Annotated in this window: 224 protein-coding genes, 3 tRNA genes, 1 pseudogene and 1 riboswitch (2 of these 229 only partly in view); of the genes and pseudogenes, 112 read left to right on the top strand and 116 right to left on the bottom strand. The window is 65.0% G+C overall.

Annotation, left to right across the window (positions count from 1 at the left end; genetic code table 11):
- Positions 1-172: the end of a response regulator transcription factor gene (locus X268_RS04115; protein WP_128923738.1), read on the top strand. It extends 200 nt beyond the left edge of the window; only the last 172 of its 372 coding nucleotides appear in the window; the start codon falls outside the window, past its left edge; the stop codon is at positions 170-172.
- On the opposite strand, the gene X268_RS04110 is transcribed toward X268_RS04115, so the two are convergent.
- From X268_RS04110 to X268_RS04095, 4 genes are all read right to left on the bottom strand, one after another.
- Entirely contained in the window at positions 167-1,237 is a 1,071-nt protein-coding gene (locus X268_RS04110; RefSeq protein ID WP_128923737.1) for a sensor histidine kinase, read from the bottom strand. The two genes, X268_RS04115 and X268_RS04110, sit on opposite strands and share 6 nt — an antisense overlap.
- On the bottom strand, positions 1,224-1,916 hold the full coding sequence (locus X268_RS04105) for a response regulator transcription factor (protein ID WP_128923736.1): 693 nt from the start codon (positions 1,914-1,916) through the stop codon (positions 1,224-1,226). The genes X268_RS04110 and X268_RS04105 overlap by 14 nt, the downstream gene beginning before the upstream one ends.
- Positions 1,917-2,016: 100 nt before the next feature.
- Entirely contained in the window at positions 2,017-2,442 is a 426-nt protein-coding gene (locus tag X268_RS04100; protein WP_128923735.1) for a hypothetical protein, read from the bottom strand.
- Between the two features lie 171 nt (positions 2,443-2,613).
- Positions 2,614-4,956 (bottom strand): Tex family protein, encoded by a 2,343-nt coding sequence (locus X268_RS04095; protein ID WP_128923734.1) that lies wholly within the window; start codon positions 4,954-4,956, stop codon positions 2,614-2,616.
- Positions 4,957-5,272: 316 nt separating this feature from the next.
- Between X268_RS04095 and atzD the strand changes: the two genes are divergently transcribed.
- Together atzD and X268_RS04085 are read left to right on the top strand one after the other, a co-directional pair.
- Positions 5,273-6,382, top strand: a complete 1,110-nt coding sequence (gene atzD, locus X268_RS04090) for a cyanuric acid amidohydrolase (RefSeq protein ID WP_128923733.1) — start codon at positions 5,273-5,275, stop codon at positions 6,380-6,382.
- A gap of 127 nt (positions 6,383-6,509) precedes the next feature.
- Complete coding sequence (locus X268_RS04085; protein WP_164937514.1) at positions 6,510-7,985, top strand: amidase; 1,476 nt, start codon at positions 6,510-6,512, stop codon at positions 7,983-7,985.
- 120 nt (positions 7,986-8,105) lie between these two features.
- Here X268_RS04085 and X268_RS04080 read toward each other — a convergent pair whose 3' ends face one another.
- Together X268_RS04080 and X268_RS04075 are read right to left on the bottom strand one after the other, a co-directional pair.
- A complete protein-coding gene (locus X268_RS04080) occupies positions 8,106-9,332 on the bottom strand; it encodes an LON peptidase substrate-binding domain-containing protein (RefSeq protein WP_128923732.1) in 1,227 nt (408 codons plus the stop codon).
- 184 nt (positions 9,333-9,516) lie between these two features.
- Positions 9,517-9,837, bottom strand: coding sequence for a hypothetical protein (locus tag X268_RS04075; RefSeq protein ID WP_128923731.1), 321 nt, complete (start codon positions 9,835-9,837; stop codon positions 9,517-9,519).
- Positions 9,838-9,969: 132 nt separating this feature from the next.
- Between X268_RS04075 and X268_RS04070 the strand changes: the two genes are divergently transcribed.
- Together X268_RS04070 and X268_RS04065 are read left to right on the top strand one after the other, a co-directional pair.
- A complete protein-coding gene (locus X268_RS04070) occupies positions 9,970-10,878 on the top strand; it encodes a PaaI family thioesterase (protein ID WP_164937513.1) in 909 nt (302 codons plus the stop codon).
- A gap of 94 nt (positions 10,879-10,972) precedes the next feature.
- Positions 10,973-11,338 carry a hypothetical protein gene (locus X268_RS04065; protein ID WP_245477771.1) on the top strand — a complete coding sequence of 122 codons (366 nt, stop codon included), beginning with the start codon at positions 10,973-10,975 and terminating at the stop codon, positions 11,336-11,338.
- 76 nt (positions 11,339-11,414) lie between these two features.
- Here X268_RS04065 and poxB read toward each other — a convergent pair whose 3' ends face one another.
- The 3 genes from poxB to X268_RS04050 form a co-directional block, all read right to left on the bottom strand.
- Entirely contained in the window at positions 11,415-13,151 is a 1,737-nt protein-coding gene (poxB, locus tag X268_RS04060) for a ubiquinone-dependent pyruvate dehydrogenase (protein ID WP_128923729.1), read from the bottom strand.
- Positions 13,152-13,259: 108 nt separating this feature from the next.
- Positions 13,260-13,892, bottom strand: coding sequence for a 2-dehydro-3-deoxy-6-phosphogalactonate aldolase (locus X268_RS04055; RefSeq protein WP_128923728.1), 633 nt, complete (start codon positions 13,890-13,892; stop codon positions 13,260-13,262).
- Between the two features lie 13 nt (positions 13,893-13,905).
- Complete coding sequence (locus tag X268_RS04050; RefSeq protein WP_128923727.1) at positions 13,906-14,820, bottom strand: 2-dehydro-3-deoxygalactonokinase; 915 nt, start codon at positions 14,818-14,820, stop codon at positions 13,906-13,908.
- A 237-nt stretch (positions 14,821-15,057) separates the two neighbouring features.
- Between X268_RS04050 and X268_RS04045 the strand changes: the two genes are divergently transcribed.
- Complete coding sequence (locus X268_RS04045; RefSeq protein WP_128923726.1) at positions 15,058-16,155, top strand: LLM class flavin-dependent oxidoreductase; 1,098 nt, start codon at positions 15,058-15,060, stop codon at positions 16,153-16,155.
- A gap of 57 nt (positions 16,156-16,212) precedes the next feature.
- Positions 16,213-16,767, top strand: a complete 555-nt coding sequence (locus X268_RS04040) for a flavin reductase family protein (protein ID WP_128923725.1) — start codon at positions 16,213-16,215, stop codon at positions 16,765-16,767.
- A 136-nt stretch (positions 16,768-16,903) separates the two neighbouring features.
- On the opposite strand, the gene X268_RS04035 is transcribed toward X268_RS04040, so the two are convergent.
- The 5 genes from X268_RS04035 to X268_RS04015 all read right to left on the bottom strand — a co-directional run bounded on the left by X268_RS04035 (position 16,904) and on the right by X268_RS04015 (position 25,599).
- Entirely contained in the window at positions 16,904-18,757 is a 1,854-nt protein-coding gene (locus tag X268_RS04035; protein WP_164937512.1) for a sigma-54-dependent Fis family transcriptional regulator, read from the bottom strand.
- Between the two features lie 227 nt (positions 18,758-18,984).
- The gene (locus X268_RS04030) at positions 18,985-22,290 is read right to left on the bottom strand and encodes an acetyl-CoA carboxylase family protein (RefSeq protein WP_164937511.1); all 3,306 of its coding nucleotides are present in this window, start codon (positions 22,288-22,290) and stop codon (positions 18,985-18,987) included.
- 12 nt (positions 22,291-22,302) lie between these two features.
- Positions 22,303-24,024: an AMP-binding protein gene (locus X268_RS04025; protein ID WP_128923722.1), complete on the bottom strand. Its 1,722-nt coding sequence runs from the start codon at positions 24,022-24,024 to the stop codon at positions 22,303-22,305.
- Positions 24,025-24,170: 146 nt separating this feature from the next.
- Complete coding sequence (locus tag X268_RS04020) at positions 24,171-24,827, bottom strand: aspartate/glutamate racemase family protein (protein WP_128923721.1); 657 nt, start codon at positions 24,825-24,827, stop codon at positions 24,171-24,173.
- A 1-nt stretch (position 24,828) separates the two neighbouring features.
- The gene (locus X268_RS04015) at positions 24,829-25,599 is read right to left on the bottom strand and encodes a GntR family transcriptional regulator (RefSeq protein WP_128923720.1); all 771 of its coding nucleotides are present in this window, start codon (positions 25,597-25,599) and stop codon (positions 24,829-24,831) included.
- A gap of 212 nt (positions 25,600-25,811) precedes the next feature.
- On the opposite strand from X268_RS04015, the gene X268_RS04010 reads away from it, so the two are divergent.
- From X268_RS04010 to X268_RS03990, 5 genes are read left to right on the top strand one after another with little or no spacing between them, the layout of a single operon-like run.
- Complete coding sequence (locus X268_RS04010; protein WP_128923719.1) at positions 25,812-26,921, top strand: ABC transporter ATP-binding protein; 1,110 nt, start codon at positions 25,812-25,814, stop codon at positions 26,919-26,921.
- Between the two features lies 1 nt (position 26,922).
- Positions 26,923-27,972: an extracellular solute-binding protein gene (locus tag X268_RS04005; RefSeq protein ID WP_128923718.1), complete on the top strand. Its 1,050-nt coding sequence runs from the start codon at positions 26,923-26,925 to the stop codon at positions 27,970-27,972.
- Positions 27,973-28,830: an ABC transporter permease gene (locus X268_RS04000; RefSeq protein ID WP_128923717.1), complete on the top strand. Its 858-nt coding sequence runs from the start codon at positions 27,973-27,975 to the stop codon at positions 28,828-28,830.
- Positions 28,820-29,629: an ABC transporter permease gene (locus X268_RS03995; protein WP_128923716.1), complete on the top strand. Its 810-nt coding sequence runs from the start codon at positions 28,820-28,822 to the stop codon at positions 29,627-29,629. Before X268_RS04000 ends, X268_RS03995 begins: the two co-directional genes overlap by 11 nt.
- A gap of 2 nt (positions 29,630-29,631) precedes the next feature.
- Positions 29,632-30,543, top strand: a complete 912-nt coding sequence (locus X268_RS03990; protein WP_128923715.1) for a polysaccharide deacetylase family protein — start codon at positions 29,632-29,634, stop codon at positions 30,541-30,543.
- Here X268_RS03990 and X268_RS03985 read toward each other — a convergent pair.
- Positions 30,540-30,764 carry a hypothetical protein gene (locus X268_RS03985; protein WP_128923714.1) on the bottom strand — a complete coding sequence of 75 codons (225 nt, stop codon included), beginning with the start codon at positions 30,762-30,764 and terminating at the stop codon, positions 30,540-30,542. The genes X268_RS03990 and X268_RS03985 overlap by 4 nt on opposite strands.
- Before the next feature lie 136 nt (positions 30,765-30,900).
- On the opposite strand from X268_RS03985, the gene X268_RS03980 reads away from it, so the two are divergent.
- Entirely contained in the window at positions 30,901-31,374 is a 474-nt protein-coding gene (locus X268_RS03980; RefSeq protein ID WP_245477769.1) for a hypothetical protein, read from the top strand.
- Between the two features lie 11 nt (positions 31,375-31,385).
- The gene (locus tag X268_RS03975; protein ID WP_128923712.1) at positions 31,386-31,859 is read left to right on the top strand and encodes a hypothetical protein; all 474 of its coding nucleotides are present in this window, start codon (positions 31,386-31,388) and stop codon (positions 31,857-31,859) included.
- Positions 31,860-31,963: 104 nt separating this feature from the next.
- Here the strand turns inward: X268_RS03975 and X268_RS03970 are convergent, their stop codons facing one another.
- On the bottom strand, positions 31,964-32,563 hold the full coding sequence (locus tag X268_RS03970; protein ID WP_128923711.1) for a TetR/AcrR family transcriptional regulator: 600 nt from the start codon (positions 32,561-32,563) through the stop codon (positions 31,964-31,966).
- A gap of 171 nt (positions 32,564-32,734) precedes the next feature.
- Here X268_RS03970 and X268_RS03960 point away from each other — a divergent pair, with 171 nt between their 5' ends.
- From X268_RS03960 to X268_RS03950, 3 genes are all read left to right on the top strand, one after another.
- Positions 32,735-33,112, top strand: coding sequence for a tautomerase family protein (locus tag X268_RS03960; protein ID WP_128923710.1), 378 nt, complete (start codon positions 32,735-32,737; stop codon positions 33,110-33,112).
- 100 nt (positions 33,113-33,212) lie between these two features.
- Positions 33,213-33,584 (top strand): hypothetical protein, encoded by a 372-nt coding sequence (locus tag X268_RS03955; protein ID WP_164937510.1) that lies wholly within the window; start codon positions 33,213-33,215, stop codon positions 33,582-33,584.
- Complete coding sequence (locus X268_RS03950) at positions 33,581-33,976, top strand: GFA family protein (protein WP_128923709.1); 396 nt, start codon at positions 33,581-33,583, stop codon at positions 33,974-33,976. Before X268_RS03955 ends, X268_RS03950 begins: the two co-directional genes overlap by 4 nt.
- 33 nt (positions 33,977-34,009) lie before the next feature.
- On the opposite strand, the gene X268_RS03945 is transcribed toward X268_RS03950, so the two are convergent.
- Together X268_RS03945 and X268_RS03940 are read right to left on the bottom strand one after the other, a co-directional pair.
- Positions 34,010-34,939, bottom strand: a complete 930-nt coding sequence (locus X268_RS03945) for a CobW family GTP-binding protein (protein WP_128923708.1) — start codon at positions 34,937-34,939, stop codon at positions 34,010-34,012.
- A gap of 3 nt (positions 34,940-34,942) precedes the next feature.
- Complete coding sequence (locus X268_RS03940; protein WP_128923707.1) at positions 34,943-36,433, bottom strand: amidohydrolase family protein; 1,491 nt, start codon at positions 36,431-36,433, stop codon at positions 34,943-34,945.
- Between the two features lie 923 nt (positions 36,434-37,356).
- On the opposite strand from X268_RS03940, the gene X268_RS03930 reads away from it, so the two are divergent.
- Together X268_RS03930 and X268_RS03925 are read left to right on the top strand one after the other, a co-directional pair.
- Entirely contained in the window at positions 37,357-37,791 is a 435-nt protein-coding gene (locus X268_RS03930) for a hypothetical protein (protein WP_128923706.1), read from the top strand.
- Positions 37,792-37,918: 127 nt separating this feature from the next.
- Positions 37,919-38,941 carry an alpha/beta hydrolase gene (locus tag X268_RS03925; protein WP_128923705.1) on the top strand — a complete coding sequence of 341 codons (1,023 nt, stop codon included), beginning with the start codon at positions 37,919-37,921 and terminating at the stop codon, positions 38,939-38,941.
- 299 nt (positions 38,942-39,240) lie between these two features.
- Here X268_RS03925 and X268_RS03920 read toward each other — a convergent pair whose 3' ends face one another.
- The 4 genes from X268_RS03920 to X268_RS03905 all read right to left on the bottom strand — a co-directional run bounded on the left by X268_RS03920 (position 39,241) and on the right by X268_RS03905 (position 42,513).
- Positions 39,241-40,179, bottom strand: a complete 939-nt coding sequence (locus X268_RS03920) for a hypothetical protein (protein ID WP_128923704.1) — start codon at positions 40,177-40,179, stop codon at positions 39,241-39,243.
- 5 nt (positions 40,180-40,184) lie between these two features.
- Positions 40,185-41,663: an MBOAT family O-acyltransferase gene (locus tag X268_RS03915; protein WP_128923703.1), complete on the bottom strand. Its 1,479-nt coding sequence runs from the start codon at positions 41,661-41,663 to the stop codon at positions 40,185-40,187.
- Positions 41,664-42,036: 373 nt separating this feature from the next.
- Positions 42,037-42,111: transfer RNA gene (locus tag X268_RS03910), tRNA-Glu, on the bottom strand.
- A gap of 57 nt (positions 42,112-42,168) precedes the next feature.
- Positions 42,169-42,513, bottom strand: a complete 345-nt coding sequence (locus tag X268_RS03905) for a hypothetical protein (protein ID WP_128923702.1) — start codon at positions 42,511-42,513, stop codon at positions 42,169-42,171.
- On the opposite strand from X268_RS03905, the gene X268_RS03900 reads away from it, so the two are divergent.
- Together X268_RS03900 and rpoH are read left to right on the top strand one after the other, a co-directional pair.
- A complete protein-coding gene (locus X268_RS03900) occupies positions 42,512-43,519 on the top strand; it encodes an RluA family pseudouridine synthase (protein ID WP_128923701.1) in 1,008 nt (335 codons plus the stop codon). The genes X268_RS03905 and X268_RS03900 overlap by 2 nt on opposite strands.
- A 219-nt stretch (positions 43,520-43,738) precedes the next feature.
- On the top strand, positions 43,739-44,638 hold the full coding sequence (gene rpoH / locus X268_RS03895) for an RNA polymerase sigma factor RpoH (protein ID WP_128923700.1): 900 nt from the start codon (positions 43,739-43,741) through the stop codon (positions 44,636-44,638).
- A 321-nt stretch (positions 44,639-44,959) separates the two neighbouring features.
- Here rpoH and X268_RS03890 read toward each other — a convergent pair whose 3' ends face one another.
- The 4 genes from X268_RS03890 to X268_RS03875 form a co-directional block, all read right to left on the bottom strand.
- A complete protein-coding gene (locus X268_RS03890) occupies positions 44,960-45,586 on the bottom strand; it encodes a peptidoglycan recognition protein family protein (RefSeq protein WP_128923699.1) in 627 nt (208 codons plus the stop codon).
- A gap of 36 nt (positions 45,587-45,622) precedes the next feature.
- Positions 45,623-46,840, bottom strand: a complete 1,218-nt coding sequence (locus X268_RS03885) for a GGDEF domain-containing protein (protein WP_128923698.1) — start codon at positions 46,838-46,840, stop codon at positions 45,623-45,625.
- 579 nt (positions 46,841-47,419) lie between these two features.
- On the bottom strand, positions 47,420-48,031 hold the full coding sequence (locus X268_RS03880) for a LysE family translocator (RefSeq protein WP_128923697.1): 612 nt from the start codon (positions 48,029-48,031) through the stop codon (positions 47,420-47,422).
- Positions 48,032-48,094: 63 nt separating this feature from the next.
- Positions 48,095-48,469, bottom strand: a complete 375-nt coding sequence (locus tag X268_RS03875; protein WP_128923696.1) for a response regulator — start codon at positions 48,467-48,469, stop codon at positions 48,095-48,097.
- 121 nt (positions 48,470-48,590) lie between these two features.
- Here X268_RS03875 and X268_RS03870 point away from each other — a divergent pair, with 121 nt between their 5' ends.
- Positions 48,591-49,427 carry an SDR family NAD(P)-dependent oxidoreductase gene (locus tag X268_RS03870; RefSeq protein ID WP_128923695.1) on the top strand — a complete coding sequence of 279 codons (837 nt, stop codon included), beginning with the start codon at positions 48,591-48,593 and terminating at the stop codon, positions 49,425-49,427.
- Between the two features lie 168 nt (positions 49,428-49,595).
- Here X268_RS03870 and X268_RS03865 read toward each other — a convergent pair whose 3' ends face one another.
- Positions 49,596-50,402: a lytic murein transglycosylase gene (locus X268_RS03865; RefSeq protein WP_128923694.1), complete on the bottom strand. Its 807-nt coding sequence runs from the start codon at positions 50,400-50,402 to the stop codon at positions 49,596-49,598.
- A gap of 160 nt (positions 50,403-50,562) precedes the next feature.
- Between X268_RS03865 and X268_RS03860 the strand changes: the two genes are divergently transcribed.
- The 3 genes from X268_RS03860 to X268_RS03850 all read left to right on the top strand — a co-directional run bounded on the left by X268_RS03860 (position 50,563) and on the right by X268_RS03850 (position 52,780).
- Entirely contained in the window at positions 50,563-51,072 is a 510-nt protein-coding gene (locus X268_RS03860; protein WP_128923693.1) for a hypothetical protein, read from the top strand.
- Between the two features lie 293 nt (positions 51,073-51,365).
- Positions 51,366-51,707, top strand: a complete 342-nt coding sequence (locus tag X268_RS03855; protein ID WP_128923692.1) for a hypothetical protein — start codon at positions 51,366-51,368, stop codon at positions 51,705-51,707.
- Positions 51,708-52,543: 836 nt separating this feature from the next.
- Complete coding sequence (locus X268_RS03850) at positions 52,544-52,780, top strand: hypothetical protein (protein ID WP_128923691.1); 237 nt, start codon at positions 52,544-52,546, stop codon at positions 52,778-52,780.
- Between the two features lie 153 nt (positions 52,781-52,933).
- On the opposite strand, the gene rpoD is transcribed toward X268_RS03850, so the two are convergent.
- Together rpoD and dnaG are read right to left on the bottom strand one after the other, a co-directional pair.
- Positions 52,934-55,075 carry an RNA polymerase sigma factor RpoD gene (rpoD, locus tag X268_RS03845; protein WP_128923690.1) on the bottom strand — a complete coding sequence of 714 codons (2,142 nt, stop codon included), beginning with the start codon at positions 55,073-55,075 and terminating at the stop codon, positions 52,934-52,936.
- A gap of 379 nt (positions 55,076-55,454) precedes the next feature.
- Positions 55,455-57,470 carry a DNA primase gene (gene dnaG, locus X268_RS03840; RefSeq protein WP_128923689.1) on the bottom strand — a complete coding sequence of 672 codons (2,016 nt, stop codon included), beginning with the start codon at positions 57,468-57,470 and terminating at the stop codon, positions 55,455-55,457.
- 256 nt (positions 57,471-57,726) lie between these two features.
- On the opposite strand from dnaG, the gene X268_RS03830 reads away from it, so the two are divergent.
- Positions 57,727-58,290: a chlorite dismutase family protein gene (locus X268_RS03830; RefSeq protein ID WP_128923688.1), complete on the top strand. Its 564-nt coding sequence runs from the start codon at positions 57,727-57,729 to the stop codon at positions 58,288-58,290.
- Between the two features lie 56 nt (positions 58,291-58,346).
- Here the strand turns inward: X268_RS03830 and X268_RS03825 are convergent, their stop codons facing one another.
- Complete coding sequence (locus X268_RS03825; protein WP_128923687.1) at positions 58,347-58,745, bottom strand: gamma-glutamylcyclotransferase family protein; 399 nt, start codon at positions 58,743-58,745, stop codon at positions 58,347-58,349.
- Positions 58,746-58,820: 75 nt separating this feature from the next.
- On the opposite strand from X268_RS03825, the gene X268_RS03820 reads away from it, so the two are divergent.
- A complete protein-coding gene (locus tag X268_RS03820; protein WP_128923686.1) occupies positions 58,821-59,624 on the top strand; it encodes an N-formylglutamate amidohydrolase in 804 nt (267 codons plus the stop codon).
- Between the two features lie 3 nt (positions 59,625-59,627).
- On the opposite strand, the gene X268_RS03815 is transcribed toward X268_RS03820, so the two are convergent.
- Complete coding sequence (locus X268_RS03815; RefSeq protein ID WP_208764421.1) at positions 59,628-60,248, bottom strand: LysE family translocator; 621 nt, start codon at positions 60,246-60,248, stop codon at positions 59,628-59,630.
- A gap of 67 nt (positions 60,249-60,315) precedes the next feature.
- Positions 60,316-61,764, bottom strand: coding sequence for an LVIVD repeat-containing protein (locus X268_RS03810; protein ID WP_128923685.1), 1,449 nt, complete (start codon positions 61,762-61,764; stop codon positions 60,316-60,318).
- A 115-nt stretch (positions 61,765-61,879) separates the two neighbouring features.
- On the opposite strand from X268_RS03810, the gene X268_RS03805 reads away from it, so the two are divergent.
- Genes X268_RS03805 through X268_RS03795 form a run of 3 tightly spaced genes read left to right on the top strand, consistent with a single transcriptional unit; the run spans position 61,880 to position 63,166 of the window.
- Positions 61,880-62,194 carry an ArsR/SmtB family transcription factor gene (locus tag X268_RS03805; protein WP_128923684.1) on the top strand — a complete coding sequence of 105 codons (315 nt, stop codon included), beginning with the start codon at positions 61,880-61,882 and terminating at the stop codon, positions 62,192-62,194.
- Positions 62,187-62,657: an SRPBCC family protein gene (locus X268_RS03800; RefSeq protein WP_128923683.1), complete on the top strand. Its 471-nt coding sequence runs from the start codon at positions 62,187-62,189 to the stop codon at positions 62,655-62,657. The genes X268_RS03805 and X268_RS03800 overlap by 8 nt, the downstream gene beginning before the upstream one ends.
- A complete protein-coding gene (locus tag X268_RS03795; RefSeq protein WP_128923682.1) occupies positions 62,654-63,166 on the top strand; it encodes an SRPBCC family protein in 513 nt (170 codons plus the stop codon). Before X268_RS03800 ends, X268_RS03795 begins: the two co-directional genes overlap by 4 nt.
- A 107-nt stretch (positions 63,167-63,273) precedes the next feature.
- Here the strand turns inward: X268_RS03795 and X268_RS03790 are convergent, their stop codons facing one another.
- The gene (locus X268_RS03790) at positions 63,274-64,044 is read right to left on the bottom strand and encodes a DUF2189 domain-containing protein (protein WP_128923681.1); all 771 of its coding nucleotides are present in this window, start codon (positions 64,042-64,044) and stop codon (positions 63,274-63,276) included.
- A gap of 245 nt (positions 64,045-64,289) precedes the next feature.
- Here X268_RS03790 and X268_RS03785 point away from each other — a divergent pair, with 245 nt between their 5' ends.
- Positions 64,290-66,518, top strand: a complete 2,229-nt coding sequence (locus tag X268_RS03785) for an ATP-binding protein (RefSeq protein ID WP_128923680.1) — start codon at positions 64,290-64,292, stop codon at positions 66,516-66,518.
- 122 nt (positions 66,519-66,640) lie between these two features.
- Here X268_RS03785 and X268_RS03780 read toward each other — a convergent pair whose 3' ends face one another.
- The 4 genes from X268_RS03780 to X268_RS03765 all read right to left on the bottom strand — a co-directional run bounded on the left by X268_RS03780 (position 66,641) and on the right by X268_RS03765 (position 70,868).
- Positions 66,641-68,251, bottom strand: a complete 1,611-nt coding sequence (locus X268_RS03780; RefSeq protein ID WP_128923679.1) for an acyl-CoA synthetase — start codon at positions 68,249-68,251, stop codon at positions 66,641-66,643.
- A gap of 143 nt (positions 68,252-68,394) precedes the next feature.
- Positions 68,395-69,534 carry an epoxide hydrolase family protein gene (locus X268_RS03775; RefSeq protein WP_128923678.1) on the bottom strand — a complete coding sequence of 380 codons (1,140 nt, stop codon included), beginning with the start codon at positions 69,532-69,534 and terminating at the stop codon, positions 68,395-68,397.
- Between the two features lie 116 nt (positions 69,535-69,650).
- Positions 69,651-70,106: a GatB/YqeY domain-containing protein gene (locus X268_RS03770; RefSeq protein ID WP_128923677.1), complete on the bottom strand. Its 456-nt coding sequence runs from the start codon at positions 70,104-70,106 to the stop codon at positions 69,651-69,653.
- Between the two features lie 51 nt (positions 70,107-70,157).
- The gene (locus X268_RS03765) at positions 70,158-70,868 is read right to left on the bottom strand and encodes an alpha/beta fold hydrolase (protein ID WP_128923676.1); all 711 of its coding nucleotides are present in this window, start codon (positions 70,866-70,868) and stop codon (positions 70,158-70,160) included.
- 146 nt (positions 70,869-71,014) lie between these two features.
- Here X268_RS03765 and carA point away from each other — a divergent pair, with 146 nt between their 5' ends.
- Entirely contained in the window at positions 71,015-72,205 is a 1,191-nt protein-coding gene (gene carA, locus X268_RS03760) for a glutamine-hydrolyzing carbamoyl-phosphate synthase small subunit (RefSeq protein WP_128923675.1), read from the top strand.
- 38 nt (positions 72,206-72,243) lie between these two features.
- Here the strand turns inward: carA and X268_RS03755 are convergent, their stop codons facing one another.
- A complete protein-coding gene (locus X268_RS03755; protein ID WP_128923674.1) occupies positions 72,244-72,459 on the bottom strand; it encodes a hypothetical protein in 216 nt (71 codons plus the stop codon).
- Between the two features lie 143 nt (positions 72,460-72,602).
- On the opposite strand from X268_RS03755, the gene X268_RS03750 reads away from it, so the two are divergent.
- Positions 72,603-73,124, top strand: coding sequence for a cupin domain-containing protein (locus X268_RS03750; protein ID WP_128923673.1), 522 nt, complete (start codon positions 72,603-72,605; stop codon positions 73,122-73,124).
- Between the two features lie 120 nt (positions 73,125-73,244).
- On the opposite strand, the gene X268_RS03745 is transcribed toward X268_RS03750, so the two are convergent.
- Complete coding sequence (locus tag X268_RS03745; protein ID WP_128923672.1) at positions 73,245-73,769, bottom strand: Dps family protein; 525 nt, start codon at positions 73,767-73,769, stop codon at positions 73,245-73,247.
- A 114-nt stretch (positions 73,770-73,883) separates the two neighbouring features.
- On the opposite strand from X268_RS03745, the gene X268_RS03740 reads away from it, so the two are divergent.
- Both X268_RS03740 and X268_RS39205 read left to right on the top strand, forming a co-directional pair.
- Positions 73,884-74,585, top strand: coding sequence for a class I SAM-dependent methyltransferase (locus X268_RS03740; protein WP_128923671.1), 702 nt, complete (start codon positions 73,884-73,886; stop codon positions 74,583-74,585).
- Between the two features lie 54 nt (positions 74,586-74,639).
- Positions 74,640-74,715: transfer RNA gene (locus tag X268_RS39205), tRNA-OTHER, on the top strand.
- A 121-nt stretch (positions 74,716-74,836) separates the two neighbouring features.
- Here X268_RS39205 and X268_RS03735 read toward each other — a convergent pair.
- Complete coding sequence (locus X268_RS03735; RefSeq protein WP_128923670.1) at positions 74,837-75,208, bottom strand: ArsR/SmtB family transcription factor; 372 nt, start codon at positions 75,206-75,208, stop codon at positions 74,837-74,839.
- Between the two features lie 109 nt (positions 75,209-75,317).
- Here X268_RS03735 and X268_RS03730 point away from each other — a divergent pair, with 109 nt between their 5' ends.
- The 3 genes from X268_RS03730 to greA all read left to right on the top strand — a co-directional run bounded on the left by X268_RS03730 (position 75,318) and on the right by greA (position 80,787).
- Positions 75,318-76,487, top strand: coding sequence for an MFS transporter (locus X268_RS03730; RefSeq protein WP_128923669.1), 1,170 nt, complete (start codon positions 75,318-75,320; stop codon positions 76,485-76,487).
- Positions 76,488-76,639: 152 nt separating this feature from the next.
- The gene (gene carB, locus X268_RS03725) at positions 76,640-80,104 is read left to right on the top strand and encodes a carbamoyl-phosphate synthase large subunit (RefSeq protein ID WP_128923668.1); all 3,465 of its coding nucleotides are present in this window, start codon (positions 76,640-76,642) and stop codon (positions 80,102-80,104) included.
- A gap of 209 nt (positions 80,105-80,313) precedes the next feature.
- Complete coding sequence (gene greA / locus X268_RS03720) at positions 80,314-80,787, top strand: transcription elongation factor GreA (protein WP_018643807.1); 474 nt, start codon at positions 80,314-80,316, stop codon at positions 80,785-80,787.
- 118 nt (positions 80,788-80,905) lie between these two features.
- Here greA and X268_RS03715 read toward each other — a convergent pair whose 3' ends face one another.
- Positions 80,906-81,385: an Lrp/AsnC family transcriptional regulator gene (locus tag X268_RS03715; RefSeq protein ID WP_008135853.1), complete on the bottom strand. Its 480-nt coding sequence runs from the start codon at positions 81,383-81,385 to the stop codon at positions 80,906-80,908.
- A 265-nt stretch (positions 81,386-81,650) separates the two neighbouring features.
- Here X268_RS03715 and trxB point away from each other — a divergent pair, with 265 nt between their 5' ends.
- The 5 genes from trxB to X268_RS03695 all read left to right on the top strand — a co-directional run bounded on the left by trxB (position 81,651) and on the right by X268_RS03695 (position 85,550).
- Entirely contained in the window at positions 81,651-82,616 is a 966-nt protein-coding gene (gene trxB / locus X268_RS03710; RefSeq protein ID WP_128923667.1) for a thioredoxin-disulfide reductase, read from the top strand.
- 5 nt (positions 82,617-82,621) lie between these two features.
- Positions 82,622-83,545 (top strand): LysR family transcriptional regulator, encoded by a 924-nt coding sequence (locus X268_RS03705; protein WP_027575284.1) that lies wholly within the window; start codon positions 82,622-82,624, stop codon positions 83,543-83,545.
- A 447-nt stretch (positions 83,546-83,992) separates the two neighbouring features.
- A complete protein-coding gene (locus X268_RS03700) occupies positions 83,993-84,901 on the top strand; it encodes a 4-hydroxy-tetrahydrodipicolinate synthase family protein (RefSeq protein WP_128923666.1) in 909 nt (302 codons plus the stop codon).
- 204 nt (positions 84,902-85,105) lie between these two features.
- Positions 85,106-85,252: a hypothetical protein gene (locus tag X268_RS39200; RefSeq protein WP_164937509.1), complete on the top strand. Its 147-nt coding sequence runs from the start codon at positions 85,106-85,108 to the stop codon at positions 85,250-85,252.
- 133 nt (positions 85,253-85,385) lie between these two features.
- Positions 85,386-85,550 carry a hypothetical protein gene (locus X268_RS03695; protein ID WP_164937428.1) on the top strand — a complete coding sequence of 55 codons (165 nt, stop codon included), beginning with the start codon at positions 85,386-85,388 and terminating at the stop codon, positions 85,548-85,550.
- Positions 85,551-85,626: 76 nt separating this feature from the next.
- Here X268_RS03695 and X268_RS03690 read toward each other — a convergent pair whose 3' ends face one another.
- Together X268_RS03690 and X268_RS03685 are read right to left on the bottom strand one after the other, a co-directional pair.
- Entirely contained in the window at positions 85,627-86,304 is a 678-nt protein-coding gene (locus tag X268_RS03690; RefSeq protein WP_025032179.1) for a ParA family protein, read from the bottom strand.
- Between the two features lie 344 nt (positions 86,305-86,648).
- Positions 86,649-86,990, bottom strand: a complete 342-nt coding sequence (locus X268_RS03685) for a hypothetical protein (protein ID WP_128923664.1) — start codon at positions 86,988-86,990, stop codon at positions 86,649-86,651.
- A gap of 352 nt (positions 86,991-87,342) precedes the next feature.
- Between X268_RS03685 and X268_RS03680 the strand changes: the two genes are divergently transcribed.
- The 3 genes from X268_RS03680 to X268_RS03670 are packed head-to-tail and all read left to right on the top strand — an operon-like array spanning position 87,343 to position 90,386.
- Entirely contained in the window at positions 87,343-88,509 is a 1,167-nt protein-coding gene (locus X268_RS03680) for a CaiB/BaiF CoA transferase family protein (protein WP_128923663.1), read from the top strand.
- A gap of 2 nt (positions 88,510-88,511) precedes the next feature.
- On the top strand, positions 88,512-89,435 hold the full coding sequence (locus X268_RS03675; RefSeq protein WP_128923662.1) for an HpcH/HpaI aldolase/citrate lyase family protein: 924 nt from the start codon (positions 88,512-88,514) through the stop codon (positions 89,433-89,435).
- Positions 89,436-89,441: 6 nt separating this feature from the next.
- On the top strand, positions 89,442-90,386 hold the full coding sequence (locus X268_RS03670) for an AEC family transporter (RefSeq protein WP_128923661.1): 945 nt from the start codon (positions 89,442-89,444) through the stop codon (positions 90,384-90,386).
- A gap of 79 nt (positions 90,387-90,465) precedes the next feature.
- Here X268_RS03670 and X268_RS40520 read toward each other — a convergent pair whose 3' ends face one another.
- Both X268_RS40520 and X268_RS03665 read right to left on the bottom strand, forming a co-directional pair.
- On the bottom strand, positions 90,466-90,600 hold the full coding sequence (locus X268_RS40520; protein ID WP_256456200.1) for a hypothetical protein: 135 nt from the start codon (positions 90,598-90,600) through the stop codon (positions 90,466-90,468).
- A gap of 292 nt (positions 90,601-90,892) precedes the next feature.
- Positions 90,893-92,140, bottom strand: a complete 1,248-nt coding sequence (locus tag X268_RS03665; RefSeq protein ID WP_245477767.1) for a vanadium-dependent haloperoxidase — start codon at positions 92,138-92,140, stop codon at positions 90,893-90,895.
- 460 nt (positions 92,141-92,600) lie between these two features.
- Here X268_RS03665 and X268_RS03660 point away from each other — a divergent pair, with 460 nt between their 5' ends.
- Entirely contained in the window at positions 92,601-93,671 is a 1,071-nt protein-coding gene (locus tag X268_RS03660) for a hypothetical protein (protein ID WP_128923659.1), read from the top strand.
- A 215-nt stretch (positions 93,672-93,886) separates the two neighbouring features.
- On the opposite strand, the gene X268_RS03655 is transcribed toward X268_RS03660, so the two are convergent.
- The 5 genes from X268_RS03655 to X268_RS03635 all read right to left on the bottom strand — a co-directional run bounded on the left by X268_RS03655 (position 93,887) and on the right by X268_RS03635 (position 97,415).
- On the bottom strand, positions 93,887-94,183 hold the full coding sequence (locus tag X268_RS03655) for a hypothetical protein (protein ID WP_128923658.1): 297 nt from the start codon (positions 94,181-94,183) through the stop codon (positions 93,887-93,889).
- Positions 94,184-94,398: 215 nt separating this feature from the next.
- Positions 94,399-94,632 carry a hypothetical protein gene (locus X268_RS03650; RefSeq protein WP_128923657.1) on the bottom strand — a complete coding sequence of 78 codons (234 nt, stop codon included), beginning with the start codon at positions 94,630-94,632 and terminating at the stop codon, positions 94,399-94,401.
- 894 nt (positions 94,633-95,526) lie between these two features.
- Complete coding sequence (locus tag X268_RS03645) at positions 95,527-96,177, bottom strand: hypothetical protein (RefSeq protein ID WP_128923656.1); 651 nt, start codon at positions 96,175-96,177, stop codon at positions 95,527-95,529.
- Between the two features lie 397 nt (positions 96,178-96,574).
- A tRNA-His gene (locus tag X268_RS03640) sits at positions 96,575-96,651 on the bottom strand.
- Positions 96,652-96,980: 329 nt separating this feature from the next.
- On the bottom strand, positions 96,981-97,415 hold the full coding sequence (locus tag X268_RS03635; protein ID WP_128923655.1) for a phasin: 435 nt from the start codon (positions 97,413-97,415) through the stop codon (positions 96,981-96,983).
- A 653-nt stretch (positions 97,416-98,068) separates the two neighbouring features.
- Between X268_RS03635 and X268_RS03630 the strand changes: the two genes are divergently transcribed.
- On the top strand, positions 98,069-101,422 hold the full coding sequence (locus tag X268_RS03630; RefSeq protein WP_128923654.1) for a PAS domain-containing sensor histidine kinase: 3,354 nt from the start codon (positions 98,069-98,071) through the stop codon (positions 101,420-101,422).
- A 133-nt stretch (positions 101,423-101,555) separates the two neighbouring features.
- Here X268_RS03630 and X268_RS03625 read toward each other — a convergent pair whose 3' ends face one another.
- From X268_RS03625 to X268_RS39195, 12 genes are all read right to left on the bottom strand, one after another.
- Positions 101,556-103,529, bottom strand: coding sequence for a methyl-accepting chemotaxis protein (locus tag X268_RS03625; RefSeq protein ID WP_128923653.1), 1,974 nt, complete (start codon positions 103,527-103,529; stop codon positions 101,556-101,558).
- A gap of 201 nt (positions 103,530-103,730) precedes the next feature.
- Entirely contained in the window at positions 103,731-104,903 is a 1,173-nt protein-coding gene (locus X268_RS03620; protein WP_128923652.1) for a thiolase family protein, read from the bottom strand.
- Positions 104,904-105,103: 200 nt separating this feature from the next.
- On the bottom strand, positions 105,104-106,693 hold the full coding sequence (serA, locus tag X268_RS03615; RefSeq protein ID WP_128923651.1) for a phosphoglycerate dehydrogenase: 1,590 nt from the start codon (positions 106,691-106,693) through the stop codon (positions 105,104-105,106).
- 170 nt (positions 106,694-106,863) lie between these two features.
- Positions 106,864-108,036, bottom strand: a complete 1,173-nt coding sequence (locus X268_RS03610) for a phosphoserine transaminase (RefSeq protein ID WP_128923650.1) — start codon at positions 108,034-108,036, stop codon at positions 106,864-106,866.
- 79 nt (positions 108,037-108,115) lie between these two features.
- Positions 108,116-108,322, bottom strand: coding sequence for a hypothetical protein (locus X268_RS03605; protein ID WP_128923649.1), 207 nt, complete (start codon positions 108,320-108,322; stop codon positions 108,116-108,118).
- A 158-nt stretch (positions 108,323-108,480) separates the two neighbouring features.
- A complete protein-coding gene (locus X268_RS03600) occupies positions 108,481-108,945 on the bottom strand; it encodes a GNAT family N-acetyltransferase (RefSeq protein ID WP_128923648.1) in 465 nt (154 codons plus the stop codon).
- A gap of 15 nt (positions 108,946-108,960) precedes the next feature.
- Positions 108,961-109,551, bottom strand: coding sequence for a glutathione S-transferase family protein (locus X268_RS03595; RefSeq protein ID WP_128923647.1), 591 nt, complete (start codon positions 109,549-109,551; stop codon positions 108,961-108,963).
- A 73-nt stretch (positions 109,552-109,624) separates the two neighbouring features.
- On the bottom strand, positions 109,625-110,452 hold the full coding sequence (locus tag X268_RS03590) for an outer membrane protein (protein ID WP_208764420.1): 828 nt from the start codon (positions 110,450-110,452) through the stop codon (positions 109,625-109,627).
- 168 nt (positions 110,453-110,620) lie between these two features.
- Complete coding sequence (locus X268_RS03585; RefSeq protein ID WP_245477765.1) at positions 110,621-111,469, bottom strand: outer membrane protein; 849 nt, start codon at positions 111,467-111,469, stop codon at positions 110,621-110,623.
- A 228-nt stretch (positions 111,470-111,697) separates the two neighbouring features.
- Positions 111,698-112,948, bottom strand: coding sequence for an MFS transporter (locus X268_RS03580; RefSeq protein ID WP_164937508.1), 1,251 nt, complete (start codon positions 112,946-112,948; stop codon positions 111,698-111,700).
- Positions 112,949-113,089: 141 nt separating this feature from the next.
- Positions 113,090-114,433: a phosphoglucosamine mutase gene (gene glmM / locus X268_RS03575; RefSeq protein ID WP_128923646.1), complete on the bottom strand. Its 1,344-nt coding sequence runs from the start codon at positions 114,431-114,433 to the stop codon at positions 113,090-113,092.
- Between the two features lie 222 nt (positions 114,434-114,655).
- Complete coding sequence (locus tag X268_RS39195) at positions 114,656-114,823, bottom strand: hypothetical protein (protein WP_164937507.1); 168 nt, start codon at positions 114,821-114,823, stop codon at positions 114,656-114,658.
- 102 nt (positions 114,824-114,925) lie between these two features.
- Here X268_RS39195 and X268_RS03570 point away from each other — a divergent pair, with 102 nt between their 5' ends.
- Positions 114,926-116,062, top strand: coding sequence for an alpha-hydroxy acid oxidase (locus X268_RS03570; RefSeq protein WP_128923645.1), 1,137 nt, complete (start codon positions 114,926-114,928; stop codon positions 116,060-116,062).
- Positions 116,063-116,085: 23 nt separating this feature from the next.
- On the opposite strand, the gene X268_RS03565 is transcribed toward X268_RS03570, so the two are convergent.
- The 7 genes from X268_RS03565 to X268_RS03535 all read right to left on the bottom strand — a co-directional run bounded on the left by X268_RS03565 (position 116,086) and on the right by X268_RS03535 (position 124,268).
- Complete coding sequence (locus X268_RS03565) at positions 116,086-116,712, bottom strand: hypothetical protein (protein WP_128923644.1); 627 nt, start codon at positions 116,710-116,712, stop codon at positions 116,086-116,088.
- Between the two features lie 57 nt (positions 116,713-116,769).
- Positions 116,770-117,609 carry a shikimate dehydrogenase gene (locus X268_RS03560; RefSeq protein WP_128923643.1) on the bottom strand — a complete coding sequence of 280 codons (840 nt, stop codon included), beginning with the start codon at positions 117,607-117,609 and terminating at the stop codon, positions 116,770-116,772.
- Between the two features lie 100 nt (positions 117,610-117,709).
- A complete protein-coding gene (locus tag X268_RS03555; RefSeq protein WP_128923642.1) occupies positions 117,710-119,452 on the bottom strand; it encodes a SulP family inorganic anion transporter in 1,743 nt (580 codons plus the stop codon).
- Between the two features lie 112 nt (positions 119,453-119,564).
- A complete protein-coding gene (locus X268_RS03550; RefSeq protein WP_128923641.1) occupies positions 119,565-119,837 on the bottom strand; it encodes a helix-turn-helix domain-containing protein in 273 nt (90 codons plus the stop codon).
- A 326-nt stretch (positions 119,838-120,163) separates the two neighbouring features.
- Positions 120,164-122,212 carry an elongation factor G gene (locus X268_RS03545; RefSeq protein WP_128923640.1) on the bottom strand — a complete coding sequence of 683 codons (2,049 nt, stop codon included), beginning with the start codon at positions 122,210-122,212 and terminating at the stop codon, positions 120,164-120,166.
- Between the two features lie 202 nt (positions 122,213-122,414).
- Entirely contained in the window at positions 122,415-122,897 is a 483-nt protein-coding gene (locus X268_RS03540) for a DUF992 domain-containing protein (RefSeq protein ID WP_128923639.1), read from the bottom strand.
- A gap of 168 nt (positions 122,898-123,065) precedes the next feature.
- Entirely contained in the window at positions 123,066-124,268 is a 1,203-nt protein-coding gene (locus X268_RS03535) for a pyridoxal phosphate-dependent aminotransferase (protein WP_128923638.1), read from the bottom strand.
- 585 nt (positions 124,269-124,853) lie between these two features.
- Here X268_RS03535 and X268_RS03525 point away from each other — a divergent pair.
- The 6 genes from X268_RS03525 to X268_RS03505 all read left to right on the top strand — a co-directional run bounded on the left by X268_RS03525 (position 124,854) and on the right by X268_RS03505 (position 128,733).
- Positions 124,854-125,504, top strand: coding sequence for a glutathione S-transferase family protein (locus tag X268_RS03525; protein WP_128923637.1), 651 nt, complete (start codon positions 124,854-124,856; stop codon positions 125,502-125,504).
- Positions 125,505-125,663: 159 nt separating this feature from the next.
- Positions 125,664-125,840 (top strand): hypothetical protein, encoded by a 177-nt coding sequence (locus X268_RS39190; RefSeq protein ID WP_164937506.1) that lies wholly within the window; start codon positions 125,664-125,666, stop codon positions 125,838-125,840.
- Between the two features lie 73 nt (positions 125,841-125,913).
- Entirely contained in the window at positions 125,914-126,072 is a 159-nt protein-coding gene (locus X268_RS03520; protein WP_164936508.1) for a hypothetical protein, read from the top strand.
- 128 nt (positions 126,073-126,200) lie between these two features.
- On the top strand, positions 126,201-127,010 hold the full coding sequence (locus X268_RS03515) for a PAS-domain containing protein (RefSeq protein WP_128923636.1): 810 nt from the start codon (positions 126,201-126,203) through the stop codon (positions 127,008-127,010).
- Between the two features lie 72 nt (positions 127,011-127,082).
- Positions 127,083-127,538 (top strand): GNAT family N-acetyltransferase, encoded by a 456-nt coding sequence (locus tag X268_RS03510; protein ID WP_128923635.1) that lies wholly within the window; start codon positions 127,083-127,085, stop codon positions 127,536-127,538.
- Between the two features lie 253 nt (positions 127,539-127,791).
- Entirely contained in the window at positions 127,792-128,733 is a 942-nt protein-coding gene (locus X268_RS03505; RefSeq protein WP_128923634.1) for an aldo/keto reductase, read from the top strand.
- A gap of 19 nt (positions 128,734-128,752) precedes the next feature.
- On the opposite strand, the gene hmuQ is transcribed toward X268_RS03505, so the two are convergent.
- From hmuQ to X268_RS03490, 3 genes are all read right to left on the bottom strand, one after another.
- Complete coding sequence (gene hmuQ / locus X268_RS03500) at positions 128,753-129,076, bottom strand: heme-degrading protein HmuQ (RefSeq protein ID WP_128923633.1); 324 nt, start codon at positions 129,074-129,076, stop codon at positions 128,753-128,755.
- Positions 129,077-129,164: 88 nt separating this feature from the next.
- A complete protein-coding gene (locus X268_RS03495; RefSeq protein ID WP_128923632.1) occupies positions 129,165-130,379 on the bottom strand; it encodes a DUF1501 domain-containing protein in 1,215 nt (404 codons plus the stop codon).
- A gap of 2 nt (positions 130,380-130,381) precedes the next feature.
- Positions 130,382-131,929: a DUF1800 domain-containing protein gene (locus X268_RS03490; RefSeq protein WP_128923631.1), complete on the bottom strand. Its 1,548-nt coding sequence runs from the start codon at positions 131,927-131,929 to the stop codon at positions 130,382-130,384.
- A 114-nt stretch (positions 131,930-132,043) separates the two neighbouring features.
- Here X268_RS03490 and X268_RS39940 point away from each other — a divergent pair, with 114 nt between their 5' ends.
- Positions 132,044-132,262: a hypothetical protein gene (locus tag X268_RS39940; RefSeq protein WP_128923630.1), complete on the top strand. Its 219-nt coding sequence runs from the start codon at positions 132,044-132,046 to the stop codon at positions 132,260-132,262.
- Positions 132,263-132,277: 15 nt separating this feature from the next.
- On the opposite strand, the gene X268_RS03480 is transcribed toward X268_RS39940, so the two are convergent.
- The 3 genes from X268_RS03480 to X268_RS03470 form a co-directional block, all read right to left on the bottom strand.
- On the bottom strand, positions 132,278-132,976 hold the full coding sequence (locus X268_RS03480) for a glutathione S-transferase family protein (protein WP_164937505.1): 699 nt from the start codon (positions 132,974-132,976) through the stop codon (positions 132,278-132,280).
- Between the two features lie 266 nt (positions 132,977-133,242).
- On the bottom strand, positions 133,243-133,473 hold the full coding sequence (locus tag X268_RS03475; protein WP_128923628.1) for a hypothetical protein: 231 nt from the start codon (positions 133,471-133,473) through the stop codon (positions 133,243-133,245).
- A complete protein-coding gene (locus X268_RS03470; protein WP_128923627.1) occupies positions 133,470-134,249 on the bottom strand; it encodes a sulfite exporter TauE/SafE family protein in 780 nt (259 codons plus the stop codon). The genes X268_RS03475 and X268_RS03470 overlap by 4 nt, the downstream gene beginning before the upstream one ends.
- A 179-nt stretch (positions 134,250-134,428) precedes the next feature.
- Between X268_RS03470 and X268_RS03465 the strand changes: the two genes are divergently transcribed.
- The 4 genes from X268_RS03465 (at position 134,429) to uvrB (ending at position 139,016) form a co-directional block, all read left to right on the top strand.
- Positions 134,429-135,343 (top strand): LysR substrate-binding domain-containing protein, encoded by a 915-nt coding sequence (locus X268_RS03465; RefSeq protein WP_128929137.1) that lies wholly within the window; start codon positions 134,429-134,431, stop codon positions 135,341-135,343.
- Positions 135,344-135,513: 170 nt separating this feature from the next.
- Positions 135,514-135,738 (top strand): hypothetical protein, encoded by a 225-nt coding sequence (locus tag X268_RS03460; RefSeq protein ID WP_018318312.1) that lies wholly within the window; start codon positions 135,514-135,516, stop codon positions 135,736-135,738.
- Positions 135,739-135,791: 53 nt separating this feature from the next.
- Positions 135,792-136,022 carry a hypothetical protein gene (locus tag X268_RS03455; protein ID WP_128923626.1) on the top strand — a complete coding sequence of 77 codons (231 nt, stop codon included), beginning with the start codon at positions 135,792-135,794 and terminating at the stop codon, positions 136,020-136,022.
- A gap of 93 nt (positions 136,023-136,115) precedes the next feature.
- Positions 136,116-139,016 (top strand): excinuclease ABC subunit UvrB, encoded by a 2,901-nt coding sequence (gene uvrB / locus X268_RS03450; protein WP_128923625.1) that lies wholly within the window; start codon positions 136,116-136,118, stop codon positions 139,014-139,016.
- 118 nt (positions 139,017-139,134) lie between these two features.
- Here uvrB and X268_RS03445 read toward each other — a convergent pair whose 3' ends face one another.
- Positions 139,135-139,368, bottom strand: coding sequence for a hypothetical protein (locus X268_RS03445; RefSeq protein ID WP_128923624.1), 234 nt, complete (start codon positions 139,366-139,368; stop codon positions 139,135-139,137).
- A 281-nt stretch (positions 139,369-139,649) separates the two neighbouring features.
- Here X268_RS03445 and X268_RS03440 point away from each other — a divergent pair, with 281 nt between their 5' ends.
- A complete protein-coding gene (locus X268_RS03440; RefSeq protein ID WP_128923623.1) occupies positions 139,650-140,102 on the top strand; it encodes a nuclear transport factor 2 family protein in 453 nt (150 codons plus the stop codon).
- A gap of 37 nt (positions 140,103-140,139) precedes the next feature.
- On the opposite strand, the gene X268_RS03435 is transcribed toward X268_RS03440, so the two are convergent.
- The gene (locus tag X268_RS03435; RefSeq protein WP_245477926.1) at positions 140,140-140,673 is read right to left on the bottom strand and encodes a hypothetical protein; all 534 of its coding nucleotides are present in this window, start codon (positions 140,671-140,673) and stop codon (positions 140,140-140,142) included.
- A gap of 338 nt (positions 140,674-141,011) precedes the next feature.
- Between X268_RS03435 and X268_RS03430 the strand changes: the two genes are divergently transcribed.
- From X268_RS03430 to X268_RS39185, 5 genes are all read left to right on the top strand, one after another.
- Positions 141,012-143,057, top strand: coding sequence for a YadA family autotransporter adhesin (locus tag X268_RS03430; RefSeq protein ID WP_128923622.1), 2,046 nt, complete (start codon positions 141,012-141,014; stop codon positions 143,055-143,057).
- Between the two features lie 221 nt (positions 143,058-143,278).
- On the top strand, positions 143,279-143,719 hold the full coding sequence (locus X268_RS03425) for a nuclear transport factor 2 family protein (RefSeq protein WP_128923621.1): 441 nt from the start codon (positions 143,279-143,281) through the stop codon (positions 143,717-143,719).
- Positions 143,720-144,090: 371 nt separating this feature from the next.
- Complete coding sequence (locus X268_RS03420; protein WP_128923620.1) at positions 144,091-145,002, top strand: hypothetical protein; 912 nt, start codon at positions 144,091-144,093, stop codon at positions 145,000-145,002.
- A gap of 238 nt (positions 145,003-145,240) precedes the next feature.
- The gene (locus tag X268_RS03415) at positions 145,241-145,663 is read left to right on the top strand and encodes a hypothetical protein (protein WP_128923619.1); all 423 of its coding nucleotides are present in this window, start codon (positions 145,241-145,243) and stop codon (positions 145,661-145,663) included.
- Positions 145,664-145,896: 233 nt separating this feature from the next.
- Complete coding sequence (locus X268_RS39185) at positions 145,897-146,034, top strand: hypothetical protein (RefSeq protein ID WP_164937504.1); 138 nt, start codon at positions 145,897-145,899, stop codon at positions 146,032-146,034.
- 35 nt (positions 146,035-146,069) lie between these two features.
- Here the strand turns inward: X268_RS39185 and X268_RS39180 are convergent, their stop codons facing one another.
- From X268_RS39180 to X268_RS03405, 3 genes are all read right to left on the bottom strand, one after another.
- The gene (locus X268_RS39180; protein WP_027545961.1) at positions 146,070-146,216 is read right to left on the bottom strand and encodes a hypothetical protein; all 147 of its coding nucleotides are present in this window, start codon (positions 146,214-146,216) and stop codon (positions 146,070-146,072) included.
- Between the two features lie 198 nt (positions 146,217-146,414).
- On the bottom strand, positions 146,415-146,894 hold the full coding sequence (locus X268_RS03410; protein ID WP_128923618.1) for a MaoC family dehydratase: 480 nt from the start codon (positions 146,892-146,894) through the stop codon (positions 146,415-146,417).
- On the bottom strand, positions 146,894-147,346 hold the full coding sequence (locus X268_RS03405; protein ID WP_128923617.1) for a MaoC family dehydratase: 453 nt from the start codon (positions 147,344-147,346) through the stop codon (positions 146,894-146,896). Before X268_RS03405 ends, X268_RS03410 begins: the two co-directional genes overlap by 1 nt.
- Positions 147,347-147,574: 228 nt before the next feature.
- Here X268_RS03405 and X268_RS03400 point away from each other — a divergent pair, with 228 nt between their 5' ends.
- Positions 147,575-147,871, top strand: coding sequence for a DUF4282 domain-containing protein (locus X268_RS03400; RefSeq protein ID WP_128923616.1), 297 nt, complete (start codon positions 147,575-147,577; stop codon positions 147,869-147,871).
- A gap of 135 nt (positions 147,872-148,006) precedes the next feature.
- Here the strand turns inward: X268_RS03400 and ychF are convergent, their stop codons facing one another.
- From ychF to X268_RS03380, 4 genes are all read right to left on the bottom strand, one after another.
- Positions 148,007-149,104, bottom strand: a complete 1,098-nt coding sequence (ychF, locus tag X268_RS03395) for a redox-regulated ATPase YchF (RefSeq protein ID WP_128923615.1) — start codon at positions 149,102-149,104, stop codon at positions 148,007-148,009.
- Positions 149,105-149,227: 123 nt separating this feature from the next.
- Positions 149,228-149,833 (bottom strand): aminoacyl-tRNA hydrolase, encoded by a 606-nt coding sequence (gene pth, locus X268_RS03390; protein WP_128923614.1) that lies wholly within the window; start codon positions 149,831-149,833, stop codon positions 149,228-149,230.
- 61 nt (positions 149,834-149,894) lie between these two features.
- Positions 149,895-150,611 (bottom strand): 50S ribosomal protein L25/general stress protein Ctc, encoded by a 717-nt coding sequence (locus tag X268_RS03385; protein ID WP_028134400.1) that lies wholly within the window; start codon positions 150,609-150,611, stop codon positions 149,895-149,897.
- A gap of 323 nt (positions 150,612-150,934) precedes the next feature.
- Positions 150,935-151,186, bottom strand: coding sequence for an accessory factor UbiK family protein (locus X268_RS03380; RefSeq protein WP_128923613.1), 252 nt, complete (start codon positions 151,184-151,186; stop codon positions 150,935-150,937).
- A gap of 197 nt (positions 151,187-151,383) precedes the next feature.
- On the opposite strand from X268_RS03380, the gene lgt reads away from it, so the two are divergent.
- The 5 genes from lgt to X268_RS03355 all read left to right on the top strand — a co-directional run bounded on the left by lgt (position 151,384) and on the right by X268_RS03355 (position 156,019).
- On the top strand, positions 151,384-152,229 hold the full coding sequence (gene lgt / locus X268_RS03375) for a prolipoprotein diacylglyceryl transferase (protein WP_128923612.1): 846 nt from the start codon (positions 151,384-151,386) through the stop codon (positions 152,227-152,229).
- A gap of 21 nt (positions 152,230-152,250) precedes the next feature.
- The gene (locus tag X268_RS03370) at positions 152,251-153,366 is read left to right on the top strand and encodes a class I SAM-dependent methyltransferase (RefSeq protein WP_128923611.1); all 1,116 of its coding nucleotides are present in this window, start codon (positions 152,251-152,253) and stop codon (positions 153,364-153,366) included.
- A complete protein-coding gene (gene pgeF / locus X268_RS03365; RefSeq protein ID WP_128923610.1) occupies positions 153,366-154,133 on the top strand; it encodes a peptidoglycan editing factor PgeF in 768 nt (255 codons plus the stop codon). The genes X268_RS03370 and pgeF overlap by 1 nt, the downstream gene beginning before the upstream one ends.
- A 110-nt stretch (positions 154,134-154,243) precedes the next feature.
- A complete protein-coding gene (locus X268_RS03360) occupies positions 154,244-154,873 on the top strand; it encodes a hypothetical protein (protein ID WP_128923609.1) in 630 nt (209 codons plus the stop codon).
- Positions 154,874-155,065: 192 nt separating this feature from the next.
- Complete coding sequence (locus tag X268_RS03355; RefSeq protein WP_164937503.1) at positions 155,066-156,019, top strand: ribose-phosphate pyrophosphokinase; 954 nt, start codon at positions 155,066-155,068, stop codon at positions 156,017-156,019.
- A 119-nt stretch (positions 156,020-156,138) separates the two neighbouring features.
- On the opposite strand, the pseudogene X268_RS03350 reads toward X268_RS03355, so the two are convergent.
- Positions 156,139-156,690, bottom strand: a pseudogene (locus X268_RS03350) (6,7-dimethyl-8-ribityllumazine synthase); the annotation flags it as partial.
- Between the two features lie 77 nt (positions 156,691-156,767).
- A riboswitch (FMN riboswitch) is annotated at positions 156,768-156,926 on the bottom strand.
- Between the two features lie 432 nt (positions 156,927-157,358).
- Between X268_RS03350 and X268_RS03345 the strand changes: the two are divergent.
- Together X268_RS03345 and proC are read left to right on the top strand one after the other, a co-directional pair.
- Positions 157,359-157,859 (top strand): type III secretion system chaperone family protein, encoded by a 501-nt coding sequence (locus X268_RS03345; RefSeq protein ID WP_128923607.1) that lies wholly within the window; start codon positions 157,359-157,361, stop codon positions 157,857-157,859.
- Between the two features lie 206 nt (positions 157,860-158,065).
- Positions 158,066-158,890, top strand: a complete 825-nt coding sequence (gene proC, locus X268_RS03340) for a pyrroline-5-carboxylate reductase (RefSeq protein ID WP_128923606.1) — start codon at positions 158,066-158,068, stop codon at positions 158,888-158,890.
- A gap of 27 nt (positions 158,891-158,917) precedes the next feature.
- On the opposite strand, the gene X268_RS03335 is transcribed toward proC, so the two are convergent.
- The 4 genes from X268_RS03335 to X268_RS03320 all read right to left on the bottom strand — a co-directional run bounded on the left by X268_RS03335 (position 158,918) and on the right by X268_RS03320 (position 162,631).
- The gene (locus tag X268_RS03335; RefSeq protein ID WP_128923605.1) at positions 158,918-159,310 is read right to left on the bottom strand and encodes a thioesterase family protein; all 393 of its coding nucleotides are present in this window, start codon (positions 159,308-159,310) and stop codon (positions 158,918-158,920) included.
- A 171-nt stretch (positions 159,311-159,481) separates the two neighbouring features.
- Positions 159,482-159,736, bottom strand: coding sequence for a tautomerase family protein (locus tag X268_RS03330; protein WP_283818283.1), 255 nt, complete (start codon positions 159,734-159,736; stop codon positions 159,482-159,484).
- Positions 159,737-159,803: 67 nt separating this feature from the next.
- Complete coding sequence (hisS, locus tag X268_RS03325) at positions 159,804-161,324, bottom strand: histidine--tRNA ligase (RefSeq protein WP_128923604.1); 1,521 nt, start codon at positions 161,322-161,324, stop codon at positions 159,804-159,806.
- A 224-nt stretch (positions 161,325-161,548) separates the two neighbouring features.
- Positions 161,549-162,631, bottom strand: a complete 1,083-nt coding sequence (locus X268_RS03320; protein WP_128923603.1) for a branched-chain amino acid aminotransferase — start codon at positions 162,629-162,631, stop codon at positions 161,549-161,551.
- A gap of 337 nt (positions 162,632-162,968) precedes the next feature.
- Here X268_RS03320 and X268_RS03315 point away from each other — a divergent pair, with 337 nt between their 5' ends.
- Genes X268_RS03315 through X268_RS03305 form a run of 3 tightly spaced genes read left to right on the top strand, consistent with a single transcriptional unit; the run spans position 162,969 to position 165,643 of the window.
- On the top strand, positions 162,969-163,511 hold the full coding sequence (locus X268_RS03315; protein WP_208764419.1) for a MarR family winged helix-turn-helix transcriptional regulator: 543 nt from the start codon (positions 162,969-162,971) through the stop codon (positions 163,509-163,511).
- Positions 163,508-164,239, top strand: a complete 732-nt coding sequence (locus X268_RS03310) for a response regulator (protein ID WP_128923601.1) — start codon at positions 163,508-163,510, stop codon at positions 164,237-164,239. The genes X268_RS03315 and X268_RS03310 overlap by 4 nt, the downstream gene beginning before the upstream one ends.
- A gap of 15 nt (positions 164,240-164,254) precedes the next feature.
- Positions 164,255-165,643 carry an ATP-binding protein gene (locus tag X268_RS03305; RefSeq protein WP_128923600.1) on the top strand — a complete coding sequence of 463 codons (1,389 nt, stop codon included), beginning with the start codon at positions 164,255-164,257 and terminating at the stop codon, positions 165,641-165,643.
- Positions 165,644-165,701: 58 nt separating this feature from the next.
- Here X268_RS03305 and X268_RS03300 read toward each other — a convergent pair whose 3' ends face one another.
- Positions 165,702-166,232, bottom strand: coding sequence for a DUF3617 domain-containing protein (locus tag X268_RS03300; protein ID WP_128923599.1), 531 nt, complete (start codon positions 166,230-166,232; stop codon positions 165,702-165,704).
- 42 nt (positions 166,233-166,274) lie between these two features.
- The gene (locus tag X268_RS03295) at positions 166,275-166,574 is read right to left on the bottom strand and encodes a hypothetical protein (protein WP_128923598.1); all 300 of its coding nucleotides are present in this window, start codon (positions 166,572-166,574) and stop codon (positions 166,275-166,277) included.
- 185 nt (positions 166,575-166,759) lie between these two features.
- Between X268_RS03295 and X268_RS03290 the strand changes: the two genes are divergently transcribed.
- The 4 genes from X268_RS03290 (at position 166,760) to X268_RS03275 (ending at position 169,534) form a co-directional block, all read left to right on the top strand.
- A complete protein-coding gene (locus X268_RS03290) occupies positions 166,760-167,221 on the top strand; it encodes a hypothetical protein (RefSeq protein WP_128923597.1) in 462 nt (153 codons plus the stop codon).
- 118 nt (positions 167,222-167,339) lie between these two features.
- Positions 167,340-168,044, top strand: a complete 705-nt coding sequence (locus X268_RS03285; RefSeq protein ID WP_128923596.1) for a ribonuclease T2 family protein — start codon at positions 167,340-167,342, stop codon at positions 168,042-168,044.
- 148 nt (positions 168,045-168,192) lie between these two features.
- Positions 168,193-169,053, top strand: coding sequence for a 23S rRNA (adenine(2030)-N(6))-methyltransferase RlmJ (locus X268_RS03280; RefSeq protein WP_128923595.1), 861 nt, complete (start codon positions 168,193-168,195; stop codon positions 169,051-169,053).
- Positions 169,054-169,318: 265 nt separating this feature from the next.
- Complete coding sequence (locus tag X268_RS03275; RefSeq protein ID WP_008544396.1) at positions 169,319-169,534, top strand: cold-shock protein; 216 nt, start codon at positions 169,319-169,321, stop codon at positions 169,532-169,534.
- 112 nt (positions 169,535-169,646) lie between these two features.
- Here the strand turns inward: X268_RS03275 and X268_RS03270 are convergent, their stop codons facing one another.
- Positions 169,647-170,270 carry an outer membrane protein gene (locus X268_RS03270; protein WP_164937502.1) on the bottom strand — a complete coding sequence of 208 codons (624 nt, stop codon included), beginning with the start codon at positions 170,268-170,270 and terminating at the stop codon, positions 169,647-169,649.
- Between the two features lie 250 nt (positions 170,271-170,520).
- Here X268_RS03270 and uvrC point away from each other — a divergent pair, with 250 nt between their 5' ends.
- The 9 genes from uvrC (at position 170,521) to X268_RS03225 (ending at position 179,282) form a co-directional block, all read left to right on the top strand.
- Positions 170,521-172,563 carry an excinuclease ABC subunit UvrC gene (gene uvrC, locus X268_RS03265; RefSeq protein WP_128923594.1) on the top strand — a complete coding sequence of 681 codons (2,043 nt, stop codon included), beginning with the start codon at positions 170,521-170,523 and terminating at the stop codon, positions 172,561-172,563.
- A 97-nt stretch (positions 172,564-172,660) separates the two neighbouring features.
- Entirely contained in the window at positions 172,661-173,278 is a 618-nt protein-coding gene (gene pgsA / locus X268_RS03260) for a CDP-diacylglycerol--glycerol-3-phosphate 3-phosphatidyltransferase (protein WP_128923593.1), read from the top strand.
- A complete protein-coding gene (gene moaD / locus X268_RS03255) occupies positions 173,275-173,526 on the top strand; it encodes a molybdopterin converting factor subunit 1 (RefSeq protein ID WP_128923592.1) in 252 nt (83 codons plus the stop codon). The genes pgsA and moaD overlap by 4 nt, the downstream gene beginning before the upstream one ends.
- A gap of 3 nt (positions 173,527-173,529) precedes the next feature.
- Entirely contained in the window at positions 173,530-174,012 is a 483-nt protein-coding gene (locus tag X268_RS03250; RefSeq protein ID WP_128923591.1) for a molybdenum cofactor biosynthesis protein MoaE, read from the top strand.
- A complete protein-coding gene (gene prmB, locus X268_RS03245; protein ID WP_128923590.1) occupies positions 174,012-174,971 on the top strand; it encodes a 50S ribosomal protein L3 N(5)-glutamine methyltransferase in 960 nt (319 codons plus the stop codon). Before X268_RS03250 ends, prmB begins: the two co-directional genes overlap by 1 nt.
- Before the next feature lie 90 nt (positions 174,972-175,061).
- A complete protein-coding gene (locus X268_RS03240) occupies positions 175,062-175,649 on the top strand; it encodes a phage holin family protein (RefSeq protein WP_128923589.1) in 588 nt (195 codons plus the stop codon).
- Positions 175,650-176,780: a YihY/virulence factor BrkB family protein gene (locus X268_RS03235; RefSeq protein WP_128923588.1), complete on the top strand. Its 1,131-nt coding sequence runs from the start codon at positions 175,650-175,652 to the stop codon at positions 176,778-176,780. It begins immediately after the preceding gene.
- 147 nt (positions 176,781-176,927) lie between these two features.
- A complete protein-coding gene (locus X268_RS03230; protein ID WP_128923587.1) occupies positions 176,928-178,412 on the top strand; it encodes an EAL domain-containing protein in 1,485 nt (494 codons plus the stop codon).
- Between the two features lie 15 nt (positions 178,413-178,427).
- Positions 178,428-179,282: a TIGR01459 family HAD-type hydrolase gene (locus X268_RS03225; RefSeq protein WP_128923586.1), complete on the top strand. Its 855-nt coding sequence runs from the start codon at positions 178,428-178,430 to the stop codon at positions 179,280-179,282.
- A 155-nt stretch (positions 179,283-179,437) separates the two neighbouring features.
- On the opposite strand, the gene X268_RS03220 is transcribed toward X268_RS03225, so the two are convergent.
- Entirely contained in the window at positions 179,438-179,833 is a 396-nt protein-coding gene (locus X268_RS03220) for a response regulator (protein WP_008567674.1), read from the bottom strand.
- 228 nt (positions 179,834-180,061) lie between these two features.
- On the opposite strand from X268_RS03220, the gene X268_RS03215 reads away from it, so the two are divergent.
- From X268_RS03215 to arfB, 7 genes are all read left to right on the top strand, one after another.
- A complete protein-coding gene (locus X268_RS03215; RefSeq protein WP_128923585.1) occupies positions 180,062-181,033 on the top strand; it encodes a bifunctional riboflavin kinase/FAD synthetase in 972 nt (323 codons plus the stop codon).
- A 232-nt stretch (positions 181,034-181,265) separates the two neighbouring features.
- The gene (ileS, locus tag X268_RS03210; RefSeq protein WP_128923584.1) at positions 181,266-184,274 is read left to right on the top strand and encodes an isoleucine--tRNA ligase; all 3,009 of its coding nucleotides are present in this window, start codon (positions 181,266-181,268) and stop codon (positions 184,272-184,274) included.
- A gap of 10 nt (positions 184,275-184,284) precedes the next feature.
- A complete protein-coding gene (gene lspA / locus X268_RS03205; RefSeq protein WP_128923583.1) occupies positions 184,285-184,779 on the top strand; it encodes a signal peptidase II in 495 nt (164 codons plus the stop codon).
- A 95-nt stretch (positions 184,780-184,874) separates the two neighbouring features.
- Complete coding sequence (locus X268_RS03200; RefSeq protein ID WP_128923582.1) at positions 184,875-185,600, top strand: hypothetical protein; 726 nt, start codon at positions 184,875-184,877, stop codon at positions 185,598-185,600.
- A 181-nt stretch (positions 185,601-185,781) separates the two neighbouring features.
- The gene (locus X268_RS03195) at positions 185,782-187,176 is read left to right on the top strand and encodes a M16 family metallopeptidase (protein ID WP_430648258.1); all 1,395 of its coding nucleotides are present in this window, start codon (positions 185,782-185,784) and stop codon (positions 187,174-187,176) included.
- On the top strand, positions 187,173-188,537 hold the full coding sequence (locus X268_RS03190) for a M16 family metallopeptidase (protein WP_164937501.1): 1,365 nt from the start codon (positions 187,173-187,175) through the stop codon (positions 188,535-188,537). Before X268_RS03195 ends, X268_RS03190 begins: the two co-directional genes overlap by 4 nt.
- Before the next feature lie 129 nt (positions 188,538-188,666).
- Positions 188,667-189,083, top strand: coding sequence for an alternative ribosome rescue aminoacyl-tRNA hydrolase ArfB (arfB, locus tag X268_RS03185; RefSeq protein WP_128923579.1), 417 nt, complete (start codon positions 188,667-188,669; stop codon positions 189,081-189,083).
- Between the two features lie 264 nt (positions 189,084-189,347).
- Here arfB and X268_RS03180 read toward each other — a convergent pair whose 3' ends face one another.
- A complete protein-coding gene (locus X268_RS03180; protein WP_128923578.1) occupies positions 189,348-189,656 on the bottom strand; it encodes a hypothetical protein in 309 nt (102 codons plus the stop codon).
- 421 nt (positions 189,657-190,077) lie between these two features.
- Here X268_RS03180 and X268_RS03175 point away from each other — a divergent pair, with 421 nt between their 5' ends.
- From X268_RS03175 to X268_RS03165, 3 genes are read left to right on the top strand one after another with little or no spacing between them, the layout of a single operon-like run.
- A complete protein-coding gene (locus tag X268_RS03175; protein WP_128923577.1) occupies positions 190,078-190,473 on the top strand; it encodes a VOC family protein in 396 nt (131 codons plus the stop codon).
- Positions 190,474-190,508: 35 nt separating this feature from the next.
- Complete coding sequence (locus X268_RS03170; RefSeq protein WP_128923576.1) at positions 190,509-191,057, top strand: gluconate 2-dehydrogenase subunit 3 family protein; 549 nt, start codon at positions 190,509-190,511, stop codon at positions 191,055-191,057.
- 30 nt (positions 191,058-191,087) lie between these two features.
- Positions 191,088-192,656 (top strand): GMC family oxidoreductase, encoded by a 1,569-nt coding sequence (locus X268_RS03165; protein WP_128923575.1) that lies wholly within the window; start codon positions 191,088-191,090, stop codon positions 192,654-192,656.
- A gap of 139 nt (positions 192,657-192,795) precedes the next feature.
- Here the strand turns inward: X268_RS03165 and X268_RS03160 are convergent, their stop codons facing one another.
- A complete protein-coding gene (locus tag X268_RS03160; protein ID WP_128923574.1) occupies positions 192,796-193,113 on the bottom strand; it encodes a ribbon-helix-helix domain-containing protein in 318 nt (105 codons plus the stop codon).
- A 241-nt stretch (positions 193,114-193,354) separates the two neighbouring features.
- On the opposite strand from X268_RS03160, the gene mutL reads away from it, so the two are divergent.
- Positions 193,355-195,169 carry a DNA mismatch repair endonuclease MutL gene (mutL, locus tag X268_RS03155; protein ID WP_128923573.1) on the top strand — a complete coding sequence of 605 codons (1,815 nt, stop codon included), beginning with the start codon at positions 193,355-193,357 and terminating at the stop codon, positions 195,167-195,169.
- Positions 195,170-195,186: 17 nt separating this feature from the next.
- Here mutL and rsmD read toward each other — a convergent pair whose 3' ends face one another.
- Both rsmD and X268_RS03145 read right to left on the bottom strand, forming a co-directional pair.
- Positions 195,187-195,741 (bottom strand): 16S rRNA (guanine(966)-N(2))-methyltransferase RsmD, encoded by a 555-nt coding sequence (gene rsmD / locus X268_RS03150; protein WP_128923572.1) that lies wholly within the window; start codon positions 195,739-195,741, stop codon positions 195,187-195,189.
- 1 nt (position 195,742) lies between these two features.
- Positions 195,743-197,785, bottom strand: a complete 2,043-nt coding sequence (locus tag X268_RS03145) for a pseudouridine synthase (protein ID WP_164937500.1) — start codon at positions 197,783-197,785, stop codon at positions 195,743-195,745.
- A gap of 118 nt (positions 197,786-197,903) precedes the next feature.
- Here X268_RS03145 and X268_RS03140 point away from each other — a divergent pair, with 118 nt between their 5' ends.
- On the top strand, positions 197,904-198,362 hold the full coding sequence (locus X268_RS03140; protein ID WP_128929133.1) for a nucleoside deaminase: 459 nt from the start codon (positions 197,904-197,906) through the stop codon (positions 198,360-198,362).
- Here the strand turns inward: X268_RS03140 and X268_RS03135 are convergent.
- Together X268_RS03135 and purD are read right to left on the bottom strand one after the other, a co-directional pair.
- Complete coding sequence (locus X268_RS03135; protein ID WP_128923571.1) at positions 198,359-199,264, bottom strand: alpha/beta fold hydrolase; 906 nt, start codon at positions 199,262-199,264, stop codon at positions 198,359-198,361. The two genes, X268_RS03140 and X268_RS03135, sit on opposite strands and share 4 nt — an antisense overlap.
- Before the next feature lie 221 nt (positions 199,265-199,485).
- Positions 199,486-200,769, bottom strand: a complete 1,284-nt coding sequence (gene purD, locus X268_RS03130) for a phosphoribosylamine--glycine ligase (RefSeq protein WP_128923570.1) — start codon at positions 200,767-200,769, stop codon at positions 199,486-199,488.
- A 195-nt stretch (positions 200,770-200,964) separates the two neighbouring features.
- Here purD and X268_RS03125 point away from each other — a divergent pair, with 195 nt between their 5' ends.
- Positions 200,965-201,912: a hypothetical protein gene (locus tag X268_RS03125; protein ID WP_128923569.1), complete on the top strand. Its 948-nt coding sequence runs from the start codon at positions 200,965-200,967 to the stop codon at positions 201,910-201,912.
- A gap of 307 nt (positions 201,913-202,219) precedes the next feature.
- Here the strand turns inward: X268_RS03125 and X268_RS03120 are convergent, their stop codons facing one another.
- Entirely contained in the window at positions 202,220-202,501 is a 282-nt protein-coding gene (locus X268_RS03120; RefSeq protein ID WP_128929132.1) for a transcriptional regulator, read from the bottom strand.
- A gap of 101 nt (positions 202,502-202,602) precedes the next feature.
- On the opposite strand from X268_RS03120, the gene X268_RS03115 reads away from it, so the two are divergent.
- The gene (locus X268_RS03115) at positions 202,603-203,370 is read left to right on the top strand and encodes an IclR family transcriptional regulator (protein WP_128923568.1); all 768 of its coding nucleotides are present in this window, start codon (positions 202,603-202,605) and stop codon (positions 203,368-203,370) included.
- Positions 203,371-203,642: 272 nt separating this feature from the next.
- Here X268_RS03115 and X268_RS03110 read toward each other — a convergent pair whose 3' ends face one another.
- From X268_RS03110 to X268_RS03095, 4 genes are all read right to left on the bottom strand, one after another.
- Positions 203,643-203,831 carry a hypothetical protein gene (locus tag X268_RS03110; protein ID WP_128923567.1) on the bottom strand — a complete coding sequence of 63 codons (189 nt, stop codon included), beginning with the start codon at positions 203,829-203,831 and terminating at the stop codon, positions 203,643-203,645.
- Between the two features lie 368 nt (positions 203,832-204,199).
- The gene (locus X268_RS03105) at positions 204,200-204,958 is read right to left on the bottom strand and encodes an SDR family NAD(P)-dependent oxidoreductase (protein WP_128923566.1); all 759 of its coding nucleotides are present in this window, start codon (positions 204,956-204,958) and stop codon (positions 204,200-204,202) included.
- Positions 204,955-206,130: an ABC transporter substrate-binding protein gene (locus X268_RS03100; protein ID WP_128929131.1), complete on the bottom strand. Its 1,176-nt coding sequence runs from the start codon at positions 206,128-206,130 to the stop codon at positions 204,955-204,957. Before X268_RS03100 ends, X268_RS03105 begins: the two co-directional genes overlap by 4 nt.
- A gap of 150 nt (positions 206,131-206,280) precedes the next feature.
- Complete coding sequence (locus tag X268_RS03095; RefSeq protein ID WP_208764418.1) at positions 206,281-207,084, bottom strand: acetoacetate decarboxylase family protein; 804 nt, start codon at positions 207,082-207,084, stop codon at positions 206,281-206,283.
- Between the two features lie 172 nt (positions 207,085-207,256).
- Here X268_RS03095 and xseA point away from each other — a divergent pair, with 172 nt between their 5' ends.
- Positions 207,257-208,879, top strand: a complete 1,623-nt coding sequence (gene xseA, locus X268_RS03090) for an exodeoxyribonuclease VII large subunit (protein WP_128923565.1) — start codon at positions 207,257-207,259, stop codon at positions 208,877-208,879.
- A 191-nt stretch (positions 208,880-209,070) separates the two neighbouring features.
- Here xseA and X268_RS03085 read toward each other — a convergent pair whose 3' ends face one another.
- Positions 209,071-209,217: a hypothetical protein gene (locus X268_RS03085; protein WP_164937499.1), complete on the bottom strand. Its 147-nt coding sequence runs from the start codon at positions 209,215-209,217 to the stop codon at positions 209,071-209,073.
- 85 nt (positions 209,218-209,302) lie between these two features.
- Complete coding sequence (locus X268_RS03080) at positions 209,303-210,127, bottom strand: dienelactone hydrolase family protein (RefSeq protein WP_164937498.1); 825 nt, start codon at positions 210,125-210,127, stop codon at positions 209,303-209,305.
- A 176-nt stretch (positions 210,128-210,303) separates the two neighbouring features.
- Here X268_RS03080 and X268_RS03075 point away from each other — a divergent pair, with 176 nt between their 5' ends.
- Entirely contained in the window at positions 210,304-210,528 is a 225-nt protein-coding gene (locus tag X268_RS03075; protein WP_035716452.1) for a DUF2093 domain-containing protein, read from the top strand.
- 118 nt (positions 210,529-210,646) lie between these two features.
- Here the strand turns inward: X268_RS03075 and X268_RS03070 are convergent, their stop codons facing one another.
- Complete coding sequence (locus X268_RS03070; RefSeq protein WP_128923562.1) at positions 210,647-210,949, bottom strand: hypothetical protein; 303 nt, start codon at positions 210,947-210,949, stop codon at positions 210,647-210,649.
- Positions 210,950-211,110: 161 nt separating this feature from the next.
- On the opposite strand from X268_RS03070, the gene X268_RS03065 reads away from it, so the two are divergent.
- From X268_RS03065 to X268_RS03055, 3 genes are read left to right on the top strand one after another with little or no spacing between them, the layout of a single operon-like run.
- A complete protein-coding gene (locus X268_RS03065) occupies positions 211,111-212,433 on the top strand; it encodes a pilus assembly protein TadG-related protein (protein ID WP_128923561.1) in 1,323 nt (440 codons plus the stop codon).
- Positions 212,434-212,483: 50 nt separating this feature from the next.
- Positions 212,484-212,948, top strand: a complete 465-nt coding sequence (locus X268_RS03060) for a TadE/TadG family type IV pilus assembly protein (RefSeq protein WP_128923560.1) — start codon at positions 212,484-212,486, stop codon at positions 212,946-212,948.
- Positions 212,945-213,322: a TadE/TadG family type IV pilus assembly protein gene (locus X268_RS03055; protein ID WP_245477762.1), complete on the top strand. Its 378-nt coding sequence runs from the start codon at positions 212,945-212,947 to the stop codon at positions 213,320-213,322. The genes X268_RS03060 and X268_RS03055 overlap by 4 nt, the downstream gene beginning before the upstream one ends.
- Before the next feature lie 854 nt (positions 213,323-214,176).
- Here X268_RS03055 and X268_RS03045 read toward each other — a convergent pair.
- From X268_RS03045 to X268_RS03015, 7 genes are all read right to left on the bottom strand, one after another.
- Positions 214,177-214,512 (bottom strand): GYD domain-containing protein, encoded by a 336-nt coding sequence (locus X268_RS03045; RefSeq protein ID WP_128923558.1) that lies wholly within the window; start codon positions 214,510-214,512, stop codon positions 214,177-214,179.
- A 276-nt stretch (positions 214,513-214,788) separates the two neighbouring features.
- Complete coding sequence (gene lpxK / locus X268_RS03040; RefSeq protein WP_128923557.1) at positions 214,789-215,805, bottom strand: tetraacyldisaccharide 4'-kinase; 1,017 nt, start codon at positions 215,803-215,805, stop codon at positions 214,789-214,791.
- Positions 215,798-217,144 (bottom strand): 3-deoxy-D-manno-octulosonic acid transferase, encoded by a 1,347-nt coding sequence (locus X268_RS03035; RefSeq protein ID WP_128923556.1) that lies wholly within the window; start codon positions 217,142-217,144, stop codon positions 215,798-215,800. The genes lpxK and X268_RS03035 overlap by 8 nt, the downstream gene beginning before the upstream one ends.
- Entirely contained in the window at positions 217,107-217,820 is a 714-nt protein-coding gene (locus X268_RS03030; RefSeq protein ID WP_128923555.1) for a lysophospholipid acyltransferase family protein, read from the bottom strand. Before X268_RS03030 ends, X268_RS03035 begins: the two co-directional genes overlap by 38 nt.
- A complete protein-coding gene (locus tag X268_RS03025; RefSeq protein WP_018648410.1) occupies positions 217,817-218,059 on the bottom strand; it encodes a DUF4170 domain-containing protein in 243 nt (80 codons plus the stop codon). The genes X268_RS03030 and X268_RS03025 overlap by 4 nt, the downstream gene beginning before the upstream one ends.
- A gap of 61 nt (positions 218,060-218,120) precedes the next feature.
- Positions 218,121-218,930, bottom strand: coding sequence for a 3'(2'),5'-bisphosphate nucleotidase CysQ (locus X268_RS03020; RefSeq protein WP_128923554.1), 810 nt, complete (start codon positions 218,928-218,930; stop codon positions 218,121-218,123).
- Entirely contained in the window at positions 218,917-220,281 is a 1,365-nt protein-coding gene (locus tag X268_RS03015) for a TldD/PmbA family protein (RefSeq protein ID WP_208764417.1), read from the bottom strand. Before X268_RS03015 ends, X268_RS03020 begins: the two co-directional genes overlap by 14 nt.
- A 308-nt stretch (positions 220,282-220,589) precedes the next feature.
- Between X268_RS03015 and X268_RS03010 the strand changes: the two genes are divergently transcribed.
- Positions 220,590-221,108: a DUF6101 family protein gene (locus X268_RS03010; RefSeq protein ID WP_128923552.1), complete on the top strand. Its 519-nt coding sequence runs from the start codon at positions 220,590-220,592 to the stop codon at positions 221,106-221,108.
- 106 nt (positions 221,109-221,214) lie between these two features.
- Here the strand turns inward: X268_RS03010 and ubiA are convergent, their stop codons facing one another.
- Both ubiA and X268_RS03000 read right to left on the bottom strand, forming a co-directional pair.
- The gene (gene ubiA / locus X268_RS03005) at positions 221,215-222,171 is read right to left on the bottom strand and encodes a 4-hydroxybenzoate octaprenyltransferase (RefSeq protein WP_128923551.1); all 957 of its coding nucleotides are present in this window, start codon (positions 222,169-222,171) and stop codon (positions 221,215-221,217) included.
- Between the two features lie 141 nt (positions 222,172-222,312).
- Positions 222,313-222,975, bottom strand: coding sequence for a hypothetical protein (locus tag X268_RS03000; protein WP_128923550.1), 663 nt, complete (start codon positions 222,973-222,975; stop codon positions 222,313-222,315).
- 211 nt (positions 222,976-223,186) lie between these two features.
- On the opposite strand from X268_RS03000, the gene X268_RS02995 reads away from it, so the two are divergent.
- Positions 223,187-223,972 (top strand): 16S rRNA (uracil(1498)-N(3))-methyltransferase, encoded by a 786-nt coding sequence (locus tag X268_RS02995; protein ID WP_128923549.1) that lies wholly within the window; start codon positions 223,187-223,189, stop codon positions 223,970-223,972.
- Positions 223,973-224,070: 98 nt separating this feature from the next.
- Positions 224,071-224,852, top strand: the 5' portion of a protein-coding gene (locus X268_RS02990; RefSeq protein ID WP_128923548.1) for an ATP phosphoribosyltransferase regulatory subunit. 370 nt of this gene lie beyond the right edge of the window; the window shows 782 of its 1,152 coding nt (coding positions 1-782); the start codon lies at positions 224,071-224,073; its stop codon lies beyond the right edge, outside the window.

The following is a 224,852-nucleotide window of genomic DNA, read 5'->3' as shown; positions in this document are numbered from 1 at the left end:
CGTGCTGGCGCTGATGGCCGAGGGCGCCTCCAACAAGATGATCGCGCGGCGGCTCGGCATCTCCGTGCACACCGTCAAATTCCATGTCGGCTCGCTGCTCGACAAACTGGACGCCACCGGCCGCACCGATGCGGTGGCGCATGCGGCGCGCCGCGGCGTCATCGAGCTATGACGTCGCGGGGAAGCTGAGCTCGACCGTCAGCCCCGGCGCGTTGTCACGCAACACGATCTCGGCGCCATGGAGGCGCGCGACCGCGGCGACGAGACTGAGGCCGAGTCCGTTGCCCGGCGTGTAACGGCTCTGCTCGAGCCGGTAAAAGCGCTTGAAGACGTGATCCTGCTGGTCGGCCGGAATGCCCGGACCATCATCGGCGATGGCGATCACCGCGCCGCCATCAATGCTGCGGCACGTCACGGTCACCTGCCCGCCTTTGCGACCGTGCTTGATCGAATTGTCGACGAGGTTGGCGATGGCATCGAACAGCAGGTCGCGATCGCCGGTGACCGCTACCCGGCGGTCTCCGGCAAGGCTGAGCCTTGTCGCAACCTGCTCGGCGGCGGCATCGTAGAGCTCGACCACCTCGCCGGCGATCTCGGCGAGGTCGAGCGCGCGGAAGGCGCCGGTGCGGGCGCGGGTCTCGATCTCGGAGATCCGGGTGATGGACGCGAACATGCCGAGCACGGCGTCGAGATCGGCGATGGTGTCGCCGATCAGCGCGGCATCGGCCTCGCTGTTGCGCTCGTGGTGATAGGCCTTTTCCAGCCGGCCGCGCATGCGCGTCAATGGCGTGCGCAGATCATGGGCGACGTTGTCGCTGACCTGCTTGACCTCGCCCATCAGCGTCTCGATGCGATCGAGCATCTGGTTGAGGTTTTCGGCAACACGGTCCCACTCGTCGTTGCTGCCGCGCAAGGGGATCCGCCGGTCGAGGCCGGAGAGCATGATGGCACGGCTGGTGGCATTGATCTCCTCGATCCGCCCCACCGTACGCCGCGTCACCAGCACGGCCGCAAGGCCGGCGAGCACGAGCAGCAGTCCGGCAACGGCGGCCATCGCGAACTCGATCGTGCCGATGAAACCGTCGTGATCGACGGCGGCGCCGAGCCGGCTCTCCACATAGGCCAGCGTTCCGAAATAGACATAGGCCATGATCGTCGCGACGATCAGCCCGAATGCCGCGATCGCGATCAGCGCCAGACGGAAGGTCGAGGAGCGGAGCGTCTTAGCCAGGAGCACGGAGGCAATATCCGATGCCGCGGATGGTGTGGATCAGCGGATAGGCCTGGGCATCATCGACCTTGCGGCGCACGCGCCCGACATAGACGTCGATGATGTTGGTGGAGGGATCAAAATGCAGGTCCCAGACATGCTGGAGCAGCATGGCACGGGAAATGACCCTGCCCTCGTTGCGCGCGAGATACTCAAGCAGCTGGAACTCGCGCGGCAGCAGCGAAATCTTGCGGCCGCGGCGGAACGCAGCCCGCTCGATCAGGTCGATGGCGAGATCGCCGACCCGCAGCAACGTCTCCTTGGCGATGGTCTCACTGCGGCGGCCGAGCGCCTCGAGTCGCGCCAGCAATTCGGTGAAGGAGAACGGCTTGACGAGATAGTCGTCGCCGCCGGCGCGCAGGCCGCGCACGCGGTCATCGACCTCGCCCAGTGCAGAAATGATCAGGAACGGCGCGGCGACGCCGTCGTCGCGCAATTGCCGCATCACGCTGATGCCGTCGATATCGGGCAGCATCCGATCGATCGTGATCACGGCATAATCGCGCGCGGCGCCGTGGCTCAGGGCTTCGCGCCCCGTTGCTGCAAGATCGACGTCGTAGCCGGAGGTCGTCAATTCCTCGACGAGCTGGCCTGCGGTTTCCGGATCGTCCTCGACGACCAGGATGCGACGGTGACCTCCGGTCATGCAAAACTCCGCGCGACGATCGCCACCAGACTATCCCGTTCCGGGGCTGGACGGAACCGCCCGGTGGCGACCGCGACAATGGTGCGGAACGGCGATGCGACTACCAATAGTCTCCGCACACATTGACCCATTGCCACCCATAGGGCGTCAAGCTCCGGCGCCAGCAGCCGTCGTCGTAGCCGGCGTAGAAATAGGGCGCGCCGAAGACGGCGAAACGGCCGAAATGGTGGTGATGATGGAAGCCGTGGTGGCCGTGCCAGCCTGCGCCGGCGAAGCGCGGCCCGATCGCCGCATGCGCGAAGCGGGCCCCGCCGAAGGCCGGCCCGCCGACGTGAGCGAAGTGTGCACCGCCCATACCGCCGGCCCGCATGCCGCCAAATCCGCCAGCGTGCATGCCGCCGCCGAAATGACCGCCACCGCCAAAGCCACCATGGCCGCCACCGCCGCGCGCAAGCGCCGGTGGCGCGACCGCCATCATGGCTGCGATCACGGTCGCCGTGAGGCCTTTGAGAAGCCTGTTGTTCATCGGAACGTCCTCCTTGCAGCGCGACGGTCTCCGTGCCGCGCGAGGAGGATCAGATGAGAGCAAGGAACCGGCAGCTTCAACTTACAAACGCGCCAGATTCTGACGCGGGTGTTAAGGAAGCCATGGTCTGTGACCCTCTCTCCCTGTTCTTACGGGGAGAGAGATTGAGTCTCACACCCGCTTGCCGCCGCTCTTCTCCGCCGCGCGGCGCAGCGCCTCAGCGAGGGCGCCGCCGCCACCGGAAGACGACTCCTGCTTGCGCGGCGCCGATGAGGTCATGCGCGACGGGTTGCGCTGATTGTTGTCGCGCTGCATGCCGGGGGCGTCCTTCTTAGGCCCGACCTCGTCGTCGAGGCGCAGCGTCAGCGAGATGCGCTTGCGCGCGACCTCGAAGTCCAGCACCTTGACCTTGACGATGTCGCCGGGCTTCACCACCTCGCGCGGATCCTTGATGTAGGTCTTGGACATCGCCGAGATGTGCACGAGACCGTCCTGGTGCACGCCGATGTCGACGAAGGCGCCGAAGGCGGCGACGTTGGTCACGGTGCCCTCGAGGATCATGCCCTTCTTGAGGTCCTTGATCTCCTCGACGCCCTCCTTGAACACCGCGGCCTTGAACGCCGGACGCGGGTCGCGGCCGGGCTTTTCCAATTCCTTCAAGATGTCGGTGACGGTCGGCAGGCCGAAAGTCTCGTCGACGAAATCCTTCGGCTTCAAGGTGCGCACGATCTCGCTAGAGCCGATCAGCGCCTTGATGTCGCTCTTGGTCGCCGCCAGGATGCGGCGCACGACCGGATAGGCTTCCGGATGTACGCCCGAGGCATCGAGCGGATCTTCGCCGCCGAGAATGCGCAAGAAGCCTGCGCACTGCTCGAACGCCTTCGGCCCGAGCCGCGGCACGTCCTTGAGCGCCTTGCGCGACTTGAACGGGCCGTTGGCGTCGCGGTGCGCCACGATGCTCTGCGCTAGACCCGAACCGACGCCCGAGACGCGGGCGAGCAGCGGCGCCGAGGCGGTGTTGACGTCGACGCCGACGGCGTTCACGCAGTCCTCGACCACGGCATCGAGCGATTTCGCCAGCTTGGCCTGGCCTAGATCGTGCTGATACTGGCCGACGCCGATCGCCTTGGGCTCGATCTTGACGAGCTCGGCGAGCGGATCCTGGAGCCGCCGCGCGATCGAGACCGCACCGCGCAGGGTGACGTCGAGGCCCGGCAGCTCTTCCGAGGCGAAGGCGGAGGCCGAATAAACCGACGCGCCGGCTTCGGACACCACGATCTTGGACATCTTCAGCTCGGCGAGGCCCTTGACCAGCTCGGTCGCGAGCTTGTCGGTCTCGCGCGAGGCGGTGCCGTTGCCGATCGCGATCAGCTCGACCTTGTGCTTCATCGCGAGCCGGCCGAGCGTCGCCAGTGACTCGTTCCATTGCCGCTGCGGCTCGTGCGGATAGATCGCAGTGGTGTCGACCACCTTGCCGGTCGCATCGACCACCGCGACCTTGACGCCGGTGCGGTAGCCGGGGTCGAGCCCCATGGTGACGCGGGTGCCCGCGGGCGCGGCCAACAGGAGATCGCGCAAGTTGGAGGCGAACACGCGCACGGCCTCGGTCTCGGCCGAGTTCCACAGCCGCATGCGCAGATCGATGTTGAGATGCACCTGGATCTTGGTGCGCCAGGCCCAGCGCACGGTGTCGATCAGCCAGCGGTCGCCGGCGCGCTTGAGGTCGGCAATGCCGAACCGCTTCATGATCTTGAGCTCATAGGCGCTCGGCACGCCCGGCGGCGGCGCTTCCGCCTCGGCCTGAATTTGCAGATCGAGGATCTCTTCCTTCTCGCCGCGGAACATCGCGAGGATGCGGTGCGAGGGCAGCTTGGTCAGCGGCTCGGAGAAATCGAAATAATCGGCGAATTTCTCGCCCTCGGTCTTCTTGCCGTCGCGCACCTTGGAGGCCATGCGCGCATTGGTCCACATCTCCTCGCGCAAGGCGCCGATCAGGTCGGCATCCTCGTCGAAGCGTTCGACCAGGATGGCGCGGGCACCGTCGAGCGCGGCGGCGGCGTCAGCGACGCCCTTCTCGGCGTTGATGAAGCCTTCCGCCACGACCTTCGGATCGTTGCCGGGCCCGGCGAGCAACTGGTTGGCCAGCGGCTCAAGGCCGGCTTCCTTGGCGATCTCCGCCTTGGTGCGGCGCTTCGGCTTGAACGGCAGATAGATGTCCTCCAGGCGCGCCTTGCTGTCGGCGGCCATGATCGAGGCTTCGAGCGCGGCATCGAGCTTGCCCTGCTCGCGGACCGATTCGAGGATGGCCTTGCGGCGGTCCTCGAGTTCGCGCAGGTAGACCAGGCGCTCCTCCAGAGTGCGCAATTGCGCGTCGTCGAGCGCACCGGTCGCTTCCTTGCGGTAGCGCGCGATGAAGGGAACCGTGGCGCCGCCGTCGAGCAGCGTCACCGCCGCCTCGACCTGCTCGGCCCGAACCCCAAGCTCCTGCGCAATTTTCTGGTTGATATTTGCCACGCGAGAATCCCTCTATCCTAGCACGCGGGCGCGGGGGCGAACCACCGGCCGCGGGACGCCGCTTATGGACCAACCCAGGTTGATTCATCAAGGTGCGGGGCGCAACCGTCGACAGAGGATTTTTTTGCTGAACCGATGCGATCTCGCCACATTCGTGGAGCCGGTGGCTGTTCACGATACGAAGACTTTATCGTCTTCTCGTCCTGGCTTTCGCCAGGACGACGCCGGGAATGGCGCAGATGGCCTGGGTATCTTGACAGCCGCCCCATTACCCAGGCTGGTTGCACTGCCGGACCGCCGAACCAAGGGACCACTCATGCGTACGACATCGGTCGGCGTCTTCAAGGTCGTCACCACGGGCCCCGGCGACGTCTCCGGCCTCATGACCATGATCGGCTCCGGCGCGATCGATCCCGAGTCGATCCTCGCCATTCTCGGCAAGACCGAGGGCAATGGCGGCGTCAACGATTTTACCCGCGAGTACGCGGTGGCCGCGCTGTGCACGGCGCTGGCACCCAAGCTCGGCCTGTCGCCAGAGGCAGTCGAGCAACGCATCGCCTTCGTGATGTCCGGCGGCACCGAGGGCGTGCTCAGCCCGCACATCACGGTGTTCACGCGCCGGCTCGATGTCGATCCGGTGGATCGCTCCGGCAAGCGCCTCGGCATCGGCATGGCGCACACGCGGGACTTCCTGCCCGAGGAGCTCGGCCGCTCCGCGCAGGTCACCGAGACGGCCAAGGCCGTGCAAGCCGCGATGGCGGATGCCGGCATCACTGATCCCACGGATGTCCATTTTGTGCAGATCAAGTGCCCGCTGCTGACCAGCGAGCGTGTCGCGGCGGCAAACGCGCGCGGCAACAAGACGGCGACGACGAACGCTTACAGCTCGATGGCCTATTCGCGCGGGGCTTCCGCGCTGGGCGTTGCGGTCGCGCTCGGCGAGATCGGCTCCGATGTCCGCGACGAGGATGTGCTGCGACGCCACGATCTTTTCTCCAGGGTGGCCTCGACCTCGTCCGGGATCGAGCTGATGCATAATGTGGTCATCGTGCTCGGCAATTCGGCCTCGTCAGCGAGCGAGTTCGTGATCGGGCATGCCGTCATGGAGGATGCCATCGACGCCGCGGCGGTGATATCGGCATTGAGCAGCGTGGGGCTTGGCGTGGCCCCGCAGAGCATCGCGGGCCACGAGCTCGTCAACATCTTCGCCAAGGCGGAGGCTTCGCCTGATGGCAGCGTGCGCGGCTTCCGCCACACTATGCTCGAAGACACCGACATCAGCTCGACACGCCACGCCCGCGCAGCGGTCGGCGGCCTGATCGCGGGCCTTGCCGGTACCGGCGCGGTCTACGTGTCCGGTGGCGCCGAGCATCAGGGACCGGCCGGCGGCGGCCCGGTTGCAGTGATCGCGCGACTGTCGGATTGATAGGGCCGGCACCCCGAATCCTCCGACCCCTCCGCCCGGTGCAACCCTGCCCCTCGCGCCGGCTCAGTTGATTCAGGCGGTCCCTTGCGAAAAAGGTGGCGCCACTATCTGAGGGGATTTTGATTTCATGACCTTGCCGATGAGCTGGAATGAATGGGCGCAGCACGACGGCGTCGCGCTGGCGGGGCGTGTCCGCAAGGGCGAGCTGACGGCGAAGGAGCTGGCGCGCCAGGCTGCCGCGGGCGTTGCCAAGGTCAATCCGGCGCTGTCGGGCGTGGTCGAGCTATTCGAGGACGTGATCGCCGATCCCGCCAAGGACGGCGCCAATCTCGCAGGTCCCTTTGCCGGCCTGCCTTTCCTGATGAAGGATCTCGGGCCGACCATGAAGGGCCGGCTGCAGGAGATGGGCTCATTGCTGATGCGCGGCAATCGCGCCGCGGCCGATACGTTCCTCACCGGCAAATTCCGGCAGGCGGGGCTCAATTTGATCGGACGCACCACCACACCGGAGTTCGGCGTGTGCTCTTCGGCCGACAATCCCGCCGTCTATGTCACGCGCAATCCCTGGAATACCGACTACACCACCTGCGGCTCGTCGGCGGGCAGCGCCGCGATGGTTGCCGCCGGCGTGGTGCCGATCGCGCATGCGACCGACGGCGGCGGCTCGATCCGCATTCCCGCCGGCGTCAACGGCAATATCGGCCTGAAGGTCTCGCGCGGCGTGTTCTCGCTCGCTCCCCACATGTCCGACCTCACCGGTCTCGTCTCGATTCAGGGCTGCCAGTCGCGCAGCGTGCGCGACACCGCCGCCTTCGTCGATCACGCGCGCGGGCCTGCGCCCGGCGAGTTCATGCCGTTCTGGACCACCGCGCAGCCCTATTCCGAGATGATCAAGCGGGATCCGTCGAAGCTGCGCATCGCGTTGTCCCACACCTGGGGCAACTACACCGCGGCGCCCGAGATCGCAGCCGAGCTGGAGAAGGCCGGACGCTTGCTCGAAGGCCTCGGCCATCACGTCGACTATGCGCTGCCGGAGATCGACCTTCCCGCCGCATTCGAGGCGCAGACCACCTGCTACATCTCGAATTTCGCGGTGGTGATCTCCAACATGCTCGCCGCGCGCGGACTGGAGAAGCCGCCGGAGGGCCTGATCGAGCCCATGAACATCCGCATCTGGGAAGCCGGCCGCCACACCAGCTTCGCCGAGCGGGCGAAGATGCAGGGCGTGTTCAACACGACCTCGCGCGGCTTCGGTGCATTCTTCGAGCAGTGGGACGTCATCCTGACGCCGATCACGGCACTGCCGACGCCGAAGGTCGGCACCAGGGAATATCTCACCATCTCCGACAATCCCGACGTGCGCGACTGGTTCGAGAATCTCTGGCGCTTCTTCGCCTTCACGCCGCTCGCCAATCTCTGCGGCATGCCCGCGGTCTCGATGCCGATGGCAGCGCAAGACCACGGCCTGCCGCTCGGCATCCAGGCCATCGCCAAGCAGGCCAATGACGGCCTGTTGCTGCAGCTCGCCGCCCAGATCGAGCGCGCGCTCGACGGCAAGTGGAACGGCGGCAAGACCGCGAAGGTGCATGTGACCAAGGCGTGAGCTGCCGCCGCGTCCTGCTCTAAAGCGCGATGAGATTTAGATGAATCGTCATCGCGCTTTAGGTTGTTGTTTGCGCATGATCTTTCCGGAAAACGGCTTCGCACTTTTCCGGATCATGCTCTAGCCCTTGTCCTTGGCACTCGCTTTCGCGATGGCCTTGTCCACGCGCCAGCGTGATACGTCCTGCTCGGCGAGGAAGCGCACCGCGGGACTTCGTGTCTCCGGAAACAGAGCGACGAGTGCATTGGCGCCGGTCACCGCGGGATTGCCGACCTCCTGGGCAAGCAGCGCGCCCCGACGATCGACGCGCTGGAATGCAGCGGTCGGCACTGCGGTGCCGGTCTCGACCACGATGTGAGCGAGCTCCTTATCGAGATAGTCGGTCAGGCTCTGCCTGAGCGTGCCGAGATCGGCCTTGCAGGCCTGCAGGACAGGCGCGGCATCGCCGTCTTCGGTCAACGCCAGCAGAAGGTGCTCCAGCGTCGCAAACTGATGGCGGCGCCGGTCGGCAAGATCAAGCGCCCGGCGGCGCGTGGCGACATAGGCCGGAGCGAACGGGCGGGACGAGGCGTCAAGCAACGCGTCGATCTTCTCCAGCCGCTTCATGGGATCTAGGATGGCCAGCAACTCGTACTTGTCCTTGACCGAGAGCTTCATCCGCGTCGCTATCGTATCGGCGATATGTCCGATGTCGGACGTCCGATCAAAGAACGACCAGACGTCCGGCATCAGCAGACCGTGGGCCGCCGCGTAATCCTCGAAGCGCTGGATGGTTCGGCGGACCAGGTCAGGCGCCTCCGCAGGCGGGCTCTCGGGCAGTTCGAAAGCCTCGGACCGGTAACCGTCATTCGTCGCCGCGAAGCTGCGAAGCCCGACGCGGCGGAGTCCGCGGGTCAGGACCCTGATCGAGCCGTCGGAGAGCCGTTCGAGCTCGACCAATTGAGCGAGCAGACCAACCTCGTGGACGTCGGCAAATTGCGGCTCATCGACGGCCGCATCGCGCTGGATCGCGCAGACCATCTGGCGTGCGCCCTCGAACGCATGGTTGAGCGCCAGCACCGTATTCTCGCGCCCGACGAACAGCGGAAAGCTTGCGTTTGGAAACGGTACGAAATCGCGCAACGGCACCGCCGGATAGACCGCGGTCGAGCTTTTGAGCCTTGCGATCGGCACCGGCGTGTCGCGACGCCCGGTCTGAAGCATTGCCGACAATGTATTCCAGTCGGCAACGCCCAGCATCCTCGACACCAGTTCGAGGCTTTCGCTGTGACTGATGGTGACGGCCTTGGTGATCAGGGATTCGCGCAGGGTCTGCGCCATAGCCTTGGCATCGCGAAAATCGCGCATCGGTTCTTCCTCTGCATGAGCGATCCAGATGTATCAGGCGGTTGCGTTGCTGACCCGGACGCTCGGGCAAAGGGGAGGCCGATGAAGGCTCGATACGTTCACCATTCCACGGAGGGTGCAACCGGCAGGTCGTATCAACCTGCACGGAAGGTGGCGCAAAGATAAATCGCTGTCAATTGCGATCTCAGTTCTTCACGACCGGGATCTCCTCGGCGACCGGCTGCTTCTGGCCCTGCTGGTACATCGCCAGCGCCTTGTCGAGGGCTTCACGCAGCGCCAGCGCCGCGGCCACGCTGCAACGCAGGTGCGCGGTCTGGACCACGTCAACCCTGACGGCGGCACCGACCGGCATCAACAGGTTCGCGGCAAGCTCGATCTGGATCGCGCCGTTGTGATGACCGAAGCAGGACGCGCCGTCGAAATAGATGATCGGCGCACGCTCCGAGCTGGAGCTCGAAATGATGACAGGCCCCTGGTTGGTGGCGGGCGTTTCGGGGTCGGCCATGGGCGCTCCTTGCAGTTCGTCGACGAACAAGCGCCTACCATCGGCGCTTCGGCGCGCCCTGTCGAGGCCAAACCGCCCCCGGGGCCCATTCGGGGTTTTGCGCGAGGCCCGACACTGGTCTAGAACCTGGCCATGAGTACCACACCGACCACGCTTGCCTTCGAGGAACTCGCCGAGGCGATCAAGGGACGCCGTTCCGACTACGGCCATATCAGCGGGCTCCAGCTCGATCGCTTCGCGCCCGCCGAGGCCTGGTCGAGCCTACCCTACCGGCCCGTCTTCGTCGGCGACACCGAGACCGGCGTGCTGCATGGCGGTGTCGTCACCGCGATGCTGGACGAGAGCTGCGGCATGGCGGTGCAACTTGCGCTCGACGGCACGCGCGCGATCGCGACCCTCGACCTGCGCATCGACTACCAGAAGCCGGCAACGCCCGGCCTCGACATCAAGGCGCATTCGGTCTGCTACCGCACCACGCGCTCGATCGCCTTCGTGCGCTCCACCGCCTATCAGGAGTCCGAGGACGATCCGGTCGCAACCGCGACCGCCTGCTTCATGATCGGCGCCAACCGCACCAACATGCTGGCCGACCGCAGGATGGATGCGCTGGGCATCCCGACGCTGGAGGCGCCGGAGGATCCGGACGGGCCGTTCGCCCGCAGCCCGTTCGCGCGCTGGCTCGGCATCCGCGTCAACGACGACGGCACGCTGACGATGCCGTTCTCGCCGAAGATCATCGGCAACCCGATCCTGCCTGCGATCCATGGCGGCATGACCGGAGCCTTCCTCGAGACCACGGCGATCGTCGGGGTGGCGCGCGAGCTCGGCATCGCCGCGCCGCCAAAGCCGATCGGCCTCACCGTCAACTATTTGCGTTCCGGCCGCGCGCTCGACACGTTTGCCGACGTCTCGATCGTGAAGCAGGGCCGGCGCATCGTCGCATTCGAGGCGCGCGCCTGGCAGGACGATGCTACGAGGCCGATCGCCACCGCCTTCGGTCATTTCATGCTGCGCCCGGCGCCGGGAAGCGACGAGGAATAAGCTCATTTTGACTTGACGGCCACAGCTCCGGCCACAACGATAGCCCGTCCCCGCGAGAGGTATTGGATTTCGGCATCCGCTCGACATCATCGCCATGTTCGCCGCACTCTGGCTGCTGGCCTCGATGATGCTCGACGCGTTGACGCCGAAGGAGCTGACCGCGATCATGATCGGCGTCGCGATCGGGCCCGCGATCGTCATCACCGCCGTGTTCTACTATCTCCGCTGCCCGCGAACGGACTTTGCGGTGATGTTCGCGGCGCTCTGGCTGATCTCGGACATCGCCATCGCCTTCATCTCGCCGAAGGAGTTGCCGCACTTCTTGATCGTGCTCGGCTTCGTGCCGGCCCTGCTGATCGGCAGCGTGCTGCACTGGCAAGCTCTCACCTCTCCCCCGCGGGGACAGGTCGGATTGCGCAGCAATCCGGATGAGGGGCCGCAGCACCCGGCGAGACCTTGACCCCTCATCCGGATCGCATTTTCAATGCGATCCGACCTCTCCCTTTGGGAGAGGTGACCGCCGCGCCCAGCTGATATCACCGCGGCAGCAGGTTCGTCTTCGCGAGGTCCAGCACCTCGTCGCCGCGGCCGTTCATCACTGCGCGCAAGACCCAGAGGCTGAAGCCCTTGACCTGCTCGGCGGTGATGGTCGGCGGCATCGACAGCTCCTGCTTGGCGGTGACGACGTCGAGCAGCGCCGGCCCGTCATGCGCGAGCATCTCCTTCACCGCACCGGGAAGCTCGCCGGGATCCTCGACACGTCTGGCAAAGATGCCCATCGCGCGCGCCATCGCGGCAAAATCGGGGTTCTCCAGGTCGACATTGGTGTCGACGAAGCCCGCGGCCTTCATCTCCAGCGCGACGAAGCCGAGCACGCCGTTATTGAAGACGACCACCTTCACCGGCAGCTTCTCTTGCGTCAGCGTGATCAGGTCACCCATCAGCATGGTGAAGCCGCCGTCGCCGGATAGCGAGATGACCTGGCGGCCGGGCTGGGCAGCCTGCGCACCGATCGCCTGCGGCATGGCGTTCGCCATCGAGCCGTGCACGAAGGAGCCGATCAGGCGACGGCGGCCGTTCATGTCGAGATAGCGCGCGGCCCACACCGTGGGCGTGCCGACGTCGGCGGTGAACACCGCGTCGGCGGAGGCATGGTCGCTGATCACCTTGGCGAGATATTGCGGATGGATCGGCTTTCTTCCCCGCGTGCCCTTCGCAAGCGAGTCCAGCCCCTCTCGCGCCTTCTTGTAATGCGCGACGGCGCCGTCGAGATGCTTGCGCTGCGTCTTCGATTTCAGCAGCGGCAGCAGCGCCTCGATGGTGAGCTTGACGTCGCCGACGAGGCCGAGATCGATCCTGCACCGCCGTCCGAGGTTTTCGGGGCGGATGTCGATCTGCGCGACCTTCGCGTCGGTTGGGAAGAACTGCTTGTAAGGAAAATCGGTGCCGAGCATCACCAGCGCGTCGCAGGCATGCATGGCCGCGTAGCCTGAGGAGAAGCCGATGAAGCCGGTCATGCCAACGTCGTAGGGGTTGTCGTATTCGACATGCTCTTTGCCGCCGAGCGCGTGCACGATCGGGCTCTTCAGCGTCTCGGCAAGCTGCATCAAGGGCGCATGCGCGCCGGCGCAGCCGCGGCCGCAGAACAGGGTGATGCGCTCGGCACCGTTGAGGAGATCGGCCAGCGCCTTCAGCTCGTCCGCCTGCGGCACCACCTGCGGCGGAGACAGCGCAAGCCCGCGCGACGTCGTCAGCGCGCGCTTGGGCGCAGCGCGAAAGGCAATGTCGCCGGGCATGGCGACGACGGCGACACCGCGCAGGCCCACCGCCGCGCGGATCGCATTCTCCAGCACGAACGGAAGCTGGCTTTCATCGGCGACCAGCTCGCAATAATGGCTGCATTCGCGGAACAGGTTCTGCGGATGCGTCTCCTGAAAATAGCCGCCGCCGATTTCGGACGAGGGGATCTGCGCCGCGATCGCCAGCACGGGAACGCGGCTGCGATGCGCGTCGAACAGGCCATTGATCAGATGCAGATTGCCGGGGCCGCAGGAGCCCGCGCACACCGCCAGGTTCCCGGTCATCTCGGCTTCGCCGGCCGCCGCAAAGGCTGCGACCTCCTCGTGGCGGACATGGACCCATTCGATCGTGCCGCGGCGGCGCAGCGCCTCGGTCAGGGCGTTCAGGCTGTCGCCGACGATGCCGTAAATGCGCTTGACGCCGGCCTGTTCGAGCGTTGCCACGAACAGATCGGCCACGTTGTTGATCGCCATGTCGGTCTCCTGCTGCCCCGGTCACACTGCGCGATGTATCGGCATCAGCATCGCGGCAATATGAGGCACAATAAGCGATGTCAGGATCACGGCTAGTTTATTAGCGGTTCAGCCTTTCGCAATTGCCCGATCATAAGCCATGATTGTCGCTTTCGCGCGCGCCGCCACGTCGGCCGCACTCATTCCGGGCTTGTAGAGGCTGGAGCCGAGCCCGAACGCGATCACCCCGCCCTTGATGTATTCGGCAAAATTCTGGTCGGAAACGCCGCCGACGGCGGCTATCATCGCGCCTGCCGGCAGCACGGCGCGGATCGCGGCGATGCCGGAGACACCGAGCACGCTTGCCGGAAAGAATTTCAGGCCCGATGCGCCCGACCGCGCGGCCAGCAGCGCCTCGGTCGGCGAGAACACGCCGGGCAACGTCACCATGCCATGCTGATGCGCGCGCGCCAGCACCTCGGTGTCGACATTCGGAGAGACCATGAGCCTGCCGCCGACGTCGCTGAGACGATCGACATCCGCAGCGGCCAGCACCGTGCCGGCGCCGATCAGCACGCCAGCGGGCGCGAGCTTCACGGCCGTTGCAATGGAGCGGAACGGATCGGGCGAGTTCAAGGGAATCTCGATCGCGGTCATGCCGGCTTCGATCAGCACGCCGACAATGGCCTCGGTCTCCTCCGGCTTGACGCCGCGCAGGATCGCGACCAGCGGACGCTGCATCGACGGAAAGGGAGTGCTCATCTCAAGAGTCCTTCTATTTCGTCCAGATCGCGGCAGCCGCCATCGACAGGCCGCGTCGAACGGCTTCATCCGCATCGACCGGCTGCACGGTGATCGACAGGCCATCGAAGGCCAGTCGGTACAGCGTCGCAAGCCGGCCTGATGCAATCAGCGTGACACCTTCTTTCGGCACTGCGCCGGAAAGCCCCGCCGCCAGCTCGGCACCGATCAACGTGCCCGACAGCGTCTCGCGCGCCGCGGCGGGCGTGCCGCCGAACAGCAGCTGACGCGAGCGTGCCGTGAACAGGAGATTGGCGGCGAAGGCCGGCGCTTCAAAGGCAGCTTTCACCGCGACCTTGAAGCTCGCGACATCCTCGGCCTCATCGGCGCCCGCGACCGCGAGCGACAAGATGGTCTCGCGGCAGACCACGCTGAACAGCTCGCCGGTCATGAAGGTGGAGAAACGTTCCACGACGCCGTCCTTCACCCGCACCCATTTCGAATGCGTGCCGGGCATGCAGACCAGCGCATCGCCCGCCGCAGTGAGGCCGAGCGCGCCGAGCAGCTGTGTCTCCTCGCCGCGCATCACGTCCGGCGCGCTTTTATCGCGCTGCGCAATGCCCGGCAGGATGCGAATGTCGCGCGCTTCGCCGGGGACGCGCACGGCCTGTTTCAGGATCGCCGACAGCTGTGCAGGCGTGTCGACATAGCCGGCCTCGACCCAGCCGGTCTTCGCGCCCGCCATGCCGCAGACCAGAACCGGGAGATGATCCGGCGCCTCGATCGCCGCAAGATGCGCTTGCAGCACGGCGGGAAAGCCGGCCTTGGCGGCGGCGAGCATGCCTTCGCCGCTGCGGCGCTCGGCCAGCACCGCACCGGCCCGATCGACCAGCCAGAGCCGAAAGCTGCTGGTGCCCCAGTCCACCGCGACATAAGCCGGTTCGGTCATGCGAAACTATCCTCGTCTCACGGCCAAGACGCCGTCTCGCGACAATGAGACGACCCCTTCTCGGATCTTGGTCGAGATACCGGCAATTGCGCGGGCAAACCAGCCCTTTCTCTCCGATTTGAGCCTTCGTCGCGCTGGCACACCCTTGCTGAACCGCTGGCACAGCGCTTGCTCAAGCAGCCCTACTCACATCCGTGAACCGCGCAACAAGACGCGTCAATTGTGGAGAGGAAACCCATGGAGATTGGCTATTTCACGATGCCTTCGCATCCGCCGGAGTGCGGCCTGAAGGAAGGAAACGACTGGGACCTGCAGGTCATGCGCTGGCTCGACGAGCTCGGCTACCAGGAGGCCTGGGTCGGCGAGCACCATACCGCGCCCTGGGAACCCAATCCGACGCCGGATCTCTTGATCGCGCAGGCGTTGATGCAGACCAAGAAGCTTCGCATCGGGCCGGGCGGCTTCCTCTTGCCCTATCACCACCCGGCCGAGCTCGCCAACCGCGTCGCGATGCTGGACCATCTCTCCGAGGGCCGGCTCAATTTCGGCGTCGCCGCGAGCGGCCTGCCGAGCGACTGGGCGATGTTCAACGTCGACGGCATGAGCGGGCAGAACCGCGACATGACGCGCGAAGCGCTGGAGATCATCCTGAAGCTGTGGACCGAGCCTGCGCCCTTCACCCACAAGGGCAAGTTCTGGACGGTGAGCAAGCCGGACACGATGTTCGACTTCCTCAAGCCCCACATCAAGCCGCTGCAGGCGCCGCATCCGCCGATCGGCGTCGCTGGTCTGTCCAAGAACTCGGACACGCTGAAGCTCGCGGGCGAGCGCGGCTTCATCCCGATGAGCCTCAACCTCAACCCGGCCTATGTCTCGAGCCATTGGGACTCCGTCGAGGTCGGGGCGGCCAAGACCGGCCGCAAGCCGAACCGGCAGGACTGGCGTCTCGTGCGCGAGGTGTTCGTCGCCGACACCGATGAGGAGGCGTGGCGGCTCTCGACCGGCGACATGATGGGCCGGATGATGAGCGAGTACTTCCTGCCGCTGCTCGGCCATTTCGGCTTCAAGGATTATCTCAAGCACGCGCCCGATGTGCCCGACAGCGACGTCACGGTCGAATATTGCGCCAAGCGGAACTGGATCGTCGGCTCGCCCGCAACCGTCGCCGAGAAGATCGAGAAGATCTACGATGAGGTCGGCGGCTTCGGCGTGCTCCTGGTGTTCGGCTTCGACTACAAGCACAAGGCGGAAGCCTGGCACCATTCGCTCTCGCTGCTGAAGAACGAGGTGATGCCGCGCCTGGCGCATCTCGGCTCCGCGAAGAAGGCGGCTTGACCGCCAGCGGGTGCGGCGCAAACTTTCCGCACCCGCATCTATTTCGGAGACATCGACGTGACGGTCGACGCCAAGGATTTCAAGCAGGCGATGCGCCAATGCGCCGGTGCCGTGGCGCTGGTGACGGTCGGGGCCGAGCAGGGCAAGCGCACCGGGCTGACGGTGACCTCGGCCTGCTCGCTGTCGGACTCGCCGCCCTCGCTCATCGTCTGCGTCAACCGCAACGCCAGCGCTCATGCGCGCATCCGCGAGGAAGGCGCGTTTGCGATCAACTTCCTGCACGAGGATCACGCGCTGCTCGCGCTCACCTTCAGCGGCCAGAAGGGTATCAACGGCGACGACCGCTTTGCGTTCGGCCAGTGGACGCGCGGGGCGACGGGCGCCCCGGTGCTGACCGATGCGGTCGCGGCATTCGATTGCGTGCTCGCGCAGGAGTTCGAGACCACGACGCATTCAATCTTCGTCGGCGAGGTCCGCAGCGCCTCGCATTCCGCCGCCGCCACGCCGTTGGTGTACTTGCGCAGCAATTTCCACACGCCGCGCGAGATCCGCGAGAACATGACGATTGGCGACCTCGATGCCCGGCATCTGAGCTGGACGGATTTTTCGTAAGGGTTCTCCCCGCGAACGCAGTATCGTAGGGTGAGCAAAGCGAAGCGTGCCCACGTCCTGACTATTTGGTGAGATGACGTGGGCACGGCGCAAGTGCGCCTTTGCCCACCCTACGATTCCGGCCTCGCGGAGAATGCTACTGCGCCGTCTCGATCTTCATGGCCTTGATCTTGCGATACAGCGTCGCACGGCTGAGCTTGAGCGCGCGTGCGGCTTCGTTGACGCGGCCGCCATGCTTGCGCAGGGCCTCCACGATCGTGGCACGCTCGGCTGCTTCGAGGTCGGGCTCGGTCCGCCCGCCGAACGGCGGCAGGTCGAGATCGGCATCCGTGATGACGCCGTTCTCCGCGGTGCAACCGGCGAGCCGCAGCACGTGGCGAAGCTGGCGCATATTGCCGGGATAGGGATAGGCCGACAACAGCGACCAGGCCTGCTCTGAAAGCCTGCAGCCCGGGGCTTCCTCGCGCGCGATCTGGCGGATGATATCGTCGCGGTCGGCCCGCTCGCGCAGGGCTGGCAGCCGCACCGCAATGCCGCGCAGACGGAAATAGAGATCGGCGCGGAAGGCGCCCTCCTCCGCCATGCGGCCGAGGTCGCGGTGGGTGGCGCTGATCAGGCGGATGTCGACCGCCACGGGCTTGAGCGCGCCGAGCGGCCAGACCTCGCGGTTTTCCAGAACGCGCAACAGGCGCGTCTGCAGCGCGATCGGCATGTCGCCGATCTCGTCCAGGAACAGCGTGCCGCCATGGGCCTGCACGATCAGGCCCTTCGAGCCGTCGCGGCGCGCGCCGGTGAAGGCGCCGGCCTCATAGCCGAACAATTCGGCGTCGATCAGGCTCTCGGGCATCGCCGCGCAGTTCAGCGCGACATAATTGCTGCGCGCCCGGTTGCTCGCTGCATGAATGGCGCGCGCGAACACGTCCTTGCCAACGCCGGTCTCGCCCTGCAGCAGCACCGGCAGATCGCGATCGATAACGGCCCGGAGCCGCTTCACGCTTTTGACCATCCCGGGATCGCGGCCGGCGAGCCGGTGCAGCGCATCGAAACGGTCGACGGGTACATCACGGCGCGGCGCATGCGACCTTGCACGCATCGGCGGGGCAACATGGCCGCGGCCCAGCGGACTGCCGTCGGCGCGCCGCAGCTCGACCATCTCGTCCGCACCGCGCGCGGCGTGATGATCGAACCTGATGTAGCGCGACAGGTCGATGCCAGAAGCGATCAGGCCATCGGTGAGGTCGAGCAGCGCACGCGCAGAGCGGCAGGGGCCGACGATGCGGCGGTCGTCGTCATAGGCGATCAGGCCGCTGCCGCCGTCGCCGGGCACGGTCGCGATCCAGGCGTTGCGGAAATGGCCGCGGAAGATCGCGCCCTCCATCCGCCGCGTCGCCTCCATCGTCACTGCGAGCGCAAGCTGGTGCGCCGCACGCTCCAGATCCTCGCGGCAGGAGGTGATGTTCACCGCACCTGCAAGACGTCCAGCCTGGTCGAACAGCGGCGCCACGGCGCAGGAGAACATGTGCCATTGCGCGCGAAAATGCTCGTCACGATGCACCAGGATCGGCTTCTCTTCGGCGAGCGCAGTGCCGAGCCCGTTGGTGCCCTCGAAGGTCTCGGCGAAGTTCGAGCCGGTGTAGATCTTCCAGTCCAGAAACATCCTTGCGTCGGCTTCCCCCGGCAGTCGACTGAACAGCATGGTTGCGTTCGCGTCAGCAAGATTGACGCAATAGCCGGCCTCACGCAGCACCCGCGCCAGGTTTTCGAGCTCCGGCGTCGCAAGCCGGATCAACTGCTCCATCGGCTCGGCGACATGCCGGATTTCGGCTTCGGTCAGCGTCTGCGGCGGTCCCCAGCGGGCGGGATCGAGCTTGTGGTTGATCAGGGAGCGCCGCCAGGAATTGGCAATTCGCGAAGAGGCATCCACGTCGGCCACATGATTGGCGACCGACAAGACACGGGCGACATGGTTCGAGGCCGAAAGGCTGGCCATCGCGGACGTCTCCACCCTGTATTATTGTGCAAAGTCTGGCACCACAGGCGGGGATGTCAATCGGGAACAGGGAGCGGGGACTCGGTGTGCTGCCTCTTCTCGTCATTCCGGGGCGATGCGAAGCATCGAACTATGGTGCGCAATTGCGCACCTGAGAAGCCCGGGATTCCGGGTTCGCGCTTACGCGCGCCCCGGAATGACGTCACATTGCTATTGCTGCACTGCGCTCACCACGTGTCGATGCACGGCCGCTTCTTCCCGGTTCTGGCCGGCGGCTTCGGCACCGAACGGAGCCCGGCCATGATCCAGCGCCGCGTTTCGGCGGGGGCGATGACGTTGTCGATCTCGAACACCGAGGCGATCGAGACCGCCTTGCCGTTGGCATAGAGCTCGGCGACCTTGTTGCGGTAGTAGGTCTCGCGCTCCTCGGGGTCGGCGATCGCCTCCATCTCCTTGCGGAAGCCAAGGCGGACATAGCCTTCGAGCCCCATGCCGCCGAACTCGCCGGTCGGCCAGGCCGCGGTGAAGAACGAGGCGTGAAAGCCGCCGCCGATCATCGACTGCGCACCGAGGCCATAGCCCTTGCGCAGCACGATGCCGAACAGCGGCACGGTGAGGCTGGCGCCGGTCACGAACATGCGGGAGACATGGCGCACGATTGCGGTCTTCTCGGCTTCCGGGCCGACCATGAAGCCGGGCGTGTCGCAGAGCGAGACGATCGGCAGATCGAAGGCGTCGCAGAGCTGGAGGAAGCGCGCGGCCTTGTCGCCGGCATCGGCATCGATGGCGCCGCCGAGATGGCGCGGATTGTTGGCGATCAGGCCGAACGGCTTGCCTTCGATGCGGATCAGCGCGGTGATCATGCCAACGCCGTAGTCGCGGCGCAGCTCCAGCGCGCTGTCCTTGTCGGCGACGAGGTCGATCACGCTGCGGATGTCGTAGACGCGCAACCGGTTCTCGGGGATGGCGCGGCGCAGCAGGCGTTGGTCGGCGGCCTCCCAATCCGTCACCGCGCCCTGGAAATAGGACAGATACTTCTGCGCAACCCTCGTCGCCTCCTCCTCATCCTCGACCAGGATATCGATGACGCCGTTCGGCGACTGGAACGAAACCGGGCCGACCTCGGCCGGATGATAGACCCCGAGGCCGCCGCCCTCGATCATGGCGGGACCGCCCATGCCGATCGAAGCGTTCTTGGTCGCGATGATGACATCGCAGCAGCCGAGCATCGCGGCGTTGCCGGCAAAGCAATAGCCGGAGACGACGCCCACCACCGGCACGAGGCCGGAGAGCCTTGCGAACTGCACGAAGGACGGGCCGTCGAGGCCGGTCATGCCGAGCCGGTCGGTGTCGCCAGGCCGGCCGCCGCCACCTTCGGCATAGAACACCAGCGGCACGCGCCAGTCTTCCGCCAGCGTCAGCATGCGGTCGATCTTCTTGTGATTCATGTGGCCCTGCGTGCCCGCGAGCACGGTGTAGTCATAGGCCACGACGATGCAGCGCGCGCCCTCGGGCCCGAACTTCTCGGCGTTCACCGTGGCGACGCCCATGACGAGGCCGTCGGCCGGCGTGTTCTTGATGAGGTCGTCGAGCTTGCGCCGGCGTCGCTGCGCCGCGATCGCAAGGCTGCCGTACTCCATGAAGGAGCCGTCGTCGACGAGCTGGGCGACGTTCTCGCGCGCGGTGCGCTGGTTGGTGTTGCGGCGCCGCTCGACCGAGGCCGGGCGGTTTTCGTCGAGCGTGTTGGCCTGGCGTGCGATCAGCTCGGCGAGGTCGGGGCGGATGTGGTCAAGATCGATATCCACTTCCTGCGCCGCGCTATCGGCCGCAACGTCGAGCGGTTCGAGATACATGATCGCTTCGCCATGCAGCAGCGTGTCGCCGTCGCCTGCGACGAGTTTTGTCACCCGTCCGCCCTGCTCGGCCATCACGAGATGCTCCATCTTCATGGACTCGATCACGGCAAGCTGCTGGCCCGGGCGTACGATCTCGCCTTCCTTCACCTGGATGGTGACGATGGTTCCCTGCAGGGGCGCCGCAACCATTACCGTGCCTTCCGGCACGACCTGTGCGACATGCCCTTCCGTGCCGTGCGCGCTGCCCCGCTCCGTCGCGGCAAAATAGAGCGGCTTTGCCGCGCCATCGGCGGCATCGACGAGCTTTGCGATATTGCGGTCGATGAAGTCGGTCGCGATGCGGTTGGTCCTGAAATCGGGATGCGCGAGCACCGCCTGAAGGAAGGCGATGTTGGTGACGACGCCGTCGATCCGGAATTCGCGCAAGGCGCGCGAGGCCTTGGCGACGACGTCGTGCCAGGCCTCGCCCGGCGTATGCACGATCACCTTGGCCAGCAGCGAGTCGAAGGCGGCGCTGGTCTTGTAGCCGGCATAGCCAAAACTATCGACCCGAACGCCGGGGCCCGACGGCGGCTCGAACACGGCGAGCACGCCGCCGGTCGGATGCGTTGCGCCCGTCTCGTCCAGCGTCTCCATGTTGACGCGAAGCTGCATGGCATGGCCGCGCGGTTTCGGGATCGAGCCCTGCGCAAGACCCAGCGAAGCCAGCGTGCTGCCTGCGGCGACCGCGAGCTGGGCGCGGACGAGGTCGACACCGAGCACCTCTTCGGTCACGGTGTGCTCGACCTGGAGCCGCGGGTTGGCCTCGATGAAGGCGAAGCTGTCCTCGGCGGTGCCGTCGACCAGGAACTCGAATGTGCCGAGATTGTCGTAAGAGGCGGCCGTCGCAAGCTGCTTTGCCGCATCGATGATGCGGCCGCGCAAGGGATCGCTCAGGGACGGGCTCGGCGCGACCTCGACCAGCTTCTGATGCCGGCGCTGGATGGTGCATTCGCGTTCCCAGAGATGAGAGATCGCGCCATGCTTGTCGCCGATGATCTGCACCTCGATATGGCGCGCCTGCCGGATCAGCCGCTCGGCATAGACGCCATCGAAGCCGAAGGCCGCCGTGGCCTCGGACTGGCAGCGCGCATAGGCCTCCGCAAGATCGCCCGCGTTCTCCACCACGCGCATGCCGCGCCCGCCGCCGCCGGCAATCGCCTTGATCACGATCGCCGCATTGCTGCCGAGCGAAGCGAAGAACGCCGCAATCTCCTCCAGCGAGGAAGGCCCGCTGGTGCCGGCGATGATCGGAACGGCGCAGCGTTTTGCCAATTGCCGCGCCGCGACCTTGTCGCCAAACAATTCGAGCGCGGCCGGTTTGGGCCCGACGAAGGCAATGCCTGCATCGGCGCAGGCCTTGGCGAATGCCGCGTTCTCGCTGAGGAAACCGTAGCCGGGATGCACGGCATCACAGCCCGCGCTGTTCGCCGCCTTCACCACCGCATCGATATCGAGATAGGCCCGGGCGCCGCGACCGGGGATTTCGACCGCCTCGTCGGCCACACGCACGTGCAGCGACAGCGCATCGTCGGCGGGATGGATCGCAACGGTCGCAATGCCGGCGTCGGCCGCCGCGCGCGCGATACGGATGGCGATCTCGCCGCGATTGGCGATCAGGAGCTTTTTGAACGACATCGTCTCTCTCATTCAGACAGCAGCAGGACAATTTGGGTCGAGGTCCTGCTTCTTCACCTTGCCCGTCGCCGTCAGCGGCAGGGCCTCGATAATGCGCACGTCCGGAACCTTGTAGATGGCCATGCGCTCGGCGCACCAGGCGCGCAGATCCTCCGCGGAGATGGTGCCGACCGCCTCCGGCTTGAGCTGGATATAGGCCACCGGCACCTGGCCCTTGTCCGGATCGTCGCGCCCGACCACGCCGGAGCCCAGCACCTTCGGGTGCTGGCCGAGCAGCGCCTCGATCTCCGGCGGAAACACGCTCATGCCCTTGACCTTCAGCATCTCCTTTCGGCGGCCGAGGAAGTGCAGGAAGCCGTCCTTGTCGATGGTGCCGATATCGCCGGTGCGCAGCCAGCCGTCGATCAGCGACTCCGCGGTCGCCTCCGGCTTGTTCCAGTAGCTCTTGAGCAGCGAGGGCGTGCGCACGCGGATCTCGCCTTCCGCGCCGAGCGGCAATAGCGCGCCGGTCTCGAAATCGGTGATCTTGAACTCGGCGCCGGGCACCGGCAGGCCGACGAAGATCGGCTGATTGTTGAGATCGAAATCGTCGTCCTGGAAGCCTGATGTGAACGTGTTGGAGGTGTGGGTCTCGGTCATGCCCCACGCTGCCTCCATCAGGATCGTGCCGGTCAGATCCTTCCAGCGCTTGCGATAATCGGCGTTGAGCTTCTTGACGAAGGAGACGACACGCACCTGCTGCAGGGACGACAGATCGAAGTCGCGCCAGCGCGGATGGTCCATCAGCTCGACTGCGCCGTCGACCGGCATCGCTGTGATGGTGACCTTGTACTTGTCGATCGCCGCCATCGCGCCGACGGCATCCCAGCGCGCGAGCAGCACCAGCGTCGCGCCGGAGAACAGCGGGAAGATCAGGCCAAAGTTCTCGCCCGCGATCCAGAACTCGGGAAAGAACGACAGGAACACGCTGCTCTCGTCCGACAGCACCGAGATGCCGTAATTGGCAGCAGCGGTGTAGACCATGTCGCGATGGGTATGGACGCAGCCCTTGGGCATGCCGGTGGTGCCGCCGGTGTAGTTGAGTGCGGCGACGTCATCGAGCCCGGGCGGTGGCAGCGGCATAGGTGCGGACATTGCCGCGAGCGCGGGCAACAGATCGGTCGCGTCCGGCACTGCGACGCGCGGCATGCGGATCGAGTCCGGCGCGGGAAATGCCGGCGCAGCAGGAACGACGTCGGCAAAGCTGGTGACGATGATCTCGCGCAGGCGCGCCTCGCCGCGGACCTGCTCGACGACGGGCATGAGCTGGTCGAGCGCGACGATCACCTCGGCCTGGGTGTCGTTGAGTTCGTAAGACAGCTCGAACGCGCGCGACAACGGGCTGACCGGGACGTGGATCGCGCCGAGCTTCAAGATGCCGAAGAACACGACGTGGAATTGCGGGCAGTTCGGCAGGAACACCGCGACGCGGTCGCCCTTGCCTACGCCCTTGGCCGCCAGCAGCGCCGCAAAGCGGTCGCTCTGCCGGTCGAGATCCGCATAGGTCGTGACGTGGCCGTAAAAGATCACCGCGGGACGCTCGGGACTGCGTTTCGCCCAGGCGCGCAGATATTCCGTCAAGGGAACTTCGCCGTGCAGATAGTTCGGCGACCGCGGCATGCCTTTCGGCCAGGCCCTGTCCCACAGGCCACGCAAGGTTGCGAGGTAGTCCTTCTCGTCGAGGCCCGCGTTCATGACGTCCTTCCCGTGCTGCGTTTCTTAGCGCGAGGCACGCCCATGCCGTCACGCGACCTCGTTACACGTCGAGCACGGCAGAGTTCATGTCAAGGAAAACAGTTTTCCGCATCACGGTCGATGCCGCGACGCGGAAAAATCAGACGTTATGCTGAAACGAGGCGAATGATCCGCCGCACGGCCGACGGGATCGGCGTGATGACCGGCACGGTGAACATCGGCTGAAGCTCGCGTGCCGCTTCACCTAGCGGCCCACCGCCGATGATCACCGCCTCCGCCTCGTCCTGCGCAATGCAGGTCTCGACCGCGGCGGCAAGAGCGGCGCGCAGCCGTGCGGGATCGTGCATGAGCTCATGCGGATCTCCGCCGGCAACGCGCGTGCCGGTGTAGAGCGATCGCAACCCCAGCGCATCAGGCAATGCATCGATCTTCGCTTTCAGCAGCGGCGTCGTAGTCGCCACGCCGAACCGGCGACCGTCCTCGGCAGCTTCCAGCATCGCGGATTCGCCGATGCCGATGGCAGGCAGCTTCATCGCGGCCTTGATCCCGGCGAGACCGGGATCGCCAAATGCCGATACGATGATGCCGTCGCACTCACAGCTGTTGACCCGCGCGATCTCCTCGACCTCCGGCGCAGATGCTTCCAGCGCATCCGCCGAGACGATCATCCCGGGCGCACGCGTCGCGGTGGCCCCGACAATGTCGAAACCATCGGCGGCAACGGACCTCGCAATCACCACCATCATGGCTGTGGTCGCCTCATTGCTGTTCGGATTGATCAGGAGGATGCGCCGGCCGCCCATGCTATGCGCCGGCCCGCACTCGCGCGCCGATCTCCTTGAAGATCGCGGTCAATTCGTCGACCTCGTCCTCGCCCTCCGTCGGCCGGATCCGTTGCTCCATCTCCTCGATGTGATGACGCATGGCGAGGATCGCGCCGGCCTTGTCGCGCGCGAGGATCAGTGCGCCGATGTCGGGATGTGCATCAGGCGAGCAATCCGGCTCGCCCGGCTGCTCGAAGGTCGCGATCGCCAGCGACGTCCGCAGCATCAGCTCGCGCGACATCTCCAGCAGCACGCGGTTGCCCGCGAGCTTGGCGACCAGGATGTGGAATTCCGCCGTCAGCGACAGCGAGGCCCAACGGTCGTTGCGATCGTGACGCGCCTCGCGCTCCATATGCGCCTTCAGCTCGGCCCTGCCGGCTTTGTCCAGCCGGTCGATTGCGGCGCTCACGGCTGCGGTCTCGATGATGCGGCGCGCGGCAAAGATATCCTGCGCCTCCTCCCAGCTCGGCCGATACACGAAGGCGCCGCGGTTGGGGATCTGCATCACCACCTTGCGCGAAGCGAGATGGGACAGCGCCTGGCGGATGTGAATCCGCGTGGTGCCGAACGCAGAGGCGAGCTTGTCCTCGCCGAGCTTGGCCCCCGGCTTGAGCCGCTTCTGGCTGATCGCGGTCAAAATGCCCTGCACCACCGGATCGTCGTCGATACTGCGCGGATCGACGGCCTCCGGCTCCCTGTGTTTTGGCTCGGAGCGGTTCGGCCTGCGCTTGAGGGGACGGATTCGCTTCATGTCTCGCTTTTACAGCATTCCGACAAACCGCCGCAGCCCATTTTTTATACAAATCTGCCGCCAAAATGTTCACAATATATTTGATATATTGGCGCCAATTTTCGGCACCAATATGTTTAACAAGCTGTCCAACGCCTTAGCGAGCAGACTGCGCTGGCACGGCGATTGCTACCCCTCCTTGCGCAGGACATCGCGAAGGACGGAGCTGGGCGTTGGGTGACGTGCGTGGACATTCGCTCGATCTGAAAGGCATCGGCCACGCCTTCGGCGCGACGGTTGCGCTGGACGAGATCAATCTCGCCGTCGCGGCCGGCGAGCTGATCGCGCTGCTCGGGCCTTCCGGCTGCGGCAAGACCACGATGCTGCAGATCATCGCGGGCTTCCTGCGTCCATCCAGGGGCGAAGTCCGCTTCGATGGCGCGCGGGTCGAGCACATCCCCGCCAATCGCCGCCGCATCGGCGTGGTGTTCCAGAACTATGCGCTGTTCCCGCATCTGAGCGTATTCGAGAACGTCGCCTACGGATTGCGCGCACGCAAGCGGCCGAACGCCGAGGTCGCGGCGAAGGTCGAGCAGATGCTCGGCCTCGCCCAGATGGCGGCGTTCGTGCGGAGGCTGCCCGGAGAACTCTCAGGCGGACAACAGCAGCGCGTGGCGCTGGCGCGCGCGCTTGCGATCGATCCGGGCCTCGTCCTGCTCGATGAGCCGTTCTCCGCGCTCGACAAGAATCTGCGCCTGGACATGCAGATCGAGATCAAGAGCCTGCTGAAGACCTTTGGCGTCACCTCCATCATCGTCACGCACGATCAGGAGGAGGCGCTGTCGATGGCCGACCGCATCGTCGTCCTCAACAAGGGGCGCGTCGAGCAGATCGACAGCCCGGATGCGCTCTACGACCGCCCGGCGAGCCTGTTCATCTCGAGCTTCATCGGCCACACCAATCTGCTTCGCGGTACCGTCACGGACACCGACCGCGTGCAGCTGGACGCCGGGCCCGAGATCGATCTCGGCCGTTCGGTTCAGCGCAGGCGCGGCACGCCGGTGACGCTCTCCGTCCGGCCTGAAAACATGGCGTTCGGCGCCGAACGGCCCGGCGCCATCCCCGTCACGATCCGCGCCACCGTGCCGCTTGGCGCCGTCAGCGTCACCGAGGGTGTCACCGCGAGCGGTGAGGCCGTGAAGATCAGCCAGGCGCGCGCCGCCGGCATCGCGAAGGCACAAGCCGGAGAGACGGCCTGGCTCGCAATCTCCGATGTCTCGCGCGTCAGCATTTTCAGCACGCCGGTCGACGGCGTTTCCAAGCATCAGCAAAGGAGTGTTTGACATGAGCCTATCCCGGAGATCGCTGCTCACCTCGGGTTCGGCCGTGCTTGCGGCGGCAAGCCTCGGATGGCCGACATCATCGCGCGCCGCCACTTCGATCGTGGCCACGACCTATCCGGGGAGCTTCGACGAAGCCTTCCGCTCGGTGGTCGGGCCGGCCTTCAAGAAGACCAGCGACAGCGGTGTCACCTTCACGCCGCTGCTGGGCGTCGACCAGATCGGCAAGATCCAGGCCTCGCGCAACGCCCCGCCGTTCGACGTGGTGCTGTTCGACGAGGGCCCGCTGATCCCGGCGATCGCGAGCGGCGTGCTGGAGAAATTCCCGGTCGAGCAGTCGAAATCGTTTGCCGACATTCCCAGCGCGTTCCGTCATCCGGACGGTTACGCGCCTGTCATCACCTGTCAGCTGATCGGCATCGCCTACAACCCGAAGAAGATCACGACGCCGCCGACCTCGTGGGAGGATCTGTGGAAGCCGGAATACAAGGGCCGCGTCGGCATCACCGGGCTCGGCTCCAGCCTCGGCACCGCCTTCATGGTTGAGATCGCCAAGCTGAACGGCGGCTCCGAGACCAATATCGAGCCGGCCTTCGAGGCAATGAAGAAGCTGCTGCCGAATGTCGGGGCGATCGCCGCGTCGCCCGGCGCGCTGGCGGCGTTGTTCCAGCAGGGCGAGATCGATATCGCCTTCAATTTCTGGAACAACGTTGCGCTGCTCGCCGCCAAGGGCGTCGACATCGCTTTCGCCAAGCCGAAATCCGGTGCCGTCGTGATCCGCACCAGCGCGCAGATCGTCAAGAACAACCAGGATCCGAAGGCGGTGCTCGACTATCTCGACACGGTGATGTCGGTCGAGACGCAGAAGGGGATCGAGGCCGCTCCCTGGGTGATGATGCCGACCAATGGCAAGGTGGCGCTGACCGGCGCGAATCTCAGCGTCGCCAAGAGCGTGGACGACCTCGTCGCCAACAATGTGCTGCTCGATTGGACCAAGTTCCAGCCGCTGCGCGGCGAATGGATCACCCGCTTCAGCAAGGAAGTGAAGATCTGAATGACGCCGGCAAGCACGAGCACATCGAGACAGATGCTGCCAGTGGTTCCGCTGGCGGCGCTGTTCTTCGCAGCCTTCGTGCTGCCGCTGATTGCGCTTGTTGTGATCAGCCTGTTCCGCACCCCCCAATTCGCGGAATTGTCGCTGGCGCAATATCTCCGATTCTTCTCCGATCCCTTCAGCCTCAAGGTACTGACGGACACGCTGTGGCTGGGGGCGGAGGTCGCACTGGCGACGCTGATCCTCGCCTACCCGCTCGCACTAGTTTATGTCGCGAGCGGCCCGTTCATGCGCACCCTGATCACCTTCCTGATCATGCTGCCGCTCTTGACCAGCACGGTGGTGCGAACCTTTGCCTGGATCGTCATCCTCGGTCGCGACGGCATCGTCAATTCGGCCATGCTGTCGCTGGGGCTCTGGCAGGCCCCGGCCCGCCTGCTTTACTCCTGGGAGGGCATGGTTCTGGCGCTGACGCAGATCCAGCTTCCCCTGATGGCGCTGCCTGTCATCAACAGCCTGCTGCGGCTCGACGGCAATCTGACGCGCGCGGCAGAGGGGCTGGGCGCGAGCCGCGCCCGCATCTTCATCACCGTCATCCTGCCGCTGACGCTGCCGGGCGCCATCGCCGGCTGGCTGCTCGTATTCGCTGCCGCTGCGACCGCCTTCATCACCCAGACATTGGTCGGCGGTGGGCGCATCATTTTGATGCCGTCCTATATCTACCAGCAGGCCGTCGGCGTGCAGGACTGGCCGTTCTCGGCCGCTCTGTCGCTGACCTTCACGCTGGCAGTGACCGGCATCGTGTTTGCCATCGGTGCACTGTCCCGCCGCTACGTACGAGGCGTCGATGCAGCGTAGTCTCGTTGACCGGATCTACTCCACCGTCGTCGGTACAATCACCAGCTTCGGCATGCTGTTGCTGCTGGCGCCGACGCTGGTCGTACTGATGATTTCCTTCACTGGCGGCATCACGCTGAAATTCCCACCACCAAGCTGGTCGCTGCGCTGGTATGTCGAGCTGCTGCAGTCGCAGGAGATCATCGAGCCGGCGCTGACCAGCCTCAAGGTCGCAGCCATCGCGACGATCCTCTCGGCCGTGCTCGGCGGCGCAGCCGCGCTGGGGCTTGCGCGAAGCAAGTTGAAGATCGCGCGTGTGCTGGATGCGTTGTTCATGTCGCCGATGGTGCTGCCCGCCATGGCCTTCGGCCTGTCGCTGCTGCTGGTTTTCAACCTGCTCGGCATTCGCCTGTCGGCGGCGACGCTGGTCCTCGGCCACACCATCATCTGCGTGCCCTTCGTGATCCGGATGGTCGGCGCCTCGGTGCAGCAACTCAATCCGGTGCTGATCACCTGCTCGCTCAGCCTCGGCGCCAGCCGCTGGTACACTTTCCGCCGGGTCACGCTGCCGCTGATCCGCCGCGGCATCGTCGCGAGTTGCTTCGTTGCGTTCCTGACCTCGTTCGACAATGTTCCGGTGTCACTGTTCCTGGCCGATGCGCGCACCGAGGTGCTGCCGATCAAGCTCTGGGCCATTCTCGAAGGCAGCCTCGACGTGCGCGTCGCCGCCGTCTCCGGCGTCATCGTGCTGCTGACTCTGGCCGGCCTCGTTTGCGCCGAAATCTTCGGCGGTGTCAGCCGCCAGATCGGGAGCCGCTGACCATGCCAATCGAGCGCAATCTTCGCGGATATGGAAGGGCGCGACCCGATATCGTCTGGCCCAACGGCGCCCGCGTTGCGGTGTCGCTGGTGGTGAATTTCGAGGAGGGCGCCGAGCTCGCGATCGAGCAGGGCGATGCGGAGACGGAGCGCTACGGCGAGGTGGCCTCGACATCACCGCCGGGCGTGCGCGATCTCGTGCAGGAGCAGGTGTTCGACTACGGCATGCGCGCCGGCCTGTGGCGTTTCCTCGATGCTTTCGCTGAGGCCGACGTCCGTTCGACCTTCATGATGTGCGGTCGCGCCGTCGAGCGCGTGCCGGGCCTTGCCCGCACCGTGGTCGAGGCTGGACACGAGCCGGCGGTGCATGGCTGGCGCTGGCTGCCGCACGCGCTCTATGGCGATGCCGAAACCGAGCGTCGCGAAATCGAGAAGACGCGCGACGTCATCGCCCGTGCGACCGGCCTCACGCCGATCGGCTTCATGTCACGCGGCAGCCAGAGCGTCTGGACACGCGATCTCCTGACCAAGCTCGGCTTTGCCTACGATTCCAACGCACTCGACGACGATCTGCCGTATTGGAGCCGGTCGCCACAGGGATCGATGCTGGTCCTGCCCTACGGCTTCGACACCAATGACATGAAGTTCTTCCACCCGAACGGATTCGTGCAACCGGAGGATTTTTCGAACTACGTCAGCGCCGCGCTTGCGACGCTGGTCGAGGAGGCCGAGCGCGGCCGATCCTCGATGCTGTCGGTCGGCTTTCACCTGCGCATCTGCGGCCGGCCCGCGCGCTTCCGTGCCGTGCGCGCGATTCTCGCCGAGCTGGCGCAACTGGAGGGCCGGGTCTGGGTCGCAACGCGCGCCGACATCGCGAAACATTTTCGCGACGTCGCAGAGAAGAAGTCGCGCTAGGCCGCGCGGATGCTCCTGATGTTGCCGATCACCTGATTGGTCTCAGTCTGGATCGCAGTGATCGGCGCACCGATTTCGTCGGCTGCCTGCGCCGTCTGGCTCGCCGCCTCCGTGGCATCCGAGGCAACATGATACGGTTCGAAGGATTCAAGATTGGATTCGTTCGAAGTATTCTTGCGGGGCTTGCCAGCCCAGCAGCGGCGCGGGTTTTGCGAGTGCATTCTAGAAGACCTCGATATCGCGCGTGGGAGCGTTGACTTGGGAGACGCTCTAGCAGAACGATCGGCACAGATCAGAGGCGGCGTGCGCGCCGCAGACGCCAGAGGCTCCATGCATCAATCGACACATCAGGGATCGTTGGACCTGCCGGCGCTGAGCGCCGCCGAACGGCTCTTCATCTGGGGATTCCGCGCCAAGGCGCGCAGCGGCGGCGCGGTTCCGACTGCAGCCGATATCCAGGAAGTGTACGACCATTTCCGCGTGGGCGATGCCGTGCCCTCCCTGGAATCGATCATCGAGATCTTCGCCTGCACGGCCCATACGGCCATCGAGGTGCACTGCCCGACCTGCCCGCGCATGTCGGACAGCGAGCAGGGAATTCTGCACGCCATCGCCGCGGCGCAACAGGATCGCATCGATGTCGCGCGCGAGCGGTTCGAGAGCTGGCTGCCGCCGGTCGGCGCCGATTGGGCGCTCGCGCCCGTGCGGGGGGTGGCGACGATCTTCCGCATGGCGGGGCTCATCCTGCCAAACCGGCAGGGACGGTCCTTCGACCATGACCGGACCAAGGCGATGAAGAGCTGGCTGGTCGGAAGCCCGACGTTGCACTGACGAGGCCGTTCATGCCACCGGATATTTGCGGTTCTGTGGCGGCGCCGGACGCCGGTCAGCCGCGGCTCTGTCCGCTCCAGGCCGCGCTCGCGGCGCGCCCATGCGTCGACAGCTATGATGATTTCTGCCGCGTCGCGCTGTCACTGTTCCGCTTCATCGGGGCAGCCTATACGACCGGCGCGTCCGATTGCTGGGAGGCGGCCTATCGCTTCGCCGACGAGGCGCCGGGCATCTCCGACAGTCCGCTGCTGGTGGCGCGTGCCGCCGCGCTCGTCAGAATCCTGCGCAGCGGCCGGCCCTGCGAGCTGTGCTTCATGCCGCCGTCCTGCCGACGCCTGTCGAAGGACGAGGCCGGATTGATGCAATTGCTGACGGTCGCGCGCCGCAAGCAGCCGGGCGACCTCGAATCCATCGTCGGCCAGCTCGTCGGATCCGGCAAGGAAGATGCGGCGACACGGGCGGTCAACGCGCTCGCATTGTGCTGACACCTAAAGCGCGATGCGATTAGGATGAATCGTCATCGCGCTTCAGGTTGTTGTTTAAGCATGATCTTTTCGGAAAACCGCTGCTCGCTTTTCCGGATCATGCTTTAGCCGCCTTTCCTGCCGAGCACGAGATCGATCGTGTGCGCGGCGATCTTGCGCAATTGCGGCTCCTCGCCGAAGGCACGTTCGAGCACGGCGAGACCGCGCGTCACGGTGATGATGTGCAGCGCTGCGGCCGCGGGATTGCCTTTGAACTCGCCACGCTCCGCGCCTTCCGACAACGTGTCCTGAACCAGTGCGGTAATGCGCGAGATGAGGTCCGCAAAGGCCTGGCGCGCTTCTTCATCGAGCCCGTCGCCTTCGGCGGCGCCGAGCTCCATCAAGCCGCGCGTGGTCGGACAGCCGCGCGGCGGCGTGCCGGAGCGGAAATTGGTGATGGTCAGATCGAAGAACCCGGTGAGGCGCTTTCGCAAGCTTCCCGTACCGAGCGCCTTTTGCAGGGCAAGCAGATACTCGCCCGCATAGCGTTCATAGGCCTGAAGGAACAGCGCCTCCTTGCTGCCGAAGGCATTATAGAGGCTGCCGCGCTGGACCCCGGCGTCGCGCGCGATGTCGGACAGCGAGGTGCCGCGCACGCCCTTGCGCCAGAACTGGTCGAACGCGACACGCAGGACCTCGTCGTGATCGAATTCGCGCGGTCTCACATCCGCCTCCTCCAAAGTATTTGACACGGTGTCAATAACATGCTTTCTAGACATCGTGTCAAAAACTGACCGGGATTGATAGCCCGTTTCGTCATCCATTTCGTCAACCGGCCGCGCCGGCGGCGTCCGCATTCGCCTCGCCGGTCAGGCCCGCATGCAAAGGGACGCGCGATGCCCCTCCTCCACATCTCGATGCGCGCCGGCAAGCCGCAAGCCTACCGGCAGGCGATTCTCGACGGTCTCTACCGCGCCATGCGCGAGGCGCTGAACGTGCCGGAGAACGACGCGTTCATGGCCATCACCGAGCATGAGCCGGCCAATTTCCGCTGCGGCAATGCTTACGGCGTCGAGCGCAGCGACGACGCCGTGCTGATCCAGATCACTGTGTTCGCCTCGCGCACCCCTGAGCAGAAGAAAGCGCTGTATCGCCGGATCGCGGACCTTCTCGGCGAAAGTCCCGGCATCCGCCCCGAGGACGTGTTCGTGAATGTGCTCGATGCCCCCAAGGAGAACTGGTCCGTCGGTCACGGCATCGCGCAGTTCGCGTGAGCCTGGCGGATGTGCCGATCCCCTCTTGAGAATTTTCGGCCGGAAGGGTCTGATAGGCTGCGGAGCAAACCTCCAGAGAGCTGAGCTCAGGACGAACGGCATGACCATGTCGGTCGAGCAATTGTGGAGCCTGCCGGAAACGGCGCTGGTTGGCGCCTATGCGGAGGCGCGACGGCGCTATGCGGAAAAAAAGTTCGAGCGCGACACCCAGCGGGCGCGGCTCGAATGGATGCGCGCGAAGCTGTTCGTCAATAGCCAGGGCAACGTGACCGAACGCAAGATGGCGGTCGACGTTTCCGAGGAGCTGGCGCGCAAGGGCCAGGAGGTGCGCGAGATGACGCGCGATCTCGACATGCTGAAGATCGAGGTGGACGTGATCGACACTCCGGCTCCGCGGCGCGCACGGGGCGCCACCGGTCCACGTGGAAGAAGCCGCAGACAAGCACGCAGAGCCGGAGGGGGAGTGAGATGACGGCATTCCGCGGAAGCTGCCTGTGCGGCGAGGTCGCGTTCGAGGTCGAGGGCCCGTTCGAGCGCTTCCTCAACTGCCATTGCTCGCGCTGCCGCAAGGCGACCGGGACTGCGCATTCCTGCGAGGTGATCGTGAAGGCGGGGGCGCTGCACTGGCTGCGCGGCGAAGCTTCCGTCGCGCGCTTCGACCTGCCCGGCGCGCGCAGCTTTGCGACCGCTTTCTGCAAGACCTGCGGCAGCCCGATGCCGCACCTCACGCGCAGCGGAGGCGAGGCGATCATCCATGCCGGCGCGTTCGACGAGCCGCTGCAGGCGAGACCAGACCAGCATGTGCACTGGGCATCACGTGCGGAGTGGTACGCGCATGGCGATGCGCTGCCGGTGGAAGATTGAGGCGCTGCCCGATTTGGCCGGATAGGCCTTGCGCTACTCGCCCGCAACGCACGCTTCCATGATGCCGTCGAGCTCCGCTTTCGAGAGCACTCCGAGCTCGGCGATGAAGACGATCCGGGCGCGCGGCACGTCCGGTGTCGACGCTTCGCCCGGGGCCAGCGTGGCGCGGCCGGCGGCGAATTGAAACACCATCTGGCGGCCGGGCTGCTCGACCGTCTCGAACAGGCCTTTTGCGCGCGCAAGTTTTGGCGCAAGTCGGCCGATCGCCTGCTGCAGGCGCGGCAGCGAGAGCGGGCGGTCCGACGTCCAGCTCAGCGTTTCGAAGCGCTCCTCTGCGGGACGTTTCGGTCCCGGTGCGCGCGGCGCGGGCGCGCGATCGACATGTGCGGGGAACAGCAGGGCAGGCGGAATCTCGCCGTGTGTCGCATCGATCACCACGGCAGGGACGCGCTGTGCGCGAATGGCAGCGCGCATCCGCGCGCCCGCGCCTGCGTCCGCCAGATCCAGCTTGGTCAGCGCCACGATATCGGCGACCCGCAATTGCGAACGCTGGAGAGTATCCTCCAGCGCGGCCGGCGGCGTGGCTGCGTCCATCACGCAAAGCACCGTCTCCAGCTGCGCCTCGCGCAGGATCACGGGATCCATCAGATTGCGGACGATGTCGGCGGGATCGGCGACGCCGCTGGTCTCGATGACGATGTATTCGGGCTTCGGATCGCGCCGCAGCAGCGTCGAGAGCGTGCGCAGGAGATCGCCTTCGAGCGAGCAGCAGATGCAGCCATTGGCGAGGCTCACCACGCCGTCGCTCGCGCCCGCGATCAGCTCCGCATCGATGTTGATGGCGCCGAAATCGTTGACCACGGCGGCGATGCGCCGTCCCTCTGCATGCGCCAGCAGATGGTTCACGACCGTGGTCTTGCCCGCCCCCAGAAAGCCCGTGACCAGGAGAATGGGGACCGGCATGAGTCAGCTCTCGACGACGGGACGGCGCACCGGCTTGCCCGGCCGCGCCGTCACATCGAGCACGCCGTCGCTGATCAGCGGCTGGCCGCTGACCACGAGATGCCGGACGCCCTCCGACGGACGGTTCATCGCCGTGAAGGTGGCGCGATCGGAAAGTTTTTCGTAGTCGAACACGACGATGTCGGCATCGGCGTCCTTGGCGAGCCGTCCCTTGGCGCGCATCGCCGGCGTGCTCTGCGACAGGATCTCCGCCGGGATCAGCGCGCATTTGCGCACGCCTTCCAGCAGCGACACGGTCTTGCGCTCGCGCACCCATTCACGGATGAACTTCGTGAAGCAGCCGGCCGAGCGCGGATGCGAGGTGGCGTCGTCCGGCAGCGGCCAGGCATCACCGGTGTAGGTCTTGCCGTCCGACGTCGTCCACGGCATCGCATCGGAGGCGATGGCGCCGCCGGGATACAGCACCGACATGTCGAGCAGGTCGCGGTGATGCGCGTTGTTCTCGGTGTCGAGGATATGCCATAGCACCAGCGAGGACGGCTCCTCGGCCTGGGCCTTCAAGAGCTCCTCGCGGTCGTGAAAGCGATAGCCGTCGGTGACGCGCTGCACGGAATCATATCCGGTGCCGTTGCGCTCGACGAATTCGGGGTCGCTGAAGAAGGCGGCGGCCAGCACGGTGGAGCCGGTGCCGTAAGGATAAGCTTCCACCGTGATCGGCAGTCCCTGCGCTTGCGCTTTCGCGATCAGCACGCGGCAGCGCTCGACATCGGTCTTGCTCGACGAGTTGAAATGGCAGATGTGCATGTGCGCACCGGTGGCGCCGGCATAGCCGATCAGGCGGATATAGGCTTCCACCGCGCTTTCGGGGTCGATCCGCGACATGAAGGCGACGTGGGTGAAGGTCGGCACGTCCTTGGCCGCAGCGAGCTGGCAGACCGCGGTCAGCTCCTGCACGCCGGCGCCCGGCGCGTAAGCATTGAGGATGCCGATGCCGATGCCGCCTTCGTTGAGGCCGCGGCCGAGACGTTCGAGAATGCCCGCGACTTCCGCATCGGTCGCCACATTGTCCATCCAGCGGCGGTCGCGCATGGCATTGCCGAACGCCTCCAGCGAGCTCTCGGCGTTGGAGCCCGTCATCGCGCCGATGCGTGCAAACGCCCAGTTGGTGGCGGCGCCGTAATTCAGCACGCGGCCTTTCCTGGCCTGGCGGTCATACCAGGACCCGACCGGCAGCACGCCGGCCTCGAGATCGAGCGTGGTCGTGACGCCGTCGAACGCCTGCATGCGGTCGGCCGGGATCGACTGGCCGTGCGCATGCAAATCGATGAACCCGGGCGCGACCACGAGCCCGGTGGCGTCGATCACCCGCTCGGCGCCGCCGAGGCCCGTACCGACCGCGGCGATCCTGCCGTCCACCACCGCCACGTCGCCGATGGCGTCCATCCCACTCGCGGGATCCACCACCCGGCCGCCAGAGATCACCAAACCGCTCATATCGTCACTCCAGAAAGCAAATTGCCAAGATCTCCAAAGGCCCGGCAGCAGCTCCGGAGTCGCGGGACGCATAGTGCAGATTCTGGGGAGAACGGCCACCACCACTGACGCCGATGCGGCATGCTTGCATGGGAGACCGGGGGTACTGGGACCGGACCGAAACACCGCGGCATCATTTCGCTAGTCCGATCGACATGCGCCCGCGCTCTCGCGGCACGACCTGCCCGAGCTGTGCTTCGCGGCACGCCCTCTCGACGGAAAGGGCGCAGGGAAGGCCGGGCGCCGGCTAGCACCCGTAATGACCCCCATGCTGAACGGATGCACGCGCAATGCACAGGGGAGACACAGGGCAGCCGAAACCAGGCCTTCCCTGCGCGATGGTTTGACGGCCTATGCCGTGCTCTCCCGGGAGCCGAGTTCCTTCTGGCCCCCCTCGCCTTTCGCGAAATTCACGTCGCCACGCCGGTTGGCGCGAGCGCCGCCTTCGCAAAGGCTTGACCGTAGCAACGACGGCCAGGACCACACGGTTTCGCCGTACGCAGGCCATCCGGCGTCGCCAAATGGCGTCGCCGGACATGAGCGCCGTTCGTCTTCGCAAAGCGCGCTGTGCTCACGAGGTTCATCTCGCCCTGCACGCGCAAGCTCCGCCTTTAACGCCGCCCGCGTCCACCGCAATCCCCGCCCGCGCTCGAAACGACGTACGACCGCCCCTTTGGTGGACTGGGATGGCCGACACATACGATAACTCCGAATTTCGGCAAAGTGGAATATTTTCGAAGAGAGGGGTTGACATCGGATTGGGGTGTTTTGCCCGTCGACGCCAGCTGGACACTGGGAGGATTCATTACCTCCAAGGACGATCCGCTTATACTCTTCGGGTCGATCGCAGACAGTGCGCCGTCGTTCCATTGGCAAGGTGTCCAATGCCCGTGAAATTCGCAGACATCCTCCAGGCTTTTGAGTTCGCCGACATCAGCGGCGGTATGGGGGAGTGCCGCACCTTCGTCTGCAGGCAGACAGGGAAGATCTACTACCAGTTCGATGAGGACGAGCTGCAGGAGCTCGAGGACGACGAACTGCCCGACGATATCGAAGACGAGACCAAATACTTGCAGATCCCGAACACACGAGATCTCGACCTCGGCAAGCCTCTTGTGATCGCCTTTGTCCGCAAGTTCTTGCCGAACGATCTGGACGACGTTCGCTACATGTTCAGCAAACGCGGCGCCTTTCAGAAGTTCAAGACCCTGCTCTCCCGACGGGGAGCGATCGATGCTTGGCATGACTACCGGAACAAGGCGACGGAGCGGGCATTGCGCGACTGGTGCGAGATCCATTCGATCGAGGTCACTGACTGACCTGGCAATCGAGCGGAAGCCACCACTGGACCGACCCCAACACAGCTCCGCCGTCTTCTCGCCTCCATTGTCATTCAGGGAGCTGGGCGGGGCGGCGTTACCGGGGGCAAAGTTCCCGAGGTTCCGTGTGATCGTCCGACGTCTTCTGCAACGAAACTCGCATTCCGTTTCGCGCCGCGCGGTTCTCGGCGGGCTCGTATCGGCAGGGAGCGCCCTCGCGCTCGGCGGATGCGCCGGCCTCGGTGCGACCGGCGCGCGCCTCGACGCGTCGTCGCTCTCGGTCGACCCCACATTGCTTGTCGTCACCACGCGCAAGCCCGTGAACGGCGGCCGCACGAAACCCTGGTTCGGGCCGGAGCGTGCGACCAGCATGAGGGTGGCCCAGGCGCGGCTGGTGGCGCCGGATGAGAGCCGTCTGTCTCTCGCCTCGGTCGGCCTTGACGATTGGCGCCTTGACCGGGTCGAGCCGGTCTCAGCCGAAATTGGCGATCTCGCTGCGCAGGCCGGCGGAGGCGACATGCTGATCTACGTGCACGGCTTCAAGCAGACGTTCGAGACGGCGGTGCTGGACGGCGCCCATCTTTCCGATGGAATCAAGTTCCGCGGCCGGACCCTGGTGTTCTCCTGGCCGTCTAAGGCAGGCCTGTTCGACTATGCCTATGACCGCGACAGCGCGATGTGGTCGCGCGACAATTTCGAGCGCGTGCTCTCCGCGCTGGTGTCGGCGCCCGGGGCGGGGCGCGTGCACATCGTTGCGCACAGCATGGGGACCATGCTGACGCTGGAAAGCCTGCGTCAGCTGCATGCGCGATACGGCGACACGGTGACGAGCAAGATCGGCGCAGTGGTGTTCGCCGCGCCCGACATCGACATGGACGTGTTCTCGTCGGCGATCCAGCGTATCGGCCCGCTGGCCGGCAAGATCACCGTGATCGCCTCGACCAACGATCGCGCACTGGCGCTGTCGGGACAGATCGCAGGTGGAATGACGCGGGTCGGCGCGGCGGAGAAAGCCGCCATCGCGCGGCTCGGCGTGCGCGTGGTCGACGCCTCCCAGGAAGGCTGGGGCATCATCAATCACGACCTGTTCCTGTCGAATACGGAAGTGCAGCAGGTGATCCGCCGCTCGATCGACGGGACGACGGCATGAGGGAGGGCTGCACGAAATGGGGTTGATGCATTGCCATCAATGACGCCGAGCGACACCAACTGCGGCGGCAATTTTCACTGGCGATGATCGGCGCCTGCGGAGGGGCGACGCAGGTCCGCGATGTCGAACAGCATCTCAATGCTGCGATCAAACGCTCGTGCTGGGGCCATCCCATCATCGCGCGGCGCGCTGGTTCCGCTGGCTGTGTGCTTGGTGTTGCGCTCGCATGGTGCCGCGATCGCTATGAAGTGCGGCATGCGATGGGAAGATTCCCGCTGCCGGACAGCCGCGGCCCGCTCTTACGAGGAAGGCGGCAGAAGCAGGGGCTCGAGCCTTTCAAAGAACTTACGCGTGTAATCGCGCCGAAGGCTCGGCCTGATATGATTGATGGTATCGCCGATCTCAGAGCTTGGAACGGCGACGGGCCATCGGTATGGCACCCTGAGGCCCGCTCCTTCAATCCGATCGCTCAAAGCCTGGATGAAAGCCTGGTTTCTGTTGGCGACGAGTTCCAACAATGTGCTGTGCAGGTAGAGGCAATTCAATCCGTGCACTTTGCAGAGATGTGCCACTTTGGAAAAGAAGATGTCGTAGTCGGGCGGGGGATTCGCACTCCATTTTTCGATGACCTTGCCGATGTCGAGAATATCGGTCGAAGGCGCGAGATAGTCATAGCCATGCGAGCCGGCGAGGATCGGCGGTGATCCCCGCAGGTACGCATTAATGCCTGCCATCAGGAATTGGCGATCGAATAGTTCAACTGATAGGATATGCGCGGCTTCCCGAGAGATCCTTGTGTTCAATGAAAATGCCTTGAAGGGCACGCGTCGAAAGACTTGCAACAGGCCTCTGACTGGAAGTCCCTCGAGCTCGGCGAAAGAAAGCGCGTAGGTTTGGGGCGTGAACGCAAGGACGACGTTCCGGGGCGGACTTTTCTTCTGGAGCATCTCGGTCAGCAGGGCATAGGCCCCGCCGATGCCGTAGTTGTAGCCGGTCAATGCCAAATTCATCGTGGTTCTCCCGCTCAAGCGAGAGAACTCTCGGGCATCGATCGCATGTCCGATCGAACTGTCGCCTAGAATCACCGTGTCGACGTCGGTCATCGCGGCCATCTTCGCTTCCTGATATCGCAACAGATCGCAGTCGAAGCAATTGACCATGCCAACGGCCGAAAAGGCCAACATTGCTGCGAAAGCAAGGGCGATGGCGCCACAGAGGATGTAGAGATAGGATTTCATGGACCTCAAAACTGAAAGTAAATGAAGTCACCGACGCGCTTGACGTACACGATCATGGTGAATGAGGCGATGGCCATAGAGGCGAGCACCAAGGCATAAGCCGGGCTTGGTCTCCACACGATCGCCGGCGTTCGAGCGGCATCAGGACGCCCAAGCGCGGGATGATAGTCCGCCATGATCTCTTGCGTGTTCGGTGCGAACCAGGCAATTGCCAACAGCGCAGCGGCGAATGCCGACAGTTCGATGGAAGGCAGGTTTGGAGACGTGCGGTCGACACTGTTGATGTCGAGCATCGCCGTCAACATCGTCAATGCGGAGCCGATGTCGGGGGATCGAAAGAAGACCCACGCCACCGTCACGACCAAGAATGTCAGCGCGCAGCCGAGCACGGCCGCGGCTCTATCGCTCAAAGGAAATTTCAGCCCCAGAAGCTGCCAGGCGTGGTTCACCAGCAGATACGCGCCATGCAGGCCGCCCCATATGGCGAAGGTCCACGAGGCGCCATGCCAGAGGCCTCCGAGCAGCATTACGACCATGAGGTTTGCCATCCGCCGCGCGGCGCCGCAGCGATTTCCCCCGAGAGGAATATAGAGATAGTCGCGCAAGAAACGCGACAGCGTCATGTGCCAGCGCCGCCAGAACTCGATAATGTTGACGGCCTTGTAGGGAGAATTGAAGTTGAGGGGAAGGCGCACGCCGAACAGCAGCGACAGCCCGATGGCCATGTCGGAGTATCCAGAAAAATCGAAGTAGATCTGAAGTGAGTAGAAAAGGGCGCCGGACCATCCCTCGAGGAAGGTCAGCGCGGTGCCCTGGCCGGCAGCGTCGAAAATCCTGTGGACGTGAGGAGCCACTGTGTCTGCGAGCACGACTTTCTTGAAGAGTCCAATGAGGAATACGGTCAAGCCGACGGCGATGTTCTCCATCTTCACGCGATAGGTCGACGCGGCAAACTGCGGCATCATCTCGCTATGATGTAGAATCGGGCCGGCGATGAGATGGGGGAAGTAGGTTACGAACAGCGTGTAATCGAGAAGCCTCGTCTCCTTCGCTTTCCGCGCGTATGCGTCGGCTAGGAACGCGATCTGAGTGAACGTGAAGAACGAGATTCCCAGCGGAAGCTCGATCTTTCTTTCCTTCAGCTCGATCAGGTGGGTGGCGTTGATAGTGTCGATGAACAGATCGAGGTATTTGAAGGCGAAGAGACAGAGAAGGTTCGCTGTGACGCCAAGCACGAGTAGCTGATATCGGGGGAAAGACCCACGCTGCGGCTTTCGTGCGAGCGCCGATCCAACGACGTAGTTGAAGAGGATCGAGGGCAGCATGACGTAGAGGTGCTTCGGATTGGTCTGCGCATAGAAGAGCAGCGATGCGGCCGCGAGAAAGAGAAGTGCCAGCGAGGGCGACTTTCGCCCGATGACATAAAACCCGATCAGGGAGACGGGCAGGAATGCAAATAGGAAGGTGGCCGAATTAAACAGCACGTTCTAGGCCTGTGTCGGGAGCGGTAATGTTTCGACTTGTTCTACGTTGAATCCGGGCGTGTCAACTTGAGGCACCAGCACTCGAAGTGTTCCTCAGTGAGCTTGCGGCGGAGCTGCTGCCAGGCGCGCTCGAAGGCCTCAGGCATCTTCAAACGTCGGAGCGCGGCCTGCGCCTGGCTCAGTGCCGGGACAGAAGCCGAGATTCCATTGATCGCCGCTCATCGGTGGATTGACCGATCGGGTCCGACGCACGCGTCGCCGAAATAGATGAGCCATGTCTCTGGTAGGGATTGTCACTAAGGCAGATGCGTATCAGCCAATTCGTTGGCTTTGTAACGCTCTGATTTTTGAGAGAGTTTTCCGCTCGGCGCAATGGCGCTCCCTAGGGGAATCGAACCCCTGTTTCAGCCTTGAGAGGGCCGCGTCCTAACCGCTAGACGAAGGGAGCGTGAGGGTTAGCCAATAGCCTCGAAATTTGTCCGCCGCAAGGACCCCGATGGGCCTTTTACGGCTCATTGGCGAATTTCAGCCGCCCGGTGGGCCTCAGGGTGTGGGCATCGAAGGTGCGGATCTCGATGACTCCGCCGATATCGAGCGTGACCACGAGGCGGTCGCCGGCAACGCCGGTCGAGACGATCTTGGCGCCCTTCGGCAGGGTGGCGGTGACGTCCCCGGCCGCCTCAGTCGCCCTTCCCTCCGACTTGAAAAGGCGGTAGCCCACCGCGATCAGAACGGCGCAGATCGCCAGCGCCGTGGTCAACCCCGCGATCAGCATCATCCGCCGCACCCGCGCGAACAGCACGGCCTGCTCGGGGGTCGGTTCGGGAACAGCGGTATCAGACGTCGTCATGGAAAGCCTGGGTTCAGCGCAAAGGTTGGAGGTCGTGGTTGCCGGCGACGAGGGCTCTGCCCGGCTCGACCGCGTGCTGGCGGCGCGCCTGCCGGAGCTGTCGCGATCGAGGCTGAAAGCCCTGATCCTGGCGGGCGCAGTGCACCTAAAGGCCGCCGCGGTCCGCGACCCCGCTTATCACGTCGCATCCGGCGATACGATCATTATCGACGTGCCGGAGGCGGCTCCGCCGGAGCCGAAGGGGGAGGATATCGCCCTCGACATCGTGTTCGAGGACGACGACATCGTCGTCCTCAACAAGCCGAAGGGGCTGGTGGTGCATCCGGCCGCCGGCCACGAGACCGGCACGCTGGTGAATGCACTGATCGCCCATTGCGGCACCTCGCTCTCCGGCATCGGCGGGGGGCGCCGGCCCGGCATCGTGCACCGGCTGGGCAAGGACACGACCGGGCTGATGGTGGTCGCCAAGAACGACCTCGCCCATGCCTCGCTGACCGCCCAATTCGCCGATCATGGCCGCACTGGCGAGATGCGGCGCGGCTACATGGCCTTTGCCTGGGGCGTGCCGGGCCGCCATCGCGGCACCGTCGATGCGCCGATCGACCGCCATCCGCATGCGCGCGAGAAGATGGCGGTGCGCCAGGGCGGCCGCGAAGCGGTCACCCATTGGGAAATCCTGGAGAGCTTTGCCGGGCGCGACGGCAAGCCGGTCGCGGCCCTGCTCGCCTGCGAGCTCGAGACCGGGCGCACCCACCAGATCCGCGTCCACCTCGCCCATATCGGCCATCCCCTGATGGGCGATGCGATCTATGGCCCGCACTTCAAGACCAAGGCGAACCAGCTCGGCCCTGAGTCGCAGCGCGCCCTCGCCTCCCTTGGACGGCAGGCCCTACATGCTTACCTGCTGGTATTGGAGCACCCGAGGACAGGAGAATTACTCCACTGGGAGGCGCCCCTGCCGGAGGATTTGCTTCTTCTCCAGCGCACCCTGAAAGCGGCGCTATGACGCAGCCCGCTTAAGAAAGCCGTTACATTACAAAAGATTATAGCTGCCACACGGGGACGTGACGTCAGCAATCCTTCCCTTTTTGCCCCCCCATGGGGTATATTGCGCCTGCGTTGGAAATGACCAGCGCGGAACATCGCAGCTACGGCCGGCTTTAACACAGCGGTCGTCTGCCTGGCCCGCCGCTATCGGGGGCCTGAACCTTTTGGAGGGCGCACTATGGCCCGTACCGCTGCTTTGCCGGTCCTCAATGGAGAATCCGGCCTTTCTCGCTACCTCGCCGAGATTCGCAAGTTCCCGATGCTGGAACCCCAGCAGGAATACATGCTCGCCAAGCGTTGGCGCGAGCATGACGATCGCGACGCGGCGCACCAACTCGTCACCAGCCATCTCCGACTCGTGGCCAAGATCGCCATGGGCTATCGCGGCTACGGCTTGCCGATCTCCGAGGGCGTCTCGGAAGGCAATGTCGGCCTGATGCAGGCGGTGAAACGGTTCGAGCCCGAAAAGGGCTTCCGTCTCGCCACCTACGCGATGTGGTGGATCAAGGCGTCGATTCAAGAGTACATCCTGCGTTCCTGGTCGCTCGTGAAGATGGGCACCACCGCGAACCAGAAGAAGCTGTTCTTCAACCTGCGCAAGGCGAAGAGCAAGATCAATGCGCTGGACGAAGGCGATCTCCGCCCCGACCAGGTGCAGATGATCGCCAAGCGCCTCGGCGTCACCGATCAGGACGTGATCGACATGAACCGCCGCCTCGGCGGCGATGCGTCGCTCAACGCACCGATCCGCGACGACGGCGAAGCCGGCGAATGGCAGGACTGGCTGGGCGACAATACGCCCAACCAGGAAGCCATGATGGCGGAGCACGAGGAATATGATCACCGCCGTGACGCCCTGAACGGCGCCATGGGCGTGCTCAACCCGCGCGAACGCCGCATCTTCGAGGCGCGCCGCCTCGCCGATGAGCCGATGACGCTGGAAGATCTCGCGGCCGAGTTCGGCGTGTCGCGCGAGCGCGTCCGCCAGATCGAGGTCCGCGCCTTCGAGAAGGTGCAGACCGCGGTCAAGGGCACGATCGCAAAGGCCGAACAGGCCGCGCTGGAAGCCGCGCACTAAGCGGGGCTTCGCCGCAAAGAGAGATTGGCGGATCGAAAGACAGAAAGCCGGCGGTGACGCCGGCTTTTTTGTTGGCCCGATGCGATCGGGAGATTTCCAGAACAGGCCTGGAATACTGGATCGTTGAACCGGCGATGACGGCTGGATGGCGCACGCGGTTTAGTCGCTAAGGCATGATCCGGAAAAGTGCGAAGCGGTCTTCCGGAAAGATCATGCGCAAACAACAACCTAAAGCGCGATGATGATTCATCCAAATCTCATATCGCGCTTTAGGGGAGCTTCTTCGCCTCTCCCCCCAGGCGGGGCGAGGGAGCGCACCATCTACTCCCCCCACATCCGCGCCAGAGTCGCGAGCCAGCAGCCTTCGCAATAACGCGCGTCCTTGTAGTCGATCCAGTTGTGCGCATAGACGTGATCGAGCGGGATGTCGTAGCGCGCGCGCAGCACCTTGACGAGGATCCTCCACGCCGCGACCTGCGCGTCGGTCGGTCCGGTCGTGACATCCGGAAAATTGCCGGCGAACTCGACGCCGATCGAATTGTCGCGCACGACCTGGCGGTGGGTCGCGCTGTTGTCGATGTACTTGTTGTCGTTGCGGTTGGCGCCGTCGCCATGGGTCGGCACCAGGTTTTCGGCGACCGCCCAATAGACCGTGCCGTCGGTCTCGACCCAGACCGTGACGCCGCGCCGCGTCGGGGTCTTGGCCTGCGCTTGCGCGCCGCCGCGGGCGGAGCCCGCAGGCCCTTCGGTCTGATGCACGATGATGTTGCGCCAGGGTCTCGCGTTGGCGAGGTCGCCCCATGGCGCCAGCCAGACGATCCTGAGGCCCGGGATCTCGGGCGTGCCGGAGGCACGTGCGAGCTTTGCGAGCGCGGCATCCTCGGCGGCGGCGGGGGCGATCAGAAAGAGCGCGGCCAGGGCGGCCGCGAGCCGGCGGGCAATCATCATGCGGGATCCAATCACGGCCCCTGATGTAGCACGGCTCTAGGCGAATGTGCGCTGGCTCTGGTCCGGACCGATCGGCTCAGGCGAGAGCGGCGGCACCGGATCGTAGACGGCAAAGTCGTTCTTGCCGTTCTTCTTGGCGGCATAGAGCGCGTGGTCGGCATTGGCCATCAGGCGGTCCGGGAATTCCCCGATGTCGCGATCCCACTGCGCGACCCCAATCGAAATCGCGATCGGAATGTCGTCGCCGCTGCAGCCGGCAGCATCCTGACGGCAGACCTCGAGCACGCGGCGCGCGATGGTGGCGGCTTCGCGCAGGGACGAGGACGGCAGCACGACGCAGAACTCGTCGCCGCCGGTGCGGGCGAGCATGTCGCCGGGCCGCAGGCGCGTCTGCGCCATCAGGGTGAAGTGCTTCAGGCAGGCATCGCCGGCAGCATGGCCGTGGGTGTCGTTGATGGTCTTGAAACCGTCGAGATCGATGACCAGCAGCGAGAACGGTGCGTTGCTGCGTTCGGAGCGGGCGCATTCCTCGGTCAGGCGCTGCAGCAGGTGCCGCCGGTTGGCAACACCGGTGAGATCGTCGAGCAGTGCAAGGTCAGCCACCTCGTTGCGCAGCCGCTCGATCGCCATCAACAGGCAGGCGAAATTCCAAGCCATGGCCAGGAACACCAGGAGCAGGATCATCAAGGACTGCAGACCGTTGAAGTTGATCGCGGTGATGGCGCCGCCATAGCCGAGCAGCGCCGCGCCGGAGCGGACCACGTGAATGGACAGCAGCATCAATCCCACGATCGCAGCGAGCCGCGCGCCGGGATTTTCCCGCCCGTTCTGCTGGCCGAGCAGCAGCGGCAGCGTCAGCAGGATCGGCGTCGATTGGGCCAGCGAATAGATCACAATCCGCATCGGCATGTTGTCGATGACGACCAGGAAGAAGGCGAGGCCGACGCTGGAGAGCAGCGAGTTGGCGATCGCCGCCGGCCAGGACACCGGGCGGTGATAGAACCGAGTCACCCCCATGCAGGCAAGCCAGGACGAAAAGATCATCAGGCCACCGCCGCCGATCAGCGGAAAGCGCGGATCCATGACGTCGCGCAGCATCGAGATCGCGGCGCCCGCTGCAGCCAACACCGCTGCCGCCGTCCAGTACCGCGCCGCCTCAAATTTGGGATAGGCGCGCGCCACATAGGCCCAGATCAGGCCCAGCGCCAGGAAGTTGATGACGATGACGGTCCAGAGTGTCGGCACGCTCAGCATGGCGACTGCGGGACGCGCATGGTCCCGCCCTCTTCGTTTGGCAACTGCCCGTACATACCCGCCCCCGTGTTCTTGCGGGCGATCATGCCCGCGGCGCGCTTAATGGAGTCTCACCGCAGTCGCACAAACTCGGGCATTGGTTTTGGATTGATGAATCCCGCAAAACGCATTTGCGGAATCGTTAAGCAACGAGCGCGGCGAGTCGCGGGCGCGCGCGAAGCGGATTCGCGCAGCAAAATCACTCGAAAATGCATCTGAGCTGTGGATAACGTGATGACGGAGATATGACAGCGCGGGGCAGCCGGCTCCGAATCTGCTGAGTTTGTCGTCGAGGATGTTGCGAGGCTGGCCCTCCGCCGAGCATCCCTCGTGTCGCGTTCCACCATTAACCCTTAAGAGGATCCTATGGCTAAGAAAGCGAAGAAGGCGGCGAAGAAGAAGGCGAAAAAGGCCAAGAAGGCGAAGAAGAAGTAACGAGGCTTGTTCTTTGCCCGGGTGGAGCCTCGCTCCGCCCGGGCGTCGGGTCGAGAGTTCGAAGGTGGCGGGCAAAAGGCCCGCTTTTTTATTGGGTGGAGAAGGCTATCTCTCCGCAAACGCCAGCTTGGCGCCGAGGGCGGCGAAGCCCGCCGCGAAGCTGCGGCGCAGCCAGGCCATGACGCGCGGGCGGGAGATGACGCGCTCGCGCACCGAGGCGGCGCACAGGCCGTAGACGACGAACACCGCAAAGGTCATCGCCATGAAGGCGCCGCTCAATTCCAGCATGCGCGCCAGCACATGGGCCTCGTCCGCGGCGATGAATTGCGGCAGGAAGGCGAGGAAGAAGATCGACAGCTTTGGATTGAGGATGTTGATCAGAAAGCCGGTGACGATGACGCGGCCGCTCGAACGCTCGCGGATGTTGCCCTCGACCGAAAGCGCCCCGCTCTCGCGCAGCGCCTGCCAGGACATGTAGAGCAGATAGGCGACGCCGCCCCATTTCAGCGCGGCGAAGGCGAGCGCGCTGGTGTGGAGCACGGCAGCGAGCCCGAGCATTGCCGCCACCATGTGCGGCACGATCCCGAGCGTGCAGCCGAACGCGGCGGCGAGGCTGGCGCGCGAGCCGCGCGTCAGCGCCGCGGCCAGCGTGTAGAGCACGCCGGTACCGGGCGAGGCGACGACGATCAGGGAGGTGAGCAGGAAGGACCAGGTCATGAGCAGACCTTAGCAGCCCGCCTCGCAGCGAGGAAGCCTACGCCCCAGGACGCGCTCCTGCGCTCAGGACAGCTGCGCGATCTCGGCCTCGCGCAGCACGTCGAGCGGCGCCCACGGCTTTGCCCAGAATTTTGCGCCCGCGGGCAGTGGCTGCCGCAAGGGGCGGCCGGAGGTGACGACGACGTCGAGCCGGGGATTGCGCTCCTTGGCGACATGAGCGAGCTCGACCCCGTTCATGCGGCCGGCCAGCTGGACGTCGGTCAGCATCAGAGAGAGCGCGCCGGCGCTCTTGTCGAGGACGCGCTCAGCGGCCTCGGCGCTTTCACACTGGATGACCTGGTAGCCGCTCTCCTCCAGCAGAACACACAACATCTCCCGCTGCATGGCGTCGTCTTCAACAATCAGCGCTGTCGCACGAAATGGTGTTGATTGTCCCATCGGCGGCTCCCAATGCATGCTTCAATAACACATGTTAAAGGCTCAACTCGCCTGCGGTTCAGTTCCATTGTGAAAAAATGTAAATCATAGTTCCATCTGCGCGGGATTGACGGGGGACATCATGACGACGATTCGCGGCGCCGCCGCCATCACGGGAGCCGCCAGCGGCATCGGCCGGGCGCTGGCCATCGAGCTTGCGCAGCGCGGCTGCGATCTTGCGCTGGCCGATCGCGACGAGGCCGGGTTGAAGGCGCTGGCTGCGGAGATCGGACGAGACCGCAAGGTCAGCCTGCATCGCGTCGACGTCGGCGAGGCCGGCGACATCGCGCAGTTCGCGAGCGAGGCGACCTCCACGCATCCCGCGCTCGGCATCGTCGTCAACAATGCCGGCGTGGCGCTGATGGGCTCGTTCGAGGAGATCGACCAGGCGCAGATGGACTGGCTGTTCGACATCAATTTCTGGGGCGTGGTGCACGGCACGCGCGCCTTCCTGCCGCATCTGAAGACGCGGGGCGAGGCGCACATCGTCAACCTCTCCTCGATCTTCGGCATCATCGCACCGCCCGGCCAATCGGCCTATGCGGCGGCGAAATTCGCGGTGCGCGGTTTTTCCGAGAGCGTGCGGCATGAGCTCGCGGTGGCGGGAAGCCCGGTCAGGCTGTCGATCGTGCATCCCGGCGGCGTCTCCACCGCGATCGCGCGCAACGCCCGCACCGGCGTCGGCGTCACCGACAATGCCCGCCGCGCGCAGTCGATCGAGCGGTTCGAGAATGCGGCGAAGACCACGCCGAAGGACGCCGCGCTGCGCATCATCAGGGGCATCGAGAAGAACGAGCCGCGCATCCTGATCGGCAACGACGCCCGCTTCATGGACCTCTTGCAGCGCTTCCGCCCGGGGACCTATTGGGCGCCGCTGCAGCGGCAGCTGGAGAAGATGGCGAAGGGGACGGAGAAGTAGCCAGGAGCGTAACGGCCTCCACACCCCACCGCTGTCATTCCCTGCCTTGTGCGCAATTGCGCACTGGGGCGGGGAATCCAGTACGCCCGCGCGGCTTCTCGGCTCCAGCCGCGCCGTCTCTGGAATGCTGGATCACTCGCCCCTCGGGTGATGACACCGATTATGTGGTCACTGCCCCGCCAGCCGGTCCGCGAAATAGCCGATCGTCTTGCGATACACCACCGCCCTGTTCCACTCCCGCATCGCCTCGAAATTGGCGGTGCCTTCGCCATAGGGTTGGCCCATCTTGAAGCCGTTCGTGTGCAGGAGGTTCGCGGTCGAGGCGAGCACGTCGGCGACGCTGTGGCGGAGATCGACATGGCCGTCGCCGTCGAAATCGACGCCGTATTTGATGTAGGACGACGGCAGGAACTGGGTCTGGCCGATCTCGCCGGCAAAGGCGCCGATGAGGTCGCGCAACGGCAGGGCGCCGCGCTGCACGATCTTGAGGGCGGCGAGCAGCTCGCCCTGGAACAGGTCGGTGCGGCGGCAGTCATGCGCCAGCGTCGCCAGCGTGCGGATCACCGGCATCTTGCCCATGTCGCCCTTGCCGAAATCGCTCTCCAGGCCCCAGATCGCGACCAGGATATAACGCGGCACGCCAAACTGCTGCTCGATGCGCGACAGCAGCGCGGCATGGCGCTGCAACAGCGCGCGGCCGCCATTGATGCGGCCCGGGCCGACACGGGTCGAGACGTACTGCTCAAAGCTCTTGTTGAAGGTGTGGCGCTGACGCCGGTCGAAGGCGAGCACCGCGCCATCCGGGGTCACGCCGCTGAGCGCCGCACTGGTCACGCTGGCCGAGACGCCGGCCGCCTGAGCCTCCTGCGCCATGGTGGCGACGAACGCGTTGAAATCGCCGCCGCAGCGCGCGGCCTGCGCCGACCCGCCGGCCAGACAGAGGACGGACGCGGCGGCGAGAAGCAGTCTCAGCATGTGGAGCAATCCCCCGAAAAAAACGTGCTGCGAAGCAGCGCGCGGATCATGCCCGGGAAAGAGGCAAGCGTCAAAGCAGCAGGCTTGATCCGCATCAAACTGTCTCACGCCCTGCTTTCTAGATTGAAGCGATCAGGAGAGCCGCCCAGGAGACGCGCCCATGACCGGAATAACCTTGACCGCCGAGCAGATCCGCAATGCCCCCGCAGCGGTGCGGCAATGGATCGAGCAGGAGGTGATCACCTCGCTCAGCCTTTCGCCGCCGCGCGCGCCCACCGCCGTCCCGCCCCAGGCGTCCCATCTCGTCGCCTGCAGCGTGGAGGACGCCGCCGGCGTGCTCGAGCACATCAGGGGCGTGCTTCCGGCGGTCAACGTGCTGTTCGAACTCGGCCGTCCCGGCATCAGCTTCGGCCAACCCGCGGTGATGACCTTCCGCCTGATGGACATCCTGCATCACCCCCGCCTGCACGACGTCGGCGAGGTCATCACGTGCCTGGAGATGATCAACCAGGCGCTGATCGAGGTGAAGAAGGATCCATCGGTGCGGTTCTGCGGCTTCGACAATGAAGGCCACTGCCTGATCGCACCGCAGACCCAAGCGAGCATCGCAACGCTGTGGCAGACCATGATGGAGCGTCAGGAGGCGGCGCGGGCCGTGCCGGCGGCGTGAGGGGGTAGGCATCTCGACGATAGCGATCGAACGATCGTAGCTAAGTAGTGATCGAGGGGGCGCTCGACTCCCTCCTCTCGTCATTCCGGGGCGCGCCCTCTTGGGCGCGAACTATGATGCGCAATTGCGCATCAGAGAATCCATCGAGCGGCAGAGTTGGAGGATGAATCGATTGTCAGATGCGCAATTGCGCATCCTAGCTCGCGGCTTCGCCGCGCCCCGGAATGACGGATGAGAGAGTTGGCGCTACGATATCGTTGCTTGCGCCGCACTGAGCCAGCATGAAACGAGCCATGCCCCACCACCAGCCGCCTCACCCCCGCCCCGCCCTCCTCCGCATCCCGCTGTTCCGTCTGCTCGCCATCAATCTCGCGATCGGCGCCTGCGCCGCGACGATCCTCGTCGGTGGCCTGCTCTGGCTCAATCCCGGACATTTGCGCGAGCTGATCTTCGCCGACCGTTCGCCCGGCATCGCGCTCGCCCTGCTGCTGGCGTCCTTCCTCATCACCTTCGGCTCCGCCGCGATGGGCAGCGCGATCATGGCGCAGGGGCGGAAGGAGGACGGTGGCAAAGGCGGCGGACACCGGTGGCCGCTCGCGGTGCAGGAAGTGGCGCGGCGCACGCGAGCAAAGTGATGCGCGTCACGCGAAGCGTGCGCACTAAGAGATTGGCATCACGCCATCTGCACGCAGGCAGGAAGATGTGCAGCCCCGTGCAACTTCCGACACAACGCGCCACATATGCTGCATCGCAAAGGCTGCGGGATGAATAAAGTGGTTCGATAATCCAAACAATTGCTTCGGTGCGTGTGGGAACCGCATGTCGCAACCGGCGCATATCTGATGTGCTCGGTGCGACACCAACGCCGCCACGATTTGCCTTGCCATCACAGCGCGTCTTCTATACCCTTCTATTTTAGGTTGTCGCCCTGCCAGCCCCGGGTGACACTGAAGACCAAAATAAACGGCGGGCCTCGGCCCGCCGTTTATGAGGCAAGGTCTTCGCGAAGAACGCCACAGACGGCATCAACGTCTGGCATTGGGCTCCGCATGCCCCTCCCCCTAGCAGATATCAATCAGCCAGATCAGGCCCTCCGCTCGGGCCGCACCGAGAGCGGAATGCTTCAGGTCGGTCAGAGACTGCGGTTCGTCCACCTCTCCCCCTTGCGGTCAGGGCAAGCGCATATAGGGGGATCTCGCCTGTGGCCATCCTTCGAGACGCCCGCCATTGGCGGGCCCTCAGGATGAGGACCGAGGGCGTGGCGACCGTTTCAACGAGCACGCATACTGTTTAGCCTCATCCTGAAGAGACCGCGCAGCGGTCGTCTCGAAGGACGAGGCGTGTGCACCGGCCGACGCTACAAGTCATAAGCGATCGCCCTGCGCTTGCGGGAGAGGTAGTGCACTGCCGTTTGAGCAATTGACCCGCCAAAGTCATTTGACTGCGGCCCTGCAATCGACGACAAGCCGCCATGGCCAAGAAACCTGGAACCAATCCCAAAGGCGAATTCGCCTTCTTCAACGTCGTCTATGAAGACGATTCCCAACGCTCCAACCGCCGCGTCCCCTCCGAGCTGCTCGGCGGCCTCGACGGCGACGAACCCGCCCGCAGCTTCATCATGGAGCAGGACCGCGAGATCGCGGAAAAGAGCGGCCGCCCGGCGCTGGAGATCAAGCGGATCGAGCGGGTGGGGGCGAAGAAGAAGTAGGCCTTCAGCTCTCTCCGTCATTACGAGCGCAGCGGAGCAACCCAGCAATGTCTCCGCAGAAAGACTCTGGATTGCTTCGCTGCGCTCGTAATGACGACAAAACAAAAACGGCGGGCCAAGGCCCGCCGTTTTGCTTTGGATCACTATCTGCGATCAATTATCCAAGAAGCTCCGCAGCTTCCGCGACCGCGACGGATGCTTGAGCTTCCGCAGCGCCTTGGCTTCGATCTGGCGGATACGCTCTCTCGTCACCGAGAACTGCTGGCCGACTTCTTCCAGCGTGTGGTCGGTGTTCATGCCAATGCCGAAGCGCATGCGCAGCACACGCTCTTCGCGCGGGGTGAGCGAGGCCAGCACGCGCGTCGTGGTCTCGCGCAAATTGGACTGGATCGCGGCGTCGATCGGCAGGATCGCGTTCTTGTCCTCGATGAAATCGCCGAGGTGTGAATCCTCTTCGTCACCGACGGGAGTTTCGAGCGACAGCGGCTCCTTGGCGATCTTGAGGACCTTGCGGACCTTCTCCAGGGGCATGCCGAGCTTTTCCGCCAGCTCTTCCGGGGTCGGCTCGCGGCCGATCTCGTTGAGCATCTGGCGGCTGGTGCGCACGATCTTGTTGATCGTCTCGATCATGTGCACGGGGATGCGGATGGTGCGGGCCTGGTCCGCAATGCTGCGGGTGATCGCCTGCCGGATCCACCACGTGGCGTAGGTCGAGAACTTGTAGCCGCGGCGGTACTCGAACTTGTCGACCGCCTTCATCAGGCCGATGTTGCCTTCCTGGATCAGGTCGAGGAATTGCAGACCGCGGTTGGTGTACTTTTTGGCGATCGAGATCACGAGACGGAGGTTGGCTTCCACCATCTCCTTCTTGGCCTGGCGTGCCTCGCGCTCGCCCTTCTGCACGGAGTGCACGATCTTGCGGAACTCGACGATCTCGAGGCCGGTCAGGGCCGCGAGCTGATGCACCTCGTGGCGCAGGTCCTTGATGCGGTCCTTCTCGTGGTGGACGAAGTTCTTCCAGCCCTTGGCCGAGAGCTTCGAGACACGGTTGAGCCAGCGCGGATCGAGCTCCGAGCCGGTGTAGTTGCGCAGGAAGTCCTCGCGCGCGACGCCGTGGCTGTCGGCAAGGCGCATCAGGCGCCCCTCATGCGAGACGAGGCGCTTGTTGATGTCGTAGAGCTGCTCGACGAGTGAATCGATCCGCGCCTGGTTGAGGCGCAACGATTTCACCTCGACGATGATCTCGTCCTTCAGCTTCTTGTACTTGCGCTCCTGGTGCGGCGAGAGCGACTCGTTCTGGAGCTGGTTCTGGATGTCCTGCTCCTGAAGCTTGCGCAGCTTCTTGTAGCTGTCGGCGATCTTGTCGAAGATCTCGACCACCTTCGGCTTGAGCTCGGCCTCGATCGCCGCCAGCGACATCTGGTTCTCGAACTCGTCGTCGTCCATGTCGGATTCGGCGGCCGCTTCGCCGGGATCCTTCTCCTCGCCGGCCTCGGTGCCACCGCCGGCAGGCGCGGCACGGAACGGGGTCGGCGACGGCGGCGCCGCCGGCGGGGCGACATGCGCGGGCGCAGCAACAGCCGCGGCGGCCTCGCCGCCTTCAGCCGCGGCTTCGCCGTTCTCGCCGGTGGGGCCGGCGATCATCGCGGTGTTCATGCCGCCCTTGGCGTCGGGGCCGGCATAGGTGGCTTCGAGATCGATGATGTCTCGGAGGAAGATCTTGCCTTCGTTGAGCTCGTCGCGCCAGATGATGATGGCCTGGAAGGTCAGCGGGCTCTCGCAGAGGCCCGCGATCATCGCCTCGCGGCCGGCCTCGATGCGCTTGGCGATCGCGATTTCGCCTTCGCGGGAGAGCAGCTCGACCGTGCCCATCTCGCGCAGATACATGCGCACGGGATCGTCGGTGCGCTCGCCCGGCTCGCTCTTCTTGACCTCGGTGACGGCCTTCTGGGTGACCTCGACGAGCTCGTTATCGGTCTCGTCGTCACCCTCGTCCTTCTCGTCCTCGCCTTCGCTATCGTCGGCTTCGGTGACGTTGATGCCCATGTCCGAGAGCATCGACATGATGTCCTCGATCTGTTCGGGCGAGGTCTGGTCCGACGGCAAGACTTCGTTGAGCTGATCGAAGGTCACGAAGCCGCGCTTCTTGGCCTGCTTGATCATCTTCTTCACGGCCGCGTCGGACAGATCGAGCAACGGCGAGGGCGCGTCCTGGGAATCCTTCTCCGGCGCGTCCGCTGCCTTGTCGTCTTTTTCCTTGTCCTTCGCCTGCAGCGTCTTTGCCTTGGTGGCCATCCATTGCTCCTAAACGCGCTTCATGCGAGGCGCTTCTCCCGCGCCTTGCGTGAATTCACCTGAACCTGTTGCTCGACGCTCTCGCTTCGGCAGCTCTCGACACGGAAAGGGCGGCGCACAATTGTCTCGCCACCCCCAACTTTCTCTCGCCGGAATTGCCTAACGCTTCGTCAGCCTCTTTGTCGCAGCGGATGCAGGTGTAGTGCCAACAGCGATTGCGCGGATTCATTCCTGACGCGTCTGTTCTGCCTGCGGCCGCCTGGTGGCCAAAGTGCTACAAGACCGTTAAGCCTCGATTAACCCTGTTTTTGCCGCCAAACCCAGGATTTGGCGAGTCTTTTAGCGGTTCCGGCCCTGGCCGTCCGCATGATTCTTTTCATCACATGCTCTTCTGAAGCCGGCCCGACAGCTCGCCAAACCCCTCAATGAGGGCCTCGGTGCCATCGACTTCGCCTATCCGAGCCTTGACGTCACGCAGCCACGCCAAATTGGCCTCGCTGGGGTCCTCCCCCAAGGCCAGCTCGGCGTCCTTCAACTCTCTAAGTAGTGAATGCCATTGCCGATGCAAGGCAACCAGCTGATGCCATGTCGCAAGAACGTCGTCCCGAGCGGCGCCCTCGCGCGCGCCCCACACCGCCGCGGTGGTGATACCGCTCTCAACCCTTTGAAGAACTTGCGAAAATCCGCCCCGATCGAGATCGCCGCGCATCTTCTCGGCCTGCTCCTCGGGGTCCGGGGAATGGTGATGGTCGTTGGCGAAGGCGGCGATGATGCCGGCCCTGAGCTTATGCGCCTCGGGATGGGCGAGCTCCAGGGCCGCGACCTCTTCGAGGTGGTCGTGCAGCAGCCAGGGGTGGTTGATCAGGCATTGCAGGATCAGGGCCTCCCGGCGGGAGATGGCGCTGCGCTGGCCTTTCATGATCGGGCTGGCCGCCAGCTGGGGGCTGGCCGCCTGATAGGGGCCAGACGGTAGCATGGTGGGGCCAGGGGCGCCGCGGCGTCCTCCGCCGAATCCCTGACCACCGAATCGATTCGCGCCCCCACTCCTCGGCTGGAACGGACGGCCGCCGCCACCCTGGCCTTGGCGGAAATTGCCCCGGCCGCCGAAACCGCCGCGCCCGCCGTCGGGAGCAAAGGTGCGCTGCAGCCGCTCGATGAACTCGTCGCGATAATAGCGCCGCACCACCTCGTCGCGGATGCCGTTGGTGAGCTCCTTGATGCGCGCCTCCAGCGCGGCGCGGCGCTCGGGCGTGGCGAAATTGCCGCCTTCGAGCTCGCGCGACCAGATCATGTCGGCGAGCGGACGGGCCGCTCCGATCACCTCCTCGATCGCGCCGCGGCCGCCGGAGCGCGCGAGATCGTCAGGGTCCTGCCCCTCCGGCAGCAGCGCGAAGCGAAGACTCTTTCCCGGTGCGAGGAAGGGCAGCGCGAGATCGGCGGCACGATAGGCCGCCTTCTGGCCGGCGCGGTCGCCGTCGAAGCAGAGGATCGGCTCGTCCGCCATCTTCCAGAGCAGAGCGAGCTGGCTTTCGGTGAGCGCGGTGCCGAGCGGCGCGACGCTGCCGGGAAAGCCCGCGGTGACCATGGCGATGACGTCGACATAGCCTTCGACCACGATCAGCGCGCTGCCGTCATAGGTGGCTTTGCGCGCGGTCTGGTGGTTGTAGAGGTTGTCGCCCTTGTGGAAGAGCGGCGTCTCCGGCGAGTTCAGGTACTTTGCCGGAACGTCCTTCTCCAGCGCGCGCCCGCCAAAGGCGATGACGCGGCCGCGCAAATCCGTGATCGGAAACATCACGCGATCGCGGAAGCGGTCATACGGCACAGGGATATCGTCGCCGCCGATCAAGAGGCCGGTCTCGACCATGTCCTCGACGGAAACACCGAGCTTGCCGAGATGCTCCTTCAGCGCGAAGCGATCGGGCGAGGCATAGCCGAGGCGGAACTGCAATTGCGTCGCCGGCGAGATGGCGCGGTCGGCAAGATAGCCGCGCGCCTTGGCCCCTTGGCGCGAGGCCAGCGTCTCCGCGAAATAGGTCGCGGCGAGATCCATGACGTCGTGCAGCGAGCGCCGCCGCTGCTCCTCGCGCGCCGCGTGGGGCGTCACCGCCGGCAGCGCCAGGCCCGCCATATTGGCGAGCCGCTCGACGGCCTCGGCGAACGGCAGGCCGTCGGTCTCCATCACGAAGGAGATGATGTCGCCATGCTTGCCGGAGGAGAAGTCGTGGTAAAAACCCTTCTGGTCGTTGACGTAGAAGGACGGCGTCTTCTCCTGCTGGAACGGCGACAGCCCCTTCCATTCCCGCCCTGCCTTCTTCAGCTTGACGCGCTTGCCCACGACTTCGGAGACCGAAAGCCGGGCACGAAGCTCGTCGAGGAACTGGGGCGTGAAGCGCATGGGCTGTGTCTAGCGCGAAACCGGGTGAGTCGGGCGAGGGATCAGGGATATAGGGACGGCGGGCCCAAAAGTCAGGTTTGTCGGGATTATGCGCGCTGTTCACAGCCCGCTCCGTCATTCCGGGGCGCGCGAAGCGCGAGCCCGGAATCCATCGGGCCACCGGAATGCTGGAGAAATGGATTCCGGGTTCGCCCTACGGGCGCCCCGGAATGACGAGCCCCTTGAACCCGGCCCGGTTCCACGCTTCCATATCGCCATGTTCAGGACGTTTCGAGGCGGCCAGAGCGGGGGCTGGCGCGTGACCTCGATTGAACCGGTGACGGGCGAGCCCCTGCCCTTCGTCCCTGCGCTGTCGGTAACCGACAGCGAGGCCGTCTCGTTGCCCCTGGTGCCCTCGCGCAATGCGTGGCGGCTGGTCGGCGTTGCCAGCACCCTGCGCTACACCGAGCGGGCCGAAAAGGAGCAACTCGTGGCGGTGCAGGCCGGGCTCGGGCGGCTGGAGGCGACCTCCGCGGCGCTGATCCCGATCCGCAAGTCACAGGCCTGGTGGGATCTGACGCAGGAAGAGCGCCGCAAGATCTTCGAGGACAAGTCGCATCACATCGCCAGCAGCCTTCGTTTCCTGCCTGCGATCGCGCGCCAGCTCTATCACTGCCGCGACCTCGGCGGCCCCTTCGACTTCCTGACCTGGTTCGAATTCGCCCCCGCACACGCCTCGCTCTTCGAGGAGCTGGTGGGACTCCTGAGGCGGACCGAGGAGTGGACCTATGTCGAGCGCGAAGTCGATTTGCGCGTGGTGAAGGAAGTGCTGTCGGCTTGAAGCATGATCCGGAAAAGTGCGCGGCGGTTTTCCGAGAAGATCATGCTCAAAAACAGTCAGTGCTCGAGAAAACGCCCCGACGCGATGCGCGGCAGATCGGTGACCGGCCAGTTGTAGACGTAGGTCCAGGCCTTCTCCGTGGTGCCATCAGGCAGCGTCACGTCGACCAGCTGGCGCAGATATTCGGTCGGCTCCGGAAAGCCCTCGCCGCAGGCCTCGTACATGTCGAGCTCGCCCAGGAGCTCGTCCGGCACGCGCATCCGAAAGAGCTCGCCATGGACGACGTCGGGGGCCGCATCCGACAGCAGCAATCCCGGATAATGCTTCACCAGGACGAGCCGGCCGCGGCAGGTCGCTTCACCCAGGAAATCCGCATGGCCCGCGAGCAGCCGCGCCATCGGATGGTCGAAGCCGCGCATCAGGGTGCCGTAAACGAAGAGGCGATCGGAGGTCATGCTGTTCTAACGTTGCGACGTCGCTGCAATATCGTTACTCCGTTTAGACACGTTATCGTTTCATAGGCAATCAGGATGGCTTTGGACACGGCCGAGGCGACCGATCAACTGCTCGGCGAGGGCGACATTCCGCCCGTGCATGAAGTGAATGCGGGAGGGACATCGCCTTTCCTGCTCACCTCGGATCATTATGGTCGGGTCTTGCCGCGCGCGCTCGGCGATCTCGGCGTCACCGAGGCCGAGTTGGCGCGGCACATCGGCTGGGACATCGGCATTGCCGGCGTCGCAGACCGGCTCGCCACGCTGCTGGATGCCCATCTGATCGCGCAGCGCTATTCGCGGCTCGTGATCGACTGCAACCGCCCACCCGGCGTGGCAAGCTCGATCCCCGTCATTTCCGAAGCAACCGCGATCCCGCGTAACGACGGCATTTCGGACCGGGAGCGCGCCGCGCGGCGGCGCGAGATCTTCGAGCCCTATCACCGCCGCATCGATGCCGCGATCGATGCCCGCATCGACGCCAGGCGACCGACCGTGCTGGTGTCGCTGCACAGCTTCACGCCCGTCTATGCCGGCGTGGCGCGGCCCTGGCATATCGGCACGCTCTACAATCGCGACACCGTGCTGCCGCGGCTCCTGCTCAAGCATCTTCGTGGGCAAGGCGATCTCGTGGTCGGCGACAACGAGCCGTACGCGGTCAGCGACCTCACCGACTACACCATCCCCGTCCACGGTGAAGGGCGCGGTCTCGTCAACACCGGCATCGAGATCCGGCAGGATTTGATCGCGGACCAGGCCGGGCAGCAGCAATGGGCTAAACGGCTGGCGCGGATCCTCGGCGAGATCGAGGTCGAATTGAAGGCGGCGCTGTTGAAGTAGGGCTCATTTCGCCCGCGTCAGCGCCAGCCAGATGCCGCCGCCGATCATGAAGCCGCCGGAGATGCGCGACATCATCCGGGTGCGGCGGGCCGAGAAGAACTTTCGCGCGCGGCCGGCGGCGATGGCGTAGAGCGCGTCAGTCATTACCGCGGTGACCATGAAGGTGGCGCCCAAGAGGGCGACCTGCGGAAAGTGCGGCTGGTTCATGTCCATGAACTGCGGAATGAACGCGCCGAAGAACACCAGCACTTTCGGGTTCGACAGCAGCACCAGGAACCCTTGCAGGAAGAAGCCGCCACGCGGCGGCGGAGGCGGCGCGTCGAGCTCGACGCCCTCGACCGGCGCCCAGATCAGCTTGATGCCGAGCCAGACGAGATAAGCGGCGCCGGCAAAGCGCACCCAGTCGAACCAATAGCCCATGGTCGCCATCAGCGAGGTCAGCCCGATCGCGACGATGCCGATGACGATGGCAAGCCCGGCTTGCGCACCGGCAACGTTGATGAGCGCTGCGCGCGTGCCGTGGCGCAAGCCATTGGCGATGACGAGGGTGACGATCGGCCCCGGCAGCAGCGCCAGCGCAATGCAGGCGGCGACGAAGGCGAAATAGGCTTGCATGGACATCATGAGAGGGACTCGGCTGAAAGCGGTTTGCAGGTATTAATGCATGGGACGGGCGTGAACGGAAGCGCGCTTATCCATTCTTCGGCAGGCCGGCGACTGCACGCGCGGGGCCGGTCAGTTCGAGGATGTGCAGGCCGGTATTGGCGCGATCGACGATGTAGATGTAACCGCGATCGTCGGTCTCGACATTGTTGGTCTGGATCGCGATCTTGCAGCGCTCGCCGCCCTCGACGGGGATGCAGCGCTTGTCGGTCGCAGCCGTGATCGGCGGAATGAAGTAGCCGACTTCCCGGGGGTGATAGGGATCGCGAACGTCGAGCGCGCGCACGCCGGCATTGAAGAAGGCGATGAAGGCCATCTTCTTGTAATAGACCGGCGCCATGCTCTCGTTGGAGGAATGCGCGCCGAAGCGGCCGCCGCGCTGGCAGAACTGCCCGCTCGCTTCCGGCACGGTGTAGCTCGAGATCATCATCGGCCGCGTCTCGGTGGTGACGTCGGCGAACCACACCATCTGCCGCGCCTCGCCGCATTCGTTGAGGATCGCCTCATCCACGATCATGACGATGTCGCGGGTCTTGCCGTCCTTGTCCTCGGAAAACTCCGCGATGGGCATGTCGAGCATCGGAAACGTCGTATGCGCGCCGTTGAAGGCGGACATCGGCATCCGCGCAATCTCGGGATAGCGCAGGTTATCCGGCGTCGGCTCCTTCGGCCCGTTCAGGAGCTTGTCGCGGTCGACGATCTGCAGGATGCCGCCCTTGTTGGTGCCGTAGCCGAAATAGACGCGGTTGCCATTGGGCCCGGTCGAGATCGGCCCGTGCAACTCGGTCGGCACCGCGCCGGTCGAGCCGGGCTCCTGACCCGGCAGACCAAAGTCGCGGATTTTCTGCGGACGCGCGGGATCGGATAGATCATAGATCTGCGTCATGCGCCGCGTGCGCCAATCCGGCGCGCCGGAGACGAGATAGGCAATGCCGGTGTCGCATTCCCACCAGCTCTTGTGCGTGTCCTTCAAGCCGCCGATGCGCGTGATGAGGACCGGGCTGGCGGGATCGGTGACATTCCAGATCTCGTGGGCCTCACTGCCGAAGGTCCTGAGCATGTAAACCGCATTGGGATCGCCCTTCGGCAACGCCTTGCCGTCGCAAACCCGCACCATCTGCGCGCCGCCGGATTCGTACTTGCCCTCCTGCCCGGGCAGATGCCGCAGATATTTCGGGCGGGCGGGATCGGTGACGTCGACGATCGACGTTCCGTTCGGCTCGGCCTTGCCCGTCATCGGGTTGACCGGAGCGGGTACGTCCTCGGTGCCGCCGTGATGGCCGATATAGGCGATCCAGCGATCGCCCTGGCGATGGATGGTCGGCTGATAGGCGCTGCGGGCCTGGAGATCGCTCGTGCCGACGAGTTTCATGTTGGACGCTTCCGGCGGCGCGCCGATGGCTTGTTTCTGGGCGTGGACCGCAGTGCCGCAAGCGAGAAGGACGAGGCTTGCGGCGGGCAAGACGCAACGGAACATCAAGGTCCTCCCGGAACCAATCTGCGTTGGCTGAACGCCGAAGCTAACATGGCCGATCCCGCGCGCCAAAGACACATCTTGACATGCAACCATTTGGTTGCCTATTATCCTTGCCATGGATGAGGTCTTCAAAGCGCTCGCCGACGCATCACGACGCTCGCTCTTGGACAGGCTTCACGCCAGGAACGGCCAGACGCTGAACGAACTTTGCGAGGGCCTTGCGATGACACGCCAGGCCGTGACCAAGCACCTTGCGATTCTGGAGGAAGCCCATCTCGTCACGACCATCAGGCATGGCCGCGAGAAGCTGCACTACCTCAACCCGGTGCCGATCCATCAGATCGGCGAACGCTGGATCAAGAAATTCGAGCGCGGCAAGCTCGCCGCGCTCGGGGAGTTGAAACGTCAGTTGGAGAAGCGCGATGAGTAAGCCAGAATTCGTCTACGTCACCTACATCGAAACCACGCCGGAAAAACTGTGGGAGGCGCTGACCTCGAGCGCGTTCACGCGCCAGTACTGGTTCGGCGCCGAGGTTCGCTCGGACTGGAAGCTCGGCTCCCCCTTCGCGCTTCTGCTCGACGGCGAAGTCACCGATTCCGGGGAGATACTGGAATCCGATCCGCCGCGGCGGCTGTCCTACAGCTTCAAGCACCACAAGTTCGAGGAACTCCGCGGGGAGCCGGTCTCGCGCGTCGTCTTCACCATCGAACCTTTCGGCTCGCTCGTGCGTTTGACCGTGTTGCATGACGGCTTCGTCGAGGGCGGCAAATATCTCGGCGCCGTCTCCAACGGCTGGCCGGCGATCCTGTCCGGGCTCAAGAGCCTGTTGGAGCGAGGCAAGGTCCTCGCCATTCCGCACACGGCGCTGAACAAGGGATTCGACGCAAAATGAAGCTCGATCGATTCAAGCCGCTGACCGTCTACACCATCTACATCGCCTCCACGCCGGAGAAGGTGTGGGAGGCGCTGACCTCGGCGGAGTTCAGCAAGCAGTATTTCTTCGGCAACACCGTGGAGGTCGAGCCACGCCTCGGCGGCGCGTTCATCGTGCGAACGCCCGATGGCGCGCTGCACATCAGCGGCGAGGTTCTCGCCTACGAACCGCCGCGAAAGCTGTCGGTCACGTTCAACGTCAACTGGGCCGAGCTGATCGAGAAGCTCGGGCCGACGCTCGTGACCTACGAGATCGAACAGCTCGGCGATGCGGTCCGCCTCACCATGAGCGAAGGCCACGATCGGCCGCTCGGCGACGACATCCTTGAAGGGGGACGGCAGGGTTGGCCCGCGATCCTTTCCAGTCTCAAGAGCGTGCTCGAGACCGGCAAGCCGCTGGTGGTGAAGATGGGCCCGCCGCAGCGGATGCTCGATGCGCTGAAAGCGATGGGAATCAAGACGCCGTAGTGCAGTCATTCCGGGGCGCGCGTAGCGCGAGCCCGGAATCCATCACGCAGCAGAGTTGGTTAGGGAATGGATTCCGGGTTCGCCCTTCGGGCGCCCCGGAATGACGACTAGGTTGGCGCCACCAGCCGCCGATACAGATGCCAGGTCGCATGCCCGAGCACCGGCAACGTCACGATCAGCCCGAGAAAGTAAGGTAGCGCCGAGACGATCAGCAGCATCACGATCACGGCAGCCCACGAGATCATCGGCAGCGGGCTCGTCACCACCGCGCGCACGCTCGTCACCATCGCCGTGACGAAATCGACCTCGCGGTCGAGCAGCAGCGGAAACGACACCACGGTCAGCGAGAACAGGATCAGCGACAGCACGGCACCGACGGCATTGCCGATGCCGAGGAACAGCAGGCCCTCATTGGTCGTCAGCACCACCGTCATGAACTCCTGAAGGCTGGAGAAGGAGGCGTGCAGGCCGAGCAGCAGCGCGATCAGGAGCCGCACCTGGTACATCCAGACCACGAACACGAACAGCGTGACGAACGCCATCCAGCCGATCTCGCTGCGCGAGCGCACGGCCGACCAGATGGCGCCGAAGGAGACCGGCTCACCGCGCTCGCGGCGGCGGCTGACCTCGTAGAGACCGATCGCGACGAACGGTCCGATCAGCGCGAAGCCTGCCGCCAGGGGGTAGACGAGATAGACCATGCCGAAGGCGGTGAGGCACAGGATGACGAGGATGCCGCCGGCGGCGTAGAGCGCGCCGAAGCAGAGACCGTAAAGCGGCAGCGCCTGGAAATCACGCAGCCCCTCGACCAGAGCCTCCGCAATGTCGGTCGCCGCGACGGGACGCACCACCGGATCGACCTTGCCCGAGATGGACATCAGCTTCCTCCGCAGATCGGCGCGATCTTCGTCGCGCGCAGGTTGAGCGCGATATTAGCGCCGCCGCGCGCGGGCGCAACTCGATGCCTGCCGGGAGCGACGAGTAGCGGCGACGCAACAATGCTTGCGATGCGAAATCTTTAGCCTTTGGTGCGATTTTCACGGCCATGGCTATGGACGGGGCAGATGATCGTGCCTCAAATTGTACCTCCGAGCACCGTCGCCCGACAGCGGATCGTTCACCGATGAGCCTGCGTACCCGGTTACTGATCCTCGTCCTCGCCGCCATGCTGGTGCCGGCGATCCTGGTGGGGCTGCGGTTCGTGCAGAACCGGACCAGCGAAATCGACGCGGCGCTCGCCAATCTGGCCGCAACCGCCGACGACATTGCCAGCGATCTGGGCGAGAAGATCCAGGGCACCGCCCAGCTTCATTATGGGCTCGCCCGTGCCCGCGACCTCGACACGCGCGACAAGGCGGCCTGCTCGGCATTCCTGTCGGATGTCCGCGAAGAGTATCCGCAGTTCACGGGTATCCTGACCATTGATCCCGACGGCAGCCTGTTCTGCGACTCGCTGCGGACCAACCGCACACTCGACCTGAACGACCGCGGCTATTTCAAAGAGGTCAAGAATCTTCAAGGCGTCGTCGCGGTGGAGCCGGTGTTTGGCCGCCTCACCGGACTGTCGGTGCTGCAGATCGCCTATCCGGTACGATCGGATACGGGCGCGCTGAAATTCGTGCTGCTTGCGTCCTTCAACCTGAACAAATTTGCGGAGTTTCACCACAAGCGGCTGCTCGGCGAGAAGGACATCCTGCTCGTCGATGCCAAGGGTACGGTCCTGGTCGCCCCCAAGGGTGGCGGCTGGAGCCAGCCCGTCGGCGGATCCATTGCAGGCTCCGACCTGTTCCGCTTCGCGGCAGCGCCCGATGGCGAGCCATTTCGGGAGATCACCGACGGCGGCGGCCGCACGCAGATCTGGGGGGTTGCCCGCTCGCCCTCGATCCGCAAGGCCGGCCTCATCATCATGGTCGGACGCTCCAAGGACGGACTGGTCGCGGCGGCGAACCGCCGGCTTTACGAGGACCTGACGATTCTCGCGGTGGCCTCGCTGCTGCTCCTGGGCGGCTTATGGATCCTCACGACCGTGAGCATCGGTCGACAGGTCGGGCGGCTCGCCGCCATGGCCAAGAGCCTCGGGCGCGGCGATCTCAGCGCGCGCATTCCCGAGCCGCATCCGGGCGGCGAGCTCGGCGGATTGATGACCCTGCTCAACGGCACCGCCGAGTCGCTCGAGCAGCAGCGCGCCGCCATCGCGGATCTCAGCCACAAGCTCAGCCAATCCCAGAAGATGGAAGCCATGGGCCAACTCACCGGCGGCGTGGCGCACGACTTCAACAATCTCCTGACCGTCATTCTGGGCAATTCGGAGCACCTGGCCGACAGGCTGGCGGGCAACAAGGAATTGCACCGGATCGCCGGCGACATTGCGACGGCAGCCGAGCGCGGGTCCGACCTGACGCGGAGCCTGCTCGCCTTCGCACGCAAGCAGCCGCTGCGGCCCCGAGAGATCGACATCGCCGAGCAGGTGATCGGCATGGAGCAGCTGTTGCGCCGGACCCTCGGCGAGCACATCGAGTGCCGCTTCACGTTCGGACCGGATCTGTGGCCAGTCAGCGTCGATCCCGGCCAATTGACGACGGCCCTGCTCAACCTCGTGCTCAACGCCCGCGACGCGATGCCGGAAGGCGGCAAGCTCACGGTCGAAGTCCACAACAGCTCGCTCTGTGAATCCGACCTCGACGTCAACGGCGAGCCGCGGCCCGGGGACTACGTCATGGTGGCCGTGACGGATACCGGCAGCGGCATGACCACCGAGGTCGCGGGTCGCGCATTGGAGCCGTTCTTCACCACCAAGGAGGTCGGCAAGGGAACCGGCCTTGGCCTCAGCATGGTCTACGGGTTTGCGCAGCAGTCCGGCGGACTTGTGCAGATGCAGTCCGAACCGGGACAAGGCAGTGTCGTCAGGCTGTTCTTTCCCCGTCTCGCAACGCAGTCGAGCGAGGATCCGCCACCCGCCGAGCAGACCGTCACTCCAGCAGGACACGAGACCATTCTCCTCGTCGAAGACGACGACATGGTGCGCGCCTACGTCGAGAACGAGCTCAGGACGCTCGGCTACCGCGTCATCACTGCATCGAACGGTCCCGCGGCGGTGGAATTGCTGCGCCGGACCGGGGACATCCAGTTGCTGTTCACCGATGTCGTGATGCCCGGCGGCATGTTCGGGCCGGAGCTCGCAAGGCAAGCAACGGCGCTGCGGCCCGATCTCAAGGTGCTCTTCACGTCCGGCTACAGCCAGGATCCCGTCAGGACGCCGGATGGGATCAATGCACGCATTCTGACAAAGCCGTTTCGAAGGCAGGATCTTGCCGCAATGCTGCGATCCGCCCTGTCCTCGAGATCGCGGTAGTCAGCCGCGCGATGCGAGCACGAGTGCCACTGCGAAATTGGCCGCGAACAGGCCCGCGTCGATGACGAAGATCCGAAGCATCTCGGCCAGTAGGCCACCCCGACACAGTCTTTGAAAGAGAGTCAGCCCTTGGCCCGCAGCTCGCGCCGCAGCACTTTGCCCGTCGCCGTCATCGGCAGCGTCTCAGCGAATTCGACGAAGCGCGGATATTCGTGCGCGGCGAGCTGCACCTTGACGAACTCCTGGATCTCGCGCGCCAGCGCATCGCCGGCGCTGAAGCCGGGGCGCAGGACGATCCACGCCTTGATCGATTCGGTGCGGATCGGATCGGGAATGCCGACCACCGCGGCCATCGCCACCGAGGGATGCTTCATCAGCGTGTGCTCGATCTCGGAGGGACCGACGCGATAGCCGGCGGTGGTGATGACGTCGTCCTCGCGGCTGACGTACCAGAAATAACCGTCCTCATCCTCTACGCCAAGATCGCCGGTGAGGAGAAATTCGCCGGCATATTTCTTCGCCGTCGCCTCCTCATTGCGCCAATATTCGAGCATGGTGACCGGGCACGGCTGGCGCACGCCGATGATGCCACGCTCTCCGCGCTTCTGCTCTTCGCCCTTGTCGTTGACGATGCGGACGTCGAAGCCCGGCGTCGCCTTGCCCATCGAACCCGGGCGGATCGGAAACAAATTGGAGTTGCTGCCGATCACGAGATTGCACTCGGTCTGGCCGAACACCTCATGCGCATCGATACCGAACGTCTCGCGCACCCAGCCGAGCAGCTCGCCGCCGAGCGATCCCCCGCCGGTAAAGATGCTGCGCAGCTTGACGCCCGCGTGCTTCACGCCGGCCTGCCGCATCAGCTTGAGCGCGGTCGGCGGCAGGAAGACGTTGCGGACGGAAAGATCGGCCATCATCTGCATCGCCGCCTGCGGTTCGAACTTTCGCGCACGATGGCCGACCAGGGGAATGCCGTGATACCAGAACGCAAGCAGGCCGTTGACGAGGCCGCCGATCCAGGCCCAGTCCGCCGGGGTCCACATGAGATCGCCTGGGCGCGGCAGGAAATTGTGACACATCTCGACGTTGGGAAGATGGCCGAGCACGACGCGGTGCGCATGCAGCGCGCCCTTCGGGTTGCCCGTGGTGCCGGACGTGTAGATGATCAGCGCGGGATCGTCAGCCGAGGTGTCGACATTTGCAAAATCCTCGGACGCGGCCTCGATCGCTGACCAGAACGGCTTCGCGCCGGCGTGGACGGCGCCGCTCGTGACATAGATATCCTGCAGATAGGGCAGCCGATCGCGGATTTTCGTCAGCTTCTCCCAGCCAGCTTCATCGGTGATGATGGCTCTGGCTTGCGAATTCGACAGGCGGAATTCCAGCGCGTCCTCACCGAACAGCGCGAACAGCGGGATCGAGATCAGGCCGGAGCGGAACGCCGCCATATGCGCGATCGGCAACTCCAGCGACTGCGACAGGAACACGGCGACGCGATCGCCGCGCACGAGCCCGTCCGCCTTCAGCACATTGGCAAAGCGACGCGACATCTCGGCGACCTCGTCGAAGGAGGTGCGGCTGGTCGCACCGTTCTCGTCGACATAGATCAGCGCGAGCCGGCCGGTGCCATCGGCATGCCGATCGCAGCAGGCCTCCGCGATGTTGAAGCGCGCAGGGATATCCCAGCGGAAGTTGCGATAGAGCTCATCGTAGGTCTTGGCTTCGGTCAGCATGGCTCGGCGTTCCACGGTCCCGGCGTCATGGCCGGACTAGTTCCGGTCATCCACGCTCTTCTTGCTTGCAGCCAGTTTAAGGCCGCGAACGCACGGGACAAGCCCCGCGACGTCATTCCGAACCCGGAATGACGGCGAGAGAGCTACCGCACCGTCGCAAAGAATTTCCTGACATCGCGCACGAACAGCTCCGGCTGCTCGAAGGCGGCGAAATGGCCGCCTTTCTCCATCTCGCTCCAATGCGTGATGTCATGAAAGTTCGGCTCCATCCAGCGCCGCACCGGCGTGATGATCTCCTTCGGGAACACCGCGACACCTGTCGGCACCTTCACCACCGGCGTCGTACGCCGCTTGCCAAAACTTTCCCAGTAGAGCCGCGCCGAGGAGGTCGCCGTCTCCGTCGCCCAATAGAGCATGACGTTGTCGAGCAACTCGTCCTTGGTGAAGATGTTCTCGGGGTGTCCGTTGCAATCGGTCCACGCCCAGAATTTTTCCAGGATCCAGGCCGCCTGCCCGCTCGGTGAATCCGTGAGGCCATAGCCGAGCGTCTGCGGGCGCGTCGATTGCTGCTTGGAGTAGCCGGAGTCGAGATCGACATAATGCTTGAGGCCGGCCAGCGCGCGCTTCTCGTCCGCTGTCGGTTTGCCCTCGACCTTCGGTGCCGCGTTGAAGGCGAGCGTGATGTGGATGCCGGCGCAGTGCGCCGCATCCTGCGCGCCGAGCGAGGTCGTCACCGCCGAGCCCCAGTCGCCGCCTTGCGCGCCATAGCGCGCGTAACCCAGCCGCTCCATCAGCTGCGCCCAGGTCGCGGCGATGCGGTCGACGCCCCAGCCGGTCGCCTCGGGCTTGGCCGAGAAGCCGAAGCCCGGCAGCGAGGGACAGACGACATGAAACGCATCCGCGGCATTGCCGCCATGCGCGGCGGGGTCGATCAGCGGCGCGATCACCTTCTGAAATTCGACGATCGAACCGGGCCAGCCATGGGTGATGATCAGCGGCAGCGCCGACGGCTCCTTCGAGCGCACGTGGATGAAGTGGATGTCGAGCCCGTCGATCTCGGTGGTGAACTGCGCGAAGCGGTTGAGTTTTGCTTCGCGCGCCCGCCAGTCGTAGCCGTTGGCCCAATAGGCACAAATGTCCCGGATCCATTGCAGCGGCGCGCCCTGACTCCAGTCGTCGACCAGCTCCGCATCCGGCCAGCGCGTGCGGGCAAGGCGTGACTTGAGGTCGGCGAGGACGTCATCGCCGATGGTGATGCGAAACGGCTTGATCGCGACGGTCATCGTGCCTCCCTTGTTCTTGTTGTCATTTCGGGCTTGCGCGCAGCGCGAGCCCGAAATCATTTCGCAACGGAGTCGATGGATTCCGGGTTCGTGCTCCGCGCGCCCCGGAATGGCGGCTAGCCCGACAGCGCGGCCTTCACCAGGCCGGACGCCTTGCCAAAATCCATCTGCCCGGCGTATTTCGCGCGCAGCACGGCGATCACCTTGCCCATGTCCTTCATGCCGCTGGCGCCGGTCTCGCCGATCGCGTCCGCGATCGCCTTCTTGACCTCGTCCTCGGCCATCTGCTTCGGCAAATACGCCGAGATCACCGCGATTTCCTCGCGCTCCTGGGCTGCGAGCTCGGCGCGGCCGCCCTTGTCGTAGAGCTCGACCGCCTCCTGGCGCTGCTTGATCATCTTCTGCAGCACGGCGAGCAGATCGGCGTCCGAGAGCGGCGGCTTGCCCTGCCCCCGCGCGTCGATGTCGGCATTCTTGATGGTGGAGTTGACCATGCGCAGCGTGGACAGCTTGCGCTCGTCCTTGGCCTTCATGGCCTCCTTGACCGCATTGTTGATGTCGTCGCGCAGCATGATCGTGATCCCTTTGAATATATGACGCCTGATCTAGGCCGTTCGCGGCCTCTAGACAACCTTGGTTCCGAGCCATTCGGTCAGCGCCTGCACTGTCGCCTCCGGCTGTTCGGCTTGCGGCAGGGGCCCACAGCGATCGAGGATCACGAGGCTCGCGCCGGCGATGCCCTCGGCCATTTCCTTCGAGAGCGCATTCGGGATGGTGTTGTCGGTATCGCCCGTCAGCACCAGCGTCGGGCATTTGATCGTCGCCAGGATCGGCCGCGAATCCACCCGAGCGATGATCGCGGTCTGCTGCCGCAGATAGCCTTCGACGCCAACGTCCTCATCCTGCCGATGCACGAGCGCGAGAATCCCGGCATCGTCGCGCCGCGACGGATGCACGAGCTCCGGAAAACTCTCCTCGCGGACGGCGCGGAGCTCGCCGCGCCTGACGCGCGTCATCAGGCCAAGACGGCGCGCGGTCGCCTCCGGCGTATCGGGCCGCGCCTGGGTGTTGATCAAGGCGAGCTTCGCCACCCGCTCGGGCGCCTGGCGCATGATCTCGAGCGCGACGTATCCGCCCATGGAATGGCCGGCGAGCGCGAAGCGCGGCGGCGCTTCGCGCAGCACCCGGGCGGCGATATCGGCGATGCTGTCGTCGCGGATATGATTGGCGATCATCACCGGGCCGAACCGCCACAGCGCCGGGATGACGGGGGCATAGATCCGGGCCGAGGAGGCCAGCCCCGGAACCAGCACAATCGGGGTGGTCTGGTCCATTATTGCCTCGCAAGCCCAGGAAATTGCCGGAAATTGTGCGGCCGAGCTTAAGGGCGGGAGGAGGCCTGTCAAATATGCAAAAACGCATGTGAATCCGGCTTCTCTCGCTTTGACGGGCGCGCGCGGGGGGACTATGAAACGCGCTCATGACACAACATGACAACGATCCCGCTTGGCCGGACCACAAACCGACCGCGCTCCTCGTGCTTGCCGATGGCACGGTGCTGGAGGGCTTTGGTCTCGGCGCCGAAGGCCACGCCGTCGGTGAGGTCTGCTTCAACACCGCGATGACCGGCTATGAGGAGATCCTCACCGATCCCTCCTATGCCGGCCAGCTCATCACCTTCACCTTCCCGCATATCGGCAATGTCGGCACCAACGAGGACGACATCGAGACGGTGAACATGGCCGCGACGCCGGGCGCGCGCGGCGTGATCCTGCGCACCGCGATCACCGATCCCTCGAACTATCGCGCCACCAAGCACCTCGACCAGTGGCTGAAGGCCCGCGGCATCATCGGCCTCTCCGGCATCGACACCCGCGCGCTGACCGCGCTGATCCGCAGCAAGGGCATGCCCAACGCCGTGATCGCGCATTCCAGGACCGGCGAGTTCGACCTGCACGGCCTCAAGGAAGAAGCGCGCGAATGGCCGGGCCTCGAAGGCATGGACCTCGTGCCGATGGTCACCAGCGGCCAGCGCTTCACCTGGGACGAGACGCCTTGGGCCTGGGACAAGGGCTTTGGCCGCCAGGACAAGCCCGAGTTCAACGTCGTTGCCATCGACTATGGCATCAAGCGCAATATTCTGCGCCTGCTCGCCGGCGTCGGCTGCAAGGTGACGGTGGTGCCGGCGACGACTTCGGCCGAAGACATCCTGGCGATGAAGCCGGACGGCGTTTTCCTGTCGAACGGCCCGGGCGATCCGGCCGCGACCGGCAAATATGCCGTGCCCGTGATCCGGGACGTGATCAAGTCGGGCACGCCGACATTCGGCATCTGCCTCGGTCACCAGATGCTCGGCCTTGCCGTCGGCGCCAGAACCAAGAAGATGCATCAGGGTCATCATGGTGCCAATCATCCCGTCAAGGACGAGACCACCGGCAAGGTCGAGATCACCTCGATGAACCACGGTTTTGCCGTGGACGAGACGACGCTGCCGAAGGGCGCGACGCAGACCCATATTTCCTTGTTTGATGGGTCCAACTGCGGCATCCAGCTCGACGGCAAGCCGGTGTTCTCGGTGCAGTACCACCCCGAGGCCTCGCCGGGTCCGCGTGACTCGCATTATCTGTTCCAGCGCTTTGCCGATCTAATGCGGCAGAAGAAGAGCGCGTGAGGCAACCACCCGGCGGATAAGTCCGCCGGGCCGCGTCGTCACGGACGCATGAACATGAAGTCCGTGTCGGGATCGCAGTTCTCGGCGATGAAGTGCAGCTCCGCCTGGATGTCGGCGACCGACCTCGTTTCCAGATATTTCGAAATTACCAAATTGAGCAATGCCCGGCAGACGGCTTCGTGCCCGAGGCCGGCTGTCTCCGCCTCGTCGACGGCCGCCGAGAAATGACGCTGCGCAACGTCGGATGCGTACATGGCGTTTCCCTCTCCTTCTTTGATCTGCGTGCCCGGCAATGGCCGCCAGCGCCTTGATCTCCGTCAAGCCGGCGCGCACCGGCGCAGGAACAAGGAGACGAGCATCGTCTTGATCCCAAAGCTGTTATTACACGGACCCCGCCATGTCCGTCGTCCGCGACAAGGCCGAGCCGCTCGCCATCGTGTTCGAGGATGACGGGCTCGTGCCGAACAACATCCGTCCGTTCCTAGTCTACCAGGACGCGGTGAAGCTCGATCCGAAGCAACCGGAAGCAACTATCGAAGATCTGTTTGAAGCGAATGGCTGGGGCGGCACGTGGCGCAACGGCGTCTACGACTATCTGCATTATCACGCGACGGTGCACGAGGTGCTTGGCGTCGCGCGCGGAAGCGCACGGGTTCGCTTCGGCGGCGATTACGGCCAGGAGCTGGAGATCAAGGCCGGCGACGTCGCGATCCTCCCCGCCGGCACAGGGCATCAATGCATCAAGGCCAGCGACGATTTCTGCGTGATCGGCGCCTATCCACCCGGCGCGAAGATGGAGATCACGCGCGCGACGCCGGAGAACCATGCCCAAGCGCTGAAGACGATTCCGAACGTCGCGCTGCCGCCGGCTGATCCCGTGACGGGCAAGGATGGGGCATTGATGAGGCTGTGGCGGTAGCCACACGCGCGGTGCAGCAGGATGGGCAAAGGCGCGCGTTTGGGAGCCGTGCCCACCACTCCATCCGTACAGTCCAGTTGGTGGGCACGCTTCGCTTTGCTCACCCTACGAAAGCACGCTCTACGCCGCGTTGCTGCCTTCCTGCCGGGTCGCCTCGAACAGGAACCAGGTGCGGCGCTCGGTCTCGTCGATGAAGACCTCGAGGATGCTGGCGCTGGCGACGTCGCCGGCCTGGTCGCAGACGTCGTGCGCCTTGCGCATCGCGGCCGCGACGTGCTTGTTGTCCTGCATCAGCTCGCGCAGCATCTCGCGCGGCGGGACGTAGTCCTCGTTGTTGTCCTTGATGGTCTGGAGCTTGGCGACCTGGCCGATCGACTTCAGCGTGGTGCCCCCGATCTTGCGCACGCGCTCGGCGAGCTGGTCGGTGGTGGCGAAGATCTGGTCCGACTGCTCGTCGAGCAGGAGATGGTAGTCCCGGAAGTGCCGCCCGCTGATGTGCCAATGGAAATTCTTGGTCTTCAGATACAGCGCGAAGGCGTCGGCCAGAAGCACGTTAAGCGCCTCCGACACCTTCTTGACCCCATCGGGCGACAGATCAGTGGGGGTATCGAGATCGGGCGAGACCTTGTTGTTGGTTTTGCTCACGGGAGACCTTCCTGTTAGGACGCGGACATTGACGGCGCGCCGTCGCACCCCTAACGCAAGGCGGGCAGCGCCGGTTCCTCCATCGGAACCGTTTGGCCGGGACCTTCGAATACCATGGACGATTGGATCGATTATTACGACTCGACGCACACGATCTATGTCAGCAAGCTGCATCGCGACTTGCACTTCCAGATCATCGCGCGGGACATCATCGGCTACATCTCCTCGCCGGACGCGACGGTGCTGGACTATGCCTGCGGCGAGGCGCTGTCGGCCAACCAGGTCGCTGCCAGCTGCGGCAAGCTGATCCTCGCCGAGCCCGCGCCCGGCGTGCGCGGCCGGCTGATCGCGCGGTTTGCGCCGAACACCAAGGTCCGCGTCCGCTCGCTCGAGGACGTCCGCAAGATGCAGGACCGGTCGATTGACCTCGTCGTCATGAACTCGGTCGCCCAATACATGACGCCGGACGAGCTCGATGCCGCGCTGCTCAACATCCGTCGCATCCTGAAGCCTTCCGGCAAGCTGGTGCTGGGAGACATCCTGCAGCCCAATGTCGGCATGTTCAGGGACGTCATGGCGCTGCTTGGCTTCGGCCTGCGCCACGGCTTCCTGAAGGACGCGCTGATCGGGCTGATCAGCACCGCGTTGTCGGACTACCGTCATCTGCGCACGCGCATCGGGCTGCAGCGCTACAGCGAGGACGAGATCACCGCCAGGTTGAGGGCGGCCGGGTTCGCGGTCCAGCGCGCCCACACCAACATCGGCCACAATCGCTGGCGCATGACCTTCGTCGCGCGGCCGCCTTTGGTTCGTTAAGCATAACCATTAGCCGCCGTAGCTTGTCGGAGTGCAATCGGTAATGATCGCCGCGGCCCGGTGGCGGAAGCGTCTACGCGAGGGCGGTGCAACGCTCTTCATCCTGGTTCAAATCCAGGCCGGGTCTCCAGCCTTCGCTGGCTCCGCCAGCTTCGGCCAGACAAGCGCTTTCGTAGCGAAAGGCTGCCTCGACGAAGCCCGAAGGGCGAAGACGGGCGTGGCGCAGCAAGCCGCGCGCGATCATTTCGAACTCAATCCACCTTCACAACTTCACACTCCGGCAGCAGCGGCAGCCGCTCCGCATCCTTCGTCGCTGATGTGATTACCGCATCCAGCAGGCCGGGAAAGCGCGCATCCAGATCCTCGCGGCGCAGCCGCATGAAGCGGTTGGTGCCGGCGACGCGCGTCTGCATCAGGCCGCATTCGCGCAGCTTGGCGAAGTGATAGGCGAGGTTCGATTTGGCCCCGAGCCCGCTGAAGTCGCCGCAGCAAAGCTCGCTGCTGACACGTTCTTGCTGCGCGAGCTGGTAGACGATCGCTAACCGGATCGGATCGCTCAGGCAATCCAGGACCATCGGCAGCTCGATCTGCTCGCGGGTGGGGTGAAGCGGGGTTCGGCTCATGGATGAATCATAACAACCCGGCGCCAATGTTCAATAGTTCTTGAACCAATTGACTTCTGATCCACCAGCACCAATAGTTCAATAAACGTTGAACATAGGAATTTCACCAATGAGCGTGTTCTGGCTGGCCCTCGCGGCCTTTGCGATCGGGACCGAAGGCTTTGTGATCGCAGGGCTTTTGCCCGGCATCGCCGCCGACTTGCAGATTTCGGTCGCTGCCGCTGGTCAATTGGTCACCGCCTACGCCCTTACCTACGCCGTGGGCTCACCGATCCTGGCGGTCGCGCTGAACAACATCGACCGGCGCACCGTGCTGGCCCTGGCGCTGTCGACCTTCATCGCCGGGAACATCGCCGCGATGCTGGCTTCCAATTATGCCCTGCTGCTCGCCTCCCGGATGCTGATGGCCCTGGGCTCGGGTCTGTGCATGCCGACGGCTCTCGCCGTGTCGGTCGCCGTCGCCTCGCCCGAGCGGCGGGGGCGCGCCGTGGCGCTGGTGACCTCGGGCCTTACGGTTGCGACCGTCATCGGCGTCCCTCTCGGCAATCTCGTCGGCAGCCTGCTCGGCTGGCGCGCGACCTTTGCCATGGTCGCCCTGATCGGAACCGTCGCGCTCGCCGGCCTCCTGCTCGGCCTGCCCCGCGGCCTGCCGCGCAACACGGCTTCGCTCAGCGAGCGGCTCGCCGTAGCGCGCCACGGCCAGGTCCTGGTGGCGCTTTTGATCACGATTTTATGGGCGCTCGGCGGCTTCACCGTCTTCACCTATTTCGCGGTTCCACTGCGCAGTCTCGGCTTCGAGGCCTCGCAGATCAGCCTTGCGCTATTAGTGTTCGGCGGCGCGGCCGCGATCGGCAACATGCTCGGTGGCGTGCTGGCCGACCGGCTCGGCACGCTGACCACCGCCGCGCTCGGGCTCGCCGGCATGGCGAGTGCCCTGATCCTGCATTCACTGGCCCTGAAGCTGATGCCCGGCCCGGCCCAGTACGCCGTGCTGGGTGCGATCTTCCTCTGGGGCATCTCCGGCTGGGCGTTCTATCCGGCCCAGATCGCCAGCATCATCCGGATCGAGCCGCAGGCCTCGATGATCGCGCTCTCGCTCAACGCCTCCGCCATGTATCTCGGCTTCGCCATCGGCGGGGCACTGGGCGGGCTGGTGCTGGCCACACTCTCGCCGAACGACCTTGGCTGGATCGGCGGATCGAGCGTTGCGGCTTCGCTTCTGGTGCACCTTGCCCGTGGCTGGCAGGCGCGGCCAAAACCGGTCAAAATTGCCGGTTGATGGGCGTTTTTCGGGGTTTCGCCGCCCCGAAAACTGGTCTAAGACCCACCCGCGCGCGAGGGAGACCAACGCGCTCTCGGCCACACAGGGGACGCGCAACAAGCGCGCCCTTTTTTTGTGCCCAAATTCCACTTCGACTTCGGCGAGAGTTGATGCCCAAACGTACAGACATCACCACCATCCTGATCATCGGCGCCGGTCCCATCGTGATCGGCCAAGCCTGCGAGTTCGATTATTCGGGCACCCAGGCGGTGAAGACGCTGAAGGAAGAGGGCTATCGCATCGTCCTCGTCAATTCCAATCCGGCCACCATCATGACCGACCCGGAATTGGCCGATGCGACCTATATCGAGCCGATCACGCCCGAGATCGTCGCCAAGATCATCGAGAAGGAACGTCACGTCATTCCCGGCGGCTTCGCGCTGCTGCCGACGATGGGCGGACAGACCGCGCTGAACTGCGCGCTGTCGCTGCGCCGCCAGGGCACGCTGGAGAAGTTCGACGTCGAGATGATCGGCGCGACAGCCGACGCCATCGACAAGGCTGAGGACCGCCAGCTCTTCCGCGAAGCCATGACCAAGATCGGGCTCGAGACGCCGAAGTCGCGGCTCGCCAACGCGTCGGCCTTGAAGAAGTCCTTCCGAGACAAATACCTCGCCGAGCGCGAAAAGCTCTCTGGCGCCGCGCTGGAAGAGCATGAGCGGCAGTGGACGCTGGGCGAAAGCGATCGCCGCAAGCGCTATCAGGAATACGCGCTCGGACAGGCGATGATGGCGCTGTCCGAGATCGGACTGCCCGCGATCATCCGCCCCTCCTTCACCATGGGCGGCACCGGCGGCGGCATCGCCTACAACAAGGAAGAGTTCCTCGACATCATCGAGCGCGGCCTTGATGCGTCTCCCACCAACGAAGTGCTGATCGAAGAATCCGTGCTCGGCTGGAAAGAGTACGAGATGGAGGTGGTGCGCGACAAGAAGGACAATTGCATCATCGTCTGCTCGATCGAGAACCTCGATCCGATGGGCGTGCACACCGGCGATTCCATCACGGTGGCGCCGGCGCTGACGCTGACCGACAAGGAATACCAGATCATGCGCGACGCCTCGCTGGCGGTGCTGCGCGAGATTGGGGTGGAGACCGGCGGCTCCAACGTGCAGTTCGGGGTCAATCCTGAGGACGGCCGCATGGTCGTCATCGAGATGAATCCGCGCGTGTCGCGCTCCTCCGCGCTGGCATCCAAGGCCACCGGCTTTCCGATTGCCAAGGTCGCCGCCAAGCTCGCGGTCGGCTACACCCTCGACGAGATCGCCAACGACATCACCGGCGGCGCCACGCCGGCCTCGTTCGAGCCGACCATCGACTACGTCGTCACCAAGGTGCCGCGCTTCGCCTTCGAGAAATTCCCCGGCGCCTCCACCACGCTGACCACGTCGATGAAATCGGTCGGCGAGGTCATGGCGATCGGCCGCACCTTCCAGGAGACCCTGCAAAAGGCCCTGCGCGGGCTCGAGACCGGCCTCACCGGTCTCGACGAGATCGAGATCGAGGGTCTCGGCCGCGACGACGACAAGAACGCGATCCGTGCCGCGCTCGGCACGCCGACGCCGAACCGCATTCTTCAGGTGGCCCAGGCCATGCGGCTCGGCTGGTCGAACGAGGACATCTTCAAATCCTGCAAGATCGACCCGTGGTTCCTCGGCGAGATGCGTGGCATCGTCGACATGGAGGAGAAGGTCCGGAAGAACGGCCTGCCGAACAACGCCTTCGGCATGCGCACCCTGAAGAGCATGGGCTTCTCCGACGCACGACTTGCAGTGCTGGCCGAGACGACAGAGGCCGAGGTTGCCGCGAAGCGCCACGCGCTCGGCGTTCGTCCGGTCTACAAGCGCATCGACACCTGCGCGGCCGAATTCGCCTCGCCCACCGCCTACATGTATTCGACCTATGAGGCGCCGTTCGCAGGCGCTCCGGCGGACGAGAGCACCCCGTCCGACAAGAAGAAGGTCATCATTCTCGGCGGCGGCCCGAACCGCATCGGCCAGGGCATCGAGTTCGACTATTGCTGCTGTCACGCCTGCTTCGCGCTGCATGACGCCGGCTACGAATCCATCATGGTCAACTGCAATCCGGAGACGGTGTCGACCGACTACGACACCGCCGACCGGCTCTATTTCGAGCCGCTCACCGCCGAGGACGTGCTGGAGATCATCGCCAAGGAGCGCAGCAAGGGCACGCTGCACGGCGTGATCGTGCAGTTCGGCGGTCAGACGCCGCTGAAGCTGGCGCGCGCGCTGGAAGCCGCCGAAGTGCCGATCCTCGGCACCTCGCCCGACGCGATCGATCTCGCCGAGGACCGCGACCGCTTCAAGCGCGTGCTCGACAAGCTGCGGCTCAAGCAGCCGAAGAACGGCATCGCCTATTCGGTCGAACAGGCAAGGCTCGTCTCGGCCGATCTCGGCCTGCCGCTGGTGGTGCGCCCGTCCTACGTGCTCGGCGGCCGCGCCATGCAGATCATCCGCGAGGAGAACCAGCTCAACGACTATCTGCTCGGCACGCTGCCGGAGCTGGTGCCCGCCGACGTCAAGGCGCGCTATCCGAACGACAAGACGGGCCAGATCAACACCGTGCTCGGCAAGAATCCGCTGCTGTTCGACCGCTATCTGTCGGATGCCACCGAGATCGACGTCGACTGTCTCTGCGACGGCGAGGACACCTTCATCGTCGGCATCATGGAGCACATCGAAGAGGCCGGCATCCATTCCGGCGACAGCGCCTGCTCGCTGCCGCCGCACTCGCTCGAGCCTGAGATGATCGAGGAGCTGGAGCGACAGACCCGCGAGCTCGCGCTCGGCCTCGACGTCGTCGGCCTGATGAACGTGCAATACGCCATCAAGGACGGCGAGATCTACGTGCTCGAGGTCAATCCGCGCGCCTCGCGCACCGTGCCCTTCGTCGCCAAGGTGGTCGGCACGCCGGTCGCGAAGATCGCCGCGCGCATCATGGCGGGCGAGAAGCTCGCCGATTTCAAGCTGAAGAAGGCCAAGCTCAGGCACGTCGGCGTCAAGGAATCGGTATTCCCCTTCGCGCGCTTCCCGGGCGTCGACACGGTGCTCGGCCCCGAGATGCGTTCGACCGGCGAGGTCATGGGCATCGACCGCAACTTCGAGGTCGCTTTCGCCAAGAGCCAGCTCGGCGGCGGCACGCGAGTACCGCGCAAGGGCACGGTGTTCGTCTCGGTGCGCGAGAGCGACAAGACGCGGATCGCGGAAGCCGTGCGCGAACTGCATTCGCTCGGCTTCAAGGTGCTGGCAACCTCGGGCACGCAGCGCTTCCTGACCGACCAGGGCATCCCGACCGAGAAGGTGAACAAGGTGCTGGAAGGGCGGCCGCACATCGTCGATGCCATCACCAATGGCGACGTCCAGCTCGTCTTCAACACCACGGAAGGCCCGCAGGCGCTGGCCGACAGCCGTTCGCTGCGGCGCGCGGCCCTCTTGCATAAAGTGCCGTATTACACCACTCTTTCCGGGGCCGTGGCGGCCGCGCAGGGCATCCGCGCCTATCTGGGCGGGGACCTTGAGGTTCGTACCCTGCAGAGCTACTTTTCGGAAACCTGATCACTAGCGGCGGCGACGCCTCCGCTAAGTGATTGGCAATGAAGCCACAATGGCCGGAGGAACCGATCCGGCCAGGTGGTGGTTCTGTTCCGGCGTCAGCCCCATATGAGATCCCGGTGGGCGCGTGTTCAGCCCGGGAATACCGACGAATCAAGGTTGCCGCGCCCTCGGTTTTTTATCGGGCGCGCAACTGAAGGACGAGAGAAGAGATGGAAAAGGTTCCGATGACCCAGGCCGGCTTTGTCGCGCTCGGGGAAGAATTGAAGAAGCGCCAGTCGGAAGATCGTCCGCGCATCATCGAGCACATCGCGGAGGCGCGCTCGCACGGAGACCTGTCGGAGAACGCGGAATATCATGCCGCGAAGGAAGAGCAGTCGCACAATGAGGGCCGCATCGCCGAGCTCGAGGACAAGCTCGCGCGCGCCGACATCATCGACATCTCGAAGCTCTCCGGCGACACCATCAAGTTCGGCGCCACCGTGACCCTGGTCGATGAGGACACCGAGAAGAAGACGGTGTGGCAGATCGTCGGCGAGGTCGAGGCCGACGCCAAGAAGGGCCGCATCTCCATCACCTCGCCGCTCGCGCGCGCGCTGATCGGCAAGAAGAAGGGATCGACCGTCGAGGTCAATGCACCCGGCGGCGCCAAGGCGTACGAGATCACCAAGGTGGAGTGGCGGTAAGGACTTGCGCTGCACTGAGACGTTTTGAAAAGGCCGCGCATCGCGCGGCCTTTTCGTTTCTGCACGTTGGTTGAAGTGTCCCTGCTCTCACCCCGTCATTGCGAGGAGCAGAGCATCCCTACCGCCGCCCCTTTACCTCCAGCGGCACCGCCGCCTCGTATTTCGAATTGTGCAGCACCAACGAGGTCCGCACGTTGCGGACGTGGGGCGCGGCGGTGAGATGCGTGACGAAATCCTGGAAGGTCGCCATGTCGGGGGCGACGCATTTGAGGATGAAATCGACCTCGCCCGAGAGCATCCAGCACTCCCGCACCAGCGGCTCGGCGCGGACGAACTCCTCGAAAGCACGCAAATCCGCCTCGGCCTGGCTCGACAGGTGCACGGCGGCGAACACGGTGACGTCGAAGCCGAGCTTGCGGGCATCGAGCAGGCCGCGATAGCCGTGGATGTAGCCCTCCTCCTCCAGAGCCCGGACGCGGCGCAGGCAGGGTGGCGGCGAGATGCCGACGCGCTTGGCCAGCTCGACATTCGTGATTCGACCGTCGGCCTGAATCTCGGTGAGAATTTTCAGGTCGATCTCGTCTAGGTTCCGCGACACGTGATTGGAACTCCTGGCCTTTGCGGCGGTATCGGGTGGCTTGTCGCAATCCTCATACCCAGTCTGCGCGACCAGCGCAATTTTATTGCGCGTGCAGCGCAATCGACTTTTGTTCCTTGTTGGAAAAATCCGCCGAGAGGGAATGCAATTCTTGCATAGCTCACCAGAAGGCTTAGATTAGCTCTGATATTTCAGCGCCTCCGCGAGGCCTCCCGGCATGTTCCGCGCCCGCGCTGCAAATCCCCCGTGAAAGGCGTCCATCGAAATGTCCGCTCCTGTTCATGCAAAGGTCGTCATTATCGGCTCCGGCCCCGCCGGCTATACCGCCGCGATCTACGCCGCTCGCGCGATGCTCGAGCCGATCCTGATCCAGGGCATGCAAGCGGGCGGCCAGCTCACCATCACCACCGACGTCGAGAACTATCCGGGCTTCGCTGACGTGATCCAGGGTCCCTGGCTGATGGAGCAGATGGAGAAGCAGGCGGTCCATGTCGGCACCAAGATCGTCACCGACCTGGTCGTCAAGCTGGAGACGGCGCAGCGTCCGTTCCGCCTCACCTGCGACAGCGGCGACGTCTATCTCGCCGACGCCGTCATTCTCGCCACCGGCGCGCAGGCGCGCTGGCTCGGGCTGCCGTCAGAAGTGAAATTCCAGGGCGGCGGGGTGTCGGCCTGCGCCACCTGCGACGGCTTCTTCTACCGCAACAAGGACGTCGTGGTGGTCGGCGGCGGCAATACCGCGGTCGAGGAAGCCCTCTATCTCACCAACCATGCCTCGCAGGTCACCATCGTGCATCGCCGCGATCATTTCCGTGCCGAGCGCATCCTGCAGGAGCGCCTGTTCAGGCATCCGAAGATCAAGGTGATCTGGGACTCCGCCGTCGACGAGATCTGCGGCAACGAGAACCCGAACAAGGTCACCCACGTCCGTCTCAAGAACGTCAAGACCGGTGCGCTGTCGGACCTGAAGACCGACGGCGTCTTCATCGCCATCGGCCACGCGCCGGCGACCGAGCTCGTGAAAGACCAGGTCAAGCTGAAACCGTCGGGCTATGTCGAGACCGCCCCGAACTCGACAGCCACCTCGGTGCCCGGCCTATTCGCCGCCGGCGACGTCGCCGACGAGACCTATCGCCAGGCCGTGACGGCCGCAGGCCTCGGCTGCATGGCAGCGCTCGAGGCCGAACGTTTCTTGGCCCTGCGCGCCAGCGAGCGCGCGGCAGCGGAATAAAGATCATGCCTCGAACACGCGACGGATTTACGGATATGGACTGGGACAAGCTGAAGGTGTTTCACGCAGCGGCGGAAGCGGGCAGCTTCACGCATGCGGGCGAGCAGCTCGGCCTGTCGCAATCGGCGGTCTCCCGCCAGGTCTCGGCGCTGGAGCAGGAGCTTTCGGTCTCGCTGTTCCACCGCCACGCCCGCGGCCTGATCCTCACCGAGCAGGGCGACCTGTTGTTCCGCACCGCGCACGACGTGTTCATGCAGCTGCAGGCGGCGCGCGCCAAGCTGACCGACAGCCGCGAGCGGCCGAGCGGCGACCTCAAGATCACCACCACCCCCGGCGTCGGCATCAACTGGCTGATCCCGCGGCTCGGCGAATTCACCGCGCTCTATCCCGAGATTCGGATCTCCCTGATCGTCACCGACGAGGAGCTCGATCTGTCGATGCGCGAGGCGGACGTTGCGATCCGCACCCGCAAGCCGACGCAGCCGGACCTGATCCAGCGCAAGCTGTTCGCGATGGGCTTCCACGCCTATTGCTCGCCCGAATACATCAAGCGCTTCGGCACGCCGCGCACGCTGGAGGAGCTCGACTCCCACCGCATCATCACGCTCGCCGACGGCAACTTCGCGCCGCATCTGCAGAACCGTAACTGGCTGGTCGAAGCCGGCCGCAACGGCTCGGGGCCGCGCGAGGCCTATTTCAAGGTCAACAACATCCTCGGTCTCGTGCGCGCCTGTCAGCAGGGCCTCGGCATCGCCGCCCTGCCCGACTACCTCGTCGAGGAACAGAGCAAACTCGTGCAGCTGTTCGGCGAGTCGGATTCGATCCAGCTCGACACCTACTTCGTCTATCCCGAGGAGTTGAAGACGGTGGCGCGCGTGCAGGTGTTCCGCGATTTCGTGGTCAGCAAGGCGCAGCGCTGGCCGTCCTGATTTCCGCATGACTGACATGCGGCCTCGGCTGTTGCTGCAGGACGCTCGTCAAGCCCATACTGTTTGCACGCTGAGCCTTCGCGTTGCGCATTTGTCCCCCTCCTCCAGTGGCGCGGGAGTTCAGTAATCCCTCTTGGAAGGTGATTGTGTCGGCCTCACGTGGCCAATACCTTAAGCCGGGCTCTTTGGGCCCGGCTTTTTTTCTGTCAAATCGGCCTTCGCCCTCCGCGTGTATTGACAGTTCCAGGCATACCCCGCATCATTTGTAAATGATCACGAAGTCGTGCGCAGCAATCTCGAAAAAAGGCCCCCATGCCGGGGCCTCGGATTTTTGCGCGCACTAGGTGACTTCATCATCGCTGCAAATCTTCGAAAACCCCGCCGCCTGGACGGGGTTTTTTCATGTGCCTCCGTCTCAGGTTCTTTTCCCGAGAAGGAGATGGAAACATGACCGGTCTACAGGAACAATTGCACGGGCTGTGGCTGCCGCTGGTGACGCCGTTCCAGGGCAGCGCGCTCGACGAGCGATCGTTGCGGCGCCTGACGCGGCACTACAGCGCGCAAGGCATCGACGGCTTCATCCTGGGGGCGACCTCCGGTGAAGGCATGACGCTGCGCGAGCCCGAGCTCGAACGTCTCGTCGCCATCGTGCGCGACGAGATGGCGGCCGGCCGCCGCACCTTGCCGATCTGCCTCGGGCTGTCGGGGACCGACACCTCGCGGCTGCAGGAGCGTCTCGACGAGACCGCGGACTGGCCGATCGACGGCTATCTGATCGCGAGCCCCTATTATGTGCGGCCCTCGCAGCGCGGCCTCCTGGCGCATTTCGAGGCGCTCGCCGATCACGCCGCCTGGCCGCTCGCACTCTACAACATCCCCTATCGCACCTCGGTGAACATCACCAACCAGACCATGCTGCGGCTCGCCGAGCACAGGAACATCGTGGGCCTGAAGGATTGCGGCGGGAGCCGCGAACAATCCATCGCGCTGCTGCGCGATCGGCCGAAGGAATTTCGCGTGCTCACCGGCGAGGACGCGAACTATTTCGAGGCGCTCACCGACGGCGCCGACGGCGGCATCGTGCTGTCCGCCCATGTCGAGACCGCGACGTTTGCGGCCGTCTATGCCGAGCACAAGCGCGGCAATTACGACGCCGCGCAGGCGCGCTGGCACGAGGTCGCCGAGCTGACGCGGCTGTTGTTCACCGAGCCGAGCCCGGCGCCGGCCAAGTACTGGCTGTGGCGGTGCGGCCTGATCGACAGCCCCGAAGTGCCCCTGCCGATGGTGGAAGTGAGCAGCGAGCTCGCCGCCACGATCGATCGCGAGATCGAGCGACGGACGAAGATCGCGGCGTAGCGGCCTTCTCTTCACGCCACCGCCGTCATTTCGGGGCGCGCGCGCAGCGCGAACCCGGAATGATGGCGGTGGGAGCGACCGGGCGTGCGCCGTGGTTAACCGCGCACCAACGCTCTTCGCGCTTGCCGCATGGCGCATCCACGTCTCGTTTACGCTCCGGTGCCTATCGTTGCCCTCCCAAGAGCTTCCAGAGGGGGAATGACCATGGGGCATCGCCCCCGGCCTACAGCCCCCCGCCAATTCGCGCCGGCCGATCTTTTGCAGGGAATTCTCGTCGTTTCGTCGTTCGGATTCTGGGCGGTGATGCTCGGCCTGGTGCCGGTGCTGCTGTTTCGGATCTGGCTCGCCTGACGGCGCCGCTCGCGCGGATGGTTAAACGGCCGTCGCAAATGCGTTCAAAATACGAGCGGCGGCGCAAGCCGGAATCTTAAAACATCCCGGGATATCGTCCACGCCCATAAGCGAAGAAATCGCGGGGGCGTTTGTGAATAATCATAATGAGTTGGCGCCGCATTACGGCGCCGGACAGGACACGCTGTCCACCGAGCAGGCCTTTACCACCGAGGACATTCTCTGGGCCGTCGGCATCTGGTCGGTGATCCTCACGCTGTCACCGGTCATCGTGTTCTACATGCTGATGGTGGCGTAGCTTTCTCGTCAGTCCCAGAAACGCAAAACGCGCGGACATCCGCGCGTTTGTCGTCCGGGGAATGATCAATAAAAAATTATGCTGCCTGCTTGTGCATTGCGCCGGATGCCGACGCCGTGCCGCGAATGGCCTTCACTGAACGCTCGATGGCCGCCCACAGCCTTGCAATTTCCTGAGCTGCGCGGCTCTCGGCCTGGTACTCCCGCGCGCCTTCGCCGTGGCTCAGCGCCATCAGCAAATCCGAACGGTTGGTGATCTGGCCGCCCCACACCGGCGCACGGAATTTCGCCAGGGCTTCGCGGGCAATGGTGACGATCGGGCTTTCCGCTTCGTCGCGCTTGGCCGGCGCACCGTTGAGCACGACCGCGTAGGGCTTGCGCGCGGCGCGGCACATCTGGATGGTTTCCTGCACCGCGTTGACGTCGAACACGCCGGGACGGGCGGGGATCACCACCATGGTGGCGTTCTTGATCGCATCGTCGACGACGGCCGACAGGTTCGGCGGCGTGTCGATCAACACCCATTCATAACCATCGCGCTTGGCAGCGGAGACGATGCCGCTGACGGAGTTCACAGCCGCCTTGATCGGCGGCTCGTTGGTGCCACGCAGCTTGTGCCACAGCGTCAGCGAGCCCTGCGGGTCCGCGTCCACGAGCATGACCTGCTTGCTCGCCTTGATCTGCGCGGCGAGATGTGCAGCCAGGGTACTCTTGCCCGAGCCGCCTTTACGCGATGCAAAAACAATAACGTTCATACCTTCGGCCTCCAGATTGACCCCAGGCCGCGAAAATGAATCACCGCGCTGATTCGGGAAAGAAAAATTTATCGGGGGTTGCGTTGGAGCCACGAAATAACAAGGCGTGTTGGCTTTTGAGTCACACTGCGATGTGTGAGGCGCGACACGAACGGCCGGGAAAGACAGGCTTGTGTGCGTTTTTTTAGCAGTCGGTCGGGATAAAGCGGAATGCAACTTGGCCGCGCAAACCGGCACCCGACTCTTTTCCGTCGTGCCTGCGCGTCATGACGTAAGCCCCGAGGCGAACAAAAGGAGTCCGTCAGCTTACGAGTTTTCGAAAAAGGAACGCGGCTCTGCTCCGCTCAGCCGTCGCTGGTCTTTTTCTTCTTGCTCTTCTTCGCGGTCGTTGACGTCTTCTTGGGCGCAATGTTGGTCGGCTTGCCGGCGCGCTGCTGGCCGGGCTCGGGTCCGCGGCGGAAGAACACCGCACATTGCGGCGAGAGCTGCGCTTTCTTCTTGATCATGCAGGCGGTGATGGCATCGACGTTCGGAACGAACTCGCTGCACAGCCGCATCGCATCCGGCGTGCAGGCCTGCTGCTCCTCCTGGGTGTAAGCGAAGCCGGCGCCGGGCAGGGCCAGCACGGCCAGGGCTATCCCGATGGTGGCAGCAGCCAAGGATGTCTTGAAGCGAAGCGCCCGCATCTATTCCCCCACATGTCGAGTCACAGCGGATAGTGGGTGAACGGCGGTTCGTTGGCAACGAGGGGGGATGCGAAAGCCGCAACCTGTGCGGTCTCGGCAACAGGAGGGCAGCCCGGCACCAGCCCGCGATCTTCAGTTCCGGCAGCCCCAACTCAAAAACCGCGAAAACAACCCCATGCACAGTAGCCAAGCCTCGGTAATCCCAAGGCATTTTACGTCTTAGGATTTGGCGAAACCCGGTTTGACTCGTCGGGCAAATCGGGGGCATCATGCCAGCATCAAGAAGATGCGCGTGGGGTGGCGACCTGTCTCCTGCGCAGGTCGACAAAGCGCACACGAGGAGGACAATCGCATGACGGGGAATGAGGCGGAGCTGCCGCTGGCGGGCGTCACGGTGGTCTCGCTGGAGCAGGCGATCGCGGCACCGCTGGCCAGCCGGCACCTGGCGGATTGGGGCGCGCGGGTGATCAAGATCGAGCGGCCGGGCGCCGGGGATTTCTGCCGGGACTACGACCACGTGATGAACGGCATGTCGAGCCAGTTCGTCTGGACCAACCGCTCCAAGGAAAGCCTTGCCATCGACATCAAGAGCGAGGCCGGCCGCAAGGTGCTCGACGCCCTGCTGCCGCAGGCCGACGTGTTCATCCAGAATCTCGCGCCGGGCGCGGCGGAGCGGCTCCGCCTCGATGCCGCATCGCTCCTCCAAAAACATCCGCGCATCATCGCCTGCGACGTCTCTGGCTATGGCACGGGCGGCCCCTACAGCGACAAGAAGGCCTATGATCTCCTGGTCCAGTGCGAGGCCGGCGTGCTCGCGATCAACGGCACCGAGGCGGAGCCGGCCAAGGTCGGGCTGTCGGTGGTCGATATCGCCACCGGCATGTACATCCTCAACGGCGTGCTGATGGCGCTGTATCGCCGCGAGCGGACCGGCAAGGGCACCGCCTTCCAGGCCTCGCTGTTCGATTCCATCACAGACTGGATGAGCTATCCCGCCTTCTACACCAACAGTACCGGCCGGCCGCTGCCGCGCACCGGCGCCAGGCACGCGACGATCGCCCCTTACGGCCCGTTCCGGGTCGGCGATGGAACGACCGTCTTCTTCGGCATCCAGAACGATCGGGAATGGCGGTCGCTGTGCAGCATCGTGCTCGGCGATCCCAGCTTCGCCGACCATCCGAACTTCCGGACCAATCCGCTGCGCATGCAGAACCGCGACGAACTGCAATCTCATATCGAGCAGCACTTTGCCGCCATGACCAGCGAGGAGGTGCTGCGGCTGCTGGACGAAGCTTCCATCGCCAATGCGCATCTGAATTCGGTCGAGGCGTTCCTGGCACACGAGCAGCTCCGCACGCGCGGCCGGGTGCAAAGCGTGGGATCGCCGTGCGGGCCGGTGATGAGCTTCCTGCCCGCGCTGACCATTCCCGGCTTGACCCCGCGGATGGATGCGGTGCCGGACGTCGGCCAGCACAACCAGGCCATCCTCGGCGAGCTCGGCCTTTCCGGGGAGGCGTGACGATGGTCTCGCAGCGCCCAACGCGGGCCTATCTCGCCGTCCCCGCGCATCGCGCCCGTCTCGTCGCCAAGGCAGCTAGCTCGGCTGCGGATGCGGTATTCATGGATCTCGAGGACGCGGTGCCGCCCTCGGAGAAGAGCCATGCGCTGGAGGAAGCCGTCCGCGCCCTCGCCTCGCTCGACTGGGGCAACAAGCGCGTCACGGTCAGGATCAACGCCGTCGACAGCCCCTTTATCGCAGACGAGATCCGTGCGCTGGCAGCGCTGCCGCGGCTCGATGCTTTGATCGTGCCGAAGGCGGAGCGCCCGAGCGACATCGTTGCGATCGCCGATCGCTTACGCGCGGCCGCGCCGGATCGCGCCGCGCCGATCGCGCTGGACTTGCTGATCGAGACCTCGCTCGGCCTCGTCAATGTCGACGCGCTCGCCGCGTGTCACCCCAGCGTCGCCGCGCTGCATCTCGGCGTCGGCGATTTCGCAGCGTCGATCGGCGCCCGCTCTTCCGACATCGGCGTGTCGCCGGACGGCTATCGCCACGTCGGATCGGCGCAGAGCGGCTACGCCGCCGCCCCGCTCGACCTGTTCGCCTATCCGATGATGCGCCTGCTGGTGGCCGCACGCGCATTCGGCCTCATCGCTATCGACGGTCCCTGTGGCGCGTTCCGCGATGCCAAATTGACCGAGAGCAGCGCGCAGAAGGCCGCGGCGATGGGCTTTGACGGCAAGCAAATCATCCACCCCGACCAGATCGAACCGACGCTGCGCGCGTTCATGCCGTCGGACGCGGAGCTGGCCCAGGCGCGGCGGATCGTCGAAGCCATGGAGCAGGCCGAGGCGCAAGGCCAGGGCGCGGTGACGCTGGACGGCAAGATGATCGACTATGCCAATGTGCGCATGGCGCGCCGGATCATAGGGTTGGGGTCGTAGCGGCGCATGGCCACCCTCTTGATCGTCGCGCCCGTGTTTGCGCTGATCGCGGCCGGCTATGCCGCGGTGCTGTTTCGCTTCGTCTCGGAGAGCGCGCACAAGGGCATCAGCGAGTTCGCCTTCAGCATCGCGATCCCCGCGCTCTTGTTCCGCACCATCGTCGTGTCGGAATTCCCCGATGTCAGCCCCTACCGGATGTGGGGCGCCTATTACGGCGCGCTGGCGCTGACCTGGATCGCGGCGCTCATGATCTCCGCGCTCCTGCGCGCGCGGCGCGGCAGCAGCGAAGACGGCGTCGTGTTCGCGATCGGCTCGGTCTACGGCAACATCGTGATGCTCGGCATTCCCCTCGTGCTCTCTGCGCTCGGCAATGAAGCGGCAGGGGCGATGGCGCTGATCCTGTCGGTGAACACGCCGCTGCTCTGGCTCTGCGGCATCCTGCAGATGGAGCTGGTCAGCCGCAAGCGCACCGGCTCGGCCCTCTCGGTGATCCGCCCCGTGCTCGCCGACCTCGCCCGCAACCCCCTGATGCTCGCGATCGGCTTCGGCGTGATCTGGCGCTTCATCGGCCTCGGTCTCACCCCCGTCGTCGACAGGACGATCGAGCTGCTGGCGCAGGCGGGCTCGCCGACGGCGCTGATCGCGCTCGGCATCAATTTGTTCCGCTTCGAGGTGAAGGGCGAGAAGCTGAGCATTTTGGTGATGTGCGCGCTCAAGCTGGCAGCGATGCCGGCAGCCGCGTTCGTGCTGGCAAGACTGCTCGGCCTGCCGCCGGTTGCGGCCGGCGTCATCGTGCTGTTCGCAGCAATGCCGACCGGCGCGAACGCGTACATCTTCGCGGTCCAGTATCAGCGGCTGGTGAACCCGGTGTCGGGCGCGGTGGCGCTGGGGACGCTGCTGGCGTCGGCGACGTTGCCGGTGGTGGTGTGGGTGGTGGCGGGAGGAAGGTAGCGCCGCGCCGAGAGAAACTCAGCTGCTCGGTTTACGGTGCTCGGCATGACCAATCGAAGGCGAGAATTTTGACTTTAGCCTAGGCAGCCCAGTCCATGATCGCGTCGATGAAGGTCTGAGCCTGGCGGATCGCGTCGAGCCTCGTCGCACAGACACCGACCGACACTGTTCGGCCCTTTCCGACAGTCCACTTCCAACCAGCCGGGTAGCTCATTTCAACGATCCAGAAGCTTACACCACGATGTTCCACGGAGAACCTCCGCTAACATGTTGCTGTGTCCGAAAAGGCTACTCCAAATGACGAATTTGTCCAGCCGAACGCAGGCCCACAATTCGCTTGCGCGGCTTGGATATGAGCGTTCAGGAGAGCGCATGGAGACTTTCCGGGAAACTCAAGCGGCTCGCATAGTACTGCGCGGGGTTACGGTGACAGGGGTTGCGGTGACAAAATCGATGTCGCCCGACGTTGTGGAGTTTCATGCACTGTCACCGTAATGCACGCCGGCTTACTGCTTCGGTTCAGCTCGTGCTTCCAGCCCGCGAAGCTGCGTCCCAACAATCAAGGCACCGATCTTACGGCCCATGTCCTTTCCAACCTCCGCCGAGAAGCGGTAATGGAAGCCGGCATAGATGCGCGCATTGGCGACCTCGTCGCTATAATCCTGAATCTTGGACCATTTGCGAGTCACCCCTGGCGCAGTGGGGCTGGTCATCGACAACTCCATTTCGTCGCCGGCGATTGACCGGAGGACCGTGGCAACCGAAGCTGATACGATGCAGTGGGCGCAGGGGTATTCGGGATGCATCGGCGTTTCACCCAGCGGCAGCCAAGACGCTTCGCGTGGCGTCAACGGGTTGCGCGCGATGTCCGCGTTGCGAATGGCCGTCATTGGCCGCCAGAAATTGTAGTGATACTTCGCATCAAAGACGGCAACGATTGCGTCGTTCGCAGCGATCTCGGCAAGGGCGAAGAGACGAGCGCAGTCGACGACATCCATGTGCTTGGCCGATGCGACTTGCCGGACAATCGGATTGAAACTGGGAGGCCCGACCAGAAACCAGAATCGTCCGATCGTCGTCTGCTCTGCTGTTCTCGTCGTGCTGTTGCGAGCGCCGAGCTCCCGAATTTCATTGACGTCTCTGGTCCAGGTCTCGGAATCAAGCGCCGGTGGAGGCGCTGGACGGAATTGTGAGCCCGACGCGATGCCCCAAGGGGACGTTGCTCCAGCCGTCGTCGCGATTGGCACCACGGTCGGCACATAGACACCCGGGGCTGTATAGGGGCGATAAGTCTCCTCAGCACCACTGCCGTCATCCCTGCGCAATGCTATCACGCCGGCAGCGGCAAGCTTTCCAAGCTCGATTCCATTCGCCTTTCCCTCCGTGTCCGGAATGCCGGAAAGCGATGCAGCTAAAGCCGCATCAAGGGCAGATTTCTGGTCCGGATAGATCATCAGAAGAACGTGGTAAGCCGCAGTCGACGCTGCGGCTTCCTTGGACGTGGAGCGGTCTGCCACGAGATCCAGCTTGTATGGAGTGTATCGCCTGTCGATCGCGTTGACGGCCTCGAACATGGCAACGTGAAGCATCGACATCGCCCGAGCCTGCGGCACAGGCAGCACCTTCTTTTCAGCGGCAATCGCATCTGCTTTCGCGTTCCAGTCCATGATGACGTCGGCACGCGCGGTGCCGATGCAAACTGCAAGGGTGGCGACGATCAGGAATGGAGATTTCGTTGCAAGAAACGTCTTCATCTTCATGCTCCTCGTTGTTTCAACAGAGAGCGACATCTTGTACGGACGCGCCGCGCAAGAACGTGGAAGTGCAGAACGATCTTAGGATCGCAGCAAGCCGGCTGCTGTGAAACAGTTTACACCCGTCCTCGCTTTCATCGAAAAGACTTTGAGGCCGCGCCCCAAAGAGTAAGATCGACTGCCTTACCTGATGCACGAGCGGCAATCTCGGCAGTCTCCGACAATCATCACATGCTTTGCGCATTCGGGCTCGCCGACGGTGCTGATCAAGCCGGGCATCAATTTGTTTCGCGCGAGGTGAACCTCAGACTTCGTGGCGACACCTTGTCGTCGCAGTCCAGGGCAAGTGCCATCTGCGTGGAACCGTGCCAGCAGACTCGCGATAAATCCATTCCGGCGCATTGAACCGGTCCAAACGATCGACTGACCAAAAGGAGTTCTGCATTGTAGGAGCAGTTCCATGGGCATTCCCAAGGATGGGACGATGTCGGTCCGCATCACATGCGTCGGTCACGCCAGCCGGCGCTGGAGAAGTGCTCGCACGAAGGCGGCCGCGTCCGCACTGAATCAGCGCCTGTCGGAATTCAGGGCGAAAACGATCTTCGACCAGGTCGATCCCATCGTCAAAATGCAGCTGCCGGGATTGCCCATCGCCCTTGACCAAAAGGCGGTCGGGAGCACGGAACCGTTTCCGACGGCCGGCGAAGATAACGCCGCCGTCGATCGCAGCGTCGTGCTCATGGTCGACCTGGTTTGGACAGGCACGGGCGGTTACAAGAAGGTGCACCGTCCGCCCCGGCTTGTTTACGCGCCGAGCACTTTCTGGGAGATGAAAATCGCAGCGCTGTTTGGCGCCTCAGGTATCGGCTTCAAATCGAGCTTGCTGCGCGTGAAGATCAAGAACTTGAATACGGGGCGCGAACTGTCGCTCTTTGGGCCGATTTTCGGCGGTGATCTGACCATCGGAGCCGGCATGTTCAAGAAGGTGCCCAAGGTGTCGCCGGTCAGCTTCGACAAGATAGATCCCAAACAGTTGCGGGATGCGCAAGTGGGCAAGCCGGTCGTCTTCACGACACCGCTCATGGACTTCGAAGACTGGATCAACGGATCGGAAGGCCAGCTCGTGCGGCTCGTTCATGCTCATCTTAAAACCGGCGTGACCAAGTCGCAAACCAGCTTTCTCCAGTTCGTCAGTGTCGATACTCATCCCGGCTCATTGGTGTTCGATCTGACGGCGCTCGGTTTCTCCCTGGGTATTCCCGAAGTATCCGATCAGGTTCAGTCCGGAAAACTCACCGCCGAAAACCATCCGTCTGACCAGTATCTCGTCGACACACCCGATGACGTTGTTCCTGTCCAAGTCGCACAGCACCGCAGCGAAGGCCTTCTGATCAGCTTCCCCACTGAAAAACATAAATGGACGGACTTGAGTCCGAGCCAGCAGGAGGAAGTGAAGCGATTTGTGATGAACAGAACGGCAGCCATTCGCGCTTTGTCTGACTTCAAGGATGTGGTCGCCCCGACGCCGTGATGGGGCGGGCCGCTGGCGGATTGTTCTCCCCGACGGAGCCGTGGCTTTGAGCTTCGAAGGGCGAGACGCTGAGCGTTCTGGTGATGCGCGTGCTGAAGCTGGCGGCAATGCCGGTGGCGGTGATGATCATGGGACCGTGAGCTGGCGCATGGCCAAACGCGTGCGGCGCGACCGGGACCGGCCGCGCCGCTCTGCGCAAGAGCGCTGCGTTCTAATTACCAGTAATCCGGCTCATAGGCCGGTGCTCCCCAGCCCGGCTCGGCGTAGCGATACGCATAGCCAGGGGTCCGGTAGCTGTAGGTCTGGTGATAGCCTCCAAGGCGGCGGCACTGGCCGACGCCGGCTGCCAATTGACCGCCGTTCATTGCAGGGCCCGCGGCTCCGACTGCGCTTTCGCTGCTGGGCGTGCACCAGCCGGGTCCACGGCCCGCGGCGAGACTCGGGCTTGATGCGGCGAGCGGCAAGATCGCGGCCATCGCGGCAGCCACGCTCAGTCGTTTCAAGTGTGTCATCGTCTCCTCCATCGTTGCGATGAACACTCGACCAATACCTGCCGGCGGCCGTCGTTCCGCCTGCGCCGCTCGCGATTGCGCGAGCCAACAAGGGTTTCAATGTTTCCGGGAACGGCTTTCGGATCAGTTCCTTGATCTGTTCAGGAGGAACACGAGCTGCCTGGAGAACGCTGCACCTCAAAAAAAGAGGGCCCCCTTAGGGAGCCCTCTTCCGGTTAGTCCCAATCGTCGTGATGGTGTCGCCTGATCACGACCGTCCGATCGGCGTCGCGATCATCCCAGCCACGATGCCAGCCCCGATCATGCGCATAGAATTCCGCACGCGGGCCATAATGGTAGTAGCCGCGATCGCTTCCGATGCGGACGCCAAACTCTTCTGCGCTCGCGATGGTCGGCACCGCAACCGCAACGGTCGCTAACGCGGCGAGAACGTAAGACAGTTTTTTCATGTTCCCTCTCCAGTGTCAGTTACCCCTCGGCGAAAAAACAAATCGCGCATGACGACGTTCCGATTTCCGTCGCGAAACTTTCTTGAACGGATATTCAGGTCGTTCCGGATTCGAACTTGTGGCGCGTTGTATCGCGTTCTCACCGTCATCGCCCCGGCTTGAGCAATGATGGCGAGAGTGCATCGATTGGTGTCACCCACGGTCATGGAATTTCGTGTATCGCCGCCGGGGTATGCGACTCCTGCTCGTCCTGTCGTACTCTGCGACGGCGCGTGCATCCAAGTGGGACGTTGCCAAATCAGGGAATGCGGTCCGAGATGTTTTGTGCGCTGGAAGCAGTCGGCCAGAGTTTTGGTTAATTGTCCCCGAAGGTCCATTCGAGCATTGGGGTCGTGAAGTCGTGAACCGCTGTTCGAACGGCCCGTGGTAAGTTCAGGCAATGCTGAGCCCTCAACCACCGCTACGAGGCGTACCGAAGTCGCCCACCGACGATCGAATTGCTACAGCAGCGCTCATCGTCAATGGCCTGACGGTCCGGCCGCGCGAGCAAGTGAACCCGTGGCTCTTCGCACTTTGTCTGCTGCCAAATTTCGTGGCGCTCCCCGTCCTAGCCGGTCTCGGCATGCATCGGCTGCTGCGATACCTGGACACACAGCGGAAGGAAGACTAGCTAAGTGTGACGTCCGCAACGTCACAAGCAAAGGTCAAGGCAAGCGCGACACGGCTTCTCCGCCACCATAGCCGATATCGCAACGGGTTCCGACCTTTGTTCAGCTTCGAGCCATTAGACAACATGTCGGGGACGTTGCGGATACAGCGACCTGCACAATAGAATTTCTTGCACTGTCACCGTAATCTCAATACATGCGGCTTTCACCCAGCTCATTGAAGCAATCATTTTTTGCTCTGTGGAAATTGCTTGTTCAGGTCAGCGCAGTATTGATCAGCTTTCGCCTTGGTGGGGGCCATTTTCTCGTCTTCAGCCTTGCACTGCTCGTCAGTGCAATTCCCTTCACCGCACAGGCTGTAGAGCATTTTGAGCGTAGCGTTCTCGTCTCTGGGATTGCCCGTGACGTGCTTAACGTCAAAACAGAACCGCGTGATCCTAGGTTTGCCGCTGAATTGATCGGTGTATCTCGTCCAGCCCCATGACTTGAACTGCTTGGCGTTGCGCGACTGAATGGCCTCGAAGACGTCCGGGTCGAATTGCGCCATACCCACGGCAGAAATTTGCTTTGGTCCCAGTACGAAAGGAACGGCTTTCGCATCGGTTGCGCATCGGCTGTACCCATACGGCCGAGGGTCACTGTCATCCGCGCCCCAGAACCCGACGTGCATACTCATGTCCTTGGTAGTAGTGTTTCCCCCGTTCGCCCACTGAGGAGTCACGGCCCAAGCCAGCTTCCCATCAACTTTGACAGCCGTGAAAGAAAGGTCCTGAAGAAAAACATAGGCCCTGTTCGCGATGCGGGCCGTCTCGTCGGTCTCATGGAATATGTGGGCGTGGAAGAGGAGGATGACCGCCGTGATCGCGCTGACGCCCACGAGACCCTTAGTCCATCCAGCGAGAGACTTGGTGTAGCGGGCAATCGTACGCTCGCTTACGGTGCCTTCGGGCTGTTCCTGCCGGGCCTCACGATTTTGGTTGTCCGGCCGAGGCTGGATTTCGGACTCGTCCCGTTGCTGGCTTTGTTGATCTACGCTTGCGGGTTGGACGCGTGGGCTGTTCGGTCGCTTCGGTCCCCTCCTTTTGCCCACAATCCGCCAACCCGTAATTTTCGATGCCGACGCAGATACTGAACGGCACGTGCAACGGTACAAGTGGCAACCCAAGGTTATCCCGGTTTTTTATGAGCTACCTGCAAACTGTCTTTAGCAGTGCGTCCTTGACCTTCTCCAATGGGACGGACAAAGCGTGACTAACCTGAGCGCTGAAGATGGCTGGTACAGTTGGGTGGGCTCGAACCACCGACCTCCTGTTCCACAGACAGGCGCTCTAACCAACTGAGCTACAACTGCATCCTTGCGAGCCGCGCCTTGGGCTGCCTGAAAAGGCCTAGTGCCGAGGGGGGCTGGACGGGGCGGAAACTAGGTGCAACGGCCCGGTTTGGCAAGGCCGCAATGGGGTGAAAAACCAGCTGAAATCACGTTCGGTGCGAGGAAATCCCCTCCTCCGCTTGCGGCACCGCATCTGATGCTCGCGCCTGGGGCGCTCAGGCTTCCACATCGTCATGGCCGGGCTTGTCCCGGGCATGACGACCGTCCTGGATTTCCACAAGCGCGGGAGAGGCGAAGAAAAACCCGGGCGTTTCGGCCCGGGTCTCTCATGTTCAAACCGGCCTTACCGCTCAGGCGGCGGACGGATAGTACTTCGAGGCGGAGGCCTTGATCGGCTCGGCGGTCTCGGCGGCGACGCGCTGGCTCAGCTCGACCAGCTCCTTGGCCTGGGCCTGGAAGGTCTCGAACTGCTTGCGGGTGTGGCCGGTCCACAGCTCCAGCGCTTCCGACGGCGACTTGGCGCCGAACAGCTGCTGGGCGAAGTCCAGCTGGGCGCTGGAATTGGCCTTCATGAACTCGACCAGCTTGGCGGTGTACTCGCTCGCGCCCTTGGAGGCGCAGGTGAACACGGCCTCGACGGTGCCGTTGTGGGTCTCGGCCGCGTCCTTGAACTTGGCGTAGCTTTCGCGGGCCTGCGACACGCCCTTCTCGGCGAACGCACGCATCTGCTCGGGAACCTCGAACGGAATGATCGAGGCAGAAAACGGATCAGTCGCACCTGTCATGGTCGTCCCTCACGATAATGAAAAAATGGAGTGAGCCTTCTGGCGCGCCCGCCGGCCCCCGACCCGGGCCTGAATTAGCGGTGCCAAGACTGGAAACGCGTTACAAACGAGATGGCTCGCCCAGCGCCCAGCATTGTGGCTGCCTATCATGTCAACATTGTGCATCGCAACGCGCCAGGCGGGTGCGTTGCGAAATTTAATCTCGGTGAGGGTGAGGTTCCGGTACCGGGGAACCGGTGGTTGAGCGGGGATGGCGACGAATTTGGCTGCAAGCGCCGCTCTTCCGTTCCCAGGGAGGGGGGTGCCACACGGGGACTCTTTCGGTCTGGCACTTCCTGGGGCTTTCTCATCGGCACCGTTTGCTAGGCTACCCCTCTCCCTAACCCTCCCCCCCAAGGGGGGAGGGAACGCACCTTCTCTCAGACGCGCGTGTCGCCTCGATCAGGCCGGCGTTTAGCCTCCTCTCTCGAATCCCTTGGATGCGGCCGGACTGCGGCTTGCGGGGGGGGCCGGATTAAGGTTATCGCGGCTTACGGGCTCTCCTGAAGGGCCGGAGCCGTGGACCTGCGCGAAGGCGCGGGCAATACTAACCTTTTCTTAAGGCTGCCATTCCGGCGGCCGCCAGCGTCAAGCGTGAGACTAAAGCCGGTCGGATGACGAGTTCGGATTTCCAGTTGCGAGGTGTGGGCGATCCCCGGCTGGCCGTGCATGCGACCTCGCAGCTGCCCACCTGGCTGTGGTCGATCGACGGGGCGCGCGTGCTGTGGGCCAACCCGGTCGGCGCAAGAGCGTTCGGCGCGGCGCATAGCGCGGCGCTCGCGGACAGAGTGTTCGGCCCGGCGGACCCCCATCGCCGCCAAGTGGCCCGGCTCGCCCGGCAGCTGCCGGCGAACGGCAGCGTGCGGCTCCAGCGGCTGCGCGGCTTCGGCGCCAGGCTCGGCACGCTGATGACCTGCGCCTGCAGCCGGCTCGACTTCGCCGACGGCAGCCATGCCGTGCTGGTCACCGCGATGGACCCGACACTGCGCGGCATGCCGCTGATCGAGCGGCTGCATCGCCTGGTCGAAGGGGCGAAGATGCCGATGGCGGCGTTCGCGCCGGACGGCCTGTTCGTCGGCGCCAGCGACGCCGCTCGCACCTTGCTCGGCTTTCGCGATCTGTTCGAGGCCGGCCTCGACCGGGCGCGCAGCGAAGCGCTGCGCGAGGGCCGCGCCGAGACGCCGATCGGGATCGGCCAAATGGTGCTGCAACGAGTCGGCCGCGGGGCCGATATCGGCCTGGTCGCGCTGATCGAGCCGGCCGCCTCTGTGCATGCCGCACCGGCGGAGCCTGCGCCTGCGCAGACGACGGATGCCGCGAACGAGGCGCCGGTTGAATCTGGGACGATGCCAACCGAACCGCCGCCGTCCGACAACGCGCCTGCAGGCATCGCCATGTTCGACGCCTTCGCCGAGCCGATCGAGCCGGCCGCGGAAGCTGCGGCGGAAACTCCGGTTGAAACCCCGGCCGAAGCCATTGTGTCGCCGCAGGCGGCGCCGATCACTGTCGGCATGGTCGAGCCGCCGTCGCAGGAGTCGCCGCGCCCACCGCCGTCGGGCCAAGAGGCGCCCGCACCGCGTCAGCATCCGCTGCGCTTCCTCTGGCAGACGGATGCGGACGGCCGCTTTGCGCTACTCTCCGACGACTTCATCCACCTGATCGGTGCGCGCACCGCCGCAAGCTTCGGCCGCCCCTGGCGCGAGATCGCGGACGCCTTCGCGCTCGATCCCGACGGCCGCGTCGCGCAGGCGCTCGCAAGCCACGACACCTGGGCCGGGATCACCGTGAACTGGCCGACCGACGGCGGCGCGCCGCTGCCGGTCGAGCTCGCGGGCCTGCCGGTCTACGACCAGTCGCGCAATTTTGCCGGCTTCAAGGGCTTTGGCGTCTGCCGCGATCTCGACGCCCTCAACCGGCTCGATGCGCTCCGCCGCTTCGCGCTGGTCGCGGAGCCGCCGGCCGCGGAGGAGTTGCTCGCCGACGCGGCCAATCCTGAGACAGAGGCCAAGCCAGAGTCTGAGACGGAGCCTGAGCCGGTCGCCGAGGCGCCACCGCCGATCGAGCCGCCCGCAACCGAGCCCGAGCCAACAGCCGAACCCGAACTGCCAGAACCCACCAGAGACGCGACTTCACATCCAACCGATCCGGAAACGTCCGTGGAAACCCCTCCCAATGTCGTGCCGTTCCGCCCGTCCGGCGATGTCAGAACACTCAATGATCAGAGATCGCCGACGCTGACGCCGGTCGAGAACAGCGCGTTCAACGAGCTCGCCCGGCAATTGTCCGAGCGTCTCGAACGCGAGCGCGAGGTGATCGCAGCCGACAGCTCCGAGCCAGTCGCGGAGCTCAGCACCGAGCCGCCGCCGGCGGAGCCTGCGCCGCCGCCGGCCGCGGCGGAATGGCTGACCGAGCCCGCAGCCCCGCCGCGCGGCGCCAGCGCGCGCGACCGCACGCTGCTCGACCTGTTGCCGTCAGGCATCTTGATCTACCGGCTCGACCGCCTGCTCTATGCCAATCCCGCCTTCCTCGCGCGTATGGGCTATGCCAGCATCAACGCGCTGGAAGATGCCGGCGGGCTGGATGCGCTCTATGTCGAACCGGGCGTGTCCTCGGCGAGCAGCACCTCGCAAGCCGGCACGCCGGTGACGATCAGCGCAACGGTCGCGAACGGCGAAGCGCCGCTGGCGACGACGGATGCGCATCTGCACACGATCGACTGGGACGGCGAGAGCGCGCATGCGCTGATCTGCGCGCTGCCGCAGGCGGCCGTCGTGGCCGTGGCCACGGTCGCGGCTGAAATTGCGGAGCCGATCGGCGAGGAGTCCTTCCCGTTCGCGCCCGAGCTGGAATCCCAGGCCGGCGATGCCGACGCCGAGGATCTCGCCGCGATCCTCGACACCACGGCCGAGGGCATCGTCATGTTCGATGCCGAAGGCAACATCCACGCCTGCAACCGCAGCGCCGAGGCGCTGTTCGGCTATGACGGAGCGGCGCTGCTCGAGCAGAACCTCTTGACGCTGTTCGCGCCCGAGAGCCGGCAGGTCGTCGTCGACTATCTCGAAAGCCTCAAGAACCAGGACATCGCCAGCCTGCTCGACCACGGCCGCGAGGTGTTGGGGCGCGAGCGCAAGGGCGGCGTCATTCCGCTGGCGATGATCATGGGCCGCACCCGGCCCGACGGCCCCAACTTCTTCGCCGTGTTCCGCGACCTCTCGCAGAGCAAGAAGGGCGAGAGCGAGCTGACGCAGGCCCGCCACCTCGTCCACGATGCCGCCAATGCCAAGGCCGACATGCTGGCGCGGATCAGCCACGAGATCCGCACCCCGCTCAACGCCATCATCGGCTTTGCCGAGGTGATGATCTCCGAACGTTTCGGCACGCTCGGCAACGAGCGCTACGGCGAATACATGAAGGACATCCGCGCCTCCGGCGAGCGCGTCATCGCCATCATCGACGACCTCCTGGAGCTGTCGCGGATCGAGACCGGCAAGCTCGACCTCAACTTCGCCAAGCTCAACCTCAACGACCTCGTCGAGGCCTGCGTGACGGTGATGCAGCCGCAGGCCAATCGCGAGCGCATCATCATCCGCACCTCGCTCGCGCATGCGCTGCCGCAGGTGAGCGTGGATGCGCGCGCGATGCGGCAGATCACCATGAACCTGATCTCGAACTCGATCCGACTCGCGAGCGCCGGCGGCCAGGTCATCGTCTCCACCGCCACGACCGACCGCGGCGAGATCGCGCTGCGCATCCGCGACACCGGCCACGGCCTCAGCGATCGCGAGGTCGCCGCCGCGATGGAGCCGTTCCGCACCCCGCCGCCCGGGGACGCCGCGGACAATGCGGCGCTGAACCTGTCGCTGACCAAGGCCCTGGTCGAAGCCAACCGCGCCCGCTTCAACATCAAGAGCGCAGGCCACGGCACGCTGATCGAAGTGGTGTTCGCGCCGGCGCTGGCGGGGGCGTAGGTCGCGGCATACTCAAGCCGTCATTCCGGGGCGCGCCTGTTGGCGCGAGCCCGGAATCCATCGATCCGCAGCAATTGTGGTACAATGGATTCCGGGCTCGTCGCTCCGCGACGCCCCGGAATGACGGCAGTGCTCACGCCGCGCGCACCGTCTCCAGGAATTTGCTCACCTCGATCTTCAGCCGGTTGCTGTCATTCGACAGCGACTGCGCTGCGGACAGCACCTGCGAGGAGGCGGATCCGGTTTCCGTCGCGCCCTGGCGCACGGCGGCGATGTTGGCGCTGACCTGCGTGGTGCCGGCGGCGGCGTTCTGGACGTTGCGCGAGATCTCGCCGGTCGCCGCGCCCTGCTCTTCCACCGCGGCCGCGATGGTGGAGGAGATCTCGGACAGGCGCTCGATGGTGCCGCCGATGGTCTTGATCGCGCCGACGGAATCCTCCGTCGCGGTCTGGATGCTCGAGATCTGCTGACCGATGTCGCCGGTCGCCTTGGCGGTCTGCTCGGCCAGCGCCTTCACTTCCGAGGCCACCACGGCAAAGCCGCGGCCGGCTTCGCCGGCGCGCGCCGCCTCGATGGTGGCGTTCAGCGCGAGCAGGTTGGTCTGGCCCGCGATGGCGTTGATCAGCTCGACCACGTCGCCGATGCGCGCGGCCGCCTTGGACAATTCGCTGACGCGGTCGTTGGTCTGCCCGGCCTGGCTGACGGCCTCGCTGGCCATGCGCGCGGAGGCCTGCACCTGGCGGCTGATCTCGTTGACGGAGGCCGACAGCTCCTCCGCCGCCGAAGCGACCGACTGAACGTTGGTCGCGGCTTCTTCCGAGGCCGCCTCGACCAGCGTGGCAAGCTCGGTCGACCGGCCGGCGGTCGTGGTCAGCGACGTGGCGGAGGCTTCGAGCTCGTTGGCGGCCGACGACACGGTCTCGACGATCTCGCCGACCGCGCCTTCGAAATCATCGGCCATGCGGATCATGTCGGCGCGGCGGCGCTCTGCGGCGAGCTTGTCCTGCCGGATCTTCTCCTCCGCCTCCTGCTGCGCCTTCCGCTCGGCATTGACCTTGAACGTCTCGACGGCTTGCGCGATCTCGCCGATCTCGTCGGGACGGCCGAGCCCGGGAAGCACGATGGCGAAATTGCCGTGGGCGAGCTCGATCATCGCCGCGCGCATCGCGATCAGCGGCCGCGAGACCGAGCGTCCGATGAAGACGCCGAGACCAAGCACGCCCGTCGCAATCAGCGCGATCGCGACGGCAATCCAGAACTGGATGTTGGCGCGCTCGGCCTCGTTCAGCCGGTCGGCCTCGATGCGGATCTGGTCGACCGATTTCGAGACCTGCGCGATGACGGGCTCGACCGAGGCGAAGGCTTCGGACATCGCCTTCAGCTCGGCCGCGAGCTTCAGCGCGGTCTCCATCCAGGCGGCGAAGTCGCGCTGGTAATCGGCGAGCTTTTGGCGGAGCTCGGCCTTGGTGCCATCGGGAATGGCGGCCGCGGCGAGATTGCCTGAAAATTCAGCCGCGCGCTTCTTGATGTCTTCGCCATATCTGGCGTCGCGGCGCAGCATGAAGTCCTTCTCATGCCGGCGCATCATCAGCATGGTCACCTTGAGAGACGAGTCCTGAAGCTGATCGACCTGGTTCTCGATACCGTGGACCGAGGCGCGCAGGCGCCCTTCGAGGCCAGACTTCTCGTCGAGCCCGAGCCGCTGCCGCTGTTCAGCCACCGCGGCAAAGCGCGCCTGATAGGTCTTCAAGGACGCGTTCATCGCCTCGATCATCGCGGCGAGCTCCGGCTTGCCGAAAGCTGCGATCCTGCCGCGAAGCATCTCGATGTCGAGCGCCACCTGCCGGCCGATCTCGGCCTGCTGCCGGGCCTTGGCGGGATCGCTGCGCAGAAGGAAATCCTTTTCGGCGCGGCGCGCCTCCAGCAGCTCGACCGCGATCCTGTTGTTGAGCTCGAAGACGGTGCGCGCCTCCTCGGCGGCGTTGCGATAGACGGCCATCGCCTTCTCACCATAGAGGTGAATGCCGCCGATCAGGACGACGCCAACGACGCCGATCACGCCGATGGCTGTGATCTTGTGGGTGAGACGAAGAGAAAGAAGCCGCATCTGACGAGAGACCAATGGTGAACAGATACGGTTGATGAAGCGCTGATGCGTCAAAACTTCCGTTAATTTACGAGTACGTACTAATACGAGCAATTCGCCGCAATGCTCGCGTTTATGCACGCTGAGGTGCGTAGGGTTCCTCAAACGAAACACGGCGCCGTTTGGCGCCGTGTCCTTCGAAGGTCCGCAAACGGCGGCGGATCAGCTGTAGATCTCGAACAGGCCGGCGCCGCCCTGGCCGCCGCCGATGCACATGGTGACGACGCCCCACTTGGCCTTGCGGCGCGCGCCTTCCTGCAGCAGATGGCCAGTGAGACGGGCGCCGGTCATGCCGAAGGGATGGCCGATCGCGATCGAGCCGCCATTGACATTGTACTTGGCGGGATCGATCTCGAGCTTGTCGCGGCAATACAGGCACTGGCTGGGGAAGGCTTCGTTGAGCTCCCACAGATCGATGTCGTCGATCTTCAGGCCGGTGCGCTTCAAGAGCTTCGGAATTGCGAACACCGGGCCGATGCCCATCTCGTCGGGCTCGCAGCCGGCGGTCGCCCAGGCGACGAAGCGACCGAGCGGCTTGAGGCCGCGCTTCTCGGCGTCCTTGGCTTCCATCAGCACCACGGCAGCGGCGCCGTCCGAAAGCTGGCTGGCGTTGCCGGCGGTGACGAACTTGCCGGGCCCCTTCCCCGGTTCGAGCTTGGCAAGCCCCTCCATCGTGGTCTCGGGCCGGTTGCATTCGTCGCGATCGACGACGTAGTCGACGATGCTCTCGGCCTTGGTCTGCTTGTCGACGACCTTCATCTTGGTCTTCATCGGGACGATCTCGTCCTTGAACTTGTTCGCCTGCTGCGCGGCGGCCATGCGGCGCTGCGATTCCAGCGAGAACTCGTCCTGATATTCGCGGCTGAGCTTGTAGCGCTCGGCGACGATGTCGGCGGTGTCGATCATCGCCATGAAGATGTCGGGGGCGACCTTGAGCAGTTCAGGGTCGATCGATTCCTTCGGCGAGCCCCCGCCGGGAATCGAGATGCTCTCGACGCCGCCGGCGACGATGCAGTCGGCACCGTCGGAGCGGATCGAGTTGGCGGCCATCGCGATGGTTTGCAGCCCCGAGGAGCAGAAACGGTTCACCGACACGCCGGCGGTGGTCTTCGGCAGGCCGGCGAGCAGCGCGGCCTGGCGGCCGATGTTCGGCGCGCCATGGGCGCAATTGCCGAGATAGCAGTCCTCGACATAGTCCTTGTCGACGCCGGCGCGGTCGACCGCGTGCTTGATGGCGTGGGCCGCGAGCGACATCGGCGGCGTGATGTTGAACCCGCCGCGGCCGGATTTCGCCAGGCCCGTGCGCGCATAGGAAACGATGACGGCTTCACGCATTGTTTTCTCCCTTATCGAACGGTTTTGAACGGAGCCTCATTACGAGGCGTTCTGGGCGCCATTGGTACACAAAGTCAGGAGGTCGCGGGGAAAATAAAACGCCGCCTCCATTGCCGGAGGCGGCGTTGTTCCGCGGGTCGGAATATGATGCTCGTCATTCCGGGGCGATGCGCAAGCATCGAACCCGGAATGACAGCAGATCAGAACGTCAGCGCCTTGGCCTGCTTGACCTGCGGCAGCGCCTGCACCCTGGCGAGCAGGTCCGCCGGCACCGCGCCGTCGACCTCGACCAGCGCGATGGCATCGCTGCCGGGCGCGACGCGGCCGAGATGGAAGGTAGCGATGTTGAGCTTGGCGTCGCCGAGCAGGCTCGCGAACCTGCCGATGAAGCCCGGCTTGTCCTCGTTGGTCACGTAGATCATCGACTTGCCGAATTCGGCGTCGACCCGGATGCCCTTGATGTCGACGAGGCGCGGCTTGCCGTCGGCGTAGACGGTGCCTGAGACCGACCGCTCCTGCCGCTCGGTGGTGACGGTGACGGTGATCAGGCTCTCATAGTCGCTCTGGGCGGCACGCACGATCTCGTCCACCACCATGCCGCGCTCCTTGGCGACGACGGGCGCGGACACCACGTTGACCTCGCCCAGCATCGGCCGCAGCAGGCCCGACAGCACGGCCGAGGTGATCGCCTTGATCTTCATCTCGGCGACGTGGCCCTCATAGGTGATCTCGACCTTGAGGATACCGCTCTCGGTGAGCTGGCCGGCGAACGAGCCGAGCTTCTCGGCGAGCGAGATGAACGGCTTCAGCTTCGGCGCTTCTTCCGCCGTGATCGAGGGGAAATTGACCGCGTTCGAGATCGCGCCGGTGAGCAGGTAATCCGACATCTGCTCGGCGACCTGGAGCGCGACGTTCTCCTGGGCTTCGGTGGTGGAAGCGCCGAGATGCGGGGTGCAGATCACGTTGGGATGGCCGAACAGGACGTTCTTGGTCGCGGGCTCCTCGACGAAGACGTCGAAGGCGGCACCGGCGATGTGCTTGGAGTTGAGCGCATCGACCACGGCCTGCTCGTCGACGAGACCGCCGCGGGCGCAGTTGATCAGCCGCACGCCCTTCTTCATCTTGGCGATCGCAGCTGCATCGATGATGTTCTTGGTCTTCTCGGTCAGCGGCGTGTGCAGCGTGATGAAGTCGGCGCGCTTGAGCAGGTCGTCGAGGTCGACCTTCTCGACGCCGATATCCTTGGCGCGCTCGGGGGACAGGAACGGGTCGAACGCAATGACCTTCATGCGCAGGCCGAGCGCGCGGTCGGCGACGATCGAGCCGATATTGCCGCAGCCGACGACGCCGAGAACCTTGCCGGTGATCTCGACGCCCATGAAGCGGTTCTTCTCCCACTTGCCGGCCTGGGTCGAGGCGTCAGCCTGGGGGATCTCGCGGGCGAGCGCCAGCATCAGGGTGATGGCGTGCTCGGCGGTCGTGATCGAATTGCCGAACGGCGTGTTCATCACGATGATGCCCTTGGCCGTGGCGGCGGGGATCTCAACGTTGTCGACACCGATGCCGGCGCGGCCGATCACCTTGAGGTTGGTGGCCTTGTCGAGGATCTTTGCCGTCGCCTTGGTCGCGGAGCGGATCGCAAGGCCGTCGTAATTGCCGATGATCTCGGCCAGCTTGTCCTTGTCCTTGCCGAGGTTGGGCTGGAAGTCGACCTCGACACCGCGGTCCTTGAAGATCTGCACGGCAGCGGGGGAGAGCGCGTCGGAAATGAGAACTTTGGGTTTGGTCATGGGGATGTGTCCTTCACACCCTCCCCTGGAGGGGGAGGGTCGGCGCGAAGCGCCGGGATGGGGTGAAGCTGCAACAAGGAAAATTGCCGGTGCGCCGTGTGGAGAGATCACCCCACCCCGCCGCACCTGGCGGTGCGTCGACCCTCCCCCTCCAGGGGAGGGTAAGAAACTTACGCCGCCTTGGGCAGAGCAGCCTTGGTCTCGGCGAAGGCCCAGTCGATCCACTGCGTCAGCAGCTCGACGTCCTTGGCTTCCACCGTAGCGCCGCACCAGATGCGCAAGCCGGCGGGCGCGTCGCGGTAATAGGCGAAGTCGTAGCCTGCGCCTTCCTTCTCGACCAGCGCGACCAGCTTCTTGGAGAACTCCGCTTGCGCGTCCTCGGACAGTGAGGTGATCGCGGGATCGGTGAACTTGAGGCACACCGACGTGTTGGAGCGGATCGAAGCGTCCTTGGCCAGGAAATCGATCCAGGGCGTCTTCGCCTTCCAGTCGGCCAGCACCTTGGTGTTGGCGTCGGCACGCGCAATCAGCGCCTTGAGCCCGCCGATCGACTTGGCCCAGTTCAGCGCGTCGAGATAATCCTCGACGCAGAGCATCGACGGCGTGTTGATGGTCTCGCCGACGAAGATGCCCTCGTTGAGCTTGCCACCCTTGGTCATGCGGAAGATCTTCGGCAGCGGCCAGGCCGGCTTATAGGTCTCGAGCCGTTCCACCGCGCGGGGCGACAGGATCAGCATGCCGTGCGCGGCCTCGCCGCCGAGGGCCTTCTGCCAGGAGAAGGTGACGACGTCGAGCTTGGCCCAGTCGAGGGGCTGCGCAAACGCTGCGGAGGTCGCGTCGCAGATGGTCAGGCCTTCACGGGTCGCGCTGATCCAGTCGGCGTTCGGCACACGCACGCCGGAGGTGGTGCCGTTCCAGGTGAAGACGACGTCGCTCTTGGGGTCGACCTTCGAAAGATCGGGAATCTCACCGTAAGCCGCGTTCAGCTTGGTGACGTCCTTAAGCTTCAATTCCTTGACGATGTCGCTGACCCAGCCTTCGCCGAAGGATTCCCAGGCGAGCGTGGTGACAGGCCGTGCGCCGAGCAGCGACCACAGCGCCATCTCAACCGCGCCGGTATCGGAGGCCGGCACGATGCCGATGCGATAATCGGCGGGCACCTCGAGCACTTCGCGCGTCAGATCGATCGCAAGCTTGAGCTTGGTCTTGCCGATCTTGGCGCGATGCGAGCGGCCGAGCGCTGCGTCCTTGAGATTTTGGGCGTTCCAGCCGGGGCGCTTGGCGCAGGGGCCGGAGGAGAAATGCGGCACGTTCGGCCGCGAAGCGGGCTTCGCTACAGTCATAATCTACCCTTCCAGATAGTAAGCCTCCCGTTGGGGGGAGGTGTCCCGCCGCGGCTGATACGGGAATCGGGCAGACCAGTCAAGGAAGTTCCGGCGTCTCACGGGGGATTGAAGGTGCCTCCGGCGCGAGATCAGGGGATTCGACGACCGCGAGCGCGTTTAGCAAGTCCGTGGCCTCGCTGATCAATTGCGCGGCCCGGCGGCGGCTGCCGACTTTCAAAATGCATTTGTCATTGGCCTGCACGACGTAGTCGTTGCCGACCTTGATGATGGAATAGCTTGTCATCGAAATCCCCGAACCGACCGAGCTCGGTGCCTGACGCTGCGTAGCACCGTTCGTTCCTTCATCAACGTGAACGACGGCTGGGTAGTTTACCGGCTCTTAACATGAACGAACGCGCGATCCGATTTCGCTGATTGCGCAACGGCCGCGTTGGTGCTGGATCAAAAGCGGACAGTCATACCAACGTGGCTCGCTGTGAATCCGAGCCGCTTGTAGAAGCGCTGCGCATCCGTTCTCGTCTGATGCGTGAGCAACTCGACCAGATTGCAGCCGCGCGCCTTTGCTTCCGTCACCGCCCATTGCACCAACTGCTCGCCGATGCCACGGCTGCGACAATCGGAAGCAACGCGCACGTCTTCGAGCAGGCCGCGAATGCCGCCTTGCGAGCTGATGCCCGGCAGGATCGCGAGTTGCAGGCAGCCGACCACCCTGCCCTCGCTCTCGGCCACGATCAGCGTGAGATTCGGATCGCGGTCGACCCGCGCGAATGCGTCGTCATAGACGGCGGGCAACGGATCCTCGACGCGCTCGCGCGCGCGGCCGAGATGGTCGTCGGCCAGCATCGCCACGATCGCGGGCACGTCGTCGCGGCGCGCGCGGCGGATGGAGACGGATTCGGCGCTCATATCGAAAACTCCAACTCAGCGCGCCGGCGGAAGGCCGAGAAACGCGTCGACTTCGCCGATCCAGCGGCGGACGGACGCATAACGGCCGAGGGCGAAGCCGCCTTCATGCGCCACGCGGGTATAGGCGAGCAGCGAGACATCGGCGACCGAAACATCCTCGCCGGCGAAGCAGCGGCCGGCCGCCAGATGCTGCTCCATGCGGTCGAGCGCCGCATAGCCGCGCTTGACCTTTTCAGGATCGAGCTCCGATACGTCCTTGCCGAGATAGACCATGAGGAAGCGGCACACCGCGATATAAGGCTCGTGGCTGTACTGTTCCCAGAACAGCCATTCGTCCATCTTGGCCGCCGTAAAGGCGTCGCGCGGAAGGAGCGCGCTGTCGCGGGCGAGATAGCGGATGATCGCATTGGACTGCGCCAGCGTGCGGCCGTCCTCGAAGGCGACGGTGGGCACCTGGCCGGCGCCGTTCATCTTCAGGAATTGCGGCGTGCGCGTCTCGCCCTTGCGCGTGTCGACTTCGATCCACTGGTAGGGCAATGCGAGCTTGTCGCAGACCCACTTCACCTTCAGACAATTTCCGGAATTGCTATCGCCGTAGATCTTCATCGCTGCCGCCCCGCCATGGAACGACAGAGCATCAGGACCGAGGGGAGCTGTCAACCGCGGCGCTATGCTGCGCTCAGAACTTGTAGCCGAGGCCGGCGCGGACGGTATTGATGCTGGTGTCGACCTGGGCCGTGAAGCGAATGTATTCGTACTCCGCGCGCATGAACAAGCCGCCGACCAGGTTGACGTCGACACCAACACCGGCCGTGTAGCCGTAAATCAGGTGATTGTGCTGGGCATCGGTCGAGCTCAACGGCGCCAGTGGCGTGTAGGTCCCGAACTGGGTCGCGCTCACGCGATCCTGCACGCTGGCGGTACGCACGATATCCGCGTTGCCGAGCGCGAGACCGCCGAACATGTAGGGCAGGAAGCAGCCCCATGCGTAAGCGGCTCGGCCGCGGAACGTTCCGATGTCGCTGATGCTGATCGAAGATGTCGAGGTCGCCGTGACATCATGGAAATTGCCGTCGGACAGTGCCGTGGCGGAGACGCGCCTCTCGCTGGCCGACGACATGCCTCCGAACGTGCCGTGCAGCCAGCTCACTTCGAGACCCAGGACGACGTCGTCCCACTGCTCGTTGTAGCCGACGAAGGCGCCGTAACCGGTCGTGCGCTGCGAGGCCTTGCCCAATCCGAGATTCCACTGGGACACGCCCATCGAACTCTCGATCAACGTGTCCGCCAGCAAGGCGGCCATCATGTTGCTGGTCGAGCCGTTGAAGTTCTCGTCGGACGAGCCATAGCCGGCCTGCGCTCCGACATACGAGCCTTGCCAGTTGACGCTGGACCTCGTCAGGCCATCGGTGAAGCTGCCGCGCAGGATCGGCAGGTCGGGCATGTCGGCCGCGTGCGCGGCTGACACCGTCCCCAACATCGCCGCCGCCACCATCAGCCTACGCATCGAAACGCTCCATCGGACTCGAACAGTTGCGATGATCATCGCCTGTTAACCTTAACCAATGGTTGCGCCAGACGCGCTGGTCGCTGTCGGACCATGAAAAATACGCAAAGCAAAACGGCGCGGGATGATCCCGCGCCGTTAAGAAACGTTAAGCGATGAGGCTGTCGATCAGCCCTTGGTGACGAGCGGCGGCGGCGCATAGACCGGCGGGCTGTCGAGATTCCAGCGCACGCCGAGCTTGAGATCGTGCGAGGTGATGTCCTTGAACTTGAAGACGTTGTTGGTCGTCGCGCCTGTGTAATCCGACAGAATTCCAGTCTGCCCCGGGCCTAGATCGACATAGCTGTAGGCGAGTTCGAGGACGAGGTTCGGATTGACCTTATAGGCAAGGCCCGCATGGGCGGCCCAGGCGAAATTCCATTTCGAGCTCGTCGGAGCGGTGGCAAAGCTCGTGGTGGTGAACGGCAGGCTGTTGGTGCCCGTATCGGAGAAGTTCGCGATCGAGACCCGCGCGCCGCCGACGCCGGCGCCAATGAACGGCGTGATGCACCACCACGTACCGAGATCGACATACGCGTTGGCCAGGACCAGCCATTCGGACTTGCTGGCGCTGTAGTTGTCGATGCCGTTGTAGGCCACGCCACCGGCGGTGCCCGTGAAGCGATCCGTGCCCTTGAAGTTCGAATTGCCGCGATACTGTCCGGTCACGTCGGCGCGGAACCAGTTGTTGAACCGGTAGCCGACGCCCAGGCCGTAGATGCCGGCGGTGTCGAACGAGGTTTTCTGGTCGAACGAAGTGAGCTGCGAATACGCGGACTCGCGGCCGTAGTGGAGATCACTGGTCTTCTGGTTGCTGAAGCCGATGTCGCCGCGGAGATACCAGCCGCCGAAATCGGCGGGCGGAGCCGGCGGCGCGTACATGGGAGGGGGCGCGGCGATCGGCATATCGGCGGCGAACGCCATCGACGAGATCAGGGTTGCCGCACCCGCGGCAAGCAGAGACTTAACGCTACGCATTGGCTTCGTCCTTATGGCCGGTGAGGCAAAATACGAGCGCCTCACGTTCTGGAAACTCACGGGGGGACGATGGCAGCAAATGTTTAAGCGCCACTTAACCCTAATTTTTAAGGTTGATTTTTTCTGACTGCTCGCGCGCGCGGGCAGAATGCGTTGCAAAAACGCATCGCCTCGCGCGCCGCAATTGCTAACGATGTGTGAAGCTGCGCTGCAGCGAGAGAGGAAGCGTTAACGCGTGGGCCGCGGCAGCTTGGGCAGGAACACCGCAAGCAGGCCGATCGCGGGCAGATAGGCGCAGACCCGGTAGACAAACTCGATCGAGGTGTTGTCGGCGAGCTTGCCGAGCACGGCCGCCCCCAAGCCGCCGATGCCGAAGGCGACGCCGAAGAACACGCCGGAGATCATGCCGAATCTGTGCGGCACCAGCTCCTGCGCGAACACGATGATCGACGACGTCGTCGAGGAGATGATCAGGCCGATGACGATGCTGAGCACCGCGCTGCCGACGAGCCCGGCATAAGGCAGCGCCAGCGTGAACGGGAGCGCGCCCAGGATCGAAATCCAGATCACGATCTTGCGGCCGAAGCGGTCGCCCAGGGGACCCCCCAGAAACGCGCCGACTGCGTTCGCCGCGAGGAAGATGAAGAGATAGATCTGCGCCGCCTGCGTCGACACGCCGAAGCGGTCGATCAGGTAGAAGATGTAGTAGCTCGACAGGCTGGAGACGTAGAGCTGCTTGGAAAACAACAGCGCGACCAGCACGAGCAGCGCGACCACGACGCGGCGCGAGCTCGGCGCATCGGGATGGGCTTGAACGGCTGCGGTCTTCTTCGCCTTGATCTGCGGCGCGTACCAGCGGCCGATGCGCCAGAGGATGAGGATCGCGAGGAACGCGATCGAGGAGAACCAGGCGATGCTGCCCTGCCCGAACGGCACCACAATCAGCGCCGCCAGCACCGGCCCCATCGAGGTGCCGAAACTGCCGCCGAGCTGGAACACCGATTGCGCAAAGCCGTAACGGCCGCCGGAGGCGAGCCGCGCGATGCGCGCGGACTCGGGGTGAAACACCGCCGAGCCGAGGCCGACCAGCGCGGCGGCGACGAGGATGACGAGGTATTGCTGCGCGGCGCTGAGCAGCAAGAGGCCGAAGAAGGTCGAGGCCATGCCGATCGCCAGCGAATAGGGCTGCGCCTTCTTGTCGGTATAGTGCCCGACCACCGGCTGCAGCAGCGAAGCCGTGAACTGGAACGCCAGCGTGATCATGCCGATCTGCGCGAAGTCGAGCGCGTAGGTGTCCTTCAGGATCGGATACACCGAGGCGATCAGCGACTGCATGGTGTCGTTGAGGAAGTGCGAGAAGCTGATGCCGGCGAGCACGACGTAAGCCGGCCCCGCGCTCGGCCTGGCAGCACCCGCGACCTCGGCGACGACGACGGGCTCGGTCAGCATTTCCGCAGGTACGACGACAGGCTTGTTCAATGCGGCGATCCCGGCGCGGCAGATTGCCGCGAGTTGCTCATTACGATGCAAGCATTGGTGGAACCAGCGCCAATCGCAAATGGCTGGGATGCGCGCGGCCTGTTCATCACCGTGCCCTTCCGGGGGAGGGCGAGAAAGGCTCTACGCCGCCGCCTGCCCCAGCGCCGAGACGATGGTGTCGACGACGTCCTCGACCAGGATGCGGTCTTCGCCCTCGCCCATGACGCGGATCACGGGCTCGGTGCCGGAGGAGCGGATCAGGAGGCGGCCGTGGCCGTTGAGCCGCTTCTCGCCGTCGGAGATCGCCGATTTGACGTCGGAATCGTCGAGCGGCTTTCCGCCCTTGTGGCGGACATTCTTGAGGATCTGCGGCAGCGGATCGAAGCGGTGGCAGACCTCGGATACCGGGCGGCGCATCTTCTGCACCACCGCCAGCACCTGCAATGCGGCCACGAAGCCGTCGCCGGTGGTGGCGTAGTCGGACAGGATGATGTGGCCGGACTGCTCGCCGCCGAGATTGTAGCCGCCGCTCAGCATCTGCTCGAGCACGTAGCGGTCGCCGACCGGCGTGCGCACCAGATCGAGCCCCTGCCCGTTCAGGAAGCGCTCGAGCCCGAGATTGGACATCACGGTGGCGACGATGCCCGGCCGCGACAGCCGGCCATCTTCCTTCCAGCTCTGCGCGATCACCGCAAGCAGCTGGTCGCCGTCGACGATGTGGCCGCGCTCGTCGACCAGGATGACGCGATCGGCATCACCGTCGAGCGCGATGCCGATGTCGGCGCGCATCTCGCGGACTTTCCTCGACAGCGCTTCCGGCGAGGTCGAGCCGCATTCCTTGTTGATGTTGAAGCCATCGGGCTCGACGCCGATCGGCACGACGTCGGCGCCCAGCTCCCACAGCGCTTCCGGCACCACCTTGTAGGCGGCGCCGTTGGCGCAATCGATCACGACGCGCAGGCCGTCGAGCGACAGGTCGCGCGGCAGCGTGCGCTTGGCGAACTCGATGTAGCGGTCATGCACGCCGTCGATACGGCGGGGGCGGCCCCGGCTCGCGCTCTGTGCGAGACGCTTGTCGATGGGCTCGTCGAGCAGCTGCTCGATCTGCCGCTCGACGTCGTCGGAGAGCTTGAAGCCCTGCGGACCGAACAGCTTGATGCCGTTGTCCTCGAACAGATTGTGCGACGCCGAGATCATGACGCCGAGATCGGCGCGCATCGACTTGGTCAGCATCGCGACCGCCGGCGTCGGCATCGGGCCGACCAGCAGCACGTCCATGCCGACCGAGGTGAAGCCTGCGACCATGGCGTATTCGATCATGTAGCCGGACAGGCGGGGGTCCTTGCCGATCACGACCCGGTGGCGGTGGTCGCCGCGCTGAAACGCAAGGCCTGCGGCCTGGCCGACCTTGAGCGCGAGCTCCGGCGTGATCAGTCCGTTGGCGCGGCCCCGAATCCCGTCCGTCCCGAAATATTTGCGGCTCATATCGTCCCCCAACGCAACAACCAGGGAATCCCCTCGGCAATCGCGGGCAGCCCGAACCGGCCCCGCAGCCCTGATTTGCTGGGGTCTTATAATGCTTGTGAGGCTAACTTGGCTTCAAAAAATATGATGAATCATTACGGAACCGGGCGGATCGCGCGCCCGATAACGTCTTGTTAACATTATAATTCCGGCCGGAACCGGGGAACGGGCGGAACTCGAGCCCTATTTGCCGCGCTTCACGTGGCCATCCCCGCGGCTCGGCGCCGGCTGGGTGACGTTGACGGGATCGGAGGCTGGGAAGGTCTCCTCCAGCCCCTCCTCCAGCGCCTCCTCGAGGTCATGCTTCTCCTTGATCTCTTCCGGGGAAGGTCCAGCGTGCGGCTTCGTCATGGCGCCCTCCTGCAGAACGTTCTGCAAACGATTTGGCTGTGCATCCAACCATGCTAGATGACCTCGAAATCTTCCGATGCAAGATGGGCCGGGGACACGAGCATGAAGCATATCACCTGTATCGACGATCTTCGCACCCTGCATAAGCGGCGCGTGCCGAAGGCGTTCTTCGATTATTGCGACCGCGGCTCCTATGCCGAGGAGACGCTGCGCGCCAACCGCGAGGACATGCAGGCGATCAAGTTTCGCCAGCGCATCCTGGTCGACGTCTCCAAGCGCGATACCTCGACCACGATCCTCGGTGAGCCCTCGACCATGCCGCTGATGCTCGCGCCGGTCGGCCTGCTCGGCATGCAGCATGGCGACGGCGAAATCCACGCCTGCCGCGCCGCGCAGGCCGCCGGTATCCCGTTCACGCAGTCGACCATGTCGATCTGCTCGATCGAGGACATCGCCGCCAATGTCGAGAAGCCGTTCTGGTTCCAGCTCTACGTCATGAAGGACCGCGGCTTCATCAAGGAGCTGATCCAGCGCGCAATCGCCGCCAAGTGCAGCGCGCTCGTGCTGACGGTCGACCTGCAGGTGATCGGCCAGCGCCACGCCGACATCAAGAACGGCATGACGGTGCCGCCGGAATGGTCGCTGTCGAAGCTGCTGGATTTCGCCAGCAAACCGACCTGGGTCTCCGGCGTGCTGCAGGGCAAGCGCCGCACCTTCGGCAATCTCGCGGGTCATCTGAAGGTCAGTGACGACATCACCTCGCTCTCGACCTGGATCAGCTCGCAATTCGACACCTCGCTGAACTGGAACGACATCGACTGGATCCGCTCGATCTGGCCAGGCAAGCTGATCCTGAAGGGCATCCTCGACGTCGAGGACGCCGAGCTCGCCGCCAAGACCGGCGCACAGGCCCTCGTCGTCTCCAACCATGGTGGCCGTCAGCTCGACGGCGCGCCGTCCTCGATCGAGGTGCTGCCGGAGATCGTGGACGCGGTCGGCGACAAGATGGAGATCATGTTCGACGGCGGCATCCGCTCCGGCCAGGACGTGATGCGCGCGCTCGCGCTCGGCGCGAAATCCTGCATGATCGGCCGCGCCTATGCCTACGGCCTAGGTGCCGGCGGCCAGGCCGGCGTCGCCAAGGCGATCGACATCATCCAGAAGGAGCTGCTCACCACCATGGGCCTGTGCGGCGTCAACCGGATCGACGAGATCGACGATCATATCATCGCGATGTGAGGCACTGAGGCGAACAGCGTGCCTCACATCGGCGGCGTCAGGCCGTCGCGACCGACGCTGACGCGACTGGCCTCGAACGAGCCGTCCGGCAATTGCTTCATGAAGGCGATGACCTTGGCGCCCGGCTTCAACTCGGACTTGTCACCCGGCACGAAGGTCACCACCGGCGTGTTGTCGGCGACGAACACCTTCTTCTCGCCGTCCTTGTACTTGACCAGCAGCGTATGACCGTCATTGCCGACGACGCTTTCCGCCACCGTCGCATTGGTCATGCTGGAATTGGGCTTGAGGTCCCAGGGCCGCGAGCCCTCGCCGGTGCCGCGCATATTTTCCGGAAACACATGCACCTCGACGGCGTTCTGACCGCCGTCGGGTCCCGGCACGGTGGTCGCGCCGATGAACGAACCCGGCTTGATGTCGGCGAGCGAGATCTTCGTGATGCCTGACACGTTCACGTCGGCGGCGATACGAAGCTTGACGTCCTCGCCACTGCGTGACTTGACCTGCATGGTGTCACCATTGACGCTCTCGATCGTGCCACGCACGCGCGTCGGTATCGGCGCCCTCTGGGCGAAGGCGCAGTAAGTCGAGACGGCCACCATCGCGACGGCGATCAGCGGACGTGTGAAAGTTGCACGTTGAACAGACATGACGGTCTCCGATTGTCCCCACGGATGGAGAACTCCGAAGCGCCGTGCGCTATTCTCTCAAGTCTTCGTGAGATCGGCCTCGACCAATGCGCGCAGCTCGGCCGTCACCTCCGGCCGCCGGCCGAACCACAGCTCGAAGCCGCGCACTGCCTGATGCAGCAGCATGCCGAGCCCGTCGGCGGTCTTCAGGCCGCGCGCCTTCGCCGCGGCGAGCAGCGGCGTCACCAGCGGGACATAGACGAGGTCGGTAATGACCGCCGATTGCGGCAGACGTGCGACGTCGACATCGAGTGACGGCTGGCCGTGCATGCCGAGCGAGGTCGTGTTCACGAGAAGTTTTACGCGCGGCAGCACGTCGTTGATGCCTTGCCACGGCAGCGGATGCACGCTCGGCCCGAACTGCCTGGCCAGCGTCTCGGCGCGCGCGATGGTGCGGTTGGCAAGATGCACACGCTTAATGCCGCGTTCGAGCAGCCCGAACACGACCGCGCGCGAGGAACCGCCCGCGCCCAGCACCAGCGCCTCCTCGGCCGCGTCCCAGCTGGGCGCGCTGGCGTCGAGATTGCTGATGAAGCCTTCGACGTCGGTATTGGTCGAGCGCAGCTCGCCATCGGCAAACCACAGCGTGTTGGCCGCGCCCACCGCCTTGGCGCGGGCGTCGGGCGTCGACAGCGTCAGCACGGCTTCCTTGTGCGGGATGGTGACGTTGGCGCCGACGAAGCCGCGCAGCGACAGCCGCAGCACGAAATCGCGCAGGTCTTCGGGCGGCACCGCCTCGATGATGTAGCCGCCGTCGATGCCCAGCGTGCGCAGCCAGTAGCGATGGATCAGCGGCGAGCGCGAATGCGCGGCCGGCCATCCGATCAGACAGGCTGCAGGCGATTTGGGCGCGGTCATCTTTCCCTCGGGGTCGTATCCGAGGCGATCCATTTCGCGTCGCGCCCGCCCTGTCAAGCGCGCGGGCGCCGCAGCGTCGGCCGGGCCGGCCGGCGCGCCGTCAGCCGGCGGCAACCTCTACGTCCGCGCCGCCCTTGATATCGGCAATCGCGCGCTCGAGGCTCGTGCGATAGCGCGCGCGCGGCGGCGTCACGCCATGGGGGAGCAGCGCGCGGCGTACCGCGGGCGAAGCTCCCGTGATGAACAGGCGGATGCCCTCGCGGTGCGCCTTGACGGCCACGCGGCCGAGCACGTTGGCCGCCGTCGAATCCAGGAACGGCACCGCGGCGAAATCGACCACGAAGGCCTTGCGCTTGTCGGCGACCTCGTCGAGCACGCTGCCGATGGCGGAGGCGGCGCCGAAGAAGAACGCGCCGGTAATGCGATAGACCAGCACGTCGCGATCCACCGCCAGCGCGGAATCGTAGGGAACGCGATCGCCGTTGCTGTCATCGGGGCGATCGGGGACCACCAGCGGCGAGCGTTCCTCGATGCCCGTCATCTCCGCCATGCGATGGATGAACAGCACCGCGCCGAGCGCGAAGCCGACCAGGATGCCTTCGGTCAGGTCGCGGAAGATCGTCAGCAGGAAGGTCGCGAGCAGCACGACGGCATCGCCCCATGACGAGCGCACCAGCGTGGCGAATTCGTGCTTCTCCGCCATGGTCCAGGCCACCACGACCAGCACCGATGCGAGCGCAGCGAGCGGGATGTAGCTTGCCAGCGGCGCCGCGATCAGCATGAAAAGCAGCAGGAAGACCGAATGCAGCATGCCCGCGAGCGGCCCCCGCGCGCCGGCGCGGATGTTGGTCGCGGTGCGCGCGATCAGGCCGGTGACGCAGATGCCGCCGAACAGCGCCGAGCCGATATTGGCCGCCCCTTGCGCCACCAGCTCGCAATTGGAGCGGTGACGGCGTCCGGTCATGCCGTCGGCGACCACCGCAGACAGCAGCGATTCGATGGCGGCCAGCAGCGCGAACGCGATCGCGTCCGGCAGCACGGCCTGAGCCTTTGCCAGTGAGAAGGCCGGCAATGCCGGCGACGGCAATTCTCGCGGAATGCCGCCGAAGCGCGAGCCGATGGTCTCGACCGGCAGCGAGAACACCGCGGTTGCCACCGCGGCAAAGGCCACCGCGATCAGGATGCCGGGCCAGGACGGCCGCCAGATCCGCAGGGCCGCGATGATGGCGATGCTGACGATTGCGACTATCACCGCGGATGGATTGATCGTGTTGAGGCCGCCGGCGAGCGCGACGAGCTTCGGCACGAACTCGCTGGGTTCTTTCCCCGCGAGCGTGATGCCCGAGAGATCGCGGAGCTGGCTGGCGAAGATGATCACGGCGATGCCGGCGGGGAAGCCGACCGTCACGGGATAGGGAATGAACTTGATGTAGGTGCCGACCCGCAACAGGCCCGCGGCGATCAGGAACAGGCCCGCCATCATGGTGGCGAGGATGACACCCTCGACGCCGTGACGCTCCGCGGTCGCTGCGACCAAGACGATGAACGCACCGGCAGGTCCGCCGATCTGGAACCGGCTGCCGCCGAGCAGAGAGGCGATGAAGCCGCCGGCGACAGCGGTGTAGAGCCCGCGGTCCGGCGTAACGCCCGAGGCGATCGCGATCGCCATCGACAGCGGCAGCGCCACGATCGCAACGGTCAGGCCCGCGAAGACGTCGGCGCGGAAATCCGCCATGCCATAGCCTTCGCGCCAGACGGTGACGAGCTTTGGCAGATACAGTTCGGCAAAGGTCGGCTGGCGCAGCTGGTACAGCCGGCCTGCCTGTTCGCTTGTGATGCTCATTTCAGCCAAATGCTCCGCTGCCCCACAATGCTCCGAAGCATCGTGCGTCCCGTGTGGCCGAGGTGCGACGATGCGCTAGCCCATCTTGGTGCCGGGCATGATCAACACGCGATCACGCTCCGACCCGGCGCGGCGGTCCCGGCTCCCTCAGGCGAACGCCACGCCCGCCGCCATCGCTGCGGACCTGCTCGCCGATCAGCTCGACGCCGGCCCGGTCGAACGCCTCGACCACCTTGATCAGGGTCTCGACCACGCCACGCACATTGCCGGTCGAAGCCTCCATCCGCTGAATGGTCGGCAACGACACGCCGGCAAGCTCGGCCAGGGTTTTCTGGTCAATGCCGAGCAGCGCGCGGGCTGCCCGCATCTGAAAGGACGTGATCACCTTAGCCTCACTTACCAGCGCTTATAAATGATATCTAGAACATATACAATGATGTAAAATACATCATACAGTGACAAAGGCAAGCACTAACCTCTCCCCGCCCTTCTGCGGGGGAGGTCGGATTCGCCCCGGCGATGCAGCATCGTCCGGTGCGATCCGGGTGAGGGGCGAGGCACTCTGCGGCCACGAGAGAATGCCCATCCGACTCGCTTGTCTGCCTGCAATTCAAACCGCACGCGTGGATGCAGCCCCTCACCCCCACCCCCTCCCCGTAAGAACGGGAAGAGGGTGTGAGAGAGCGAGCATCCCTTACGGCGCGAGCCGCATCACGCCGCGTGCTGATGCGCGGCGATGATCTGGTCGGCGGCGCGGCCGGTGACTTCGGCCATGTGGTCGAACTGGCGGGTGAAGCTGCCGGCGCCGGCGGTGGCCGAGCGCAGTTCCACGATCAGCTCGCCGATCTCGGCTTCCGGCATCATGGCGCGGACACAGTCCCAGCCGCTCCAGCCGTCGCGGGTGTCGAAGCCGAGGATCTGGCCGCGCCGCGCTGACAGGATCGCATTGATCTTAGCGGTGGCGTCGGTCGGGCAGACAATCTCGACCACGTGGATCGGCTCCAGCAGCACCGGCTGGCATTGCGGCAGGCCTTCATTGAGTCCGATCCGCGCCGCGGTGCGGAAGGCAAGATCGGAGGAATCGACGCTGTGATAGGAGCCGTCGGTCAGCGTCACCTGCACATCGGTGACGGGAAAACCGAGCGGACCGCGCGCGAGGCCATCGACGACACCTTCTTCGACCGCCGGGATGTAGTTGCGCGGCACGGCGCCGCCCACCACCTTCTCGGCGAATTTGAAGCCGTCGCCGCGCGGCAGCGGCTTGATGTCGAGCACGACGTCGCCGAACTGGCCGTGGCCGCCGGACTGCTTCTTGTGCCGCCCGCGCTGGACGATCGGCTTGCGGATGGTCTCCTGGTAGCCGACCCCGGGCGGATGCGAGGCGACCTTGACGCCGAACCGGTCGCGCAGCCGTTCGCCGGCCACGCGCAAGTGCATCTCGCCCTGTCCCCACAACACGGTGTCGTGGGTCTGGGCATTCTGCACGACGACCAGCGAGGGATCCTCCTCGTGCAGCCGCGCCATGGCTTGGCCGAGCTTGACGTCGTCCTTGCGATCGGTGGCCGCGATCGAGATTGCGAGCACCGGCGGTGTCGGCTCGATGGCGATCAACGCCGCAGGTGCCGTCTTGCCATTCGAGATCGTGTCGCCGGTCTTGACGGGATCAAGCTTGGCAAGCGCCACCGTGTCGCCGGCATCTGCCGCGGCGCGCTTGGTGTCGTAGGCACCGTTGACGGCGAGGATGCCTGAGATGCGCCCCGCACCGCCGACGGACGATTGCAGCGTCGCGCCATCGTCGAGATGGCCGGCAAGCAGCCGCGTCAGCGACAGCTTTCCGCCATGCTGCGAATGCAGCGTCTTGAAGACGTAGCCGAGCGCATCCTTGGTCTCGGGTACACCGAGACGCTTTGCGGTCTCCGCAACGCCGGGCGCCTCGTGACGCAGCGCCTTCATCAGGCGCAGCACGCCGTTCTCGCGCGCCGCGGCGCCCAGCAACACCGGGCAGATCAGTCCCTCGCGCAATTCGCGGGCGAGATCGTCGAACACGGCATCGCGCGGCGGCTGAATGTCTTCGAGCAACTGTTCCATCAGCGCATCGTCGTGATCGGCGAGCTTCTCCAGCATCGAGAAGCGGGCTTCCTTCTCGCGATCGAGATCGCCGCCTTCGAGCGCGACCACCTCGGAGGCCTTGTGCTCGCGATAGATGAAGGCGCGCTCCAGCGCGAGATCAACGAAGCCCTCGATCAGTTCGCCCTTCCAGATCGGGATCTGGCGCAGCACCAGCGGCACGCGCGAGGCGGGCTGCAGCATCGAGAGGGTTTCGCGGACGCGCTGGCTGGCGCGGTCGATCTTGTTGAGGAATAGGAAACGCGGGATCTTCAGCTCCTCCAGCTCGCGCAGGATGATCTGAAGCTGCGGCAGCTTCTTCTCGTCGGCCTCGCAGACCACGATCGCGGCGTCGACCGCAGGCAGCGCGGCGCGCATGTCGTGGGCAAATTCGACGGAACCTGGACAATCGAGGAAGGTATAGCTGTCGCCCATGAAACTCGTGGTGGCGGCAGTGAGGCCAACGGTCATCTTGTGATGACGGGCCTCCGGGGTGGCGTCTCCGACGGAAGTTCCGGCATCGACGCTGCCGGCACGCGGGATTGCGCCCGTTCGTGCCAGTATTGCTTCGAGAAGTGTGGTTTTACCGCTTTGGAAAGGGCCCACCAGTGCGATGCACCGTGGACCTCGGGGACTTCTGACGTCTTGTCCCATTCGCCGTCTCCTTGGTGTGGAGCTCGGCCCGTGATTGGGTCGGCAAACGCAGATGCTCTGCCCGTCCCCGAGATTTGGCAAGCATCAAACGTCGCTGCGGTGCGTCGTCAGTTAGATCAAGTCTTATAATTCCAACGACTGCCGGCCCGGTGTTCCGCCTCTCTCCGCTGGGGAAAGGAGAAACAGCCTCATCCGCAAGTCCTCATCGACCCGGACGGAGTTCCAGGCTCTCGAGGCCGGCGGCAACGTTGAGGCCGACCTGGCCCTGCACGCTCAGCGGCTGGAGCGCGATCGAATTGTTGGAGCCGCCGACCAGCACATTGCCGCCAAGGCCGACGCCGACGGAGGCGCTGCCCTGCGCGCCGGCATAATTGCCGGAGAGGTCGCCCGGGCCGAGCCGGTCGACCGGTGCGAACACACCCCACGCCAAAGCCGTCTCCTGGGTGATGCCGATGTCGAGACCGACCTTGCGGATCGTCGCGACGTAGCGATCGTCGGGCGAGCCGTCGGCGCGCAGCACACAGCCGAGATGGGTCACCGATCCCACGATGAAGCCGACGCTGGCGCCGCCACGGCATTCGAGCACGCCGACCCGCGCCATCCGCGGCTGCTGCGCGCTGCCGCCCACGCTGGAGGCAACGAGGCTGGCGGCTGCGAGCCCGGCGAAGATGAATGAACGGCGCATGAAATATCTCCGGCGATGATGTGATGCGAGCAGAGAGAGCGCCCCACCCGTGTTGCGCGTCTATGCCACAAGAGCCTCGGCCGTGCCAGATCGCGCGCGGCGATAAGCGTGCAAACAATAAAAGGCCCGCCGGTGGCGGGCCTTTTCGATCGTGCATTCGCGACAGGCTTACCGCAGATTGCCGCAGAAACGCTGGATGCGCTTGCAGGCGTCTTCGAGATCCGAGGTCTTGGTCGCATAGGAGATGCGGAACGCGGGTCCAAGGCCGAACGCCGAACCCTGCACCACGGCGACGCCTTCGGTCTCCAAGAGCTCGGTGACAAACTGCTCGTCGTTCGAGATCACGTTGCCCGACGGCGCTTTCTTGCCGATGGTGCCGGCGCAGGACGGATAAACATAGAACGCACCCTCGGGGCGCGGACACTCGATGCCGTTCGCCTGGTTGAGCATGGAGACGACGAGGTCACGGCGCTCCTTGAAGACCTTGTTGTTGGCGGGAATGAACTCCTGCGGACCGTTCAGCGCTTCCACGGAAGCCCATTGCGCGATCGAGCACGGGTTCGAGGTCGACTGCGACTGGATCGTCGACATCGCCTTGATGAGCTGGGCGGGGCCGCCGGCATAGCCGATGCGCCAGCCGGTCATGCAATAGGCCTTGGAGACGCCGTTCACGGTGAGCGTGCGGTCGTAGAGACCAGGCTCGACCTGCGCGACCGTGGTAAACTGGAAGTCGTCATAGACGAGGTGCTCGTACATGTCGTCGGTCATCACCCAGACATGGGGATGCTTCATCAGCACGTCGGTGAGCGCCTTCAGTTCCGAACGCGTGTAGGCAGCTCCAGTCGGGTTCGACGGCGAGCACAGGATCACCCATTTCGTCTTCGGCGTGATCGCACGCTCGAGCGCCTCGGCCTGGAGCTTGAAGCCGGTCGCGGCGGTGCAGACCACCGGCACCGGCTCCCCGCCGGCAAGCGCCACCATCTCGGGATAGCTGACCCAGTACGGCGCGGGAATGATCACCTCGTCGCCCGGATTGATGGTGGCCATCAGCGCGTTGTACAGCACCTGCTTGCCGCCAGTGCCGACGATGATCTGGTTCGGCTTGTAGGCGACGCCGTTCTCGCGCTGAAACTTGGCGATGATGGCGTCCTTCAGCTCGGGAATGCCGTCGACCGCGGTGTACTTGGTCTTGCCGGCTTCGATGGCGCGGATCGCCGCCAGCTTGATGTTGGCGGGCGTGTCGAAGTCGGGTTCGCCGGCCCCGAGGCCGATGACGTTGCGGCCCGCCGCTTTCAGCGCGCGTGCTTTATCCGTGACCGCGATGGTCGCGGACGGCTTCACACGGTCGAGCGCAGCAGCAAGGAAGGCCATCGTCATCTCCTGACAAGTGTCGTGAACCCAAGCATCGTGAACTGGGTCGTCACGACTCTGATTGTGGGAATGGAGCCACCCTAAAACGTGTGCCGCTGCGCCGCAAGAAACTTCGGCCAGATCCTGGAAAAACTTACGGATTTGGAGCGGTTCAAGCCGCGATTTCCCGCAATTTTCCGCAACTTTGCCTCCGGAATTGCTCATATCCGACAAGGCGTGTCCTCGGAGCAATTTTGAGTGGTGCACGTCGCCAGGAAACCGCTCGTCGTCATGCCCGGGCTTGCCGTCTTCGCCAAGCCCGGTCATGGCGATGTGGAAACACTGGCGTCCTAATCCCGATCGTCTCTGCGATAGTCTTCCGTGCTTCACGACCTCGTAGAGCGATGTGTCCGCAGATTGACGGACACGTGATCTGGTTTGCCTCGTCGCGCGGAAATGATCTTCCGCACCATTGCAGTGCGGTAGGGTTTTCGAGTTTTTCTATGGGCTGGCCCTTGCGGCGGATTCGCATCGGCATCATTGTTTAGCCGCGTCGCGAGGCAACCGAGCGTCGCGCTGTCCCGTCCTCGGATTCGAACTCCCAGAATGTACAAGCTCTATTCGATGCAACGCTCGGGCAACAGCTACAAGGTCCGCCTTGCGCTGGCGCTGCTCAACGTGCCGTACGAAGCGATCGAGGTGGACATTCTGCGCGGCGAGAGCCGCACGCCGGACTTTTTGAGCAAGAACCCGTCGGGGCAGGTGCCGCTGCTCGAGGTCGGCGAGGACCGCTATCTCGCCGAGTCCAACGCCATCCTCTGGTACGTCGCCGTCGGCACACCGCTTGCGCCCGAGAACCGCATCGACCGCGCCGAGGCGCTGCAATGGATGTTCTTCGAGCAGCACGCGCTCGAGCCGAACATCGGTGCGGCCTATTTCTGGCTGTCGCTAGTCAAGGGCGGGCGCGACTTGCAGACCCATTCGCTGGAGGACTGGATGGAGCGCGGCTATGGCGCGCTACAGGTGATGGAGAACCACCTCAAGGCCAATGCCTATTTCGCCGCGCGTCAGCTCACGGTCGCCGACATCGCGCTGTACGGCTACACCCATTTGGCAGACCGCTGCGACTTCGACCTCGAGGCCTTCCCGGCGATCCGGGACTGGCTGAAGCGGGTGGAAGCCGCGCCCGGCTTCGTCTCGATGGACTGGCGGCCGGCCGACGTCGACGACCCCGCCAGCATCGCCGCCGGCGCATGACGGGGCCCTCCTCCAGGCCTGGGGAATAGCGGGAATAGCGGTAGCATTTGCCGCAATGTCGCCATTTTCAACGCGATGCCCGCCGCAATCTTGCCGGTTGAAACTGGGAAATTGTGGAAAGTCGCGGGTGATTCGCTCGCGTGTTGAAGGATTTAGACCATGACACGGGCGTCCGGCACGGCAGGCTTTCAGGGCCAACCCGCTACCGTCGCGTCTTCCCGGCTGACCAACGCGGTCGCGGCCTCGCTCGCCGTCGCCGCGCTCTCGCTTTGCCTGATCGTCACCCTGACGGTGCTGTCGACCAAGGCGACCATGGCGATGGGCCTGCCGGTCTGATTTCCGTTTCATCCTGGTCGAGCCTTCAAGGCGCCGCATGCCCCGCGCCGGCCGGCATCGCGACAGGACGTCGATGAAATCACCTGTGCTCGTCGTTGCAATCACGCTGACTGCGGCCATCCTGGTCGCGGCATCCCTGTTGATTGTCGTCGGCACCCGCAAGGGACCGGGAACGTCGACGCTGAATGCGCCTGCGCTGCAACAGCCCCTCAAGCACGCGCACCTGGTCTAAAATCATCCGAAAGCCTTAAGCGTCTCCGCAAGCGCGCCTTAAGGACACCGCAGGAAAACGCATCGCGGTGGCGCAACGATCAGTCAATGTTGCGACGTTACCTCGTTCGGGAGGAGCGACACTGGTCCATGCGGTTCGGATGGCGTGCAATCTCCGGTCCGGTGCTGGCGGCAGCAACCCTGCTGCTGACGATGCTCTTCGAGCGCTTTATCCCCGCTCTCTCGCCCGCGCCGCTGCTCGTCGGCATCGTGGCGCTTGCCGGCGCATGGTCGGGTCTCGCGTCCGCCATCACCAGCGCGACCGTCGCCGTGATTGGCACCGCGCTGCTCTCGCTCAGCCGCCACGGCATTTCCATCTCCTTCGCCGATCTGCTCCAGTTCGGCCTCCTTGTCATCGCGGCAGCCGGCACCGCAGGCGTCACCGGCCTGATGCGCGAGCGGCTGCTTGGCACGTTCGCGGCCGAGCGCCGCAGCCACGCCACCGCCGCGAGGCTGTCGGCCGCGCTCGACCAGGTCGACATCGGCATCGTGCTGCTCGATGCCGAGACACGGGCCGAGTTCATCAACCGCGCATTCTGCGATTATTTCGCGTTGCCGGACGAAATCGCCGACGGCAAGCCGCCCTTCATCGCGCTGATGTATCACGGTCGCGACACCGGCGCGTTCGAACTGCCCGAAGACGAGCTCGGCACCTTCATCGCGCAGCGCATGGAGATGGTGCGGACCGGCGACGCCACGCCGATCAACATCGCCTTGCGCACCGGCGAAGTGCTGCGCTTCGTCTGCACGGCGCTGCCCGACGGCGGACGGATGCTCAGCTACACCCCCGTAACCGACCTCGTGCGCCACACCGACGCGCCGTCGCGCGCCGACTACTACCGCTCGCTGCGCGATCCTGCGGGCCGCAGGCTGATCCGCTACCTGCGCGTCGCGGAGTGATGCGACGCCGCGATTGATCGCTGCACCCATCATCCCGTATGAAAGACGCTTCGTCGATCGCGGGACTCCTAGATGTCGCTCACCATTCGCTCCGTCACCAGGCAGGATTACGATCAATGGCTGCCGCTGTGGGACGGCTACAACGCCTTCTACGGCCGCTCCGGCCCGACCGCGCTCGCGCCAGAGATCACGCGCATGACGTGGCAGCGCTTCTTCGATGCCTACGAACCGGTGCATGCCCTGGTGGCCGAGAGCGAGGGCAAGCTGCTTGGACTGACGCACTATCTGTTTCATCGCAGCACCACCGCGATCGAGCCGTCCTGCTATCTGCAGGACCTGTTCACGCTGGACGCCGCGCGCGGCCAGGGCGTCGGCTCGGCGCTGATCCACGGCGTCTACGACCGCGCAAAGCTCGCGGGATCGCCGCGGGTCTATTGGCAGACGCACGAGACCAACCTCACGGCGCAGCGCCTGTACGACAAGGTCGCGGAGCGGTCCGGCTTCATCGTCTATCGCAAGCTGTTCTGATCCCTGCGCGCACCCTGTGGATAACTACAGCTGTCACCCGCACGTAACATAGCGAGGCTACGGTGCAGCTGCGTCTGATCAGGCCCCCGTCACCGATCAAGCGCCCCAAGCGGTCCCCGTCAGTCGCCGCGTCTGACAGGGGCCGCGTTTTTTTTGCCCGCCTTGTCGGCATGGCAGCAGCGCGGCAAGCGCCTTGCTGCGGCGGCGCCCCAGTGGTCACAATGTGCCACGGCTCATCTGACAGGATCTCTCCATGGAAATTCGCAATCTCGGCGCTTCCGGCCTTCGCGTGTCTGCGGTCGGGCTCGGCTGCAACAATTTCGGCCAGCGCACGGACCTGGAGACGTCGCGCAAGGTGATCCATCGCGCGCTCGATCTCGGCATCACGCTGTTCGACACCGCCGACATCTATGCCGGCATGGGCGGCTCGGAGACGGTGCTCGGCGCCGTGCTCGGCGAACGCCGCAAGGACATCGTGCTCGCCACCAAATACGCCAAGCCGATGGCGAGTGACGGCACCAGGCAGGGCGCCTCGCGCCGCTACATCATGGACGCGGTCGAGGCGAGCCTGAGACGGCTGAAGACCGACTATATCGACCTCTATCAGCAACACGATTACGATCCGCTGACACCGATCGAGGAGAGCCTGCGCGCGCTCGACGATCTCGTGCGGCAGGGCAAGGTCCGCTACATCGGCAATTCCAACTTCCCGGCCTGGCGGATCGCGGAAGCCGAGTTCACCGCGCGTGCGATGAACGTCAGCCGCTTCATCTCGTGCCAGGACGAATACAGCCTGTTGGTGCGCGACATCGAGAAGGACCTGCTGCCGGCGGCGCAGGAGTACAAGCTCGGCCTGTTGCCGTTCTTCCCGCTCGCCAGCGGCCTGCTCACCGGCAAGTACAGGCGCGGCACGGCGGCGCCCGCCGACACGCGCTTTGCCAAGGCGCCGGCGCTACGCGACCGCTACGTCACGCCACGCAACGAGGACATGGTCGAGAAGCTCCAGGCCTTTGCCAAGGCGCGCGGCCACAGTATGCTCGAGCTCGCCTTCTCCTGGCTCGCCGCGCGGCCGCAGGTGTCGAGCGTGATCGCCGGCGCGACGCGCGTCGAGCAGATCGAGGAGAACGTCAAGGCGATCGCCTGGAAGCTCGGTGCGGACGATCTTGCCGAGATCGACAAGATCACCCTGGGCTGAACTCCGCGGTGGCGGCGCGTTACCTGGCGCCGCGCCCGACCGTCTGCATCACCTCGAAGCCTTCGAACTGGGGATGGCCGAGATAGAGCGGCTTGTTGTCGCCGGCGCGCTGATGCGCGGCGCGGAACGCCTCCGACTTGGTCCAGGCCTCGAACGCCGCATGGTTCGCCCAGACAGTGTGCGAGGCGTAGAGCGTGTGGTCCTCGGCTTCCGGCCCGCGCAGCAGATGGAATTCGACGAAGCCCGGCACCTTGTCCAGATGGGTGTCGCGCGTGAGCCAGACCTGCTCGAAGGCGGTCTCGGAGCCCTTGGCGACGCGGAAGCGGTTCATGGCGATGTACATGGGGGATGGTTCTCCTGATGCTCGGCAGATTATTTCGTCATTCCGCGACGCGCCGCAAGGCGCGGGCCCGGAATGACGGCAGTGGTGGTTATGTCACCAATCCCTGCATCGGCCGTGCCGCTGCGCTATCCGGGAACACCGTCTCTGCCAGCACGCGATCGGACAGGCCGAATTGGTCGTGCAGCACGCCCTTGATGACCGCGCGCAGGTCCGTCGTCGGCTTGAGATCGCGCCCTTCGTGAAGGTAGCCGAGCTTGAGACCCGGCCAGTCGGTGATGACGCGGCCGCCCTTCACGGCACCGCCGGCGAGCAGCGCGATCGTTCCCGTGCCGTGATCGGTGCCGTCGGTGCCGTTGATGCGCGCGGTGCGGCCGAATTCGGTGGCGACGACGACGACGGTGTCGCGCCAGCGCTCCCCCAAGCCGCTTTCGAACTCGGCGAGTGCCCCGTCGAGCCCGCCGAGCAGGAAGGCGAGACGGCCGACCGGGCCGCCTTCATTGGCATGGGTGTCCCAGCCGTCGAAAGCGAGCGCGGCAATGCGCGGGCCGTCATCCGCCGCCATCAGCTTGGCCGCGCCACGCGCGACCTGGCGCATCTGCGCCACCGCATCGCCCGGCTTGCGTTTCATGTCGTCGCCGCTCGCGGCCTTCTCGAGCTGGAGGCCCTGCGACAGCGCCATCGCCAACGCGGGATCGCGGTGGCGATAGAGATCGACGAGGCGCATTGCCGTGTCGTCATCGGCCTGCGGCAGCGCCACCGGCGCCCAGCCCACGGTCGGCGCATTGCCGCGCAGCACCAGCGGCGTGGTGGGGCCGACCGCAAGACCGCTCGAGACGCGCGCGCCCCGCGGCAGCGCCTCCAGCGCCCGGTTGAGCCAGCCGGACTGCACGCGGCCCGGCCCGGCATAGCCGCTCTCGAGCACGTCCTGGCCGTCGAAATGCGAGCGGTCGCGATAGGGCGTCGCCACGGCGTGAATCACCGCGGCATGGCGATCGCGATACATGCGCGCGAATTCCGGCATCGCCGGATGCAACGCGAAGAAGGAATCGAGCGCGATCGCAGGATGCGCGCCGTCGCTCGTGAGCGCGATCGTGCCGTGCAGGCCGGCATAGTCGGGGTCGCCGACCGGCGCAACGGTCGAAAGGCCATCGAGCGCGCCGCGCAGGATCACCACGATCAGCCGGGGATCGCGGCCGTCGGACGCGCGGGCGAATTTCGGCAAATAGGCCCAGGCCGCGAATGAGGCGCCGCCGAGCAGGACATTGCGGCGCGAGGTGAGCAGCCGGTTCTCGGTGCAGTCCATCGTCACCTCCTCTGCATTTCCGGCGACATCAAGAGCAGCGTCAGAGCCTGCTGGCGCGATTCCGCGCGCTCGACGGTTCTCCGCGTTTCGATCGAGGCCGCATCGGCCGCAGCGAATTCCAGGAGATCGAGCGGATCGATGTTGTTGCCGAGCCGCGCGCCGATCTGCGCCGCGATATCGAGCCTGAGCTTCATCCCTTCGGGCGCGGCCCAGGCGGCGGTTGTATCCGGGAAGCCGTTCGGCCCGGCCGGCGACCACAGCGGCTGTCCCAGCAGATTGAGACTGTTCAGATATACGCCGGGATCCTCCGGCACGCGTGCCAGCAGCCGGCCACTCGCGACGAGGAAATCGTAAGGGCTGCGCATCTTGGTCAGCGGCGCGCGCCAGGCCTCGTCGGAATCGACCAGCGCCGTCGCCAGCGCCTTGAGATCGCCGTCGGTCTTGATGAAGACATCGCGCAGGCGCGCAATCAGCGCCGGCGGCGGATCGTCGGCAACGAAATGGCGGACGAACTTGGTGGCGATGAAATTGGCGGTCGAGGGATGCCGCGCGATGTCCGCGAGCGCCGCCTCGCCCTGCGCAAGACCGGCCGGCTCGTAGGTCCTGCCGAGCAGCATTTGCGCGCCCGGCTGGTGTGCGTTGGCGTTGAACACGAAGGAACCCGGGGCACCCAACTGCCCCTGCCTTCCAGCGAAGGTCCAGCCGGTGATGATGCGCGCGAGCGAGGCGACGTCGTCCTGCGTATAGCCGCCGCCGACGCCGAGCGTATGCAGCTCCATGATCTCGCGCGCGAGATTTTCGTTCAGGCCGCGTTTGCGGTTCTGGCCCGCGCGCGAGTCCGGCCCGAGTGATTGCTGGTTGTCGAGGAAGAACAGCATCGCCGGATGCTGCTCGACCGCCTTCAGCATGTCGGCGAAGCGGCCGAGCACGTGCGGCCGGATCGCCTCGCGCTCGAACGCGCCGGCCCAGATCCGCGCCAGCTCGCCCTTACTCGCGGAGATGCAGAAATGATTGGACCAGAACCCCACGAGCCGCTCGGTGAAGCCGCAGGTGATCAGCGTCGCGCGCTGCAACCGCGCCAGCGCTTCGGAGCGGAAGGTCTTTTGAATCACGTTGAGCGGCTGCGGCGCAGGCTTTGCGGCCGGCGCGGCAACGCCCGGCTGCATGGTCTCGGGCTTCGATGCATTGTCGGCCGGTTTCGCTTCGCTCATCTGGCCGGCGATCTCCGTCGCGGCCGCGTTCAGCGAGAGATTGCGGCGGGGAGCGGGCTTCTGTTCGCCCGGCGCCGGCGTCTCGGCGGGCGCGGCGGTCTTCGCCGCTTCGCGCGCCTGCTTGACCTGATCCTGATAGCCGAATACGGCCTGGCCGAGTTGCTGCGTCGACTGCAGACCGGGTGCCTCCAGCAACACGCTGCTCGGACGGGCGAGCTCCGCCTTGACGAAACCGCGCGGATCGGAGCTTGCATTGATGAGATCGCCCGAGGCGCCGCCACGGGCGCCGAGGCCAAAACGGTTGAGCGCGACGAGCGCAGCTTGCGAATCGCGGGCCATCGATTTGTCCTTCGCGTGCCGGGAGCCGCTTTCCGTATCCGCGCGCGTTGCCTAATATATCGCAATGACCGATGAACCCGACATGAAAATCACGGCGAAGCTTCGGCGCAAATCATGACAAATCGGAAAGAATCCTCGTCGCCGGAACCACGCCGCCTCGCCTGCGCGCGCTGCGGCACCGAGTTTACTTGCGATCTCTCGGGCGATTGCTGGTGCGCGGAGGAAGCCGCAAAGCTGCCGATGCCCGTCGCGGGCGAGGACTGCCTGTGCCGGGCGTGTTTGCGCAAAGCGGCGGCGGAGGCAGCCCGTAGCCCGGATGGAGCGCAAGCGTAATCCGGGCGACGAAGTTTACACCTCATACCCCGGCGACTTCCGCGCCGTGCCGTCGAACGCGTCCAGCAGCTTCTCGCGCCAGGCATAAACGGGATCGTCCGCCTCCAGCAGCTTGAACGGACTCACCACGCGCGCCCATTGGAAACCGCCGAACACGATGTAGTCAGCGTAGTTCGGCGCTTCGCCGCCGAGATAAGGCTGCTTCTTCAGGGTCTGCCGCATGATTTCCAGCGACTTGCGGAAGGCGACCACGCCGGTGTCGCGGCTTGCCATGACCTGTTCCAGGGTCTTGCCGCCGAAGCGCGCCTCGCGCGACGTGCGGAAATAGGCCGCGTCGATCTCGGTGAGATTGTTCGGGATGTCGGCGACAATAAGCGGAAAGATGCCGCCGACGATGGCGATGTCGCCGAAAGCATTGATCAAGCGCGCCATGGCGCGGCCGCCCTCGCCGCCGAACAGCGACGGACGGTCCGGAAAATTGTCCTCGAGATAGGTCGCGATGGTCCAGGAATCGACGATCGGCTTGTCATGGTGCAGCAGCACCGGCACCCTCTCCGACCCGTGCGGCTGAAGCGCGCTCTTCTCGGTGAAGCGCCAGGGCAGCGATTCCGCCGCAAGGCCCTTGTGCGCCAGCGCCATCCGCGTGCGCCAGCAATACGGGCTGAAGGGGCGCGCGGGATCGGTGCCGACGAGTTCGTAGAGCTTGAGTGACATGGTTGGCGGCCTCCTCATGCTCCGTCGTTGCGAGGAGCCCTTGCGACGAAGCAATCCAGACTGCTTCCGCGGAGACATTCTGGATTGCTTCGCTTGCGCTCGCAATGATGATGTGGAGAGAGGTGCGCACACCAACATCCGTCGTCATGCCCACGAAGGCTGGGCATCCAGTACGCCGCGGCAGTCATAACACGCCGCCGCTGGTGATTACTGGATCATCCGCCTTCGCGGATGATGACAGCGAGGACGCGGGGAGAGGCGAAGAACTACCGCCCGTTCGCGCGCAGCAGCCTCTCGCCGCCTTCCGTCACAGCGATCACCAGCCCGAGACCCGCAATCGTTTCGCGTGCGACGTAGCCGCGGTCCGCGGCGTCCTCCCAGACGGTGAGGCGCGGGCACGAGGTCTTCCAGGTCGCGATCACCTCCGCATAGGCGCGCGGCTCGCGCGCGACCCATTCGACGAAGTCCAGCACCAGCGGATCGGCGGTCTCGCTCATTGCAAACCTCCCTTGTCGAAGGCGGCCAGAACCGGCGCACGAAGCAACAGCCAGCCGCCATGGACGATGTAGTAGCAGGCAATGGTGGTGATCAGCTTGTTCGACCAGGCGATGAACTGCTGGTCGGTCATGGCTTCGAGGATGCGCCGCGCCAGCGTGGTGCCGACCATCGAGGCTGCAACGGCGACGCCGGCGAGCACGGGATCGAGGCTCGCGGCCTGGTCGATGATGCCGCCGAAATAAATCAGCTTGGTGAAATGGCTGACGAGCTGGCACATCGCCTTGGTCGCCACTTTCTCGCGCCGTCCGAAATCGCCGCCGAGGAAGAAGGTGTCGAGCAGCGGACCGGAGACGCCGGTCATCAGCATCAGCCCCATGCAGATCGTGCCGTAGACCGTGCCCTGCCAGAGACGGTCGGGATCCGGCTTGATGTTCGCGGGCAACAGCCGCGCCATGAACGGGGTGATGCCGAGCAGCAGCAACGCCATCGGCTTGTCCGGAACGTAGCGGGTGAGCGACCAGGCCGCGAGCGCGACGGCAGCGCCGACCATGTAGTTTGCGACCGGCCGCCAGCGGATATGCGCCCGCCACAGGAATGCGCGCCAGCCGTTCGAGGCCATCTGCGTGATCGCATGCAGCACCATCGCGGTCGGCAGCGGCATCAGAGCCAGCAGCACGCCGATCAGGATCAGCCCGCCCGCCATGCCGAACAGCCCCGACAGGAACGCGGTGGCGACCATCAGCAATCCGAGGGCAGCGGTCATGACGGGCGTCACGTGGAGATTCTCCGGTATGGCAAGTAAGGGACGCGGGGAGAGGCGAAGGCAGCGACACCTCCCGGTAAATCAACTTGGAATTACTCTCATTCTTGTGCCTTGCTTGCCTCGCTCGCGCAAACTGAGTTATCTTGGCCTGGCCTCAGCTTTCCTGAGGGTGGTGCAGAAGGGTCTTGCATTTGCGGCGGCTGCTGTTTCTCAACGGCATCAAGGCATTCGAGGCGGCGGCGCGGACCGGCAGCTTTGCCGCGGCCGGGCTCGAGCTGAGCGTGTCGGCGGCCGCCGTCAGCCGCATGGTGCATCTGCTGGAGGAGCGGCTCGGCGTCGCGCTGTTCGAACGCAAGGCCAACCGACTGGTGCTGACGCAGGCCGGCCGCGCCTATCAAAGCGGGCTGACGCCGATCTTCGATGCGCTGGCCAGCCTCACCGCGCAGGTGACGGCGCCCGCGAGCGTCCGCGTGCTCACCATCGGCGTCGGCCATACCTTTGCGATGCGCTGGCTGATCCCGCGCCTGTCGGAGTTCCGCAGCGAGGAGCCCGACATCGAGGTGCGCTTCACCACCGGCGGCGCGGCGGTGCCGTTCGGCGAGGACTGGAGCTGCGGCATCAAGCTCGGCACCGGCGACTGGCCCGGCCTCGTCGCCGAGCCGCTGTTCGCCGGCGACCTCACCCCGGTCTGCGTGCCCCGCCTTGCGAGTGCCCTGAAGCCCCCCGCCGATTTGAAGGGGCCAACCCTGATCCGCGTGGCGCACTCACCCGAGGACTGGCCGATCTGGCTGAAGGCCGCGGGCGTGACGCGGATCAACGCGCGCGGGCCCGAGTTCCAGTTCTACGGCCAGGCGCTGCAGGCCGCCGCCGACGGGCTCGGCATCGCCATGGGCATCCGGCCCTATATCGACGACGACCTCGCCGCCGGCCGGCTGGTCGCGCCGTTCGATCTTTCAGTGCCCAAGGGCATGCGCTGGTATCTGCTCTATCGCAGCTTCCAGACCGAGCAGCGCGACTTTGCCGCGTTCCGCCGCTGGATCATGCGCGCCGCAGCGGAACCCGCCGCCCGCCCGCGGCGGATCGGCCGCGCCGCCGCGCGGAACTGAGCGCCAGCCGCAGGCGGCCCCCCCTTCAGGGAAGGAAGCGCGCAACGGTGCGGAACCGGCGCCTGTCATGTGTCAGGCAAAAAAGCCGCCGCCGTGTGAACGGCTTCACATCCTGAAATCCGCAATCGTGATTCCCTGACCCTCCGAAAAGAAAAGTGGGACCTACACTCATGACGACCCTCTACGACGGCTTTGACATCGAATCTTTCGAGGCCGGCAAAGGCCTTTGGCACGCCCGCATCCGCCGCGCCGACCTCAGCCCCGTCGCCATCGACGGCGTGCTGTTTCCGGCCATGGAGGTCGGTTTCGCCTGGCCCGATCAGAACGCCGCGATCGCCGATGCCAAGCACCACATCGACCGCTTCCGCCGCCGGGCCGACAGCGACGACGAATAAGCGGACAGCAAGCAAACCAGGGACAGTGCAGTTCAAGAGGGGGGCGACCGGTCATGTCAGTCATCGACTTCGAAGACACGTCGCGGCCGAGGATTTACGTCCGCCAGGTGTTGTCGAACTGCCCTGATTGCGACGGTGATCTCACGGTACTCCGGGTGATCGGCGGCCGCGCCGGATGCGAGTACTGGACCATGCGCTGCACCGATTGCGGCGGCGTCCACCTCGACATCCTGGAGCCCTATCAGGCCGCCGAGGACGACGAGGGTCCGCTGCCGGCGGCGTGAGGCCAGAGGCTGCTGCCAACCTGCTGTCAGCAGGCTGCATGGCGCGGGGCATTCGCCCTTTATTGCGGGGCGGACTCGTCCCATATTCGCCCCATGGCGAAGAAACCTGCATCCTCCGAAAAATCCGGTAAATCCCCGAAATCCAAAGCTCACCGCCCCGACGTGCAGCCGATCGGGCCGGCGCTGGCCGAGTTGCTCAATCCCGCGATCAATCGCGGCGACGCCGGGCTTGGATCGGGCACCGGCCTGCAGCCGCCGCCAGATAATTCACGCGACCGCCGCGCCGGGGGCGAGGCGGCCGCACATCGTGCACGCGCTTCGACGCCGAAGGACTTCTCCAGCGACCGCCCGGCGGGACTGGAAGAAGCACCGCAGGCCAATTACGGAACCGCGGCCACCATTCCGACGCTCGATCCGGAACTGGCGCGGCAGCTCGGCTTGCCCACTGAGGAAGACGATGCCGAGGCGCTGGCGCGTCCGCCGCGCAGCAAGATGGAGGCACTCGGCGTCAAGGCCACCGCGGACGCGCTGGAATCCCTGATCCGCGAGGGCCGGCCGGAGTTCCGCAAGGGCGACGGCTCCATGAAAGTGTGGACGCCGCACCGGCCGCCGCGCCCGGAAAAGTCCGAAGGCGGCGTGCGCTTCGAGATCAAGTCGTCCTACGAGCCGCGCGGCGACCAGCCGACCGCGATCGCCGAGCTGGTCGAAGGCATCGAGCGCAACGACCGTTCGCAGGTGCTGCTGGGCGTCACCGGCTCCGGCAAGACCTACACCATGGCCAAGGTGATCGAGGCGACGCAGCGCCCTGCCCTGATCCTGGCGCCGAACAAGACGCTGGCCGCCCAGCTCTATGGCGAGTTCAAGAACTTCTTCCCTGACAACGCGGTCGAGTATTTCGTCAGCTACTACGACTACTACCAGCCGGAAGCCTACGTCCCGCGCACCGACACCTATATCGAGAAGGATTCCTCGATCAACGAGCAGATCGACCGTATGCGCCACTCGGCGACGCGTGCGCTGCTTGAGCGCGACGACGTCATCATTGTCGCCTCGGTATCCTGCATCTACGGTATCGGCTCCGTCGAGACCTACACCGCGATGACCTTCGCGCTGAAGAAGGGCGAGCGCATCGACCAGCGCCAGCTGATCGCCGACCTCGTCGCGCTGCAGTACAAGCGCACCCAGGCCGATTTCACCCGCGGCACGTTTCGCGTGCGCGGCGACGTCATCGACATCTTCCCGGCGCACTATGAAGACCGCGCCTGGCGCGTGAACCTGTTCGGCGACACCATCGAGACCATCGAGGAGTTCGACCCGCTCACCGGCCACAAGCAGGACGAGCTCGAATTCATCAAGATGTACGCCAACTCGCACTATGTGACGCCGCGCCCGACACTGGTGCAGGCGATCAAGTCGATCAAGTCAGAGTTGAAGCAGCGGCTCGACCAGCTCAACAACCAGGGCCGACTGCTGGAGGCGCAGCGGCTGGAGCAGCGCACCACTTTCGACCTCGAGATGATGGAGGCGACGGGAAGCTGCGCCGGCATCGAGAACTATTCGCGCTACCTCACCGGCCGCCGGCCGGGCGAGCCCCCGCCGACGCTGTTCGAATACGTGCCCGACAACGCCCTGATCTTCGCCGACGAGAGCCACGTCACCATCCCGCAGATCGGCGCCATGTTCCGCGGCGACTTCCGCCGCAAGGCGACGCTGGCCGAATACGGCTTCCGCCTGCCGTCCTGCATGGACAACCGCCCGCTCCGGTTCGAGGAATGGGACATGATGCGGCCGCAGACGGTCGCGGTGTCGGCGACGCCGGGCGGCTGGGAGCTGAACGAGAGCGGCGGCGTGTTCGTCGAGCAGGTCATTCGCCCCACCGGGCTTATTGATCCTCCCGTTGATATTCGCCCGGCGCGCACGCAGGTGGACGATCTTGTCGGCGAGGTTCGCGCCACCGCGCAGGCCGGCTATCGCTCGCTGATCACCGTGCTGACCAAGCGGATGGCCGAGGACCTCACCGAATATCTGCACGAGCAGGGCATTCGCGTGCGCTACATGCACAGCGATATCGACACCATCGAGCGCATCGAGATCATCCGCGATTTGCGTCTCGGTGCGTTCGACGCGCTGGTCGGCATCAACCTCTTGCGCGAAGGCCTCGACATTCCCGAATGCGCCCTGGTTGCGATCCTCGATGCCGATAAGGAAGGCTTCTTGCGCAGCGAGACCTCGCTGATCCAGACCATCGGCCGCGCCGCGCGCAATGTGGACGGCAAGGTGATCCTCTACGCCGACCAGATGACCGGCTCGATGGAGCGCGCCATCGCCGAGACCAACCGCCGCCGCGAGAAGCAGGTGGAGTACAACAACGCCAACGGCATCACGCCGGAGAGCGTGAAGAAGCAGATCGGCGATATCCTCAACTCCGTCTACGAGCGCGACCACGTGCTGGTCGAGGTCGGCGGCCACGACATGACCGACGACGTCATCTCGATCGGCCACAATTTCGAGGCCGTGCTCGCCGATCTCGAAACCCGCATGCGCGAAGCCGCCGCCGATCTGAACTTCGAGGAAGCCGCGCGCCTGCGCGACGAGGTCAAGCGCCTGCGTGCCACCGAGCTCGCCGTGGTCGACGACCCCACCGCCAAGCAGCGCGCCGTCGCGGGCAAGGCCGGCGCCTATGCCGGCAGCAAGAAGTACGGCGACGCCGCCAATTTGCCCGTCAGCGCCATGAAGAAGAGGACCGTGGGCTCCGCGCTCAAAGCCAGCGCCGGCGGCAGCGGCTCAAAAGTGCAAAAGCCGCATCTCGACGAGATGCACGGCCCGGAATCGCTGCCCTTCCGCGAGAACCGCGCGCTGCCGTCAAAGCCGTTCGGCAGCACCAGCCGCATCATCCAGCCGACGGATTCGCGGCAGTCGGGTCCGGAGTTCGGGCCGGCGCCGAAGTCGACGGGCGGAGCGCCGGGGCGGCGCGGGGGGGGGAAGAAGAGGTAGGCGGCGGAGTTTCGTTCGCGCTTGTCGTGGTTATTGGGTCTCAGATGCACAGTTGCGCATCATAGCTCGCCGCCTTCGAACTTCGGGGGCAGGTTGCCGCGCCTCGGAATAACGGAGGCTACAGCTTCCCCTGCCCGTTGACCTGGCTCTGCTGCTGCCGCTGCTTCTCCTGCTCCCTGGCGTGGTGCCGGCCGTAGAGGCAGGCGGCGGCGGCGCCCAGCACGCCGTGATGACCGGCATAGTGGCCGGCGACGCCGCCGACGATGGCGCCCTTGATGCAGCCCTTGGCGTTGGCCGCGGAGGTCGCGCTGCACATGAGCAGCACGGTGGCGATGGCGACGATAGATTTCATGGACCGATATCTCCGGATGCAATGCTGCGCTTTCAACGGGCACGGCTGGGTTCGGGTTCCAGCACCTGGGCAAGACGCGTCGCGCAGATAGGCATGCAGCGTCATCACGAGGTGCAAAGCACCGGATGCAGACAGGAGCACAACCGGAACTTGCATCCCATGAACGCGGCATGGCGCTCGCGCGACTTAGTTGGCAAGCACCTCTGTGTTTTTACGGATTGATGGACCTGCGAGGCGCACGGTGGCGTTTGCAATCCACGGCCAACGAGGGCGGGAGCAGCATGACGGTTGAATCGCTGAACAGGCAACGCGTGCTGCATCTGCTCGACGCCTTCGCGCGTGGCGATCTCGAGGCCGCGCTGGCGTGCTGCACCGACGATGTCGACTTCCTCACCCATGCGCCGATCGACGTGCTGCCGCATATGGTGCCGCGCCACGGCAAGCAGGAGCTACGCGAGCTCTGGCAGACGGTGTGGTCGCGCTATTCGGAGATCCGCTACAAGACACCGCACATCCTCGCCGAGGGCCAGGCGGTCGCGACCTACATGCAGGCCTATTTCAGGAAGCGCAGCAACGACCGCATCGTGCAGTTCGACATGGCCGTATTCTATACCTTCCGCGGCGGGCTAGTGGCCGAGATCCGCGAGATCATCGATTCCTACGATCTGGTGCAGCAGGTGCTGGAGCGCGAGATCGGGCCGCTGATCACGGGCGCGCGGACCTGCCCGGAATAGACCCGCCCGGGCTCAAGCGAGATCGGATCAACGCACGTCAGTTGGGCGTAGGCCGGCTGGGTGGCCTGGCATCCTTTGCCTCCGGCCGCTTGGCTGATACCGCCCCCTTGGCCGCGGGCTGCGGCGAGGGCGCGACCGGCCCCGATTGTCCGACATTGACCGAGAGTCCGAACAGCCGCCACTGGTTGTTGACCGGCTCGTACAGCAGCTCAAAATTCACCTGCGACGGCACCGATGGAAAGAAGCCCGCCATGCGCATCATCCCGCCCGGCTCGATCTGCGGCAGCAGGCTGAGCTGCGGGTCGATGACGGCAACGCCCGCCAGGTCGAGCTTGTCGTTGCGCTGAGCGGCGAAGATCTCGGCCAAACGCGCCGCGGTGTTGGCGGCCTGAAATCCGGGCGCGCCGAGATCGCGCAGGACCGTGTAGTTGCCCGTCTTGTTGGCGTGGTCCAGCGCCAGCAGCGTCGACCTCACCAGCATCAGGACACCGTTGCGGTCGATATTGGCCGGCTTGGGCGCGTCCGCCTGCTGTGCGGCCGCAACGAGGCAACTCGCCACCCAAACGAGCAGCGCAACGCCTAGCCGGCCTCCGATCCTTGCGAACCCACGATCAGCCACTGGAGAGATACAGCCCCTCGCCCATCTGCCGCGCCTGTTCTTGTGCTGCCGCCGAGGTTGAGGACATGCGCGTTGAGACTGATATAGCAGGGCGCTTCGATCGAGCGCAAATGCGTTTCCCCCTTGCTCCAATCGGACAGAGCCGCCTGCAGAGCGACAGGCTGTGTCGACTGCGTCACACTCGTCAAGGGCGTGGCCCGGGCGTGTTGCTAAATGTTTCCTTGCTACGAACGATGCCGCTAGATTTGTCCCAAAGCGACCACGTTTGGTGGTCCGAGGGGGCAAACATCATGTTCTTCGCGCTTCTCTGCTCGCGCGCGGCTGGCGCGCGCGGTCGTGACCTCCTTGTCGCCTCGCTGGTCGGGACAGCCGTGCTGGCGCCGACCTCGTTCGCGACGATCCGTCCCGCTGCAGCGCAATTCGTCTGCGGTGGCAGCGCCACCGGCGGCGAACCGCAGAGCGGCGCAGGCGCGACCGCCACCAACTCCCATGATACGGCCTGCGGCGTCGCGGCCAGTGCCACCGGCGCCACTGCTGGCGTTTCGGGCGGCGCCACGGCCATCGGCTTTGGGGCCTACGCCATCGGCGACAACTCGACGACGATCGGAAGTTTCGCCGGAACGACCGCCACCGTGGCCGGCGTCACCAGTATCGGGGCCAACGCCAATGCGACCACCGGCTCGATCGGACTTTACTCCACGGCGATCGGCGCCGGATCCAATCCGAGCGCGCTCGTCGAGGTCCTGTCCCGCGGAAACTACAGCGTCGCCATTGGCGGCGGCGACGGCGTCGGCGCGACGCCTGCGCAATCTTTCGGGACGCGCAGCGTGGCGATCGGCGGAAGCACCGTCGCCAACTCCGCAGACTCCACCGTGGTCGGGTCCAACTCCACCGTGACCGGCATCAACAGCGCGTCATTCGGCACCACCAATACGATTTCGGGCATTGCCAGCACGGCGAGCGGCAGCAGCAACAACATCACCGGCAACAACAGCGGCTCGTTCGGCAGCGCCAATACGATCAACGGCACCTCGAGCATCGCGAGCGGCAGCAGCAATTCGATCACGGGCAGCAACAGCGGCGCGTTCGGCAGCTCGAACACCGTCAACACCAACGGCAGTTTCGCGGTCGGCGTCTCCAACACCGTCACCGGGTCCCGTGCCGTCGCCGTCGGCGTCGCCACGACCGTCATCGGTAACAGCGCAGCCGGCATCGGTGACGCGGCCACGGCCTCGGGCCGCATCGCCAGCGCGTTCGGCGCGCTCGCCAATGCCGGCGGCGCCTTCGGCAACGAGGGCACCACGGCGCTCGGCAGTGGCGCGCAGGCGGGCACCGGAGCATCCGGTCAGACCTACGCCACCGCGGTCGGCGGCAACGCGGCGGCGCAAGGGGCGAATGCGATCGCGATTGGAGGAAACATCGGCAGTGGGGCCGGCTTTGCCGCCTATGCGTCAGCGAGCAACGCTGTGGCGATCGGCAACGGCTCGCAAGCAACGCGCACGAATGCCATCGCACAGGGCAGCGGTGCGGTCGCCAGCGGGAACGACGCCGTTGCGCTCGGCACCGGCGCGCAGGCGACGGCCGTCAACGCGATCGCCCAGGGCAACGGCGCCGTCGCCAGCGGTCCCAATGCGATCGCGGTGGGAACGGGCGCCGTCGCAACCGGCTCCGTCGCGGTCGGAAACGCCGCCCAGGCCGCCAATGGCGGCGCGGCGTTCGGCGACTTCGCGGTGGCGACCGGCGGCACGGCCAACGTGTCGTCGTCGACCGCGCTCGGTAATTCGGCTGTGGCCACGACAGCCAATGCCGTCGCCGTCGGCCAGAGCGCCACGGTCGCAGCCGTCGGCGGTACCGCCCTCGGCGCCGGCGCCGTCGTGCAGGCGGCGGCCACGAATTCGGTGGCCATTGGTACGGGCTCGGTCGCGTCTGCCGCGAACACGGTCTCGGTGGGATCGGCAGGCAATGAGCGTCGCGTCGCCAACGTCGCCGCCGGCATCGCGCCGACCGACGCCGTCAATGTCAGCCAGCTCAGCGGCATCACGTCCGGTTTCCAGAGCCAGCTCAGCGGACTGCAGGGCCAGATCACCACCAACCAGCTCGAGGCGCGCCGCGGTATTGCGGCCACGGCAGCTCTTGCCGTCGCCGCCACACCGTCCGGCCCCGGCCGCACCACGGTCTCGCTCAACACCGGCTTCTTCCAAGGTCAGACCGGCGTCGGCGTCGCCGTCGCTCACCGTCTCAACCTCTCGTCGGCCATGCCGCTGATGGTGCAAGGCAGCTTCGCCAATGCGGGCGGGATGAATGTCGGTCGCGCCGGGGTGGCGGTGGAGTTTTAGGGCCGCTGCGGCCCGGATTTTCGCCGACAGCCCGGGAAAATACGGGGTTCTATTGCAAATCTCACAACCCCAGTTCAATTGCGCATTGCGAAAACGTGAATTGTGTTTTGGCCGAAATCCGCTAATTTATTTGCATACAAATGAGTTCAGCCCCGGCGCCTGACTGCGCATGGGGTTGTTTTCCGTTTTTTTCCGTAAAGCCAGCTTCAGGACTGCCCAAAATGACAGAGCACAGCCTCTGGCGTTTCTCGCGCGCGTTGCACCGCGCGATCAACGACCGGCATTTCGAGGATATCGAGGCCTTGATCGACGAGGACGTCGAGTGGGCGCTCTACGGCCCGATCGACATGTTTCCGTTCCTCGGCGCGCGCCAGGGCAAGCACGCCGTGCTCGACGTCATCCGCCAGCTCGCCGACAACTTCCAGGTCCGCCGCTTCGATCGCGAGAGCATCATGCTGGGCGTCGATTCCGCCGCCTCGATGCTGCGCTATTCGCTGACGGCGCTGGATTCCAACAAGCCGATCAGCCTGCGGGTCGCGCAATTCGCCCAGTTCAGGGCGGGCAAGCTCGTCAGCATGCGCGTCCTGATCGACACATTCGATCTGGTCGAGCAGGCACTCGGCCGCGCCATTCATCTGCCGAAGATGACCAGCGTCGGCTAACGCATGATCCGGCCCCGAAGGGCCGCGTCAGCGCAAAGTGCGAAGCGGTTTTCCGAAAAAGATCGTGCGCAAACATCAACCTGAAGCGCGATGAAAATCATCGCGCTTCAGGGGGACGCCAACGGGCCCCGCTGTCCGGGACCGATGACAATGCTGACTGCGACGTCCTGGCCTCCAGCCCCGCCGGATGCCGTCGCGTCAAGAAGTCGTCATCGGGCGCGCGCCTTTCGCGCGGTCCGTTGGTTCGTCGCCCTTGAAGGCACCGCCACAATTTCGCGACGATGGATCAGCATTTTCAGCGCGGAATGGCGCATGGCCTACGGCTGATATATACGATCGGACAGCATGCGCTGGGGTTCGCGGGCAGGACGATGGAATTCTCGACAGGTTTTGGCTGGACCCGGCTGCCAGTGCTGGCGGCCGCATTCGTTTTGGGCTCGGTGCTGACCGTGTCGGCACAGATCACCCCGCCGGTAGCGGCGACGCCTGACGACGAGGCCGAAACCGAGACGGCGGAAGCTCCGGACGTCAGCAACCCCGATGTGCTCAAAGGCATCGACGTCGACAAGCTCGACTGGAGCCAGCTCGCGGTGGATGCCGGCACCGGCATCGATCCCATGGCTGCCAAGAAGCGCGCCCAGGCTGCCGCCAAGGACGGGCTGGACTGGTCGTCGAACGCCAATACCAACGGCTCCTCGGCGGTCACGGTGAAGCAGTCCGTGTTCTCGTTCTGGGACACGCGGGTCGGCGCCGACATGACGGGGGCGAGCGAGCCGCGGACGATGTCCGAGTTGCTGGCGCAAAAGGCCACCAACGGCGGCACCCTGCCGCAATCCTCGGGCAGCGCCTGGGCGACGGCGACCGCGCCCGGCGCGGGGTCGATCTGGGACAAGACCGCCGTGGAAGCCCGCGTCGATCCCGGCGCCGAGCACAGCAAGATCGGGGCCTCGCTGACCAGATCGGTGCCGCTGTCGAGCGACACCTCGCTGACGCTGCAGAACGGCTACAGCGTCAATCAGCAGGGCACCACCGCCGTGCCCGGCATCGGCGGCCACATCACGCGCAATTACGAGACCGACCAGTCCGCCAAGGTCACCCTCACCGACACCGGCACCAGCATCACCGCCGGGCAGACGCTGTCGACCACCGACGACAAATGGCTGCGCAAGGTCGGCGCCGAGCAAAAGCTGTTCGACAATGTCACCGTCTCCGGCTCGGTCGGCGAAACCTCGCAAGGCGTGATCAACAAGAGCCTGTCGGCGGGATTCAAGAAGAGCTGGTGAGTTCTTCGCCTCTCCTCGCGTGCGGGGGAGTGAAGCACGGGCCGAGCCGCCAATCACGTCGTGGCTGCAGCGATTTAGACTTCCCTAACCATACGCCACGGCAATACCTCCGAATGGTCCGCCCTTGCCGCATCTCGGCCCATTTGCGGTCAAAATCGGACGCCCTGATAGGGAAGCCTCACAGACGTCGTCGTGCGGGAACACTCGCGCTGCGCTCAACGCGAACAGGGGAACAACGATGAACGCCATGCGTCCGGAAAAGATCGAAACCACCGAGACCGAGACGGTCGATACCAACCTCGCCGCCGTGACCGAGGTCGAGGCCGGCATCCGTGACTTCGTCCGCAACGATATCGCCTATCTGCGCCGTCCGGCATCGAGCACGCCCGATCCCCCGCCGCTCGATCCGAGTGCGGAAGCCACCGTCAACAACGTCAACTCGCTGATCCAGCGTGTCGCCGGCACCTCGCTCGCCGAGATCGAGAACCTGATCTCCGAACTCGAGAGCCTGCGCGACCTGCTCCATGCCGAAGGCCAGCGCGTCCAGCGCGAGATCTCCGGCTATGCCCAGCTCAGCCAGGCCGCGATGAAGTCGACCCGCATGATCGCCGACAACGTCGCGCAGTGGAAGCGCGCCGCCGACGGTCTGCGCAACAGCTGATCACTGGCACGCACCATCATTCGCCGCCGCGTTCCCGGAAGGGAGCGCGGCGGTTTTGATTCTGAGGTTTGGGTCTCGCGGCCGTTTCTCCGACACGGGTGTCATCACCTGCGAAGGCGGGGCATGACAGCGGCGATTGTGGCGCGACCAGCGCAGGCTTGAACCCTCAGCCGTTTCCCGGCGACCAATGCCAAGCGCCCGCAGCCTTGCGGCCGGGCTTGGGGACATTTCAGATGGAAAGCATTCGGCCCGACACCACGGACCCGATCCCGTTGCGGCCCGCGCCGAACCAGTTCGGCACGATCATGCTGCGCTTTGTCGGGCTGCTGGCGGGTGCGATCGCCGTCCTGGCGTTCGTCTATAGCCGCTAAGGCGGGGCCATCGGCCCCGGAACGTTAACAGAGCGTTACCGGGCGGCTTCCACGGTCGAGGCTTCCAGGGTGTAGGCGCCGTCGGCATAGCCCTTCACCACCATGCCGGCGACCAGCATCACGGCCAGCGTCGCGGTCGCGAAGATAAATCCAACAAACTTGAGTGCGCCGCGATCTGCCATGGTCCTCGTCCCCTGTCGTCCGCCCAATTCGTTTCAAATAGACAGCGACAGGTTCATAATTAGTTAGCAACTGACTGGTTCCGCCAAACTGCTTTGCGGCCACCATGTTGCGCAGGCTTATGGCAGCCACCCTGAATCGCGTCCATAGCGCGCGGGCAACACTCGCGCGCTCATTTACCCGTTCATCTTGGAACGAATCTAACCGCTCTTGCGCAGCGGCACGAAGGCTGAGGCGGTGATGGAATAGACCTCCTCGCCGCGCTGGTTGGTGCCGGTGGTGCGGGCGGTCAGGATGCCCCAGCCGGGGCGCGAGGCGGAGACACGCTTGTCGGTGACGACATTGACGTAAGCGACGGTGTCGCCGGCGAGCACCGGCCTGATCCAGCGCAGATCGCGAAAGCCCGGCGACGGGCCCCACACGGCGACCTCCTCGCCGCGCGAGGCGGCCTCGCGCGCCAGACGCTGGCCGTCGGCGACAAGCAGGCTCATGCAGGCCGAGCCGACATGCCAGCCCGATGCGGCGAGCCCACCGAACAGCGAGTTCTTGCCCTCTTCCTCGTCGAGATGAAAACGCTGCGGATCGAACTTGGCGGCAAATGTCTTGATGGCCTCTGCCGTAAACGTGTAGCTGCCGATCTCGCGGCGCTGGCCGATCTCGATGTCGTCGAAGAACCGCATCAGGCAGCCCCCTCGCGCCGCTTGATCAGGATCGGCGAGGTCATCTCGCCCAGCGCCTCACCCCTGGCGTTGCGGACGGTGCATTTGAACTTGACGATGCCGAGCTCGGGCCGGCTCTTCGAGGTGCGCGCCTCCAGCACATCGACATCGAGCGTGAGGTCGTCGCCGGGGCGCAGCGGCGAGAGCCAACGCACCTCGTCGACGCCGGGGGAGCCCAGAGATGCGGCGCGGGTGATGAAGCCATCGGCCATCATCCGCATCATCAGCGAGCAGAGATGCCAGCCCGAGCCGGACAGGCCGCGCAGCATGCTCCTGGCTGCGGCCTCCTCGTCCAGATGCATCGGCTGCGGATCGAACTCGGCCGCAAAGGCCACAATCTCGTCGCGGGTGACATGGCGCGGGCCGAACGTGCCGAACCGGCCGAGCGGGAAATCTTCGAAGGTCAGGGTCATCTTGGGAAAGCTTTGCGGGAATGACAGATTGTGGCCGCACTTTGCGGCAATCACAACCCGCCGGCCCGCATGGCTCGTGCTACATATCACGCGGCGGCTTTGGTCTGAGTCGGATCAGCCGCGGGCCAGGATCCTGTGCCGCGGCCCGATTTGACGTCCCGGTCTGCCTTGGGATCTGCCTTGGGATCTGCCTTGGAACTTGCTTTGGAATTTGCCTTGGGGAGAGCAATGTTTTCATTCAGCGACCTGTTTCAATGGGACCGCTTCATCACGCCGACGATCATCAAGACCTTCTATTGGTTGGTGATCGCGCTGATCTGCCTGTTCGGTCTTTCCGGCATCTTCTCAGGGCTCGCCGCGATGGCGATCAGCCCGTTCGGCGGCTTCCTGATGCTGCTGTCGTCGATCGCGAGCGTCGTCGTCGGCGTCGTCTTCTCGCGCATCCTGGCGGAGCTGATCCTGATCGTCTTCCGCATCAACGAGCATCTCGGCGCGATCCGCGACCAGGGATCAGGGATGCGATAGCCCGTCATTTCCGGGCGCGCGCAGCGCGAACTATGGTGCGCAATTGCGCACTGAGAATCTATCAGGCCTCAGAACAAGCGGATGAATGGATTCCGGGTTCGCGCCAAGAGGCGCGCCCCGGAATGACAGCTGTGCCTACGTATTGAACCTGAAATGCATCACGTCGCCGTCGGCGACGACGTAGTCCTTGCCCTCGAGGCGGAGCTTGCCGGCATCGCGGGCGCCGGCCTCGCCGCCCAGCGCGACGTAGTCGTCAAACGCGATGGTCTCGGCGCGGATGAAGCCCTTCTCGAAGTCGGTGTGGATCACGCCGGCCGCCGCCGGCGCCTTGGTGCCGCGATGGATGGTCCAGGCGCGGGCTTCCTTCGGTCCCACGGTGAAATAGGTGATGAGGTCGAGCAGCGTGTAGCCGGCGCGGATCAGGCGGTCGAGGCCGGCCTCTTCGAGACCGAGCGTCTCCAGGAAGTCGGCGCGCTCCTCGCGCGAGATGGTCGCGATCTCGGATTCGATCTTGGCGGAGATGACAACGGCAACCGCGCCCTCCTTTGCCGCCTGCTCCTGCACCGCCTTGGAGAAGGCGTTGCCGGTGGCGGCCGAGCCTTCCTCGACGTTGCAGACATAGAGCACGGGCTTGGACGACAGCAGGCCGAGCATGCCGAAGGCGCGCTCCTCCTCCGCCTTGCGCTCGACGAGGCGCGCGGGCTTGCCCTCGCGCAGCAGCACCAGGGTGCGGTTGACGAGGTCGAGCTGCTCCTTGGCGTCCTTGTCGTTGCCCTTGGCCTTCTTGGTGAGATTGTCGACGCGCTTTTCGAGGCTGTCGAGATCGGCGAGCATCAGCTCGGTCTCGATGGTCTCGATGTCGGCGAGCGGCGCGATCTTGCCCTCGACATGGGTGATGTCGGAGTCTTCGAAGCAGCGCACCACATGCGCGATCGCGTCGACCTCGCGGATGTTGGCGAGGAACTGGTTGCCGAGGCCTTCACCCTTGGAGGCGCCGCGGACGAGGCCCGCGATGTCGACGAAGGTCAGCCGGGTCGGGATGATCTGTCCCGACTTGGCGATTGCCGCGAGCTTGTCGAGCCTGGGATCAGGCACGGCGACCTCGCCGACATTCGGCTCGATGGTGCAGAACGGATAGTTGGCGGCCTGCGCCGCAGCCGTCTCGGTCAGCGCATTGAACAAGGTCGACTTGCCGACATTTGGCAATCCGACGATCCCGCATTTGAATCCCATGGTGGTCCTGGCCTCCGCGCTCCGCGCGTCAATGTCTTCCGAACTCGTCATGCGCGGGCTTGACCCGCGCATCCCTCATCTTCGAAGGAAGGATCGCCGGATCAAGTCCGGCGATGACAGGTGTTATTCCTTGCCGTTATCGTCCTTGGTCAAAAATCCCTTCGCCTGCATGGCGAGATGGACCCTGTTGGCGAAGGTCGCATCCGTGCCCTTGGCGATCAATGCGGCGTGCTCGGCGACTGCGTCGCAGAGCGTCGCCACCCAGTCATTGTCGGCCTTGGCGAAGTCCGACAGCACGTGGCCGTGCACCAGTTCCTTGACACCGGGATGACCGATGCCGAGCCGCACGCGGCGATAGTCGTTGCCGATATGCGCCGAGATCGAGCGCAGCCCGTTGTGGCCGGCGATGCCGCCGCCGATCTTCACCCGCACCTTGCCCGGCGGCAGTTCGAGCTCGTCGTGGAACACCGTGGTGTCGCCCGGGGCGATCTTGAAGAAGTTCGCCGCGTCCTGAACGCTGCGGCCGGAATCGTTCATGTAGGTCGTGGGCTTGAGCAGGATCACGCGCTCGGATCCGAGCGTGCCTTCCGAGGTCTCGCCCTGAAAACGACGGCGCCATGGTGCGAAACCATGACGCCGCGCGATCTCGTCGACGGCCATGAAGCCGATATTGTGCCGGTTACGTGCGTATTTCGCGCCGGGATTGCCGAGCCCAACAAAGAGTCGCATGACGCGGCGCGCCCCTCAGCTAACGCGCGGTCAGGGACCACGCGCCAGCTCTTTCGAGAGATTACTTCTTCTTGTCGCCGCCGGCGGGAGCCTTGGCAGCCGCGGCAGGTGCAGCAGCGCCCGCAGCCGGAGCCGCAGCGCCAGCCGCCGGAGCAGCCGCAGCAGCGCCAGGAGCGGCAGCCGCAGCCGCGGCCTTCTGCTCTTCGGCGTAGCCGGACGGCGGCACGATGGTAACAAGGGTCGCGTCCTCGCGGGTCAGTGCCTTGACGCCGGCCGGCAGCTTGACGTCGGACAGATGCAAGGAGTGACCGATTTCCAGCGCGCCGACATCGGCCTCGATGTACTGCGGAATGCTCTCGACACCGCATTCGAGCTCGATCGCGTGAGCGACGATGTTGACGGTGCCGCCGCGCTTCACGCCCGGGGACGTTTCCGCCTTCACCACATGCAAGGGCACGCTGATGCGGATGGTGGCGCCTTCGCCGAGCCGCATGAAGTCGACATGGATCGGGAAGTCCTTGACCGGATCGAGGTGATAGTCGCGCGGAATCACGCGGTGCTTCTTGCCCTCGAGATCGATGTCGACCAGCGTGGTCAGGAACCGGCCGGCGAGGATGCGCTGACGCAGTTCGCGATCTTCGATCGAGATCGTCACCGGGGGCTGATTGTTGCCATAGATCACTCCGGGCACTCGCCCGGCGCGACGCTCAGCCCGGGCGGCCCCCTTGCCGCTCTTCGGACGTGCGGTCGCCTTCAATTCCTTGACGGTCGTCGCCATGTCGTTAAGTCCTTGTTTTTGCAAAAGTTAATGGGCCGCAGCGCGGCCCATGGCATAGCTCGCAGCAAGCCTCCAGGGGTGCGGGGGCCGCGAACGTGGCCGGCTTTTAGCCGGAAGATGCGGAAATGACAAGGAGAATGGGCTGATAGCCCCGGGTTCGTACCTTCCCCTGGAGGGGAGGGTCGACTCACATTGAGCGTAGCGAGATGTGAGACGGGGTAGGGTGATCTCTCCCCACGGGCACTATTCGACGCGGAGAGACTGTCACTCCACCCCGCTCGCGCTGCGCGCGATCGCCCCTCCCCCAGGGGAGGGTAAGAGCCCTACCCCCCCAGCTTGGCCTCCAGCGCCGCGATCCGCGCTTTCAGCGCCTCGTTCTCCTCGCGGGCCAGGCGCGCCATGTCCTTGACCGCCTCGAACTCCTCACGCTTGACCAGATCCATGTCGCGCAGGAATTTCTCCGCCTGGCTGCGCATCACCGTGTCGAACTCGCGCTTGACGCCCTGGGCGGCACCGGCGGCATCGTTCATCAGGCGGCCGATCTCGTCGAAAAACCGGTTGTTGGTCTGGGTCATTTCGGCCTCCGATAAACTTTGCGCGAACTCTCGAAAGACAATGGCAATCCGGATCGAACGGTTCAAGAGCCGATCGCCGGTATCCTTGTCATCGACCGGTTTCCTTGCAATCGTATTCAACATCCCTGCATAACAGGAATCAGGCGGCGTCTGCTGGCGCTCGATCGCCGCAATCTCGCTTGGATATAGAAGGCGCGATGCCCTTTCTGCTCATCGACTTCCCGTCCTTCAAGCCGATCGCGTTCGAGATCGGTCCGTTCGCGATCCGCTGGTATGCGCTGGCCTATATCTGCGGCATCGTGTTCGGCTGGCTCTATGCGCGCTCGCTGTTGAAGAACGAGCGCCTGTGGGGCGGCCCTGCGCCGATCTCGCTGCTCCAGGTCGACGATTTCATCCTGTGGGTCACGCTCGGCATCATCCTGGGCGGCCGCACCGGCTACGTGCTGTTCTACAATCTGCCCTTCTTCATCGATCATCCCGCCGCGATCTTCAGATTGTGGGAGGGCGGCATGTCCTTCCATGGCGGCTTCCTCGGCTGTGTCGTCGCGGTGATGTGGTTTGCGTATCGCAATGGCATCCCGATCCTGTCGCTCGGCGACATCACGACCGCGGTTGCGCCGGTCGGGCTGCTGCTCGGGCGGATCGCCAATTTCATCAACGGCGAATTGTGGGGTCGCGCCACCGATGCGAGCCTGCCCTGGGCGATGATCTTCCCCAACGATCCGACGCAGCTGCCGCGTCATCCGAGCCAGCTCTACGAAGCCGGCATGGAAGGCATCCTGCTGTTCACGGTGCTCGCGGTCATGATCCGGCTCGGCGCCCTGAAGCGGCCCGGCATGATCCTCGGCGCCTTCATCCTGATCTACGGTCTGACCCGCATTGCCGGCGAGCATTTCCGCGAACCGGACGCGCAGCTCGGTTTCCTCTGGGGCGGATTAACCATGGGCATGCTGCTGTCGATCCCGATGCTTATCGCAGGCCTCGTACTTATTGTATTGGCAGTCAGGCGCGGTGCGCCGAAGCCCGCAGGGGCCATTCGTTAGTTCTTATCGAGAAAGTACGCCGTGACCGACCAGCCGCTGCTCAACGAGATCAAGGCGCTGATCAAATCCTCAGGCCCCATGCCGGTCTGGCGGTTCATGGAACTGTGCCTGATGCATCCGCACCATGGCTATTACCTCTCGCGCGATCCGCTCGGGCGCGAGGGCGACTTCACGACCGCGCCCGAGGTCAGCCAGATGTTCGGTGAGCTCCTCGGCTTGTGGACAGCCTCGGTGTGGAAGCAGATGGGCTCGCCGCAATCCTTGCGGCTGATCGAGCTTGGGCCGGGCCGCGGCACCATGATGGCGGACGCGCTGCGCGCGCTCCGCGTGCTGCCGCCGCTGTACCAGGCGCTTCATATCCACATGGTCGAGGTCAATCCGGTCCTGCGCGAACGGCAGGCTGCGACGCTGTCCGCCGTCCGTAACATCACCTGGCACGACAGCATCGACGACGTGCCGGAGGGCCCATCCGTCATCCTCGCCAACGAATATTTCGACGTGCTGCCGATCCACCAGATGGTCCGCCGCGAGACCGGCTGGCATGAGCGCGTGATCGAGATCGACGACAATGGAAAACTTCAATTCGGCGCAGCGCCGGAGCCGACGCCGCGCTTCGACGTGCTGCTGCCGCCCCTGGTGCGCGCTGCTCCCATCGGCGCCGTGTTCGAGTGGCGGCCTGACGGCGAGATCATGAAGCTCGCCACGCGCGTGCGCGACCAGGACGGCGCGGCGCTGATCATCGACTACGGCCACCTCCGCAGCGATGCCGGCGACACCTTCCAGGCGATTGCACGCCACACCTTCGCCGATCCCTTGAAGGCGCCGGGCCAGGCCGACGTCACCGCCCATGTCGACTTCCAGGCGCTGGCGCGCGCGGCCGAGGATGTCGGCGCCCGCGTGCACGGGCCGGTGACGCAAGGCGACTTCCTCAAGCGCATCGGCATCGACACGAGGGCTGCCGCCCTGATGCAGAAGGCAACGCCGGAAGTGGCCACCGACATTTCGATCGCCCTCAAGCGGCTGACGGACACAGGACGCAGCGGCATGGGCGCGATGTTCAAGGTGCTCGGCATTTCCGAGCCGCGGCTGACAGGCATTGCCGGCCTCAGCGATCTCGAACAGGCCGGAGGCAATTGATGACGATCACTTCCTCGCTGCTGGCGGCGGTGCCCGCCCTGCGCCACGCGTTCTTCACCCGCGAAGGCGGCGTGTCCAGCGGCATCTATTCCGCGCTGAACGGCGGGCTCGGCTCCAACGACGACCAGGGCCTTGTCGCGGAAAACCGCCGCCGCATGGCCGAACATGTCGGCGTCGCAGCCGACCGGTTGGTCAGCCTGCACCAGATCCACTCGCCCGACGTGCTCGTTGCCGAAGCTCCGTGGCCGAGCGGACCGCGGCCGAAAGGCGATGCGCTGGTGACGAAAACGCCCGGCATTGCGCTCGGCGTCTCCACCGCCGATTGCGGACCGGTGCTGTTCGTCGATCCCAATGCGCGCGTGATCGGCGGCGCGCATGCCGGCTGGAAGGGCGCGCTGACCGGCGTGCTGGAGGCGACGATCTCGGCGATGGAGAAGCTCGGCGCCACGCGCGGCGGCATCATCGCCGCAATCGGTCCGCTGATTCGCCAGGACAGCTACGAGGTCGGCAATGAGTTCGTGGCGCGCTTCATCGAGGCGGATGCGGACAACGCCGTGTTCTTCATCCCGTCAGTGCGCGAGGGACATGCGATGTTCGATCTCGCCGGCTTCATCCGCAAGCGCCTGGACGCCGCCGGCATCCTCATGATCGACGACCTCGGTCTCGACACCTACGCCGACGAACGCTTCTTCAGCTATCGCCGCTCGGTGCATCGCAAGGAGCCGGATTACGGCCGCCACGTCCACGCCATCGCGCTGGAGGCGTGAACGCAAGGGCAACACACTGTGTCATTCCGGAGCGTCGTAGCGATGGCAGTGGTCTGTGTCGCTGCTGCCCTAGACCTTAATCGATTTTAACGATATCGCTGCCCTCCATAATGAGGGACGCGTCATTCATCCTGGGCCGTGCGGGTTCGCGCGTGCTGGCGGTGCTGCTGCTGGCCGCGGCGACCGCGCTTGGTGGCTGCGCCGGCGGCGGCGGCAGTGCCGCCAATTCCTATGCGATGGCGCCGAGCGCCGGCAGCGGGGCCACGGTCGCGTTCGAATCGATCGACGGCCCACCGCCACAGGTGTTCGACCGCATGGTCGGCGTGCTCGACAGCGAATCCAAGCTGCGCAGCCTGTCCGTCGTCTCCCGCGAGGGGACGGCTGCCTATCGCGTGCGCAGCTACCTCTCCGCCCAGGTGGTGCGCGGCAAGACCGTGATCGCCTGGGTCTGGGACGTCTACGACGCCAACCAGCAGCGCGCGCTGCGCCTCTCCGGTGAGGAACCGACCTCGGCCAGGGCTGGTCGCGACGCGACACGTGATGCTTGGGCGGCCGCCGACGACCTCGTGCTGCGGAAGATCGCCCAGGCCGGATTCAGCGGACTTTCCAACATGATCAACGGGGCGCCGGATGCCCCGAGCACCGCTCCTGGCCTGCGGGGACCTGCCGTGGCGAGCGTCGCTCCAGCCGCGCCCACGGCTGAGATGCCGGCCTCGGCGCTCGGCTATGCCGAGCGATAACCCCCGCTAAACCACGGCCTCAAGTTGCGGCCAAGCCGTTGGCCCGACTCGGGATTTTCAAAGGGAAAACGTCGCATCCCGGGTTGCCATTGCAGCCTCTCGCCTGATATTTCCTCGCCCGTCGTAACCGTGCTTCCAGTGGGATCTGAGATGTTGAACGTCGTATCCAGCAAAGCGCGGGAGGAAGCGTCCATGTCGGCCAAAAACGGCTCTATCAAGCTCGTCGCCGGCAACTCCAACCCGGCTCTCGCCCAGGCCATCGCACAGGGCCTCGATCTGCCGCTGACCAAGGCGGTGGTCCGGCGCTTCGCCGACATGGAGATCTTCGTCGAGATCCAGGAGAACGTCCGCGGCTCGGATGCCTTCATCATCCAGTCGACCTCGTTCCCGGCGAACGACCATCTGATGGAATTGCTGATCATCACCGACGCGCTGCGCCGCTCTTCGGCGCGCCGCATCACCGCGGTGCTGCCCTATTTCGGCTACGCCCGGCAGGATCGCAAATCCGGCTCGCGCACGCCGATCTCGGCCAAGCTCGTCGCCAATCTGATCACGCAGGCCGGCGTCGACCGCGTCATGACGCTCGACCTGCATGCCGGCCAGATCCAGGGCTTCTTCGATATCCCGACCGACAATCTCTACGCGGCGCCGCTGATGGTGCGCGACATCAAGGAGAAGTTCGATCTCTCCAAGGTGATGGTGATCTCGCCCGACGTCGGCGGCGTGGCGCGTGCGCGCGGCCTCGCCAAGCGCATCAACACCCCGCTTGCGATCGTCGACAAGCGCCGTGAGCGCCCGGGCGAATCCGAGGTCATGAACGTGATCGGCGACGTCTCCGGCCACACCTGCATCCTGATCGACGACATCGTCGATTCCGGCGGCACGCTGGTGAACGCGGCCGATGCGCTGATCGCCAAGGGCGCCAAGGACGTCTACGCCTACATCACCCACGGTGTGCTCTCCGGCGGCGCGGCCGCCCGTATCGCCGGCTCGAAGCTGAAAGAGCTCGTCATCACCGACTCGATCCTGCCGACGGAAGCCGTGACCAAGGCGCCGAACATCCGCACGCTGCCGATCGCCAGCCTGATCTCGGATGCGATCGCGCGCACCGCGGCGGAAGAGTCGGTGTCGAGCCTGTTCGACTGACACTGTCATTCCGGGGCGGCGCGTTCGCGCCGAACCCGGAATCCATCTTGCAGCAGTCCGTGTTGATCAATGGACTCCGGGCTCGCGCTACGCGCGCCCCGGAATGACCACGACTCCCCCACGATTCCCGCCGCGACCTGGCCGCGCAGACGCTCCAGACCCAGCAGCGTCTCGGCACAGGCGGCCGCGACCTCGATGCCCTTGATGGCGAAGTGCTTGCGGAAGAAGTCGTAATGCACCTCGGTCTCGTGGAATTGCTGCGGCGTCAGCACGGCCGAGAACACCGGCACCTCGGTGCGCAGTTGCACGTCCATCAGCGCCTTGATCACGGTGTCGGCGACGAACTCGTGGCGGTAGATGCCGCCGTCGACGACGAGGCCGGCCGCGACGATCGCGGTGTAGCGCCGCGTCTTGGCGAGGACCTGCGCGTGCAGCGGGATCTCGAACGAGCCCGGCACCTCGAACACGTCGACATGGGTGAGGTGACGCAGCTCGGCCTCCTTCAGGAAGGCGATGCGGGCCTCCTCGACCACGTCGCGATGCCAGCAGGCCTGCACGAAGGCGACCCGCTGCGGCTTGGCGAAGCGCGGATGGTCGGGCGAGGCCCCTGGCGGAACCGGCGGCGGGGAGACTTCAGTTTGGACCTGGGGATCTTGCAACATCTGATTCATGGCTTTCCTCGGTTTAAGGACCAGAATCAGGGCACACGGAACGACAAACAGCCGCACCTTGCGATGCGTCTGTCACCGACCGTTCTCTTTCATCCGGACTTTAACCGTCGGCTTCGGAATTGCACCGAATCTGCTGACCCTTCCGTTCGGGATAACCCTCACGGAAGGCGCTCGCGGGCTTAGGCCTGTCGGCCCTTACCGCCGGTGGGGACTTTCACCCCGCCCTGAGAACATCGGCCGCCCGGGATGAACGGCCTGCCTGGAAATATGACGCCGCCGGGCAGTCGCGGCAAGCGCGTTCCGCATGGGGAATACGCATGGTCCCATGCCGCCATGGCGATCCGGCCCTCGCTGGGCGGAATTAACAATTGGTGCCCTTTGCGAGTCCGATTCCGGTTTGTTCTCCGCGTTAAGAATTGTGGCGGAGATGAGCTGTGGACGAACGAGTCCTGGCTTGTGGACGGACTCGGGACCCCGTTGCGCAGATTCCGCAAATCACATCACTTGATCCGCGAAAGGCCCGCGCTGATCCGAGGGATCGCAACAGCGAATCCGAGGAGATTGCAAAGGCGATTCCGAGGGGACGCCGTAGCGACGTTTAGGGAGCGCGCGCCGGGCCCAACCGCGTGCGTATCAAGGACAACAAGAAGGCAAGAGGTCGAGACGGCATGTCCCTGCTCGAAGGCACTATCGATTCCAGAAGCCATCCGCTCGCGGTGGTCGAGGACATCGCTGCCAGCAACAACTGGCCGTTCGAACGCTCCGGCGAAGACGAACTCACGATTGTCTCGAAGGGACAATGGACCGACTACCAGCTCTCCTTCACCTGGATGGGCGAGATCGAGGCGCTGCATCTGGCCTGCGCGTTCGACATGAAGATTCCGCTCGCGCGCCGCGGCGAAGTGCAGCGGCTCGTCGCAGCCGTCAACGAGCAGCTGTGGGTCGGTCATTTCGATTTGTGGACCAACACCGGCATGGTGATGCACCGCCAGGCCCTGGTGCTGCCGGGCGGGTTGACCGCCTCGACCGCGCAATGCGAGGCCATGCTCGCCGGCGCCATCCACGCCTGCGAGCGCTATTTCCCGGCCTTCCAGTTCGTGGTGTGGGCCGGCAAGACCACCGCGCAGGCCATGGACGCCGCGATGTTCGATACGGTCGGAGAGGCGTAGGGTCTCTCACGCTGTAATAGAGCCGACGCTCGCTCCCCACGTCATCCCGGACAAGAGCGCCCAAAACGCGCGCAGATCCGGGATCCATACCGCGTGATTTCGCTCGTGGCACGCGGCTTGTTGCCGACATCCCGATCCACTAGAACCGCCTGTGGTTATGGATCCCCGCCTTCGCGGGGATGACGCCTGAGTGTGTGGCAACGGCGATGGCAAACAATCCTCTCCAAAACATCACCGGCACCATTCTCCTCGCCGGCGCCGGCAAGATGGGCGGCGCGATGCTGACCGGATGGCTTTCGGGCGGGCTCGATCCGCGCCGCGTCGCGGTGGTCGATCCGCATCTCTCGCCCGAGATCACCGCGCTGGCCGCCAGGGGCGTCGCGCTCAATCCCGATGTGGCGACGGCCGGCCAGGTCGCGACGCTGGTCGTCGCGGTGAAGCCGCAGATGTTCCGCGAGGCCGGCGCCAGGCTGAAGCAATTCGTCTCGGACAAGACCTCGGTGGTGTCGATCATGGCGGGAACCACGATCGCCTCGCTTGAAGAGGTCTGCGGCGGAGCCGTGGTGCGCGCGATGCCGAACACGCCGGCAGCGATCGGCCGCGGCATCACCGTGGCCGTTGCGGCGAACAACGTCAGCCCCGCGCAGCGCGCGGTGGCCGATGCGCTGCTGCGCGCCACCGGCTCGGTCGAATGGGTCGAGGATGAAAGCCTGTTGGACGCGGTGACCGCCGTCTCCGGCTCAGGGCCGGCCTATGTGTTCCTGCTCGCCGAGGAGCTGGCGCGGGCCGGCGTCGAAGCGGGCCTGCCCGAGGCGCTGGCGACGAAGCTTGCGCGCGAGACGGTCGCAGGCTCCGGCGAGCTGCTGCACCAGTCGGAGCTTCCCTCCGCCACGCTGCGCCAGAACGTCACCTCGCCCGGCGGCACCACCGCCGCCGCGCTCGGCGTGTTGATGGGCGAGCCCGGCCTGCGCGATCTCATGATCCGCGCGATCGCCGCGGCCACGCAGCGGTCGAAGGAATTGGCGAAGTAACAGGTGTCGTAGAGCCTGAGATCGCGGCTATGCCCCTAGCCGCTTGTTGAACATCTCGACATTGACGAGACCGCGGGCGTGGCGCCCCTCACCGAGCTTGCGCGTGCCCTCGAAGGCCTCGACCTCGAAGCGGATGACGCGGCGCTCGACCGCGACGACCCTCGCGGTGGTCCGCACCGTCGCGCCGACCAAGGCGGCTGCGAGATGGCGGATATCGACCTCGGTGCCGACGGTGACCCAGCCCGGCTGGAGCGCGGCGCGGATCGCATCGCCCGCGGTCATCTCCATCTCCAGGATCATCATCGGCGTCGCATAGACAAAAGGCATGCCGGGCACGAAATGCCCGACCGTGCGCTCCGTGGGGACCACCAACGTGCGCTCGGCGCTCATGCCGATCGTGATGAACTCGCGTGCGTCCATGGTGCTTGCTCGTTGTCGTCCCGGACAAGCGAAGCGCAGATCCGGGACCCATAACCACAGGATCGACTTTGGCGAAGACTCGGAGTTGCCAGTTCGCTCCATAACCACACGCTGGGTTATGGATCTCCGCTTTCGCGGGGACGACACTGGTGATCGGCGCTACAGCGTCGGCTATTTCTTCGCAGCCGCCGCGCGCTCAACAAACGTCTTGCCGCCCTTCATCTTGTGGCGGAGCGGGGCTTCGTTGATCTGGATGACGACGGCATCGGCATCGACGCCGAGATTCTTCACCAGCGCCTGGGTGATGTCGCGCATCATGCCGGCCTTCTGCTCGTCGGTGCGGCCTTCGGCCATGCTGATGGTGATCTCAGGCATCGTCGTCTCCCTGTTGCTGTCGTCATGGCCGGGCTCTTCCCGGTCATTCATGATGGAGCGCATCAAACAAGACGTGGATGCCCGGGACAAGCCCGGGCATGACGTCATGTGCGAATGGCTAGCCCCAGCTCACGTCATGGCGGGCCAGGACCTCGCGTACTTTCGCGACGAGATCGGCTTCGCTGCACGAGAACTGCGCCGGCCGGCTCTCGCGCCATTCCTGGTTGGACGCAATCGCGGCCGCCGCCTTGGCGCCTTCGATCAGGTCCTTCACCTGCACCTCGCCGCGCGCCTTTTCATCCGAGCCCTGGATGATGACGCAAGGTGAGTTGCGGCGGTCGGCATATTTGAGCTGATTGCCCATGTTCTTGGGATTGCCGAGATAGAGCTCGGCGCGGATGCCGGCGGTGCGCAGGGACGCCACCATCTTCTGGTAGTCGGCGACGCGATCGCGGTCGAACACGGTGACGACGACGGGGCCGAATTCCGGCCTGGTGTCGAGCTTGCCGAGCAAGGTGAGCGCAGCCTGCAGCCGCGACACGCCGATCGAGAATCCGGTTGCCGGCACCGGCTCGCCGCGGAAGCGCGAGACCAGACCGTCATAGCGGCCACCGCCGCCGACCGAGCCGAAGCGCACCGGTCGGCCCTTCTCGTCCTTGGTCTCGAGCAGCAGTTCGACCTCGTACACGGGGCCGGTGTAATATTCGAGGCCGCGCACGACGGAGGGATCGATCTTGATACGGTCGGCACCATAACCCGATGCGGTGACCAGCTTGGCAATCTCTTCCAGCTCGCTCACGCCGGCCTGACCGACCTGGCTCTTGGCAAGATAAGCCTCTGCGGCGGCAATGGCGTCTTTCCAATCCTCCCGCGGCTTGGTGATGGCGAGAACGACGTCGGCCTCGGCTGCGCTCAGATTGGCGCCTTTCGTAAAATCGCCCTTGCCTTCTTCGCCGCCATCCCATCGTCCGGGCCCGAGCAGCTTGCGCACCTCGTCGGCGGAGAACTTGTCGAGCTTGTCGATGGCGCGCAGCACGATCAGCCGCCGTGCAGCGTTCTCGTCGCCGCCGAGCCCGATGGCTTCCAGCACGCCGTCGAGCACCTTACGGTTGTTCACCTTCACCACATACTGGCCGCGCTGGATGCCCAGCGCTTCCATCGTGTCGGCCGCCATCATGCAGATCTCGGCATCCGCCGCCGGCGTCGCCGAGCCGACCGTGTCGGCATCGAACTGCATGAACTGGCGGAAGCGGCCGGGACCGGGCTTCTCGTTGCGGAACACGTAGCCGACGCGATAGCTGCGATAGGGCAGGACCAGTGCGTCGCTGCCATAGCGTTCGCCGACATAGCGGGCAAGCGGCGCGGTCAAATCGTAGCGCAAGCTGATCCACTGCTCGTCGTCGTCCTGGAACGAGAACACGCCCTCGTTCGGACGATCCTGATCGGGCAGGAACTTGCCGAGCGCGTCGGTATATTCCATCGCCGGCGTCTCCACCGGCTCGAAGCCGTAGAGCTCGTAGACAGCGCGGATCTTCTCGACCATCTCGCGCGTCGCCCGGATCGCGGCGGGATCGCGATCCTCGAGCCCGCGCGGCAGGCGCGCCTTCAGCTTCTGGGGTTTTTTAGCCTTGTCTTTCATGACGGCGTTAAATCCGATGTACGCCGCGGCAACCCGGGCGGTGTACCCTCTCCCCTTGTGGGAGAGGGTGGCTTCGCGTTAGCGAAGCCGGGTGAGGGGTTCTCTCCGCGCACTCATCTCTACATCCGGGCGCGTGGGAGAGAACCCCTCATCCGGCGCTTCGCGCCACCTTCTCCCACAAGGGGAGAAGGGAAGAAAGAGCCCAGAATCAGCTCCGACGCTGATCAAAACACCTTGCGGATCCAGTTGTGCGGGTCGTTGGTGCGGCCGTACTGGATGTCGACGAGCTGCTTGCGCAGGCCCATGGCGACGGGGCCGGCGGCGCCGCCGGAGATCTCGAAATCGCCGCTCACCGAACGCACCTTGCCGATCGGCGAGATCACGGCGGCAGTGCCGCAGGCGAAGGCTTCCTTCAGCTTGCCGCTCGCCGCATCCTTGCGCCATTGATCGAGCGAATAGGGTTCTTCGCGCACCGTCTTCCCCGCGTCGCGGGCAAGCGTGATGATGGAGTCGCGGGTGATGCCCGGCAAAATCGTGCCGAGCGGCGGCGTCGACAGCGAGCCGTCGTCGAACACGAAGAACACGTTCATGCCACCGAGCTCCTCGATGTAGCGGCGCTCCACCGCGTCGAGGAAGACGACCTGATCGCAGCCATGCTGGATCGCCTCGGCCTGGGCCCGCAGGCTCGCCGCATAATTGCCGCCGCATTTGACGGCGCCGGTGCCGCCGATCGCCGCGCGGGTGTAGTTCTCCGACACCCAGATCGAGACCGGGGCAGGACCGCCCTTGAAATAGGAGCCGACCGGCGAGGCGATCACCGCAAAAATGTACTCGGACGACGGCTTGACGCCGAGGAAGGTCTCGCTCGCGATCATGAAGGGCCGCAGGTAGAGGCTGCCCTCGCCACCCGGCATCCAGGCACGGTCGATGCGCACGACCTGCTCGACCGCCTCGATGAAGACGTCTTCGGGCAGCTGCGCCATGGCCATGCGATCCGCCGAGTCCCTGAAACGCCGCGCATTGGCGTCGGGGCGGAACAGGTTCACGCCGCCGTCGTCGCGCTTGTAGGCCTTCAGACCCTCGAAGATCTCCTGCGCGTAGTGCAGGACGGCCCCGGCCGGATCCATCTGGAAGTTGGCGCGTGCCTCGATCTTCGCCTCGTACCAGCCGCCCTTGGCCTGGTTGTAGCGGACGATCGCCATGTGATCGGTGAAGACCCGTCCGAAGCCGGGGTCCACCAGTTTGGCGACCCGGTCCTTCTCGGGGGTCGGATTGGATGCGGGCTGGATGTCGAATTTCATACTCATGTCCTTGCCTCCCGCTGCCGATGGCGGCGCTGTTCTGGCGCCGGCCTGCCCTTCCGGGCCCGGCTGGCTTGATTGGTTTCAGGCCGGACCACCGTCAGCCTTGTTACGGCCGGTTTCCCGTGGCCAGCATGCCGTCGAGGACATGCTTTTGCGGAAGGCGGAAGTCCAGTATGTTTTGCCGAAATGCCGCTCGACAATCGCACGGTAGATCTGATCCGGCCGTCGTCGCCTGTCCGGCCCCTTCCGCCGTCCCTGCTTCGACGCTGCCCGCCGCGAAACGATCTAAAATTTCGTGCGGGCCGATCGTTTTGTAACATTGAACCCAAGATACGTCAATATGCCTGACATAAATTTCGCGAGTCCCGCCCAAGACGCCGCCGAGCCGCGGCCGGCCGCAGGCGATGGAGGCAATTTGCGCTGGGATATCATCGAGCTGCTGTTCTTCGCCTATCGTGATTTCGTCGGCGATCCGGACCAGGAGCTGGAGGCTTTCGGCTTCGGCCGGGCCCATCACCGGGTCATGCACTTCGTCTATCGTTATCCCGGCCTCAAGGTCGCCGATCTGCTCGACGTCCTGCGCATCACAAAACAGTCGCTCGGCCGCGTGCTCAAGCAGCTTCTCGACGAGGGCTACATCGTGCAGAAGACCGGCGACAACGACCGCCGCCAGCGCCTGCTCTACGCGACGCCGAAAGGTGAGGCGCTGGTGCAGAAGCTCGCAGGTCTGCAGACCACGCGGATCACCAGGGCGCTCGCCGAGATGGCTCCGCAGGATGCCGAGACCGTCAAGCGCTTCCTGCGCGCGATGATCGACCGGGACGATCCGGACAAGGTGCTCGAGACGATCTTCGCTTCCGTCAACCACGACGCCAAGGAGTGATTGTGCCGCTCGCTGCCACTCTCGCCCGCCCGCCGGCACGCCCGGCCGACGACGCGCCGCATCTGCTGCTCGTCGACGATGACCGCCGCATCCGCGATCTGCTCTCGCGCTTCCTCGCCAGCGAGGGCTATCGCGTCACCACAGCTGCGAGCGCCGGCGATGCACGATCGAAATTGCTCGGTCTGCATTTCGACCTCTTGATCCTCGACGTGATGATGCCCGGCGAGACCGGCTTCGATCTCGCCCGCTTCATCCGGACCTCCTCCTCGGTGCCGATCGTGATGCTGACGGCGCGGCACGAGGCGGAGGCCCGCATCGAGGGCCTGCAAATCGGCGCCGACGATTACGTGGCAAAGCCGTTCGAGCCGCGCGAGCTGGCGCTGCGCATCAACAACATCCTGAAGCGCGCCGCCCCGCCGCCGCAAGCCACGACGATCGAGAAGATCGCCTTCGGTCCCTATGTCTATCATCTCGATCGCGGCGAATTGCGCCAGGGTGAGGAGGTCATCCATCTCACCGACCGCGAGCGCGAGATGCTGCGCATTCTCTCGGAAACGCCGGGCGAGACCGTGCCGCGCAGCGCGCTGACCGGCAATGGCAGCGTCAACGAGCGCGCCGTCGACGTGCAGATCAACCGCCTCAGGCGCAAGATCGAGACCGATCCCGCCAATCCGCTGTTCCTCCAGGCGGTGCGCGGTATCGGCTACCGGCTGGGTGCCTCGCCATAAATTGAAGCGCGCCAGATGAGCACGATCGATACCGGCCTGACGCTTTTGAAGAGCGCTGCCGGCCGCGTCTCGGCCGCTAATGGCTGGATGGGCAACGCGTTCAAGGGCTGGATGCCGACCGGCCTCTACGCCCGCGCGCTCCTCATCATGATCGTGCCGATGGTGGTGCTGCAATCGGTCGTCGCCTTCGTGTTCATGGAGCGGCACTGGAACACGGTGACGCGCCGATTGTCCGCCGCGGTGGTGCAGGACATCGCCGCGCTGATCGACGTCTACAAGGGCTATCCGCAGGACCGGGATCGCGACCAGATCCGCCGCATCGCGCAGCAGCGCCTCGGCCTCGTCGTGGATTTCCTGCCCGCCGGCGACATGCCGCCGCCGGGGCCAAAACCGTTCTTCTCGCTGCTCGACCAGACGCTGTCGGTGCAGCTCGGGCGCCAGATCGGACGCTCGTTCTGGATCGACACCGTCGGCCGCTCCAATCTCGTCGAGATCCGCATCCAGCTCGACGATGCCGTAATGCGCGTGTTCGCGCAGCGCAGCGCCGCCTATGCCTCCAACTCGGAGATCTTCCTGTTCTGGATGGTCGGCACGTCCTCGATCCTTTTGATCGTCGCGGTGCTGTTCCTGCGCAACCAGATCAAGCCGATCCTGCGCCTTGCCGACGCCGCGGAGAGTTTCGGCAAGGGCCGCGAGGCACCGAATTTCCGGCCGCGCGGCGCGCGCGAGGTGCGGCGCGCGGCGGTCGCCTTCCTCGAAATGAAGTCGCGCATCGAGCGCACGATGGAGCAGCGCACCGCGATGCTCGCCGGCGTCAGCCACGATCTGCGCACCATCCTGACCCGCTTCAAGCTCGAGCTGGCGCTGATCGGCGACAGCCCGGAGCTCGACGGGATGCGCAAGGACGTCGACGAGATGTCGATGATGCTGGAGGATTACCTTGCCTTCGCGCGCGGCGATTCCGGCGAGCAGTCGCAGCCGACCGACATGGCACAGGCGCTCGAGGAGCTGCGCAGCGACGCCGAGCGCCATGGCCACACCGCGACCGTTGCCTTCCACGGCCTGCCCGTGGTGACGGTGAAGCCGGCCTCGTTCAAGCGCTGCCTGGCCAACCTCGTCACCAACGCGGCGCGCTACGGCAAGAGCATCGCCATCAGCGGCCAGCGCGATCACCGTTATTTGACCGTGACGGTCGACGACGACGGCCCCGGCATTCCCACGCATTTGCGCGAAGAGGTGTTAAAGCCGTTCCTGCGGCTGGACAACGCCCGCAACCAGGACGAAGGCGGCACCGGCCTCGGCCTTGCCATCGCCCGCGACATCGCCCGCTCGCATGGCGGCGACATCACGCTGGGTGACAGCCCGATGGGGGGATTGAGGGCGAGCGTGCGGATTCCGGTGTAGGTCGCTTAGTTCACCTCTCTCCGTAAGACGGAGCGAGGGAGCACACCGGCATTCGCCCCTACTTCGGCAAGAGCGCCTTCAGCTTGTCCATGTCGCGCACATTCATCTTGAAGCCGCCGGGCATTACGATGTCGCCAGGCTTCTGGTCCGGCTTGCAGGCGCCAAGCCATTTGGCTTGCAGCGTCATATTGGTATCGCGCCCCGCAGCGCCAGCGACGCCGCCTTGTGCGTGCGAGGAGGTCTTCACCGTGTAGGCCGAGTTGAAATCGCCCGTGATCTCGGCATGCGACGTCGTGTTCACGCCGGCGACGCTGCACTCGGAATCGCTGACATAGCCGGTCGCCGTCTTCTTGATTTCCTGCTTGGCGCAGATCTGCTTCGCCATCGGGGAGACGTTGTTGCTCATCTCCTTGTCGACGGTCTCGTCGGTGCAGTGCTGCATGGTCATCTCGGGCACGGGCGAGCCTGATGTGACCAGCTTCATCTCCCAAAGACCGGCCTTGCGCACCGGCAGATCGTCGGCGCTAGCGCCGCCCGCCGACACCACGAGGCAAAGCATCGAGCCGAGCAAAGCGAGTTTGCGCGTCATGCGAGAAGCTCCCGGCAGAGATCGCGGCGTTACGGCAACGCCTCAGTAAAGCGTGCGGATCGGCTGATCGGCGGCGCCATAAGGCACCCAGCGGCAGGAGAACGAGATGTAGCCGCCCTCATAGGCCTGTACGCCGAGGAATTTGACCACCTTGCCATAGCGCGCGCAGTGGTCGACCGCGACCTGGCGTGCGTCGACCTGGGTGGCCATCGAATAGGCGATGATACCGCCAGTGTCATTGCCTTTGAACGGCGGCACGATGTCGGCGCGCGCCGACTGGCTCGCCGTCATACCCGAGACAACCAGGCTGGCGAGAAGACCCGCGGCCGCAATGATTCGCATTCCCGTCACTCCAATTGGCTGGCCGCCAGTTTACGGTGCGGTGATCGCCGTGAAAAGAACGGAAATCCTGCCGGCTGTGACGTTGTGGTCAACTCCTGGCGAAGTGTTGCCGCGCTGCACTTGACCTCCCCCGGCCTTCGCGGCACCGTCCAACCTTCGCAAGACCTTAGCTGTCCGGATTGACCATGCGCGCCCCCTCCCCGAAATCGCTCCGCTTCGCCGCCCTACTCGGCCTCATGTTCGGAGCATTGTCGCTCGGCGAGGCCAAGGCGGCCAATCCGCTCGAGCTGAATTTCTGGCTGAGCGGACCGCGTTATGACGGCAACGTCGCCAATTGCGACTGGGCTCTGCCGAGGATCGTGCACGAGTTCGCCGAAAAGGAATACACGTTCTGGAATTCCTCGTTGAAGATCACCGGCTTCTCGGCCGTCCGCGAGACCGCGTTCCGGCCCTGGCAGTCCGACAACATTCCGCGCCGCTATTGCACCGGCGAGGCCATGCTGACTGACGGCAAGGTGCGCAAGGTGCACTTCTCGATCATCGAGGATGGCGGGTTTGCCAGTTATGGCAACGGCGTCGAATGGTGCGTGGTCGGGCTCGACCGCAACTGGGCCTACAATCCGGCCTGCCGCGCCGCCAAGCCCTGACTCGAAGAGCCTGATTCGGGGTCGGTCAGCGGCCAAATGGCCGACGCCTGAATTTTGTTCTTGAAATGTTCTTGTCGCCTGCTAGGCTTCCTGCACAGTCTAGTTGAGAGGCGTCGCCATGTTTCATTCCAGATTGCATTCGTTTTCTCGCCTGGTGATCTCGCTGGCCCTTTCCCTGATCCTGGCCGCGGGCCTGGCCTCGTTCGCCGGCGACGCGAAGGCGCAGGACAAGCGGCAGAACACGCCCGGCGAGTTCGATTTCTATGTGCTGTCGCTGTCGTGGTCGCCCTCGTTTTGCGAGGAGGCGGCCGAGCGCGGCGGCCGCTCCCAGATCCAGTGCGGCGGACGGCCCTATGCCTTCGTGGTGCATGGGCTGTGGCCGCAATATGAGAACGGCTTCCCGGAATATTGCCAGCGGCCCGCACCGCGGCTGAACCGCAGCATCGTCTCCTCGATGCTTGATCTGATGCCGGCGCCGGGGCTGATCTTCAACGAGTGGGACAAGCACGGCACCTGCGCTGGGCTGACCGATCGCAGCTATTTCGAGACGATCCGCAAAGCGCGCGCGGCGATCAAGATACCGGCCGAATATCTCGATTTGTCGCAGACTAAGACGGTGGCGCCGGCCGAGGTCGAGGAAGCCTTCATCAAGGCCAATCCGGGGCTGAGCAGCACCGCCGTCTCGGTCACCTGCAACCGGACCAGGCTCTCCGAGGTCCGCATCTGCCTCAGCAAGGACCTGCAATTCCGCGCCTGCGACGAGATCGAACGCCGCGCCTGCCGCCGCGATCAGGTGACCATGCCGCCGATCAGGGGCGGTTAGCGTTCGTCATTCCAGGGCGCGCGGAAAGCGCGAACCCACAAATCCATCGCCACAAGCAATGCCGACCAATGGATTCCGGGCTCGGTGCTGCGCACCGCCCGGGAATGACGGGAGTTACTTTCATCGCGCGATGTCGTAACTCTCCGCCATGAACTACCGCCACGCTTTCCACGCCGGCAACTTCGCCGATGTCATCAAGCACATCGTGCTGGCGCGCATCATCACCTATCTGCAGGAGAAGCCTGGGGCGTTCCGCGTCATCGACACCCATGCCGGGGCCGGCCTCTACGACCTCGACAGCGACGAAGCGCGCCGGAGCGGCGAATGGCTGACGGGCATCGCGCGGCTGATGCAAGCGCGCCTGTCGAACGAGAGCGCGGCGCTGACCAAGCCCTATCTCGACATCGTCCGCGCCTTCAATCCGAAGGGCGAGCTCAGGGCCTATCCGGGCTCGCCGTTGATCGCGCGCGGCCTGCTGCGGCCGCAGGACCGGCTCGTCGCCTGCGAGCTCGAGCCGAAGGCGCGAAAGGCCCTGATCGACGTGCTGCGCCGCGACGAACAGGCCCGCGTGGTCGATATCGACGGCTGGGTGGCGCTGCCGGCCTTCGTGCCGCCAAAAGAGCGGCGCGGCCTCGTGCTGATCGATCCGCCGTTCGAGGCCAAGGACGAGTTCGAGCGGCTGAGCGAGGCCTTCTCCACCGCCTTCGCCAAATGGCCCACCGGTATCTATGTCATCTGGTATCCGGCCAAGAACCGGCGTGCCACCGATACGCTGGCCCAAACGGTCGCCCGGCTCGCAGCTGCAGCAAAACCACCCGGAAAATGTCTGCGCCTCGAGTTCAGCGTCGCGCCCCAGCTCGACGGCGGGGCCCTCGCCTCGACCGGGCTCCTGATCGTCAATCCGCCCTACACGCTGCAGGGCGAGCTCAAGACGATCCTGCCTGAGCTGGAAATACCGCTCGGCCAGGGTGGCGCTGCCAGATTCCGATTGGAGGTCCCCAAGCCCTGAAGAGAGGCCGTAACACTCCGGCATTCTTGGGAAAAATATGCAGGAGCGGTAGTCAATCTGCAGAGAACCGTATTATGCTGGTTTCGTGACTGGCTTTACGTTCCGCTTCCGCGAATGGTTGCGGCGGAGTGAAGGCCTAAGAAAGATCCGGCCGGACCGCCAGCGGTCCGCCCAAGGATGGCCAGCTCCCGGGCTTCGTAACGTCCGGTCATGTCGCGACGTGAGTCTGCGTCGCGGCGGAGGAGCAATGAGGGGGAGTTTCCCGATGGCCATGACGGGAACGGTTAAGTTTTTCAACGGCGAACGCGGCTACGGTTTCATCAAGCCTGACGACGGCGGCCGCGACGTGTTCGTGCACATTACTGCTGTGGAGCGGGCCGGACTGAAGGACCTCGCGGAAGGGCAGCGCATTACTTTCGAAGTCGAGCCGGACAAGAAGGGGAAGGGACCGAAGGCGGTTAACCTGGTCATCCTCTCCTAGCGGGCCTGACGCAAAACATTCGGCGCAATACTCGGCGCAAAAGATACTTGGCAAAAAAATCCCGGCCGCGAGCGGCCGGGAGGTTGTGGTCCGGTATTTTCTTCTTCAGCTATCAGAAGTGATAGTTCACGCCCGCGCGAACAACGCTGGCGCTATAGCCGTTTGACACGCCCGTGATTGCGAACTGACTCGTCGACAGATCGATGTAGAGATACTCGAGCTTGGCGCTCCAGTTCGGAGCCAGGCCGACTTCCGCACCGGCGCCGATGGTCCAGCCGGCGGTGGTGTGCGATTCCGCCCAGCCGAAGGTCTGCCCACGCAGTTCGCCAAAGGCGAGGCCGGCGGTGCCGTAGAACATCACGTTGCTGAAGGCGTAGCCGGCGCGGCCGCGCAGGGTGCCGAACCAGGGATTGGAGAATTTCCACGGCGCGAAGGTATCGTCGGCGCCAGTGGCCTGGATGTCGCCCTCGACGCCAAACACCCATGGGCCGTTCTGGAAATTGTAGCCGGCCTGCACGCCGCCGACGAAGCCCGACGGCTTCGCGGGATTGTTGTCGACCGAGCCCCATTCGTAGCCAATGTTGCCGCCGAGATAGGGACCGGCCCAGCTATACGCATTGAGCGGCTGGTTGACGGTATAGGGCGCACGCTGCCCGTAATTGAGATCGGCGGCCTCTGCCGAAGCTGTCCAGCCGGCTGCAACCAGCGCGGCCGCGCCCACAACGAGCCTCTTCATCACACACTCCAACGCAACTGCCGTCACCGGATGCGGCGCCGCGCCGCCGCGCGAGGCAAAGCCGCATGGTGAAGGAACCACCACTCTTTCGCGTAGGATTTATCGAGAGTTTTAAGTTAAAGGGCTGTTAAGCTGGGTTACCGCGCGCTTAACAGACTTAAGGAAGCGTTACCGGGAACTGCGCCGCCGTCCTGTGCGTGCCGCACAGCGGGAACTTCAAATCGGCACCCCCAGCGCCTAAATTCGCCCCATGGTTCACGATTCCACCGACAATCCGGACGACCGCGCGCGCAAATCGCCGCGGGCTGCCGCGAGCGACACGCCGCCCGACCTCGATCCCGCCACGACCGGGGGCGACGACGAGGACGAGGCGCGGCTGCCCGATATCCTCGAAGAGAGCGGCGCCGTCGGCGAGGAGCCGCTGGCAACCGGCCACGAGGCGATCGAACGCGCGGTTCGGCTCGCCCCGACCTCGCCCGGCGTCTATCGCATGCTCAGTGCGAATGCCGACGTGCTCTATGTCGGCAAGGCCAAAAACGTCAAAAAGCGCCTCTCCAGCTACGCGCGGCAAAGCGCGCCGCTGCCCGCCCGCATCCTGCGCATGATCGCCGCCACCGTGACCGTGGAGATCGTCTCGACCAACACCGAGACCGAGGCGCTGCTGCTGGAAGCCAACCTGATCAAGCAGCTGCGGCCGCGCTTCAACGTGCAGCTGCGCGACGACAAGTCGTTTCCCTATATCCTGATCACCGGCGACCATTGGGCGCCGCAAATCCTGAAACATCGCGGTGCGCAGAGCCGGCCCGGACGCTATTTCGGTCCGTTCGCCTCCGCCGGCGCGGTCAACCGCACCATCACAGCGCTGCAGCGCGCATTCCTGATCCGCTCCTGCACCGATTCCTTCTTCGAGAGCCGCACCCGGCCCTGCCTGCTCTACCAGATCCGCCGCTGCGCCGGCCCCTGCACCCGCGAGATCGATTTCGGCGGCTACACGACGCTGGTGCGCGAGGCGAGCGACTTCCTGTCCGGCAAGAGCCATGCGGTGAAGCAGGAGCTTGCCGGCGAGATGGAGAAGGCGGCCGGCGAGCTCGAGTTCGAGCGCGCCGCGCTGTACCGCGACCGCCTCGCCGCGCTGTCGGCGATCCAGTCGCAGCAGGGCATCAATCCGCGCACAGTCGAGGAAGCCGACGTGTTCGCCATCCATCAGGAGGGCGGCTTCTCCTGCGTCGAGGTGTTCTTCTTCCGCACCGGCCAGAACTGGGGCAACCGCGCTTATTTTCCGCGCGCGGAGAAGACATTCACCCCGGAGGAGGTGCTCGGCTCCTTCCTCGCCCAGTTCTACGACGACAAGCCGCCGCCGAGGAACATCCTGCTCTCGCACGAGATCGAGGAGAGCGAGCTGCTCGCCAATGCGCTGGCGATCAAGGCCGGCCACAAGGTCGAGGTCACCGCGCCCAAGCGCGGCGAGAAGAAGGAGCTGGTCGCCCACGCGCTGACCAATGCGCGTGAGGCCCTCGGCCGCAAGCTCGCCGACACCGCCACCCAAAGCCGCCTGCTCGAGGCCATGGCCGCGACGCTGAGCCTGCCGCATCCGCCCAAGCGCATCGAGGTCTACGACAACAGCCACATCCAGGGCACCAACGCAGTCGGCGCCATGATCGTCGCCGGCCCCGACGGCTTCGTGAAGAACCAGTACCGCAAGTTCAACATCAAGTCGGAAGGGATCACGCCCGGCGACGACTTCGCCATGATGCGCGAGGTGCTGGAGCGCCGCTTCAAGCGCCTGATCAACCCGCCCGAGGATTCCGGCACCAAGGCCAAGGACGACGATTTCCCGCAATGGCCCGACCTCGTCATCATCGACGGCGGCCGCGGCCAGCTCAACGCCGTCCGCGAGATCTTCGCAAATCTCGGCCTGACCCAGGTCTCGCTGATGTCGGTCGCCAAGGGACCGGACCGGGATGCCGGCCGCGAGACCCTGTTCATGCCGGAACGCGAGGCCATCAAGCTGGAGCCGCGTGACCCCGTGCTCTATTTCATCCAGCGCCTGCGCGACGAGGCCCACCGCTTCGTCATCGGCTCGCACCGCAAGCTGCGCAAGAAGGACATCCGCGAGGCCGGTTTGCAGGAGATTCCGGGCATCGGCCCGTCGCGCAAACGTGCCCTGCTGCATCATTTCGGGACCCTGAAGGAGATCGAACGCGCCTCGATCGCCGATCTCGGTAAGGTTCCGGGGGTGAGTGCCGAAAGCGCCCGCAGGATTTTCGAGTATTTCCATCCCCAGCCGGGGTGAACTAAGGGGGGGCCGTGGTCATATGGTCGTCGTATCCCACACCCATCTGGTGAGCGGAACGGTTGACCTTCGGGCACGAGCGGTATTGGTAGGACGGATGAACATCGCCACGACACGAGGGACGACCAGCCGCGCGATGTCCCTCCCGAACCTTCTGACCTATGGCCGGATCGCAGCGATCCCGGTCGTGGTCGGATGCATCTATGCGCAATCGATTCTGGATCAGCCGCTCTGGTTGCGCTGGGTCGCGGTCGCCATTTTCATTGCGGCTGCGGTCACCGATTACCTCGACGGCTATTACGCGCGGATCTGGAATCAGCAATCGGCGTTCGGCCGGATGCTCGATCCGATCGCCGACAAGCTGCTGGTCGCCTCGTGCCTGCTGATGCTGGCCGCCGACGGCATCATTCATGGCTGGTCGTTGTGGGCCGCCATCGTGATCCTGTGCCGCGAGATCCTGGTCTCGGGTCTGCGCGAATATCTCGCCGCGCTCCGCGTCAGCGTGCCCGTGACCAAGCTTGCGAAGTGGAAGACCACGGTGCAGCTCGTTGCGATCGGCTTTCTGCTCGCGGGCCCCGCCGGTGACGAGGTGGTGCCCGTGGTCTCGATGATCGGATTGGCGTTGCTGTGGGCGTCGGCCATCCTGACCATCTACACCGGATACGATTACTTCCGTGCCGGCATCCATCACCTCATCAAGGAGGACGAGGGATGAAGGTGAAGTATTTCGCCTGGGTGCGCGAGCGCGTCGGCAAGGCGGAGGAGACCATCGAGCCGCCCGCGAGCGTGCGCACGGTCGAGGAGCTGATCGCCTGGCTGTCCGGCCAAAGCGAGGCTTACGCCTACGCATTCGAGAAGCCGAAGGTGATCCGCACCGCCATCGACCACGCCCACGTCAAATCGGACGCTGCGATCGCGGGCGCCCGTGAAATCGCTTTTTCCCCGCCGATGACCGGCGGCTAGGCCATGATCTCCCCTGTCACCGCCTGCCCCGTCACCATCCGCATCCAGGAGGACGATTTCGACATCGCGCGCGAGATCGCGGTCCTGACCAGGAGCCGCACCGACATCGGTGCCGTCGTGAGCTTTTCCGGTATCTGCCGCGCCGACGAGGACAGCGCCAAGATTTCGGCGCTCACGCTCGAACATTATCCGGGCATGGCCGAGGAAGAGATCGGGCGTCATGCCGATGAGGCGACCTCGCGCTGGCCGCTGAACGGCGTCACGGTGATCCATCGCGTCGGCCGCTTCATGCCGGGCCAGAACATCGTGCTGGTGCTGACCGCCTCGCAGCATCGCCAGGCCGCGTTCGAGGCGGCCGAGTTCCTGATGGACTACCTCAAGACCAGCGCCCCGTTCTGGAAGAAGGAAGAGAGCGCCGCCGGCACCGGCTGGGTCGAGGCCCAGGCCCGTGACGACGAGGCCGCCGCACGCTGGACCAAATCCTGATGGCAAGAGCATCCAAAAAGGCCGCGCGAGGCCGCGCTGCGCCGAAGCCTGTGAAAATGGGTCCCGGCGAGCTTCTCACGCTGCTCGACTTCGTCCGCTATGCGGTGAGCCGCTTTGTCGAGGCGAAGCTCGCCTTTGCCCATGGCACGACCGACCCGGTCGCGGAAGCCATTTTCCTGGTCTCTGAGGCGCTGCATCTCACTCCCGACCAGTTCGAGGGCTTTGCCCACGCACGTGTCACCGTCGCGGAGAGCAGGACCCTCCTCGATCTCATCCATCAGCGCGTCACCACGCGCAAACCGGCCGCCTACCTCGTCAACAAGGTCTACATGCGCGGCCTGCCCTTCTATGTCGACGAGCGCGTCATTGTTCCACGCTCCTTCATCGGCGAGCTCCTGGATTCGCATTTCGGCGGCGACGGCGAGGCTGGATCGCTGATCGACGATCCCACCGCGGTCGAGCGCGTGCTCGATCTCTGCACAGGGTCGGCGTGTCTCGCCATCCTCGCCGCGCACCATTTCCCCAACGCCACCGTTGATGCCGTCGACATCTCCAAGGGCGCGCTCGAAGTCGCCGCACGAAATGTCGCGGAGTTCGGGCTCGGGGACCGCATCAGCCTCTATCGCGGCGACCTGTTCGCCCCGCTCGGCGACAACAGATACGATCTGATCATCACCAACCCGCCTTACGTCGATGCCGAAGGCATGGCCGCGCTGCCGCCGGAATGCCGTGCCGAGCCGAAGCTTGCCTTCGACGGCGGCGCCGACGGCCTCGATGTAGTGCGCCGAATTCTGCGCGAGGCCCCCGACCATCTGACGGGCGACGGCGGGCTGATCTGCGAGATCGGCCGCGGCCGGGAATTGGTCGACGAGGCCTTTCCGGAACTGCCGCTGCTCTGGCTCGACACCGAGGACTCCGAGGGCGAGGTGTTCTGGATTTCGGCTGCCGATCTCGGCTGATCCACCTCGACCGATGGAGCTCCGTCGGAACAAGTCAAATTCCGCCACGTTCATCCCCCGAACAAATTCTTGCTCTCGGAGGATGTCCGCATGCTCGCGCCATCGGGCGAATTGCTGCGCGCCGGCATGGCGCTGAAGCTCAATCACGTCAAACGCGCCGCTCAATCCTATCTGCGTGACCAGACCAGCCAGGCAACCGGCAAGGTGACGTCTTACGCCGTGGCCGGCGGGCTGTTCGCGGTGGCGGCTCTATTCGTCGTGGCGGCCTTCTTCGTCGGGCTGATCGCCCTGTACCGCTGGGTCGCCATCACCCACGGCCAGTTCTGGGGTTTCGGTGCCGTGGGTGGATTGCTGCTGGTGCTGGCGGCGGTCTGCGCTGGCGTGGCAATGGCGCAGATGAAGCGCAAGGCCAAGCCGGTCGTGCCACTTGCCAGCCGGCTGCGTGTGGCGATCGCAACCCCGCGGATTCCGCGCGGAACGGTCAAAGAGGCCGTGAAAGAGGTCGCGACCACGATTCCCCTTGCGCCGCTCTCGCCGGGCGAGCGCCGCCATGGGGCGAGAGCCTGGCCTGTTCGCGGCAACCGACCCGTGCAGCTTGGCCTGATGCTCGCTGCGATCGGATTAGCGGGGTTCACGGCGGCGCGCCGCCGCCGTCACGGTCACAGATTGGACGCATGAATGCTGATGCGGCGCTCCGAACAGATCGACTCCTGGCTGCTGGTGGCGGCGACGGCCGTCTTCGTGCTGACGGCGGAGCGCTACTTTCAGGACGGAGGCTTGGTCTCATCCGGGCCGCCCCAGGACCATCGCAAGGGCGAGGCGAATTCACCGGAAACGCACCCCGCGCGCGCGGCGGTGCAGCCCGGCCATGGGCGCCATGCCAAGAGCCCGTTTGATATCCCCTGGAAGGGCTGGAAGGATATCTTCTGGCGGACCTATCAGCGCATCGATGAGGATCGCCTGCTTGCGACGGCGGGCGGCGTCGTGTTCTTCGGGCTGCTTGCGATCTTTCCGGCGGTTACGGCGCTGGTCTCCTCCTATGGCCTGTTCGCCGATCCCAAGACCATCAGCGCCAATCTCCAGACGCTCGCGACCATGCTGCCCGAGGGCTCGTTCCAGATCGTCGAGGAGCAGGTGGCGCGCGTGGTCTCGCATGGCAACACCACGCTCGGTGCCACGTTCCTGCTCGGCCTTCTGCTGGCGATCTGGAGCGCCAATGCCGGCGTCAAGGCGATCTTCGACGCGCTCAACGTCGCCTATGAGGAGCGCGAGAAGCGCAGCTTCATCAAGCTCAACATGGTGTCGCTGGCCTTCACGGTCGGCGGCATCGTGGCACTGTTGGTGATGGTGGGCGTTGTCGTGGCCTTCCCGCTGGCGCTCAATCATCTCGGCATGGCGCCTGAAAGCAAGCTGATCGTCGCGCTGGCACGATGGCCGCTGATGTTCCTCATCCTGCTGGTGGCGCTTGCGATCCTCTCCCGCTTCGCGCCGAGCCGCGACGCCCCGCGCTGGCAATGGTTGAGCCTCGGCGCGGTGATCGCCGCCATCCTCTGGATCGCGGGCTCGGCGCTGCTGTCCTGGTATCTCTCGGAGTTTGCCAACTACAATGCGACCTACGGCTCGCTTGGTGCGGCGATCGGCCTGATGATGTGGATGTGGATGTCGGCGATCGTCATCATGTTCGGCGCCGAGCTGAATTCGGAGATCGAACGGCAGACGCTGAGAGACACGACGCCCGGTCGTCCCAAGCCGCTGGGCAGCCGCGAGGCTGTCTCCGCCGACACGGTCGGAGCCGCTGCCCCAGCCTGACGGCGCCCGGGAACGCGCCGCTATCCCCTCGAATCAACAATGATGTTAAGCTCATGCGGCTTGGGGGAGCACGCGGCGGGACGCAATTGCAACGCGACCCGTGTTTTCCCGGGTAAGGCAGTCAGCTCTTGAGGCGTAACGCGCGGCATGATTCGCATTTCGACGATCTTCATCGCCATCTGCATGGTTCTGGTCGCAGCCTCGCTCGGGCTTGTCCTCTACGCCGTCGCCGGCATCAGCGGAACCGAATCCGCGTTCGTGGCGCTGACCGCGCTGACCTTCCTGATCCTCTACAACGCGGTGTCGATGCGGCTGCGTGACCGCAGCGACGTCGGCGGCCAGATCGCCGATCTGTCGCGGGGCACCGCCGACCTCGCCCGCCAGGTGGCCGAGTTCGGCCGACGGTTGGCCGCGATGGAGGGACGCATCGCCTCGTCCAATTCGACCAACTCGGACCGCATCCAGTCGGTGGTCGGCGAGATCAACGAGCTTGGCGGATTGGTCAGACAGCTCGCCGCCACCGTGTCGGCGCACGAAGACCTCTTGGCCGGCGCCGCGCCGACTCCCGCTCCGGTCGCCACATCCGAACCGGAGGCTCCGGCCGATCTGGCGGCGCCGTTCGAGGATCGGCCGGCCGCCCCTCCCCCGCTCCCCGCCGTACCGCCGCCCCCGATGGCGCAGCCACGGCCGGCGCCGGCGGTCCATACTCAGGCTGCGAGCCCTCAGACCGCCGCTGGACGCAACCAGACTCAACTGCTGGCGACGCTGCGCAACGCCATCGACGAAAATCGGATCGACATCTTCCTGCAGCCGATGGTGACCTTGCCGCAGCGCAAGGTGCGATTCTACGAGGCGGTGACGCGCTTGCGCGACGAACGCGACCAGCTGATCGCAGCCGAGGAGTTCATCAGCATCGCGGAAGCGTCCGGGCTGATCGGGCGGATCGACAACATGGTGATGCTGCGCTGTGTGCAGGTGCTGCGGCGCCTGATGGTGCGCAACAAGGATGTCGGCGTGTTCTGCAACGTCGCGGCGTCCACGCTCGGCAATTCCACCACCTTCGCGCAATGCCTCGACTTCCTCGAAGCCAACCGGGCGCTGGCGCCCTCGCTGGTGCTGGAGTTCAAGCAATCGACCTTCCGCAGTCTCGGCCCGGCCGAGACCGAGAATCTCGCCGCGCTCGCCCAGCGCGGCTTCCGCTTCTCGATCGACCATGTCACCGATCTCAGGATCGAGCCGCGCGAGCTCGCCGACCGCGGCGTGCGCTTCATCAAGGTGCCGGCCACGCTGCTGCTCGACCCCAGGCAGGCCTCGACCTCCGACATCCACCCCTCCGATCTCTCCGACCTGCTGGGTCGCTTCGGCATCGACCTGATCGCCGAGCGGATCGAGGGCGAGCGCGCCGTGGTCGATCTGCTCGATTATGACGTGCGGTTCGGCCAGGGGTTCCTGTTCGCACCGCCCCGGCCATTGCGGCCAGAGGGGGCATCTGCTACCGGCGGGGCCGCGCCGAACCAGGCGCAGGACATTCAGGGACCCAATGGCTCCGGCACACAAAGCTCAGGCGCGACGTCTTCGGCGCCTCCGCCACAGCGTATCACCGGCAACGCGGCGCTCGCGCGCCGGATCTGATCGGCCGCACGCATCATGACCACCCTGCATTTCGCCGAAAGCCTGCGCGAGCTCGTGGGCGGCGTGGAGGTCGTGCTCAGCGACATCTGGGGCGTCGTGCATAACGGCCTCGAATCCTTCCCCGAGGCCTGCGAGGCCTTGCACACCTATCGCAGCCGCGGCGGTACGGTGATCCTGATCACCAACGCACCGCGCCCGGCCGACAGCGTGCAGCGGCAATTGCGCAAGCTCGGCGTCGCCGACGAGACCTACGACGCGATCGTGTCGTCCGGAGACCTGACGCGGCTTTATGTCGCCGAGCATCCCGGCCGCAAGATGTTCTGGCTCGGTCCCGAGCGCGACAATTCGATCTATCGCGGCCTCGAGGCGAGAACCGCGCCGCTGGAAGAAGCCGACTACATCGTCTGCACCGGCCTCTACGACGACGAGACCGAGACGGCGGAGGACTATCGCGGCATGATGCTGAAGGCGCGCGAACGCAAGCTGACGCTGGTCTGTGCCAACCCTGATATCGTGGTGGAACGCGGCGACCGGCTGATCTATTGCGCCGGCGCCATCGCCGAGCTCTACCGCGAGCTCGGCGGCGAGGTGATCTTCTACGGCAAGCCGCACCGGCCGATCTATGAGCGCGCCATGGCGCTCGCCGGTGAACGCCAGGGCCACCAGATCGATCGGAAGAAGGTGCTGGCGATCGGCGATTCCGTCCGCACCGACTTAACGGGCGCCCGCGAATTCGGTATCGACTGCCTGTTCGTCACCCGCGGCATCCATGCCGAGGAGTTCGAGGGCCTCGACCAGCTCGACCCGGCCTCGGTGACGGAATTGTTCGGCCACCCGCCGAAGGCCTTGATGCGCGAATTGAAGTGGTAGTGATTTGATCGTCATTCCGGTGCGCGCGAAGCGCGAACCCGGAATCTCTAGATTCCGGGTTCGGTGCTGCGCACCGCCCCGGAATGACAGAAAAACGCAGAAAGCCCGGGACGTGCCCGGGCCTTCCGAATTCGCCTGATGGCTTCGAAAGCGCTTTAAGCGCTCGCCATGTCCGGGAAGACCGCCTCGATCTTGGTCTTCAGCGTCGCCGCATTGAACGGCTTGACGATGTAGTTGTTCACGCCGGCCTTCTTGGCCGCGATCACGTTCTCAGTCTTGGATTCCGCCGTGATCATGATGAAGGGCGTGGTGGCGAGATTCGGATCCGCGCGCACTTCGCGCAGCAGATCGTAACCCGTCATCGGCTCCATATTCCAATCGGAGATCACGAGCCCGTACTTCTTGCCGCGCATCTTGTTCAGCGCTGCCGAACCGTCGCTGGCATCATCGATGTTCTCGAAGCCAAGCTGCTTCAGCAGATTCCGGATGATACGGATCATGGTGCTGTAGTCATCCACCACCAGAACCGGCATCGACAAATCAACCGCCATCTCGACTCCCCCAACGCATACCCAGGAATATTACGATCGGACCGCCGGGCCGAAGCCCGCCTGTTCCAGATGCAAGGACTAGCACCAAGGCGTTAAACAGCGCGTTAATCGGGGCGGGTCCGAAAGAACTGAAATTGCGTTCGACAGGCTTGCCCCCCTCCCGCTTGACTTCGTCGGGCCGGTCGCGCCCCCGTCCCGGCCGGTCCCGCCGGTTCGAGAATTCCCCTGATGGCCCCGCATTTTACCGTTATCCGCGACACCACGCCGGTTTCCGCGATTCCACGGGGCGCCGTGGTCGCCATGGGCAATTTCGACGGGGTCCATCTGGGTCACCGCGCCGTGATCGCCGCGGCCCTGGAAATGGGCCGGGTGCATGGCCGCCCTGCGCTGGCACTGACCTTCGAGCCGCATCCGCGGCGGTTCTTCAGTCCCAACACCCCGCAATTCCGCCTCACGGACGAGCGCGCCAAGCTGCGGCTCTTGGCCGGCACCGGGCTCGCCGGCGCCGTGGTCATGACCTTCGACAAGGCGCGCGCCGGAACCAGTGCGCAAGATTTCATTCACCATGAGCTGATCGGGCGGCTCGGGGTCAGCGGGATCGCGGTGGGCTACGACTTCCATTTCGGCAAGGGACGGGTCGGCTCGCCCAGTCTTCTGGTCAACGAGGCGCCCCGGCTCGGTATCGAGGTCGACGTGCAGCCGCATGTCGACATCGATGAGCGGCCGGTCTCCTCCAGCGCCATCCGGACTGCGCTCGCCGAGGGCCAGCTCGACGAAGCCACGACCATGCTGGGCGCGCCCTGGTTCGTCACCGGCGAGGTCATCCATGGCGAAAAGCGGGGCCGCGACCTCGGCTATCCCACCGCCAATATCCGCCTCGACGCCAATTGCGGCCTCAAGCACGGCATCTATGCGGTGCGGATCGGCCGCGGGCCCCAGCGGCTGGACGGGGTGGCCAGCTTCGGCCGGCGCCCGACCTTTGACAATGGCGCCCCGCTGCTCGAGATCTTCTTGTTCGACTTCAAGGGCGACCTCTACGGGCAGGCGCTGGACTGCGCCTTCGTCGGCTTCATCCGCGAGGAGCTGAAATTCGATGGTCTAGAGGCCCTGATCCGGCAGATGGACGACGATTCCGCCCGCGCTCGCGCTATCCTGGCCGCCGCCCCGGACGCATTTCCGCGGCTCGGCGCCATCGATTGAGCCCCCGAATCCGCCTTGGCCCGAACCTTTGCGCTTCCCTTTTGCGCTTCTCTTTTGCGCTTCCCTTGGCCCCCTGCTATGGAGTGCCCATGTTTGCGCGGCGCATCATAGGGATTAGCGGCCCGGCTTCCGCCTGAGCCCAAAGGCTCGGCGCAAGACCGGGATTTCGTCGTTTCACCCCGCGATTCCGCATCGCCATCTGTTCCCGCGCCATTCCGAGCCAGTCAGCCTCATGTCCGAAAAGCCGCAAAAGTCCCAAAAGTCTGAAGTCAAAGACTATTCGAAGACCCTGTTCCTGCCGCAGACCGAATTCCCGATGCGCGCCGGCCTGCCGCAGCGCGAGCCGGAGATCCTCAAGCGCTGGTACGAGATCGGCCTCTACGAGAAGCTGCGCCAATCCGCGAAGGGCCGCGCCAAGTTCGTGCTGCATGACGGCCCGCCCTACGCCAACGGCAACATCCATATCGGCACGGCGCTGAACAAGATCCTCAAGGATCTCGTCACCAAGAGCCAGCAGATGCTCGGCTTCGATTCCAACTACGTGCCCGGCTGGGACTGCCACGGCCTGCCGATCGAGTGGAAGGTCGAGGAAGAGCACTATCGCAAGAAGGGCAAGCAGAAGCCGGACTTCCGCGACTCGGCCGCGATGATCGACTTCCGCCGGGAGTGCCGCGCCTACGCCACGCATTGGCTCGGCGTACAGCGCGAGGAGTTCAAGCGCCTCGGCGTCATCGGCGACTGGGATCATCCCTATGCCACCATGAGCTATCCGGCCGAAGCCCAGATCGCGCGCGAGCTGATGAAGTTCGCCGCCAACGGCACGCTCTATCGCGGCTCCAAGCCGGTGATGTGGAGCGTGGTCGAGAAGACCGCGCTGGCCGAAGCCGAGGTGGAATACGAGGACTACACCTCCGATACGGTGTGGGTGAAATTTCCGGTGACCTCGCCCGCGCACGGTGCACTCGCCTCCGCAAGTGTCGTGATCTGGACCACCACGCCCTGGACGCTGCCGGGCAATCGCGCCATCTCGTTCTCGCCGAAGATCGCCTATGGCCTGTACAAGGTCACCGACGCGCCCGCCGACAATTGGACCAAGACTGGCGATCTCCTGATCCTCGCCGACGCGCTCGCCGAAGAGGTCTTCAAACAGGCGCGCGTGACCGCTTACGAGAAGGTCCGCGACGTCCCCGGCGACACCATGGACGCGATCGAATGCGCCCATCCGCTCAAGGGCCTTGCCGGCGGCTACGACTTCGTCGTGCCGCTATTGCCCGGTGATCACGTCACCGACGACACCGGCACCGGCTTCGTGCACACCGCGCCCGGCCATGGCCGCGAGGATTTCGATGCCTGGATGGCACAGGCGCGCGATCTCGATGCGCGCGGCATCAACACGGCGATTCCCTATACCGTCGACGAGAACGGCGCCTACACCGATCATGCGCCGGGCTTTGCCGGCAAGCGCGTCATCAACGACAAGGGCGAGAAGGGCGACGCCAACGAGGCCGTGATCAAGGCGCTCGTCGAACGAGGCATGCTGCTCGCGCGCGGCCGGCTCAAGCACCAATATCCGCACTCCTGGCGCTCCAAGAAGCCGGTGATCTTCCGCAACACGCCGCAATGGTTCATCGCGATGGACAAGGATGTGGCGCAGGGCGGCAAGACCAAGAGCGGCGACACGCTGCGCGCCCGCGCGCTGCACGCGATCTCGGTGACGCAATGGGTGCCGCCGTCGGGCGAGAACCGCATCAACGGCATGATCGAGGCGCGCCCCGACTGGGTGATCTCGCGTCAGCGCGCCTGGGGCGTGCCGATTGCCGTGTTCGTGCGCGAGAGGGGCGACGGCTCCGCCGAGATCCTCCAGGACGAGGCCGTCAATACCCGTATCGGCGAGGCCTTCGAGCAGGAAGGCGCCGACGCCTGGTACGCGACGGGCGCGCGCGAGCGCTTCCTCGGGTCCCGCGCGAGCGAAGACTGGCAGAAGGTCGACGACATTCTCGACGTCTGGTTCGATTCCGGCTCGACCCACGCTTTCGTGCTCGAAGATCCCGTGCAGTTTCCCGGGCTCGCCGGCATCAAGCGCAAGGTCGACGGCGGCGCCGACACGGTGATGTATCTGGAAGGCTCGGACCAGCATCGCGGCTGGTTCCACTCCTCGCTGCTGGAAAGCTGCGGCACGCGCGGCCGCGCGCCCTACGACATCGTGCTGACCCACGGCTTCACCCAGGCCGAGGACGGCCGCAAGATGTCAAAGTCGCTCGGCAACACCATTGAGCCGCAGGCCGTCATCAAGGAATCCGGCGCCGACATCCTCCGGCTCTGGGTCGCTTCCTGCGACTACACCGACGACCAGCGCATCGGTCCCGAGATCCTGAAGAACACCGTCGAGACCTACCGCAAGCTGCGCAACACCGTGCGCTGGATGCTGGGCACGCTGCATCACTTCAAACCGACCGAGGCGGTCGCGCCGGCCGAGATGCCGGAGCTCGAACGCCTGATGCTGCACGAGCTCGCGATGCGGGCCGTTGCCGTCGACAAGGCCTATCGGGAGTTCGACTACAAGACCGTGGTCGCGACCCTCTCCGCCTTCCTGAACAGCGAACTCTCCGCGTTCTATTTCGATATCCGCAAGGATACGCTGTATTGCGATCCGCCGTCCTCGCTGACGCGCAAGGCGGCGCTGACCACGATCGACCTGTTGTGCGCCTCGATCCTGAAATGGCTGGCGCCGATTCTCAGCTTCACTGCCGAGGAGGCGTGGCGCATGTACAGGCCCGACGCCGAACCGTCGGTGCATCTGACGCTATCCCCCGCCGATCTCGAAGCCTTGCGCGACGACAAGCTCGCCGCGAAATGGGAGACGATCCGCAACGTCCGCCGCGTCGTCACCGGAGCGCTCGAGCTCGAACGCGCCGCCAAGAACATCGGCTCGTCGCTGGAGGCCTCACCGGTGATCTATGTCGCCGACCGCGCCATGCTGGCGACGCTGTTCGACGTCGATCTCGCCGAGATCTGCATCACCTCGAATTACGAGGTGCGTGAGGGCGAGGCGCCGGCTGCTGCGTTTCGTCTCGATGCCGTGCCCGGTGTCGCGGTGGTGGTGGAGAAGGCGGTCGGCACCAAATGCGCCCGCTCCTGGAAGATCTCGCCGATGGTCGGCGAAGACGCCGAATATCCCGACGTCACCCCGCGCGACGCCAAGGCGCTGCGCGAATGGAAGGCGTTGGGGGTGGCGGTCTGACCGGCCGGCCATGACCCCGCTCCGCGCCGGCATCCTCGCGGCCATGGTCACGCTGGTGGCCGACCAGGCCTCGAAGCTGTGGCTGCTGAACGTGTTCGACATTGCCCGGCGCGGCGCGGTGAAGGTGACGCCATTCTTCGACTTGGTGCTGGCCTGGAATATCGGCATCAGCTTCGGCTGGCTGCAGAACGACAGCCAGGCGGCACAGCTCGCGCTGATGGCGGTCAAGGCCATCGCCGTGGTGGCGCTGGCGATCTGGATGGCCCGCTCGCACACCCACCTGGCCACGGTCGCACTGGGCCTGATCATCGGCGGGGCGATCGGCAACGGCATCGACCGCCTGGCCTATGGTGCGGTGGTCGATTTCGCTCTGTTCCACATCGAGATCGGCGGAAATACCTATAATTGGTACGTGTTTAACCTGGCGGACGTAGCCATCGTTGCTGGGGTGGCGGCGCTATTGTATGATTCTTTCCTGGGGGTCCCCGCCGCAAAAGCGCCCTGATCCCGGCCGATACGACCGGCAGGTGGAACCCGGCTTTTGCGAGGGCTGAGCCGCGTTTGAGCGGCGATCTGCCACAATATGGAACAGGTACGGTAATGCGCAGCGCGAAGACCAGCGTTTCGATGGTTCGAGATCCCCGATGGGGGCTTTGGCGGGCGTTGAAATTGTCCGCTGCCGTGCTCGGCATCGGCCTCGTCCTATCGGCCGGCGCGGCCCGCGCCGGTGACGACGACGATGACGACGACGGCATGACCTTCGAAGAGAAGATCATCGACAATCTGATGTCCGGCATCGGCGCCAAGAGCATGGAGAAGAAGGGCATCGAATACCGCGAGCGCTCGCCGCTGGTGGTGCCGCCCAAGCTCGATCTGCCGCCGCCTGCGACCGAAGCCAAGGCTGCGCCCAACTGGCCCAAGGACCCCGAGGAAAAGCGCCGCAAGGAAGCGATCGCCGCACGCAAGAAGGCGACCAAGGAAACCGAGAACTGGCAGGCCGCCCGACCCCTGACGCCCGCCGAGATGAAGGCTGGCCAGGTCGCCGCAGCCCCCCGTACCAGCAATGACCCGATCCAGCCGGGCACCAATGGCAATCCGTCGCTCAGCCCCGCCGAGCTCGGCTTCTCCGGCGGCCTGTGGAACATGATGAAGGGCGGCAACGCCACCGAAGAGAAGAAATTCACCAGCGAGCCGCCGCGCCAGTCGCTGGTCGAGCCGCCCCCGGGCTATCAGACGCCCTCGCCGAACTACGCCTATGGCGCCGGACCGGACAAGTCACGGCGGACCTATTTCGACATCATGTCGGGCAAGGACAAGGAACAATAACGTTCCAGTCGATCCGAAGCGGACCGGCGTCTTGTGCACGCCGGCCGCGGCCAATGATTGCCTATCAGTAACTTGCCACCGCGTTGAGTTCTCTGCTTCGTGACGCGAAGCCTCAGCCGCACGGTGTAGCATGCCGTGCCTTCCGAGCCGGAGATCCGGACCTCGGCCTGTCAAAAGGATCATGATGTCCTCATACCGATCGGCTGCCTGCCTCCTTGCCGCGCTGCTTTCGACCAGCGTCCTCTCGGCCGGCGCGGCCATTGCCCAGACCACGGTTACATCGGCCCCGCCCGCCAGCTTCACGCTCAGCAACGGCATGCAGGTCGTGGTGATCCCCGATCACCGCACGCCCGTGGTCACGGAGATGATCTGGTACAAGGTCGGCTCGGCCGATGAGACGCCGGGCAAGTCCGGGCTCGCACACTTCCTCGAGCACCTGATGTTCAAGGGCACCTCGAAGCATCCGGTCGGCGAATTCTCCCAGACCGTGCTACGCGTCGGCGGCAACGAGAATGCCTCGACCTCGGTCGACTACACCAACTACTACCAGCGGGTGCCGAAAGAGCAGCTGCCGACCATGATGGAGTTCGAGGCCGACCGCATGACCGGCCTCGTGCTCAAGGACGAGAACGTGCTGCCCGAGCGCGACGTCGTGCTCGAAGAGTACAACATGCGCGTCGCCAACAATCCGGACGCCCGGTTGAACGAGCAGATCATGGCCGCGCTCTATCTCAATCATCCGTACGGCCGTCCCGTGATCGGCTGGCACCAGGAGATCGAAAAGCTCGATCGCGAGGATGCGCTCGCCTTCTACCGCCGCTTCTACGCGCCGAACAACGCGATCCTGGTCATCGCCGGCGACGTCGATGCCGCCGACATGCGCCCGCTGGTCGAGCGCAATTTCGGCGCGATCCCGGCCCAACCCGCGATCCCGCCGCGGCGTGTCCGTCCGCAGGAGCCGGAGCCGGCCGCGCCGCGCACCGTGACGCTCGCCGATCCGCGCGTCGAGCAGCCGAACATGCGGCGCTATTATCTCGTGCCCTCTGCAACGACCGCTGCAGCCGGCGAGAGCGCGGCACTGGACGTGCTGGCGCAGCTGATGGGCAGCGGCAACAACTCCTATCTCTACCGCGCGCTCGTGGTCGACAAGCCGCTCGCGGTCTCTGCCAGCGCCAGCTATTCGAGTATCTCGCTCGACCCGACCCAGTTCGCGATTTCGGCCGCGCCAAAGCCCGGCGTCAGCTTTGCCGAGGTCGAGCAGGCGGTCGACGCCGTCATCGCCGATGTCGCTCAGAACCCGATCCGCGCCGAGGATCTGGAGCGCGTGAAGACCCAGCTCATCGCGGAAGCGATCTACGCCCAGGACAACCAGGCAGTGCTGGCGCGCTGGTATGGCGGCGCGCTGACCACGGGCCTGTCGATCGAGGACATCCGAAGCTGGCCTGACCGTATCCGCGCGGTCACCGCCAAGCAGGTTCGCGCTGTTGCGCAAAAATGGCTCGAGAAGAAGCGCTCGGTGACGGGCTATCTGATCAAGGACACCGCGGCGACCAAGCGCGAGGAGAAGCGTTCGTGACTTATTCCTTCCTTCGCCGCGTCGCATTCTCGCTCGCCACCGGCGCGGCGCTCGCGCTCGCGACCGTCACGCCGTCGCAGGCCGCGGCCAAGATCCAGCGCCTGATCTCACCCGGCGGCATCGAGGCCTGGTTCGTGCAGGACGCGACCGTGCCGCTGATCGCCATGGAATATTCCTTTGCCGGCGGCTCGGCCCAGGATCCCAAGGACAAGCCCGGTGTCGCCAATCTGGTCGGCGACCTCCTCGACGAGGGCTCCGGCGATCTCGATTCCAAGACCTTCCACGAGCGGCTCGACCGCCGCGCCATCGAGCTCTCCTTCAGCGCCACCCGCGACACCTTCCGCGGCAGCCTGCGCATGCTGCGCGACAACAAGGACGAAGCCTTCGACCTGCTCAGGAGCGCGCTGACCTCGCCGCATTTCGACACCGCGGACGTCGAGCGCATCCGCTCGCAGGTCATCTCGGGCCTGCGCCGCGAGACCACCAACCCGACCTCGCTGGCGAGCCGCAAGTTCCTCGAAGTTGCCTTCGGCGATCACCCCTATGGCCGGCAGACCAACGGCAACCTCGACAGCGTGCCGACCATCACAGTCGCCGACATGAAGGATTATGTCGGCCGCGTGCTGGCGAAGGATGGGCTGAAGGTCGCTGTCGTCGGCGACGTCGATCCGGCGACGCTCGGCAAGCTGCTCGACCACACGTTCGGCAGCCTGCCCGCCAAGGCCAATCTGACGCCGGTCCCCGACATCGACGCCGCAAAGCCGCCGCAACGCGCCTTCGTGACCCTCGATGTGCCGCAGACCGTGATCACCTTCGGCGGCCCGGGGGTCAAGCGCAGCGATCCCACCTTCATGGCGGCGTATGTCGTCAATCACATTCTCGGCGGCGGCGGACTGTCCTCGCGGCTCTATCGCGAGGTCCGCGAGAAGCGCGGCCTGGCCTATTCGGTGTTCGAATCGCTGCTCTGGATGGAGCACTCGGCGGTGTTCATCGGCAACACCGGGACGCGCGCCGACCGCGCCGGCGACACCATCGATGCGATCGAGAAGGAAGTGCGCCGCATCGCCGAGGAGGGCCCGACGCAGAAGGAACTCGACGAGGCCAAGTCTTACCTCAAGGGCTCGCAGATGCTGGCGCTCGACACCTCCTCCAAGCTGGCCCAGGCGCTGCTGCAATACCAGCAGGACAAGCTGCCGATCGACTATATCGAGAAGCGCAACGCCATCGTCGATGCCGTGACGCTGGACGACGCCAAGGCGGCCGCCAAGCGCCTCTGGGGCCAGGGCCTCCTGACCGTCGTCGTCGGCCGCACCCCGCAGGCCGCGGCACAGCCGGCGGCACCGGCGACGAAGTCGAACTAGCAGTCGAATTGATCTCTCTACGCGTCCTGAAATGGCCGGGCTCGCCCCGGCCATTTGCGTTTCGCTGGGAGCGCCATTGCTGAAGGCTGATGTTCGCGGTATGTCCGGGCAATCACGAATGGTGCCAACATGCTGCGGATATCCCGCGATCTCGTCATCGACGAGGACGACATCGAGATCGGCTTTGTCCGTGCCTCCGGCCCGGGTGGGCAGAATGTCAACAAGGTCGCGACCTCGGCACAGCTGCGCTTCGACACGCGCAAGCTGACCCTGCCGGAGGACGCGGCGATCCGGCTCGAGCGCATCGCCGGCCAGCGCATGACCAAGGACGGCGTCATCGTGATCCAGGCGCAGCGCTTTCGCACCCAGGAGCGCAACCGGCAGGACGCCATCGACCGGCTTGTCGAGATGCTCAAGGAGGCCATGGTGCGGCCGACACCGCGCCGCGCGACGCGGCCGACCTTCGCCTCCAAGCAGCGCCGGCTCGAAGGCAAGAAGCGCCGCAGCGACATCAAGGCCGGACGCGGCGGCCGCTTCGACGACTGACAGACGCAGCCGAAGAACTCCGGCCGCAGAGCGACCGGAGTTTTGTCGTTTCGCCCGCGACTAAAGCGCGATGAGATTTAGATGAATCGTCATCGCGCTTCAGGTTGTTGTTTGCGCATGATCATCCCGGAAAGCCGCGTCGCACGTTTCCGGATCATGCTTCAGAGCGTTTTCGAGCGAAGTGGACACCGGTTCGCGTGAAGAAAACGCGTCAAAACAAGAATCTAGAGCTTCGGTTCTGATCCAATCAGAACCGAAAATGCTCTAGTAGCGCTTGGACGGGGCCGCGCCGCCCGTCGCGGCATCGTCGGCGGTCCCCTTGTGCGCCGCGCTGCCCGTGGTGCCGACCGTGCTCCTGGTGCCTTTGGTCGACTTCATGCCGGTCTTCTCGCCGGCTGCGCCCGGCTGAGCATTCATGTCCTCGTCGCCGCTGCCCATGGTGCTGCCTTGCACGGGTTTGCCTTGCACGGTGCCGCCTGGCTTGGCCGTGGGGGGCGCGCTTTGTGCGAGGACGGGTGTCACAATGAGGGCCGACAGAGCGCAGGCGATCATCGAGGTCTTCACCAACTTCATCCATTTCTCCCGGATTGTTTCGCGATGAATGGCTCGGCGGCTCCTTGCGCCGCTCGTCTGCACCGGACCATTGCATCGCGTAAAGAGTTCAAGCGGCGCGACGTCATGCAATGCGCATGGTGTGGTGATCGTTTAGGGATTTGACGGCGGTTTCGCGGAATTGTGCTCCGCATATAAGGCGGCGTGGAACACCACCGCACCGTGACCATCTCCGCGCGCGGCAAAACAGCCCGCTACTACCACCGCCCATCCAGCGCCGCTTAGAGTTTGCGCACTCTGGTCTTGATGTGAATGGGCGGCTCCTGACGATGCGCGCGATCGTGCTGGGATTGTGCACCGCGATGGTGCTGACGGTGCGGATGGGCAGGCCAAGCCGGAGACCCGCGCTGCGATCATCACCTACCTGAAGGAGCAGAACTGAATGGCAAAGCCCGTTCATTCCATGATCCGCGTGCGCGACGAGGCGCGCTCGCTCGATTTCTACAGGCGCGCCTTCGGCCTCGAAGTTGCCGACCATCTGAAATTCGCGGACTTCGCCCTGATTTATCTGCGTCACCCGTCCTCACCTTTCGAGGTCGAGCTGACCGTGAACTTTGACCGTAAGGAACCATACGCACTCGGCGACGGCTACGGCCATCTCGCCGTGGTGGTCGAGGATCTCGACGCCGAGCATGCCCGGTTCGAACGCGAGCAGCTCGCACCCGGCCCCTTGCGCGACTTCAAGCACGACGGCAGGACGCTGGCGCGCTTCTTCTTCGTCAGCGACCCCGATGGGTACAAGATCGAGGTGATTCAGCGGGGCGGACGTTTCAACTGATTCAATCACAAAATCAAAATTGTCGGAGGAATGCCATGAGAGAAGTCGATCGTCGAAGCAAGCACAGCCGCCGCGTCTTTCTCAAGGGCGCGGCGACTGCCGTGCCGGTCGTGGCTGTCGCGACCAGTGTCGCCGTCAGCATCGAGGATGCCTGGGCCGATGACGCCACCGCCCTATCGCCCGCGACCATGAGGACGCTGCTGAAGGTCGCGCGCGACATCTATCCTCACGACGTTCTCGGCGACAGCTACTACATCACTGCAATCAAGCCGTGGGACGGCAAGGCGGCCAAGGACCCTGCCGTCAAGTCGCTGATCAGCGACGGCATCACGCGGCTCGATCAGAACGCGCAGGATCGCCACAAGGTGCCTTATGTCGAGGTGCCCTGGGAAGCCGACCGCGTGGTGCTCTTGAAGGAAATCGAGCAGAGCGCCTTCTTCCAGAAGGTGCGCGGCGACCTCATCGTCTCGCTCTACAACCAGAAAGAGGTCTGGCCGCGGTTCGGCTACGAGGGCCCCTCGGCCGAGCTCGGCGGCTACATCAACCGCGGCTTCGCCGACATCGACTGGCTGCCGAAGGCCTAGGTCCCCACCCAACGGTTCAGGAGAACGCATATGGCAAAATTCGATCTGAACGACTCCAGCGTTGTGGTGATCGTCGGCTCCGGTGCCGGCGGCGGCACGCTGGGCAACGAGCTCGCGCAGAAGGGCGTCAAGGTGGTCATCCTCGAAGCAGGTCCCCGCATCGAGAACCACGAGTTCATCAACGACGAGTGGGAGAGTTTTTCCCAGCTCGCCTGGACCGATGCCCGCACCACATCGGGCAGCTGGCGCGTCGCCAAGGATTTTTCCGGCCTGCCCGCGTGGATCGTGAAGGCCGTCGGCGGCTCGACCACGCACTGGGCCGGCGCCTCGCTCCGCTTCGACGAGCACGAGTTCAGGGTGAAGAGCACCTACGGCAACATTCCCGGCGCCAACCTTCTGGACTGGCCGATCACGCTCGCCGAGATCGAGCCGTGGTACGCCAAAGCCGAGAACAAGATGGGCGTGACCCGCACCAACGGGATTCCCGGACTTCCCGGCAACAATAACTTCAAAGTGCTGGAGGCCGGCGCCAGGAAGCTCGGCTACAAGACCGTGCACACCGGCAACATGGCGATCAACAGCCAGCCGCGCGACGGACGCGGCTCCTGCCAGCAGATCGGCTTCTGCTTCCAGGGCTGCAAATCCGGCGCGAAATGGTCGACGCTCTACACCGAGATTCCCAAGGGTGAAGCCACCGGCAATCTCGAAGTGCGGCCGAGCAGCATGGCGGTCAAGATCGAGCACGACGCCGGCGGCAAGGTGACCGGCGTCGTCTATGCCGACGAGAGCGGCGCGATGCAGCGCCAGAAGGCGCGCATCGTCGCGGTCGCCGGCAACTCGATCGAGAGCCCGCGTCTGCTGCTCAACAGCGCCTCGACCATGTTCCCGGACGGCCTTGGCAATTCATCGGGCCAGGTCGGCCGCAACTACATGCGGCACATGACCGGCAGCGTCTACGCCGTGTTCGAGAAATCGGTGCACATGTATCGCGGCACCACCATGGCCGGCATCATCCGCGATGAGGCCGTCAACAATCCGAAGCGCGGCTTCGTCGGCGGCTACGAGATGGAGACGCTGTCGATCGGCTTGCCCTTCATGGCGGCTTTCCTCAATCCCGGTGCCTGGGGCCGCTCGTTCACGTCGGCGCTCGACGGCTATCCCCGGATGGCCGGCATGTGGCTGGTCGGCGAGGACATGCCGCAGGAGACCAACCGCATCACGCTCGATCCCGTCGTCAAGGACAAGCACGGACAGCCGGTCGCGAGCGTTCATTTCGACGACCACCCCAACGATGTCGCGATGCGTGCCCACGCCTATAAGCAGGGCGCGGCGGTCTACGACGCCGTCGGCGCCACGGTGACCTATCCGACACCGCCCTATCCTAGCACGCACAATCTCGGCACCAACAGGATGAGCGAGAAGCCGCGGGACGGCGTCGTCAACAAGTTCGGACAGAGCCACGACGTCAAGAACCTGTTCGTCTCGGATGGCAGCCAGTTCACCAGCGGGGCTGCCTGCAACCCGACGCTGACCATCGTTGCGCTGGCGATCCGGCAGGCGGACTACATCGCGGCAGCGATGCAGAAGAAGGAGATTTAAGGCCGGGCGTCCCTGAAATTGCGAGCGCAGCGAAGCAATCCAGATCTCTCTGCAGCGACCGTCTGGATTGCTTCGTCGCAAGAGCTCCTCGCAGTAACGCCGGAGGGAGTATCGTAATCCCGTAGCCCGGATGGAACGGCTATTCCGCCGCGTCCAGAATCGGCGCCACATTGGTCTTGAACTCCGCCACCGGCGTCGTGCTCCGGGAGCGATAGATCAGACACGAGCAGCGCAGCAGCGAAGCAAAATTGTTGACCTCGCCGTGATGGTCGAGCACCTCGTTGTAGAGTGTGGTCAGGAACTTGCCGAGGCTCATGCTCTCCTTGGCTGCAATCTCCTCCAGCGTGTCCCAGAATGCCATCTCCAGCCGGATCGAGGTGCAATGGCCGTCGATCCGCAAGGAGCGGGTCTGGGATTCGTAGTCGCGTTGGGGCTGGTGCGCGAAGAGATGGCACATGGCGTCCTCCCGTCCTGGTGCCGTTTTTTCACGATGCTACACCGCGGCCCGGCACCTCACAATCACGACCGCGGCTGGAGGCGGCATCATCCCGGCCTGCGCGATTTTCTCGAACGTCCAATGTCTTCAATGTGATAGGCATCCCTCTTCCCCAGGAAGCCACACGGCTGTTGCCCAACACATGCTTTTGACGCAACACGGCCTAGAATAGCGCTGCCAGCGAATCCCTATCGAAAGCCCCATGCCCGTCCGCCAGCTTCCAGAGCAAGTCGTCAACCGCATCGCCGCCGGTGAGGTGGTCGAGCGCCCGGCGAGCGTCGTCAAGGAGCTGGTCGAGAACGCGATCGATGCCGGTGCGAGCCGGATCGACGTCTTCACCGACGGCGGCGGGCGGCGCCGGATCGGCATCACCGACGACGGCAGTGGCATGACGGCGAAGGATCTGGCGCTCGCGGTCGAGCGCCACGCCACCTCCAAGCTCGACGACGAGGATCTGCTCCAGATCCGCACCCTCGGGTTCCGCGGCGAGGCCCTGCCCTCGATCGGCTCGGTCGCGCGTATCTCCATCACCACGCGCCATGCCAGTGAGCCGCACGCCTGGGCGCTGTCGGTCGAGGGCGGCGAGAAGTCCGGGATCATGCCGGCGGCGCTGGCGCATGGCACCCGCGTCGAGGTCGGCGACCTCTTCTATGCGACGCCGGCGCGGCTGAAATTCCTGAAGACCGACCGCACGGAAGCCGAAGCGATCCGGGAGGTGGTGCGGCGCCTCGCCATGGCGCGGCCCGATATCGCCTTCACGCTGGCCGGCGAGGAGCGCGCGCCGGTGACCTGGGCCGCGGCGCTGCCCGGCGCGGCCGGACGGCTGACCCGGCTCGGCGACATCCTCGGCGCGGAATTCCGCAGCCACGCCATCGAGGTCCATGCCGAGCGCGAGGGTGTCGTCGTCGCCGGCTATGCCGCGGCGCCGGCCCTGACCAAGGCCAACGCGCTCGGCCAGTACCTCTTCGTCAACGGCCGCCCGGTCCGCGACAAGCTGATCCTGGGCGCCGTGCGCGCGGCCTATTCCGACTATTTGCCGCGCGACCGTCATCCGGTGCTGGCGCTGTTCGTCACGCTCGATCCGCGCGAGGTCGACGCCAACGTGCATCCGGCCAAGACCGAGGTGCGCTTCCGCAACGCCGGTCTCGTCCGCGCGTTGATCGTACACGGATTGAAGGAAGCCCTCGCACGCGAGGGTCGCCGCACCGCGGCCAACAGCGGCGAGAGCGCGCTGTCCTCGTTTCGGCCCGCCTTCACGCCACCACGCCCGGCAAGCTGGGACTGGCGCGCCTCGCCATCGGCTCCGGTGGCGCCGCTGGCCTCGTTCGAAGGCTCGGCCGCCCCCGCCTTCGCCGAGCGCGCGCAGGCTGCGTTCGACGTCGGCGCGCCGAGTGCCGATGTCCGGATCGAGACACAGCCAGTCGCCGACCTCGTCGATCGACCGCTCGGCGCGGCGCGCACGCAGATCCATGAGACCTACATCGTCTCGCAGACTCGCGACGGCCTCATCATCGTCGATCAGCATGCCGCACATGAGCGCATCGTCTATGAGCGGCTTAAGGCCTCGCTGGCCGCGAACGGCGTGCAGCGGCAGATCCTGCTCATCCCTGAAATCGTCGAGATGGACGAGGCGACGGTGGAGCGCCTCCTGGAGCGCAGCGAGGAGCTCGCATCGTTCGGCCTCGCGATCGAATCCTTCGGCCCCGGCGCGGTCGCGGTGCGCGAGACGCCCTCGCTGCTCGGCAAGACCAATGCGGGCGGTCTCCTGCGCGATCTCTCCGAGCACATGGCCGAATGGGACGAGGCTCTCCCTCTCGAACGCCGCCTGATGCACGTCGCCGCCACCATGGCCTGCCACGGCTCGGTGCGCGCCGGCCGCCGCTTGCGGCCAGAGGAGATGAACGCCCTGCTCCGCGAGATGGAGGAGACGCCGAACTCCGGCCAGTGCAATCACGGCCGGCCGACCTATGTCGAGCTGAAGCTATCCGACGTGGAGAAGCTGTTCGGGCGGAGGTGAGGTGCCGCAGGGTGGTGCTACGGCCTTTTCAAAAACACGAACTCCGTGTCGTCATCCGCCCGCCGCTCGAGCTCCTCGAAACCTTCCGGCGTCACGAACTGCGCGGCCTTGGCCTCTTCCACCACCAGCAGCGCGCCCGGCGTCAGCCAGCCGCCATCGCGCAAGGACGCCAGCGCCTTCTCCGCAAAGCCCTTGCCATAGGGCGGATCGAGAAACACCAGCGAGAACGGCTCGACGGGATGCGCGGGGCCGAGGGCGGTGGCATCGCGGCGATAGACTTTTGTCACGCCGCCAAGGCCGAGCGATTCTACGTTGTTGCGCAAGAGCGCCCGCGCTTCCGCGCCATTGTCGACGAACAGCGTGAACTTCGCCCCGCGTGACGACGCCTCGATACCGAGCGCGCCGGTGCCGGCGAAGAGATCGAGCACGCGCGCATCCTGAATCGGATCGTCATAGGCGTGTACGAGGATGTTGAACACGGATTCGCGCAGGCGGTCCGCCGTGGGGCGGATGTCGCGCGAGGACGGTGAGGCGAGATTGCGCCCCTTCAACCTGCCGCCGACGACGCGCAAGCTAGTCCTCCCGCGGCGTCAAATCGCGCTTGCCGTGATAGCCGCGCTTGGGACGGCGCGGCGGGCCGTAGCCGCTCGCCTCAGCCTCGTTGCGCTCGCGGGCCTCCTCGCTGCCGGTGCGCTGAACCAGCACACGGCGGCCCTTGCGGTCGTTGATGACCGCGCGCTTGCTGGCGGGCTTCTTGTCGCTCCGCGCGTCGTCGACGCGCGAAGATGATTTCGAGGGCGCGTCGAACTGTGCGCCCGACTTCTCGATCACCTTGTCGCCGAGCTGCTCGCGCAGCACGCGCGACCTGATCTCCTCGACCTGGCCTTCGGGGATCTCGCCGAGCTGGAACGGGCCATAGGAGACGCGGATCAGCCGGTTCACCTCGAGGCCGAGATGGGCGCAGACGTTGCGCACCTCGCGGTTCTTGCCTTCGCGGATCGCGAACACCAGCCAGACATTGGCGCCCTGGTCGCGCTCCAGCGTCGCTTCGATCGGGCCGTATTTGACGCCCTCGATCTCGATGCCGTTCTTGAGCTCGTCGAGCTGCGCCTGGGTGACGTCGCCATGGGCGCGCACCCGGTAGCGGCGCAGCCAGCCGGTGTCGGGCAGCTCGAGCGTGCGCGCGAGCCCGCCGTCATTGGTGAGCAGCAACAGGCCTTCGGTATTGAAATCGAGCCGGCCGACGCTGATCAGGCGCGGCAGACCTTCCGGCAGATTGTCGAACACGGTCGGACGGCCCTCGGGATCGTCATGCGTGGTCATCAGCCCGCGCGGCTTGTGATAGAGGAACAGCCGCGTGCGCTCGCGCTCCGGCAACGGCTTGCCGTCGACCAGAACGACGTCATTCTTGGTGATGTCGAGCGCGGGCGAATTGATCACGCGGCCGTTGACGGTGACGCGGCCCTGCGTGACCATCTCCTCGGCGTCGCGCCGCGAGGCAAGGCCCGCACGCGCCAATACCTTGGCGATGCGCTCGCCAGCTTTCTTCGGCTTCGGCGCGTCGTCGCGGCGCGGCCGGCCTTCGAAATCGCGATCGCGGTCGCGGTAGGCACCGCGGCCACCAAAGGCCGGGCGCTTCTCGAAGATCCGGCTGTCGTCCTCGTTCTCCCGGCGCGGGCGATCACGGAAGCGGCCTTCGCTGCGCGGATGCTCCTGCCAGTCCATCCGGCCTTCCGGCCGGCCCTCGCGTGAGCGGTTGAAGCGCGGACGATCGTCGCCGGACCGCTCTTCGCGCGGGCGCGAGAAGCGCGGGCGATCGTCACCTTCGTCACGGCGCCGTTGAAAGCGCGGACGGTCGTCGCCACCACGGCCACCCTCGCGGCGGTCATCGCGCTGACGCCAGGGCTTCTCGTCGCCGCGATCGCGGCCGCCGAAATCCTTGTCGAAGGACTTGCGCGGACGGTCGCCGCGCGCCGCGCGATCACCGCGATCGAAATTCGGGCGGTCTCCACGCGGCTTGAAGCTGCGCTCGCCACGGTCCTCGCGCGGCCCGCGATCCCCACGGTCGCGTTCGCGATCCCCACGGTCGCTTTGGCGATCCGGCCGACCCTTCGAAAATTTCCGTTCGCCGTCGAACTTGCGCTCCGGGCGGTCGCCGCGCGGCGCGTAGGGCTTCTTGTCGCCGAACTTCCGGTCGCTGGAGCGGCCGGCCGCGCGGGCATCGTCGCGATCCCGGCGCGGCGGACGCTCGTCGCGGCCGTAGGACGGGCGCTCACCGCGCGGCTTGAAGGGCCGCTTCTCGCCGTCACGCGACGAGCGATCGGAGGACGAACGGTCGCCGCGCGGCTTGAAGCTGCGCTCGCCGCGGCCTTCACTGCTGCGGTCGTCGCGCTTGAAGCGCGGGCGCTCACTGAAGTCGCGGCGCGGAGCATCGCCATCCTCGCGGCGGCGAAAGGTGCGGCCCTCGCGGGGCGGGCGGCTGTCACGGTCGCCCTTGCCCTCGAAGCCGCGCTTGGCGAACTTCTTGTCGGGGCCGCGCGCCTTGCCGCTGCGGCCGCCTTTGGGGGGGCCTCGCCGGCCGCGGGAATCGTTGTCTTTGTCGCTGTCGCGAGGCATGAATAATCTCACTTCGGGGTGGCCGTTGAGCATTGTGCGCGCTCATTCCGAGCCGCATGCTCTGGCAAAATCGGTATCCACTCTTGCTGAAGGCGGAGCTACTAGCAGGTTTCTTCGGATGATACGAGGCTTGAAAGCCCCCTCTTTCATGGATTTGGCGCTCAGAACGGCCGAAAATGCCGGAAAAGCGGGCGAAGTTCCGATCGGGTGCGTGGTGGTCCGCAACTACGAGGTCATCGCCACCGCGGCCAACCGGACGCTGACCGACCACGACCCCACCGCCCATGCCGAAATCGTCGCGCTGCGCGAGGCGGCGAAAAAGATCGGTAGCGAGCGCCTCGTCGACTGCGACCTCTACGTGACGCTGGAGCCCTGCACCATGTGTGCGGGCGCGATCTCGTTTGCAAGGGTCAGGCGCCTTTATTACGGCGCCGCCGACCCCAAGGGCGGCGCGGTGGAATCAGGCGTGCGCTTCTTTGCCTCGCCGACCTGCCACCACGCGCCGGACGTCTATTCCGGCGTCGGCGAGAGCGAGGCGGCGCGGCTGCTCAAGGAGTTTTTTCGGGAGCGTCGCTAGGTCGCGAGAAAGAACTCCCGCAGCGCCTTCGCGGTTACATCCGGATTCTCCTCGGTGAGGAAGTGCCCGGACTCCACGGGCATGCCGACCACGTTGGTGGCCCATTGCCGCCACGTATCGAGTGGCGTCGCCGCGGCCTGGGCGATGCCGGCATTGCCCCACAGCGCCAGCATCGGCACCGTGATCTTCTTGCCGGCCTCGAAATCGGCCTTGTCGAGGTCGTAGTCGAAATAGGCGCCGGCGCGATAGTCCTCGCACATCGCATGGATGCGGGCGGGATCGCGGAACGGGGTGAGGTAGTGCGCGAGCGCGCGCGGATCGATCGCGTCCAGCGTCTTCGACCGGGTCTGGCTCGCCATCTTGAAACGCAGGAAGAACTCGCCCTGGTTCGCGATCAGCGTTTCCGGCAGCGGATAGGGCTGCGCCAGGAAGGTCCAGTGATAGATCTTCAACGCGTAGGCGCGGTTCATCCGCTCCCAGTAATTATAGGTCGGCAGAATATCGAGCACGGCGAGCTTCGACAGCCGGCCAGGATGATCGAGCGCGAGCCGGTACGACACGCGGCCGCCGCGGTCGTGGCCGGCGAGCGCGAAGTGCACGTGGCCGAGCCGCTCCATCATTTCGACCATGGCTTTCGCCATTGCGCGCTTGCTGTAGGGGATATGCAGCGCATCGCTCTCGGGCATGTCGGACCAGCCGTAGCCCGGCAGGTCGGCGATGATCAGCGTGAAGGCTTCCGCAAGCTCGGGCGCGACCTGGTGCCACATCACATGGGTCTCGGAGAAGCCGTGCAGCAGCAGCAGCGGCGGGCCCTTGCCGCCGACGCGGGCGAAGACGCGGCCAAACGCGGTATTGACCCATTCGGCGGCAAAACCCGGATAGAGGTCGGCGAGATCGGACATCTTGTTGCATCCTTGTCTGGTCTGGTCGCTGAGGCCGCCCCGACACACAAAATGTCGAAAACAACCCCATGCACAGTAGCGGTATTATCGGCGGGGCGACTAACCCCAACAGCCGATTGCACATTCTGGAGTGCGGATGTGGCGGCGCGGTGACCTGAGCGCCCGAGATTTGCGGATCGGCGCGTTTGCACGCCGTCCGGAATGACGCTCTAAATGTTGACCTAACTCTTGGCCTTCTCCGCCTCCCCCGCCTGCCAGCCGATATCTCGGCGGCAGAAGCCTTCCGGCCAGCGGATGCGGTCGACGGCCTGATAGGCGCGGGCCTGCGCCTCCGTCACGGTCGCCCCCAGCGCGCAGACATTGAGCACGCGGCCGCCATTGGCCAGGATGGCGCCATCCTTCGCCACCGTGCCGGCGTGGAAGATCTCGACATTGTCCACCTTGGCGGCGTCGTCGAGCCCCTCGATGCGAGTCCCTTTTTGATAGTCGCCGGGATAGCCCTTCGCCGCCATCACCACGGTGAGCGCGGATTCCTTGTGCCAGCGCAGATCGAAATTCTTCAATTGCCCGTCGCAGGCGGCGAGCAGCGCCGGCACGAGGTCACTCATCATGCGCAGCATCAGCACCTGGCACTCGGGATCGCCGAAACGGACGTTGAACTCGAACAGTTTTGGGCCCTGCGTCGTCAGCATGATGCCGGCATAGAGCACACCGCGGAACGGCGTGCCGCGCTGCTTCATGCCTGCGACCGTCGGCAGGATGATCCTGGCCATGATGGCGTCATGGACCTGCGGCGTCACCAGCGGCGTCGGCGAGTAGGCGCCCATGCCGCCGGTGTTCGGACCGACGTCGTGGTCGAACACGCGCTTGTGGTCCTGCGCGGAGGCGAGCGGGATCGCGGTCTCGCCGTCGCACAGCGCGAAAAAGCTGATCTCGCGGCCGGGCAAGAACTCCTCGATCACGACCTCCGCGCCGGCCTCGCCGAAGGCGCCCTCGAACATCATGGCGATGGCGTCCTCGGCCTCGCGCATGGTTTTCGCAACGACGACGCCCTTACCCGCGGCAAGGCCGTCGGCCTTGACCACGATCGGCGCGCCCTGGCTCTGCACATAGGCGCGCGCGTCATTTGGGTTGGTGAAGCGCTTGTAGGCGCCGGTCGGGATGCCGAACTCGGTGCACAGCGCCTTGGTGAACCCCTTGGAGCTTTCGAGCTGGGCCGCCATCTTGCTCGGCCCGAACGCCTTGATGCCGCTAGCTGTGAGATCATCGACGATGCCGGCCGCCAGCGGCGTTTCCGGCCCGACCACCACGAGCTCGACCGCGTTCTTTTTGCAGAAGTCGATCACGGCGGCATGGTCGGCGACATCGAGGCCTACGCATTCCGCCTCCTTGGCGATGCCGGCATTGCCGGGCGCGCACCAGAATTTGGTCACCAGGGGAGAGGCTGCGATCTTCCACGCCAGGGCATGTTCGCGGCCGCCGGAACCGAGCAGGAGAATATGCATCGAAGGCTCAGAATGAGGGGTTTTGCTGGGGCCGGAGGTCGCACGAATCGGGGTGGGGCTCAAGGGGGGCGGGGCCGAACTGTATCTTTTCGCAGGTAGTGCGGCGCTCCGCCGGAAGGTAAACGCAGCGCTTCCCAATACCAACGACTCAGATGGCAGCTTGCTGCGCTCCATTCCTATTATCGAGTCAAATTCATGATTGCCAAAAATTTCCAAGAGGACCAAACGATCAAGACTGGATGCCTGATTGGGCTACAGAATGGCGTCGTCTTGCGCGGAAGACTTGATTTAATGGTGCCCGAATCGCGGGTTTCTCGTCAATGGCTGTTAGCTCAAGATCCTCCGGTGCATGAGGCATCGGACGATGGCTCTCGTCGATCTGTCATTAAAAACTGCATGCTGAGCAGCTATTTCGACTCGGTCGAGATTAGGCGATTCCGCTTTTTGGTCGACCCAACCTTACACGTAGATGATCCCGCAATATTTGGAAGCATGCTTTTAACGGATAACAATATTGGTGTATCGCTTTCAATGAACGGAGATCGCGTTCAATTTTCCTTTTCCATCCAAGAGGGCCTGCAGCAGTCCCCTCCTAATGTTGCAGCCCAACCTCAGGATGACGTTCCAAATACAGGCCGGAAGCGTTCACGTTTAGCAGGGAAATCCGCCCGCACAAAAATCGGGAAATCGGTGTTGCAAAACAGTCAGGCTCTTACTCTATCCGTGGCTTCGCTGCTTTTGACCTTGGACGATCGAATAAGCACCCTAGAGAGTCGTCAACCGAATTCAGATGATGCCATTGAGTGGAATAACCAGGAGCTTGCTAGTTATCGATCGTTTAGGGAAGGCCTTCTCTCGTTAAGCGAAGCGATTGCAGAATTCATAGCCAAGAACTCCAAAGAGCCAACGATCGTAAACGCCACAAAGACCTTTGCAGAAGGCATCGAGTCTTGGTGGACTAGCAAACATGAGCATATCTTAGAAACGGCCTTTGGAACGGGGCTATTCCTGGGGGCCTTGCAAATTAGCAGTCTAGCCGGCTGCAACACATATCTTTCGACCGCCATTACCGGAGCGATTATTGGAGGAAAGCCGGTCGTTGATGTCGTTAAAGCGATGCGGGGAAGGAATACCGGTCGTTAGCGACAACACTTAAACCACAAAGCTATCTGAATCGCCGGTGTGCAAAAGCGTCACAGGTCGCCATCAGGCCGCCGGAGAATCCCTATCGCGTGGCAGGTTTTCGCCTGCATCACGCATGAGGATGGACACCGTCTCGGTAGAGCGCGCCACTCGCGCACCCGGCCACTACGGTGACAGTGCACTAAGTTCCAAAGCAAAAGCATCAGTCTATGTTTTGGTGCACGGTCTCCATAATGTCGGGCTCGCGCCAAGGGGCGCGGCCCGGAATGACGACGGAGAGAGGGAAGGGCCTGAATGACGACGGCCGCTACGCCTGCTTCCCCGCGCAGCGTCGCCACATGCTGCGCGAACGCCCCGCCGCGGTGGCCGTCACCGTCGTCTGCGGCTTCTTCCCCACGAACGCCTTGTCCACCGAGACGTAGCCCGCCTTCGCCAGCGTCTCGATATGCGCGCCGAGATTGCCGTCGGTGGCCCCGGTGAGCTTCTTCAGCCGCGCGAATTCCAGACCCGTCGACACTGGCAGCGCGTTCAACGCGGCCATGGTTTTCAACCGCAGCGCCTGATGGATGGTCTTGTCTAGCTCGGCCAGACGCTTGCTGGCAGCCGACTTTGCACCGTGCGAGCAATCGGCTACATGGGAATTGCATTTCCCCGTGTGCTCTCGGCAGCGGACCGCAATAGGCCTGATGGATGAACCCTGAGAAGCCGCAAGCAGGCGCGCCCGCTCTGGAGAAGGGACTGGACCTCCTGGAGGCGCTGGCCGGCGCGGCGCGCGGCATGAGCCAGAAGCAGCTCGCCGAACGCGTCGGCCGCTCCGTGAGCGAGATCTTCCGGATGCTGGTGGCGCTGGAGCGCCGTGGCTATGTCGCACGCGACCCCGCAACCGGCGAATACACCCTGACGCTGAAACTGTTCCGGATCGCCTCGCAATTCCCGCCGACCGAGCGGCTGCTGAAGGCGGCGCTGCCGGTGATGGAGCAGCTCGCCTCCCGCGTCCAATTGTCCTGCCATCTCACGGTGCTGCACGGCGAGCAGTTCATGGTGATCGCCCGGATCGAGCCGGAATGGCTGATGGGCTGGTCGGTCAAGGTCGGCGCGGTGTTTCCGCTCACCCAGCAATACGCCTCCGCAAAGGTTCTGGCGGCCTTTCAGCTCGAGGGCCGGCGCCAGGAGCTTGCGCAAGTCATCGCGACCAACGATCGGATCAGCACCAAAAAGGCGCTTGCGGCGCTCGACCGCATTTCCTCGGAGGGCGGAAACTTCTCCAATGACGACGGCTATACGCGCATCCTTGCCTATAGCTGCCCGATCATCGAAGTCTCCGGTCGCGCCGTGGCCGCGATGACCGTCCCGCTGGTGCGGCAGGATCAAACCCCCGCCGCGGAAGCCAGCGCCATCGCCGCCGAGCTGCGCAACGCGGCGAGGACCGTCTCCGAGAAGATCGGCGGCATTTCGTAAACCGTGATGAGATCGGGTCTGATTGCTACAATGCAGGTGCGCTCCCTCGCCCGCTTGGGAGCAGGGCAACCGCATATGGCTTTTGTGAAGACTTGTTTTGTGAAGACCTGGGCACGCGCCTCGCCCTTCGAGACGACCGCTTCGCGGTCCCTCAGGGTGAGGCTAAGCAGCATCGGTGCTCGTTGAAACTGGCGCGACACACTCGATCCTCATCCTGAGGGCCCGCCATCGGCGGGCGTCTCGAAGGATGGCCACAGCGAACGACCTCTGATTCACCCTTTTTGTTTCTCCTTTGCGCTTTTCCCATCGGAGCTTTTCGAGCGTTCTTCGAAACGATCAGCCCCCTTGGCTAGATCGTGCCCCATCTTGCTCTCGGTCTTCGCTTCGTCCTTGGACGTTGCTTCCCGCAAGCCTTCAGCGGCCTGTTGCCTCGCCTTTGATGATTGTCGTTCGTCATCCATTGGTGGCTCCTCTCTGATAAAGACGCCTCCCAGGAAGCTCGCTGGTCTATCCCGGATTGGACGTATCCACGTTCCAATCAGGTCGCCTCGGCATTGTTCCCAATTCCGTTGACGCTCTTAGTCGAGCCGCGGCACAGCCGGCATCGATGCGCTAAGCACGCTTCGGCGCGGGCCTAACAGCGCTTGAACGTCTGCCTCGGGCTCGCGATTTTGGCGAACCTCATTGCAAAAGCCTCGTCGTTCGCCTTTCAGATTAGCAACGGTTGGCAGCCGCTTCCGCTTTTGGGGGACAAGCGGTAATGCTTGGCCGATCACGAGAACTCCGCTTCGTTCTTCCAGAGGCGGACATGCCTCGATGCGCACACGCGTTACGCCAGCGTCATCCCGCCATCCACAACCCAAGCCGCGCCATTCACGTGGGCAGCTTCGTCAGAGGCGAGGAAAGCAACGACGTTCGCAACGTCCTGCGGCCGCCCATGCGCGGTCGCAACGTTTCGGCGCAACGCAATGGCGCTGTCACGCGCCTGGCCTTCCAGTTCCCGGATCATGCGCGACTCGACCGGTCCGGGCAGAACGGCGTTGACCCTGATCTTCGTCCCGGCCACATCGAGCGCCGCCGTGCGTGTCAGCCCGAGCACGGCATGTTTCGAGGCGACATAGCCGGCGAGCCCTGCGCGCCCCCGGATCGCAGACGTCGACGCGGTGTTGATGATCGCGCCCGTCCCACGCCGCATCATTCTTGCGATGACGTGCTTGAGGCCGAGAAAAACCCCCTTCACGTTCACCTGCAGCAATTGATCGAAGGTGTCGTCAGGGTATTCATGCAGAGGGGCGACGACGCCCTCGACGCCCGCATTGTTGGCAAAGATGCCGATCGGCCCCAGGCGCGCCTCGGTCGCCTCGACGAAGCTGACCGTATCTCGGGCGCTCGAGACATCGGCGCGGATGGCGAGCGCCCGCGCACCGGCCTTCTCCACCAGTTGAGCAGTGGCCTGTGCAGCCGTTTCGTCGCGATCGACGATCGCGACCGCCGCGCTCATTCGCGCCAGCCTCAGCGCAATGGCGCGTCCGATATCGCCACCGCCGCCGGTCACGAGCGCGACCGGCGGCCGCTCAGTGCCGCTCACGACTTCAGGAATTCGCAACCGCCATCCGCCAGAGGCCGCCAGGCCTCGGACGGCGCGATGGTCTTGACCAGCTTGTAATAGTCCCAGGGATATTTGGAAGCTCCGGGGGTTTTCACCTCGAACAGATACATGTTGTGCAGCTTTCGACCGTCCGCGCGCACGCTGCCCTTGCCGAACAGGGGATCATCGGTCGGCAGCTTCTTCATCTGCTCGACGACGGCCTTGCCGTCGCTGGAGGCGCCGAGCGCGTCGACGGACTTGAGATAATGCAGGGTGGTGGCATAGGCCCCCGCATGCAGCGCGGTCGGATAGCGGCCGTTGTTGCGCGGGGCGAAGCGCTTGGTCCAGGCGCGGGTGTCGTCATTCAGATCCCAGTAGAAGGATTCGGTGAACTGCAGGCCTTGCGCAATCTTCAGCCCGAGCGAATGGACGTCGCTGAGATACAGCACCGTCGCCACCACGCGCTGGCCGCCCTGGGGAATGCCGAATTCGACCGCCTGCTTGATGGAATTGATGGTGTCGCCGCCGGCATTGATCAGCGCGATGATTTCCGCCTTCGAGGACTGGGCCTGCAAAAGGAAGGAGGAGAAGTCCTGCGTGTTGATCGGCGTGCGCACGCCGCCGAGAACCTTGCCGCCGAATTTCTGCACGACAGTCTTGATGTCGCCTTCCATGGCATGGCCGAAGGCGTAGTCGGCGGTGAGCAGGAACCAGCTCTTGCCGCCGCTCTCGACGACGGCGCGCGCGACGCCCGACGAGAGCGCGTAGGTGTCGTAGGTCCAGTGCACGAGATTGGGCGAGCAGGACTTGCCGGTCAGATCCGACGAGGACGCACCCGAGACCAGCAGCGTCTTGTTGTTCTGCTGGACGACGTTGCGCACCGCGAGGGCGACGGCCGAATTTGGCGCATCGACAATGACATCGACGCCTTGCCGATCGATCCACTCGCGCGCGATGTTGGCGCCGAGATCGGCCTTGTTCATGTGGTCGCCGCTGATGATCTCGATCGGCCGGGTCATTTTGGGGCTTGATGCCTGGAAATCCTCGACCGCCATTCTTGCAGCCAGGAGCGAGCCCGGTCCGGTCACATCGGCATAGAGGCTGGACATGTCCGTCAGCACGCCGATGCGGAGCGGCCTTACGTCTTGCGCCCGCGCACCGACCCCTATCATGCCCAGCGCCAATCCGCCGGCGCCCGCCAGCAGCCCGCGGCGGCTCACCCGAACTCGTCCTGCCATATGCAGACCCTCCTTTGCCTTGTGCGTGTTTCTTCCCAATGTTTGCCGCCCGCATGTACATGGCACGCAGGCTGATCTTGTCGCTCAGGGCGTGAGGCGCTCGATGAGCCTGCGGTCCTCGACCTCGAATCCGCCGCCATAGACGTCCGACACCATGAAATGCGCGCCGAGAATTTCCGGCTCGAGCTCGGCAATCGGATCGTACGCGCTGGCGTGCAGCGTCATCGCGGCACGGCCCGGGACCGGCTTGGAGTATTTCAACGGCGTGCGGCGATAGGCGATGTCCGCATAGGCCGTGCCGAGCCGCTCAGGATGCGGCAAACGGCGCACATGGATCTCGCCGGCCGGCAACTCGCCGCCATCGACGATGCGGACCACCGGTGCGGACGCATCCGGCGTAAAGGCGAAATCGGCCAGTGGAATTCCGCGGCGCCGGACCCATCCGGTGATCGAGCCGTCCGGGTGCTCGTCGAAGGCGTAATGCGCATCCTTCTTGGTGTAGCCGAACACCTCGCGCCCGGCACAGATCCCCATGGGATCGCTGCAATACATGAAGATATGCGTCTCGGTGAACAGCCCCTTGTAGCGCACGGGCACCGAGATCATCAGATCGAACATCTCGCCCGCGTGCACGGCGAGGGAATGGCCAGGCGAACGCATGAAGCGGAAGGCGACGCGGTCGCTGGCGATTTCGAACGGCGTCTCAGCGAGCAGTGCCGCGACCTTGCCGGGCGCGACACAGGTCATGATCTCGACGGTCCGCAAGGTGCAGCCCCACTCCACCGGATAAGCCGGCGAATAGGGCGGATTGACCCCACTATTCGGCTTGAGCTGGTACGGCCCGAACATGCGTCCGCGCGGGTCGTCGGGATCGGTCACCACAGGCATCGGGGCCTCTTCCTCCTAATTCATATATGATTTCAAGATTTCATATATGAAATCATAGTTGAGTCAAGCCGCCTCCCCAGCGCGGTTCCCTCGGGCCACCGAATCGATTGGCGCCGCGCCGCGAAAATCCTTAAACGTGGGTCTGACCCCAACATGCCGAATCGTTTGCTAGATGCCGCCTGCGGAACAACTGCTCAACGCCCCCGAATTCACCGTGTCCGAGCTCTCGCTGTCCCTGAAACGGACGGTCGAGGACGCTTTCGGCCATGTCCGGGTCCGGGGTGAGATCTCCGGCTTTCGCGGGCCGCACTCCTCCGGCCATTGCTATTTCGCGCTCAAGGACGAGAGCGCCAAGATCGAGGCGGTGATCTGGAAGGGCGTGCACGGCCGGATGCGCTTCAAGCCACAGGAAGGGCTCGAGGTGATCGCCACCGGCAAGCTCACGACCTATCCGGGCTCCTCGAAGTACCAGATCGTGATCGAGGCGCTGGAGCCGGCCGGCATCGGCGCGCTGATGGCGCTGATGGAGGAGCGCAAGAAGAAGCTCGCTGCCGAAGGCCTGTTCGACGAGGCGCGCAAGCAGCTGCTGCCCTGGCTGCCGGAGGTGATCGGCGTGGTGACCTCGCCGACCGGCGCCGTGATCCGCGACATTCTGCACCGGCTGGAGGACCGCTTTCCCCGCCGCGTGCTGGTGTGGCCGGTCAAGGTGCAGGGCGACGGCTCGGCCGAGCAGGTCGCGGCCGCGATCCGCGGCTTCAATGCGCTGCCGGAAGGCGGCAAGATCCCGCGGCCTGATGTTCTGATCGTCGCGCGCGGCGGCGGCTCGCTGGAGGATCTCTGGTCCTTCAACGAGGAGATCGTGGTCCGCGCCGCAGCCGAGAGCATGATCCCGCTGATCTCGGCGGTGGGGCACGAGACCGACATCACGCTGATCGATTTCGTCGCGGACAAGCGCGCGCCGACGCCGACGGCCGCAGCCGAGATGGCGGTGCCGGTGCGCAGCGAATTGTTCGTCGAGGTCGCCGATCTCGGCCGGCGCACCCGCGCCTATTGGCAACGCGCCCAGGAGAGCCGCCGCAGCGAGCTGCGCGCCGCCGCGCGCGCACTGCCGGCGGCCGGCGATCTGCTCGCCATTCCCAGGCAGCGGCTGGATTCGGCGGGCGCGTCCCTGCCCCGCTGCCTCAAGGCCAACACGCACGCGCATTTCCGCAGGTTCACCGCGGCAAGTGCGAAGCTGACACTGCGGGTGCTGCACGGCCAGATCGCACAGGCCGATCACCGGCTCACCGTGTGCGGCGAGCGGCTTGGTCTTTCCGCGCGCTCACTGCTGCGGCAGCGGCGTGACCGCTTTGCCGGGCTCGAGGTGCGGCTGCGCGCCTCAAAGCTCTCCAACGCGCAGGCGCAGCGCAACGCGATTGCCCGCCAGCGTGAACGCACGCATCGCCTGAGCGAGCGCGCCGGCCGCGCGCTCGCAACGCTGCTGCAGCGGTTAGACGCCCGCGTCGAGAACAGCGGCAAGCTGCTCTCGGCCCTGTCCTATCGCGGCGTGCTCGCGCGCGGTTTCGCGCTGGTGCGCGATGAAGCAGGGCATCCCGTGCATGCGGCCGACAGCGTCGGGCCGAATGCGCGGATCGAGATCGAGTTCGCGGATGGACGCGTTGCGGCAACCACGGATGCGGATCGCCCGGCGCCGGCGACGAAGCGCGCACCGGCCCAGCCGAAGCCAGCCGCACAGGACGCGAAGCCGGCGCCGAAGCGCGTGGCCAAGCCGGTGGATCAGGGCAGCCTGTTCTGAGGCTGGTCGCGCCTCTGCTACCGCAGCAATCCGAGTGTCAGCCCGTCATCCTGAGGTGCGAGGCTTGCGATGCCGCGCATCGCAAGGTGAGCCTCGAAGGATGAGCGGCCGAGATACAGCTGCGCCGTCGCCCTTCGAGGCTCGCCGAAGAAGCGAGCACCTCAGGGTGAGGGGATCAATAGAGGCGTGTCCTACCGGCAGGACAATCCCGCGTCGATCGTGGTCCAGAAGCCGCAATGTTCCGGTGCGTGCAAGGGAGCGCCGGCGTGGGCTTCATACAGGAAGACCGCGACGGTGAAGACGATCAGGGCGGAGAAGAGGACGATGCGGTTGCGCATGAGGATTGCGTTTAATCGACATCGTGGTCGAACTAAGGCGCCGTCACGGATTGCGGTGCGCTCCATCCGGGCTACGGGACCGCCGCTATCGCGCCAGCCATTCCGCCACGTCCTTCTGCGAGGCCGCGCGCGCGTCGGCATCGGTGCCGAGATGGCCAAGCTCGGGCGCGGCGGCATCGTTGCTACCGCCAGCGGCGTGCAGCGGCGTATTGGCGCGGTCGAAATCGTGATAGGCGCCGGGATAGACCACGATGCGCGCGAGCGCGCTGCGGCCGTGTGCGCCCTCGACCATCTGGCGGCAGGCCGGCGGCGACGAGACGTCGTCATCGGAGCCGATCAGCACCAAGGTCGGCACCCGGGTGCTCCAGCCGAGGCCGGCGGAAATCCGGCAATCGGGATAGAACGCGACGGCGGCGCGGAAATCCGGAGCCAAATCCCGCGCGGCACTCTGCGGACGCACGGCCCAGAGCAGCGCGCTGGCGCCATTGGCCCAGCCCACCAGGCTGACGCGGTCGTGCGCCACCCAGCTCTGCTTCATCAGCCAGGCCCGTGAGGCCGCGATGTCGGTGACGCGTTCGCGCCGCGCCTTGACGTGCATCTCCTTGACGCGGCATTGCGGCCCGAGCTCGCGCGAGCCGTAGCTGTCGGGCAGCAGCACAGCGTTACCGGCCTTGAGCAGGCGCTCGGCCCAGTCGCGATAGCGCGGCAGCACGGTGTCAGAATGGCCACTGAGCCCGCCGCAGCCATGCAGCGCGATCACGGCCGGAAACGGGCCTGCTCCCTCGGGCTTGTAGAGCTGCGCATGGAGCACGCCCGCCGCCAGCGGAATCTCGACCGGCTGCGGCGCCGGCGCGGCGGGCGCGGCCGACATCGACACCATCAGGAACAGGGCGGTTAACGCAAGGCGCATCGGGCTCTGCCGCGGAATCCTTCGGCTCAGCACTATCATGCGGAAACGGCGGCAAAACATCACAAACCGGTGGGTTTACCGGGCGGACAAGCCACCCTATCTGTGCTACATCGCGTCCAACACAACGAGCCCTCCCGCAGTGTCCACGGAGCGGCCTTCCACGGAGACTTTCGACCGTGCTGAACAAGTTCGGCCCCTCGGGCCATGGCGAAGCGCAGGTGCAATATCTCGACGGCGATTTCCGCGTGATCTCGCCGGGAACCTTCGTGCGCTGCGCGATCACCGACACGCGGATCCCGCTCGACGAATTGAAATACTGGAGCGTCGATCTGCAGGAGGCCTACGCCACGCCCGCCGCCGTGCTGCAACGGCATTTTCCGGGCGCGCTGAAGCAGTCGTGATCGCGTCAGGTGGACGAAGGCGCATCGCGCCGTGCCCACCATCTCCTTGCGATCGCGGCCAACCCGGTGGGCGCGCGTTGCTTTGCCCCCACGATATCGAACGCTTGGTATGGTCCGGCTATTGCGGTTCAGGACCATCGCTGCCCACGCAGGTCTTGACGAAACTCTTCCGCTCTTCCCCGACGATGTTCTGATCGATCGCCTGCTTCAGGCAATCGAGCCGCGCCTGCGCCATGCAGAGCTGCAGCTGGTCGCGCCTGTCCTGTCCGTTCAAGCTGGCCGTGGTCGCAAGACACGTCACGCGCTTGGTCGCGGGAACCGGCACGGTGCCGGTCGGAGCGGCAGGCGAGGGCTGAGCGAGGACGGGCAAAACCGGCAGACATAAGAGGCCGGCGGCAACGATCGCGGACCGCAGTTTCATCGAACTCTCCTGGGCGGAGATGTACCGATAAGAGCGCGGCCATGAATGCCGGCTGAATGTCAGTGGATATTTAAAATTGTCCCGCTCCCGTTGGGGCTGACTTAAGACGCCCGGCACCACATTTCCGGACGGGAAAAAGTGGCAATCGGGCAGGAACACGCATGAGCTCCCCGAAATTTTACAGCCGTCGGTTCGGGACAACATCGTGCCCAGAGGGGGATGCTCGTCGGCATGAACGAGCGGTCGGCCTGCTCGAACGATTCGCTCGAGACCAGTCCGGAAGCTATGTGATCATTTCGGCGCTGCTGATGCCGGTCCTGGTCGGCACCGCAGGCCTCGGAACCGAAGTGGGCTGGTGGTACTATAAACACAAGAACATGCAGAGCGCGGCAGATTCCGGCGCGGTCAGCGCCGCGACCGCGGCGAGCGCAGGGACGGACCCATCGTCCGAAGCCAAAGCGGTGACGGCAAGCTACGGCTATCCCAGCGGATTGAACAACGTGACGGTCACGGTGAACCAGCCACCGAAGACCGGCAATCACACATCGAACTTGCAGGCCATCGAAGTCATCGTGAGTCAGCCGCAGCAGCGGCTGCTGTCAGCCTTGTTCGGCTCGGATCGTGTACTCATTTCCGCTCGCTCGGTCGCCCTGCCGAATTCCGGCACAGGCTGCGTGCTTGCGCTCAACTCAAGCGCAAGTCCCGCCGTCAACGTCAGCGGCGGCAACCAGCTCAACCTGATCAAGTGCAACCTGTACAGCAACTCAAATGCCAGCCCCTCACTCAACGTGGCCGGCAGCGCCTCGGTCGCTGCAAATCAGGTCGGAGTGGTCGGCGACGTTTCCGGCGCCAGCAGCATCACGGCGAGCAACGGAGTCAGGACGCACATCGCGCCTGTCGCCGATCCCTTCGCCAACGTCTCTCCGCCGGCGAGGCCGAGTTGCACCAATGCCAAGATCACGGTCAACGCCAATGGAAAAACCAACTCGCTGGACCCCGGCTGCTACACGGGCAGCATCACGGTCAATGCCGGCGCAGTCCTGAACCTGAATCCAGGCATCTACTATCTGGATGGGGCCAACTTGAGCGTCGCCGGAAATGCCACCATCACCGGCAGCGGTGTCACCCTGGTGTTTACGGGTTCTGGAAGCGACTGGGGTACCGCTTCAATCGGCTCCAATGCGACCATCGACCTGACGGCACCGACCAGCGGCCCCACCAAGGGCATCGTCATGTACGGCGACCGCAACATGCCGGCCGGGACGGCTTTCAACCTCACCGGTGGCAGCACACAGAATTTTGGCGGCGCCATCTACCTGCCAAAGGCCAACCTCAGCTTCAGCGGTGGCAACGGCACGAGCACGTCCTGCACCAAGATCGTCGCGGATACGCTGACTTTCACCGGCACGTCGAACCTTCAAGTCAACTGCACCGCGCTCGGCACCGCGACCATAGGTTCGCAAACCGCGCAGCTCATCGAATGAGGTTTGGAGCGATGCAAGTCCAGAGCTTTTCATCGAAGCATTGCCGTCGAATGCTCGGCTCTCTGGCGCGGCATGTACGCGCCGCTGCCCGCGACGAACGGGGCGTCGCGGCCGCCGAATTCGGCATCCTGATCCCGCTGCTGTCGTTGATGGTCGTTTCGGTCACAGACGTCGGGCTCGCACTCTATCGCAAGATGCAAGTCGAAAATGCCGCTCAAGCTGGGGCGCAATACGCCATTGCGCGCGGCTTCGACCCGACCGGCATCTCGAACGCGGTAGCAAGCGCCACCAGCGCCACGGGCATCACGGCTTCGCCCCCGCCCGTGCAATTTTGCGGGTGCCCGACGACTACCGGAGTTAGCACCGTCACGTGCGGGACGGTTTGTACCGGCGGCACGCAGGCTGGGACATATACGAAGGTTTCGGCGCAGGCGACATACTATACGCTGATCGACTATCAGATCGTGGCGGCCACTTACACATACACCGCGCAGTCCACTGCGAGGCTGCAGTGAAGCTCGCAGCGTTGCGGCAAGACGAGCGGGGCGCCTCGGCGTTGGAATTTGCGCTGACCGCTCCCGCGTTCCTGCTCTTCGTATTTGGGATCATCGAATGCGGGCTGCTGTTTTGGACGCAGCTGGGAATCCAGCATGGGAGCGAAATGGCGGCGCGCTGCGCAACGGTCAACACCACGCTCTGTTCAAATAGCAACACGGTAGCGAGCTACGCTGCCCAGCAGGCCTTCGGCCTCACTCTGCCTGCGGGGACATTCACCTTTGCCACGGCGGCATGCGGCAACCAGGTCAGCGCGAGTTATTCATTCGAGTTTCCGCACATCCTCAATCTGTCCCCGATGACACTGACCGCCCGGGCATGTTTCCCGAGTTGAGTTCACGATGCGCCGCTCGGCCACCTTCATAATGAAGTACATGCGCGCGGACGCACTTGGCCGATTCCCAGCAAGATGATCTCTGTCGCGCTGCTCTGCTTGCATTGAAGCTTGCCTGCAGCCTCTGGTGAGTCGTTTCGCGTTGTGGTTGGATTCTGCGCCGCGGTTCGGCGCCCTTAAGTTGTTCGACGAAGTCCTGGTGAAACACAAGGCTGCTAAGCTGCGTGTTAGGTAACTTGGCCTCGCCCCTTTTTTGTCGCGCCGTCAATCAAGCAAGCACAGTTGTCGAGCTCTGGAATTGGCGCAGTGTGTGAACGGGCTCATATCGAAGAGCCGTCTGGCGGGCTACGATCACCTCGGAAGTTCGCGGTGGGACATCTGTAAATCGAAAGTCAACGATGGGGGTGATCATGCCCGCCATACTGGACCGACTCTATCGTGAATATTGCCGCGCCCGTCTCGCTGAAATGCGGAAGCAGCTTCTGACCGCAACTAAACGCTTGGAAGCGCGCGAAGCGCATCATCACTCAGTCGATCAGGGTGACGATGAGAGAACCGACGTCCACGGAGATCCCGGTCGCGACTCGCGGAATTGAAGCGGCAGCAAGGCCGCTAACGTCCCCACAGGTCGCAGTGACCAAGCGTTTCGCAACAGTTTGGGAGCCGCCGATGAATACGCCGGAATGTTATACTGTGATGGTGGCCTGCGTCTCATGCCTCACCATCATCGGAATGATGGCCGTCGGGGCGTGGTGAGCGTGCCCCCTCGCCGCGTTGCAGACATGGTTCTGATTTTGACATGAGAGCAGCCGCCGCGTCGTCCGACTGCGGCGGCTGCGCTTTGAATCCGGATGTCAGCTTCCGGGCGGCGAATACGAGGAACGCAGCTTCGCCGCGTTCTGGCGAACCTGCTTGATCTCGTCCTGCGTGAACAACCGAACCAGCTTCACGTTCTGCAGCGTGCCCGCCGTGACGGTCAGGCCTGAAATGGCCGGAGCCGCACTGGGATCAGGCACATCGAAAATCACCAGAACGCCTGGGCCGTCGGTCGCGACGCTGTACATCGAGACCAGTTTTCCGCCGGCCGCTTCGACGAGTTTTCGGGCGGCCTCCTGGCGATCGGTCGTGGGATTCTCCAAAATGGCATTGAGAGCGCGTGGCGTATATTGTCCGGTGAGGCAAAAATGCATGGCATGCTCTCCTCTGAATTGTTGGCAATAACTCTCCGCGCCGTTCCGATCTGATCGTTACGGCCGCTACATTGACATGATGAAGATTCATTGCCCGCCGTGGGCATCAACGCCGTCGATAATTGCCGGGAGTTCGGCACGTCCCGGTGACGGCTCTCATGCCAGGCTACATCAACTCGCGAAGGCGCGGAAGTGGATTCGCCAGCAGACGTGATTCTGACGTTGGCAGGAATGCATCAGAATGGGCATAAGCGCGAGCGTGCCCACACGACGAGATCAACGCCTAGAGAACCTGCGCTCGCGTGCCTCGTAGAGATGGTCGCTGATCAATTGCCGCAGCTTTGCCGGCTCATCGAACTCAAGCTGGACGGCGAACGGCACGATGTCGCCAGGCACGCCCTTGCTGCCGCGCAGGCGTGCGAGGTCCTTTTCCGTCGTTACCAGCGTCAGTTGCTCGCGCTGGGCGTCCGCTGCGAGGGTGGCGATCTCCTCGGTCGAGAACATGTGGTGGTCGGCGAAGGGCCGCGTGCGCGCGACGTCGATGCCGCTGGCGCGAAGAGTGCGGAAGAAGCGGCCGGGATCGCCGATGCCGGCGAAGGCGAGGACTCGCTTGCCGAGGAGCTGCGCGACCGTGTTCGCATCGGGCTTCAGGCGCGCGCGCAGCGCTGGTCTGTTGCGCTTGGCAAGCTCTGCCGCGACATCGTTGGCCGCGCGGCCATCGCCGATCAGCACCAGCGCGTCGGTGCGCGCGAGCTGGACCTGCAGCGGCGCGCGCAAGGGGCCGGCGGGAAACACCTCGCCGTTGCCGAGGCCGCGCTCGCTGTCGATCACGATCAGAGAAGCATCCTTGACCAGGCGCGGGTTCTGGAAGCCGTCGTCCATCAGAATCACGGTGGCGCCTTGCGACTTCGCCAGCGCGACGCCGCCGAGGCGATCGCGTGCGACCGCGACGGGGACATCGCGCGCCATCATCAGCGGCTCGTCGCCGACGTCCGAGGCGGTGTGACGTTCGCGATCGACCATGACAGGGCCTTCCAGGCGCCCGCCATAGCCGCGGCTGAGCACCACCGGCGTCTCGCCGAGCTCGCGCAAAAGCTTGGTCAGCGCCAGCACGGTCGGCGTCTTGCCGGCGCCGCCGACATGGTAATTGCCGACGCAGATCACGGGAATGCCGGCGTCAACACCCTTGCGCAGCATGCGCCGCCCGGTGATTGCGCCGTAGAGCGCTGCGAGCGGCCATAACGCGTAGGACTGGGGGGAACGTGGCCGGTACCAGAAGGCCGGCTCACGCATTGGCGGCTCCCATTTCGATCCGCAGCTGCAACAGATAAGGCTCGAGCGCGGTCATGGTGCGATTGAGCGCGCCGCCGAGCTGCTCCACCACGCCCGCGCCGGCACGCTGCATCTTGTCGCGCATGACGGGGTCGGCCAGCAATTGGCCGAGCTGCTTGACCAGCGCCTCCTGCGTGTCGGCCTGGCGCGCCCCGCCGCTGCCGTCGAGCGCCTCATAGACATCGGCGAAGTTGAAGACGTGCGGACCATGGACGATCGCAGCGCCCAGCTTGACCGCCTCGATCGGATTCTGCCCGCCATGGTGGATCAGCGATCCGCCCATGAATACGATCGGCGAGAGGCGATAGAACAGGCCGAGCTCGCCCATGGTGTCGGCGACATAGATATCGGTCGTCGCGGTCGGCAGTTCCTCGCGCGAGCGCAACGCCGGCGTCAGGCCAGAGGCGGTGATCAAGCCCGCTATCGAAGAGCCGCGATCGGGATGCCGCGGCACGATCACGGTGAGGAGCTGCGGGAAGAAACCGACGAGGCTGCGATGCGCGGCGACCAGCATCTCGTCCTCGCCGGGATGGGTCGAGGCCGCGACGATGACCGGCCGCCCGCGCGTCATCGCGATCAGTCGCTCGAGCTTGGCGGAATCGGCCGGCGGCGCCGGCACGTCGAGCTTGAGATTGCCCGTCGTGACCACGTCGCGGCCGCCGAGCGCAGAGAAGCGTTCGGCATCGGTCTTCGATTGCGCCAGGCAAATGTCGAACCGCGACAGCAGCGCCGAGATGGTCCCGTGCATGCGCCGCCAACGCGGGAACGAGCGCGGCGACATCCGCCCGTTGATCAGCACCATCGGCACCCGGCGCGATGCGCCGGCGAGGATCAGATTCGGCCACAGATCGGATTCGATGAACAGCGCCAGCGACGGCTTCCAATGGTCGAGGAAGCGCGCGACATAGCGCGGCGAATCATACGGCACGTATTGATGGATGACGTCGGGCGGGAAGCGCTTCGCGACCACAGCGGCCGAGGTGACGGTGCCCGAGGTGAGCAGGATGCGCAGATTGAGATCGCGCAGGCGCTCGATCAGCGCCGCTGCGGCCAGCACCTCGCCGACGCTGGCGCCGTGGATCCAGACCAGCGGGCCGTGCGGCCGCACGTCGCGGGACAGGCCGCGCCGCTCACCGACGCGCGCGGGGTCTTCCTTGCCCTGCCTGAGCCGCCGCTTGATCAGCGCGGGCGCAAGCGGCACCAGGCCGGAGGCAAGGCGCCGGTACATCCGCAGCGTGATCGGCAACGCGATGGGCAGCGATTTAGGCATCTTGGGGTCCCGGACGGCCAAGTTGCGCATAGGCGCGGCGGGTCGCCTCGTTCAAGGTCTGTTCCAGCTCCAGCCGCAGCGCTTCCATCGTGTCGGCGTCGGCATCCGGCGGAACGTGGATTTCCTTGATGCCGACCAATGCGCCCCGCCCGAAGGGCAAATTGATGGTGGTGCGGTCCCAGTTCTTCAGCCGGATGAAGCGGCTGGTCGCCATCGCGAAAGGCATGATCGGCCGCCCCGATTCCCGTGCCAGCATGATGATGCCGAGCCCGGCCACGCGCGCGCGCTTGGGGACATCGGCGGTCAGCGCGACATTACAACCGTCCTGCAGCGTCCGCACCATTTCCTTGAACGCGCCGACCCCGCCCTTGCGGTGGAACGCACCGCCGTGATCGCCGGAACCGCGGATCAGGCCGATGCCGAGCCGCTCCACCGCGATGGCGTTGAACTCGCCGTCGCGGTGGCGGGAGATCAGGACCTTGGCCCGATAAGAGTCCTTGTTCTTGATGAAGGGGGTGAGGAAATGCTGGCCGTGCCAGAAGGCGAAGATCGCCGGGATCTGCGGCTCGACGATGTCATAGACGTCTGGCGGATCGAACGTGAACTTGTTGGTCCGCCGGACCAGACGCAGATATTCGGCCGCCAGAACCCCGACGGCACGCTGAAACCAGCTGCTTCGCAGCGTATTGCGAAGCAGTTTCTTCAACGCGCCGGTTCTTGATTCGGGTCGAGCAGCCGGTGGAGATGGACGATGAAATAGCGCATCTGCGCGTTGTCGACCGTGCTCTGCGCCTTGGCCCGCCAGGCGGCGTGAGCGGTCGCATAATTCGGATAGAGGCCGACGATCTCGACGTCGTCGAGGTTCTTGAAGGTGTTGTGCTCGAGATCGACGAGCTCGCCGCCGATGACGAGGTGAAGCAGTTGTTGCGGGGCACTATCTGGCATGAGTTCTGTTCCTAACGGGCTGCCCGGCAAAGCAGTGTTCAACAAGCACGACGAAAGCGCTTCAGGCCAAGGGGCGGTTTCGAAAATGCGCGACTATGCCCGCATGACGATCGCGTCCCGCTGCCACCAGCACCCCGTGCGCCACTTCCCGGCGGTTATAGAGGATGGGTTCTCCGGAGAGGTCGCTCATCCTACCATCGGCTTCCTGCACGATCAAATCGGCCGCCGCAAGGTCCCAATCATGGCTGTTGCCCCCCGCAAAAGCCGCATCCAGCGCACCATGGGCGACCCGGCACAGGCGCAGCGCGAGCGAGCCGATTCGCGGATGCAGCTTGATGTCGCCGAGTGAGGGCTTGAGGCGCTCGACCAGGGGTTTTGGGCCGGCGACGCGGGCAAAGTCCAGCTCGGCTCCTGAGCTCGCCCGCACCGGGACGTCGTTGAGCGTCGTGCCGCGTCCGCGCGCGGCGAAGAAGAACTCGCCGCTCGTCGGCGCGAATACCGCGGCCAGCACCGGCGCCGCATCCTCGACCAGCGCGACGCTGACGCACCAGTCGTCATGGCCGTTGAGGTAATTGCGCGTGCCGTCGATGGGATCGACGATCCAGGTCAGCCGCCGCGACAGGCGGTCCGCGTCGTCGGCGCTCTCCTCCGAGAGCCAGCCATAATCCGGCGTCGCACTGCGCAGGCGCGTTTCGAGCAGGTCGTTGACGGCGATGTCGGCTTCCGACACCGGCGAAGACGCGCCTTTGGTCCACTTCTTCAGCTCGGTACGGAACAGCGACTGTGCCAGCACACCCGCTTCCCGCACCGTATCTTGCAGCAGCGCCGCGTCGCGCGTCAGGATGGTGTCGTTCGCGTCAGCGTCCGCCAAGCGTCAAACCCTCGATGCGCACCGTCGGCGCATTGATGCCGTAGCGGAATTCGAGATTGTTCGCCGGCTGCATCGACTTGAAGATCTCGAACAGGTGGCCGGCGATCGTCACCTCGCTGACAGGATAGGTGATCTGGCCGTTCTCGATCCAGAAGCCGGAGGCGCCGCGGCTGTAATCGCCGGTGACGCCGTTGACGCCGGAGCCGATCAGATCGGTGACGTAGAATCCTTGGCTGATGTCGGAGATCAACTCGGCGGGCGTCGGCGTGCCGGCTTCGAGATGCAGATTATACGGTCCGGGCGAAGGCGAGGACGACACGCCGCGATGGGCATGGCCCGTGGTGACGAGGCCGAGCTCACGCGCGGTGGCGCAGTCCAGCAGCCAGGTCGTCAGCACGCCCTCGTCGACCAGCGCGGTCTTCTTCACGGCCACGCCCTCGGCGTCGAAGGTCTGCGAGCGCAGGCCGCGCCGGCGCAAGGGATCGTCGATGATACGAATGTTCTTGGCGAACAGCTGCTGGCCGAGCCTGTCCTTCAGGAAGCTGGTCTTGCGCGCGATCGAGGCGCCGTTGATGGCGCCGACCAGATGGCCGACCAGCGAGCCGGCAACGCGCGGATCGAACACCACCGGCACCTTGCAGGTCTCGACCTTGCGCGGATTGTAGCGCGCCACGGTGCGCTCGCCGGCGGAACGGCCGACGGCTTCCGGCGACAACAGATCGGCGGCATGCGGCGCCGAGGGGAAGTCGTAATCGCGCTCCATGCTGGTGCCTTCGCCCGAGATGGCGGTGGCCGAGATGCCCTGGCTGGAGCGCAAGTAAGAGCCGTGGAAGCCGGTCGAGGTGACGAGCACCATGCCGCCGATGCCGGCGGAGGCCGAGGCGCCGCCGGACTTGGTCACGCCCTTGACGCCGAGTGCAGCTGCCTCGGCCGCGAGCGCGCGGCGCTCGAGCTCGCTCGTCGCGGGCACATCGGGATCGAGCAGGTCGAGGTCGGGGAAGTCGCGCGCGAGCAGCGCGGGATCGGCGAGGCCGACATATTTGTCGTCGGGCGCGACGCGCGCCATCGCCACCGCGCGTTCAGCGAGCTTGGTCACGGCATCGCCGCTGACGTCGTTGGTCGAGACCACCGCCTGGCGCTGGCCAACCAAGACACGGAGGCCGACATCGTCGCCCTCGGACCGCTCGGATTCCTCGACACGCCCATCCCGCACCTCGACGCCCTGCGAGACGCCGCGCACCGCGACCGCATCGGCGGCATCCGCGCCCGCGCGCCTGGCCGCTTCCACAAGCCTCTGTGCGAGATCGGACAGCGCGGACTGATCGAACAGGTCTCGGCTGGCCTTGGACATATTCTTGGACGAAAGCGTCGAGCTTACGGATGGTGAAGAGTTCACGAACGAAATCCTGTTGGGGCGGGGTTCGGGACCGGAACCCACAGATGTGCCCTGATTGCGCGGACTTCAAGCATTTTCAGCCCGCCAAAAGCTCAGATTCGCATGTTGCGCGCAACGTCTCGTCAATCATGCGCGCCAAGCTCTTGTCAATCATGAGCCGCAGTGAGGATGGGTTAACCAGCCTTTTTAAGCGGTTTCGGAAACCGCCGCGCTAAGGTCCTCGCATCGACCGGGAACATAATCCCGGCGGGGAGACTAAAGCCTTGAGGCGTCAAACAGCAACATGCGGGGTCAACCCCGCCGGGTCGAGCCGCTCGCTGCGGCTCGACCCTCTTTCCCTTCCGGTTCGCTTCGATGCGCATGATCCGCGCGCCGACGGATACACAAGGCAGATCGAGCTTCATCGCGAGCGTGTCGTGCTGCGCCGTGCCGTGCGCGGCATGCAGATGGCGATCAACGTCCGCGTCAGCGACTTCATCGGCGTCGCGCTGCGCGGCAACGACGAGGCGCAGACCCTCGTCCTGGTGCATCGCGATCCCTCGCTCTCCGTCCCGCTGCTGATCAGCGCCGACGGCGACGAGCTCGCAGAGGCCTGGGCGGTCTGGAGCGAGATCTTCGCGCTACCTCAGCTCGACGAGGGCGCCCGCAAGCCCGCGCCGCGCCGTCGCCGTGCCAACGCGATCCGCGCCCGCCGTCCGAAATTTTTGATGCGCCGGCGTGTTGCGATGGCGCGCGAGCTGACTGTGCATCAGGGCGAACGCGAGATCATCGCAAGGAATTAAGCGGCATCGCAGGCGCTGTAGGGTAGCCAAAGCGCAAGCGTGCCCGCCTTCTGTCGATCAATGGAGATCATGGGCACGGCGCAAGGGCGCCGTTCCCCCTTACGAATTACGCCCCCCGCATCACCGCGTCGGCCAGCAATCCCGCAAGCAGCAGCAAGCCCGCATGCTTGTTCGACTTGAAGAGGCGCAGACACAGCTCGGGATCGTCGATCCGCAGGCGCGCGATCTGCGAGGCGAGATGCGCGGCGAAGGCGGCTAGGCCGAGCCAGGCCGGCCAGCGCGCATCGCCTGACGCCAGTGCGACGCCGATCAGCATCACCGAGAGCCCGTAGAACAGGATCAGCGCCTGGTGCGTGTGCGCGCCGAACAGGCGCGCGGTCGACCTGATGCCGATCAGCGCGTCGTCCTCGGCGTCCTGATGCGCGTAGATCGTGTCATAGCCGATCACCCAGGAAATCGCGCCGGCATAGAGCACCAGCGCCGTGACGTCGATGCGGCCGAAGGTGACGGCAAAGCCCATCAACGCGCCCCAGGAGAAGGCAAGCCCCAGCACGATCTGCGGCCACCAGGTGATGCGCTTCATGAAGGGATAGATCGCGACGATCAAAAGCGAGGCGATGCCGGTCGCGATCGCGAAACGGTTGAACTGCAGCAGCACCAGAAGGCCGATCAGCGCCTGCACGACCATCCAAGCCAGCGCCTGCTTGGTGCTCACCTGCCCCGACGGCAGCGGCCGCGAGCGGGTGCGCTCGACCTTGTCGTCGAGGTCGCGGTCGGTGATGTCGTTCCAGGTGCAGCCCGCCCCGCGCATCACGAAGGCGCCGATGAAGAACAGCACGATGGTGAGCGGCAACTGGCGGACGTCGTGCGCCATGCCGCTCGCAAGCGCCGCCGACCACCAGCACGGCATCAGCAGCAGCCAGGAGCCGATCGGACGATCGAAGCGGGACAAACGGAGGTAAGGCCGCGCCCAGGGCGGGGCGAGCGTATCGACCCAGTTGCCGGTGGAATCGGCAACGCGGGCAGATGCGCTAGTGCCCAGTTTTCGAAGTTCGTATTCCATCGCGGCGAATTCCGGTACGAACTTCGAAAACGACAAGGGCACTAGCAAGAAAACTAAATTCACGTGCCGCTTATCGATTTGAAGTTCCTATGAGGATCTCGCGGCAGGCACCGTAGGAACTTCAAATCGGCGGCACGTGTATCATCTTGTGAGGACGTTGCCGTTGAGCGTGTCGAAGGTGCTGCCACCCTTCTTGCCGGCATTGGCCTCAGGCGCCGAGCCCGACCCCAGCACCTCGCTCAGCGACGGGCCTGCGGGACGCGCCTGCTGTTGCTGCATCTGCTGCGCGACATTGCAGACCTTCGTCGCCATGGCCTCGGTGTTCTTGTGACCGTCCTTCATCTGCGCGCCGACCTGCGGCGGGATTCCGCATTTGGCGGCGTGGGTGTCGATGTACTTGATCATCTTGGTCTCGGCCTGGCTGAAATTGCGGATCAGCTTGCAGGCCTCGTCCGGTGGCGCGTGACGGTCGCTTGCCGCCTTGATCAGCTTGCCGCGCTTCTCGGCTTCCTCGCGCAGGGGCATGAACGCCTTCATGCAGTCCTCGCCGGGTCCGGCTTGCGTCGGCGGAGCCGCGCCGAAAGCGCCGGGGCCGCCGATCGGCGCGGCGCCGTTCACGGGAAAGGACGATTGCGGCGCCGTGCCGACGGAGGCGACCGGTGCGGAGCCGTTCACGGACGGAAACGGGGAGCTGGTCGGGGCCTGACCGGGCAGCGGCGCCGGGAAGGCGCTCTGCGCATGAACGCCCGCAGCGCCCAGCGTGACCATGGCGGCAGTGATCGGAACCATCAAATGACGGATCATCAAGAAAGTCTCTCCGGCAGGAGCTTACGGGGTCCAGCGTCTTCCCAATTGAAGCGCAACCAGCGTGCTCGTGATTTTACGATTCCCGCCGGCGCTTAACAACCCGCCGAATAGGGCAAGAGCGCGGCGCGCCGACGCACTGATTTGGCAATATTTACCCCCGAAACGGCGGCTTTCGGTTAATAACGGCGCCAAATTGGACTTTTGAACGATGCCCTCGCACGATTTTCGCGCTCCCCGCCTGTTCGTCGATGCCCCCTTGGCCCAGGACGCCAGGGTCGCGCTCGACCGCGATCAGAGCAATTATCTCGGGAATGTGCTGCGGCTTGCCGCCGGGGCCGAGGTTCTGGCGTTCAACGGCCGCGACGGCGAGTGGCAGGCCGCCATCGAAGGCCGCAAGCGGCCGGACGGCCTCGTTATCCTGCAGCAGACCCGGCCCCAGGACCGGCTTGCCGACCTCGCTTACGTGTTCGCCCCGCTCAAGCATGCCCGGCTCGACTACATGGTCCAGAAGGCCATCGAGATGGGCGCCGCCGCGCTACATCCGGTTCTGACCCGGTTCACCCAGGCCTCCCGGGTCAACACCGAGCGGATGCGGGCCAATGTCGTCGAGGCCGCCGAGCAATGCGGCATCCTCAGCATCGCGACCGTGACCGAGCCGGTGCCGCTGGAGCGATACCTCGGCCAGCGGCCCGCCGATCGCCTGCTGATCTTCTGCGACGAGGCGGCGGAGCTCGAAAACCCCATTCAGAGCCTGCAAGCCGCACGCGCGGCAGGACACGGCATCGACGTGCTGATCGGGCCCGAAGGCGGCTTTGCCGAGGAAGAACGCGCCCTGCTGCTGCGGCAGCCCAAGATCCTGCGGCTCGCCCTGGGGCCCCGGATCATGCGCGCCGACACGGCCGCGGTGGCGGCGCTGGCGCTGGTGCAGGCGGTGCTGGGCGATTGGGGCGGCAATCCACCTGATGCCGGCATTGCCCGCCCGTTAAGCGATTGATCCTTTGGAGGTCGAAACCGCGCATCGACCATGCTAAGGGCTGCGCCAATCCGCCTCCCTTGCCCTGCCCGGTTCCACCGGGACCATGGACCCCTGTCATGACCGCGACTGCCACCTCAAATGCTGCCGGCTCCGCCGCCTGGGCGGATACGCTGCTGTTGTCGTTCGCGCAGGCCGGCTATGTCAGGGCCGAGCCCGCCATCCTGCAGCCCGCGGAGCCGTTCCTTGATCTGTCCGGCGAGGACATCCGCAAGAGCCTGTATCTGACCACGGACCTCTCCGGTGAGGAGCTCTGCCTGCGCCCGGACCTGACCATTCCGGTGGCGCGCGATTACCTCGCCTCGCCCCGGGCCGGCCAGCCGGCCGGGTTCAGCTATCTCGGACCGGTGTTTCGCTACCGCAGCGGCCAAGCCAGCGAATTCCTGCAGGCCGGCATCGAATCGTTCGGCCGCCAGGACCGCGCCGCGGCTGACGCCGAGATGCTGGCGCTGGCGCTGGAGGCGACGGCTGCCTTCGGCGTCAGCGAGGTCGAGATCCGCACCGGTGATGTCGCGCTGTTCAACGCACTGCTCGATGCGCTCAATCTGTACCCGGTCTGGCGCCGCCGCCTGGTCAAGGACTTCAACCGCAAGATCAGCCTGGAGCAGGATCTGGAGCGGCTGGCGGCCGCCGCCACCGCGACACGCAGCGAATATGAGGGCGTGCTGGCGGCGCTGGCCGGCTCCGACCGCAAGGCGGCGCTCGCCTTCGTCACTGACCTGATGTCGATCGCCGGCACCACCAATGTCGGCGGCCGCACCACGGCCGAGATCGCCGACCGCTTCCTCGAGCAATCGACGCTGAAGGGCGGCGCGCTGCCGCGCGAGGCGATCGCCGTGCT

The organism is Bradyrhizobium guangxiense (genome assembly GCF_004114915.1).
Taxonomy (GTDB): Bacteria; Pseudomonadota; Alphaproteobacteria; order Rhizobiales; family Xanthobacteraceae; genus Bradyrhizobium; species Bradyrhizobium guangxiense.
The sequence above is the reverse complement of the archived record's forward strand: the minus strand, read 5'-3'. Positions and strand labels throughout refer to the sequence as shown.

Excerpts from the sequence above, each read along its gene's own strand:
- X268_RS03995 (WP_128923716.1), top strand. The coding sequence starts at position 28,820 with ATGCAGCGTAGTCTCGTTGACCGGATCTACTCCACCGTCGTCGGTACA.
- X268_RS03330 (WP_283818283.1), bottom strand. The coding sequence starts at position 159,736 with ATGAATGACCGGGAAGAGCCCGGCCATGACGACAGCAACAGGGAGACG.
- X268_RS03475 (WP_128923628.1), bottom strand. The coding sequence starts at position 133,473 with ATGAGCGAGACCGCCGATCCGCTGGTGCTGGACTTCGTCGAATGGGTC.
- X268_RS03900 (WP_128923701.1), top strand. The coding sequence starts at position 42,512 with ATGGAAAGCCTGGGTTCAGCGCAAAGGTTGGAGGTCGTGGTTGCCGGC.
- X268_RS04105 (WP_128923736.1), bottom strand. The coding sequence starts at position 1,916 with ATGACCGGAGGTCACCGTCGCATCCTGGTCGTCGAGGACGATCCGGAA.
- X268_RS03855 (WP_128923692.1), top strand. The coding sequence starts at position 51,366 with ATGCCCCACCACCAGCCGCCTCACCCCCGCCCCGCCCTCCTCCGCATC.
- proC (WP_128923606.1), top strand. The coding sequence starts at position 158,066 with ATGGCAAACAATCCTCTCCAAAACATCACCGGCACCATTCTCCTCGCC.
- X268_RS04100 (WP_128923735.1), bottom strand. The coding sequence starts at position 2,442 with ATGAACAACAGGCTTCTCAAAGGCCTCACGGCGACCGTGATCGCAGCC.
- X268_RS03535 (WP_128923638.1), bottom strand. The coding sequence starts at position 124,268 with ATGGCCTTCCTTGCTGCTGCGCTCGACCGTGTGAAGCCGTCCGCGACC.
- X268_RS03360 (WP_128923609.1), top strand. The coding sequence starts at position 154,244 with ATGAGGGACGCGTCATTCATCCTGGGCCGTGCGGGTTCGCGCGTGCTG.
- X268_RS03865 (WP_128923694.1), bottom strand. The coding sequence starts at position 50,402 with ATGCTGAGACTGCTTCTCGCCGCCGCGTCCGTCCTCTGTCTGGCCGGC.
- X268_RS03000 (WP_128923550.1), bottom strand. The coding sequence starts at position 222,975 with ATGATCCGTCATTTGATGGTTCCGATCACTGCCGCCATGGTCACGCTG.
- X268_RS03660 (WP_128923659.1), top strand. The coding sequence starts at position 92,601 with ATGGGCATTCCCAAGGATGGGACGATGTCGGTCCGCATCACATGCGTC.
- X268_RS04050 (WP_128923727.1), bottom strand. The coding sequence starts at position 14,820 with ATGACCGAACCGGCTTATGTCGCGGTGGACTGGGGCACCAGCAGCTTT.
- X268_RS03815 (WP_208764421.1), bottom strand. The coding sequence starts at position 60,248 with ATGATGTCCATGCAAGCCTATTTCGCCTTCGTCGCCGCCTGCATTGCG.
- X268_RS03620 (WP_128923652.1), bottom strand. The coding sequence starts at position 104,903 with ATGCGTGAAGCCGTCATCGTTTCCTATGCGCGCACGGGCCTGGCGAAA.
- hisS (WP_128923604.1), bottom strand. The coding sequence starts at position 161,324 with ATGAAAGACAAGGCTAAAAAACCCCAGAAGCTGAAGGCGCGCCTGCCG.
- X268_RS03295 (WP_128923598.1), bottom strand. The coding sequence starts at position 166,574 with ATGCGAATCATTGCGGCCGCGGGTCTTCTCGCCAGCCTGGTTGTCTCG.
- ileS (WP_128923584.1), top strand. The coding sequence starts at position 181,266 with ATGTCCGAAAAGCCGCAAAAGTCCCAAAAGTCTGAAGTCAAAGACTAT.
- X268_RS03605 (WP_128923649.1), bottom strand. The coding sequence starts at position 108,322 with ATGACAAGCTATTCCATCATCAAGGTCGGCAACGACTACGTCGTGCAG.
- X268_RS03585 (WP_245477765.1), bottom strand. The coding sequence starts at position 111,469 with ATGCGTAGCGTTAAGTCTCTGCTTGCCGCGGGTGCGGCAACCCTGATC.
- X268_RS03685 (WP_128923664.1), bottom strand. The coding sequence starts at position 86,990 with ATGCGGGCGCTTCGCTTCAAGACATCCTTGGCTGCTGCCACCATCGGG.
- X268_RS03810 (WP_128923685.1), bottom strand. The coding sequence starts at position 61,764 with ATGTTCCGTTGCGTCTTGCCCGCCGCAAGCCTCGTCCTTCTCGCTTGC.
- X268_RS03985 (WP_128923714.1), bottom strand. The coding sequence starts at position 30,764 with ATGCACTCGCAAAACCCGCGCCGCTGCTGGGCTGGCAAGCCCCGCAAG.
- X268_RS03570 (WP_128923645.1), top strand. The coding sequence starts at position 114,926 with ATGAAGCATATCACCTGTATCGACGATCTTCGCACCCTGCATAAGCGG.
- X268_RS03850 (WP_128923691.1), top strand. The coding sequence starts at position 52,544 with ATGGCCAAGAAACCTGGAACCAATCCCAAAGGCGAATTCGCCTTCTTC.
- X268_RS03805 (WP_128923684.1), top strand. The coding sequence starts at position 61,880 with ATGGATGAGGTCTTCAAAGCGCTCGCCGACGCATCACGACGCTCGCTC.
- X268_RS03780 (WP_128923679.1), bottom strand. The coding sequence starts at position 68,251 with ATGCTGACCGAAGCCAAGACCTACGATGAGCTCTATCGCAACTTCCGC.
- X268_RS03135 (WP_128923571.1), bottom strand. The coding sequence starts at position 199,264 with ATGTCCGATCTCGCCGACCTCTATCCGGGTTTTGCCGCCGAATGGGTC.
- X268_RS03940 (WP_128923707.1), bottom strand. The coding sequence starts at position 36,433 with ATGAGCGGTTTGGTGATCTCTGGCGGCCGGGTGGTGGATCCCGCGAGT.
- X268_RS03490 (WP_128923631.1), bottom strand. The coding sequence starts at position 131,929 with ATGGCCCGCGATTCGCAAGCTGCGCTCGTCGCGCTCAACCGTTTTGGC.
- X268_RS03755 (WP_128923674.1), bottom strand. The coding sequence starts at position 72,459 with ATGTACGCATCCGACGTTGCGCAGCGTCATTTCTCGGCGGCCGTCGAC.
- X268_RS04005 (WP_128923718.1), top strand. The coding sequence starts at position 26,923 with ATGAGCCTATCCCGGAGATCGCTGCTCACCTCGGGTTCGGCCGTGCTT.
- X268_RS03345 (WP_128923607.1), top strand. The coding sequence starts at position 157,359 with ATGTCCCTGCTCGAAGGCACTATCGATTCCAGAAGCCATCCGCTCGCG.
- X268_RS03115 (WP_128923568.1), top strand. The coding sequence starts at position 202,603 with ATGAACCCTGAGAAGCCGCAAGCAGGCGCGCCCGCTCTGGAGAAGGGA.
- X268_RS03410 (WP_128923618.1), bottom strand. The coding sequence starts at position 146,894 with ATGCGGTTCTTCGACGACATCGAGATCGGCCAGCGCCGCGAGATCGGC.
- xseA (WP_128923565.1), top strand. The coding sequence starts at position 207,257 with ATGCCGCCTGCGGAACAACTGCTCAACGCCCCCGAATTCACCGTGTCC.
- X268_RS03430 (WP_128923622.1), top strand. The coding sequence starts at position 141,012 with ATGTTCTTCGCGCTTCTCTGCTCGCGCGCGGCTGGCGCGCGCGGTCGT.
- X268_RS03630 (WP_128923654.1), top strand. The coding sequence starts at position 98,069 with ATGACGAGTTCGGATTTCCAGTTGCGAGGTGTGGGCGATCCCCGGCTG.
- X268_RS03270 (WP_164937502.1), bottom strand. The coding sequence starts at position 170,270 with ATGAAGAGGCTCGTTGTGGGCGCGGCCGCGCTGGTTGCAGCCGGCTGG.
- X268_RS03600 (WP_128923648.1), bottom strand. The coding sequence starts at position 108,945 with ATGAGCGCCGAATCCGTCTCCATCCGCCGCGCGCGCCGCGACGACGTG.
- moaD (WP_128923592.1), top strand. The coding sequence starts at position 173,275 with ATGAAGGTGAAGTATTTCGCCTGGGTGCGCGAGCGCGTCGGCAAGGCG.
- X268_RS03250 (WP_128923591.1), top strand. The coding sequence starts at position 173,530 with ATGATCTCCCCTGTCACCGCCTGCCCCGTCACCATCCGCATCCAGGAG.
- X268_RS03300 (WP_128923599.1), bottom strand. The coding sequence starts at position 166,232 with ATGACGCGCAAACTCGCTTTGCTCGGCTCGATGCTTTGCCTCGTGGTG.
- X268_RS04015 (WP_128923720.1), bottom strand. The coding sequence starts at position 25,599 with ATGAAGCGAATCCGTCCCCTCAAGCGCAGGCCGAACCGCTCCGAGCCA.
- X268_RS03670 (WP_128923661.1), top strand. The coding sequence starts at position 89,442 with ATGGCCACCCTCTTGATCGTCGCGCCCGTGTTTGCGCTGATCGCGGCC.
- uvrB (WP_128923625.1), top strand. The coding sequence starts at position 136,116 with ATGGCGAAGAAACCTGCATCCTCCGAAAAATCCGGTAAATCCCCGAAA.
- X268_RS03195 (WP_430648258.1), top strand. The coding sequence starts at position 185,782 with ATGATGTCCTCATACCGATCGGCTGCCTGCCTCCTTGCCGCGCTGCTT.
- X268_RS03955 (WP_164937510.1), top strand. The coding sequence starts at position 33,213 with ATGACCATGTCGGTCGAGCAATTGTGGAGCCTGCCGGAAACGGCGCTG.
- X268_RS03825 (WP_128923687.1), bottom strand. The coding sequence starts at position 58,745 with ATGACCTCCGATCGCCTCTTCGTTTACGGCACCCTGATGCGCGGCTTC.
- X268_RS03885 (WP_128923698.1), bottom strand. The coding sequence starts at position 46,840 with ATGCTGAGCGTGCCGACACTCTGGACCGTCATCGTCATCAACTTCCTG.
- X268_RS03320 (WP_128923603.1), bottom strand. The coding sequence starts at position 162,631 with ATGAGTATGAAATTCGACATCCAGCCCGCATCCAATCCGACCCCCGAG.
- X268_RS04080 (WP_128923732.1), bottom strand. The coding sequence starts at position 9,332 with ATGCGCGATTTTCGCGATGCCAAGGCTATGGCGCAGACCCTGCGCGAA.
- X268_RS04020 (WP_128923721.1), bottom strand. The coding sequence starts at position 24,827 with ATGGGCGGCCGGCGCATCCTCCTGATCAATCCGAACAGCAATGAGGCG.
- X268_RS03215 (WP_128923585.1), top strand. The coding sequence starts at position 180,062 with ATGGCCCCGCATTTTACCGTTATCCGCGACACCACGCCGGTTTCCGCG.
- X268_RS03610 (WP_128923650.1), bottom strand. The coding sequence starts at position 108,036 with ATGACTGTAGCGAAGCCCGCTTCGCGGCCGAACGTGCCGCATTTCTCC.
- trxB (WP_128923667.1), top strand. The coding sequence starts at position 81,651 with ATGTCCGCTCCTGTTCATGCAAAGGTCGTCATTATCGGCTCCGGCCCC.
- X268_RS03425 (WP_128923621.1), top strand. The coding sequence starts at position 143,279 with ATGACAGAGCACAGCCTCTGGCGTTTCTCGCGCGCGTTGCACCGCGCG.
- X268_RS03860 (WP_128923693.1), top strand. The coding sequence starts at position 50,563 with ATGACCGGAATAACCTTGACCGCCGAGCAGATCCGCAATGCCCCCGCA.
- X268_RS03650 (WP_128923657.1), bottom strand. The coding sequence starts at position 94,632 with ATGAAAAAACTGTCTTACGTTCTCGCCGCGTTAGCGACCGTTGCGGTT.
- X268_RS03740 (WP_128923671.1), top strand. The coding sequence starts at position 73,884 with ATGGACGATTGGATCGATTATTACGACTCGACGCACACGATCTATGTC.
- X268_RS39190 (WP_164937506.1), top strand. The coding sequence starts at position 125,664 with ATGACACGGGCGTCCGGCACGGCAGGCTTTCAGGGCCAACCCGCTACC.
- X268_RS03930 (WP_128923706.1), top strand. The coding sequence starts at position 37,357 with ATGCCCGTGAAATTCGCAGACATCCTCCAGGCTTTTGAGTTCGCCGAC.
- X268_RS04055 (WP_128923728.1), bottom strand. The coding sequence starts at position 13,892 with ATGAGCACTCCCTTTCCGTCGATGCAGCGTCCGCTGGTCGCGATCCTG.
- hmuQ (WP_128923633.1), bottom strand. The coding sequence starts at position 129,076 with ATGTACATCGCCATGAACCGCTTCCGCGTCGCCAAGGGCTCCGAGACC.
- purD (WP_128923570.1), bottom strand. The coding sequence starts at position 200,769 with ATGCATATTCTCCTGCTCGGTTCCGGCGGCCGCGAACATGCCCTGGCG.
- X268_RS03975 (WP_128923712.1), top strand. The coding sequence starts at position 31,386 with ATGCCACCGGATATTTGCGGTTCTGTGGCGGCGCCGGACGCCGGTCAG.
- X268_RS04045 (WP_128923726.1), top strand. The coding sequence starts at position 15,058 with ATGGAGATTGGCTATTTCACGATGCCTTCGCATCCGCCGGAGTGCGGC.
- X268_RS04085 (WP_164937514.1), top strand. The coding sequence starts at position 6,510 with ATGACCTTGCCGATGAGCTGGAATGAATGGGCGCAGCACGACGGCGTC.
- X268_RS03765 (WP_128923676.1), bottom strand. The coding sequence starts at position 70,868 with ATGGACCAGACCACCCCGATTGTGCTGGTTCCGGGGCTGGCCTCCTCG.
- X268_RS03160 (WP_128923574.1), bottom strand. The coding sequence starts at position 193,113 with ATGTGCCATCTCTTCGCGCACCAGCCCCAACGCGACTACGAATCCCAG.
- X268_RS03800 (WP_128923683.1), top strand. The coding sequence starts at position 62,187 with ATGAGTAAGCCAGAATTCGTCTACGTCACCTACATCGAAACCACGCCG.
- X268_RS03505 (WP_128923634.1), top strand. The coding sequence starts at position 127,792 with ATGGAAATTCGCAATCTCGGCGCTTCCGGCCTTCGCGTGTCTGCGGTC.
- X268_RS39180 (WP_027545961.1), bottom strand. The coding sequence starts at position 146,216 with ATGGCAGATCGCGGCGCACTCAAGTTTGTTGGATTTATCTTCGCGACC.
- X268_RS03945 (WP_128923708.1), bottom strand. The coding sequence starts at position 34,939 with ATGCCGGTCCCCATTCTCCTGGTCACGGGCTTTCTGGGGGCGGGCAAG.
- ychF (WP_128923615.1), bottom strand. The coding sequence starts at position 149,104 with ATGGGATTCAAATGCGGGATCGTCGGATTGCCAAATGTCGGCAAGTCG.
- X268_RS39940 (WP_128923630.1), top strand. The coding sequence starts at position 132,044 with ATGACAAATCGGAAAGAATCCTCGTCGCCGGAACCACGCCGCCTCGCC.
- X268_RS03065 (WP_128923561.1), top strand. The coding sequence starts at position 211,111 with ATGAGCTCCCCGAAATTTTACAGCCGTCGGTTCGGGACAACATCGTGC.
- X268_RS03235 (WP_128923588.1), top strand. The coding sequence starts at position 175,650 with ATGCTGATGCGGCGCTCCGAACAGATCGACTCCTGGCTGCTGGTGGCG.
- X268_RS03415 (WP_128923619.1), top strand. The coding sequence starts at position 145,241 with ATGAACGCCATGCGTCCGGAAAAGATCGAAACCACCGAGACCGAGACG.
- X268_RS03920 (WP_128923704.1), bottom strand. The coding sequence starts at position 40,179 with ATGAAATCCTATCTCTACATCCTCTGTGGCGCCATCGCCCTTGCTTTC.
- X268_RS03820 (WP_128923686.1), top strand. The coding sequence starts at position 58,821 with ATGGCTTTGGACACGGCCGAGGCGACCGATCAACTGCTCGGCGAGGGC.
- X268_RS03730 (WP_128923669.1), top strand. The coding sequence starts at position 75,318 with ATGAGCGTGTTCTGGCTGGCCCTCGCGGCCTTTGCGATCGGGACCGAA.
- prmB (WP_128923590.1), top strand. The coding sequence starts at position 174,012 with ATGGCAAGAGCATCCAAAAAGGCCGCGCGAGGCCGCGCTGCGCCGAAG.
- X268_RS03495 (WP_128923632.1), bottom strand. The coding sequence starts at position 130,379 with ATGGACTGCACCGAGAACCGGCTGCTCACCTCGCGCCGCAATGTCCTG.
- X268_RS03595 (WP_128923647.1), bottom strand. The coding sequence starts at position 109,551 with ATGAAGATCTACGGCGATAGCAATTCCGGAAATTGTCTGAAGGTGAAG.
- X268_RS40520 (WP_256456200.1), bottom strand. The coding sequence starts at position 90,600 with ATGAGCTACCCGGCTGGTTGGAAGTGGACTGTCGGAAAGGGCCGAACA.
- X268_RS03225 (WP_128923586.1), top strand. The coding sequence starts at position 178,428 with ATGACCACCCTGCATTTCGCCGAAAGCCTGCGCGAGCTCGTGGGCGGC.
- X268_RS03080 (WP_164937498.1), bottom strand. The coding sequence starts at position 210,127 with ATGCGCCTTGCGTTAACCGCCCTGTTCCTGATGGTGTCGATGTCGGCC.
- X268_RS03335 (WP_128923605.1), bottom strand. The coding sequence starts at position 159,310 with ATGGACGCACGCGAGTTCATCACGATCGGCATGAGCGCCGAGCGCACG.
- poxB (WP_128923729.1), bottom strand. The coding sequence starts at position 13,151 with ATGGCGATCAACAACGTGGCCGATCTGTTCGTGGCAACGCTCGAACAG.
- X268_RS03905 (WP_128923702.1), bottom strand. The coding sequence starts at position 42,513 with ATGACGACGTCTGATACCGCTGTTCCCGAACCGACCCCCGAGCAGGCC.
- X268_RS03170 (WP_128923576.1), top strand. The coding sequence starts at position 190,509 with ATGAGAGAAGTCGATCGTCGAAGCAAGCACAGCCGCCGCGTCTTTCTC.
- X268_RS04025 (WP_128923722.1), bottom strand. The coding sequence starts at position 24,024 with ATGAACGCGGGCCTCGACGAGAAGGACTACCTCGCAACCTTGCGTGGC.
- pgsA (WP_128923593.1), top strand. The coding sequence starts at position 172,661 with ATGAACATCGCCACGACACGAGGGACGACCAGCCGCGCGATGTCCCTC.
- X268_RS03525 (WP_128923637.1), top strand. The coding sequence starts at position 124,854 with ATGTACAAGCTCTATTCGATGCAACGCTCGGGCAACAGCTACAAGGTC.
- X268_RS03125 (WP_128923569.1), top strand. The coding sequence starts at position 200,965 with ATGATTGCCAAAAATTTCCAAGAGGACCAAACGATCAAGACTGGATGC.
- X268_RS03230 (WP_128923587.1), top strand. The coding sequence starts at position 176,928 with ATGATTCGCATTTCGACGATCTTCATCGCCATCTGCATGGTTCTGGTC.
- serA (WP_128923651.1), bottom strand. The coding sequence starts at position 106,693 with ATGACCAAACCCAAAGTTCTCATTTCCGACGCGCTCTCCCCCGCTGCC.
- X268_RS03045 (WP_128923558.1), bottom strand. The coding sequence starts at position 214,512 with ATGCATTTTTGCCTCACCGGACAATATACGCCACGCGCTCTCAATGCC.
- X268_RS03220 (WP_008567674.1), bottom strand. The coding sequence starts at position 179,833 with ATGGCGGTTGATTTGTCGATGCCGGTTCTGGTGGTGGATGACTACAGC.
- X268_RS03405 (WP_128923617.1), bottom strand. The coding sequence starts at position 147,346 with ATGACCCTGACCTTCGAAGATTTCCCGCTCGGCCGGTTCGGCACGTTC.
- X268_RS03315 (WP_208764419.1), top strand. The coding sequence starts at position 162,969 with ATGCCTGACATAAATTTCGCGAGTCCCGCCCAAGACGCCGCCGAGCCG.
- X268_RS03110 (WP_128923567.1), bottom strand. The coding sequence starts at position 203,831 with ATGGATGACGAACGACAATCATCAAAGGCGAGGCAACAGGCCGCTGAA.
- X268_RS03285 (WP_128923596.1), top strand. The coding sequence starts at position 167,340 with ATGTTTCATTCCAGATTGCATTCGTTTTCTCGCCTGGTGATCTCGCTG.
- X268_RS03180 (WP_128923578.1), bottom strand. The coding sequence starts at position 189,656 with ATGAAGTTGGTGAAGACCTCGATGATCGCCTGCGCTCTGTCGGCCCTC.
- X268_RS03950 (WP_128923709.1), top strand. The coding sequence starts at position 33,581 with ATGACGGCATTCCGCGGAAGCTGCCTGTGCGGCGAGGTCGCGTTCGAG.
- dnaG (WP_128923689.1), bottom strand. The coding sequence starts at position 57,470 with ATGCGCTTCACGCCCCAGTTCCTCGACGAGCTTCGTGCCCGGCTTTCG.
- X268_RS04075 (WP_128923731.1), bottom strand. The coding sequence starts at position 9,837 with ATGGCCGACCCCGAAACGCCCGCCACCAACCAGGGGCCTGTCATCATT.
- X268_RS03635 (WP_128923655.1), bottom strand. The coding sequence starts at position 97,415 with ATGACAGGTGCGACTGATCCGTTTTCTGCCTCGATCATTCCGTTCGAG.
- X268_RS03060 (WP_128923560.1), top strand. The coding sequence starts at position 212,484 with ATGCTCGGCTCTCTGGCGCGGCATGTACGCGCCGCTGCCCGCGACGAA.
- X268_RS03305 (WP_128923600.1), top strand. The coding sequence starts at position 164,255 with ATGAGCACGATCGATACCGGCCTGACGCTTTTGAAGAGCGCTGCCGGC.
- X268_RS03775 (WP_128923678.1), bottom strand. The coding sequence starts at position 69,534 with ATGACCGTCGCGATCAAGCCGTTTCGCATCACCATCGGCGATGACGTC.
- X268_RS03700 (WP_128923666.1), top strand. The coding sequence starts at position 83,993 with ATGACCGGTCTACAGGAACAATTGCACGGGCTGTGGCTGCCGCTGGTG.
- X268_RS03770 (WP_128923677.1), bottom strand. The coding sequence starts at position 70,106 with ATGCTGCGCGACGACATCAACAATGCGGTCAAGGAGGCCATGAAGGCC.
- X268_RS03520 (WP_164936508.1), top strand. The coding sequence starts at position 125,914 with ATGAAATCACCTGTGCTCGTCGTTGCAATCACGCTGACTGCGGCCATC.
- X268_RS03165 (WP_128923575.1), top strand. The coding sequence starts at position 191,088 with ATGGCAAAATTCGATCTGAACGACTCCAGCGTTGTGGTGATCGTCGGC.
- lpxK (WP_128923557.1), bottom strand. The coding sequence starts at position 215,805 with ATGCGTGAGCCGGCCTTCTGGTACCGGCCACGTTCCCCCCAGTCCTAC.
- X268_RS04070 (WP_164937513.1), top strand. The coding sequence starts at position 9,970 with ATGAGTACCACACCGACCACGCTTGCCTTCGAGGAACTCGCCGAGGCG.
- X268_RS03960 (WP_128923710.1), top strand. The coding sequence starts at position 32,735 with ATGCCCCTCCTCCACATCTCGATGCGCGCCGGCAAGCCGCAAGCCTAC.
- X268_RS03665 (WP_245477767.1), bottom strand. The coding sequence starts at position 92,140 with ATGAAGACGTTTCTTGCAACGAAATCTCCATTCCTGATCGTCGCCACC.
- X268_RS03590 (WP_208764420.1), bottom strand. The coding sequence starts at position 110,452 with ATGCGTAGGCTGATGGTGGCGGCGGCGATGTTGGGGACGGTGTCAGCC.
- X268_RS03625 (WP_128923653.1), bottom strand. The coding sequence starts at position 103,529 with ATGCGGCTTCTTTCTCTTCGTCTCACCCACAAGATCACAGCCATCGGC.
- X268_RS03540 (WP_128923639.1), bottom strand. The coding sequence starts at position 122,897 with ATGCGCCGTTCATTCATCTTCGCCGGGCTCGCAGCCGCCAGCCTCGTT.
- lspA (WP_128923583.1), top strand. The coding sequence starts at position 184,285 with ATGACCCCGCTCCGCGCCGGCATCCTCGCGGCCATGGTCACGCTGGTG.
- X268_RS04065 (WP_245477771.1), top strand. The coding sequence starts at position 10,973 with ATGTTCGCCGCACTCTGGCTGCTGGCCTCGATGATGCTCGACGCGTTG.
- X268_RS03035 (WP_128923556.1), bottom strand. The coding sequence starts at position 217,144 with ATGCGCAACTTGGCCGTCCGGGACCCCAAGATGCCTAAATCGCTGCCC.
- X268_RS03385 (WP_028134400.1), bottom strand. The coding sequence starts at position 150,611 with ATGGCGACGACCGTCAAGGAATTGAAGGCGACCGCACGTCCGAAGAGC.
- X268_RS03735 (WP_128923670.1), bottom strand. The coding sequence starts at position 75,208 with ATGAGCCGAACCCCGCTTCACCCCACCCGCGAGCAGATCGAGCTGCCG.
- X268_RS03690 (WP_025032179.1), bottom strand. The coding sequence starts at position 86,304 with ATGAACGTTATTGTTTTTGCATCGCGTAAAGGCGGCTCGGGCAAGAGT.
- X268_RS03145 (WP_164937500.1), bottom strand. The coding sequence starts at position 197,785 with ATGCCTCGCGACAGCGACAAAGACAACGATTCCCGCGGCCGGCGAGGC.
- X268_RS03545 (WP_128923640.1), bottom strand. The coding sequence starts at position 122,212 with ATGGGACAAGACGTCAGAAGTCCCCGAGGTCCACGGTGCATCGCACTG.
- X268_RS03070 (WP_128923562.1), bottom strand. The coding sequence starts at position 210,949 with ATGAAACTGCGGTCCGCGATCGTTGCCGCCGGCCTCTTATGTCTGCCG.
- pth (WP_128923614.1), bottom strand. The coding sequence starts at position 149,833 with ATGCGACTCTTTGTTGGGCTCGGCAATCCCGGCGCGAAATACGCACGT.
- X268_RS03880 (WP_128923697.1), bottom strand. The coding sequence starts at position 48,031 with ATGACCTGGTCCTTCCTGCTCACCTCCCTGATCGTCGTCGCCTCGCCC.
- X268_RS39200 (WP_164937509.1), top strand. The coding sequence starts at position 85,106 with ATGGGGCATCGCCCCCGGCCTACAGCCCCCCGCCAATTCGCGCCGGCC.
- X268_RS03400 (WP_128923616.1), top strand. The coding sequence starts at position 147,575 with ATGTTTTCATTCAGCGACCTGTTTCAATGGGACCGCTTCATCACGCCG.
- X268_RS03275 (WP_008544396.1), top strand. The coding sequence starts at position 169,319 with ATGGCCATGACGGGAACGGTTAAGTTTTTCAACGGCGAACGCGGCTAC.
- X268_RS02995 (WP_128923549.1), top strand. The coding sequence starts at position 223,187 with ATGCCCTCGCACGATTTTCGCGCTCCCCGCCTGTTCGTCGATGCCCCC.
- X268_RS03675 (WP_128923662.1), top strand. The coding sequence starts at position 88,512 with ATGGTCTCGCAGCGCCCAACGCGGGCCTATCTCGCCGTCCCCGCGCAT.
- X268_RS03830 (WP_128923688.1), top strand. The coding sequence starts at position 57,727 with ATGTTCAGGACGTTTCGAGGCGGCCAGAGCGGGGGCTGGCGCGTGACC.
- glmM (WP_128923646.1), bottom strand. The coding sequence starts at position 114,433 with ATGAGCCGCAAATATTTCGGGACGGACGGGATTCGGGGCCGCGCCAAC.
- X268_RS03565 (WP_128923644.1), bottom strand. The coding sequence starts at position 116,712 with ATGTCTGTTCAACGTGCAACTTTCACACGTCCGCTGATCGCCGTCGCG.
- X268_RS03015 (WP_208764417.1), bottom strand. The coding sequence starts at position 220,281 with ATGTCCAAGGCCAGCCGAGACCTGTTCGATCAGTCCGCGCTGTCCGAT.
- X268_RS03750 (WP_128923673.1), top strand. The coding sequence starts at position 72,603 with ATGTCCGTCGTCCGCGACAAGGCCGAGCCGCTCGCCATCGTGTTCGAG.
- X268_RS03290 (WP_128923597.1), top strand. The coding sequence starts at position 166,760 with ATGCGCGCCCCCTCCCCGAAATCGCTCCGCTTCGCCGCCCTACTCGGC.
- X268_RS03380 (WP_128923613.1), bottom strand. The coding sequence starts at position 151,186 with ATGACCCAGACCAACAACCGGTTTTTCGACGAGATCGGCCGCCTGATG.
- carA (WP_128923675.1), top strand. The coding sequence starts at position 71,015 with ATGACACAACATGACAACGATCCCGCTTGGCCGGACCACAAACCGACC.
- X268_RS03875 (WP_128923696.1), bottom strand. The coding sequence starts at position 48,469 with ATGGGACAATCAACACCATTTCGTGCGACAGCGCTGATTGTTGAAGAC.
- X268_RS03515 (WP_128923636.1), top strand. The coding sequence starts at position 126,201 with ATGCGGTTCGGATGGCGTGCAATCTCCGGTCCGGTGCTGGCGGCAGCA.
- X268_RS04035 (WP_164937512.1), bottom strand. The coding sequence starts at position 18,757 with ATGGCCAGCCTTTCGGCCTCGAACCATGTCGCCCGTGTCTTGTCGGTC.
- arfB (WP_128923579.1), top strand. The coding sequence starts at position 188,667 with ATGCTGCGGATATCCCGCGATCTCGTCATCGACGAGGACGACATCGAG.
- X268_RS03100 (WP_128929131.1), bottom strand. The coding sequence starts at position 206,130 with ATGATAGGGGTCGGTGCGCGGGCGCAAGACGTAAGGCCGCTCCGCATC.
- X268_RS03555 (WP_128923642.1), bottom strand. The coding sequence starts at position 119,452 with ATGAGCATCACAAGCGAACAGGCAGGCCGGCTGTACCAGCTGCGCCAG.
- X268_RS03420 (WP_128923620.1), top strand. The coding sequence starts at position 144,091 with ATGGAATTCTCGACAGGTTTTGGCTGGACCCGGCTGCCAGTGCTGGCG.
- X268_RS03870 (WP_128923695.1), top strand. The coding sequence starts at position 48,591 with ATGACGACGATTCGCGGCGCCGCCGCCATCACGGGAGCCGCCAGCGGC.
- X268_RS03240 (WP_128923589.1), top strand. The coding sequence starts at position 175,062 with ATGCTCGCGCCATCGGGCGAATTGCTGCGCGCCGGCATGGCGCTGAAG.
- X268_RS03460 (WP_018318312.1), top strand. The coding sequence starts at position 135,514 with ATGACGACCCTCTACGACGGCTTTGACATCGAATCTTTCGAGGCCGGC.
- X268_RS03455 (WP_128923626.1), top strand. The coding sequence starts at position 135,792 with ATGTCAGTCATCGACTTCGAAGACACGTCGCGGCCGAGGATTTACGTC.
- X268_RS03510 (WP_128923635.1), top strand. The coding sequence starts at position 127,083 with ATGTCGCTCACCATTCGCTCCGTCACCAGGCAGGATTACGATCAATGG.
- X268_RS03795 (WP_128923682.1), top strand. The coding sequence starts at position 62,654 with ATGAAGCTCGATCGATTCAAGCCGCTGACCGTCTACACCATCTACATC.
- X268_RS04030 (WP_164937511.1), bottom strand. The coding sequence starts at position 22,290 with ATGTCGTTCAAAAAGCTCCTGATCGCCAATCGCGGCGAGATCGCCATC.
- rpoD (WP_128923690.1), bottom strand. The coding sequence starts at position 55,075 with ATGGCCACCAAGGCAAAGACGCTGCAGGCGAAGGACAAGGAAAAAGAC.
- X268_RS03140 (WP_128929133.1), top strand. The coding sequence starts at position 197,904 with ATGATACGAGGCTTGAAAGCCCCCTCTTTCATGGATTTGGCGCTCAGA.
- lgt (WP_128923612.1), top strand. The coding sequence starts at position 151,384 with ATGCCCTTTCTGCTCATCGACTTCCCGTCCTTCAAGCCGATCGCGTTC.
- ubiA (WP_128923551.1), bottom strand. The coding sequence starts at position 222,171 with ATGGAATACGAACTTCGAAAACTGGGCACTAGCGCATCTGCCCGCGTT.
- atzD (WP_128923733.1), top strand. The coding sequence starts at position 5,273 with ATGCGTACGACATCGGTCGGCGTCTTCAAGGTCGTCACCACGGGCCCC.
- X268_RS03085 (WP_164937499.1), bottom strand. The coding sequence starts at position 209,217 with ATGCGCAACCGCATCGTCCTCTTCTCCGCCCTGATCGTCTTCACCGTC.
- X268_RS39185 (WP_164937504.1), top strand. The coding sequence starts at position 145,897 with ATGGAAAGCATTCGGCCCGACACCACGGACCCGATCCCGTTGCGGCCC.
- pgeF (WP_128923610.1), top strand. The coding sequence starts at position 153,366 with ATGACGATCACTTCCTCGCTGCTGGCGGCGGTGCCCGCCCTGCGCCAC.
- mutL (WP_128923573.1), top strand. The coding sequence starts at position 193,355 with ATGCCCGTCCGCCAGCTTCCAGAGCAAGTCGTCAACCGCATCGCCGCC.
- X268_RS04000 (WP_128923717.1), top strand. The coding sequence starts at position 27,973 with ATGACGCCGGCAAGCACGAGCACATCGAGACAGATGCTGCCAGTGGTT.
- X268_RS03280 (WP_128923595.1), top strand. The coding sequence starts at position 168,193 with ATGAACTACCGCCACGCTTTCCACGCCGGCAACTTCGCCGATGTCATC.
- X268_RS39195 (WP_164937507.1), bottom strand. The coding sequence starts at position 114,823 with ATGACGAAGCCGCACGCTGGACCTTCCCCGGAAGAGATCAAGGAGAAG.
- X268_RS03175 (WP_128923577.1), top strand. The coding sequence starts at position 190,078 with ATGGCAAAGCCCGTTCATTCCATGATCCGCGTGCGCGACGAGGCGCGC.
- carB (WP_128923668.1), top strand. The coding sequence starts at position 76,640 with ATGCCCAAACGTACAGACATCACCACCATCCTGATCATCGGCGCCGGT.
- X268_RS03480 (WP_164937505.1), bottom strand. The coding sequence starts at position 132,976 with ATGTCACTCAAGCTCTACGAACTCGTCGGCACCGATCCCGCGCGCCCC.
- X268_RS03785 (WP_128923680.1), top strand. The coding sequence starts at position 64,290 with ATGAGCCTGCGTACCCGGTTACTGATCCTCGTCCTCGCCGCCATGCTG.
- X268_RS03790 (WP_128923681.1), bottom strand. The coding sequence starts at position 64,044 with ATGTCCATCTCGGGCAAGGTCGATCCGGTGGTGCGTCCCGTCGCGGCG.
- rpoH (WP_128923700.1), top strand. The coding sequence starts at position 43,739 with ATGGCCCGTACCGCTGCTTTGCCGGTCCTCAATGGAGAATCCGGCCTT.
- X268_RS03445 (WP_128923624.1), bottom strand. The coding sequence starts at position 139,368 with ATGAAATCTATCGTCGCCATCGCCACCGTGCTGCTCATGTGCAGCGCG.
- X268_RS03990 (WP_128923715.1), top strand. The coding sequence starts at position 29,632 with ATGCCAATCGAGCGCAATCTTCGCGGATATGGAAGGGCGCGACCCGAT.
- X268_RS03680 (WP_128923663.1), top strand. The coding sequence starts at position 87,343 with ATGACGGGGAATGAGGCGGAGCTGCCGCTGGCGGGCGTCACGGTGGTC.
- X268_RS03890 (WP_128923699.1), bottom strand. The coding sequence starts at position 45,586 with ATGATGATTGCCCGCCGGCTCGCGGCCGCCCTGGCCGCGCTCTTTCTG.
- X268_RS03655 (WP_128923658.1), bottom strand. The coding sequence starts at position 94,183 with ATGACACACTTGAAACGACTGAGCGTGGCTGCCGCGATGGCCGCGATC.
- X268_RS03025 (WP_018648410.1), bottom strand. The coding sequence starts at position 218,059 with ATGCCAGATAGTGCCCCGCAACAACTGCTTCACCTCGTCATCGGCGGC.
- X268_RS03560 (WP_128923643.1), bottom strand. The coding sequence starts at position 117,609 with ATGACCGCGCCCAAATCGCCTGCAGCCTGTCTGATCGGATGGCCGGCC.
- X268_RS03440 (WP_128923623.1), top strand. The coding sequence starts at position 139,650 with ATGACGGTTGAATCGCTGAACAGGCAACGCGTGCTGCATCTGCTCGAC.
- X268_RS03355 (WP_164937503.1), top strand. The coding sequence starts at position 155,066 with ATGTCGGCCAAAAACGGCTCTATCAAGCTCGTCGCCGGCAACTCCAAC.
- greA (WP_018643807.1), top strand. The coding sequence starts at position 80,314 with ATGGAAAAGGTTCCGATGACCCAGGCCGGCTTTGTCGCGCTCGGGGAA.
- uvrC (WP_128923594.1), top strand. The coding sequence starts at position 170,521 with ATGGTTCACGATTCCACCGACAATCCGGACGACCGCGCGCGCAAATCG.
- X268_RS03200 (WP_128923582.1), top strand. The coding sequence starts at position 184,875 with ATGCGCAGCGCGAAGACCAGCGTTTCGATGGTTCGAGATCCCCGATGG.
- X268_RS03095 (WP_208764418.1), bottom strand. The coding sequence starts at position 207,084 with ATGCCTGTGGTGACCGATCCCGACGACCCGCGCGGACGCATGTTCGGG.
- X268_RS03705 (WP_027575284.1), top strand. The coding sequence starts at position 82,622 with ATGCCTCGAACACGCGACGGATTTACGGATATGGACTGGGACAAGCTG.